Genomic DNA, 230,686 nt, shown 5'->3' with positions numbered 1-230,686 from the left:
AAATCATCCGCGCCAGTTTTCCAGACAAAGAAATTTTACTTGCCGGTGAGGAAGACCCATCCCTGAATTTTCTTATAAGGATGGATGAGATATCCGATGATGATTATAATCATGCGCTTGTCCTCGTATGCGATACCGCTAATGAAGCAAGAGTTGATGATCAACGCTATACAAAAGGAAAAGAAGTAATTAAGATTGACCATCATCCGAATGTAGACAAATACGGGGACATCCAGTGGGTTGACACGGATGCAAGCTCCACCAGTGAGTTGATTTATGAATTTTATCTTGAAATGAAAACGGAGGGGGCCAGGCTCACAGAGAAAGGGGCCCGCCTTTTGTATGCAGGTATTGTGGGGGATACGGGGCGCTTTCTCTTCCCTAGTACGACTCCGAAGACATTGAAATATGCCGCGGATTTAGTCGAATATTCGTTTGACCGTCCAAGTTTATATGATGGGATGTATACAACGAAGATGAATATTGTACGGCTGAAAGGATACATTTTGCAACATTTCACGGTTTCCTCTTCAGGGCTGAGTACAATTCGGATAACAAAAGAGATTATGGAGGAATACGGGGTTTCCGTCCTGGAAACAAGTCAATTGGTAGGCATACTTGGTGATGTGGAAGGGGTTCTTTCCTGGGCATTCTTCGTGGAAGAAGATGAGGTAATAAGGGTTCGGTTGCGTTCCAGAGGGCCTGTGATCAATGGGGTGGCGGCAAAATTTAATGGCGGTGGCCATCCAATGGCAGCAGGGGCATCAGCCCATTCCTGGAAAGAAACGGAAGCTATCGCCGCGGAACTGGAAAAGGTATGCCGCAAGCATAAGCTTGAAAACAGCTGAAACTTAATAAGAAACAAACAAAATAACCCTCCGTCCTGTATCTGTATCAGGTCCGTGAGGGTTCATTATTATTAATGCTTAGACTCGATCGGATCTACCGGAATGAACCAACAGCCGGTATCGGTACGATCGAAAAAGACATTAAGCTGGCGTCTGGCTACATCTCTTTTCATTAGACGGATGAGTTCATCAGTTTCTGCGTATGCGGTGTAACCGTTCATAAGCTGTGCAATCTTTTCTTCAACCAGACGGTGACGGTCCATAATCAACATATCACTCACCCCTTTGTATAGAATGCTATTTATCTAACTCTATTGTATAATGTTCAACAGATTTCTGCTACATTTTTCTGAAAATTTCATCATTTTGTCATAACTTCAATTTTGCTCATTAAGTATCAATAGAAATGCTTAATTCTAAGCTTAGCTGCCTGTAAATGATAAGCTGAACGACCTCTACCCGGTAGGTGAACTCATCAATTTGATACCGTTTATTCTCTACAGCTTTTATAAGGAAGTCACGGTTTTCGCCAACATCTTCTACATTTCTCCCTATGACATCCTCTAATTCCCCTTTGATTAGAGTTTCTAATTGATGTTTCGTCAGCCGATCCAATTGCAGTCGTTTATCGTTTGTAAAGGTGATTCCAATTTGTTTAATGGTGAATTGTTCCTGTTCTTCTTCGTGGGTGTTCAGTAATCCCTCATACGCAGATTCAAGCTCTGTCAGTTTTCCTCGCAGTCGAATGTTTTCCTCTACCCAATGTTCAAGCAAGCTCCCGTGTACATATAATAAAAGACCATAGGCAATAATGGCACCGACGACTACCCCGGCAAAAAAACGCTGCCAGCTTTCCCGTTTATAGTATGTCGGTATATGCATTATGTGATATCCTCTTGCAAAATCCATTGAAAAAATACCATTGCTGCTTTTACTCCCCCCATGGCTGCAACAATGACCATGATTTGTTTAAATAAATCAAAGGTCGATCCATCGAATATTCCTTTTTCAAACCGGGCAATCGTATCAAAAGTTCCTCCGATAGCTGCAACAATAGCCCATATCCTCAACCCTTTGGCAATCCGTACCATCGATGTATAAGGAGCTTCTCCTGTTATAAGACTACCCAGACTACCAAGAAAGGCCCCGCCTACCATGACCCCGAACGCTATGAAAAAAACATGAATCATGGAAACAATTAATCGTTCTTCCACTATCTTCATCCTCTCTTGCATGTACTTCCCGGCCTGTCTTTTTTATATACTTCTATTATATTTATGAATTTATCAGACAAGGTATGCGGTCTGGTTTCATTCCCCTTCATGTATCAGCTATAATTATAGTTAAGGAAGAAAGGTGATTGGAATGGCTTCGTTTACCCACTTGCAAGTACGTAGTGGTTATAGCTTAATGAAAAGCAGTATATCCATAAAAAAGTTAGTGGAAAGAACAAAACAGAGCGGCTTTAATTCATTGGCACTAACGGATGAGGGGGTCTTGCACGGGGCCTTGGAATTTTACCAGGCGTGTCACGAGGCGGACATCCATCCGGTTATTGGCATGTCAGTTGGATTGTTGGAAGGAGAAACCCTTTTTTCTGCCGTATTATTAGCAGAAAATCAGGAGGGATATAAAAATCTCCTAAAATTGAGCACATACATACAAGCTGGAGATAAACGTAGTTTGGAACTGGAGGAGTTACAGCCCTACACTACCGGCGTAATTTTTATCTTGCCTGCAGCAGGGTCCCCGTTAGCAGTCTATCTTGAGAAGGGTCAGGAACAGGCTGCCTATCACTTTTTCTCGGAATGGTCTTCGTTATTTGAAAGATCAAAGGCTTATATAGGGGTAGGAGACCATCAGCTGGAACAGGAAAGAAGGTTGCACAGAACCCTGAAGCCGTTTGTCGATCAGTATGGATTTTCTGCAGTCGCTTTGCAGGATGTCCGATATCTGCAAGAAGAAGATGCGCAGGCATATGACTGCTTAACAGCAATCAGGGAAGGGCGGCGCTGGTCATCTGACGCTATGGATAGCTCAAACAAAAATCATCATCTGAGAACTCCTGATGAAATGGAAGAGTTGTTCTCTGACTGGTGGCCAGAAATTCTTACATCATCCAATCAGATTGCTGATCAATGTAATGTGACACTGTCGTTGGAAGAAAAAAGAATCCCCAGTTTTCCTGTCCCTGAGGGAAAATCTTCCGATGAATACCTAAAGGAATTATGCATGAAGGCATTAGAAAAAATGGAAGAAACGGAAAGAAAGCAGGCAAAGGAACGCCTTGAATATGAATGGGGAGTAATCGCTTCTATGAATTTTAGTGATTATTTCCTGATTGTTTGGGACTTTGTTGCCTATGCAAAGAGGAATAATATCAAAGTAGGACCAGGGCGGGGGTCTGCTGCTGGATCGCTAGTCGCCTATCTGCTTGGTATCACGGAAGTCAATCCGATCCAATACGATTTATTGTTTGAACGATTTCTAAATCCTGAGCGGGTGACAATGCCTGATATTGATATTGACTTCTCTGACCATCGGAGGGATGAGGTGATCCAGTATGTCACCAACAAATACGGGGCAGATCGTGTAGCTCAGATTATCACTTTCGGTACATTTGCAGCCAGAAGTTTGTTAAGGGAACTTTTTAAAACCATAGGTATCGATCAACAGGATGCTGCTTTTATACTTAAAGAGTTTTCTGCTAGCAGTAACAGAACAATTGTAGGAACTGTAAAGCAATCCGAAGAGCTGGCAGCCTATATCCGCCAGTCTCGGAAGTTACAATTATTGTTTAAAATTGCCGCCAAACTGGAAGGTCTGCCAAGACATACTTCTACGCACGCAGCCGGTGTAGTCATCAGTGATGTTCCGCTCACCCAGGATGTACCGTTGATGGCTGGGCATGAAGGTGTCCCCCTCACGCAATTTGCCATGGGAGATTTGGAAACAATCGGTTTGCTTAAAATGGACTTTCTTGGTTTACGGAATTTAACGCTGCTCGAGAGAATTGAAGCAAATATTATACGTTCCGGCAATCCGGAATTTTCGCTTGATTCTGTACCTTTTGAAGACATGGAAACCTACCAATTATTACGTGACGGGCGTACGAATGGAATATTTCAATTGGAATCTCAGGGAATGAAAAATGTTTTACAACGACTAAAGCCCAATCGGTTTGAAGATGTGGTAGCGGTCAATGCGTTATACCGGCCAGGTCCGATGGAATATATCCCGGTTTATATCGCCAGGAAACATGGAGAAACTTCGGTAGCCTATCCCCATCCGGATGTAAAACCAATATTAGAAAAAACATTCGGTGTGCTGGTCTATCAAGAGCAAATCATGCAGGTAGCCAACCAAATCGCAGGCTTCAGCCTGGGGCAGGCCGATATTTTAAGAAGAGCAGTCAGTAAAAAGAAGCAAGATTTGATAGAAGAGCAGTATAAAGCCTTTATCGAGGGTGCCAGGCGGCAAGGCTATCAGAAAAGTGTAGCAGAAGAAATATATCATTGGATTGTTAAGTTTTCGAACTATGGCTTTAACCGAAGCCATGCGGTAGCGTATAGTATGATTTCCTATCAGCTCGCTTATTTGAAAGCTCATTATCCAGCTTTCTTTCTAGCAGAGCTGATGAACGCTAATGCAGGTAACCATGAAAAGCTTGCCTCCTACATCCGGGAAGCGAAAGAAGCAGGTATTCAGGTTTTTTCTCCTTCTATCAATCATAGCAATATGGTTTTTCGAGTGAAAAAAGGAAATATCCAAATGGGACTGCTTTCCATAAAAGGCGTAGGAATGCAGGCGGTACAAGAAATTCTGGAAACAAGAAAGCAAGGTACATTCAAAAATATCTTTGATTTTTGTTTAAGGGTTCCTTTAAAGGCAGTAAACAGACAAGTGATCGAATCGCTTATTTTGGCAGGTGCATTTGATGAAACATACAATAGCCGGGCAGGCCTCCTTGCCAGCGTCGATCATGCCATAGAACAGGGGGAACTTTTTAAGGAGTTTGATGATCAGCCATCCTTTTTTCAGGATGAATTGACTTTGGACGTCAATTATGTTCAAACAGAGCCGTTTTCACAAATGAAACAATTATCCATGGAAAAAGAGGTGCTCGGCACCTACATGTCGAGGCATCCCTTAGAAACTTACCGTCAGAAGCTTCGTACCAACGGCTTTATCGCCTTAAGGCAAATGGATGCCGTCAAGCAGAAGAAACGATTAAAAGCTTGTGGTGTAGTCGAACATATTAAGCAAATCAGGACCAAGCGCGGAGACCCGATGGCTTTCATGACTATCAGTGATGAACAAGGAGAAGCAGAAACCGTGGTTTTTCCTGAGCTATACAGAAAGGTTAGACCGTGGCTTCAGGAAGAAATGTTAATCTGTTTTGAGGGGAATATTGAGGATCGGAACAATCAGCTTCAATGGCTGTTGTCTGATATCCAGCCATTTTCAGAAGATATTCTGGAAGCGGACACAGAGACTCCTAAAAAACTATTCATCAAACTTTCAGAACAGGAAGAGATTGATGCTTTGCAGGCGATTCGGCAAATAGCTGAACATTTTCCAGGTAATACGCCTGTCATTGTCCATCATGCCAAAAAGGGAAAAACCTACCAGCTCTCCAGCGAGTATTACGTAAAACTGACAAGAGAATCCCTGGCAGCGCTGCATGATTATTTCGGGAAAGACTCAGTCGTTCCAGCATCTACTAAATAAAAAGGGATGGGCTTAGCGGACCAAAAATGGTCTGTTAAGCTCTTTCTATTATAAAGGTTCACTTAACTTGTTTTCAAAAGACTTATTCAACAAAAGGACCGAAAAGTCGAAGACTTGATTGCGAGATATCTACGGTTCTATACCATAAAAGTGTCAGGGGCGGCTGGAAAGCGAATCGTTTCACAGCCCATCCCTTACCTTTCGGTAACGGACCCAACTATCTCGAAACTGAGTCTTCCATAAAAGGGAGCTTTACTTGAAAATCAAATGAGATTTAACAGATCCGGGTAGATGGTGGATGTCGCTTTACACCTATATATCATCTGTTATAATTAAGGAGTCTAATAATGGTGGTCTGACCACTTGAAGCATTTATGTCATTCATTATCTACTGTTTATAAAGGAGCGGTTATAAGTGTCAAACTTAAGAGATGAAGCTTTACATATCCATCGTGTCAATAAAGGAAAATTAGCCACGCATTCAAAGGTACCAATAAAGAATGCTAAAGATCTCAGCCTCGCTTATTCCCCAGGGGTGGCAGAGCCATGCAAAGAGATCTATGACCATAAAGAATCGGTTTATGATTATACGATGAAAGGGAACATGGTAGCTGTTGTCAGTGACGGTTCAGCCGTGCTTGGATTAGGTAATATCGGCCCTGAAGCTTCCTTGCCTGTTATGGAAGGAAAAGCTGCATTGTTCAAAAGCTTTGCTGGGGTTGATGCTTTTCCAATCTGTCTCGACACGCATCAAGTGGATGAAATTGTAAACACAGTCAAACTGATGGAGCCTACCTTCGGTGGAGTGAATCTTGAGGATATCGCTGCTCCAAATTGTTTCCTTATTGAAGAAAAACTGAAAAAAGAAACGAATATTCCTATTTTCCATGACGACCAGCATGGTACTGCAATCGTTACAGTAGCAGGTTTGATGAATGCTTTGAAAATCGTAGGAAAATCGTTTTCTGATATCAAAGTAGTTGCTAATGGTGCCGGTGCCGCTGGAATTGCTATCATTAAACTCCTTTACCATTTCGGTGTCCGGGATATCATCATGTGTGATTCGAAAGGCGCCATTTTTGAAGGCAGAAATTATGGAATGAATGATGTGAAAGATGAAATAGCTAAAATTACGAATAAAGATAAACAAGAGGGTTCATTGGAAGAAATCATGACAGATGCAGATGTATTCGTCGGCGTTTCTGTTGGTGGATTATTATCGAAAGCAATGGTGGAGTCCATGAATGACGATCCAATAATTTTTGCTATGGCTAACCCAGATCCGGAAATCATGCCGGAAGATGCAAAGGCTGCAGGAGCTCGAGTGATTGGTACAGGGAGATCGGATTTCCCTAACCAGGTAAACAACGTTCTTGCCTTCCCGGGAATTTTCCGTGGCGCTTTGGATGTGCGGGCTACTCGTATCAATGAAAAGATGAAGATTGCGGCAGCGGAGGCAATTGCTTCCCTTGTTACAGCTGACGAATTAAACGCGGATTATGTAATCCCTGCACCATTTGATGCACGTGTAGCACCAGCTGTAGCTGCTGCAGTAGCTAAAGCCGCGATGGAGTCAGGGGTAGCACGTATGCATGTAGATCCGGAACAAGTAGCTGAAAAAACAAGACAACTTACTATGATTGATGAAGATTAATGAAGGGAAGAGAGAAAGCATCCATGTCTTTCTCTCTCCATTACATAACGGAAAATATTTCTCTCTTTTGGGAAGAATAAGTCAGGTGTTGGTATAAAGGAGTGGCTTTCCCGTGTCTGGGTCGCAAAAAGTAAAAGTATATGAAGAGGTATTGCAGCAAGTTAAAGCATATATTGAAGAACATCACCTTAGCCCAGGAGATAAACTCCCCTCTGAACGTGAACTTAGCGAGTTGCTGAATGTCGGCCGTTCGTCAATCAGGGAAGCATTCCGCGCCTTGGAGCTGCTGGGTCTGATTGAAACAAGAAGGGGTGAAGGTACCTTCATGCGTACTTACCGTCCATATCATATGGTGGAATTGCTCTCGACTTTTATCTTGCATGAGGCAAGGACGAAAAAAGAACTGGCGGCTGCAAAAATGATGCTCGAACTCGAAGTAATTAATAAGATTCTTCCGTTGCTGACGGAAGTACATGTAGAGCACCTGACAAATTTGGTGAAAGGTACCACTTCTGAGAAGGAAGCTCATACACTTCATCATTCATTTTTTCAATATCTATTTGAAATATCAGGGAATGAACTGCTTAATCGAATGTGGCAGTTGATTGACGGGTTCGCCAATACTGTCCATGATTTTTCCTTTTCGACTTCCTTTTATGAAAAAGTGTTGGAGGAAATGGAAAGAGGCAAATTGAATAATTTGAGAAGCTGGTATGAAAAAGAGCTCAATTTGTCGAATTAATATTGACATAGAACGACAATCTTTTTGAAAGATTTTCGCTACATTGAAGAGAAGAAGTTTTGTCCCGAAGGAGGAATAACCTTGCTTAGAGATATATTCAACAAGAAACGTAAATACGCCTCTCTTCCCAACCAGGAGGGGAAGCAGGATGTACCAGAAGGTTTAATGCAGAAATGTCCAGGGTGTAATAAAATATATTATCGCAAAGAATTGGAAAGAAACCTGAATGTTTGTCCCCATTGTGATTATCATCATCAGCAAAATGCCTATGAAAGGCTTGAGAGTCTTTTAGAGAAGGATTCCTTCGAAGAGTGGGACAGGTATATGGTGTCCACCAATCCATTGGGATTTCCGGAGTATGAGGAGAAGCTCGAGAAGGACCGGAAAAAATCTGGATTGAATGAAGCCGTAATTACCGGAAAAGGAAAGATAAGAGGATATGAAACGGCTATTGCTGTTATGGATGCCCGCTTCCGAATGGGAAGTATGGGAGCGGTAGTAGGGGAGAAGATAGCTAACGCAATTGAACAAGCGAGAAAAGAAAAAATCCCTTTTATTATTTTTACAGCTTCCGGGGGAGCCAGAATGCAGGAAGGGGTCATCAGTTTAATGCAGATGACCAAGACATCCGTGGCCATCCAACGTCTTCATGCGGAGGGTGGATTGATGATCTCTGTCATGACGCATCCGACTACAGGAGGCGTTTCCGCCAGTTTTGCCTCGCTTGGAGATTTTAACTTTGCAGAACCCGGTGCTTTGATTGGGTTTGCTGGAAGGCGAATCATTGAACAGACTATCCGCGAAAAGCTGCCGGAAGATTTTCAAACAGCAGAGTTTTTATTAAAGCATGGTCAGTTAGATGATGTTGTTCATCGTCACGACTTGAAAAATAAACTGGAAACGATCCTCAGCATTCATCAACCGGGAGGTGAGTTGTCGTGAAGCAGGTACTGGATTTTGAAAAACCGGTTATAGAACTTAGAGGAAAAATTGAAGAATTGAAAAAACTCACGCAGGAAAGTGAAATGGATTTAAGTGAGGAAATTGAAACGCTGGAACAGCGGCTTGAAAAGTTAGAAGAAGATGTTTATGATCGCCTGACTCCATGGAATCGAGTTCAAATGGCCCGTCATCCAGAGCGGCCTACGACACTTGATTACATTCATTCCATATTTACGGATTTTATGGAATTGCACGGCGACCGGTTATATGGGGATGATGAGGCAATTGTTGCCGGAATTGCTAAGTATAAAAATCAGCCTGTCACGGTCATTGGCCATCAGCGAGGGAAGGACACAAAAGAGAACCTTCGACGCAATTTTGGTATGCCTCATCCGGAAGGATACCGGAAAGCTTTACGGTTAATGAAACAGGCGGATAAGTTCAACCGTCCTATTGTTTGTTTTATTGATACGAAAGGCGCTTACCCTGGAAAGGCTGCCGAGGAGCGAGGGCAAAGCGAGGCGATTGCTCGAAACTTGATGGAAATGGCAGGGTTAACCGTTCCTGTGGTATGTATTGTTATTGGAGAAGGAGGGAGTGGAGGTGCTCTAGCATTAGGTGTAGGGGATCATATCCATATGCTGGAAAATTCTACTTACTCAGTTATTTCCCCTGAAGGAGCAGCTGCTTTGTTATGGAAGGATTCAAACCTCGCTCAAAATGCTGCAGAAACCATGAAAATTACTTCTTATGACCTTAAGGAGCTCGGCATCGTCGATAAGGTCATTCCTGAAATTCGTGGTGGTGCTCACCGGGATATTAAAGGACAGGCAAAGAAAATCGATCAGGTACTGCAGGAATCTCTTGAAGGCCTGAAATCACTCAGCAAAGAAGAATTATTGGAAACACGATGGGAAAAATATAAGAAAATTGGAGATTATACAACTCTTCCATTATAATAGAACTAGTCTGAGGGACAGGGGAAAGTCGCACATTTGTGCGACTTTTCGTATCTTATCAGGAAGGGAGCGCTTTCATGCCATATCCCTGAATCTTCCTGTTCCTCTTATTTGCCAAGGGTTTGTGCATGACGTATAATTTTGTTCGCAAATAATGAAGCTTGATTGTTATAACTGCCTAAACATGAAAATGTCACAGAAACGATGTTGCTATTCAATACGTTTAGATTTATCTTGAGATGGGGACAAAAGAAGCAGTGGAACCTATAAAATGAGGTGATTGGTTATGAAAAAAATAGGAGTATTGACAAGTGGCGGAGACGCCCCAGGCATGAACGCCGCCATCCGCGCGGTAGTAAGAAAAGCTATCTATCATGATCTAGAAGTGTACGGTATTAAATATGGTTATCAGGGTTTGATTGATGGAAATATAGAAAAAATGGAGCTTGGGTCCGTCGGCGATATTATCCAGCGTGGTGGAACGAAGCTTTATTCTGCCCGTTGTGAAGAGTTTAAAACGGAAGCAGGACAGGAGAAAGGTATTGAGCAGTTGAAAAAACATGGCATCGATGGTCTCGTTGTCATTGGAGGAGACGGTTCTTTTAGAGGAGCTAAGAAACTGACAGAAAAAGGGTACCCATGTATAGGGGTTCCAGGTACTATCGATAATGATATACCAGGTACCGACTTTACTATTGGTTTTGATACAGCGTTGAACACGATTATTGAGGCCATTGATAAAATCAGAGATACAGCTACCTCCCACGAGCGTACATACGTGGTTGAGGTGATGGGACGAGATGCAGGTGACTTGGCATTATGGGCAGGTCTTGCTGACGGAGCTGAAACGATAATGGTACCTGAACGTAATGAAGACTTTGATGACGTGGTGCAACGTTTGAAACGTGGTCACGATCGCGGGAAAAAGCATAGTATCATTATAGTCGCTGAAGGAGTTGGCAGTGGCTTTGACTTTGGCCAGCGGATTAAAGAAGCAACAGACCTTGAGACACGTGTTACCGTTCTAGGTCACACACAACGTGGAGGTTCACCAACAGCTGCTGATCGGGTGTTGGCGAGCAGATTAGGTGCGAAAGCTGTAGATATTCTGCTTGCTGGCAAAGCCGGCCGCATGGTGGGTATCCAAAATAACGAACTGGTCGACCATGATATCCTGGAAGTATTGGACCAGGGACATATGCTAGATATGGATATGTACAAGCTTTCCCAGGAGCTGTCTATCTAAGCAGAAAATAGGTCTGTCAGTTTTTCAGTTTTATAAAATGCAGCTTGAAATAAGGAGGAAAAACATGATTAGAAAGACTAAAATCGTATCGACGATTGGTCCGGCATCCGAGCAGGTTGAAACGCTGACCAAGTTAATTGAAGCAGGTTTGAATGTAGCACGTCTTAACTTTTCCCACGGGGACTATGAGGAGCATGGTCAGCGGATCAAAAATATCCGGGAAGCTGCCAGTAAAGCTGGCAAGAATATTGCTATTTTGCTGGATACTAAAGGGCCGGAAATCCGTACAGGTGTAATGAAGGATGGAGGTGTCAAGCTGGAGCAAGGGTCCACCCTTTATGTAAGCATGGAGGAAGTGGAAGGAACAAGTGAACGTATTTCTGTCACGTATCCAGGACTTATCAATGACGTCCATCCAGGCTCTAAAATCCTCCTGGATGATGGTTTAATCGAATTGCAAGTAGAAGAAATCAATACAGAGAACAAGGATATCAAGACGACCGTACTTAATTCTGGGCTGTTGAAAACTAAAAAGGGTGTAAACGTACCGAATGTAAGTGTGAATCTGCCTGGTATTACAGATAAAGATGCCCAGGATATTGAATTCGGCATTGAACAGAATGTGGATTTCATCGCTGCATCTTTTGTTCGCCGTGCATCCGATGTACTGGAGATTCGAGAACTGCTCGAGAAACATGATGCCACTCACATTCAAATTATACCTAAGATTGAAAATCAAGAAGGTGTAGACAATATTGATGAAATCCTTGCGGCAAGTGATGGTCTGATGGTTGCTCGTGGGGATCTTGGCGTAGAGATTCCTGCTGAAGATGTACCCTTGGTTCAAAAGAAACTGATACGTAAGTGCAATCAAGTTGGCAAGCCGGTCATTACAGCAACACAAATGCTGGATTCAATGGAACGTAATCCCCGTCCAACACGGGCAGAGGCTTCTGATGTCGCCAATGCTATCTTCGATGGCACGGATGCCATCATGCTTTCAGGAGAAACGGCCGCTGGTAATTATCCAGTGGAAGCTGTACAAACAATGAACAACATTGCAAAGAAAACGGAGACCGGCTTAGACTATAAAGCGATTCTACAAGAACGCTCCAAAACAAGCGATATGACTATTACGGACGCGATCAGTCAATCGGTCACACATACCGCTATCAATTTATCTGTGAACGCGGTAGTAGCACCAACAGAAAGTGGTCATACAGCACGGATGATTTCAAAGTATCGTCCAAAGGCACCGATTGTAGCAATCACTTCTAATGAGCGTGTACTTCGCCAACTTTCCTTGGTATGGGGAGTTCATGGAGTGTTAGGTAAGCGAGCTGCAACGACGGATGATATGCTAGGTGAAGCAATTGACCGAGGCCTTGCTTCCGGCGTAGTTAATCGTGGGGACCGTGTAATCATTACTGCTGGTGTTCCTGTTGGTGAAAGCGGGACAACCAACTTAATGAAGGTCCATGTTATTGGTGATGTACTGGCAAAAGGACAGGGAATTGGTCAAAGTACTGCATATGGCAGGGCGGTAATCGCGAAAAGTGCTCAGGAAGCGATAGATAAAGTGGAAGATGGAGATATTCTGGTAACATATGGAACTGATAAGGATATGATGCCGGCAATTGAGAAAGCTGGCGGCATCATTACCCAGGAAGGCGGATTGACCTCCCATGCGGCAGTAGTGGGGTTGAGCCTCGGCATTCCAGTGATCGTAGGCGTTGAAGAAGCGTTTGATTTGATCAATGACAAAGATGAACTGACGATTGATAGTGCTCGTGGGGATATATACAGCGGCCATGCCGGAGTACTATAATTAATAGGGAAGGATGATATCATAAGACGGTATCATCCTTTTCTTTTTGGGTTGTCCCCCATCTATCGTATAATAGAAGAGAAGACGGAAAAGGAAAGGATCATGCCAATGTTTCGTTGGTTATTATTATTTATATTGGTAGTACCTGCTCTGGAAATTGGTTTACTTGTCTGGGCTGGTAATTGGATTGGACCATTATGGGTGGTCTTATTGATCATTCTTACTGGAATAGTTGGTGCATGGCTTGCTAAACAACAGGGCTTAGAAACCATATACAACTTCAGACAATCGGTAGCAAGCGGTCGTGTACCCCAGGATGCACTTTTGGATGGGGCATGTATTTTAGTCGGCGGTGCGGTGCTCCTGACTCCGGGCTTCATCACAGATGCAATCGGTTTTCTTTTACTCCTGCCACCTACGCGAGCCCCAATTAAGCGTTTAATACGTAAATGGACAAGAAAAATGATGGATCGTGGAACGATCACTATATATCCGAAGTGATTAAAAAAGATAGAACCAATTATATAGGTGCCAAACATAAAGGAGCTCTCTTTACTACTGTTCCTGTATATAAGCTGTTCCCTAAGTCTTTATCGGGCTTTAGAGGGACAGCTTTTTTTGCTCATTAACTACTCATGTACGACACGAACTTTTATACACGGAATAAAATTACATTGTATTTTTTGGTTCGTTGATGAATCTCCAAATTTCGTAAAAAACACCGGCCTGATACAAAGTGTTCAATATGACAAGCGCGACCGGACCAATAATCAAGCCTAAAAAACCGAATAATTGAAATCCGATAAATAAAGAGATGAGAGTAGCTAATGGATCAAGTCCGATATTAGTGGATAGTAATTTCGGTTCCAGCATTTGACGCTGAATAATTACTAACATATAAAGAATCGCGAGACCGACAGTAAGAGAATAATTACCAATCAGGAACATGTAAATAATCCAAGGAATGAAGATCATACCACTCCCCACATATGGCATCAGATCGATCGCTCCTGTAATCACCGCAATTGTCACGGCGTGGTCAACTCGCAAGATAAGTAAACCGCAAAGAACTGTACCTGCAGTAATCGAAGTCAGGATTGCCTGAGCTTTCATAAAACCTGCCAACGCCTGCTTTAACCCCTTTAGGACTGTAGCAAAAGAAGTAACTACCTTAGATGGAATAATAGAAGTAATCCTATATGAGATCTTATCCCAGTCTTTGCTGATAAAAAAAGTTCCTAGAAACGAAAATATTAAAACGGTGAAATAATTGGGAAGCTCTTTAATAATCATTGGAATACTCTGAAGCAAAGATTGGATGATTGCAGCTCCCTGCTGTGCCATCTTTTCCCCAATTTGTTGCAAGTTTCCGATGACCGCCTCCTGCTGGGAAGGTTCCAGACTACTAATAATGGTCAGGATGCGCTGGTATATCGGGAGGATGGTAGATGTTATAAAATCCTGGATATAGGTAACAAGTGATTGGAAGTGTTGTGGCACCACTGATGCCAGATAAGCGGTACCATTAGTGATTTCAACAACTAATAAAATTAAAACCCCGATACATAATCCCAGGAATATTAATATTAAAAAAATTACAGCAATACCCCTGGGAAAATTAAGTCTTTCTTCTAGAAAGTTAACTGCAGGATTGATGAATAAAGCAATGAGAAATGCGAAAAAGAAAGGGTAGGCATATTGGAATGCATAATAAGTGAGTATCAAAGCACCAGTAAGAGTTAACAAAACCACAAAAAAACGAAAAATTTTATTAATCAGGAATGTTTCCATATTTGTATCCTCTCTTTGCAATAGGTTGTATAAACAAAGATTTTGGCTTGTCTATTACCATACCTATTCTTTAATGTGATAGGATATAATAAGAGTCTTACTGATTATCTGGAAAAATGGAGGCTATCACTGGTTCAGTCCATCCACGATTTTCTTAATGATACTCCTTTTCCCCGATTACATAGGTATAGACCAGTCGATTATGATAGCGGTCATCATTGTGTTAGAAGTAAAGTGAATTTCTTGAAATTGTATGAAGATTCAGTATGATACATAGATAATCATGTTGGATAAAGTGAAATCATCCCCAATATTTACCGATTTAAATACAAAAAATGATAAAATCTATTCAAATTAACCGGTTTCAATTCACATATTTTTTAGAATGTTTTATAATTATAGTGGGGATGATTTCCTATTCAGATTAACAGCTTGTTGGTAAAGCGTTTTCTTTAATAAATGTATATTTAGAAAGCGTCATCAAAAATAAAGGAGAGAATGGGTATGACAGCAACTAAAGGTCTTGAAGGTATTATTGCAACGCAATCATCAATTAGTTCCATCATCGATGATCAACTGACATATGTCGGATATGACATCGATGATTTAGCCGAGAATTCCAGTTTTGAGGAAGTCATTTATTTATTATGGAATCAAAAGTTACCTAATGAACAAGAACTTAAATCTTTAAAAGAAGATCTAGCTTCCAATATGGAACTTCCACAAGAAGTCATTGATCATCTGAAGTCTTATGATCTCTCAACCGTACATCCAATGGCAGCTCTTCGTACGGCAGTATCCATGCTCGGTCTTTATGACTCTGAGGCTGACGTAATGGAAGAAGAAGCAAATAAGCGTAAAGCTGTACGCCTGCAGGCGAAAATTCCTGCAATCGTAACCGCCTTCGCTCGTCTTCGAAAAGGACAAGAGCCGATCAGTCCGAAAAAAGAATTTAGTTTTGCAACTAATTTCCTTTACATGCTGAATGGAAAAGAGCCGGAGGATATCGAAGTTGAGGCCTTCAACAAGGCGCTTGTCCTTCATGCTGACCACGAATTGAATGCATCGACATTTACAGCACGAGTCTGCGTCGCGACATTATCTGATGTCTACTCAGGTGTAACTGCGGCAATCGGCGCATTAAAAGGACCACTTCATGGTGGTGCGAATGAGCGGGTTATGAAAATGCTTACTGAAATCGGAGAAATAGACAATGCTATTCCTTACATTAAGGAAAAGCTCGAAAATAAAGAAAAGATCATGGGAATGGGACACCGGGTCTATCGTAAAGGTGATCCGCGTGCTAAATTCCTGAAAGAAATGTCCAAAGAGCTGACAAAGCTGACAGGCCATTCCAAGTACTATGAAATGTCTATTAAGATTGAAGACTTTATTAAAGAAGAAAAAGGACTGCCGGCAAATGTCGATTTCTATTCCGCGTCCGTATACCACAGCCTGGGAGTGGATCATGATTTATTTACACCGATCTTTGCTGTCAGCCGTGTTTCTGGATGGTTAGCACATATCCTTGAACAATATGATAATAATCGTCTGATTCGCCCACGTGCGGAATATGTGGGACCAAAAGGGCAGGCATATAAAGCTATTGAACAACGCTAAGGCCCTTGAAGCGTTCAATTAAAAGAGATTCAAGTTAATGAAAGGGATATTGCTCCATAGTAATTATCCGCTAAATCCTTTTTATTCATGTTTATTTATCGTATGATAATGAATGTAATCCACATACCAACAACACATTAGGAGGTAATGAGATTGACACAAGCTGAAAAAATTACAGTAGAAAATGGAGTACTAAACGTACCTGATCGTCCGGTAATCCCGTTCATCGAAGGTGACGGAATCGGACCGGATATTTGGGCAGCTGCGAGCCGAGTAATTGAAGCAGCGGTTGATAAAGCCTATAACGGTGAAAAGAGTATCGAATGGAAGGAAGTTCTTGCTGGTCAGAAAGCGTATGACAACACTGGCGAGTGGCTCCCGTCTGAAACATTGGATACAATCCGTGACTATAAAATTGCAATTAAAGGACCATTGACTACACCAATTGGTGGCGGTATTCGTTCCTTGAACGTAGCTTTGCGTCAGGAACTTGACTTATTCACATGTCTTCGCCCAGTACGTTGGTTCACTGGTGTGCCGTCTCCTGTTAAACATCCGGAAGATACAGACATGGTTATTTTCCGTGAGAATACAGAAGACATTTATGCTGGTATTGAATGGCAGAAAGGTACACCAGAAGCGAAGAAAGTCATTGACTTCCTTCAAAATGAAATGGGTGTACATAATATCCGTTTCCCAGAAACTTCTGGTATTGGTGTTAAACCTGTGTCGGAAGAGGGAACAAAACGGATCGTCCGTGCAGCTATCGAGTATGCATTGAACGAAGGTCGTAAAAATGTCACATTAGTACACAAAGGCAATATTATGAAATTTACCGAAGGTGCATTTAAAGCCTGGGGATATGAGGTTGCAGAAGAGGAATTCGGTGACAAAGTATTCACATGGCGCCAGTACGATGAAATCGTAGAAAAAGACGGTAAAGACGCAGCTAACAAAGCTCAGGACGAAGCGGAACAAGCTGGTAAAATCATTGTGAAGGATGCCATTGCTGACATCTTCCTGCAACAAATCCTGACTCGTCCAAAAGAATTTGATGTAGTAGCTACTATGAACTTGAATGGAGATTACATTTCTGATGCCCTTGCAGCTCAAGTGGGTGGGATCGGTATTGCTCCAGGTGCGAACATCAACCAGGAAACTGGACACGCTATCTTTGAAGCAACTCACGGTACTGCACCTAAATATGCTGGTCAAGACAAAGTAAACCCTTCATCTGTCATACTCTCTGGTGTATTGATGCTTGAACACCTGGAGTGGAGAGAAGCAGCTAACCTGATTACCAAATCGATGGATAAAACTATTGGTAATAAAACCGTAACGTATGATTTCGCACGCATGATGGAAGGCGCTACGGAAGTGAAGACGTCTGAATTCGGTGATGCTTTAATCAAAAACATGGACTAATCCACAGGACAGGGAAGGGGATTAAAATGGGAATCACACGTAAAAAGATTTCAGTAATCGGTGGAGGTTTTACTGGTGCTACCACAGCACTAATGCTGGCTCAGAAGGAACTTGGAGATGTAGTTTTGGTAGATATACCTGATATGGAAGACCCAACAAAAGGGAAAGCTTTGGATATGCTTGAAGCAAGCCCGGTGCAAGGTTTTGATTCCAATATCATCGGTACTGCCAGCTATGAGGATACGAAGGAATCTGATCTGGTGATTATTACTGCCGGAATCGCTCGTAAGCCTGGTATGAGCCGGGACGACCTCGTAAGCACCAACTCAAAAATCATGAAGAGTGTTACGAAAGAAATCGTTAAGTACTCACCTGACTGCCTGATTGTTGTATTGACAAACCCGGTCGATGCAATGACTTACTCTGTATTTCAGGAAGCAGGCTTCCCTAAAAACCGCGTCATCGGTCAATCCGGTGTGCTTGATACGGCGCGATTCCGTACGTTTGTAGCACAAGAATTGAACTTGTCTGTTAAAGATATTACCGGATTTGTTCTAGGTGGTCATGGGGATGATATGGTTCCATTAATCCGCTACTCTTTCGCAGGTGGTATCCCACTTGAGAAGCTCATCTCAAAAGATCGCCTGGATGCAATTGTAGAGCGCACCCGTAAAGGTGGCGGTGAAATCGTCAACCTTCTTGGGAACGGAAGTGCCTATTATGCTCCAGCCGCATCATTAGTCCAAATGGCAGAAGCTATTTTGAAGGATCAACGTCGTGTCATACCATCCATTGCCTACCTGGAAGGCGAGTATGGCTATGATGGCATTTACCTGGGTGTACCAACCATTCTAGGTGGAAATGGTATCGAAGAAATAATCGAACTTGAGTTGACAGATGAAGAAAAAGAGCAATTAGATAAGTCTGCAGAGTCTGTTAAAAAGGTTCTTACCATTTTACAATAAAGGTGATTGAATAATGGGGATTCGGGGTGTACCTCGAATCCCTTTTATTACAATGAAAGAAAGCGTTTACATTAAAGGGGGCGATGTAATGATAGGTAGAAAACGCAAACTTGGCAAAAAAATTAATGAATTGAAGGTTGGCGACCATTATACAACGGAAAAAACGATAGAAGATCGGGACTTGTTAATGTATTTAGGACTGTCTGATGATGCAAACCCGCTTTATATCCAGCACGATTATGCATCGCAAACACCGTTCAAACGACCGGTAGCTCCGACGGTGATGCTGCAGGGAATGATTTCTTCTCTGATTTCCATGCAATTGCCAGGTCCAGGAAGTCACATTTTGCGGCAGGAGATGGATTTTCCCAAGCCTGTTTATCATTATGCAGATCTCTCTTTCCGATTAGAAGTTGTGGAAAAGGATACTGCCAAGCATTCTGTAACTTTATCAATCCTAGTGAAAGATTCGGATGATCATGAGGTGATTAAAGGAGTAGCAGTAGTTTCTCCTCCTTATGAACCGGAATCCATGACTGCCAAATCTTTAGAGAATTTTTATTGATATAGACAGATGATATAGTTGAAAATGTCAGGAACGCTGTTATAAAGCCTTCCTGACATTTTTAATGGATCGGAAGAATAGGATTAAAGCCATAGGGAAGACTTTTACGAAGCGAGAGTAGCAGCCACCTATCAATTTCACCTATGTTCAAACGCAGATGTTCATTGTATGATTAAGATAGTTTCTTCGAGAGGTGATTAAAATGGCAGAAAAGATATTAATTGTAGATGATGAAGAATCTATTGTGACATTGTTGAAGTACAATATTGACCAGGCGGGTTATGATACGGATGTAGCCTATGATGGTTCTGAAGCCTTACATAAAGCAGAAGAGAATGATTATGACTTGATTGTTTTGGACATTATGCTGCCAGAGTTGGATGGAATGGACGTGTGCAAACAACTCCGCATTAATAAGATGGATACCCCTATTCTTATGCTGACAGCCAAAGATGATGAATTCGACAAAGTCCTTGGACTGGAACTTGGAGCGGATGATTATTTGACGAAACCTTTTAGCCCACGGGAAGTGGTAGCAAGAATAAAAGCAATTTTAAGAAGGGCCAACCGTACGGTTCAGGAAGAGAAGAAAGATGTAATCGAGATAGCCAACCTGGTCATTTATCCGCAACAATACGAAGCTACTATCCACGGAAAGCAATTGATTTTTACACCGAAAGAGTTTGAATTACTATTATATCTTGCTAAGCATAAAGGAAAAGTCTTAGCACGAGATCAATTGTTGAGCGCTGTTTGGAATTATGATTTTGTGGGGGACACGAGAATCGTGGATGTTCATGTCAGCCACTTACGGGAGAAAATTGAACCGGATACTAAGAAACCGGTCTACATTAAAACCATACGTGGGTTAGGCTATAAAATGGAGGAGCCTAAATAAATGAGAGCGTATGCTCGACCATTAATCACTTATACGCTTCTTGCTTTCCTCATTATGCTTGGTTTAGGAGTTATATTAGCTCAGCTTACCCATAGTTATTTCGTCACTTTATTTGAGGAACGTATCCAGAATGAAAGTGATTATTATGCCGGGGCATTTGAACGCTATGTCGATAATGATCATTATGACATAGAAGGTCTGGAAAAATTCAGTCAGGAAATTAATTCTGCTTTTATTTTTATCGATGAAGATAAACAACTTCAAATTAATACAATGCCAATACTCCATAAGGAAAGCACGCATGAAAAAGAAGCTATCGAAACAGCGACTGCTATGCAAGAGGACGGAGCACCCGGACAGTTTGTAAGAAGTGATTATTATTACCCTGTAGCCATGGATACCAATGAAGTCAATGGAACACTGGTGGTCATTACCCCTGTCACATCGTTGGAAAATATCACAAAGAATATATGGCTGCTGATTTCATTTACCATGCTGCTTGGCTTAGTGATTATTGCCATTATCGGTTATAAGATATTTGAAAAATATATCAAACCGATCCGGTCAGCTGCTGATACGGCACACCAATTAGCAGAAGGCAATTATAAAGCAAGGACTTATGAAGGTTATTTTGGTGAAGCAAAAAAACTAAGCGAATCGATTAATATTCTCGCCCGTAACCTTCAGGAGATGACCATAGAACAAGATATGCAGGAAAATAGATTAGAAGCGGTTATCAATAACATGGGCAGTGGCGTATTAATGATTGATGAGAAAGGTTATATTCATCTGGTAAATCGTGCTTTCTTAAAAAGTTTTACAGGTAGCCCGAAAGAATACGTAGGGAGACTATATTATGATGCCATTCCTTATCCCTCGATCCATGAAGCGATTCAATCGGTGTTCATGTTAGAAAAGACAGTAAGAGAAACTTTTGTCTTACCGATCAATATCGACCGGAAACATATGGAGATTACGGGAGCTCCTATTTTTAATGAAAGTGGAAAGTGGAAGGGAGTAGTTTTAGTCTTCCATGATATTACAGAATTGAAGCGACTGGAGCAAATGAGGAAAGATTTTGTTGCTAATGTTTCTCATGAATTAAAAACACCGATAACTTCCATACGTGGATTCTCAGAAACTTTATTAGACGGGGCTATGAAGGATCCTGCCCTAGTCGATCAATTCCTTAATATTATTTATAAAGAAAGTACCAGGCTGCAAACCTTGATAAAGGATCTGCTAGAGCTGTCAAAACTTGAAAAAGCTGAATTTAATTTGAACCTGGAAAATATCAGGCTGGACCAATTATTGCAAGATCTACTTACCATCATAGAACCGAGTGCGGAGAAGAAAACGATTCGTATCCGAAAAGATATGGATCCTGACTCTTTGATAGAAGGTGATTCGGCAAGGTTAAAACAGCTTTTCCTCAATTTGCTGACGAATGCGGTAAGTTATAGCTCTCAAAATGGGGAAATCACGCTTATCCTTCGCCAACTGGAAGATAAGGTGCACGTATCGATAACAGATACTGGGATCGGTATCCCTAAAGAAGAAATACCGAGGATCTTTGAGCGGTTTTACCGGGTAGACAAAGCACGCAGCAGAAACTCTGGAGGAACCGGCCTCGGCCTGGCAATCGCAAAGCACATCCTGGAAGTTCACGAAGGGAAAATTGAGGTGGATAGTGAGCCTGGGAAAGGTACTACCTTCCATGTTACCTTGCCTAAACGTTTACACTAAATTAACAATTGCTTAATTTTTCCTTTAAATAGTTTTGCTATGCTTTAATTACCCCTTCATCCAGGGTGTTTCTCTTTCTAAGCAGCCATTAACGGCTGCTTTTTTTATTGACTTTTAGAAATATGAAGGTAGCAAAATGGCTCTATCCGAGGGGGGCTTTTTTCTTCTATCATTCAATCATGATAGAATAGATACGGCAGTAATTTTACTTAGAAAACTAATGACAGAGAAAAGAGCCATACAACCCCCCAGGTCTGTGACCCGGTATAAAGTTTTGAAGGAGTGGAATCATGGCAGATAAGTTAGTATTGATTGATGGCAACAGCATTGCTTACCGTGCATTTTTTGCCTTGCCATTATTGAATAATGATAAGGGAATTTATACGAATGCAGTATATGGTTTTACTACCATGCTTCTCAGGATTTTAGAAGAAGATAAACCCGATCACATTCTCGTGGCATTCGATGCAGGTAAGACCACGTTCCGTCACAAAACATATGAAGATTACAAAGGCGGCAGACAAAAGACCCCACCTGAACTTTCAGAACAATTTCCTGTACTGAAGGAATTGTTGGATGCATTCAGCATCCCGCATTATCAACTGGAGCAATATGAAGCGGATGACATCATCGGCACGTTATCACAAAGTGCAGAGAAAAAAGGCTGGGACGTCAATGTAATTTCAGGGGATAAAGACCTTCTCCAGCTGGTTTCTGATCATATCGATGTCACTCTAACGAGAAAAGGAATTTCAAACGTGGAAAAATATGATCCGGCTTTCCTTGCAGATAAAATGGGAATTCGTCCGGATCAGGTTATCGATTTGAAAGCATTGATGGGAGATAATTCCGATAACATTCCAGGGGTGCCTGGGGTTGGAGAAAAAACCGCCGTTAAATTGTTGAAGCAATTCGATACATTGGAGAACCTCTATGAGAATATTACGGAAGTGAAAGGTAAGCTGAAGGAAAAATTGGAAAATCATAAAGATGATGCCTTTATGAGTAAACAGCTGGTCACGATTAAAAGAGACTCACCAGTCACAATCGGCTTGGAAGATTTGACATATGAAGGGTATAGTAATCGCGGCGTAAGCAATATTTTTAAAGACCTGGGATTTCAATCGCTGTTAGGACGAGTGGATGGTTCCGATCAGCAAGCGGAAGAGGCAGCAGAAGAGCTTCCTGAAATAGAAGTGGAACACGTAACAGAATTAACTGATGAAGTGTTTACTGGTACGGAAGCAATATATGTAGAGATGTTGCACGAAAATTATCACCATGCTGAAATCGAAGGTATTACCATTGTCAATAAAGATAAGAAGTATTTTATCCCGGTAGATGCGGCTGCCGAGTCCGATGTATTCTGTGAGTGGGCCAAAAATGCTCGGAAGCGAAAATGGGTATTTGATGCAAAAAGAACGGTAGTTGCATTGTTGCGTAAAGGCATTCATTTAAAAGGGGTAGAATTTGATCTCCTGCTTGCTTCCTATTTGATTAACCCATCGGAAAACAACCATGATATCCCATCTATTGCCCATCGAATGGGAGAAACTTCGGTTCAATATGATGAAGAGGTCTATGGAAGAGGAGCTAAAATCAAACGTCCTGACGTCGAGAAATTAGCTGAGCATATGGCTAGAAAAGCTACCTTGCTTTATAAACTGAAAGACAAAGTTGAAGAACAATTAAAAGCTAACCATCAGTTAGAATTATATCATGATCTGGAAATGCCTCTCGCCTTGATTCTTGGTGAAATGGAACACCGCGGTGTCCAGGTGGATGTGGAGCGCTTGAAAGATATGGGGGAGGAGCTGCGCTCCCGCCTGAAAGAAATCGAAGAGCAGGTTTATGAATTGGCAGGTGAAACATTCAACTTGAATTCACCAAAGCAGCTCGGCCCGATATTATTTGAGAAATTAGGATTACCAGTTATCAAAAAAACAAAGACAGGCTATTCCACCTCTGCGGATGTGTTAGAACAGTTAGAAGATAAGCATGAGATTATCCCTAAACTATTGATCTACAGGCAGTTGGGAAAATTGCAGTCGACATACATTGAAGGTCTTTTAAAAGTTGTCGATAACGATACACATAAAATCCATACTCGCTTTAATCAGGCCCTGACACAGACGGGGAGGCTGAGTTCGACGGATCCAAATTTGCAAAATATACCGATACGTTTGGAGGAAGGACGGAAGATACGTCAGGCATTCATTCCTTCTAAACCAGGCTGGGTGATGTTTGCAAGTGACTATTCTCAAATTGAACTTCGAGTGCTTGCTCATATTGCCCAAGACGAGAAACTGATTGCTGCTTTTAAAGAAGGACGGGATATTCATACCCAGACAGCGATGGAAGTATTCAAAGTAGAAGCAGAGGCGGTAACCGGTGAAATGCGTAGGCATGCGAAAGCTGTAAACTTTGGGATTGTATATGGAATCAGCGAATATGGTCTATCCCAAAGTCTTAGTATTACACGGAAAGAAGCTAAGGAATTCATTGACCGCTATTTAGAAAGTTATCCAGGGGTCAAAGTCTATATGGAAGAAACCGTACGTGATGCCAAGCAAACTGGTTTTGTCACTACATTTATGAATAGAAAAAGATTTTTACCGGACTTAACAAGCCGGAACTTTAATCGCCGGAATGCAGCAGAACGAACAGCCATGAACACACCTATTCAGGGAAGTGCAGCTGATATCATTAAAAAAGCGATGATCGACTTGCATCATCGTCTTGATGAGGAGAAGCTGGAAGCTAACCTGCTATTACAAGTCCATGACGAACTAATTCTGGAAGCTCCGGAAGAAGAAATTGAACAGCTGAAGAAGATAGTACCAGATGTGATGGAAAACACCGTAGAGTTAGACGTACCACTGAAAGTCGATTCATCGTACGGTCCGACCTGGTACGACGCAAAATAATAAAGGGGAAGTAGAGTATGCCAGAATTACCTGAGGTAGAAACTGTGAGGCAGACCTTGCGCAAATTAATACTAAATAAAAAAATCACGGATGTAACGGTATTATGGGAGAATATCGTCAAACTTCCATTAGAAACAGAAGCTTTCAGGCAGGAATTAAAGGGTCAGACAGTTAGAGAAATCAATCGTAAAGGTAAATTTTTAATTGTCGAATTTGATGACATCGCCATGGTCTCTCACCTTCGAATGGAAGGGAAATATGGTGTTTATCCTGCAGCAGAACCAAGAAAGAAACATACGCATGTCATCTTTCAATTAGATGACGGTACGGAGCTTCGTTATAACGATGTCCGTAAATTCGGGACCATGCATCTATTTAAAAAAGGGGAAGAACGACATCAGAAACCGCTCGCTCTGCTCGGCCCGGATCCATTCGATTCCTCTTTTACCCTGGATTATTTTTATAATAGATTACAAAAGACACAACGTTCTATCAAAGCAGTATTGTTAGATCAAAGTATTGTAGCAGGACTGGGAAATATTTATGTCGATGAAACCTTATTCCGGTCTGGAATCCATCCGGAGCGTAAAGCGAATACCCTCACTTCCGGGGAAGTGGATAAGGTCAGGATAGCTGCAATAGAAACGCTTCAGGAAGCGGTTGAACAGGGAGGTACCACCATTCGCTCCTATGTCAACAGTCAGGGACAGATCGGTATGTTCCAGCAACGGCTGTTTGTTTATGGAAAAGTAGAGGAACCCTGCCAGCAGTGTGGAGCTCCGATTGAAAAAATCAGAGTCAGTAACCGTGGTACTCATTTCTGTCGTAATTGTCAACAGTAACACACTGTGAATAGATTCCCATATACTATCTCATATTCCGATTGCAGAAGGAGATCGTATAATGGGAGTCTATGCAACCTTGATTTTACTTGTCATGGCTGTCAGTCTGGACAGCCTGGGACTAGGAGTCGTTTATGGACTGAAAAAAATAAGGCTTTCCTTCCTGCCGATGATGATGATTGCCGGATTATCAGCCCTGATATTTTATGTAGCTATTACGGCAGGCAATTTGTTGAATGATTTCCTTCCTGAACATGCAGGGGAAAATTTGGGGGCCTTTATACTGATTGGGCTTGGTGCTTGGTTTTTGATTCAATCACTCATGCCTTCCAAAAAATCAGAAGAAGAAAAAGATCCTTCAACCTGGTCTTCTCCTTCTGATATATTAAAAGACCCGGAGCTTGCTGATATGGATAATTCGGGTTCCATCAAAGGCTGGGAAGCAGTCCTGCTGGCTATGGCTTTATCATTAGACACACTGGGAGCGGGGATAAGTGCAGCATTCATGAAGCTCCCCTCACTTATTACCGCTTTATCTATTGGGTTTATGACCAGCTTTTTATTATATACTGGGCTTAAGCTCGGGCACCGCTTTAGCAAATGTGAATGGGTGGATAAGGCAGTGGTCGTACCCGGAATCATGTTAATACTTCTGGGTATGTTCAAGTTAGTTTAAGGAGGGATTCTGTGACACTTGTTATTGGGCTTACAGGCAGTATAGCCAGTGGAAAAAGTACCGTTTCATTAATGTTTGATGACTATAATATACCCGTAATTGATGCAGATAAATTATCCAGGGAAGTTGTAAAGCCTGGGGAAAAAGCCTATCAGGAAATCGTCACGGAATTTGGCGAAACTATTTTAAGAGAAGATGGTGCAATCGATCGCAAAAAATTAGGATCGATCGTCTTTCAGGATGAAGAGAAAAGAAAGGTATTGAACGATATTGTCCACCCGGCTGTCCGCCAACGTATGATCGAGCAGCGTGACTATTATTGTAAGCAGGATATCCCTGCTGTAGTATTGGATATCCCTTTACTTTTTGAAAGTAAGTTAACTCATTTTGTTGACAAAACAATAGTGGTTTATGTAGATGAAGGTGTGCAGCTCAATCGATTAGTGGAAAGGGATGATTCCAGTAGAGAAGAGGCTTTGCAAAGAATAAAAGCCCAGCTTCCAGTTAAAGAAAAAGCAGAAATGGCAAATGAGGTCATTGATAATAACGGAAGCATACAAGAATCATACCAGCAATTAAATGCCATTCTTAAAAAGTGGAAGGTTATCGGATGATTAAATAGGTATTTTTTAGGGAACGACGCTATTAAGCGTCGTTTTTTTAAAGAAAATATGAACTTTATTGACCATGAACGCTTACAATGTGTTATACTATTTGTGAAAATTAACCGTTAAAAGTATATCATATATAGGAGGCTCTTATTATGAATAAAACTCGCATCGCTATTAATGGTCTAGGCAGAATTGGACGTATGGTACTACGCAGAGCAATAATGGAAGACACTCTCGATGTAGTGGCCATCAATGCGAGCTATCCTGCTGAAACACTTGCTCACATGATCAAATATGATAGTGTACACGGACGTTTTAGCAAAGAAGTGAAAGCGCTTAATGATGGCTTGGAAATAGATGGGAAAGAAATAAAGTTATGCTCCACACGTGATCCTCGGGAGCTGCCATGGAAACATCTTGATATTGATGTAGTAGTTGAAGCCACCGGAAAATTTAAAACAAAAGAAGATGCTGGTCTGCATCTGGAAGCCGGTGCTAAAAAGGTAGTGATAACTGCTCCGGGCAAACAGGTAGACGCCACGATTGTTATGGGCGTAAATGAGGAAGAATATGACACAGCAAAACATGACGTGATTTCTAATGCATCCTGTACAACCAATTGTCTTGCTCCTGTGGTAAAGGTGCTCGATGATGAGTTTGGTATTGAAAATGGATTAATGACTACCGTGCACGCATTTACGGGAGATCAGAAAAATGTTGATAACCCTCATAAAGATTTACGCAGGGCTCGAGGCTGTACGCAATCGATTATTCCTACCTCTACAGGGGCAGCGAAAGCATTGGGGGAAGTACTCCCCCATATGAATGGTAAGCTGCATGGTATGGCCTTGCGTGTACCGACACCTAACGTGTCACTTGTTGATTTGGTAGTCGATTTGAAACAGGATGTTACCGCAGAACAAATTAATGAAACATTTAAGCAGGCGGCAGATCATGGCTTGAAAGGCATCCTGCAATATAGCGATGAACCACTGGTTTCCATTGATTACACGACGTCAGAGTTCTCTTCTATCATTGATGGCCTGTCAACAATGGTCATGAGTGATAGAAAAGTGAAAGTATTGGCATGGTACGACAATGAATGGGGCTATTCCTGCCGCGTCGTCGACCTTGCAAAGCACGTTGGCAGCAAGCTGATGCAAAAGAAAGAAGCACATGTTTCTTAATAACGGTACTATCCCCTATTAAGATTAAAAAGAAATATTTCCACGGTTTATCTCTGATGTTAAATAATTAACTTGCAAAACAGGGGTAAACCATATATAATTTCTTTGAACTTCTGAATTCTTGCAATCAGATGGCTACTCAAAGGGTTAGGACCTCTCTGGACTAACTTTCCCCCGTGGTAGTTATTTCCGTAGTATTCGGGAGTCGATCTTTAACCGTTAAAAGGGGGATACCATATTATGGATACAATGGGAAGACATGTTATTGCGGAATTATGGAACTGCAATATGGATAAATTGAACGACATCAACTATATTGAAAAAGTTTTCGTAGATGCTGCACTTAGAGCCGGAGCTGAAGTGAGAGAGGTAGCTTTTCACAAGTTTGCGCCACATGGAGTCAGCGGTGTGGTCATCATTTCTGAATCGCACTTGACTATCCACAGCTTTCCTGAACATGGCTATGCTAGTATAGACGTATATACATGCGGAGATAGAATAGACCCGAATGTTGCGGCTGATTATATTTCAGAAGCATTAGAAGCACAAACAAATGAAAGTGTAGAGGTCCCACGTGGTATGGGACCTGTAGAGGTACAACAGACAAAAGCTTTATAAAGGAAAATTGGAAAGCCACAAGACGCCTGCGTCTGTGGCTTTTTTGCTGTTGCAGAGAAACAAGGTCTTAAATAGTTGTTCCTATAACGATAAGCATATTTCTACATATTATCCGACATTTTTTGCTGTGTTCATTTATGCTTTACTAAAAAACATGTTAAAATAAAATAAGTATAAGAACGGAAGAGGGAAATCGAGAAGGAGATTCGCATGAAAAAGTTTATTTCAAAGTATTTAACAAGCCACTCAGAGACAAGGGAAAATCATGAGGACGAGGCGTTACAGACCCATTACTATAAGACGACCAAAGATAAAGCATTACAGGCTGTGCTGGAAGTTTTTGAGGGAGGAGAATACAATATCCTTTCTACTTCAGAGGAGCATGGAGAAGTCAGCGTCAATTACAAAGGAAAGAAGAAAGCCTTTATTGTAGCCAGTATCGTAATGGTCAAGCCGTTCCGGACAGCGGTAGATTTCTCTGTAAGTACCGAATCTGGCGGTCCTGTAGACTTTGGCTTTAGCAGGAACATGATTATCCAGTTGAATGAAAAGCTGAAAAAACGATTGCCTTATTTGGAAACCTCGATGGCCAATAAATTGAATCAATAGAATAAATGCTTGTTGTATAGCGGTGGAGATGATCGTAAGTGAGATGCCCAAATTGCCAATATAAAAATACCAAGGTGCTGGATTCACGACCAATTGAGGAAGGCAGAGCGATTCGCAGACGTAGAGAGTGCGAACAGTGTGGATTCAGGTTCACCACTTTTGAGCGGATTGAAGAAGTGCCTCTTATTGTCGTGAAAAAAGAAGGTACAAGAGAGGAATTCAGTCGTGAAAAGTTGATGCGAGGTCTGATTAAGGCTTGTGAAAAAAGACCCGTCGCTTTAGAAGAAATAGAGACAATTGCTTTAGAAGTGGAAAAGGAATTAAGAAATCAGGGTAATTCAGAAGTAATGAGTGAAGATATCGGAGAAATGGTGATGGAACGTTTGGCTAAAGTGGATGATGTCGCTTATGTACGTTTTGCATCCGTTTATCGTCAATTTAAAGATATTAATGTTTTTCTGGATGAATTAAAAGATTTAATTAAGCGGGAAGATTGATGTCCGGGAAGCGAAGCCGGGCTCTTTTTTCTTTTTATTTCGGTTATTGGGGGTGGGGATGATGAATCAATCGATTGGTAAACTATTGCCGGTAGACGGATATTCTGTGCAATTGAATGGGAGCGTACCAAGAGACTATGGGAGTGCATTGTCTCACTTATACCAGCCGATCATTGGTGTAGAAGCAGTCACGCTTTATCAGACACTGTTAAGTGAATATGATTTAGCAATAGAACCTGAAGTCCATTCGCATCATACATTGATGAATTATTTGGCGATGCCCCTTGACCGGATATATAATGCCCGTAGAAAATTAGAAGCTATTGGTTTGATGCAGACCTTGTCTACAGAGGAGGAGTCGCGCGCCTGCTATATTTATAATTTACAGCCTCCATTTTCACCGGAACAATTCTTTTATGATGATATGCTCTCTTTATTACTTAATCATGAATTGGGAGCAGATAAGTACAACAAGCTGCGGAACCGTTTTATGAGAGTGAAATATCCACTAACAGACTGTGAAAATATCACGGCGTCGTTCGATGAAATATTTCATGGCTACCAGACATCAGGACCGGCATTTACTGCAAGAATGCCACAAAAAGATTCGACCCTGGTTACGTTGCAGCAAGCAAACGGTCCTCTTTTGCAGGATGACCGCATCGATTTCAACTGGATTTATCAATCACTAAAAGAAAAAATGTATCCTGCTGAAAAAATTTTGAATGTCCGTTATAAACGAATCATGATGCAGCTTGCTTCGTTATATGATTTATCTTCCCAGGATTTAGAAAAAGCGATAGGATGGGCTTTGAATGAAGAGAATCAACTGAACGTGGCCGAGTTGAAAGAGGCTTGCCATGATCTTTCTCCGAAAAAAGGGAAAGTCACTTCCATGAAAACAATAGAAACCAGGGATAAATGGACAGATACACAAGCAGACGATATAAAGACTTCAAAAGAAGAACAATTCATCTCGATGCTGGAAAGAAAATCACCAAAAGAACTTCTGGAGGACTTGTCCACTGGTAATGAAGCTTCTGCGCAAGATTTGAAGCTGATTCGTGATGTGATGACGGAACAGGGGTTATCACCAGGTGTCATGAATGTTCTAGTACATTATGTCCTATTGAAAACGGATATGAAATTATCTAAAGCTTATTTAGAGAAAATTGCCAGCCATTGGGCAAGAAAAAATGTTACTACTGTGCGTCAGGCAATGACCATGGCAAAAGCTGAACATCAAAAGTATCAGCAATGGGGAAAAAATAATAAAAGCAGAGGGAAGAAACAAACGAAAGAGATTATACCGGATTGGTTCAAAGAAAACCAAAATGATGGCAAGCGGCAAGAAGAGAAAAAGAGCAGTAGCAAAGTTAATAAAGAAGAAATTGCTGCTCGAATCAAACGGATAACGAATAATGGAAATTGAAAAACAGGGTGTGATGGAAAATGGAACCGATACAATCCTCTCTTAAAAGGTGGATGCGTGAAAATAAAAACTTCCGAGGGCATTTTACTAAGATTAAACAAGAACTGTTGGCATCTCCAAATGTTCAATCCTTACTTCGTAAATACCCCGAATTGGATGAGCAAGCATTGGAAAAGCAGCTGATGAAGCTTTATGAATACGAGAGCCAATCTAAAAAATGTGAGCAGTGCCCTTCTTTAGAGGGTTGTATCAATATTCTTCCTGGTTACACCCCACACCTTACGGTAGAGGGAAAGCAGCTTCACCTTTCCTATGATAAATGCCCGAGGAAAGTAAAACAGGAACAGCAGCAGAAACAGGAATCCTTAGTGAAAAGTCTTTATATGCCAAAAGAAATTCTGGAAGCCAGTTTAGATCGTATTGATTTGTCAGACGATGATCGAGCAGATGCTATTGCCCGCATGATTAGTTATATTGAAGGAATAAATGACGAACTACCGAAGAAAGGGTTGTATTTTCATGGCCCATTCGGTGTAGGGAAAACGTATTTCTTAGGTGCAGTAGCCAATCGTTTAAGTGAAAAGAATATTCCTTCGATGATTATCTATATGCCGGAGTTTGTGAGAGAAATGAAATCCTCGATAAAAGATGATACGTTGAACGAAAAAATCCAGGCTTTTAAAACAGTCCCTGTACTGATGCTGGATGATATAGGGGCAGAATCTCAATCGGCCTGGTTCAGGGATGAAATCCTCGGTTCCATTCTTCAGTACAGGATGATGGAGCGGCTCCCTGTATTTTTCAGTTCCAATTACAATATGAAGGAACTTCAGGAAGTTTTTACGACTTCGAATCGCGGTGATGTAGAACGTGTCAAAGCGTCACGAATCATTGAACGGATTAAACAGGTCAGTGAAGTTATACCGTTATATGGCGAAAATCGCAGATATTAAATAACTTTTCCGCTATGCCCATACAGTTATCGAACTGTATGGGCATTTTTTCATCCCCTTGTCCATATAGATAGAATAGATTGATTGTTGTTAGGGGGAACGGGGCTGATATGATACGTTTCTTTTTCATTTCAAGGCAAGAGACGATAACATTTTGTGATGCAATTATGCGGGAAGGTGCAAAGTTCGAAGTCCAATGGAAGGGGGATGATAAAGGCGGAAATCAAGTCTCTCTCTTTGGAAGTGATTGGGGAGAGAAGGAAAGAGATATATTAGTTAATATATTATTAGAAGTGGTTTTCAAATACCGCCTCCCATTATGGCAAAAACAACTAATCATGAAAAAATTCTATTATCAGGATGAAGAAGAGATCAACCGGATTATTGAGATATGTGAGTGGCTGAATGATAGTGAACAACGTAAAAAGCTAGGAGTTAACTTGCCATCGTTGGAGGAGAGTATCAAGTCTTTTATCAGGAAAAGAATACAATTAAAAAGTGTGGTAAATTTTAATGAAATTATGCCATTTTGTTTTCAGCATGCACGGTCACTATTGTTGAATTATATTGGTGCGGCACTCGATGAATTTAAGCGGGAAGAGGAGTATTTATTGTGGGTAGATTCTTTACGTCATTATATGAAAGATAAGCACTCAAAAGTGGAAGAACTGCATCTCCTTCAGCGACAACAAATTCATTTTTATAGGAAAGACGGTAGTCTTTTATCTAAAATGGAGATTAAGTCATTGCTTAAAAAAGAACCGATACGTATATTTTCAGGTGAAAATGACGATTATAGTATCATGGCTGCATTGGTTTATGCACCTAAGAAAATTTACCTTTACGGAGATCCTTCTGAGCCGAAGATTCAAACAATCATTAATATCTTCCAGGAAAAAGCGGTTTGTAAGCCGGTTCAGGCTTTTCCTTTTCATCACCCGTCCCATGCCCATTAAAAATGGGCTTGATTTCTCTTGGCACTATCGCTATAATACGTACATATCCTATAACATCAAGGTAACGACGAGGACACGGACGAAAGTCATCGATGCGAAAGAGAGGGAAGCCGCCGGCTGAAAGCTTCCTGCATACGAGCTTATGTTCACCACCTCTGAACCCTTTCTGTGAACAGTGCAGTAGCAGAAAGCGTATGGTCTGCGTTAAAGATGTCAATGAGCCGCATAAATTTTGCGGGAATTAGGGTGGAACCGCGAGTCAACGCTCGTCCCTTTGCCAATTGGGCAGAGGGATGGGCGTTTTTTATTTATACAAAAAGAGATAGGAGTGAAAGGTCATGTCTGAACAAATTCAAATCACTTTCCCGGACGGCAATGTCAAAGGTTTTTCTAAAGGAACGACAGGGGAAGAGATAGCAGGAGATATTTCGCCCGGCCTGAAGAAACAAGCACTTGCCATTAAGCTTAATGGGGAGATGTATGATTTACGCCGGCCAATTGAACAGGATGGAGCTGTCGAAATCATCACATTTAAAAACCCAGAAGGGCTGGAGGTTCTTCGGCACTCTACAGCCCATCTCATGGCCCAGGCCTTAAAGCGGCTATACGGGAATGTAAAACTGGGGGTCGGTCCTGTTATTGAAAGTGGCTTTTACTATGATATCGATATGGAAGAATCCTTGACGCCGGAAGACCTTCCTGAAATCGAAAAGGAAATGAAAAAGATTGTCGATGAAAACCTGGAAATCGAACGATTAGAAGTGAGCCGGGAAAAAGCGAAAGAAATGTATCGGGAAATCGGTGATGATCTTAAGATTGAACTGATCGACGATATCCCTGAAGATCAGTCGATAACTATTTATAAACAAGGTGAGTTTTTCGATTTATGCCGTGGTGTACACGTACCGAAGACAAGTAAAATTAAGATTTTTAAACTGCTCAGCATTTCAGGGGCATACTGGCGTGGTGACAGCAACAATAAAATGCTGCAACGCATCTATGGTACGGCATTTGAAAAACAAGGGCAGCTTGATGAGTACCTTCGCCTTCTTCAGGAAGCGAAGGAACGGGACCACCGTAAACTCGGTAAGGAGCTGGAGATTTTTACTGTCAATCAAAAAGTTGGCCAGGGGCTGCCACTTTGGCTTCCTAAAGGAGCGACCATTCGTCGTACAATTGAGCGCTATATTGTTGATTTAGAGGAACGCCTCGGTTATGACCATGTCTATACTCCGGTATTAGGCAGTGTCGATTTATATAAAACAAGCGGTCACTGGGATCATTATAAGGATGATATGTTTCCGGTCATGGAGATGGATAACGAAGACCTGGTTCTTCGCCCGATGAACTGTCCGCATCATATGATGGTATATAAAAATCAATTGCACAGCTATCGTAACCTGCCTGTTCGAATCGCAGAATTAGGAACTATGCACCGCCATGAAATGTCCGGAGCGTTGGCTGGTCTACAAAGGGTTCGTGCAATGACATTAAATGATGCTCATATCTTCAGTCGCCCAGACCAGTTGAAAGACGAATTCATACGGGTTGTCCGACTCGTTCAGGCCGTTTATGAAGACTTTGGTATCAATGATTACTATTTCCGTTTGTCTTACCGTGATCCGGAAGATAAAGAGAAATATGTTGACAATGATGAGATGTGGAACAAAGCTCAGGCCATGTTAAAAGAGACAATGGAAGATCTTGGAGTGGAATATGTAGAAGCAGAAGGTGAAGCAGCATTCTATGGCCCGAAACTTGATGTCCAGGTCAAAACAGCGCTTGGAAAAGATGAAACACTCTCCACTGTTCAGTTGGACTTTCACCTGCCGGAGCGTTTTGATCTGACTTATGTAGGTGAAGATGGTAAAGATCACCGCCCTGTTGTTATCCACCGTGGTGTCGTATCGACCATGGAACGTTTTGTCGCATTTTTGATTGAAGAATATAAGGGCGCCTTCCCTACTTGGCTTGCTCCTGTGCAGGCAAAAATCATTCCAGTATCCGCAGATGCTCACTTGGATCATGCTAAGAAGCTGGAAGATGAGCTGCGAGAATCGGGTATTCGGGTCGAAGTGGACGAACGTGACGAAAAAATCGGATATAAAATCCGGGAAGCTCAAATTCAAAAAGTACCATTCGCGCTTGTTATCGGAGATAAAGAAATCGAACACAATTCCGTTAATGTCCGTCGTTATGGAGAAAAGAATTCTGAGACTAAGCCATTGGATATATTCAAGTCAGAAATCACAAACGAAATCGACCAGAAAATCCTGACTAAAAAGTAATCGGTTAACACAATCAAAACGGGTGCGGGTATGGAACGTAAAATATTTTCATGCCCGTACTTTTTTATTATGTTGTTGATTTTTGGAATGGTTTTCGATATTCTTATATAGTCAGTCTGATGGTTGATTGGTGAATGTTTGACATGTTCACCATACCGTGATATTATGTTTTAGGTGAACAACAGAAGAACGGATCTGAGACAAGTAGAAGCACCCGCTTCTCACCTGATCGACGCACCAAGCAGTTGGCAGGTCACTAATCCTTTTGAAGTCGAATGGGATACGTGTGGGTGCATTGTGATGTGCCGACACTTTTTTTATTGCTTTAAAATCACTTGTCGATGACAGATCTTTATATTTTCCTAAAATAATTTGGAGGTGGCTGGTTATTAGCAAAGATAACATGAACGTTAATGAGAAAATCAGAGCACGTGAAGTACGTCTCATTGATAACAACGGTGACCAATTAGGAGTTAAATCTCGTCAAGAAGCACTTGAAATCGCTCAAAATGCCAATCTTGACCTAGTATTGGTAGCTCCAAACGCAAAACCGCCGGTCTGCCGCATCATGGATTACGGTAAATACCGTTTCGAACAGCAGAAGAAAGAAAAAGAAGCTCGTAAAAAGCAGACGACCATCAAGGTGAAAGAAGTCCGCTTAAGCCCTGGAATTGAAGAGCATGACTTCAATACAAAACTGCGCAATGCTCGTAAATTCCTCGAGAAAGGCGATAAAGTGAAGGCTTCTGTCCGTTTCCGTGGACGTGCCATTACGCACAAAGAACTTGGGCAAAAAGTTCTTGAGCGTATGGCGGAAGAGTGCAAGGACGTTGCACAAGTTGAAACGAAGCCGAAGATGGAAGGACGCAGCATGTTCTTGATGCTGGCGCCATTGGCTGAAAAGTAAGCACAGATTGAACTAAGCAGAAGGAGGAACAACTCATGCCAAAAATGAAAACCCATAAAGGTTCTCAAAAACGATTTAAAAAGACAGGTACTGGAAAAGTGAAACGCTCCCATGCGTTCACAAGCCACTTGTTCGCTAACAAGTCTACAAAACAGAAGCGTAAATTGCGTAAAGCTACCCTTGTATCTAAGGGCGACTTGAAGCGTATCGCTCAAATGCTGCCAAAAAAATAAGACAACTGAGATATATGATCCAAAATAGGAGGGATTTATCATGCCACGAGTAAAAGGTGGAACAGTGACACGCCAACGTCGTAAACGTGTCCTTAAATTAGCAAAAGGTTATTATGGTTCAAAACATGCATTATTCAAAACTGCAAAACAGCAAGTGATGAAGTCAGGTCAATATGCTTACCGTGACCGTCGTCAGAAAAAGCGCGACTTCCGTAAGCTATGGATCGCTCGTATTAATGCTGCAGCTCGTATGAATGACATTTCATACAGCCGTATGATGCACGGCCTTAAGCTTGCAGGAATCGAAGTAAACCGTAAGATCCTTGCTGATCTAGCTGTTACTGATGAAAAAGGTTTTGCAAGCCTTGCTGAAAAAGCAAAATCAGCACTAAAATAAGTTATGTCTGAGGCCATTTCCGTACGCCGGAAATGGCCTTTTCTTTAACCTTTAATCCTTTAACAAAGTTAAATGATTAAAGGAAAAGCTTTCACCATAATGACTTGGCGACAAGCCAAGTATTTTTTTACAGAAGGAGTGAAAAAGTTCATGGATGTTTTTACATATCTTCTTATTTATTTGATTGCCATCAACGGGATTCTATATAGCTTGATGGGTGTCGATAAAAGTCGAGCACGAAAACGAAAGCAGCGGATACCGGAAAAGCAACTATGGGGGTTTGCTTTATTAGGGGGAGCGTTGGGTGGAAGTTTGGGGATGAATCATTTTCGACACAAAACGAAGCATCGTTCGTTCCTGTATGGTTTTCCTTTTTTAGTATTGTTGCAGGCAATCCTTGTCGGATACCTTGTCCTGAAGTTATATACGCCCTAATCTTGTCATAGTATAGGATAGGGGGGATATACATGGAACAGTTTGCACTGGGATTTATAGAACTCATGCAGGTAAGTGGCTGGTACGCCCCGATCTTATTTATATTATTCCATTTGCTTCGTCCATTGCTTTTCCTGCCCGTTGTTCTGATTTGCATTTCTGGAGGAGTATTATTTGGTGCCGTGGCAGGTACAGTGTATTCTGTAGTTGGTATTACTTTATCCAGCACCGTCTTTTATCAGCTTATCCAAAACGTACCTAGCCTGTTGAAGCGATTGCAGCGGCTGAAAAGTAAAGTGATAAAAAAACAGAACACATTAACAGTAAGTCAGGTAGCCGTCTTGCGTTTAGTGCCATTCATTCATTTTCATCTGTTATCCCTATGTTTGATTGAAATCTGTGTCGACTTTAAAGATTATATAAAGGCCTCCTTTTTATCTAATATCCCCCTTGCCTTTGTTTACACAACCGTGGGTCAATGGCTTACCAGAATATCCTTCCCGTTAATGGTTATTTTCCTTTTTTTACTGGCAGGTTTAACTTACTTAATCCGCAAAAAACAATACTCATTAACATTGAATGAATTCTTTCAGCCGAATGGATAAACCAAAAAAAGCGATCATCCTATGAAGGATGGTCGCTTTCCTTTTTTGGAGAATGAATGAAAAGACGATTGAGTGGATACTTCCATTCGATAGTGGCATATGGATACCGAATCAGTATTTCTTTTTCGAGAAAATAAATGTCTTCCCGTTCAATACCCTTCAATTGGCCTGGCTGCCTCGCGGAAACATTGATATTAACTACCTCAAAAGCATTTTCTGTTGTACCTAAATATTTTTCTCCTTCAAACAGGACGCCTTTATAGGTTATCAGGAAGTTTTGTTTGGTATTATCAGGATCATCATAAAAGTAGAACGCTTTACTTTCGTTAGCCAGTTTTAGCTTCCTCCCCGGGCTCTTAATATAAGAGTAGAAGGTGTAAAAAATGAATATGATTGCAAGTAATATTAGCAGTCGAAATAGAATGACAATCATAAGGGTTTCCTCCTGAGTTAGGAATTGATTACTTGGTTTACGAATACAGATACCCAAACGTTTCATGAAATGTTACATTTATTGTAGAAATTTAAATAAAGGATGAATTTAGTATGAATTGGGAAGAGTTGTTTGAAACACAATTACGTTTGGATCGCTATATTGAGGAAAACAATCAACTGGAAGAAACTGATTTGTTTGAAGACAAGATGCTTGCCCTTTTGGTAGAGCTGGGTGAGTTGGCTAATGAAACAAGGTGTTTCAAATTCTGGAGCAAAAAGCCACCAAGTTCTGAAGATGTTATTCTTGAGGAATACGTAGATGGCCTCCATTTCATTCTTTCCCTTGGATTAGAAAAAGGTCTCCGTTACTCAGACAAGCCGATTAAAACCGGGATTGAAGTGACTAAAGGATTTCACCAGGTCTATGAGAAGGCCTTGAAATTTAAAGCTAGTCCTGTAAAAGAACACTATCAGGAGATGTTCTCCAGCTTTTTATCCCTGGGAGCAGCCCTTGGTTTCACTGAAATGAAAATTAAAACGGCTTACCATGAAAAAAATCAGCAAAATCATAAAAGGCAGGATGAAGGCTATTGAAAGCGTTTTAATATTTTTTGTTAATTTTGAATAAACACGCTATAATAAAATAGTCAAACTTAATAGAGGGGGCAATTACATATGGCAAAAACAGATGAAACGTTGACCATGCTGAAGGACTTGACCGATGCCAAGTCCATTCCCGGTCATGAAAAAGAAGCTAGAGATGTAATGAAGAAATACATTACACCTTTTGCAGACGAAGTATATACTGATAATTTAGGCAGTTTGATCGCAAAGAAGTCTGGCGATACAAACGGTCCAAAAGTAATGGTAGCCGGTCATTTGGATGAAGTAGGCTTCATGGTAACCCGAATTGACGAGAATGGTTTTGTTTATTTTCAAACTGTAGGCGGCTGGTGGAGCCAGGTTATGCTGGCTCAGCGGGTAACTATTGTCACACGAGAAGAGACTGTTACTGGAGTGATCGGATCTAAACCACCTCACATCCTGCCTCCTGAAGCTCGCAAGAAACCAGTAGAAATCAAAGATATGTTCATCGATATTGGTGCTTCCAGTAAAGAGGAAGCAAAGGAATTTGGTGTGCGTCCTGGGGACTCTGTCGTTCCTTACTTTGAGTTTACTCAGATGAAAAATGAAAAAATGCTGCTTGCTAAAGCATGGGACAACCGGATCGGTTGTGCAATTGCTATTGAGGTATTAAAGCAACTGAAAAACGAAAAACATCCAAATACCGTTTATGGTGTAGGGACCGTACAGGAAGAGGTTGGCTTACGTGGTGCCCGTACTTCTGCTCATGCCATCAATCCTGATATAGCATTTGGTGTAGATGTGGGCATAGCTGGTGACACCCCAGGCGTATCCGATAAGGATGCCTCCAGTAAAATGGGAGAAGGTCCTCAGATTATTCTTTATGATGCTTCTATGGTTTCCCATAAAGGACTGCGCGATCTAGTGACAGATACTGCTGATGAAAAAGAAATTCCTTATCAGTTTGATGCCATTGCTGGCGGGGGGACAGATTCCGGGGCTATTCATTTGACTGCAAATGGAGTGCCTGCATTGTCCATTACCATTGCAACCCGTTATATTCATTCTCATGCAGCTATGCTACACCGTGATGATTTTGAGAATGCAGTCAAATTAATCGTAGAAGTCATCAAAAAACTCGATGCAGATACAGTGAAAGAAATTACGTTCAATTAATAGAAAGAGCTCTGCCCCTATTACAGGGGCAGAGCTCTTAACTTATCCTAAAGGATTAAAGTTGTTTTTCTTTTGAATTTATTGCTGGTTCACACTTTGTTCTAATGCTTCAAGCATTTCTTCTTTCTCACTCTCGCTTGATTCCTGCCAAATAAGTTCAAATAAAACACCAAGACCAGGAAGCATCTTTTCTTCCCCTTTTTGGATAGCATCTACAATAGTAGCTTCCAGTTGCTCCCTGTTATTTCCGGTGATATTAGAAAGTATGGCTTCCCTTAAGTTCAAATCCATGAATAGCACTCCTTTTTAACTTTTTCTTTGGTTAGTTTGACCTTCCTTCCCAATAATATGTATGATAAGCAAAGAAGCTAAGAAAAAGAGGTAAAAAAATGCTGACATCCTTACAAAATACACGAGTAAAACAATGGATTAAATTAAAAAAAAGGCGTGACAGAGAAAAGTCCCAAACCTTTCTGGTAGAGGGTTTTCATTTAGTTGAAGAAGCTGTGAAAAGCGATTGGGCAATCCAGGAAGTGATTGTGCAGGAAAATATGGAAGCTCCAATTTGGATGGCCCATGAACGAATAACGCAGGTTTCAAAGGAGGTTTTCGCGGCACTGGCGGATACGGAAACCCCCCAGGGAATAGCAGCTGTTGTGGAAATGAAGCAATTTAGTCCTGCATCCTTTCGCCATGTCCTGCTAATTGATGCTGTCCAGGATCCAGGAAATCTTGGTACGTTGATTAGAACCGCTGATGCTGCAGGTTTTAATGGGGTTATAATCGGTAAAGGTTCTGTCGATCCTTATAATGATAAGGTCATCAGAGCTACCCAAGGTTCCCTATTCCACATGCCACTGTTTTCTGGTGACCTCAAAGAATGGGTTGCTCAACTGCAGCAACAGGGAATGACTGTTTGGGCTTCTGCCCTGGAAAACGCTCAACCCTTCCAGAAAATTACCATAGCTGATAAAGCTGCGCTTATTGTCGGAAATGAAGGGGCAGGGATCCAGGAAGATTTGTTAGAGCTTGCTGATGAAAAAGTCTATATTCCGATATATGGACATGCAGAATCCTTGAATGTGGCAGTAGCTGCCGGGATACTCATGTACCATATGAAAATATAGGCTTGCAAGAATGCACTTGATTTTCTATAATAAATGAATAGTTATAGAGCGAATAGCATTGAAGGAGCCAGTAGATAATCATAACATCGATACAGGGAAGAAGTGCCACAGACTGCAAGCACTTCTATCGTGGTGATTATTGAACTTTCACTCTGGAGCTGGCATCTGATTAAAAGATGTTCCGGATGTCAATCCGTTATCCGTAATGAAGTGGGCATACCAAACGTATGTCAACAAGGGTGGTACCGCGAAACGGCCATATTGTCTCGTCCCTTTACCAGGGAGGAGACTTTTTTATGTTTCATGCGCTTAACTCCTGTTGAAAATAAAGGATCCAGCCGTTATAGGATCATGGTGTTAGTCAGGTTTATAACACATTTTTGAAAGGGCAATTTTGTTAACGTATTTAAGTAAAAGAAATACTTAGTCTATCGCCATAAAGGCTTGGCGAAATGCAGAGTTTTCTAATGTAAAAAGGAGGAGTATCGAAATGAAAGATCGTTTGCAGGAATTGCAATCAGAAGCGTTAGAGAAAGTGAAGCAGTCGGAGGATTTAAAAGCTTTGCAAGATGTACGCGTAGCTTATTTAGGGAAAAAAGGGCCAATTACAGAAGTGCTTCGGGGAATGGGCAAGTTATCCAAAGAAGAACGTCCAGTCATCGGCCAATTGGCCAACGATGTAAGGGAAAGCATTGCCAATGCTATTCAAACAAAGCAAGATAAATTAGAAGAAAAAGCAATGGAAAAGCAATTGGAAGAAGAAAGTATTGATGTCACCTTGCCAGGCCGTCCTGTGCATGTGGGAGGCCCACACCTATTGACGAGTATAATCGAAGAAATTGAAGATTTATTCATTGGGATGGGATTTGAAATCAAAGAAGGACCGGAAGTCGAAACTGATTATTATAACTTTGAGGCTCTCAACCTTCCTAAAGGACATCCGGCCAGGGATATGCAGGATTCTTTTTATATTACAGAAGAATTGCTTTTACGTACCCACACCTCACCTGTTCAGGCTCGGACGATGAAGCAGAAAGACGGGCATGAAGCGGTACGAATGATATGTCCTGGTAAAGTTTATCGCCGTGATACGGATGACGCCACCCATTCCCACCAATTCACTCAGGTAGAGGGGTTAGTGGTGGATGAGAATATTAAGATGAGCGATTTGAAAGGCGTACTTAATGCTTTTGCTAAGCAGATGTTTGGTTCAGAACGAGATATACGACTTCGCCCAAGCTTTTTCCCTTTTACGGAGCCATCGGTAGAAATGGATATTTCGTGTAAAATGTGTGGCGGGGAAGGCTGTTCTGTATGTAAAGGCACCGGTTGGATTGAGATCTTAGGCGCAGGAATGGTCCATCCCAATGTGTTGGAGATGGCAGGATATGATCCGGAAATCTACTCAGGGTTTGCATTCGGCATGGGACCTGAACGTATTGCCATGTTGAAGTATGGCGTCGATGATATCCGTCATTTCTACACGAACGATATTCGATTCTTAAAACAATACCATAAAGCGTAAGGGAGAGTCCGAACATGCTAGTATCTTTAAATTGGTTGAAACAATATGTGGATATAGAAAATCAGTCACCGGAAGAGTTAGCTGAGCTGATTACGAAAACAGGCATAGAAGTAGAAAGTATCGAACCCATAGCTGAGCAGCTGCATGATGTCGTGGTCGGCCATGTTCTTTCATGTGAACAGCATCCAAATGCAGATAAGCTTAATTTATGTCAGGTAGATGTCGGGGGAGAAACGCTGCAGATAATATGTGGAGCACCGAATATTGCTGCCGGACAAAAAGTCGCAGTGGCCAAACCGGGTGCTGTGTTACCTGGGAACTTCAAAATTAAAAAAGCGAAGCTGAGGGGTGTAGAGTCCAATGGAATGATTTGCTCTCTTCAGGAGCTTGGAGTTGATGAAAAAGACATACCGAAAGAGTTTGTCGACGGAATTTTTGTTTTCCAGGATGAAGTGGAAGTCGGAGTGAATGCGATCGAGCTGTTGAACTTGGATGATATGATTATTGAACTTGGCCTGACCCCAAATCGTGCTGATTGCTTGAGCATGCTAGGAGTCGCTTATGAAGTGGCGGCGATATTGGATCAGCCGTTCACCCCTCAAGAGGAAATCATTCATCCAGTGCAAGAAAAAGCATCTGACTTTATTTCTGTCCATGTGGAAGATCCTGATTTGAATCCTTATTATGGAGCATTTATAGTCAAAGATGTGAAAATAGGACCGTCCCCATTATGGATGCGAAATCGATTGATTGCCGCAGGGGTGCGCCCAATTAATAACGTGGTTGATATCACGAATTACGTATTGCTAGAATATGGCCAGCCACTCCATGCGTTTGATTTGGACCGTTTCGAAACAGACGAAGTGGTCGTAAGGAGAGCGAAGGAAGATGAAACGATCACCACTCTGGATGATCAAAAACGCAACTTAAAACCGGATCATCTAGTGATTACTAATGGCAAGCAGCCGACAGCGATTGCCGGTGTCATGGGTGGTGCTGATTCCGAGGTACACGAGGGTACATCAAATATTTTATTAGAAGCAGCATACTTCCAGCCGGGTGCAGTACGTACTGCATCTAAAGACCACGGGCTCCGAAGTGAAGCCAGTACGCGTTTTGAAAAAGGCGTGGATCCGAACCGAGTTGTTCGTGCAGGAGTGAAAGCGTGCGAATTGCTTGAACAATATGCTAACGGAAAAGTGTTAGAAGGCGTAGTAGAATTTGATCAATTGGACAGGGAGCCTAAAAAGGTAGATGTTACTTCTTCCCATATCAATGAGCGACTGGGAACCACTATATCTGATGAGGAAATTGCCGATATTCTTCGCCGTCTTCAGTTCGGATATGAACAGAAGGGAGAACTGTTTACGGTAACAGTTCCAACTCGCAGAGGGGACGTTGAACTTTTCGAAGACATGCTGGAAGAAGTAGCGAGAATCTATGGTTATGATAATCTGCCTTATACTTTGCCAGGCGGTGCCTCCCAGGCGGGTGGCCTTACTCTACAGCAGCAGTTAAAGAGAAAAGTAAAAAACTACCTTCAGGGAGCAGGCCTGGATGAAACAATCACTTACTCGTTAACCAATGCTGAGCGAGCAGGTCAATTGGTCAGTCGTGAGGTTAAGGAACAGGCAGCAGCACCTATTTCCTTAGCGATGCCAATGAGCGAAGAGCACAGTCATCTTCGACTGAGCATATTACCGGAATTACTTGCTTCCTTATCTTATAACGTGGCAAGAAAACAAACCGACCTTGCTTATTATGAATTAGGGACTGTATTTATCAGTGAAGAAGAACAGGTTACTGTGCAGCCAAAAGAGCAGCTGCGTTTGTCAGGAGCCCTTACTGGTAATTGGCTGCTGCACCCGTGGCAGCAAGAAAAGAAAGCAGTCGATTTCTTTGTTGTCAAAGGGTTAGTAGAAGGAATGGCTTATTTGCTTGACCTGAAATTGACTTTCAAACAGTCTAAACTCCCGGATATGCATCCTGGACGCACAGCTGATGTTTATCTTGGTGGAAAGGTAATCGGCTTTATTGGTCAAGTACATCCAAAGCTGCAAAACGACCTGGATTTGAAGGACACCTATGTATTTGAATTAAATGCTGAAGAGTTATTCGATCATTATCAAAAAGAAGAAGCATTCCAGGCTATTCCTAAATACCCTTCCATCAGCAGGGATATTGCATTGGTGGTAGAGGAACAGTCTGCAGCAGGTGAAATTGCTGAAACCATCCTGCAAGCAGGCGCTCCATTAGTGAAAGATGTTCGCATATTCGATGTCTACCAGGGTGAACATTTGGAAGAAGGTAAAAAATCCATCGCCTTCAATCTGTTCTATATGGACCCAAATCGCACACTGAAAGACAAAGAAGTGGAAGATGCTCACGAAAAAATTCTTACAGCAGTGAAAGAGAAACACCAGGCAGAATTAAGAGGTTGATAAAAAGAGCTTGCCGAATTGACGGTAAGCTCTTTCTTATAGATATTTATTAGCTTTTTGAGTGGTGGCAAAATGGAGCTTTGCTATATCGCCCAGCTTATTTTTTCCATACTTTTTGATAACGGCGGCAGCAGCCCTGTCCACTTGCAGGGATGCTCCTTTGGGGATTGTTAGGCCGACATCCGCCTCGATATCTTCCATTGCTTTCACAAAACTGGCTCTGGCAAGAATGGATGCCGTGGCAACGGCAATCGAATAACTCTCTGCTTTTGTCATGAAGTATACATTTTCCTGTAATTTATTTCCTTCGGATGCCAGGTGGCGTTTATAGACGTCAGGTTCTGAAAATTGATCCACTAGAATCCCCTCTGGACGCTCAGGCTTTATTTTCACCAAAAGTTTTTCCAATGCGTGATGATGGAGCATGGTTTTCATTTTCCCCTGGCTCCAGCCTTTAGCTTGTAACTGGTTATATTTTTTATTATTCAATTTCAACAAAGTATAAGGGATTTCCAAGTGGATAAGATCCTTTGCAATTGAGCGAATCTTATCATCGGTCAGGTGTTTGGAATCTTTGACACCAAGCTCCTTCAAGAGAGCAACCTGTTCTGAATTTACATAAGCTGCCGCAACTGTGATCGGCCCAAAGTAATCGCCGGTTCCTGCTTCATCAGAGCCAATATGAGAACTGGAAAATAAAGATTGTGGCGGTTGATAGGCATGTTTTTTAATTTTTTTCTTAACCTGTTGCTCGGCAGTTCCCCATTTAGCTGCTTCAGCTTCCGGGCTTTTACCTTGGAATAATACCTTTCCGGAACGATAAGCTGTAATCGTGCTCCCCGGTGTCTTGGCTACAAATAGGGCGGATGGAGGCACATCCGGTTTGATCTGTGCTTTATAATAATCTTTCATTTCATTTAAAGTGTTTTTTGCTACGGTAAGTACAACTTGACCCATTTTTATAATCCTCTCTCTTTTAGCACGAAGGCTGCTAATATTTATGCTTAGTATACCAGACGACAGAATAAGACAGAACCGTACAAAGTACGATAGATTTAGTTTCCCTATTTATCCCCTTCGTGTTAAGATAAACTTTAGGATTCTATTGTCAGGGGGGATACTATGTCCCATTCAAAAGATAAAAAATCACGAACTACCGTAGAGATATATAATCGTTCCTATACGATTGTTGGAGAGGAATCACCAAACCGTGTCAAGTTGGTGGCAGGACTTGTAGATCAGAAGATGCGTGAAATCCAGGAGGGTAACCGTTCCTTGGATACTTCCAGACTTGCGGTCCTGACGGCAGTCAATACGATGAATGATTACATAGCTTTGAAAGAATCGTATAATGAACTCCATGAGAAATTGAAAAACATTGAAGAAAAGGAAAGAAAACAAGATGATTGATATTCTGCTTATTATTATGTTGATTATTGGATTACTGAATGGATTACGCCGCGGGTTCATCCTTCAGCTTTTCCATATTATTGGCTTCATAGCCGCTTTTGTTGTCGCTGTTTTGTATTACGATGATTTAGCGGAACGACTGACCCTCTGGGTGCCTTATCCTGATTTACCAAGTAGTGCCGAATGGGCGGTTTTCCTGGAAAGTCTTCCATTAGAAGTGGCCTTCTACAATGCAATCGCTTTTGCGATTCTCTTTTTTGGTGTGAAGATCATCGTACAAATAATAGCATCTATGCTGGACTTTGTGGCAGATCTGCCAATATTGCGCACATTAAACGGTTTATTAGGCGCGGTTCTTGGATTCATCGAAACGTATTTGATTCTATTTATCCTCCTATCTATTGCCGCACTGCTCCCGCTTGAAGCAGTGCAAAATGCATTAGATAACGCCACAATTGCCCAGGCAATAATTGAACATACACCGATGTTCTCGCAGCAGCTGAAGTCGCTCTGGTTTGAGCATGTAGCAGCCCTATTATAAAACTTCTCTTAAACGGAGAAGTTTTTTCTTTACGAGATTGGAAAAATCATAGCAAGGAGTGGATGGCATGGCAGTAGATAAAAAACAAGTAATCAAATTACTGGAACAAGTAGCAATATATCTGGAACTGAAAGGGGAAAACCCTTTTAAAATATCAGCCTATAGAAAAGCTGCTCAGGCATTGGAACAAGACGAACGTTCCTTAAGTGAAATTGACGACTTTACGAAGCTGAAAGGAATCGGAAAAGGCACAGCAGAGGTAATTAATGAGTTCATAGAAAATGGAAAATCTGATACATTGATGCAACTTCAGGAAGAAGTACCACGTGGTTTGGTACCACTGTTGGATTTACCGGGACTGGGCGGGAAAAAGTTATCTAAACTCTATCAAGAATTAGGAGTAACAGATGCTGCTTCCCTGAAAAGTGCTTGTGAAGATGGACGAGTGGAAGAATTACAGGGCTTTGGAAAAAAATCGGCAGAAAAGATAGTCAAGGCACTTGAAGAAGCGGATAGCCGTCCGGAACGCCTTCCGATAGCCATGATGCTGCCATTGGCGGAAAAAATCGAGGCATTCCTTGATACGTTGAAAACAGTGGAAAAATACTCCCGTGCTGGAAGCCTGCGCAGAATGAGGGAGACGATTAAAGATTTAGATTTTATTATCGTTTCAAATCATGCGGAAGCGACACGTGATGAATTATTAGACTACCGGGAAATTGAAGAAGTGATTGCTTCTGGTGAAACAAAAGTTTCTATTGTTGTAAATGAAGGATATGATATCAGTATAGACTTTAGGATTGTCAAACCGGAGGAATTTGCGACTACCCTCCATCATTTTACCGGATCAAAGGATCACAATGTGGCCATGCGGCAATTGGCTAAACAACAGAATGAGAAAATTAGTGAATACGGCATCGAGAATGTAGAAACGGGAGAAGTGAAAACTTTTAAAGAAGAAGAAGAGTTCTTCGCTCATTTCGGCCTGCATTGGATTCCGCCAGAAGTACGTGAAAATTTAGGTGAAATTGAAAAAGCACAAGAGGAAATCAATTTAATCGAACTTAAAGATATTAGAGGCGACCTTCATATGCACAGCACTTGGAGTGATGGAGCCCAGTCGATTCGCGAGATGGCAGAACAGGCAAAACAGATGGGGTATGAGTTTATTGCCATCACAGACCACTCTAAGTACTTACGAGTAGCCAACGGCCTTAATGAAAAACGTTTACGTAAACAACGAGAAGAACTTGATAAAATCAATGCAGAGATGGAAGGTTTTCATATTTTTGCCGGTATAGAAATGGATATCCTTCCGGATGGCTCACTGGATTTTGACGATGCCTTTTTGCAGGAAATGGATTTTGTTATTGGGTCCATTCATTCAAGCTTCACGCAGTCACAAGATAAAATCATGAAACGGCTGGTAAATGCGATGGAGAATCCGTATGTTCATATGATTGCCCATCCAACCGGACGTTTGATAGGCAGAAGAAAAGGATATTCGGTGGATTTAGATACATTAATAGAAAAGGCGGAGCAGACCGGCACTATACTTGAATTGAATGCCAACCCGAACCGGCTCGATCTGAATTGGGAAACGTTAATTAAAGCCCAGGAAGCAGGAGTGCATATAGCTATCAATACTGACGCCCATAATTATTCCATGCTGGATCATATGAGGATAGGTGTTGGAGCTGCCCGCAAAGGGTGGCTGCGTAAGGAAAATGTGATTAATACTTGGAAAAAGGAGGACTTAGTAAACCTTTTCCAAGGAAAAGCCAGGAAATAAAGGAGTCAATCAATCATGAATCAACGTGTTTTTCATGTGTTGGAATATAAAAAAATTATCGACCAGTTAGCAGCACATGCTGCATCTTCCCTCGGGAAAAGTAGAGCACTAGCTTTAAAACCTTCAACAGAGCTGGACGAAGTTATACAATGGCAAAATGAAACGGATGAAGCGGCCCAGGTAATCCGGCTGCATGGGAATGCTCCACTAGGTGGAATTTTTGATATCAAACCAAGCATCAAGCGTACAACCATTGGTGGTGTTCTAAGCCCTCTGGAATGTCTCGATGTTGCATCTACCATTTATGGAGGAAAGCAGATAAAAAGGTTCATCGAACAAATGGAAGAACCGGAAGTGCCAATTTTACGCGAACTGATAGATGGCATTGAGCCGTTGGGTGATCTGGAACGGAACATCCGAAACTGTATCGATGATCATGGCCATGTCATGGATGGAGCATCGGAGAAATTACGCACCATCAGATCCCGAATCCGAACATATGAAAGCAGGGTTAGGGACAAAATGGATAACTATACAAAATCAAAGAGTAAAATGCTTTCCGATGCCATTGTAACTATCCGAAATGAACGCTATGTACTTCCGGTAAAGCAAGAGTATCGAGGGGCAATAGGTGGTATTGTACATGATCAATCAGCATCAGGAGCTACCTTATTTATTGAACCTCAAGCTATTGTGGACCTCAATAATCAACTGCAGGAAGCGAAAGTCCAGGAGAAGCATGAAATTGATCGGATACTAAAAGAATTATCAGAAGCTATTGCTGCAGATCAGTCTTTTCTTTATCAAAATGTCGAGCTTCTGGAGAAAATCGACTTTATGTTTGCAAGGGCGAAGCTCGGCCAATCAATGAAAGCCGCTATGCCTGCCATGAATGACCAGGGCGTTATAAAAATGAAGCAGGCGAGACACCCGTTAATTGATGACACAGAAGTGGTAGCGAACGATATTGAACTGGGTGAGTCGTTTACCTCCATTGTGATTACCGGTCCTAATACTGGTGGTAAAACTGTCACTTTAAAATTGGTCGGCCTGTGTACTTTGATGGCTCAGTCTGGATTGCAGGTCCCTGCGCTGGATGGATGTGAGATGGCTGTCTTTGAAAATGTGTTTGCTGATATTGGTGATGAACAGTCCATCGAACAAAATTTAAGTACATTTTCTTCTCACATGACAAATATTGTGGATATACTCAAGCAGGTTAATGATAGGACGTTAGTGTTATTTGACGAGCTGGGAGCAGGAACGGATCCCCAGGAAGGTGCAGCACTTGCGATGTCTATTTTAGATGAAGTAGTCTCACGTGATGCCAGGGTTATCGCTACTACGCATTATCCGGAATTAAAAGCCTACGGCTATAATCGTGAAGGAGTTATCAATGCTTCCGTAGAATTTGATATCCAGACATTGCAGCCCACATACCGATTATTGATTGGTGTGCCAGGACGAAGCAATGCCTTTGAAATCTCCCGGCGACTGGGATTGGATGAGCAGGTGATAGAGACTGCCAAGGGTCACGTGGGAAGTGATTCGAAGAGCGTCGAGAATATGATTGCTTCCCTTGAAGCATCAACAAGGGGTGCGGACCGTGATTATGAAGAAGCAGAAAGAGTTCTTCAGCAGGCCCAGGAGATTCACGAAGAATTGCAAAAGAAGTGGAAACAGTTTGAAGACAAGCGTGAGCAGCTATATCAGCGAGCCGAACAAAAAGCTGAAAAGGCCGTAGAAAGAGCGAGAGCTGAAGCGGAAGAAATAGTAAAAGAATTACGAAGCAGAAAACACCAGGCTGACTTCAAAGAACATGAATGGATTGAAGCGAGAAAAACGATAGAGGATGCCCGGCCTGAGCTAGCTGATAGAAAACAAAAAGAGAAAAAGCCGATTTCTAAAGGCGACCGAAAGCTTAAATCCGGAGATGAAGTCAAGGTATTGTCATTAAACCAAACTGGCACGATTCTTGATGTAATAAGTGATCATGATTTCCAGGTCCAAGTAGGTATTATGAAAGTAAAAGTAAAACGTAAGGATTTAGAATATATCAAATCCGAGCAGCCGTTGAAAGAGAAACCGATGGCCACCGTTAAAGGAAAAGGGTATCATGTGAAAACAGAATTAGATCTACGTGGGGAAAGATATGAAGAAGCACTCCACCGTTTAGAAAAATATGTAGATGACGCAATCCTGGCTGGATACCCACGGGTGTCTATTATTCACGGTAAAGGAACCGGGGCACTTCGAAATGGTGTGAAAAGTTTTGCTGACCGTCATCCTTCTATTAAATCCCACCGTTCCGGGGGAATGAATGAAGGTGGTGGAGGAGTTACTGTGTTAGAACTTTCATGAGGACACGAGGGGGAATCGTAGATGAATAGCTTTTGGGAGTATCCATTGATTGAGACAGCTGCAAGATATAGTGTGGTCATACTATGTCTGGTTGTTTTCATGGCTGTCTTTGAAATTGTTACTCGTTATAATAACTGGAAAGAAATTAAAGAAGGTAATTTGGCTGTAGCGATGGCGACTGGAGGCAAGATCTTTGGTATAGCTAATATTTTTCGATATTCCATTGAGCATAATGATTCCTTGCTTCAGACCATGGGCTGGGGAGTGTATGGGTTTCTATTGCTGTTGATTGGCTACTTCATCTACGAATTTCTAACCCCACACTTTAAAATAGACGTGGAAATAGAAAAGGACAACCGGGCAGTCGGGTTTATTTCGCTTGTTATTTCCGTAGGACTTTCTTTTGTAATCGGAGCTAACATTATTTAAGGAGCGAGCAGATGGAAACATTAGCAAAGGTGCTGGGTGTAGTGGCAGCATTATTTATCATTGTGGGAGTCATATTTATCATTATGAATTGAAAGAAGACAGGCTACTTAAGTCCTGTCTTTTCTCTGTTTTTGTTACCTTTAGCCTATGTAAAATTTTCAAAATTTTAAATAATGATTCATTTCATGAGGAGATATGGTTATAATAAGAGTAAGCGTTAGAAAAAGGGAGGAATTCGGATGACACAAAAGTTTGAACGACCTTGGCACCGTCATTACCCAGAAGAAATTCCCGCTACCCTAGAGTATGACAAAAAAGCGTTGCCCCTCTATTTAAATGAAGCTACTGAACGTTACCCGGAAAAGAAAGCGCTTCATTTTATGGGGAAGGAGCTAACCTACCAGGAGGTGTTCGAAGAAACAAAAAAATTCGCGGCATACCTTCAGAATCTTGGCTTAGAAAAAGGGGATAGAATTGCCATCATGCTTCCGAATAGTCCGCAGTCAGTAATTGCTTATTATGGCGCATTAATGGCTGGGGGTATTGTAGTTCAAACCAACCCCTTATATATGGAAAGAGAATTGGAATACCAGATGAATGATTCAGGGGCGAAAATAATTATTTGTTTGGACATTCTTTACCCCAAAGTAAGTAACGTAAAAGGTAATACCGACCTGGAGCACGTAATCATTACCGGTATAAAAGATTATCTCCCATTTCCCAAAAACAGGATTTACCCATTTATACAAAAACGACAATATAAATTGGTTGTAAAACCCGAGCAGACACAAGATACCCATTTATGGGATCACATTATGGATGTTTCAGATGGAATAGTCCAACACGTGGAGATTAATCCGGAAGAAGATTTAGCCTTGCTGCAATATACAGGGGGAACAACCGGTTATCCTAAAGGTGTCATGCTGACTCATATGAATCTGGTAGCCAATACGCAAATGTCGATGAAGTGGCTGTATAAATGTAAGCAAGGAGAAGAAATTGTATTAGGTGTACTTCCTTTTTTCCACGTGTACGGCATGACTGCTGTAATGAACCTGTCTATAATGATGGGGTCCAAAATGGTGCTGCTGCCTAAATTTGATGCGGGGGAAGTTTTAAAGACAATTGATAAACAGAAGACTACCTTATTTCCTGGGGCTCCAACCATTTATATCGCATTATTGAACCATCCAAGCTTGAAAAAATATGATCTGTCTTCAATTGAAGCCTGTATAAGTGGGTCAGCACCGTTACCGATAGAAGTGCAGGAGCGTTTTGAACGGATTACTGGAGGAAAGCTGGTGGAAGGATATGGACTAACGGAGACTTCTCCAGTCACTCACTCTAACTTCGTTTGGGATCGCCGAATTAATGGCAGTATCGGAGTACCTTGGCCGGACACGGATGCCAAAATTTTAAGTATAGAAAGTGAAGAAGAGGCTGATTATGATGAGATCGGTGAAATCGCTGTAAAGGGCCCTCAAATCATGAAAGGTTATTGGGGTCGCATAGAAGAGACAGAACAAGTGCTTGATCAGAAAGGCTGGTTCCGCACTGGTGACCTTGGATATATGAATGAGGAAGGTTACTTTTATGTGGTGGATCGTAAGAAGGATATGATCATTGCAGGTGGATTCAACATTTATCCACGTGAAGTTGAAGAAGTTTTATATGAACATGAAGCTGTACAGGAAGCTGTAGTTGTAGGCGTTCCAGACCCCTATCGAGGAGAAACGGTAAAAGCATTCATTGTAAAAAGAGAAGATTCTTCGGTAACAGAGGAGGAATTGGATGCTTTTTGTCGAAAACATATGGCAGCCTATAAAGTTCCTAGAGTTTATGAATTCAGAATGGAATTACCAAAGACAGCTGTAGGTAAGATTTTACGCCGCACGTTGATTGAAGAAGAAAAAAATAAACAAACGTCGGCAAGCAAGGAACCCATACAACCTTAAGGGCTTGTCCCTCTTTTTATTGACAGGAAGAAAACGGGGATGTAGAATAATAAGTGAATGACCATTCATTCATTTTCAGAAGAGATAGGCAGGAGATACAAGTGAAAAAGAATAAGCCGAAATATACACAAATTATTGATGCAGCTGTGAAGGTGATTGCTGAAAATGGATACCATTCCTCGCAAGTTTCTAAGATTGCGAAGCAGGCAGGGGTGGCGGATGGTACCATTTATTTATACTTTAAAAATAAAGAAGACATATTAGTTTCTTTATTTCAGCAAAAAATGGGCAACTTTATCCAAAAGATAGAAGAAGAGACCAACTCCCAGCAAACAGCAGTGGAAAAACTGCTTAAATTAATTGAAAAACATTTTGAACAGCTGACCGCTGATCATCATCTTGCTATTGTCACCCAGCTGGAATTAAGGCAATCCAATAAAGAGTTACGGTTAAAGATAAATGAAGTTTTAAAAAGGTATTTGACTGTAATAGATCAAATTATAGAAGAAGGGATCCAGGATGAAATTTTCCGGAACGATATCGATAAACGTCTGGTTCGTCAAATGATTTTTGGAACCCTGGATGAAGCCGTTACCAATTGGGTAATGAAAGAACAGCACTATGATTTAGTTGAACAGGCCGGGGCGGTCCATGATATGATCGTTCGCGGCTTGACATATAGAACATAGCAAGGGGAGGTAGTAGATTGGGGAACATAACCTATCATGTAGAAAATCATGTAGCTACGCTTACATTACAAAGTCCACCTGCAAATGCGTTATCCACTTCCTTATTGGAGGCACTATCAGCCAAGTTGGATGATATAGAGAAGGATGGGACTGTAAAAGCAATACTTTTAAAAGGGGAAGGTAAATTCTTTTCAGCGGGAGCTGATATAAAAGAATTTACTTCGCTTCAAAATGAATCCGATTACACAAACCTTTCTCAAAAAGGGCAGGAATTATTCAATCGAGTGGAAAATTTCCATGTCCCTATTATTGCAGCCATTCATGGGGCTGCTTTAGGGGGTGGACTTGAGCTTGCCATGGCGTGCCATATTCGCTATGCAGCCAAGGACGCTAAATTCGGATTGCCTGAATTGAACCTGGGTATCATCCCGGGGTTTGCAGGAACTCAACGCCTGCCTGCCTATGTTGGGGCAGCCAAAGCATATGAAATGATGTTGTCCAGTTGTTCGATATCAGGAGAAGAAGCCGAACAAGAAGGCTTGGTAAATAAAAGTTTTGAAGAAGACGAAATGTTCCAGGCTGCTGAAAAGTTGGCAGGAACAATTGCTCAAAAGAGTGGCCCGACAATCCGTCAGGTGATGGAATTAGTCTCCTATACACGTAACCCGCAGTTCAAGGAAGGTTCACTGGCTGAAGCGAAAGCCTTTGGAGTGGCCTTTGGTACAGAGGATGCCAAAGAAGGTATCCAGGCATTCATGGAAAAAAGAAAACCTAATTTTAAAGATTAATAGACTAGGAGGTTTTTATATGAATATTTATGTTTTATTAAAACGTACTTTCGATACTGAAGAAAAAATTGCGATCAACGATGGCCGCATCGATGAAGAAGGTGCAGAATTCATCATCAACCCGTATGATGAATATGCAGTGGAAGAAGCAATCAACCTTCGTGATGAACATGGTGGAGAGGTAACAGTAGTCACAATTGGGGAAGAGGAATCCGAAAAGCAATTGCGTACGGCGCTTGCAATGGGTGCAGATAAAGCTGTATTAATCAACACAGAAGATGATTTGGAGGATGGGGATCAATTTACAACCGTCAAGATTTTGGAAGCCTTCTTTGAAGGTAAAGAAGCAGATATCATCCTTGCAGGTAATGTCGCCATCGATGAAGCAAGCGGACAGGTTGGCCCTCGTCTGGCAGAGCGTCTGGATATCCCTTATGTTACAACCATCACTTCTATTAGTGTCGATGGAGAGACAGTCCAGATTGAACGGGATGTAGAGGGGGATGTGGAGAAAGTAGAAACCTCCCTGCCGTTACTTGTTACATGTCAGCAAGGGCTGAATGAACCACGCTATCCATCATTGCCAGGTATTATGAAAGCGAAGAAAAAGCCATTAGAAGAATTAGAGCTAGATGACCTGGATTTAGACGAAGGTGATGTGGAAGCTAAAACAAAAACCGTGGACATTTTCCTGCCACCAGAAAAGGAAGCTGGAAAAGTCCTTGAAGGAGAAATAGACGATCAAGTTAAGGAACTTGTCTCGTTATTAAGAAACGAAGCGAAGGTACTATAAACTCAGTTTTTATTGGGAAAGGAGAATCGGTATGGGAAAAAAAATGTTAGTGATTGGGGAATATCGTGAGGGCTCTTTACGTAATGTAACATTTGAAGCGATTGCGGCTGCCAAACAAATTAGCCCGGATGGAGAAGTAGTAGGCGTCTTATGTGGTGAGGGCGATTTGACTGAACAAGGTAACGAAATGATCTATTATGGAGCAGACCGCGTGATAACTGTTTCAGACGAAAAATTGAAAACGTATACATCGGAAGGATATGGGCAAGCAATTAAGGCAGTATTAGATGACGAAAGCCCGGAAGGTATCGTGATGGGCCACACAGCAGTAGGGAAGGACTTGACACCTAAGCTTGCCAGTAAGTTGGAAACAGGATTAATTTCAGATGTAACAGAAGTCAGCAGTGAAGGCGGAAATATCATCTTCACACGGCCGATATACTCTGGTAAAGCTTTCGAAAAGAAAATGATTACAGACGGAATCGTATTCGCAACGATCCGTCCGAATAATATCGCATCACTTGAACGTGATGATTCACGTTCAGGAGAAGTAACTACGAAAGACGTGGATATCGCAGATCTGCGTACGCTCATTAAAGATATCATCCGAAAAGGTTCTGAGGGCGTCGACTTATCTGAATCAAAAGTGATCGTAGCAGGTGGACGCGGGGTTAAAAGCGCAGAAGGATTCGAGCCTCTGGAAGAATTGGCAGAAGTATTAGGAGGAGCAGTTGGTGCATCCCGCGGAGCTTGCGACGCAGGATATTGCGATTACTCCCTTCAAATCGGCCAGACTGGTAAAGTGGTAACACCGGACCTATATATTGCTGCGGGTATTTCAGGTGCTATTCAGCATTTGGCTGGTATGTCCAACTCGAAAGTCATTGTCGCCATTAATAAAGATCCGGAAGCTAATATTTTCAATGTCGCTGACTATGGTATTGTGGGAGATTTATTTGAGGTCGTACCGAAATTGATCGAGGAAATCAAACAAATCAAAGTAAATGCGTAATACACAATTGCTGGGGCAGAGGACAACGCTGCCTCGGCTTTTTATAATTTATGCTCTTATATCAGGAATCCCTAAAATCAAGCTTTTGGCTTTTCGGCTCTATAACTGGGTTTAACTTATCCTAATACAATGAATAAGATCAGGGTTTATGTGGTATAAACAAAGTATTAGCTACTCAATTGGGAACATGATATACTCAATTTATGCTTAAAATGATTGTTCGAGGAGGAATATTCAATGGCAATTGTAACTGCAACTGATCAAAACTTTACAGAACACACAAATGATGGTTTAGCACTAGTCGATTTTTGGGCTCCTTGGTGCGGACCTTGTAAAATGATTGCTCCAGTACTTGAAGAAATCGACGATGAAATGAGCGATCAAGTCAAGATTGTTAAGTTGGATGTTGATGAAAATCAGGAAACGGCCAGTAAATATGGCGTTATGAGCATACCAACGCTTCTACTTTTCAAAGATGGTAAAGTAGTCGATCAAGTAATCGGCTTCCAGCCAAAAGAAGCATTGACTGATCTAATTCAAAAACACGCATAATTCTACGACACTCAAGCCACGTTACAAGCGTAACGTGGCTTTTACTATGTTTTCTCAACATTTGGCGGGTAAGTACATAATTTCATTGCTGATATTACAGTAAAGCTCCCTTTACTTGAAGACTCAGTTACGAGAGAAACTGTTTCTGTTATAGTGTTGAGAATTGGGAGGTCCGGAAAATCACTCGCTTTCCATGGGCACGTGGTGAGTTTCCTCAGATTTCGCCTTGCGGGATCTCACCGATCATGTTCATCCCATAGGACTTTGAATAAGTTTTTTGAATAAACACCGCACGAAGGAAATGCATAGAATTTTCGAGGAGTCTCGCAATTTCCCGGACCTTCTTACGTTTATAAGAGAAACGGAAACATCGTTATACAGTCCTTCAACCAAAGGGAGAGCTACTTGTAAAAGCATGATTGTAGCTTGCAATACACAGTTTAGTGGAAGACATCTTCATCTATAACAGTGGTTCTTTTCCATCTTTTGGATAGGGTGGTTGGGAAACTGCGAGACTCCCGTGGGAGAAGGATCCAGGCGAGATCCCACAGGGCGATAGCCCGAGGAAGCTCGCCAGGTCCCCCACAGGAAAGAGAGTAGTTTCCCAGCCACCCTTGACGCTATTATGGTAAAGAACCCTCACTATCTTGAAACTAAGTCGTCCACAATTCGGCCCTATTGTTGAATAAACTTCATATGAAAAATCATCAACAAAGTTTAGCAGTTCCTAATAAAAATCGTGACACTGTATTCTATTGAGGAGGATATGGTAAATTTATCATATACCCGATAGATGGAGGGATAGAGTATGAATCAGAACATACAGGAAAAGTTAGCTGTCCTTCCTGACCAGCCAGGCTGTTATTTAATGAAAGATAAAAACGATACCGTAATATATGTTGGTAAATCAAAAGTCTTAAAAAATCGCGTGCGTTCTTATTTTAGAGGAGCGCATGACGGAAAAACACAGCGACTGGTGCAGGAAATCGTGGATTTTGAATATATTGTCACCACATCTGAAATGGAAGCACTGATTTTAGAAATGAATCTTATCAAAAAATATGACCCTAAATATAATGTCCTTCTAAAAGATGATAAGACGTATCCGTATTTGAAAGTTACCGCGGAGAAACAGCCTCGTTTAATTGTTACGAGAAAAATAAAGAAAGATAAAGGAAAGTATTTCGGTCCTTATCCCAACGTACTGGCAGCCCGTGAAACCAAGAAACTTCTGGACCGGCTTTACCCTTTGAGAAAATGTAATACGATGCCTGATAGAGTTTGCCTTTATTATCACATGCATCAATGTTTAGGCCCCTGTGAATATCCGGTTTCTCAGGAAACGAATCAAAATATCGTTCAGAACATTACTTCATTTTTGGGTGGCGGGCATAAAGAAATTAAGAAAGATTTAAAGAAAAAAATGTATCAGGCTTCAGAGGACTTGGACTTTGAGCGGGCAAAGGAGTTGCGTGATCAAATTGAACATATCGAGTCGGTCATGGAGCAACAAAAAATGACCTTGAATGATCAGGTGGATCGTGACGTGTTTGGTTATGCTTATGATAAAGGCTGGATGTGTGTCCAGGTCTTCTTTGTACGGCAAGGTAAATTGATAGAAAGAGATATTGCCCTGTTCCCATTTTTTGATGATCCCGAAGAGACTTTCTTATCCTATATCGGCCGGTTTTATCTCCATCAGAACCATCCTTACCCGAAACAAATATTGGTTCCAGTTGCTACAAACATCTCCTTATTGGAAGGAGTTTTGGATACCAAAGTCCATATCCCGATGAGAGGCAGGAAGAAAGAGCTGGTTGAACTGGCAATGAAAAATGCAGACATAGCGCTTAAGGAAAAATTTGCATTAATAGAACAGGATGAAGAACGTACAATCAAAGCTGTAGAAAAGCTTGGTGAGAAACTTCATATAGAAACCCCAAGAAGGATTGAAGCATTTGATAATTCTAATATTCAAGGCACAGATCCTGTTTCAGCCATGGTGGTATTCATAGATGGAAAGCCACAAAAGAAAGAATACCGTAAATATAAAATTCGTGATGTAAAAGGTCCGGATGACTACGAAACGATGAGAGAAGTGATTCGGCGAAGATATAAGCGAGTTTTGAAAGAAGAAGCCCCACTACCCGATTTGATTATGGTGGACGGATCTAAAGGACAAATGAGTGCTGCAATAGATGTGCTTGAAAATGAACTTGGGTTGGATATCCCTCTTTGTGGTTTAGCTAAGGATGATAAGCATAAAACTAGTGAATTACTTTATGGAGAGCCTCCGCAAGTAGTAGAGTTAGACAGAAAATCACAAGTTTTTTATCTTATTCAAAGAGTGCAGGAGGAAGTGCACCGATTTGCGATCACTTTCCACCGGCAACTTAGGGGGAAGGGTGCAATTCAATCGGAGTTAGATGAGATTGAAGGCGTTGGACAGAAGCGAAGGCGTTTATTGTTACGTCATTTTAAATCTGTCGAAGAAATTCGTCGTGCTGTACCAGAAGACATTACAAAATTGGGGATTCCGCTTCCGGTAGCCCAAAAAGTAATTGAACATTTGAATCAAGAACAACAAGAAGAGCCAGCAGAAGAATAAGCTGGCTCTTTCTCTTATGTATGAACGACTTTAAATACAACTAGGTTTTTTTTCTTATCAACCTCTTCAAAGCCTTCTCCGTTTACATCTTGTAATATTTTCATAGCTTCTGCCAGGAAGCCCGCTTCCATTTTAAAGTCAACTTCCAGAAGAGGGTTTTGGATCCTTTTCTCCAATACATGGCCGCTAAGTTCAAAAAGGATTTCTTTTTTTTTCTCTTGTACAACAGACAGGGTACCCCAGCCGAACTGTTGGAAATATTCGGTTATATCCTCTAACTTTTCCATGTTGCTGTTCCGTGCTAAATTCTTGCCCATATAATAAAGAAGAAATGGTGCTTCTTTACCTAATAAATCTGGAAGTATATAGTACCTGAGCAAATCATAACCAGCCCCGGTGTGTACCAGCGACTGCAATTGTTCCAGGTTGATCTTGGATGTATTTCCCCTCATATTCGGTCATTCCTTTCTACATAATTTATTATCGCTTGATTAGTATTCAAGTGCAACCAAAATTAAAGGATTTAGTAATTTTTGATTAATCTTTCGAATGGCGAATTTATTGTTCAGTCTTCTTGACGCTCCCACATGATAGAAGTACAATAAATATGTCACTTTTTGTACATTTATCAACAAAGCACACGAAATGGGGATGATCCCCCTATTATTTTTATACATTGCCATTGACGCTTTACCATGGCAAAGTGTGAAAATGCAGCCTGGGGTTGAAGAAACTTACCCGTTGTTTTGTTTTATGTGCTTTTTAAAGCGCTTTTATATGGATGGGTGTTCAAAAAGATTCTCAGGAAAATTAACCGGTGAAGTAAGAAAGCGCTCTTAAAGATAAAGTTAAAGGGAAATGGCCATAAACATTCTTTACCTTGGCCAATGGTTGTTTTCTTGAATTTTTTGGACCCCAGGGATTGCTGATAATGTACATACTATTACGAACTATTCATTTAACTTGAGGGGGGTAAAACATGGCGGGAAATCGCGACTATATTAACAGAAGAATCCATTCATTACTTGGGGTTATTCCTATCGGGCTCTTTTTGATCCAACACTTGACCGTGAACTTTTTTGCTACACGGGGCCCGGAAGCATTCAATGCTGCAGCACATTTTATGGAAAGTTTACCATATCGGTATGTTCTTGAACTTTTTGTCATTTTCTTACCGATTCTTTTCCATGGGATTTATGGGGTGTATATTGCCTTCACAGCCAAGCATAACGTGTCCAATTATGGGTATTTCCGTAACTGGATGTTTATGCTCCAAAGGTACACTGGGGTAATTACACTGATTTTTATTGCCTGGCATGTATGGGAAACTCGGATTGCAATCGGTCTTGGCTGGGTTGACCTCAACTACCAATTGATGGAGAACATTTTGACTAATCCATTCTTCTTCTGGTTCTACGTAGTGGGTGTAGTATCAACGACTTTCCACTTTGCAAATGGACTATGGTCGTTCTTTGTCAGCTGGGGTATAACGATGACTCCAAGGTCACAACGCATCATGACCTATGTCAGTATCATCGTATTCTTAGCGGTTTCTTATGTAGGTGTACGTACACTATTCACTTTTGCCTACGGAATTTAATTTTGACATATCCTTATCAGATAGAATTGATAGTACTTAGAGGGAGTGAGTTTTAAATGAGCGATCGAAATATAGTTATTGTCGGCGGAGGCCTGGCTGGTTTGATGGCAACCATCAAAGCGGCAGAGGCGGGCGTTCACGTCGATTTGCTTTCCATTGTACCTGTAAAACGTTCTCACTCTGTTTGCGCGCAAGGCGGTATTAATGGAGCCGTAAATACAAAAGGTGAAGGGGATTCACCTTGGGAACACTTTGACGATACAGTTTATGGCGGGGATTTCCTTGCTAATCAGCCACCAGTAAAAGCGATGACTGACGCTGCTCCTGGTATCATTCATCTATTAGATCGTATGGGGGTTATGTTCAACCGTACTCCTGAAGGACTGTTAGACTTCCGTCGTTTCGGTGGAACTCAGCATCATCGAACAGCATTCGCTGGCGCAACAACAGGGCAGCAGTTGTTATATGCTCTCGATGAGCAGGTCCGCCGTCATGAGGTTAATGGCCTTGTTACTAAATACGAAGGCTGGGAGTTCGTCTCTGCCATCATAGATGAAGAAGGTACTGGCCGTGGCGTAGTAGCTCAGAATCTGCACACCCACGAAATGAAAGCTTTCAAATCGGATGCAGTAATCATGGCTACTGGGGGACCTGGCATTATCTTTGGTAAATCAACCAACTCTGTTATTAATACGGGGTCTGCCGCTGGGGCGCTATACCGCCAGGGCGTCAAGTATGCAAACGGAGAATTCATCCAGATTCACCCTACAGCTATTCCAGGCGATGACAAGCTCCGTCTTATGAGTGAGTCGGCCCGTGGAGAAGGTGGCCGTGTATGGACATATAAAGATGGTGAACCATGGTATTTCCTTGAAGAAAAATACCCTGCCTATGGAAACCTTGTTCCTCGTGACATCGCTACCCGTGAAATTTTTGATGTCTGCGTAAACCAGAAGCTTGGTATTAATGGGGAAAATATGGTCTACTTGGACCTATCACACAAGGATGCTGAATTCCTTGATGTTAAGCTTGGCGGTATCATTGAGATCTATGAAAAATTCGTTGGGGAAGACCCTCGTAAGGTGCCGATGAAAATTTTCCCTGCTGTCCATTATTCCATGGGTGGTATGTGGGTTGATTTTGACCAAATGACTAACATCCCGGGTATCTTTGCTGCTGGTGAATGTGATTATTCACAGCACGGAGCAAACCGTCTTGGAGCTAACTCCCTTCTTTCTGCAATTTATGGGGGAATGGTAGCTGGTCCAAATGCTGCTAAATACATCGATGGTTTAGAGAAGACATATGAAGACATTGATGAGAGCGTATTTGAGAAGCAATTAGAAGTAGAAAAGGATAATTTTGAAAAGATTATGAAAATGGATGGCGATGAGAACGCTTACCAGCTCCATAAAGAACTTGGTGAATGGATGACGGATAATGTCACAGTTGTGCGTGAAAATGCTAAATTGCTTGAAACAGATAAAAAGATTCAAGAACTTATGGAACGTTACGAACGCATCAACGTAAATGATACATCTCGCTGGAGCAACCAGGGAGCAATGTTCATCCGTCAATTACAGAATATGCTACAATTAGCACGGGTAATGACATTGGGGGCTTATAACCGTAATGAAAGTCGTGGCGCACACTATAAGCCTGAATTCCCGGATCGTAATGATGAAGAATGGTTGAAGACAACGATCGCAACTTACGATAAGGCTGAAAACAAACCAGTTTTCACCTACGAGGAAGTCGACACTTCCCTGATCAAGCCTCGTAAGCGCGACTATTCAAAAAGTAAAGGGGGTAAATGATCATGAGTGAAGAGAAAAAAATTACACTCATTATCGAACGACAAGACAGTCCTGAATCTGCCCCGTATGAAGAAACATTCGAAGTTCCATACCGCGAAAATATGAATGTCATTTCTGCATTAATGGAAATTCGGCGAAATCCTGTTAATGCCAAAGGGGAGGCAACAACACCAGTATTTTGGGATATGAACTGCCTTGAGGAAGTGTGTGGTGCTTGCTCCATGATTATCAATGGAAAAGCACGCCAATCCTGTACAGCATTAGTCGATCAGCTGGAACAGCCGATTCGCCTTGCTCCAATGAGTACATTCCCAATTACCAGGGACTTGGCTGTGGACCGCAGCAGAATGTTTGATTCTTTGAAGCGTGTCAAAGCATGGGTGCCAATTGATGGAACTTATGATTTAGGACCTGGTCCTCGAATGGCGGAGAGCAAGCGCCAATGGGCATACGAATTATCTAAGTGTATGACATGTGGTGTTTGCCTGGAAGCATGTCCAAACGTGAATAGTAAATCAGATTTTATTGGGCCGGCAGCTATTTCTCAAGTTCGTTTGTTCAATTCACATCCGACAGGGGAAATGAATAAAAGCGAACGGCTGGAAACTGTCATGGGAGATGGCGGAATCATGGGTTGCGGGAATGCGCAAAACTGTGTGCAGTCTTGCCCGAAAGGTATCCCATTGACTACATCCTTAGCTGCAATCTATCGTGACACAGCTATTGAATCCTTCAAAAGCTTCTTCGGGAGCGATAATAAGCTATAATTTTAAGCTTATCCAATGCAAAAGAGCCTCGCCTATCACGGAGAGGCTCTTTTGTTACATAGGCAGATGGGAATTAAGGGGGCAGGAAGAATGAAAACGCCAGCGTATATCGATGATATAGATAAGTGGACAGCGGGGTTTAAATTTAATATTGATGTTCGTATCAGGTTTTCTGAAACCGATCAATTTGGTCATATGAATAATACTGTGCCCTTTGTATATTTTGAAGAAGCACGTATTGAATTCATGAAACAATTAGGGCTCTCTCTCAATAAAGTCAAAGAACCAAAAGTTGTGCCTGTGGTTGCTGATCTACAATGTGACTTCCATCGTCAACTTTATTTTGATGATATCCTGAAAATATTTGTGAAGGCTGAACAAATAGGAAATACTTCTTACGATCTACATTATTTAGCGCTCACGGAAGAAGGGGAAACTGCTTTGACTGGAAGAGGGAGGATCGTGCAAGTCGATTCATCAACCGGTAAACCAGTGCCACTGGGTGACGATTTCAAACATAAACTTGCAACCGAATCTACTGCTTGTTTTTAACAGTCGATAATCTTCAATTATTCTGTATAATAAAAGAGTCAGCGACTAGTTGCTGGCTTCTTTTTGTGAAATTATATGTTTAAAAAGTAGACTGTGGAAAGAATTTCAAGGGGGGAGCATCTTGGGGATAATTAATAAAAGAAGTGTTGTTATAGGGTTATTTTTTCTATTGTCTGCCTTTTATTTGCTATATGTCTCCCTGGCTTATCCTTATATAGGCATAGAGACAGAAGAACAAGCGGGAGAAGTTAAAGTAGCAGCTTTGGAAAAACAAGGCTGGGCTATTAGAAATGACCTGCCATTAGGAAGTAAAGTTACGGCCATAAACGATAAAGCTCCACTTCAGCATTATACTGTATTATTGAACGGAGAAATTGAAAAAATCCAAACACTTACTATCGAATATGAAGGTGAAAGAGTCCAATTTAATAATATAGAAGGATTAAGTCTTCAGCATTGGCTTTTATATATCCTGATGCCTGTCCTCTTTTTTATAATTATAGTGGCTATTGCTTATACGTTATATAATCGCAAGAAGTCTCGTTATTCCTCAAATTTGCTCATTTTATTCTTTATGACCATTGCCTTGGGGTTAATGACGAATAGTGGAGCTATTCGAAATGACTTATACGCTACTTTTCTTAATGTTACGCTATTTCTCTTTGCTCCTGTAATTTTAATTCATTTTTTATATGCCTATTTTCAAGAATTCTCGGTTAAATGGTTTTCTAAGTATATTTATTTTATCCTATATGTTATTGTCAGTGTTGTTTCGGCAGCTGAAGCGTACTTTCTACTAACCCTTCATTACCCAAGGTTTATGGATCGGCTTCCGAATGTTTTATTATTTTTTCTGATTATTTTTTCACTTGGATTAACTTTAACAGGGTATTACAAATATAAGACCACTCCATACGGCCCGATGTTTAAGTACATTAATTTAGGTATGAGTGTGGCATTTCTCCCGTACATCTTTTTTTATTTGATTCCAAGCTTAGTTTTTGGCCAGCAAATTATCCCATTGGATGTTGCTGCAACTTTTGCTTTTGCGTTGCCGATTACTTTTGTTTATATGGTAACAAGACAACGGTTGATGGATATCACATTTGTCATGGGAAGACTTAGGTATTATACTGTCATCAGTTTTTTGCCAAGCATACTCATTTTAGTAGTTGGCTCCTTTATGCTTGAGTCGATATTTCCCGCGATCAAACTTGCTCAGCTTTACCTATTCATTCATATTGTGCTTATTTTATTTTTGATGATTAAAGAAACATTAGATTTTAGACTGCAACGGAGGCTGATTGCGGCTAAATATAGTTATCAGGATAGTATGCATCGGATGTCTCAGGACATGAAAAAAGAAACGAACGTAGTGGATTTATTGAAACGATTACGCTACGAGCTTAAAAATGTCCTGAATGTTAAAGAAGTATATGTTTATTCAAAACATCTAAAATCGCAATTATATTGCGTCTATAGGGAAGTGCCAGAACATCTGCTCAAGCATGTTACAACGGCTTTACAAGAGTCACACTCAGAGATTGGAAAGTTAATTGAAACAGAAGAAGGCTTTGGCATTGTAGTAGGGCACTCCCTTCACAAAGTAACAATGATCTGGTGTACGGGGAAAAAAGACTTTACGACATTGAACCGTGATGAAAAAACTTACCTGCAGACAGTTGCTCATAACACAAATATCGCTCTTGAAAATTTGGCATTAATCGAAGATCTGGTAAAAGAATTAAAAGAATTAAAAAATGATGATCACAACCAGCAATATCCAACCTGGCTATCACGTTTGCTCTTCACGATTGCAGAGAATCAAAGAAAACAATTATCGATTGATATCCACGATACTGTGTTACAGGAGCAATTATATTTATATAGAAAAGTGGATGATTTGTTGCAAAATCGTCCGTTTGCAAATGATTCACTGAAAGCTGAGCTTATGATGTTTAAGGAATCTCTGCTTGATAGCATTCATTTAACTCGGGAAACTTGTAATGAACTACGCCCGGCCTTCATAGAAGAGTTAGGCTTGGTTCAATCATTGCGTAATCTCATTCAGCAATATCAATTACGTTCTAACTTCACTGTTTATTTCGATGATCAATACTTTAACGTGGAATTAGACCAGGAAAGAATTCTTGCGATTTACAGAATTGTTCAGGAGTTATTATCCAATGCCATGAAACATTCAGAAGCTAAAGTCGTTAAATTGCGTCTCTTCAATGATGGCAATCAGATACATCTGTACTATTCAGATAATGGTATCGGGATGGATTATTCCATCCAAAAAGATTTGTTTTCCCATTTCGGTCTCTCTGGAATCGAACAAAGAGTTAATGGTCTATATGGGAAAATGAATGTTGAAACCGCACCAGGAGCAGGCTTCCATATGGAGGTAACTATTCCGCAAGTCACCGTACAGAAGGGGGTTATGATATGAGCAGAGTTTTGATTGTCGATGATCATCCCGCTGTTGGAGAAGGAACAAAAGCTATGCTCCAACAAGAGGAAGATATACAAGTGGATGTAATCTCCAACAGTGAGGATACGAAAAAATATATAGAGAAATATAATTATGATGTGCTTTTATTTGATTTATATATGCCGGGTTTGAATGGGATCGAGTTAGCGAAGAAAGTGAGACAAAATTATCCAGACTTGGTGATTTTGATTTATACGGGTTTTGATTTAAGTACTCACTTTAATATGCTCGTAGAAGCTGACATTTCCGGTTTCGTAAGCAAGACTGCCAGTAAGGAAGAACTAATCACTGTTATTCGGTGTGCTTTACGTGATGAAGTTGTTATCCCGCTTCATTTATTTAAGCAATTGCGACGCACAGAAGCTTGCCCGAGTAATCAAATTGACTCACCGGTAGTTACAGATATATCTTTAAATGAAAAAGAACAGTCGATCTTGCAGGAAATTGCAGCAGGGTTGACTAACCGTGAAATAGCGCAAAAGCTTCACATGTCTCAACGGAGTGTGGAGTATACATTAACAGGAATATTCAATAAATTGAATGTCAGATCACGTACAGAAGCTTTGTTACAAGCCCAAGAATTAGGATTAATTTCTAAATCTTCATAGAAACGGAACAGCAGTCAATCTCTCTTCATACGATATTATGACTAAATAATTCCCTCTCAGTGCAGCTCAAAGAGCAAGGAGGGGTACACATTTGAAGGAGAACGACTACAGACCAAAACAAATTTTGACGAAACGTGAAAAAGAAGTCTTTGAGCTCCTTGTCCAAGATAAAACCACAAAAGAAATAGCAAAGGAACTATTTATCTCTGAAAAGACTGTCCGCAACCATATTTCAAATGCCATGCAAAAATTGGGTGTCAAGGGGCGATCGCAAGCGGTCATTGAGCTGTTGAGGATGGGGGAATTAAAACTTTAGTTCACTTTAATTGACGGTTTAATTACTGCCGTTCCTTCAAGAATCACAAGTTTTTTGTGATTCTTTTTTTATCTCTCGGCTCTGCTCAACCCCCGTGTTGTTGTTCCATTAAAGCTCCCTTTTACTGAAGACTCAGTTTCAAGATATATTTGTTTTCCGTTACGGTAGTAACGGTTTGGAGGGCCTGGAAATTACTCGCTTTCCATGGGCGTACGGTGAGCTTCCTCGGCGAGATCTCACCATGTACTATTCTCCCATCGGAGAGTCGCAATTTCCCGTACCTCCTTGCGTGTATGAGAGAAGCGGAAACATCACTAAATAACTTCAAACTTAGTAAGAGTCCTTCTGAAAAATGGCCTACTAGCTGTATCCTTGGTCAATAAAGAGAAAATGTTGAAGACATCTTCATCTTTATAAATGGTCCGTTATTCAAAAACGGATAAGGCGGCAGGGAAACGGTGAGACTCCCGTGGGAGAAGGATCCAGACGAGACCCCGCAGGGAGTGAAACGACCGAGGAGGCTCGGCGGCTCTCCACAGGAAAGAAATGAATGCGTAATCGCCTTGGGAGACACGACACGCATAAGCAGAACAGCAAAAGGGAAGTGGTCTTTCTTCCCGTTGATGGACTGCTTATGTCGCGAGTGTCTAGGCGATGAAGCTGGAAAGCGAACTGTTTCCCAGCCGCCCTTACTCCTGATTCGGCAACGGACCCAAATTATCTCGAAGTCAAGTCTTCGACTTTTCGGCCCTTTTGTTGAATAAGTCACTGATGGTAAATGATCAGTAGCGTTTCACAGAGCTATCCTCTTTGAAATGTAAAAACGTATAGGCTTGACTGGCGGCAAAACTTTTTTTGATCTATTATTATAAGGTCATTACCTGTTACAGATTTCTTTCTTGAAATTTTGTAAGGAAACGACGAGAATGAAGGAAAAGCTTATTCTTTGAGGAGTGCGTGTATTTGGCAAACACTGAAACTACTACAGTAATTTCTGAAATTGAAAAAGAAATGAGATACATATCGGGTATCATTAAGCAAAAAGGCCGGGAGATATTAAACCATTACCCGATAACTGCCCCACAGTTTCTGGCTTTGCAGTGGCTGCTGGAGAAAGGGGATATGACCATTGGCGAGCTTTCCTCTTGCCTAAACCTGGCGTGCAGCACCACCACCGACCTTGTTGATCGGATGGAGAAAAATACGCTGGTGGAGCGGGTAAGGGATCCGAAAGATAGGCGAGTGGTCAGAATTCATGTATTATCGAAAGGGACAGCAATTATTCATGAAGTCATTGAAAAACGACAGGCTTATCTGGAAGGTGTTTTAAAGGATGTTCCAGCAGAACAAGTTGAAACATTGAACCAGTTGTTGCACATGCTTCATGATCAAATGCTCCATTCCGAAGACCAAGAGACAGAGTGATCAGACAACATAGAATGAGGAGGAAGGAATGTGCAACGAAAAGCTATTGGTGTGATTGATTCCGGTGTAGGGGGATTAACGGTTGCAAGAGAATTGATGAGACAGCTGCCTAATGAGCAGCTGATTTATTTAGGAGACACAAAGCGTTGTCCGTATGGACCCCGGACTAGAGAAGAAGTAATAGAATTCACCTGGCAAATGGTCAATCATCTACTAAGAAAAGATATAAAATTATTAGTGGTAGCCTGTAATACAGCTACTGCCTTTACATTGGAAGAACTTCAAGAAGAGCTGGAAATTCCCGTTATCGGAGTCATTCAACCTGGTGCAAGAGCGGCCATCAAAGTGAGCCAGAATAAGCGGATAGGAGTAATAGGAACAGAAGGAACCATAAGCAGTCAGGCATACACAAAAGCCCTGCATGGAATTGATAAGTCGATTGTAGTAAAAGGCCTTGCTTGCCCGGCGTTTGTTCCTATGGTGGAAGATGGTATTTTAGAAGGTGGATTGGCAGAAGAAACCGTGAAAAATTCACTTCACCCTCTAAAGGCTAATAATGGAATCGATACTCTAATTTTAGGTTGCACCCACTATCCCTTGATCAGACATTTGATTCAAAAAGAAATGGGTGAAAAAATCCAAGTCATATGCTCTGGGGAAGAAACTGCACGTGAAGTCAGTTTGATATTAGCTTATCAGAAGCTTACTTTTAACGGAGATGATAAGCCGCAACATGAGTTTTACACCACCGGCGACCTGGAAAAATTCGAAAAAGTTGCCAATATATGGTTTGAGGAACCGATTGAGTATTTAAAACCTGTCATCATTGATTGAAATTATATGTTAGATACCGCTCAGCATTCTGCCTGGGCGGTATTTTTTATATGAAAATGGTAATTTAGCAATCGCTAAGGAGGAATTTTGTTATAACAACTTACGAACAATCCAAGTTTTTTAATGTGAATCTTCTTTGGTCTAATTTTCCCACAAGCTCGTATACATAATAGTACAAACCATCATAGGAGGGGAAAGCATGAAAATGCGTGTTATTGGATCACTGGTAATCGGCCTGTCGACCACGCTATTACTGACAGGATGTTTTTTTGAAGGCGAGCAGTCCATAGAAAAAATGGATGCACCCCAGGACGTAGACTACGTAGATCAAACCGATGAAGCAGCTGATAAGACTACCGAAGATTCGGTTGACGATACAAATAGCGAAGCTAACGAGGAGGCTACCGGTACCTCAACTCGTCAACTTTACTTATTAGACGCCAATGGTATGGTAGTTTCTCAAACCTTGGAGTTGCCTAATATTTCATCGAAAGAGGTAGCTACTCAATCCTTAGAATACCTCGTAAAAGGCGGTCCAGTCACTGAATTACTTCCTAACGGATTTGAAGCAGTACTGCCTGCAGGGACAGAGATATTAGGGTTGAACCTTAAAGAAGATGGAACGATGATCGTAGATGTATCCAAAGAGTTTGCAGAATATGCCCCGGAAGATGAGCAAAAGATTCTTCAGGCGATGACTTATACACTGACGCAATTTGAAAACGTAGAACGGATAAAGCTTTGGATCAATGGGCATGAGCAGGAAGTTATGCCTGTGAAAGGCACTCCTATCTCCTCGGGTGTCTCGAGAGCGGATGGTATTAACATATACGCAAGTGAAGATGCGGATGTGGTGGATAGTAAAGCTGTAACGCTTTACTATCCTGCTCAAAATGAGAATCAGGACTTCTATTATGTACCTGTAACTACCCATTTGAATACAAGTGACAACGATTCTTATGAATCTATCGTACAAGCTCTGGTGGAAGGGCCTTCCTTTGACCTTCCATTACTGACAGCGTTTAACGAGGAAGCTGAACTGCTGGAGACAAGCTTTGAAAATGGGGTGCTATCCCTGTCATTTAACGAAGCACTCCTATCCAATCAAGAAAAACAATCGGTCTCGGAACATGTGATGAAGAGCCTGGTAATGACACTTACAGACCAGCAAGGAGTGGAAGCTGTAGAGGTACACGTAGATGGGGTAGAACAAGTATATAGTGAAGATGGTGTCCCATACGCAGAGCCAGTGACTATAAATGATATCACTGGTGCAGATAGTTTATAACTATTGAAAAGCCCCGAATCAGGGGCTTTTTGTATGCTGAAAAAGGAATAACAAAGCATATACAAATAGAATTTCAACATTAATAATGCCGATCTGGACTGGCTTTATTAATGTTTACAGAGCTTTTTCCCAAGCTACGCTTTTCTGATAAATTGTGTTAAGATGGGCAAGGATATGGATAAAGGAGGACGTTATAGTGAGAGCGGATGAAAGAAACACAGATCAGCTTCGACCAATTCAAATAGAAACCGAATATGTGATGCACCCGGAAGGGTCTGTATTAATAAGTGTAGGAAACACAAAAGTGATATGTAATGCAAGTGTGGAAGATCGTGTCCCCCCTTTTATGCGTGGGCAAGGTAAAGGATGGATTACCGCAGAATATGCAATGCTCCCACGAGCTACGGATCAAAGAAATATCCGTGAGTCCTCTAAAGGGAAGGTTTCAGGAAGAACAATGGAAATTCAGCGTTTGATCGGTAGAGCATTAAGGGCAGTGGTAGACTTGGATAAAATTGGAGAGCGTACCGTGTGGGTTGATTGTGATGTCATCCAGGCAGATGGGGGTACCAGGACTGCATCGATTACCGGTGCCTTTGTAGCGGTTGTCCTTGCTTTTGGCAAACTGCTGGATAAAAAGGTTCTGAAAGAGATGCCGATAAAAGATTACTTAGCAGCAATATCTGTCGGGGTACTTCCAGACGGCACAGAAATTCTGGATCTATGTTATGAAGAAGACAGTAAGGCGCATGTGGACATGAATGTAGTCATGACTGGTAATGGAGAGTTTGTTGAATTGCAGGGGACTGGAGAAGAAGCGACTTTTTCGGTGTCTGAACTTCAAAAGATGCTGGAACTGGCTCAAAAAGGAATGGAACGAATTTTCAGCATTCAAAAAGAAGCGATCGGCTCCTATGCAGATCAAGTAGATAAAGCAGTAGCAAGTGATAAAAAATGAAAGAACTAATTGTTGCTACTAAAAACAATGGAAAAGTGAAAGAGTTCAGAGAAATGTTCAAGATATATGGAATTGAGCTTAAATCATTGCATGATTTACCGGATTGGTCAGGGGATATCGTAGAAGACGGCGCCACCTTTGAAGAGAATGCTGCCATTAAAGCTGAGGCAATTTCAAAAGCTTATGATGTACCTGTACTTGCAGATGATTCAGGTTTGGAAGTGGACGCTCTACAGGGAAGACCTGGTGTATATTCAGCTCGCTATGCTGGTGAAGAGAAAAATGACCAGAAGAACTTAGAAAAAGTTTTGAAGGAATTAGAAGAGACAGGGTACTCAGAGCGAACAGCCCGTTTTGTATGCTGCATCGCAATCATTCAACCTGGCAAAGAAGCAATCATCAAAAGAGGAACCTGTGAAGGAAAGATTGCAAAAAAACCTGAAGGAAGTCATGGTTTTGGCTATGATCCGATATTTGTACCGGATGGTTATGATCAAACGATGGCTCAACTTACAGCTGATGAAAAAAATGCTATCAGTCATCGCAGGAATGCGATTGATAAAGTGGAGCAATGGCTGAAAGAACTTGTCTGAGAGGAGAGTGTCCTATGCCAAGTGTATTAATTTTAAGTGACAGCCACGGATTGACTGATGAAGTAAAAGAAATTAAAGAAAAATATGCACATCAGGTAGATGGGATGATACATTGTGGGGATTCAGAACTTAACCTTCATGACAAAGAGCTGGAGGGGTTCTATTACGCAAAAGGCAATGTCGACTTTGACTCTGGAATGGAAGAGGAGCAAGCGTTTACGATTGAGGGAGTTACCTTTTTCGTAACCCATGGCCATCTATTTAATATTAAATCTACTTTGATGCCATTGAATTATCGTGCCGAAGAATTGGGAGCAGATGTGGTATGTTTTGGCCACTCCCATATGGCTGGAGCAGAAAAAGTGGAAAACCGGTTGTTTATCAACCCTGGCAGTTGCAGACAGCCAAGGGATCACAGGGAGCCAACTTATGCGATTTTGAGCTGGAATGATAATCGGGTGTTTGAGCTGCAATATTATAATATGAAACACAAGCCTGTCGATTTAAAGCTCCAAACAACACTGCGGTCAGAGGTCTAGTACTCTGACCCATTTAGGTGTTGACAAAGTAATAGAGAGTTAATATAATAGGTCTTGTCTCTTAAAGAGAGTACATAAAAAAGAGAACAAATTTTTCTAATAATGCACGGGTGTAGTTTAGTGGTAAAACCTCAGCCACGAGCAAAGCATCCACCGAATAATCTTCGAGTTGCCTCGACAGATACCACTTCACTGAATAAGCTGGCAGAGGAAGAGGCATGACAGTTCGTAAACAAAAAATAAGGAAATAACATACTAACGTGCGGGTGTAGTTTAGTGGTAAAACCTCAGCCTTCCAAGCTGATGATGTGGGTTCGATTCCCATCACCCGCTCTTCTGAAAAACTTTACTGGAAAATCAGGACGACGGAGTTAAACTACAACTTCATAGGTACAGTCATTAATTTTTATTAAACATCCCAGTAGCTCAGTAGGATAGAGCACGTCCGAGTAAGCTGCGAAGGGAAACATCAGCGTACCGATTCAATTACTTCCTTGAAATTTCCCAGAGAATCGGGACGACGGAGTTAAACTACAACTTCATAGGTACAGTCATTAATTTTTATTAAACGTCCCAGTAGCTCAGTAGGATAGAGCAACGGCCTTCTAAGCCGTGGGTCGGGAGTTCGAATCTCTCCTGGGACGCCATTTCATGTAAACAGCGTTGGGTAAACCCAAGGCTTTTTTTAATTTGGTCAACAATTAAAGTTCCTTTAGAGTATTCCGATATCTCCCTTCTTGAATTTTTCAAAATAAATGTTTGTTTTACTTGAAGTCGGGAAAAGATAGAAAGATAATAGAGAATAATACATAGAGCGATTAGGAAGGGTGTCCTATGAAAAAGAAAAAAGGGAATATCGTCATGTTCCCCAAATGGAAGACCAGACTGGAGAATGAGGGGTTAAAGGCAATACAGGAAAAACGGTATGAAGAAGCATTGAAAACATTTGAGCCTCTGTTCGAACACGATGTAGCATCACATGATGTCATTACAGGCAAGTTAGTAAGTTTAATGGAGCTTGGAAAATATGAACCTGCTGAAGAACTATGCGAATATCTCATGAAACATGACTTGGAAAATTATTATCAATACTTACATATTTATTTAACAATTCTATTTCAAACGAGCCGATATGAAGAGTTAGTAGGGCTGTTGGATGAAATTTTTCAAGAAGAAGATATGCCACAGAAAATGCGGACCCAGTTTTGGCAGTTATATGAAGTTAGCAGGAAGCTTGTAAAAGAAGATGATGAACAGCAGAACAATAAGTTAGTAGATGAATTCTTTGAAGGTTTAAGTAATGAAGACATACATAAGCAATGGCGATCAATCATTAAGCTGCGAAAGTTAAGCGCAGCTCCTTATATCCAACCGTTTACTGAACTTCTTAAGTCTAAGGAAGTACACCCTATAATTAAAACAGGGATCATTCAATGGTTTCAGGAGCATCAGGTTGATATTAATTTAGAAATATCCAAGTTCGGACTGACGGAGAGAGTAAATCCAGCCCAATTGAAGGAACTGCATTCGGATTATGTCATGCAACAACTGAAAATGAGGTTGGGTGATATGGAACAAAAGAATCCTACCATGTATGATATTGTACAGAACCTTCTTTATCGGTATTTGTTTGTACGCTATCCTTTATTTCCAACCGAGGAGGAAGCGCCTCAGATAGTAGCAGCTTTGAGGCAGCTGGGGCATGAGTATTTACAGATCCCGGTTCCAGAGGTGGAAAATGCGGAAGAAGTTGAAAAATATAAACAAGAGATTCTCTTATGCGAGCAGCATTACACCCTTATTATGGAAGAGTAATAATGAAAATCTTTCCCGGATAGGATACATATGTTGAAAGGTGTTTCTTTTATGTTATAATGTAGTGGTTGCAAATTTAGATTCGTATGTAAATAGAATCAGAGAACATGAAGAAAATCGCCTAAGGCGAAAGGAAATCATAGATGTTGGAGGGAATTTTTTATGTCAGCAAAATGGGAAAAAAAAGAAGGTAACCAAGGGGTCCTTACAGTAGAAGTCCCAGCCGAAGAATTTGATCGTGCGTTAGATCAAGCGTTCAAGAAAGTAGTAAAACAAGTTCAAGTGCCAGGATTCCGAAAAGGGAAAATGCCACGTAAACTATTTGAACAACGCTTTGGTGTAGAATCACTGTATCAAGATGCTTTGGATATTGTTCTTCCGGAAGCTTACATGAACGCTGTACAAGAAACTGAAATCGAGCCTGTTGATCGTCCGGAAGTAGATGTTCAGGAAATTGAAAAAGGCAAAGGTGTTACATTTACTGCTGAAGTTACTGTAAAGCCAGAAATAGAACTTGGCGACTACAAAGGACTTGAAGTGGAAGAAATGGATACGGAAGTAACAGATGAAGATGTTGATAATGAGTTAAAAACATTACAAGAAAAGCAAGCTGAACTTGTCGTCAAAGAAGATGGAGAAGTAGAAGAAGGCGACACTGTTGTTATGGATTTTGAAGGCTTTGTTGATGGTGAAGCTTTCGAAGGCGGACAGGCAGATAACTATTCTCTAGAGATTGGTTCTGGCAGCTTCATCCCAGGGTTTGAAGAACAGTTGCAAGGTAAAAAGGCAGGAGAAGAAGTCGATGTAGAAGTGACTTTCCCTGAGGAATACCATGCCGAAGAACTTGCTGGTAAAGCAGCGACTTTCAAGGTTAAAATTCATGAAGTTAAAGGGAAAGAACTTCCGGAACTTGATGATGAATTCGCAAAAGATGTTGATGAAGAAGTTGAATCCCTTGATGAGTTGAAAAAGAAAACTCGTGAACGCCTGGAAGAACAGAAGAAAACAGACGCTGAAAATAACAAAAAAGATTCCCTAGTGCAACAGGCTTCTGAAAATGCTAGCGTGGAAGTTCCATCTGCAATGGTAGATACTGAGCTTGATCGTATGATCCAGGAGTTCGAGCAACGACTACAAATGCAAGGCATGACGAAAGACATGTACTTCCAATTTACAGGTTCTGATGAAGATGGTCTTCGTGAACAAATGAAAGAGGACGCTGAAAAGCGTGTCAAAACAAATTTGACACTAGAAGCTATCGCAAATGCAGAAAACATTGAAGTTACTGATGAGGATGTCAATGCTGAGTTGGAAACAATGGCTTCTATGTATCAAACAGATGTCGCCAACCTTACACAAATGCTTGGCGGAAACACTGATATGATCAAAGAGGATTTAAAAGTCCGCAAGGCAATTGATGTTCTGGCCGAGAATAGTAAAACGAAATAATCTTTAACTAAAACAAGGCGCGGAAAACGTGCCTTGTTTTCTCATATAAATGTATATATTGCTTTACTCAAAGATAGACTAGTGGTAAAAGGGGAAGACAAATAAACGTTGCGTATACATATGATTTAACAACCATCTTAAGAATGTATTCAGGTGCTGTTTTTTGTCGAAAATCAGTTTATTCTATTGTTTGACTTATTACTTACAAATCTACATAATGAGGTTGACGAATGTAACTTCAAAATAGGTCGTCAATTAGTGTTTTGCTTTGTCTGCCAACTTATATTTGTTATGATAGGCTAAAGAAACTTTGCAATTGGTGTGACCGAATTGAGTATAGATTTTTTGGCTGATATAAATAAGGGGTGAATTGGATGTTTAAATTTAATGATGAAAAAGGACAATTGAAGTGTTCATTCTGTGGGAAAAGCCAAGAACAGGTTCGTAAACTTGTCGCTGGCCCAGGAGTTTATATATGTGATGAATGTATCGAATTATGCACGGAAATAGTGGAAGAAGAACTAGGAAATGAAGAAGAAGTAGAATTCAAAGAGGTCCCTAAGCCTCAGGAAATCCGTGAAATATTAAATGATTATGTAATCGGTCAGGATCAGGCAAAGAAAAATTTGTCAGTTGCCGTTTATAACCATTATAAGCGTGTGAATGCCTCGCCTAAAAATGATGAAGTAGAATTGGCGAAAAGTAATATTTGTATGATTGGTCCGACAGGTAGCGGTAAGACATTACTGGCCCAAACATTAGCACGAATCCTGAATGTTCCGTTTGCCATTGCAGATGCGACATCCTTAACAGAGGCGGGTTACGTCGGGGAGGATGTAGAGAATATCCTTCTAAAATTGATTCAGGCTGCTGATTATGATGTAGAAAAAGCCGAAAAAGGTATCATTTATATTGATGAAATCGATAAGGTAGCCCGTAAGTCAGAAAATCCTTCAATCACACGAGATGTTTCTGGTGAAGGTGTACAGCAGGCATTGCTTAAGATCCTGGAAGGTACGACAGCTAGTGTGCCCCCACAAGGCGGCAGAAAACATCCGCATCAGGAATTCATACAAATCGATACAACCAACGTGTTGTTCATTGTAGGTGGAGCCTTTGACGGTATCGACCAAATCATCAAACGCCGTCTAGGCAAGAAAGTAATCGGCTTCGGTTCTGAAGATACTAATGAAGAGCTGGATAAAGGTCAGCTGCTATCTAAAATTCTGCCGGAAGACCTTCTTCGTTATGGGTTAATTCCAGAATTTATCGGTCGTCTACCGGTAATCGGAAGTCTGCTTCCGCTAGATGAAGACGCATTAGTTGAAATACTGACACAGCCAAAAAATGCCTTGGTTAAACAGTACCAAAAGCTTCTGCAAATTGATGACGTCGAGCTGGAATTTGAGGAAGATGCGCTCAGGGAAATTGCCAGAAAAGCAATTGAAAGAAAAACTGGTGCCAGGGGTCTTCGCTCCATTATTGAAAATATCATGTTAGATGTCATGTACGAATTGCCTTCCCGTGATGATATTGAAAAATGTATCATTACGAAAGAAACCGTATTGAATGAAGATGGGAAGCCGAAGTTAGTTTTGACTGACGGTACTGTACAAGATGATAATAAAGAATCACCAAAAGAAAGTGCTTAAGACTGAGTGAATTTCCACAAAGCGAATGAGCTTAGGGTCAGGCCGCGCTGCAAACAGACTGTAGCGCGGCCTTCCTTTCCTTCCTGCCTTTTTTGGGGGCACTATGACTTAAGGAAGGCAAGGATTAAATGTACTACATAGGTAACACTAAAATCAGTATGGCAATACCCGAAAGGCATCGATTATTTTACATGAAACGTACGATTTAATAGGATGAAAGTACGGAACAGCTAATCCATTTGGAGGTGCGCACATAATGACAGTAAATCAAAGAAAACAGATTCCCCTCCTGCCCTTAAGAGGGCTGCTCGTCTATCCCTCAATGGTCCTGCATCTGGATGTTGGACGAGATAAATCAGTTAAAGCTTTAGAACAAGCGATGATGAAGGATAATGAAATATTTTTAGCTTCGCAAAAAGAAATGAATATTGATGACCCCTCCCAGGAAGATATTTATCAATTTGGAACCATCGCCAAAGTTAAACAGATGGTCAAACTTCCTAATGGAACCAATCGGGTTCTGGTAGAGGGGTTAGTACGAGCTAAAATAAGTAATTTCTCGGATGACGAGGAATATTTCATGGTTGAAGTAGAGAAGTATGAAGACGAGCACGATAACAAAAATGAGGAAGAAGCGCTCATGCGCACACTTCTGCAACATTTTGAACAATATATCAAAATTTCTAAAAAGATCAGTAAAGAAACCCTGGATACGGTGGCAGATATCGATGAACCTGGCCATCTGGCCGACATGGTAGCTTCCCACTTACCTTTGAAATTAAAGGAAAAACAAGCGGTCCTTGAAACAGTTGATGTTAAGAAGCGACTTCAGCATCTGATTGAACAGATCAGTAATGAAAAAGAAGTACTACAGATAGAGAAGAAGATTGGCCAGCGGGTTAAACGATCCATGGAAAAAACACAAAAAGAATATTATTTACGTGAGCAAATGAAAGCTATCCAAAGTGAACTTGGTGATAAAGATGGAAAAAGCGGAGAGGTGGCAGAGCTCCGTGAAAAGATTCAAGAAGCAAATATGCCTGAACGAGTAGAAGAAGTAGCCTTCAAAGAATTGGGACGATATGAAAAAGTCCCGCAGAGTTCTGCGGAAAGTTCGGTAATCCGCAATTATATTGAGTGGCTTGTGTCTCTTCCGTGGAATACGGAGACAGAAGATAATTTGGAAATCCACAATGCTCAACGTATTCTGGATGAAGATCATTATGGACTCGAAAAAGTTAAAGAGCGTGTATTAGAATACTTAGCTGTACAGCAATTAACTCAATCGATTAAGGGGCCGATTCTTTGCTTAGTAGGGCCACCAGGGGTAGGAAAAACTTCACTGGCTAAATCAATTGCAAGAGCAGTCAACCGAAATTTTGTACGTGTTTCCTTGGGTGGAATCCGTGATGATGCTGAAATCCGCGGCCATAGGCGTACTTATATCGGTGCAATGCCAGGCAGGATCATCCAGGGAATGAAACGTGCAGAATCAATCAATCCAGTCTTTCTGCTGGATGAAATCGATAAAATGGCAAGTGATTTTCGTGGGGACCCATCTGCAGCGATGCTGGAAGTGCTGGATCCCGAACAGAATAGCACCTTCAGTGATCATTTTATTGAAGAAAGCTATGACTTATCCAAGGTCATGTTCGTTGCCACAGCCAACAATATGAGTGCTATACCTGGTCCATTACTGGACAGGATGGAAGTAATAACAATTGCAGGCTACACGGAAGTGGAAAAGCTTCATATCGCAAAGGAACACCTATTACCGAAACAGATCAAAGAAAATGGTTTGACAAAAGGGCAGGTACAATTCCGTGAAGAAGCATTATTGAAATTGATCAGGACTTATACTCGTGAAGCTGGAGTCCGTAACCTGGAACGAGAGCTTGCATCTATTTGTCGTAAGTCTGCCAAAATTATTGTGGCAGGTGAAAAGAAGCGGGTAGTGGTTACGGAAAAACTTCTGGAAGAGCTGCTTGGCCGGCCGAAATACCGATATGGACAGGCAGAGGAGGAAGACCAGGTAGGAACTGCTACAGGACTTGCCTACACATCTGCTGGGGGAGATACGTTGGCAATCGAAGTATCCATCTATCCCGGTAAAGGAAAGTTGACGTTAACAGGTAAGCTTGGCGATGTCATGAAGGAGTCGGCACAGGCCGCATTCAGTTATATCCGATCCCGAGCAGAAGAATTAAAAATCGATGTTGATTTTGTTGAAAAAAATGATATTCATATTCATGTTCCTGAAGGAGCGACACCGAAGGATGGACCATCCGCAGGGATAACCATGGCTACGGCTCTTGTTTCTGCATTGACGGGACGACCCGTGAGAAAAGAAGTGGGTATGACCGGGGAAATAACGCTTCGTGGTCGTGTCTTACCAATCGGGGGTCTAAAGGAAAAATCCCTGAGTGCTCACCGTGCAGGACTCCGAAAAATCATTATACCAGCAGACAATGAGAAAGATCTGGAGGACATTCCGGAAAGTGTACGTACTGACTTAGAATATGTGCCTGTTAAACACTTGGATGAAGTGCTGGAGCATGCGTTGATGGGGGATAATCATGAAAGTAAATGATGCAGAATTAGTCATCAGTGCAGTCAGTAAAAAGCAATATCCTGCTGATTATTTGCCGGAAATTGCATTAGCTGGCCGATCGAATGTCGGTAAGTCATCATTCATCAATAAGATGATACAGCGGAAAAGCCTTGCCCGTACGTCCTCTAAGCCGGGAAAGACCCAGACATTGAATTTTTATAAGATCAATGAAAAGTTCTATTTTGTTGATGTCCCAGGATACGGATATGCGAAAGTTTCCAAAAAAGAACGAAAAAAATGGGGAGACATGATGGAGGAGTACTTCGCAGAAAGGGAAAACTTACGCGCTACTGCACTGATAATCGATATACGTCATAAGCCTACGGAAGATGATATCATGATGTATGATTATCTAAAGTATTTTGAACTGCCTGTACTAATTATCGCAACCAAGCTTGATAAGATACCTAAAGGGAAACGGGAAAAGCATGTCAAGATTGTAAGGGAGACCTTAGATATTGAAGATGAAGATGTCATCATTCCTTTTTCATCTGAGACTGGTGAAGGAAAAGACAAAGCCTGGAAAGCGATGCTGGCCCATCTGAACTGATAAAGATTGAAAGTTTACCCGACTGCCTGGTAGGCAGCCGGGTATTTTTTAAAATTTTGTAAAACAGAAAAAGCAGTTTTACTCGTGATATAAAACGGGTATTATTTACTTGGATGCTTAATTACATAAAGAAGCATTTGGTGGAAATACTATGAAAAATCACCGGATGTGCTGATCTTGCAAGGCTAAGTATACTTTGTGCTGTATAATAGCAGAATTTGAATTTTGAGAAAAGTCAGACCGATTGTTATGATGAAGTGTGCGAAAAAAGAAATTATAGAAGAGAGGAATTTGGGAATATGAAAAAATTATCCATATCTTTATTAAGTGTAATAATGATTCTTCTGCTAGCCGCCTGTGGTTCGAGTGAATCGGAAGAATCTACAGAAGATCAGAATTCAGATTCTCAAGGCGGAAGCGAATACAATTTAGTGGAAGATGGCAAGTTCACATTTGCTGCGTCAGGAGAGTTCAATCCATTCAGTACCACCTCTGCTTCCGGTGAAATGGAAGGTTTTGATATAGACGTCGGCAATGCAATTGCCGAGGAGTTAGGTTTAGAACCTAACCAGCAGAAATTCAAGTTTGCTTCGATTGTAGAAGGTGTCAAAACCGGTCGTTTCGATGCCGCTGTAGCCAGCCACACAATCACTCCTGAACGTCAAGAGGAAGTAGATTTCTCCACCCCTTATTACTATTCAGGTGCCCAAGTATTTGTGCGTCCAGATAGTGATGTAGAATCACTTGATGACTTAGAAGGTAAAGAGATTGCCGTTTCAAAAGGTTCTACTTATGTTGAGTTCGCCAACCAGGTGACAGATAAAGTACAGAGCTATGATAGTGATGTTGTAGCCTTACAATCGTTGGACAAAGGACGACATGATGCTGTCATCACAGACTTTTTAACTGGAAAAGAGGCGATTGGTAAAGGCTTGAATATTGAAGGTAAAGAGATGATTGAGCGCAGTGAACAGGCTGTAGCTGTTGCTAAAGATAACGAAGAGCTTTTACAAGCTGTGAATGATGCGATCGATAAACTTAGGGAAGATGGAACGCTTACAGAAATCAGTGAAGAATATTTCGGAGAAGATATTACTACGGAACCAGAATGAAAAAATCAATAGAGGAGCACGCCTAGCGTGCTCTTTTTACACGGTAAGAAACATTTAATATGGTTGAAGCAAGTTTTTATACACTAGGAGGAGCTGAACGTTTTGTATTTGAACATCATCAAATTCGGTGAAGCATTGATTGAAAGCCGCAGTCTTTTTGCTGAAGCCGCATGGCTGACGCTGAAGCTTACGGCTATCTCTATATTTATTGCTATTTTTATTGGTTTATTCTTTGCTTTATTAAAAATCTCAAATATTAAAGTATTGGAATGGATTGCGAACTTTTATATATTTATTGTACGTGGAACGCCATTGATTGTACAAATATTCGTGTTTTATTACGGGCTCACTGAAATAGCTATGATTTCAGGGTTTTGGTCTGCGACGTTAGGGTTGGCCTTCCATAATGGGGCATATATTGCAGAGATATTCCGGGGATCGATACAATCCATCGGTAAGGGTCAGAATGAAGCCGGCAGATCGCTTGGGATGAACCGTTCCCAGACAATGAAAAGAATTATTTTGCCACAGGCATTTCGCCGAGCCTTACCCCCTTTAGGTAACCAGTTTATTATCGGTTTGAAGGACTCTTCTCTTGCGGCATTTATCGGTTTGACTGAGATCTTTGGGGCTGCAACAACAATGGGGGCAAATACATTTGATTATATGACTTGGCTGCTGGTAAGTGCGGTCTACTACTTGATTCTAGTCTTCCTGTTGACTTTACTGGTATCATTCGTTGAAAAGAAAATGGCGGCAAGTGATTAATAGAGGAGGAACAATAGCGTGTCTGAAGCTAGAGAAATGATTCGTGTAGAAAAATTGAATAAATCATTCGGTGATCTTCATGTCTTGAAAGATATCGATTTTACTGTAAAAGAAAGTGAAGTAGTAGTTCTGATTGGAGCTAGTGGTTCAGGAAAGAGTACGTTACTTCGGTGCTTAAATTATTTGGAATTGAAAAATGATGGGAAAATTATCATTGAGGGAAAAGAAACAGACCCCAAAAGAGATGATTTAAATAAGGTAAGGCAAAAAGTAGGGATGGTCTTTCAACATTTTAACTTGTTTCCCCACAAAACAGTATTAGAAAATGTCATAGAAGCACCTACTCAAGTGAAGAAAATCAAAAAATCCCAGGCCATCGAAGAAGCAAAAAGCTTATTGAATAAAGTAGGTTTAGCGGACAAAGCGGATGACTACCCTTCTCGACTTTCCGGAGGTCAAAAACAACGAGTGGCGATTGCGCGTGCGTTGGCGATGAAACCAGATATCATGCTATTTGATGAGCCAACCTCCGCCCTTGACCCAGAACTTGTTGGTGAGGTACTTGCTACCATGAAGGAGCTTGCAAAGGAAGGGATGACGATGGTGGTGGTGACCCATGAAATGGGCTTTGCCCGGGAAGTGGCAGATAAGGTAGTATATATGCATGACGGACGAATCGTCGAAGAAGGAGAACCGAATCAATTGTTTGATCATCCACAAGAACAGCGGACACAAGAATTTTTAAGTTCTATCTTATAAATTAAATCCCGGGCAACTAGTGCCTGGGATTTTTTTTGTTTCTTATACTCTTGGCATTTTTTTTATTTTTTAAGAGGAAGAGTCCAATAATAATCAAGGCAAGTGGCCAAAATTGCTCGATAAGCGTAAATAGCTGATAGACCCAGTGAAACCACCCTGGATTGACCGGGGAAAATAAAGCGAAAAGACCGAGGAGTACTAACAACAGTCCCGGTATCAACCCCTGCCTTGTTTTATTGGAACGCAGCACGAACGCAATCCCAACAATCAGGGGGTATACTCCCCAATGATCCAGCCAGAAACGGTAAGTAGTAAGCCCGTGGAAATGTATTCCGAATCCTAACAAAATAGCACCTGCAAAAATGTTTTGGTAGTCGTTCGTTATATAGCTATGTAATAAAAACGAAATGCCGATAATCATCAAAATTGTCGGCCAGGAATAAAAATCAGTTAACAGGGGAATATGTAACTGTCGCAGTAAAAAGTAGGCACCTAGACCGATTAATAGGAAACCTGTAAATGTGTTTTGTTTTTTCATGCAAAGCCTCCCTTTACATATATCGAATTCTTGCGTATATACCACGGTTGTGGTACATTACAGTCGGGTTTAATTTGTTTCTAAGGAATTACATTTAATTATCTTTTATTTAATCCTATCATAGAGTTTCAAATTCTGTTCACAATTTCCAATAGTTAGCCCTATTTCTCATGTTATAATGTACTTTATAAAATACTGCTCGTCAGGAAAGTTTTTTGGGGGTAGATGATATGCACATTTTAGTTGTCGGCGTAAATTATAAAACAGCCCCAGTTGAAGTCAGGGAAAAACTCACGTTTTCTGAAAATCGCATTTCCGAAGCTATGTTTGAATTGAACCAGCGGAAAAGTGTGTTAGAAAATGTGATTATTTCTACATGTAATCGAACGGAAATTTATGCCGTCGTTGATCAACTTCATACCGGCCGTTATTATATCAAGCAATTTTTGGCTGATTGGTTTGAGGTGGAGAAAGAAACCTTCTCCCCTTATTTATCCATTTATGAGAGTGATGGTGCCATGGAGCACTTATTGCGTGTAACCTGTGGCTTAGATTCTATGGTACTTGGGGAAACACAGATTCTCGGGCAAATGAAGCAGGCCTTTTTACAAGGACAAGAAGCTAAAACTACAGGCACCATTTTCAACCAATTATTTAAGCAGGCGGTAACACTTGCGAAACGTTCGCATAAAGAAACTGAAATTGGGGAAAATGCGGTCTCCGTCAGTTACGCGGCGGTCGAACTTGCCCGGAAAATCTTCGGTGACCTTGTTAATAAACATGTTGTCATCTTAGGTGCAGGAAAAATGGGTGAGCTTGCAGCTAAGAACCTGCAAGGATCCGGTGTGAAACAGGTTACTGTAATTAATCGAACGCTTGCAAAAGCCCAGGTAGTTGCCGATCAATTCAACGGTGAAGCTAGAACGATCGATGACTTGTCAAATACTTTGAAAGATGCGGATATTTTAATCAGTTCTACAGGGGCTAAAGATTATGTAATTACACAGGAAGTGATCGCCCCTATCCAGAAAGCACGAAAAGGGAAGCCATTATTTTTAGTAGACATTGCTGTGCCACGTGATCTGGATCCGGCAATGGAAGAATTGGAAAGTGTATTTTTATATGATATTGATGATCTTCAAGGAATTGTTGATGCTAACCTTGCTGCAAGACAAAAGGCTGCAGAAGTTATCGAAATTATGATTGAAGAAGAGATCATTGCGTTTAAGGAATGGCTGCAGACGATTGGAGTAGTACCAGTCATCTCCGCTTTAAGAAATAAAGCGTTATCGATTCAATCCGAAACAATGAAAAGCATTGAACGAAAAATGCCTGATTTGACTGAACGTGAAAAGAAAGTGTTGAATAAGCACACGAAGAGCATTATTAATCAGATGTTGAAAGAACCTATTTTGCAGGCCAAAGAACTGGCAGCTCAACCGGATGCAGATGAGTCATTGCAACTGTTCATGCAAATATTCGGTATTGAAGAGCAAGTGCAGAATGAAATCCAGGAACAGCAAAAGAAAGAAAATAAAGTGGTGTCCCTGGACCGTAATGGGGAACTATCCTTTCCTGCCATAAAAAATGCTTCCACACACTAGTAAGGAAGGATAACTATATGCTTGATGTGAAATGGCTTTATGAGTTTATTATTTTCATTTATGCACTAAGTGTAATAGGTTATTTTATTGATTTCATTCAACAAAACCGGAAGGCGAACCTTGCAGCCTTCTGGTTACTTAGTATGGTTTGGTCTTTACAAACCATTTTTTTATTAACACAAGTTTTTGTTAAAGATAATTTTCCAGTTATGAATGTCTACGATGGGTTATATTTTTATTCTTGGATTCTAGTCACTTTTTCATTGCTCATCAACCGCTTGTACCGGGTAGACTTTCTCGTTTTTTTCACGAATGTGGTTGGATTCTCAGTCATGCTGCTTCACATAACTACGAAAGCTCGAGCTGACTTAGTAGAGCAAGGGATCCGATTTGTAGATGAAATGCTTATTGCTCACATCACCTTAGCACTTATATCTTACGGTTTTTTCACTTTTTCCTTTATTTTTTCTTTAATGTACCTGTTGCAATACCGCTTGCTGAAAAAGAAAAAGTGGGATAAACGGTTGTGGCGTTTAGGAGATTTATCTAAACTTGATCAATACTCCTACCTGGCAGTGACTGGCGGTGTCCCATTATTGTTGTTGGCTGTCATTCTTGGTGTCGTATGGGGATATAACTCGGGTGATGTTTTTTACTGGTATGACTCGAAGACAATGGGATCATTCATCGTGTTATTCGTCTACATTATCTATTTATTTTTACGGATAGTGAAAGGGTATCAAGGCAGGTCGATAGCGTTGTATAATGCTGCGGCATTTTTGTTTTTGCTCGTTAACTTCTTTTTATTCGGTTCACTGTCGAACTTCCACTTTTAAGATTGAGGAGGCAATTTGGTGCGTAAAATTATTATTGGTTCAAGAAAAAGCAATTTAGCAATCACTCAAACAGAATGGGTCATCGAACAATTGAAAAAGGTGGAGCCTGCCGCTGAATTTGAAATTAAGCGGATCTCAACAAAAGGAGATCAAATTCTGGATGTCACTCTATCAAAAGTTGGTGGCAAGGGGTTGTTTGTCAAAGAGATAGAAAAAGCAATGTATGAAGAAGAAATCGATATGGCTGTTCACAGTATGAAAGACATGCCCTCGGTTATTTCTGAAGGTTTGATGATCGCCTCTGTGCCAGAGCGAGAGGATCACCGAGATGCGTTCGTTTCTAATAATCATATTAAATTGAAGGACTTACCCGCCGGGGCAGTTGTTGGGACAAGCAGTTTAAGAAGAGAATCGCAAATCCGTGCAGCCCGCCCTGATCTGGAAGTGAAGTGGATTCGCGGCAATATTGATACGCGTCTTAAAAAGCTGAGAGACGGTGAATTTGATGCTATCGTCCTTGCTGCAGCTGGTTTGAAACGCATGGGCTGGAGCGATGACCTGGTAACAGAGTATTTGGATAAAGATATTTGTGTACCCGCAGTCGGTCAAGGTGCTCTTGCGATTCAAACAAGAGAATCTGACACTGAGTTACGTGAATTACTATCCAAAATCAATGACAGTTATACGGAAAAGACAGTAGCAGCAGAACGTAAGTTTCTTCACGACTTAAATGGTGGGTGCCAAGTACCAATCGGCGGGTATGCCTACCTCGAAAATGATGAAATTGTTTTGACTGCGCTTGTAGCTACTCCGGATGGAGAAACCATTCTGAAGGAGACTTTCAAAGGTTCCGATCCAATCGAGGTAGGTAAAGAAGCGGCTGATCATTTGAAACAGTACGGAGCTCAGAAAATCGTAGATGATGCGAAAGAGGAGCTGGATCAATAATGGGGGCACTGGCGGGTAGAAAGATACTTGTCACCCGGGCTAAAAGCCAGTCCGACTCATTATCATATAATATCAGGCAAGCAGGTGGGACCCCGGTAGAGGTCCCGCTGCTTCATTTTGCTTTACGTGATAACCAAGAAAATAAGCGGTATGTAGAACAACTTCACGAATACGCTTGGATATTTTTCACAAGCTCTAACGGCGTGAAGTTTTTTTTCGAATTATGGGGTGAGAAAGCTCCATGGCCAGATAATCTAAAGGTGGGGGCAGTAGGGGAGAAAACGGAAAAGATGCTGAACAACTATGGCGTCCGCGCAGACTTCGTTCCCAGTACATATACCGCAGAAGTGATGGCCGATGAATTTTTAGGCACCTTCCATGACCCTGGTCCCACTTTATTAGTTCGGGGAAATTTATCACGTGATGTATTGCCCGAAGCACTGAAAGGGCATGTCTTTTTCCAATCAATGACTGTGTATGATACCCTATTAACGAAGGATCATAGACCATTAACGGAAACGTTGGAACACATTCCATTTGACGCTTATACGTTTACAAGCCCTTCAACGGTGGAAGCATTTATCCGCTTGTGCCATACCCACATGGATTTTAAAACATTTCTCTCCGTTCCTTGTGTTTGTATAGGCCCTACGACCGAAAAAAAAGCTAAACAGGAAGGGTTCCTTAACGTCCTGATGCCTGAAGGACATTATACGACGGAAGGCATGACGGAACTTATGGAAAGTTATTTCAGTGAGAAAGGATAAGATATAGATGAACAGTAATGGCTTTAAAAGACATCGCCGACTGAGGCGAACAGAGTCCCTGCGTGCGTTGGTCAGAGAAACTAAAGTAACCAAAGATGATCTCATTTATCCTATTTTTGTGGTGGAAGGGGAAGGAATCAAAAAAGAGGTAGCCTCCATGCCAGGAGTATTTCATATTTCCCTGGACTATCTGACCGAAGAGATGAAGGGGTTGGAGGCAAAGGGGATCCGCTCGGTTATTGTCTTTGGCGTACCTCATGAAAAAGATTCTCAAGGCTCTCAGGCTTATTGTGAACACGGTATTGTACAGGAAGCAATCAGGAAAATTAAGAAGGACATTCCTGCACTTACTGTAATTGCTGATACATGTCTCTGTCAGTACACGGATCACGGCCATTGCGGCCTTGTAGAGAACGGGGAAGTTTTAAATGATCCTTCCTTAGAGCTGTTAGTCAAAACCGCCATCAGCCAGGCGGAAGCTGGTGCTGATATCATCGCACCTTCGAACATGATGGATGGATTTGTCGCTGCGATAAGAGAAGGATTGGATGAAGCAGGCTACAGTCAGATTCCGATTATGTCCTATGCTGTGAAATACGCGTCGGCTTTTTATGGCCCATTCCGTGATGCTGCCCATAGTTCCCCTCAATTTGGCGATCGACGGGCATACCAGATGGATCCTGCCAACCGTTTGGAAGCCATGAGAGAAGCGGAATCCGATATCGAAGAAGGCGCAGACTTCCTTATTGTCAAGCCAGCCTTATCGTATATGGATATCATGCGTGAAGTGAAAGACCGTTTCAATGCTCCTCTTGTTGCTTATAATGTCAGTGGAGAGTATTCCATGATCAAAGCAGCAGCGATGAACGGCTGGGTCAATGAGCAGGAAATTGTCATGGAGAAATTGACCTCAATGAAACGTGCTGGTGCAGATTTGATCATCACTTACTTTGCTAAGGATGTAGCAGACTGGCTGAATGAATAAATATTTCCAAGGTGGTGCGAAGAATGAAAAAATTTGATCGTTCAATTGAAGCCTATAAAGAAGCCGAGCAGTTGATGCCAGGTGGAGTAAATTCACCGGTACGTGCTTTTAAATCTGTCGATATGGCCCCGGTATTTATGGAACGTGGAAAGGGCTCAAAAATTTACGATATCGATGGAAATGAATATATTGATTATGTATTAAGCTGGGGACCTTTGATTCTTGGTCATGCGGATGACCGTGTCGTAGAACAGCTTAAATCAATTACAGAGTTAGGGACTAGCTTTGGTGCCCCGACACAAATTGAAAATAAGCTTGCTCAATTAGTTATCGATCGCGTACCTTCTATTGAAATGGTGAGGATGGTAAATTCAGGGACGGAAGCAACTATGAGTGCGCTCCGTGTTGCAAGAGGCTATACTGGCAGGAACAAAATTTTGAAATTTGAAGGAAACTATCACGGACATGGGGATTCTCTCCTGATTAAAGCAGGGTCAGGAGTAGCTACACTAGGATTGCCTGATTCTCCAGGGGTTCCTGAGGGGATCGCTAAAAATACGATTACCGTGCCGTATAATGATTTGGAAAGTGTCCGATATGCATTTGAACAATTTGGTGACGATCTGGCCGCAGTAATTGTCGAGCCTGTAGCAGGAAATATGGGAGTAGTCCCTCCACAGAATAGTTTCCTTCAGGAGCTTCGCCAAATTACAGAAGATAATGGAACCGTATTGATTTTTGATGAAGTGATGACCGGTTTTCGCGTTGGTTATAACTGTGCTCAGGGTCATTTCGGTGTAACGCCTGATATGACATGCCTCGGCAAGGTTATCGGTGGTGGACTTCCTGTTGGGGCATACGGCGGCAAAAAAGAAATTATGGAGCGGGTTGCACCTACAGGTGATATTTATCAGGCAGGTACACTGTCGGGGAATCCATTAGCCATGACAGCAGGATATGAAACATTAAAAGCGATGGATCAGGCAGCTTATGAAGCTATCAATGAAAAAGTAGACCGGTTAATTCAAGGCTTTACCGCTGCAGCATCCGAAAATGATATACCGTTCACTGTCAATCGTGCGGGATCCATGGTAGGCTTTTTCTTTAACAATGAGGAGGTTCATAACTTTGAAACAGCCAGCTCTTCTGATTTGGACTTATTTGCAAAATATTATCGCGGGATGATTGAAGAAGGCATCTTCTTACCTCCTTCCCAGTTTGAAGGCTTATTCCTATCCACTGCCCATAGTGATGAAGATATTGAAAAGACGATCGAAGCAGCTAAAAAAGTATTTGCTGACAACAGTAGAAAAAAATAAGTGATTACTTTTGGCTTCATAAGCCACTATACGGCGTAGATTAAAAAGACTTAGAGAGAACATACTCTAAGTCTTTTTATATTTATCCTTATACGTATCTTTGATAAGGGCTTTTTTTGTTTCGAATATTTTATCTCTTTGGCGCATAAAGTGGAACAGAGATGAAGTTGCGTGACAAGGGAGGAGGAAAGTACGTGACTAAGGATAATAAAAATGTGTTTTCTTTTTATTTAGACGAATCGCTATGGTTTGAAAGAGGACAGGAAGTCAAAGAACTGATGGGGATTTCACTTGATCCGGAAATTGTCATCCACCCCTTAGATGAAACAGTGTTAATCCAGGGGACCATCGACTTGACAGGTGAGTATTTTGCCAAATCAGATGAAGAAACTGAAGCAGAAACTGTAGCGCCTTTTCCTTCCAGAAAATTAATGGAAAGGGTCGAACATGAAGATGAAGGTGCCAGCCAATTCTATCATCGTTTTCCGGTAGAGGTTTCAATTCCAAGGGAACGTGTAGCGAATGTTGATGATGTATCGGTAAGTATCGATGTCTTTGATTACGAACTTCCATCTACAAATCAGCTGAAGCTTCATGCAACGGTTGCGATACACGGTATTGAGGAAGCTGAAAGGGACAAGGAGGAGGATACGGAGGCAGAAGAAAGAGGAGAAAACAGTGAGAATTGGGATCAGTCCTATCAGTTTGAAGTGGATTATCCTGATAATGACCATTCCTCTCCATCCCTAACAGAAACATTCTCTAGTAATGAGGTTGCTTCACAAGAAGACGAGAAAGAGGATTTACCAGCAGAGTCTTCAAGCAGTAATCGTTGGAAATACAAACAAGTGCAAACTCTTTCTGAGTTTTTCAATCATGGAGATACAACGGAAGATCAAGATGAAGAGGATGATCCAAATCCATCGCCTTCCTACGAGGCCTCACCATCTTATGTGGAAGAAGATCAGGATTGGAATGAAGATGACGATACGGAATCTCCTTCGCCTGAATCTCCCGAACGTAATATAGGTAATCAATTGCTGTTCAGTATGTTCGAAGACCGAGAAGAAACTTACACGAAAATGAAAATGTGTATTGTGCAGGAAGAAGATACACTGGAAACGATCGCAGATCGCTACCAAATTTCCATTACCCATTTGACGAAAGTGAATAATGTGTTTGAAGACGATCTTACACCTGGCAAAATTATATATATTCCTTCGCAATCATAGTAAAGGATGCTAAAGGCTGTCGAGGAAGAATCTATTTCTTCCAAGGCAGCCCCATCTGTTTTCAGGGAGGGAACTTTTTTGGAAGAGATTCATAACTTCATCCACAGCTATGGAATAACTGGCTATCATATCCGGCGGGTGACTGACAAATTGCACCGGGTGGAGACTGATAATGGCGTGTTCGCGTTTAAGCAATCCCGCTATCATTCTAATGAAGAAGGCAAGTGGCGGCCGATTATAAACTGGTTGGAAATGAACGGGAAAAACCTTACTCCCCCGTTTGTCCATACCACTGATGGCTTGCCCTATGTGTTGGGAAGAAATCATATTTATTATTTGACCCCATGGGTAGAACATACAAAAGATGAATACCCAAGTCATGATATAGAGAGTTTTTTTCGGAGCCTTGGGACCCTTCACAAACAATCGAAACAAGCCCAATCTAATAATCAAGGGTATATCGAATATTTGTGGCAAAAAAAAGAAGCGAGCATCCAGTCACACCAACTTCTTCTGGAGAAAATAGAAGCTTTTGAAAAGCGCCACTATATGCCTCCACTTGGGCTCGCTGTATGTTCCCAATATAAACAACTCCATTACACATTGGAATTCATGAAAGAACTATATCAGGAGCTTCCTGAACGAGATCGTTTACCTGATAACTTATCCCACGTAATCAATCATGGTAATTTGAAGAATGATCACATTATTCAATATCATGGTCATAGTTATTTTTTGAATTGGGAGCAAATGTTTTTTGGTCCTCCCGTGTTAGATTTGAGCAGGTTTTTTTTGAATGATTTCCGATTTCATGACAGCCCTGTTGAAGAATATAAGAAAAAGTTTTCTGTTTATGAACGTTTGTACGGAATTACAAATCAGGAACGTTTGCTTTTAGCCATCCATCTTATTGATACACATCATTATTTCACTCGCTTGGATCGTCTATTAAGGGAGGATAGGTCAAGTGAGCTTGAAAAGGTACAAAAATTAGAAAAGAGCTTCAGACGCATTGTCTATGGTCGTTTGATCGCTGAATCTCTTTTTAATACTTTTCAAGCCCAGCAACTAAAGGATAATGAATCTAAATCCACTCTAGATGAAATGCAATGAAAATCCCGAGAATAATCCCAAGCAAAAACACATCAAAGGTAGTTGGGAAGAGAAGGGTGCGCAGCAGTTGGAAAATGGCCAGTGGCAGCATCGCTTTTTCAATGATGTAGAGCCACCTTCGACACCAGGGTGGCAGGCGGTAGCGGTAAAGTCTGCTCATTATAATTCACCTCTTTAGTATAAAATATGAAGAAACGGCAAAAATGATGAAAATGTGGATTTTTTAAGTAACAGTTGATTTTAAATACAATTCTCTATACAATATGAAATATAATTGAACACGTGAAATGCCCTGATGGGGAAGAGTACAGAATGCATCCCGACAGAGAGGAAAACACTTGCTGAAAGTTTTCCAGGATAATGCATACTGGAAGGTCGCCCCGGATGCAGCTTCTTTGAATGTAAGTAGAAGGAGCCGGTTAAAAGCCGTTAACAAATCGAGTGCACAAGAAATCATTTTTTCTTGTGAATAAAGGTGGTACCACGGAGATCAATCTCTTTCGTCCTTTTTGGATGATAGGGATTTTTTTTATTTTTATTTTTATTTTTATTTAAAAAGTAACATAAGGTGACGCCCGAAATATTTCTAGTCACGTAAACATAAGGAGGAAATGCACGATGAGTAATCAAGAAGTATCCTTACCGCCTAAATACGACCCGACTGCAGTTGAACAAGACAGGTATCAATATTGGGTAGATGGAAAGTTTTTTGAAGCAACCGGAGACAAATCGAAGGAACCTTATACGGTTGTCATACCACCGCCAAACGTAACAGGTAAACTACACCTTGGTCATGCATGGGATACGACGTTACAGGATATCATCACACGAGTTAAACGAATGCAGGGGTACGATGTGCTATGGCTTCCTGGCATGGATCATGCAGGGATTGCAACCCAGGCAAAAGTAGAGGCTAAATTAAAGGAGCAGGGGAAATCCCGCTATGATTTAGGCAGGGAAAAATTCCTGGAACAAGCATGGGGATGGAAAGAGGAATATGCAGATTTCATCCGTACTCAGTGGGAGAAGCTGGGGCTTGGCCTTGATTATTCCAGAGAACGGTTTACTTTGGATGAGGGACTATCGGATGCTGTTAAAGAAGTATTTGTGAAGCTGTATGAAAAAGATTTGATTTATCGTGGGGAATATATCATCAACTGGGATCCTGCTACGAAGACGGCTCTCTCTGATATCGAGGTCATTTATAAAGATGTCAAAGGACATTTCTATCATATGAAATATCCTTTAAGTGATGGCTCGGGCCATATAGAAATAGCAACGACTCGTCCGGAGACGATGCTGGGTGATACTGCAGTTGCTGTCCACCCGGAAGATGACCGTTATAAGCAACTGATTGGCAAGAAGGTGACGTTGCCTGTAATTGGACGTGAAATAGAAATTGTGGCTGATGATTATGTAGATATGGATTTTGGTTCTGGTGCTGTGAAAATCACTCCTGCTCATGATCCGAATGACTTTGAAATTGGGAACCGTCATAACCTTGAACGTATTTTAGTTATGAATGAAGACGGAACAATGAATGAAAATGCTGGAAAATACCAGGGGATGGACCGATTCGAATGCCGGAAACAGCTGGTAAAGGATTTACAAGAAAAAGGTATTTTGTTTGACATAGAAGACCATGATCATTCAGTAGGTCATTCAGAGCGAAGTGGCGCAGTTGTGGAGCCTTATCTTTCTACGCAATGGTTTGTGAATATGGAGCCCCTTGCAAAAGAAGCAATTAAATTACAGCAAGGCGACGACAAAGTTCACTTTGTACCTGACCGTTTTGAAAAGACGTATCTCCATTGGATGGAAAATATTCGAGACTGGTGCATATCCCGTCAACTATGGTGGGGACACCGTATCCCGGCCTGGTATCACAAAGATACAGGAGAAATTTACGTTGGCATAGAAGCACCAGAAGATGAAGAGAACTGGGAGCAGGATATAGACGTATTAGATACTTGGTTCTCCTCAGCGTTATGGCCATTTTCCACCATGGGCTGGCCGGATGAAAATAATGAAGACTTCCAGCGCCATTTCCCAACGAACGTATTAGTTACAGGGTACGATATTATCTTCTTCTGGGTTAGCCGAATGATTTTTCAGTCCATCGAATTTACAGGACGCCGTCCTTTCAAAGATGTGTTGATTCACGGTTTAGTCAGGGATGCGGAAGGTAGAAAGATGAGTAAGTCGCTTGGCAACGGTGTGGACCCGATGGATGTTATAGAAAAATATGGAGCAGATTCACTTCGTTATTTCTTATCCACTGGTTCAGCTCCAGGACAGGATCTGCGTTTTCAATGGGAAAAAGTAGAATCGACTTGGAATTTCGTTAATAAAATTTGGAATGCTTCCCGTTTTGCGTTAATGAATATGGGTGGCATGCAATATGAAGAGATTGATTTATCAGGTGAAAAATCTGTAGCCGACGAATGGATTTTAACCCGGTTGAATCAAACAATCGAACAAGTAACTAAGAATATCGACCGTTATGAGTTTGGTGAAGCAGGCCGCCATCTCTACAATTTCATTTGGGATGAATTTTGTGACTGGTATATAGAAATGGCGAAGCTGCCTTTGTATGGGGAGGACGAAGCGAAAATTAATACGACACGTTCTGTGCTTGCCTATACGTTAGATAACATTATGAGAATGCTTCACCCATTCATGCCTTTCGTTACAGAAGAAATCTGGCAGCACTTGCCACACGAAGGTGAATCCATCACACAAGCGTCCTGGCCGAGAGTAAACCCAGCCTTTGATAACGATCGAGCGGTAGGAGAAATGGAACGTCTTGTCAATATCATTCGTGCTGTTCGTAACATCCGTGCCGAAGTTGATACCCCGATGTCAAAGGAAATTCAGTTGATGATCCAGACTAAAGATGAAGAAGTTGCACAAGAATTGGAAACGAATCGTCATTATTTAGATCGGTTCTGTAATCCAAGCGATCTGACAATCGCAACCACCATCAAGGCACCAGAAAAAGCGATGTCAGCGGTTGTAACCGGGGCAGAACTATACTTGCCTTTGGCTGGTTTGATTAACATCGAGGATGAAATCAAACGTTTAGAAAAAGAACGGGAAAAATGGGAGAAAGAAGTGGAACGAGTTCAAAAGAAACTTTCTAATGAAGGTTTTATCAAGAAAGCTCCCGATCATGTAGTCGAAGAAGAGCGTAAGAAAGAAAAGGATTACCTGGATAAACGGGAAAAAGTAGAAACCCGAATCAAAGAGCTCAAAGCGTAAACAATAAAAAGGCTGAGGGTGTTCCTAATGGGATGCCCTCTCTTTGTTATACTTTAAGAAAGTTTAACCTTGTTAAAGGATTAAAGTATAAGAAAAACTAAGGCTTTCGCCATATGTACTTGGCGATAAAGCAAGCTTTTCTAATGAAAGGAGGAGAAATAATGAAATATGAAGAAGCCATTGCATGGATACATAACCGTGAAAAATTCAAGATTAAACCAGGACTGAAACGGATGGAATGGATGATGGACAGGTTAGGTCACCCGGAAAAGGATATCAATGCTATTCATATTGCGGGAACAAATGGTAAGGGATCGACACTCTCTTTTTTACGGCATTTACTCCAAGATCAGGGAATGAACGTAGGTACATTTACGTCGCCTTACATTATTCATTTTAATGAACGAATTAGTGTAAATGGGAAAGCAATTAAAGATGAAGATTGGGTACACCTGGTGGAGACGATTAAACCGTTAGCAGAAGAGTTGGGAGAAACGCCTCTAGGAGAACCAACAGAATTTGAAGTAATCACTGCAATGGCGATTGTATATTTTCAAGAATCACAGCTTGATTTCGTAATTATGGAAACAGGTTTAGGAGGCCGGTTTGATTCAACGAATATCATACAACCCATTGTGGCGGCGATAACAAATGTCGGCATGGATCATATGAAAATCCTGGGTAACAGTTATGAGAAGATTGCTGTAGAAAAATCTGGAATCATTAAGAAACATGTCCCAGTGGTCACAGCGGTTGAAAACAATGCTGCAATCCATGTAATAGAGGAAAGAGCCAAAATAATGGAGACAGAACTTTATCGATTGAACAAAGAGTTCTCTGTGAAACACAACTATAGTGATGAAGAAGGGGAACATTTTACTTTCCATCCCAATCAATTTGATTCGAATGAACTGATAAGCCGAATGAAAGGCAGACATCAGGAGAAAAATGCAGCAGTAGCTTTACAAGTAATGGAGGTACTTAGGGAAAAAGGGGCACCTTTCAAACGTAAACATTACAGTAATAGTATTATGTCAACAAAGTGGCCGGGGCGGTTTGAGCGAGTATGGAATAGCCCGCTGGTCATTTTAGATGGAGCCCATAATAAGGAAGGCACAAGTACACTCATGCGAACGATTGCTGAACATTATCCCCACCAACAAAAATACTTGCTCTATGCAGCACTTGAAGACAAACCAGTGAAAGGCATGCTGCAACAATTAAAAGGAAAGTTCACCTCCATAATTTTCACTAGTTTTGATTTTCCTCGCGCCATGAATGGGAAAGCATTGCAAGATATTTATGGAGGGGAAAATTCGGTCGTGCATGACAGTTGGGAACAGGCGCTCGATGATACAATAGGTAAAATGGACGATAAGGATCTATTAATAGTGGCAGGCTCATTATATTTTATTTCGGATGTGAGAAAATACTTTGAATATAGGTCTAAGGTATGATAGTATTATAGTTATCTGAAAATTCCATTCGTTGGAACTGCTTCTTTTGATTTCTACATCATGAAAAAATTTGGGAAAATTTAATAGATTTGATGCAGGGAGATGCATGGGGATGACAAAAGAGAAGAAGATAGCCATATGGCTGACTTGGTTGTTGGTTTGGCCAATTAGCTTCTATGGATTATACCGGTATTGGGAACCGAGTTTTCAGAACATGATGGCGGATTTATTCTCTTTTGCCATACTTATAGGTATTGTTGCTTTATTTCCCTTGGTATTCAAGGAAGGGCCAATATTTTTAATACAAGGAGTCAGTTTGGCTGTCTTCCTTTATTTTGGTTTATTCATCGAAGTGCTCTTAACCCAATTCGGTGTTGTTTTCCTCATGATAAAAATGCGTATATCCCGTCAGGATCTATACCGGCTCCCGTTGAATATGCTGGTTTTTTTAGTGACAAGTATCTCGGGTGCTTCCATTTACTACCTTATGGGGGGGCAGCATGGCAGTGAAGCCTATCAAACACTGTATGACATAATTCCGATTCTTGCCTACGCCTTGACCACTTTCGTTACTAATCAGATATTAATCAAATTATTGGGCCTGTTTCTTATGAAGCGTCCCTTTCAATGGATTGACCGCGCAACTTTGTGGGAAATTTATACTACCTTGCTAATATTACCGGTAGGTTTTGTTTTGTACAGATTATATGCTGATATGGGCCTGGCTGCTGTGTATTATGTAGGGATACCTTTCGCTTTTATATCAGCAATGATGATGCTTTATTATAAAAGCAGACAGCTCAACAGTTATTTGCAAAAAACAAGCGAAATCGGGCACGAGTTGACAGGCCGTCTGAAGGAATCGGAAGTAATGGATTTGTTTATCAGCCGATTAGTAAAGCTGTTGCCCATTGACTTTACCTATATTTACGATGTTATAGATCAGGAACAATTAAAAATGACTCACTTTTATAAGGCTCAGCAACAACAGGACATCAGGCAGTTCTTTTTAGAAAAAGGAGAAAGTATCAGTGGTGTTGTGTTTCAACAAAGGAAAGCCTTCCAATATCATCGTCGCGACCAATGGAAAAAACAGAATTGGGAAGGGATTCCGGAAGAAGGGGAAAGCTTGATTACTTTACCTGTTTTCCGAAATGATGAAATTGTTTCGGTAATCACGGTAGTATCAAAGGAAAAGAGAGCTTTTGAAAAATTTCAGTATATGATTGTGGATATACTATCCAATTATCTTGTCATTGCTATGGAAAATGCAAAAAACTATGAAGAAACGAAAAATCAAAGTGAACGATGTCCGCTTACAAATTTATATAATTACCGCTACTTTGAAGAGCAGCTGGAACAAACATTTCAAATTCAGCAAAACCTCAATAGACCTTTGTCGGTAATCTTATTGGACATTGATCACTTTAAATCAGTTAATGATACGTATGGACATCAAAGTGGGAACGAAGTTATTTGTACATTGGCGGACTGGCTGGTTGAAATGATTGGAGAGAAAGGTGTAGTAGCAAGGTACGGAGGGGAAGAGTTTGTTATCATGCTTCCAAACTATAACGTTGATGAAAGTTTTCTCCTGGCAGAGGAAGTGCGTAGTAAATTTGCTTCCAAGAAAATTATACTGCACGAACATATGCTAGGGGATAAAGAGGAATCACTGGTGGTGACTGCCAGCATTGGAGTTGCTTCTTATCCCGAACATTGTGAACAGCCTCTGGAATTAGTCCGGCATGCTGACCGGGCCATGTACATGGGTGCTAAGCAAAAAGGCAGAAACAAAGTTGCCCTTTATCAAAGCAATAAAGCTTTAACCGAGTGATTCATCACTCGGCTTTTTTTTGCTATTTAAATAGTATTTTTGTATGACATATTCATAATTTAGACCTAGTATCCGATATAAAAAGTAGAAAGGACAACTCTTAGAATGCTCCCAGCAGTAAAGTGATTGGAACAGCCCTATTCAATAAAAGGCCGAAAAGTCGAAGACTTGATTTCGAGATAATTGTGAGAGTTTAGGGACGTTGGGGAAGGATTCGCTTTCCAGCTCCATCACCTAGACACTCGCGACATAAGCAGTCCATCAACGGGAAGAAAAATCACTTCCCTTTTGATGTTCTGCTTATGCGTGTCGTGTCTCCCAAGGTGATTACGCATTAATTTCTTTCCGCGGGGAAGACGGCAAGCCTCCTCGAGCTATAGCTCTGCGGGGTCTTGCCAGTCTATCCTTTCCTGCAGGAGTCTCACCCTTCCCCCACGCCCCTCGCCATATAAAATTCTCGAAATCGCGCTTGGAAAGTGCAATTCTATTTTGTGGGAGAATCCTATTACATTGCTAATCTGATCGTACTTTCTGTTCCATAAGCTCGCTATTATGGATGGAAGTTTCGAGACTCTATCAAACGTAAGGTGGCGGGGAAAACGGTGAGACTCCTGTGGGATGAACATGATCGGTGAGATCCCGCAAGGCAAAGCCTGAGGAAGCTCACCACATGCCCACGGAAAGCGATCCGTTTTCCCAGCCACCATAATCGCAATCAAAAGTCTCGAAACTGAGTCTTCAGCAATTGGGAGCTTAAATGTAATACCTTATTAAATTCAATTAAAAAGGAATGAAATGCATGGATGTGTATATTGCGATAATAATGTTTATGTTTGGAATTATATTTGGGTCCTTTTTTAATGTTGTTGGCCGGCGCATGCCGCAGGGAGAAAGTTTCTCAACCTCCCGTTCTTATTGCAGCAGTTGCAGTCAAACCCTTAATGGCTGGGATATGATACCGGTGCTTTCTTATTTGACACTCCGCGGCAGGTGCCGTTACTGTAAAGCAAAATTCTCCTTTTTATATCCGCTAACAGAATTATTGACAGGATTATTATTTGTTTCGAGCTTTTTAGTTTATGGGTGGAGTTATGAGTTAATCGGCGCCCTGATATTAGTTTCTTTAGGAATGATTATCCTGGTTAGTGATCTGGTATATATGATCATCCCCGATCATTTATTATTATTCTACCTCCCCCTGGTTATCCTCTTTCGAACTGTCTATCCTTTAGAACCATGGTATTCATCTATCATAGGTGCCCTCACTGCATTCCTTTTAATTTTTATAATTATTTTTATTACTCAAGGTGGGATGGGTTCTGGAGATATGAAGTTGTTTGGACTGCTTGGTTTTCTCTTAGGATGGCAACAGGTATTACTAGTTTTTTTCCTCTCCATCTTAATTGGTGCAGTGATTAGCATACTATTATTGAGTTTAAGAATCATTGATCGAAAGACTCCAGTTCCTTTCGGGCCCTATATTATTATTGCGGCGTTGATTTCTTATTTTGCCGGCAGCGATATTATGGGCTGGTATGTGCTATTGGTATGGTAAAGGCTCTTTTGTTTATAAGAGCAATAGGTATAAAAATAAAACGAAGCAATATTAGACATAAATAGATGATTTTATTAGAAACCAGACGACACCGGTCGTCTGGTTTTTTGTCGGGGGTGTGGTAGATTGGATTCAAAGCCGGTAAAGGTGGTGAAATTAGTGGACAAGCATCATAATAAGATATCTATCAGGATGAACGGGAAAGAGACATTGATCCCCAGGGAAGATGAGAAAGCAATGGAAGAGGTGGTTTCTTCTAAAGAAGAACAGGCGGCTACAGCAGAAGTGTATGAATATGAACGGATAGAAGAACCAGCCAATGTGATCAAGCCGGAAGCTTGGAAAAAGCACCCCTATTATAAAAAGAAGAAACGTAAGAAAAAGGTTTCCTCTCCAGTAAAGAATATTCTTATTGTTGTCATGACTGCACTAATATTCGGTCTGTTATTGGGGTTTCTGTTGTTAAGAATGTTTGTGGGAATGACGGAGAATGATGGAGCATCAGCGAACAGTGGTGTATCACTGACTGAAGTAAACAGCCCTGGTACGACGGATAGCGGATCAGACGGAAACCAAAGCATGATGGCACTTCCAGGCACAGATGCTTATGTCGTACAAGCAGGCTATTTTACTAGTAGGGAGAAAGCTGAAGAGTGGAGTCAAAATTATACAGATTATGGACACCCGACGGTTGTGTGGGAGCGTGATGGAGATGTCTTCCTATTTACTGGGCTGGCTCCAGACCATGAGGCAGCTCAGTCAAAAGCATCCCGATTACAACAAGATGGGCTGGAAACCTACGTGAAGCCCTGGTCGGTTCCAAAAATAGAAAAGGTGAACAAGGAAAAAGCGGAACCCTTGAGTGGTTTCGCTGATTTATTCTCCGCCACATTGAAAGGGGAAAATAAAGGAGATGGCTGGAAGCAGTTTGGCGAACGTTTGCCAAAAGAGGAAAATTTCATGGCACTCAAAGACAATATTGCTGCCCTTGTGTCAGCCAGTGATTCTGTCCAACAGGATGTCCTGTTATTAGAAGTTTGGAAAAGCTATGAAGAAATACTCAAAAAATAGGTGCCTGCCACCTATTTTTTATTTTTAAGCTTATAAGTAAACAATAAAAATGGGAAAACTTATAATGAAATATAGATAGTTGGTTAAAAAATGAGAAGAAACAGAAAATATCCAGTTTTTATAATTGGTTTAAAGTTTACTACACTTAATAGAACCTCACAGTTTTATCAGGAAGGATGTAAGTATGATGAACGCATTAGTATTAGGCTCTGGATCACCCCGTAGAAAAGAACTGCTTGAACTGGCAGGCTACCGGTTTGAGGTTAGAACGAGCGAGGCGGATGAATCCGTAATTACGGAGAAAGACCCGGAAATCTTAGTAAAGAAATTGGCAGAAGTGAAAGCTGACCATATTGAGACTGATAACAATGAAATTTTGGTAACAGCGGACACAGTAGTGAGTATTGACGGAGAGGTATTAGGGAAGCCTGAATCAAAAGAGGAAGCCATCGAGACGCTCCGTCTGTTAAGCGGGAGGTCGCATGCCGTTCATACGGGTGTGATGATTCGCGGTAGCGAAAGTTATGATCTATTTGCAGCCCGAACAGAAGTGGATTTCCTGGAACTTACCGAAACCGATATCCTCCGTTATATTGATACCGGGGATTCTTTTGATAAGGCAGGAAGTTATGGCATTCAAACGAAGGGGGCTTTGCTGGTCAAAGGCATCAAAGGTGACTACTATAACGTCGTAGGTCTGCCTATCGCATGCCTTGCCCGTAAACTTGTGTCATTCAATATTTTCCCATCCTGGTAAAGAGTTGTGAGGATTAAAAAGGAAAGGGTGCGGAATAATTGTCAGAAATCCAGGTGATGTTAAAAGATGTTCCTTTGGCCGATCGACCAAGGGAACGTATGCTTGAACATGGCCCCAGTCATTTATCCAATCAAGAACTAATTGCGATATTACTTGGAAGCGGATCCAAAAACGAATCGGTGATGAATCTATCCCAGCGTCTGCTTATCCATTTCGAAGGTTTAGATCTTTTAAAGGATGCTACCATCGAAGAATTGACAGCCATCAAAGGAATCGGTACAGCAAAAGCAGTTCTCATTCAGGCAGCCTTAGAAATCGGAAAAAGAATTCATCAGATGAAGCCTCCGGAAAGGTATGTCATTCGAAGCCCTGAGGACGGGGCCGACTTTGTTATGGAAGAGCTTCGAGGACTGAAACAGGAACATTTTATCTGTTTATTTCTTAATACTAAAAATCAGGTTCTCCATCGCCAGACGATTTTCATCGGCAGTTTGAATGCCTCAATCGTCCATCCAAGAGAAGTATATAAAGAAGCCGTCAAAAGGTCGGCTGCTTCTCTTATCTGCATTCATAATCATCCCTCAGGCGACCCGACCCCATCGCAGGAAGATATTAATGTAACAAGACGGTTAGCAGAGTCCGGTAAAATGATCGGCATAGAATTACTGGATCATTTAGTGATCGGTGACCGTAAATTTGTCTCTCTCAAAGAAAAAGGATATTTGTAAGACTATCCATTTTCTATTTTTTTTCGTATAATTGAATAGATAGTGAAATCTAGCGCCTTTTTATAAGCTCGATCTTATAATAGGCGCTTCTTTCTCATGCTGCCGATATGGTATGGAGGCAGTTTCATTATCGGATTATCACACACAACTAGAATACCCTCAAGATAGAAAAGAAAGGGAGATCCGTATTGGGTTTATTTGGTTTTTCACAAGATTTAGGAATTGATCTAGGAACAGCGAATACATTGGTTTTTATAAAAAATAAGGGAGTAGTGGTTCGCGAGCCATCTGTAGTAGCCAGAGACATTTCGACAGGTAACATCGAAGCTGTCGGGAACCCTGCGAGAAATATGATCGGACGTACTCCTAGTAATATCTCAGTAGTGCGCCCCATGAAGGATGGTGTCATTGCAGATTACGACACCACAGCAGAAATGATGAAATATTATATCAATAAAGCGATGAAGAATAGATCCAGTTTTGCCAGAAAGCCGAACGTCATGATTTGTGTGCCATCAGGTATCACAATGGTAGAAGAACGAGCAGTGATTGACGCCACAAAGCAAGCAGGAGCAAAAGAAGCCTATCCGATTGCAGAACCGTTTGCTGCAGCTATCGGAGCTGGTCTGCCCGTGTGGGAACCGACGGGGAGTATGGTCGTCGATATTGGTGGAGGAACGACTGAAGTAGCAATAATCTCTTTAGGGGGCATTGTTACCTCCCAATCTATCAGATTAGCTGGTGATGAAATGGATGATGCTATCATCCAATATATTCGTAAACAATATAACCTGATGATCGGGGAGCGGACAGCGGAAAATATCAAGATGGAAGTAGGTGCTGCCGGGTCTGCTGATGAAGATAATGAAATGGACATAAGAGGAAGAGACTTATTGACAGGTCTTCCGAAAACGATCACTATCAATGCAGCAGAAATTGCCGGAGCCCTGAAGGATACGGTGGATGCCATTATTGATGCTGTTAAGAATACGCTAGAAAAGACACCACCAGAGCTGGCTGCAGATATTATGGATAGGGGAATCGTTTTGACGGGTGGCGGTGCCTTGCTAAAAAATATCGATCAGGTTATCAGTGATGAAACAAAGATGCCTGTGTTCATAGCCGATGATCCACTCGATTGTGTTGCGATTGGTACGGGGAAATCGCTGGAATACATTCACCATTTCAAATCACAGCCGAATGTGGCTTCCCGGGCTAGAATGGAGTAGTTGACTTATTTATGCCTTCTCTATTCAGGAAAAAAAGGCTTATTCTTGTACTCGTCAGTTTTATTTTGCTCGTAGCCTTGATTGGTTTTTCATTAAGAGAGCGAAGTGAACTTACCTGGCCGGAGAAATTTGTCCATGACTCGGTTGGGTGGATTCAGACCATATTCAATCAACCCGTACAATTCATCCAGGGCACTTATGCAAACATTCAGGATATCAGCAGCACGTATGAACAAAATGAAATTTTGAAATCTCGTCTCTCTCAGTACAAAAGTATTATGCAGGAAAACCAGTTATTAAAAAAAGAAAATGAAGAACTGCGGTCAAGCCTCGATTACCAGGAGAGTTTAACCGAATATGATCCGATTGACGCGTCTGTCATAGCGCGAAGTTCTGAACGTTGGTTCAGTCAAATGATTGTAAACCGTGGAGAAGCTCACGGAGTTGAGCGCAATATGGCGGTCATCACAGGGGAGGGTATGATAGGAAAAGTCCAATCCACCGATAAATTCCATTCCACGGTTCAGCTCTTAAGCGGGTTTGGTCTTTCCAATCGTATTTCTGCCTGGGTATGGCAGGATGATGATCCAATTCATGGTTTGATTCAAGGATATGACGAAGAATCTAAATCGTTACTTTTAAAAGAAATTGATTCCGATGCTGAAATTAATGAAGGGGAACAAGTAGTCTCTTCAGGAAAAGGTGGAGTTTTTCCAGCCGGCCTGTTGATTGGAGAAGTCACGAAAGTTGAGATGGATCAGTATGGGTTAACTCAGACTGCGTTTATTAAACCGGCAGCCGACCTCTATGATATCAATCAGGTGATGATTGTCGACCGCAGCATGCCGACGCATAATATAGAAGAAACAGATGAGGAGGAAGAGGAATGATTCAACGTTTCTATCTTCCTTTGATTTTACTTTTTCTGCTTGTCTTTCAAGGAATGGCTATGAGTCTTCTGCCTGGGAGTCTTGCCTATTCGGATTACCTGATTACCCCTCATTGGGTTCTGGTTATCCTTATACTTATCACTATTTTTTTTGATCATGACGATACCTATTACTCTTTGCTTTACGCCCTCACTTTCGGCATTTTAATTGATATGGTATACACCAGTATTTTAGGGGTTTATATGTTCTCTTATGGCATTGTCATTTACCTGTTACATGGTCTGAAAAAAATGCTGCATGGCAACTTTATCGTAGCGGTCCTGTTAGCTGCACTGGGAATAGTGTTGACCGAATTAATGTTGTTTACCATTTATTCCTTCGTACAGGTAACTGACATACCATGGGAGTCATTTTTGTCAATTAGGTTGGTGCCTACCATAATCGCGAACATGATTTTCTTTCTCCTCGTATACCCCTTACTAAAAGGAAGACTGGAAAAGTGGGCAGCAAACATTCTAAGCAGCTGATCTTCCGTGATAAGAGCGGGAAGCGGATTCTTGCAGATTAGGGGGGAATATAGTTGATAGCGAACCAACAATTAATAACAGTTAAAGGAACAAGAGAGGGGCTCATTTTAAAGATCGATGACCATTGTGCCTATCAGGATGTATTAAATGAATTGAAAGAAAAACTCTCTGTGAACGACCTGATAGAGGATGACCGGCTGATTACCGTCAACCTCCAGCTTGGGAACCGTTATGTCACCCTTGAACAAAAGGATGAACTGAAAGAAGTAGTACGGAAAAGCCAAAACCTGGTGGTAGGAAAGGTAGAATCCAATGTCATTACGAAGGAAGAAGCCGCCGAATGGAAAAGGCATGCGCAGGTTAAACCGTTGGTCAAAGTAGTCCGGTCTGGTCAGGTAATTAATGTCGAAGGTGACATGTTACTCATTGGCGATGTCAACCCTGGAGGAAAGATCATGGCCTCAGGTAATATATTTGTAATGGGGAGCCTGCGCGGCATTGCGCATGCTGGTGTGGACGGTGATAGACATGTTGTTATTGCTGCTTCTTTCATGCAGCCTACGCAACTGCGGATTGCAGATGCAATCAGCAGAGCACCGGATCAAGATGCTGAGGGTGTCTATATGGAGTGCGGCTATCTGGAGGAAGGCAATGATAAAATATTAATCGACCGTCTTCAAGAGGTAATTAAAAAGCGTCCGGATATCAGCAGTTTTGAAAGGAGAATGTTTAATGGGTGAGGCCATTGTTGTAACTTCTGGTAAAGGAGGAGTTGGTAAAACGACTACCACTGCCAATATAGGGACAGCACTTGCATTACTTGGGAAAAAAGTATGTCTGATTGACACAGATATCGGGCTGCGTAATTTAGATGTAGTGATGGGACTTGAAAACCGTATAATCTTTGACTTGGTTGATGTCGTTCAAGAGAGAGTGAAAACCAGGCAGGCTCTGGTTCCAGATAAACGGTTTGATTGTCTCCAACTGCTGCCAGCAGCACAAACCAGCGACAAATCAGAAGTTACACCAGAAGCTATGAAAAGAATTGTAGCGGAATTGAAACAGGAATTCGACTACATACTGATCGATTGTCCAGCCGGGATTGAACAAGGATATAAAAATGCAGTTGCCGGAGCAGATAAAGCAATCGTGGTGACTAATCCTGAAAAGTCCAGTGTTCGTGATGCTGACCGGATTATAGGCTTATTGGAACAAGAAGACATCGAACCTCCTAAATTAATTGTCAATCGTATCCGTCATCATATGGTAGAAAGTGGAGATATGCTGGATGTAGACGAGATTGTATCTGTTCTCTCTATCGATTTACTGGGTGTGGTAGCGGATGATGATGAAGTGATCAAAGCATCTAATAGCGGTGAGCCAGTCGCCCTTCACCCAAATACCAAATCCTCCCTTGCTTATCGGAATATTGCACGTCGCATTTTAGGAGAATCGGTACCGTTACTTTCATTTGAAGAAAAGAAAGGTCTCATGACAAAAGTAAAGAAATTCTTCGGAATGCGTCCTTAAAAAGAAAACTGTCTCTTTAGAGACGGTTTTCTTTTTAGTCTTTTTTGTGGCGATAATGATGGCTGGGGTTTATAGAAAACGATTTTTCTCATAGTTTCCGGATTCTTTACATAGACTTGTACAAATCTCATGTAAGGGATGGTAGCCATTATGGGGAAAGATATTGAAAAAGTACGTAAAAGTATCGCATCACGTAAACGAGAAAAAGCGCTTCCTAAAAAGAACAAACATGCTGAGGCCAAGACTATGTATTATCCGGTACAAGAGGAAGAAAAACATGGATATTTACCCTTTGCCCAATCATCTCCTGGCTCGTCGGGTCAAAAGAGAGATCAGAAGCCGGGGTATTTTTTACTAAAAGCTATCATTGCTGCCTGTTTGTTTTTTGGGGTGGCAAGTTTAGTGCAAATGGAGGCAGGCTGGGTTCAAAAGCCTAAAGCCTGGGTTGTACACAACATGACTGAAGATTTTCCATTTGCAGCGGTTACCTCCTGGTATCACGAAAAGTTCGGGAGTCCTTTGCAGTTAGTCGAACCACCAGGGGACGTGGTACCTAAACAGGCTGCCCTGCCCGTTAGCGGAGTGGTGAGTGAAACATTCCAGACTCATGGAGAAGGAATTGTCATGACTTCCGAGCAGCCGTCGGAGGTCGTTGCCATGGATGAAGGCACAGTGGTTTTTGCGGGGAAAAATGCACAAACAGATCAGACGATTATCATTCAGCATGTGGATGGGAGTAAAAGTGTTTACGGCTACCTTTCTTCCATTGATGTTCATTTATATGAACATGTGAAACCAAACGACATTATAGGTAGTGTCAAGCCTGAACCTGGACAAGCAAGCGACTTCTACTTTGCTATCGAAAAGGACAATAAATTTATTGATCCTGTTGAGGCGATTAAAGTCGATGAAACTCCGTGACTTTTTAACGCATGTTCACTTACATCCGATTTTGATTCTATTGGTATTTACCGCTATTCTCACAGGGGCTTTCATAGAGCTCCTGATTTTATTTGCCATCGTCACCATACATGAATGGGGGCATTTCCGGATGGCAAAATTTTTTCACTGGAGAATTAAAAAAGTGACCCTATGGCTGTTTGGGGGAACGATGGAATCGGAAGAGCATGGCAGTCGGCCGATGCATGAACAGGTTTATGTCACGTTAGCAGGGCCATTCCAGCACATATGGATGTTAACCCTCTTATATTCTCTGGTGATATTATTCCCTGAACCTACAACATGGATTAGAACAGCTATCTCTTATAACTGGCTGATTCTTGCATTCAATCTTCTTCCTATATGGCCTTTGGATGGAGGGAAAATACTTTTTTACCTCTTAAATCGTTTTTACTCTTATCGTGTCTCCCATCATTTAACCATCATATTTTCAGCCGGCTTATTAATAGCATCCATCCTGCTGCTCACCTTCCTTTCCTACTTTACGCTCCACGGCTGCTTATTGGCTGCTTTCCTATTATTAGAAAATAGACTAGAATGGAAACGACGCTATTATTCATTTATGCGCTATTTAATGCATCGCCATGGTAATAATGAACCACCTGGGAAAGTGGTAACGCGGCCGATTGAGCCTGAGGAAACCATATGGAATGTTTTGAGCCGAATCCGTAATGATAGACAACAAAGGTATTTTTTGAAGGGGCGGAAAGGAAACGTATGGATAAGAGAAGAGGATTGTCTGGAGTATTTTTTTACTCATGGGAACCCACACCTTCCAATCCGTGAACTCGCACAGATTTATAAATAAAGAGGGATTAGATGAGGAACTTATATATAGCATGCCGTTCAAGTGAGAAGGCTGCCTTACTTTATGAAGATAATAAATTAGTCGAAGTTTTTTTCGACCGTGAGTTGGACCGGTCGCAAGTCGATCATATTTATTTAGGAAAAGTCGTCAATGTTGAAAAAGGACTGCAGGCGGCTTTTGTTGATATCGGTACAGGGACAAATGGTTTTTTGAGGCAGCAGGAAATTGGAAACCAGGGCGAGCGGATCGAATCATTACTTACCATTGGCCAATATATCATTGTGCAAGTTAAAAAGGATGGAATCGGTAAAAAGGGACCATTACTCACGACAGACCTCACCATAGCTGGTTCTTACTCCGTTTATTTGCCGAAAAGAGACCAGGTTTCGGTTTCCCATAAAATCTCGAAAGAAGAACAGGCAAATTTGAAGGAGATAATTACACCCATGCTCGAAAAAAAGGAAGGTGTTATTGTTCGCACTGCCGCAAAACACCTGGACTCGTCCTCTATCAGGAATGAGTTGTCCTTTTTAAGAGAAAAGTGGCGCCAGGCGAAGGGAAGAATAGACAGAAAGAAGCCTGGCATGATCATGGAATCCACACTGGTACCTGATGGCGTTTTGAGAAAATATCCCATACATTTCATTGATGAATGTATTGTTGATGACGCAAGTTTATCTAAGCAAATAAAAAGCATGTATCCTTTATATAGTGACCGGATTAAATGGGTAAAACATTGGAATAATCATCAGGGCTATTCGATTAATGAGTGTCAGGAAAAGTTGGTACAACGCTCTGTTGCAGCTGCTAAAGGGGTCAATTTAACAATAGATGAAACGGAAGCAATGAATGTGATTGATGTCAACAGCCATGGGTTTACAGGGCGTTCTGACAAAGGACAGACTGCTTATCAGGCAAACCTGGCATCAGTCAATGAAATCGCAAGACAAATCAGGTTAAGGAACTTGTCGGGTATCGTTATGATTGATTTTATCAACACCGGCTCCAGGAAAAATAATGACGGTATCGAGAGCGCATTGAAACAAGCAATGAAAAACGATCCGATTCCCACGGTATGCCATGGATTTACGAAACTCGGCCTGTATGAAATAACGAGAAAAAGGGAATACGCTTCCTGGTCCAGTAAATTGACGGAAAATGTGACTAGTCACAAAAAACGGAGCACCGTATTGTTCCAAATGGAAAGGGACATACTGGCTTTGGAAGATTCTTCTCATGAAGCAATACTAGTGGCTGTTTCACCTGAACTTGATCAATTGAAAAAACAATTGCTTTCTACTTCTGTTTCTAGTAAAATTCCTCAGGAAGTCTTTTTCCGTGTCGATCCTGTTCTGAATGATTATATGATAGAGATGGCAGGTTCGCTGAATACGGTCAGAGAATATGTGGCAAGTCGCGGCTATCATGTTGACAAAAGCTTTTGAATCATGATAACATCATTATGTTATTCTAGTAGCACCCGACTGCTACAACCGCTCAGAACAGGTTTTGAAACCAAGGTGGTACCTGGGATGGCGAGTCTTAGTTCTATGAGGAGGTGCAGCAATGTACGCAATTATTGAAACTGGTGGTAAGCAATTCAAAGTAGAAGAAGGTCAAACGATCTACGTTGAGAAAGTCAGCGGAGAAAACGGTGACTCAGTCACATTTGACAATGTACTTTTCATTGGCGGAGGAGATGACGTGAAAGTCGGTGCTCCATTCGTAGATGGTGCTTCTGTTACAGCTAAAGTTGAAAAACAAGGCCGTCAGAAGAAGATCACTGTCTTCAAATACAAGCCAAAGAAAAACTACAAGCGTAAACAAGGTCACCGTCAGCCGTACACGAAGCTAACGATTGATAAAATCAATGCGTAAGGCTTGTGTATCATGATTAAAGTGCTGATATACCGCAGAGACAATGAAATGAACGGTTTTGAGATATCCGGCCATGCAGAAAGCGGTCCTTATGGACATGATCTAGTGTGTGCAGCCGTCTCAGCTGTTTCGTTTGGAGCAGTAAATGCCGTCATGGAGTTATGCGGAGTAGTGCCGGCAATCGACCAAGGTGGCGAAGGAGGCTTTCTCAAAGTCATGCTTCCGGATGGTATGGAAGCAGAAACAGAAAGCAAAGCCAAGTTGCTGCTTGAAGGAATGCTGGTGTCGCTTCAGACTATTGAACGAGATTATAATCAATATATATCGATATCGGAACGATAAGGAGGTGCATCCCATGCTACGTCTAGATTTGCAATTCTTTGCCCAAAAGAAGGGTGTAGGTAGTACAAAGAACGGCCGTGACTCTGAGTCCAAACGCCTTGGAGCCAAGCGTGCTGATGGACAATTTGTTTCTGGTGGATCTATTCTTTACCGTCAACGTGGTACCAAGATCTATCCAGGTACGAACGTAGGCCGTGGCGGAGACGATACACTATTCGCGAAAGTGGATGGTGTTGTGAAGTTCGAACGCTACGGACGTAACCGCAAAAAAGTCAGTGTTTACCCAGCTGCACAAGAAGCGTAAACCGCTGGCATTTATAGAAACCCCAAGCGAAAAGCCGCGCTATGCACTGCATCAGCGCGGCTTTTTTCTATTAGGCTTTAATAAATCTCACTATTCAAGTAAAGCTCCCTTTACTTGAAGACTCAGTTTCGAGATAGTTGGGTCCGTTACCATAAGTGGAAAGGAATGGGCTGAGAAACGACTCGCTTTCCAGCTCCATCGCCTAGACACTCGCGACATAAGCAGCCCATCAACGGGAAGAAAGACCACTTCCCTTTTGCTGTTCTGCTTATGCGTGTCGTGTCTCCCAAGGCGATTACGCATTCACTTCTTTCCTGCGGGGGACCTGGCGAGCTTCCTCACGGGGAAGAAAACGGCTCAGAAACCTTCTTTTTCGTGCCATATTGCCTTTAATTCAAAATAATCGTGCGTGGGCAACTATAAAGGGCAAATCGTCTTTTTTCATTATAATGGGCCTGTCCCAAAAGGTGATTTCGATAACTTTTTATGGTAAGGGGCGATGGAGAAGGTTGAGACTCCTGCGGGAAAGGATAGACTGGCAAGACCCCGCAGAGCTTTAAGCTCGAGGAGGCTTGCCGTCTTCCCCGCGGAAAGCGAATCCTTCCCCACCGCCCCTAAACTCCCAAATAACATCTCGAAATCAAGTCTTCGACTTTTCGACCCTATAATTGAATAACCATATTTCGGAGAATTACTTCAAGTGCATACGGCTCGGAGCGGTCGCCTTTGCTGTTGATTTTTGCTATAATTCTTTTATTACGTTATCAGGAACGGGAGGGACTTTCATGCGAGCGGATGAAGTGATGGAACTACTGCGTCATGCCCGGCATGATTGGATGAATGAGCTGCAGCTGATTCAAGGTTATGCTTCCATGGGGAAAATGGATAAGGTAAAAGAGAAAACCACTGATGTCATACAGAAAGCCGAAGAAGAACGGCGGTTGATGAATCTGAACACTCCGTATTTAAGCTTATGGCTCATGTCTTTCAACTGGCACCATCCATTTTTTCGCCTTACATACGAGGTTAAGGGTAAAACTGTCGATTTATGCCACCAGGACATCACTTTATATGCCCACTGTAAAGAAATCATCCGTGTTTTTGAACGTTTCAGCGATTCAGCCACCCTCTACCATGGGAAAGTAAGAATCGAAGTGTATACAAGCAGTCGAGTAGAAATCAGTGTGGTATTATCCGGTGAATTTGAGGAAATGCCGCATTTACAATCAACGATACAAGAAAAAGAATTTATCACAGCAGTTGAAATTGAGGATATAGAACAGTATCATCAAGTAACAGCTAAAATGAATGTAGAAGTAAAGAGGTGACCGGCATGTTCGTCGATCAAGTCAAAGTTTATGTTAAGGGTGGAGACGGTGGTAATGGTTTAGTTGCTTTCCGTCGAGAAAAATATGTTCCAAATGGTGGCCCGGCTGGTGGAGACGGTGGTAACGGAGGAGACGTCGTCTTTGAAGTAGATGAAGGGCTTAATACATTAATGGATTTTCGTTACCAACGTCATTTTAAAGCAAAAAAAGGGGAAAACGGCATGAGTAAAGGACAGCATGGAAAAAATGCTGATCCTTTGGTTATTCCAGTTCCTCCAGGTACAACAGTGAAAGATGCGGATACAGGAGAAGTGATTGCTGATCTTGTAGAACATAAGCAGCGTGCGGTTATAGCTAAAGGCGGACGCGGTGGACGTGGTAATATCCGGTTCGCTACAGCACGGAATCCTGCTCCGGAACTTGCGGAAAATGGCGAACCGGCAGAAGAACGGGATATACAGGTTGAATTGAAATTGATTGCTGATGTCGGGTTGGTCGGTTTCCCTAGTGTAGGGAAATCAACTTTATTATCGGTTGTATCAGCGGCAAAACCGAAGATCGCTGATTACCATTTTACAACACTTGCACCAAATTTAGGCGTTGTTGAATCAGGTGACCAACGAAGCTTCGTCCTGGCCGACTTACCAGGTCTGATTGAAGGTGCTCATGAAGGGGTGGGGCTCGGTCATCAGTTTCTTCGACATGTAGAGCGGACAAGAGTCATTCTCCATGTAATAGATATGGCTGCTACGGAAGGTCGCGACCCTTATGAAGATTACCTGACAATCAATCAGGAACTGTTTGAATATGATGAAAGATTAAAGGATAGACCTCAAATTATTGCAGCCAACAAAATGGATATGCCTGGTGCTGATGAACAATTGCAGGAATTCAAGCGTAAACTGGCCGGCGAATATCCTGTCTACCCCATCTCTACTTTGACAAAAGAAGGGCTGCCGGATTTACTATTTGCTGTAGCAGACACGCTTGATCAAATACCGAAAGATAACACACCAATTGAGGAGAAAGAGGAACGGGTGCTCTATAAATATGAGCGGGAAGACGTTCCTTTCAAAATTACTCGTGATCCCGACGGAGCTTACGTACTTTATGGCGCGCAAATTGAAAAATTATTCAAAATGACTGACTTTAACCGGGATGAGTCGATCCGCCGCTTTGCACGGCAAATGCGTGGTATGGGTGTGGATGATGCCTTAAGAAAACGTGGCGCCAAGGACGGGGACACGGTCAGGCTGCTTGATTATGAGTTTGAATTTGTTGAATAAATGAGGTAGTACCCTGAGAAGCGAAAGAGACGCTGTAGAAAAGGGGGATGTAAATGGGGGAGAAAAAAGAACACTTTTACCTTGTCAGAAGTGACGTTTTGCCAGAGGCTATGAAAAAAACGATTGAAGCCAAGTCATTGCTGGAAAAAGGCAGTGTCGAGTCCATATTTGAAGCCGTTCAGAAGGTCGATCTATCGAGAAGCGCCTTTTATAAATACCGGGATGCTGTCTACCCATTTCAGGAAATGGTCAAAGAACAAATGATCACTCTTTTTTTTCACTTGGAAGACAGGAAAGGTTCATTATCCAAGCTGTTGGCAGCGGTAGCGAAGGCAGGGTGTAATGTGCTTACCATCCATCAGACCATCCCATTACAGGGAAAAGCGAATGTCACATTATCGTTGAATACAGCAGGGATGACCATCTCGATTGATGAATTGATTCAAAGGTTGAAAAAGGTGGATTTCATCAATCGTGTTGATCTATTAAGTACAGGAGCGTAACAGCAAGGAGGACAAAAAGACATGCCAGAATCTGAAAACAACCAAAAGATTGGATATTTAGGCCCAAGAGGAACTTTTACAAAAATGGCGGTGGATGCCTTGTTCGAGGAAGGGGAATTCACAAGCTATGAGACGATTCCGGCATGCCTGGATGCCGTGGAGGCAGGAGAAATAGATACCGGAGTAGTCCCAATAGAAAATGCAATCGAAGGGTCTGTTCATTTAACGATTGATTATTTGACGCACCATGTCGACTTGCCGATTGTTGCTGAGATGACCGTCCCAATTAAACAGCACCTCCTCGTACGGGGTGATTATGACCCGGAGAAGGACGGGATTACCGAGGTGTATTCGCACAGTCATGCAATAGCTCAGTGTCATCAATATTTGCATAAAAACTATCCAGAGGCAGAACTCTGCTATACGTCTTCGACAGGGAGAGCAGCAGAAATAGTCGCTGAATCTGATAAACCGATTGCAGCTATAGGGAATCATTTGGCTGCTGAACAAAATGGATTGACTATCTTACAGCATGACATCCATGACTATGCTAATAACCACACCCGATTTATTGTTGTTCAAAAGCAGCCGAAGACACTAAATATTCGCGATCATATACCGACCAAACAAAAAACGATGGTAATGGTGACATTGCCGAAAGATTATGCAGGTGCGCTTCATCAAGTGCTCGCTGCGTTTGCATGGAGAAAAATGAACTTATCCAAAATAGAATCCAGACCAATGAAAACGGGTCTGGGTAACTATTTTTTCTTGATCGATATCGATCAGCCTTATGACCAAGTGCTGTTTCCGGGAGTAGAGGCAGAACTTGAGGCCTTAGGATGTTCGTTAAAACTGTTGGGAACCTATCCAAGCTTTGAATTGAATGTTTCTACACCAAACTTGCAGGCAGCCGAGTAAAAATTAACCGGGTCACAAATAGCCGTGATCCGGTTTTTTGTGTGCCTGAATTATTTGATTGGTAACGGATATACGCCTGGCTGAATAGATATGAGTGAAACTTGTTTAAAAAAGTTTAGGCTTTTTCATCAACTTTTCCCATCCTGTGCATAAGTTGTTATGAAGATTTCTTGTTCAAATCGTTTGATTTGTATAAAGAAAGGAGCTACTAATGTGAGAATTCATATTGTTCAGAAAGGTGATACGTTGTGGAAAATCGCTCAAAAGTATGGAGTTGATTTCGAACAACTGAAACAAATGAATACCCAGTTATCCAACCCGGATATGATCATGCCGGGTATGAAGATCAAAGTACCACAGGGAACAAAGCAAGTGAAGAAAGAAGCACCGATGCAAAAAGAACAACCAAAAGCAGCACCAAAGGTTCCTTATAAGAAGGAAGCCCCTAAACCAATGCCGCAAATAAAAGAAGATGAGAAAGAAAAGCCGATGATGCCTCCGATGCAGCAAATGATGCCAATCCAAATGCCAATGATGGAACAACAGCTGCAAAACTACTACACGACTTTCCACTTGCCGCAGATGCCTTACCAGCCTCCTGCACCACCGAAAGAAAAAGTGAAAGAGGAATCAATTGAATCGGTAAAAGAAATGCCGCAGGTTCAGCCGGCAATGCATCATCCAATGCCATTGTGTCCGCCTGGATACTATCCTGTGTTCTGCCCGCCGATGCCATGTCCTCCAATGCCGCAAGGTCACTTGGTTCATAGTGATTTCCATTGTGAAGATGATATGGAAAGCTCTTATAAAGGAGCTTATCATCAGGGTCCTATGCCTCAAGTGCAGGGCATGTGGATGCACGAGGAGGAAGAATCTGCAGCTATGCCACCGCAAATGCCAATGGCTGATGACTGTGGTTGTGGCGGAGGGAAAAAGGGAGCTATGCCGATGTGGGGACACCAGATGCCTCCACATATGATGCCAGGCTACGGTATGCAGCAGCCGATGCCGTATCAGCAGCAAGGCCAGATGATGCCTCAGATGCAGGGAATGCCTCAGATGCAGCATGGAATGGCTCCCTATCAGCAAATGATGCCTTGGGGCGGTCAGCAAATGGGACAGATGGGGTATGGTCAACCTGGCCAGCCACTCCCAGGAGGCATGGGAAGTCAGATGCCGTATTCTTACGACTTTGACGACGATGACGAGTAAGTACCAGGGCGATTCTAAATGGAATCGCCTTCTTCCTTTTTTAAACAGAAAAGGACTGTCTGTGGAAGATGTCAAAAATATAAAACAGGATGTCTATTGGGTGAAATCCCAAGGAAATGAGTATGCGCTGAAATGTTATGAAAGTCATGAAAAACTAGAAAAACAACATACTTTTTTCGAACAATGGAAAGAAGCGCGACTGTATGCTGCAGAACCTCTTTCTTACCCTGATGGCAGTTGGGTGATTTCTAATGCAGATGGCGAATGGGGATTGTTTAAGTGGTTAAAAGGGGATCATCTTCTTTTTTCCTATAAAAGTGACCGATTAGCCGCAAGTAAAGTAGTGCAAGATTTTCATACCAGTACAGAGGGAATTGAAGCGCCTCTGTTACTTCAAAATCCACTCTATATTAAATACCAGCGAAGACTGGAACAGTTTGAAAAAACATTTCCGGCATTCTCCTATGGGGGGAATCGGACTTTATTCCAGGAACTTCACCAATTTGCGAGCAAAACTCTGGATGACTTCGAGCGTTTGGACTGGGCTGCCATTGAAGAAGATGCTTGGGAACGGAAAACTTGGCTGCATGGTGACGTCGCTCATCATAATTTCATCCGAACACGGGATGGCGCAGTGAAGCTGATTGATTTCGACCTTTTACAAATGGGACCGGAACTGTATGACGATATCCAATTAGGTCAAAGATTTTTACCCCATACCCATCATTCATTAAAGGAGCTTACTGTTTATTTTCATGCGACCAAGTGGAAAGAAGCGTGGTTGAAGGGGATTCTGGTCCCAAGTGATTTAATGCGTGAGTGGCTGTATGCCTATCGCAAATATAAGAGGCAAGACCAGAAATTAGCGGGCCACCTTGATTGGCTTCATGCCGCCTGGAAAGACAGAAAGGAATTTGTTGAAAAAGTTCAGCATGTGCTAAGATAAATAATTATAGTTGTAAAGGAGAAAAGAATGATGCAAGCACATGTAGATGCTATTGTTGAATGGCTTCAGCAAAAAGTAGAGGAAGCAAATGTGGATGGACTTTTGGTAGGTGTAAGTGGCGGTATAGATTCAGCTGTTGTGGCAAACTTGATCAAACTTGCCTGTCCGGAACATTCGCTTGGTGTAATCATGCCGTGTAAAAGTAATCCAAGTGATAAGAACCATGCCCAACGGGTGATAGATGCTTGTGGAATCGATCATGTTACTGTTGATTTGACGAAAACCCATGAAACGATGTTTTCAGAAATAAAAAAACAGCTACAGAGCAAACAAACATTCAATAATGAACAGGAACAGCTTGCCGATGCGAACCTTCGGGCGCGCCTCCGAATGAGTACCTTATATACATTAGCGACAAACTATCGTTATTTGGTAGTAGGTACAGATAATGCGGCAGAATGGTATACGGGGTATTTCACCAAGTATGGTGATGGTGGGGTAGATCTCGTTCCTTTAGTTAATTATACTAAGGGGGAAGTCAGTGCAATGGCCCGTCATCTAAAATTGCCTGCTGAAATTATTGATAAGAAGCCCAGTGCCGGATTATGGGAAGGGCAAACAGACGAGAATGAAATGGGCACAACTTATAATATTATTGACAAACATTTAAAAGGAGAACCAATACCTGATAAAGACCGTGAAATCATTGAGTCTTTACATCGCCGCTCGGCTCATAAACGCCAGCTTGCGGCAGCACCGCCCGTGTTTGAGGTATGAATAGTGGATTAATTTGACAGATTAAAAAAGCCTCCTTAATCCAACATAAAGGAAAAGGAGGTTTTTTTATGTGGAAACAGCTAGTGGCAGGTGTATTTGTTATAGCTTTTGTAATGGCAGGATGCAACACAGAAGAAACTCGCCCGAATGTGCAGGATGATAACACTTACGATCCCTTGGAAACAACAGACAAGAGAAACACCAAAACAGATAATAATGAATTGCGTCGTGGCGCTCCCAATAAGATAAAACAGGATGCAGAAGAGGATATGAAGGATACCACCTATAATATTAGCAATCGGGCCCATGATAATGACTTCTATAACGAAAAATCAATGGAAGTCACGCGTGCAGTTAATGAATTACCAGAAGTCAGCATAGCAAGGGCGATAGTTAGTGAAAATCGAGTGATTGTTGGTGTTATGCCAACCAATTATGCGGTCGAAGATCATGACATCGAAGCATTAGTAAAAGAAAAAGTAGCAGAAGTCTCTGATGCGGATGAGGTCATTGTTAATATGAATGTAAGTGAATGGGAACGAATGAAAGACTTGGAATCACGAATGAAAGCAGCTGAAGGACCAAAACAAATACAGAAAGAAATAAATGAATTTCTTAATAACTTCAAGACTGATAATGACAGAGGATGACATTTCTCATTCTTCAATGATTCTTGCCAATATGATATAGTAATAAAAGAAATTAGATACTATCGTGTTGGAGAGGAGAATGTCCAATGGCTGGTCATTCTAAATGGAAAAATATACAGAGGCGTAAAAATGCGCAAGATGCTAAACGCGGAAAAGTATTCATGAAAATGGCTCGAGAAATATTCGTGGCAGCTAAAGAGGGGGGCGGGGATCCGGAAATGAACCCTTCACTTCGGCTGGCTGTTGATAAAGCCAAAGCGAGCAATATGCCGAATGAGAACATTGACCGGGCTATAAAAAAAGCTACCGGCGACCTTGACGGTGTCAGCTATGAAGAGATGACTTATGAAGGTTATGGTCCCGGAGGAGCAGCTGTCATGGTTAAAGTGTTGACAGATAATAAAAACAGGACAGCCGCCGAAGTCCGTCATGCATTTAACAAGAATGATGGCAATCTTGGGGAGAATGGCTGTGTTTCTTATATGTTCGATCGTAAAGGCTATCTTGTCATTGAACGATCCGCTCATGATGTCGAAGAGGACGACCTTATGCTGGAGGTTATCGAAGCGGGTGCGGAAGAGATGGAAACTAATGAAGAAACCTTTGAGATTTATACAGAACCGGAAAGCTTTTCAGAAGTTAAGAAAAAACTTGAACAAAGTGGTTATACCTTTGAAACTGCCGAGATTTCGATGTTCCCTCAAACCTATACCCCACTCGGTGAAAAAGAGACCGAAAAAATGTTGAACCTTATTGATACGCTGGAAGATAACGATGATGTGCAGGATATTTATCATAACCTTGAAGCGGATGAAGAGGTATTAGAAAAACTAACTTGAAGTAAATCGTGATTATAATAGCTTCTATTTCTGGGCAAACTGGAAATAGGAGCTATTTTTTAATCCTTTAAAAAGATTTCGTATGTTAGAGGATAAAAACTGATGCTTTCCTCATCATATTCATACGAAAGCCAAGTTTTTCTAAGGGGGGATTCGATGAAAACGGAAATATGGAAATCGCTCACAATTAGTTTATTGATACTCTTATCTTTTATTGCGGTAATGGATGATCGACCTTCCAACGGGGAGGAAGATGAAGCAAAAGAAAATTACATGGAGGAGTCTGTATCCTTGGTGGCAAGTCAACCATTAGAAGTAAAAGTAACCATGGAGAAGCAATATCTTGATGGAGTTATTGAGGTAGAAGAAAAAATAGAAACCATTTGGGCGATGGAAGACTTTTGGGCTAATTACGATGGTTGGACACTAATGCACCAGGGAGAAGGTTTTGTGGATTTTTATAAGCAGATAGACGACCTTTCCCCGGAAGTTAAAGCGAATGGTTATTTTGGTATTGATTTAAATGATCAGTTAATGATTTTTCTCGGAAAGCCTGCAGAAGGAAAAGTGATAGAATCTTTTTTTCCAATTCCAGTAGATACTCTGGAAAGCAATCGAAGGAAAGAATTGGAGCAGGGAATAAAAATTCAGGATAAAAACCACTTTAACGAAGTAATCGAAACATATGCTGATCGAGATCCTATTGATAAACATTAACATTTACGCTCTCCAATCGTTCTGCTGGAGAGCTTTTCTTATGGTTCTGTTAAAGCTCGGTGGTGATTTTACAATAAAAGCTCTCAATTGCTGAAGACTCAGCTTCGAGATATGTTGTTTCCGTTACGGTAGTAACGGTTTGGAGGGCCGGGAAATCACTCGCTTTCCATGGGGTACGGTGAGCTTCCTCGGGCTAAAGCCCTGCGGGACTCACCATGTACTATCCTCCCATCGGAGTCTCGCAATTTCCCGGCCCTCCTAGCGTTTTTATGTGTAACGGAAACAGGTCAGCACGGAAGACTATAAAATGAGTAAAAAGAGAGCTTTATGCCTCATCACACTCAAAGGGACCTTGGGGATATGGAAGTCTGATCCGGGTAATACATGGGTCCGTTAACCTTCTTGATAGCTGGGTGGCGGGGAAACGGTGAGACTCCCGTGGGAGAAGGACCCAGACGAGACCCCACAGGGAGTGAAACGACCGAGGAGGCTCGGCGGCTCCCCCACAGGAAAGCGAACCGTTTCCCAGCCGCCCTTACTCCTGGTTCGGCAACGGACCTCAAAGTATCTCGAAATCAAGTTTTCGACTTTTTGGCCCTATTGCGGAATAGCCTATTATGAAGAATCAACAACAAAGTTTAACAGAGCCTTTCTTTTAAGGGTGAGGATAGGCGAACATGTGCTTGTATGTTACAATAAGTGAAGAAATTTGATTGTGGGAAGGGAAAATAAACATGATAGCATATGTTCGGGGAAAATTATCGGTTATAGATGATGAGAGTGTCATAGTAGAAGCAAATGGAGTTGGCTATGAATTGATTTGTGCCAACCCGTTTTCATTTCAAGAATCTTTAGAAAAAGAGATCAAAATACATACCTACCATTATGTCAGAGAAGATTTGCAGGCTTTATATGGATTTAAAAAAAGGGAGGATAAAGCACTTTTCTCTAAATTGTTGAATGTATCCGGGATCGGCCCGAAAGGAGCGCTGGCTGTACTTGCTTCTACCAGTGTACGTGATTTTGTAACAGCAATTGAACAGGAAGATGAAAAGTTCTTGACCCGTTTTCCAGGAGTCGGCAAGAAAACAGCACGGCAAATGATACTTGACCTGAAAGGGAAACTGGTGGCATGGCTTCCCGATGAAGATAACGAAACGTCGATTTTTTATGCGAAAGACCTTACTTCACAGGAACGCAGCCAGGCAGTAGAGGAAGCTCTGGAAGCGATGAAAGCGCTGGGTTATTCAGAACGTGAGCTGAAAGCACTTCGTCCGAAGCTGGCTAACAGTGATCATGCTAACGTGGATGATTATGTGCGTCACGGTTTGCAATTAATGATGAAAAATTGAGCACGGAGGTGAATTGGCTTGGAAGAACGGATGATATCCAGTGATTTGCAAGAAGAGGATGCTTCCATTGAGTTGAGTTTGCGGCCTAGTCGATTAAGTCAGTATATTGGCCAGGCGAAAACCAAACGGAATCTGGAAATTTTCATTGAAGCAGCAAAAATGAGAAATGAACCATTAGATCATGCTTTATTATATGGTCCTCCAGGGCTCGGCAAAACTACATTAGCTTCAATCATTGCCAATGAAATGGGGGTTCAGTTCCGGACAACGGCAGGACCTGCTATCGAGCGTGCCGGTGATTTAGCAGCTATTTTATCTTCATTGGAGGCAGGGGATGTACTATTCATCGATGAAATTCATCGACTGCCAAGATCTGTGGAAGAAGTGCTCTATCCTGCTATGGAAGATTTCTGTCTCGATATTGTCATTGGGAATGGGCCCAGTGCAAGGTCCGTCCGTCTTGATCTTCCACCTTTTACATTAGTAGGAGCGACCACGAGGGCAGGGTTGTTATCGGCTCCGCTTCGGGACCGTTTTGGAGTACTAAGCCGGCTGGAGTATTACGATACAAAGGATTTATGTGATATCGTAGAACGCACCTCTGATATTTTTCAGGTGGGAATTACTCGAGATGCTGCAATAGAAATCGCAAGAAGATCACGGGGAACGCCGAGAATCGCCAATCGGTTGTTGAAGCGTGTGCGTGATATTGCACAAGTCAAAGGGAAAGACGAGATAGACTTGGAAATAACGCAAGAAGCGTTAGAAATGCTCCAGGTAGACCCGGTAGGACTGGATCATATCGATCACAAACTGCTATTAGGCATTATGGATAGCTTTAAAGGCGGTCCAGTAGGCTTGGATACCATCGCCGCAACAATAGGGGAAGAATCACAGACGATTGAAGATGTATATGAACCATATTTGCTTCAAACCGGCTTTATCCAACGCACACCGCGGGGAAGGGTAGTAACACCAAAGGCTTATCTCCATTTTCAACGGGAGGTGCCTGGAGCTTGACCGGATTTGGAAAAATATTTATTGTAATAGGGGTTGTGTTCATCATTATTGGCTTGCTTTGGAGCTTTATCGGTAAGCTGCCAGGTGACATCAGCTTTAAAAAGGGAAATGTAACGTTTTATTTTCCTATTGTTACATCCATTGTGGTAAGCATCATACTTTCATTGATTTTTTACTTCTTTGGTAAAATAAAATGAATAGAGATAGGAGATAATTATGGACATCAAGCAATATGACTTTGACCTGCCTGAAGAGTTGATCGCGCAAACCCCGTTGCTGGATCGATCTTCATCCCGGCTTATGGTGTTGGATAAAAAGGAAAAAACCATAAACCACAGGAGATTCTCTGATATTAAAGAATTTTTAAGGCCAGGGGATTGCCTGGTTTTAAATGATACTAAAGTATTGCCTGCAAGGCTGTATGGGGTAAAAGAAGATACAGGTGCGAAAGTAGAAGTACTTCTGCTTCATCAGACAGAGACGGATGAATGGGAAGTACTTGTAAAACCTGCAAAGAAAATCAAGGTTGGAACCCGGATTATTTTTGGGGAAGGGAAATTGGCGGCGGAATGTACAGATACCGAGGATCATGGTGGACGTAAGCTGCGTTTCGAGTATGATGGAATATTTCTTGAAGTTCTGGAAGGGTTGGGTGAAATGCCATTGCCACCCTATATCAAGGAGCAGCTGTCTGATAGTGAAAGGTATCAGACCGTATATGCGAAAGAAGAAGGTTCTGCCGCAGCCCCGACAGCAGGACTCCACTTCACAAAAGAGCTGCTGGAGGAAATTGAACAGGCTGGTGTCGAACTGGCTTATATCACCTTACATGTAGGTCTTGGCACATTCAGACCAGTGAGTGTAGATAACATTGAAGACCACGATATGCATGCTGAGTTTTATCAAGTATCACAAGCTACATCAGATAGGTTGAATCGGGTCCGGGAGAACGGTGGAAGGATAATTTCTGTGGGGACTACTTCCACACGAACGTTAGAAACGATCATGCGGGATTACGGGACTTTTACGGAAGCCTCAGGCTGGACTGATATTTTTATCTATCCGCCTTATGAATTGAAAGCGATTGATGGTTTGATTACGAACTTCCATTTACCACAGTCCACATTAATCATGCTTGTCAGTGCACTGGCAGGACGTGACTTCATTTTACATGCGTACCAGCAGGCTGTAGAAGAGCGATATCGCTTTTTCAGCTTTGGTGATGCAATGTTGATTTTATAAGGAAAGGGTTTAATTACTAATGGCAATCACCTATGAATTTATAAAGACATGTAAACAGACAGGTGCCCGTCTTGGAAAGGTCCATACACCGCATGGTTCTTTCGACACACCTGCCTTTATGCCCGTAGGGACTCTTGCTACCGTTAAAACGATGAGCCCGGAAGAGTTGCAGGAAATGAATGCAAATATCATTCTTTCTAATACCTACCATCTATGGCTGCGGCCAGGGGAAGATATCATCGAAGAAGCAGGTGGACTCCATAAGTTCATGAACTGGGATGGGGCAATTCTGACGGACTCAGGAGGATTCCAGGTATTCAGTCTGAGCGATTTACGGCAAATTGAAGAAGAGGGCGTACATTTTCGTAACCATATCAGCGGGGAGAAATTATTTCTCTCCCCTGAAAAAGCCATGCATATCCAGAATGCGCTAGGATCAGATATTATGATGGCATTTGACGAATGTCCTCCATATCCAGCTGAATATGACTATATGAAAAAATCGGTAGAACGGACAAGCCGTTGGGCTGAGCGTTGTTTAACTGCCCATAAGAAGCCAGATACACAAGGGCTGTTCGGCATAGTACAAGGTGGAGAATACGAAGAGCTTCGCCGCCAAAGTGCAGAAGATTTAACGTCACTTGATTTTCCTGGCTATGCGATAGGCGGTTTATCTGTCGGAGAACCAAAAGATGTAATGAATCGGGTGCTGGAGTTTACCACACCGATACTCCCTGAAAACAAACCAAGGTACCTGATGGGTGTCGGTTCACCGGATTCCTTGATTGATGGAGCCATTAGAGGAGTAGACATGTTTGATTGTGTACTACCGACCAGGATTGCCCGAAACGGCACCTGCATGACATCAAACGGAAGACTGGTTGTTAGAAATGCTAAGTTTGCCAGGGATTTCCGTCCAATTGATGAAAATTGTGACTGCTATACCTGCAGGAATTATTCCCGCGCTTATATCAGACATTTGGTGAAAAATAATGAAACATTTGGCTTTCGATTAACTACTTACCATAACTTATATTTTCTGTTAAAATTAATGGAGCATGTCCGCCAGGCTATTAGAGAAGACCGTCTTGGCGACTTCAGAGAAGAATTCTTTGAACAATATGGTTTCAATAAACCAAATGCGAAGAATTTTTAGAAAGGGGGAATGAAAATGGAAGGAATATTAGGATTATTACCTATCATCCTTATGTTCGTTATTTTCTATTTCTTGTTAATCCGCCCACAGCAAAAGAAACAGAAGAAAGTACAACAAATGCAAGCGGATTTACAAAAAGGAAATAGAATCATTACTATCGGGGGTCTTCATGGAACCATCCATGCCCTTGATGAAGGGACCGTCGTATTGACTGTCAATGATGGAACAAAGATGACTTTTGATCGTTCAGCTGTACGAGAGGTACTTAACCAGGATTAAAAAAATGACTCCGGCGATTTAATCGCCGGAGTCATTTTTTACTTCCTGTCGCTCTGGTGGAGCGGATATTAACGCCTAACATTCCTCCGATCAACGCAGATCCCACCATACCCGCCAAATATGGCACCTGACTTAACTGGACGCCCTTTTGAAGGCCGAGATATTGATAAAGGATTATAAATAACAAAAAGGCTCCTCCAGTTATCAGTCCATACATCCAGCCTTTTTCTTGCCCCCGATGTCCGGCTGTTGCTCCGCCGGTAAACAGAATAAGCATGGCCAAAATCATGGTAAATAAGTTTATGAGATTCGTATCAATGGTGGTAAATCGCAATAATAATGCCAATATGAAACTGCTCGTCAACATAAGAATCAGGATAATGGCCAAGCCATATCCCAAAGCTGTCCATACTTCTTTCTTCATCGTATCCCTCCTTGTCTACTTTGTCCCTACACTATATGACTTTAAAATTATAAATAGAAGTATATATTTTTAACCGCTTTTGAATAGACATCATAGAAAAGGCTGAAAAGGGGACAGGTTATGTTAACATGGATGGCCATATTAATTTTTATCATCAGTTACGGATTAATTATGTCTGAAAAGATAAATAGAGCCTTGGTAGCAATTGCGGGGGGAGTATTACTATTACTTACGAATGTATACGAATGGAAGGATGCTTTTACTCATTATATCGATTGGGAGACGATCGCACTTTTATTCTCTATGATGGTTCTGGTAGCCATTACAAAAAAGACAGGTGTTTTTGAATATGTCGCCATCAGTTTTGCGCAAATGGTAAAAGGCAGACCGGTCCCGCTTTTGATTGGTACAGCAATATTAACTGCAGTGGGCTCTGCTTTTCTTGATAATGTTACGACCGTTCTATTATTTGTCCCTATCTTGTTGACTTTGACCAGCCAGCTGAATCTCCCTGCGTTTCCTTTTCTTCTTACTACTATTTTTAGTGCAAATATTGGCGGGACGGCAACGTTAATTGGAGATCCGCCGAATATAATGATCGGACAGGCGGTAAAGCATTTTACATTCGTTTCATTTTTAGTCAACCTTGGGCCGGTAGTAGTAATTATTTTCGTATTTACCCTTGGCGGTATGGTGATGCTGTTTCGCAAACAATTGAAATATGAGAAAGACAAGGCGAAAGCTCTGATGCAACTGAACCCATCCAGTTATTTAAAGAAAACACCAATGTTATATCAATCTCTGTCTGTTATGGGACTGACAATGGTCGGATTTCTAATGCACCCGATCATCCATGTTGAATTAACGACGGTTGCGGTATGTGCTGCTGTTTTACTGTTGTTATTGACGGATGCTGAAGCGTCCAGTGAGAAAATATTCCAGGAAGTGGAATGGGTAACTTTGTTCTTTTTTATCGGACTATTCATGTTAGTTGGCGGACTGGAGAAAGTAGGGGTAATCGATGAAATAGCCAGAGGAATGATGTGGTTATCTGGCGGGGATTTGCCGATGACCTCCTTGATTGTATTATGGAGTGCTGGTATACTATCTGGAATTGTAGATAATATCCCGTTCGTAGCAGCTATGATTCCAGTGGTACAGGAACTTCAAGGTTACGGAATGATGAATATCGATCCCATTTGGTGGTCATTGGCACTTGGCGCTTGTCTTGGAGGGAATGGTACATTGCTTGGAGCTTCTGCCAATGTAGTAGTGGCTGGGCTGGCTGCGAGTGCCAACCATCAAATCCCGTTCCTGAAATTTCTAGTTTATGGAATTCCGGTTTTGCTTTTCTCCCTGTTGGTAGCAACCATATACGTTTACTTCCGCTTCCTTGTTCCCTTCTTATCGTAGATGACTGTCCCCCAAAAAATCCCTGTCCTCCAAATGTTTTAAGTGGAGATTACGATTATTGCTGACACCTAAGTTAAAGGCTTAGGTGCTTTTTTTGTTACCTGCGTTCAGAAACCTGCAACAATCCAATAATCCATAAAAGATATTGCAACCTCCATGTATTTCCTTATAAGAGGAGGCAGTGACTTATAATTGTAAGCTTAATATTTATTAGGATAAAAACTGATTAATTTGGAAAAAGTAACAAGTGACATCTAGACGGACGCCAGGGGTGGAATAAAAGTGGATATACAAATAGGGACGATATTATTTCGCACGCTGCTTACTTATTTGCTGATTTTAGTAATTCTCCGGTTGATGGGTAAGAGGGAAATTGGTGAATTGAGCGTACTGGATCTAGTAGTATTTGTCATGCTGGCAGAAATAGCCGTCTTCTCAATTGAAGAGCCCGATAAATCTTTGTACCACGCTATTCTGCCTATGGCTGTACTACTAGCTATCCAGCGGTTGACCGCTTTCATATCTTTAAAAAGCCAAAGGTTTCGTGAATGGTTTGATGGGACTCCTTGTATTATAATTAAGCATGGTAAAGTGGATGAATATGAAATGAAAAAGCAACGCTATAATTTTAATGATTTACTGGTTCAGCTAAGAGAAAAAGAAATTTATAGTATTCAGGATGTAGAGTATGCGATACTCGAACCAAATGGTAAGCTGTCCGTATTACAAAAAGATGAAAATTCTTCTGATCATTCAACCGGTTATTCCGCTATATTGATTGCCGATGGCAAGTTCCAATTTGATTCCTTGAAGCGAGTGAAAAAGAATAAGAGCTGGCTCCTAAATGAACTGAAAAAGAGAGGATATGAATCAGAAGAATCCATATCTATATGTTCAATCGACGAGCAAGGAGAATTGTTCATCGACGAAAAGAATGAGTATGAATAACAATATGAAGACTGCAAATAAAATAGCCCCTTCTTTTCGCTAGAAGGGGCCTGTCAGTTATTTGATCAGTTTATTCAGGTAAGGGAGCTGTTTCAGTTCATCCTTCGTTAAGAAACGCAGGACGAATAATAGGATGATATATAGGATGGTTAAGGTACAACAGATAATGATGAACTGCGATAGTTCTCCAACAGTATAGGTTAAAAAAGATTTCAGCTGAGAGCCGATCACCCAGGTAACACTTATTAGGATAACCATTTTTGTCAGATCAAGGAAAGGTATTTTGAAATTAATAGCTTGCATGAGTGCACCCAGGTGCAGGAAGGTTACCACTAATACTCCTACGACAATTGCAATTGCAACCCCACGAATACCGAAAGCGGGCTGAGACGCTAATCCTACTAAAACCCCGAATTTTACTACTGCACCAATTAAACTGTTCCACATTGCGGGCTTTGCTAAATCCAATGCCTGTAAAGCGGCTTGCAGGGGCGCCTGTATATACAACAAAAGAAAGAAGGGAGCCATTAATGCAAGCATATAGGCAGCATTGCTCGTCCCATACATTAACTGTAGAATCGTAGCAGCGAAACTTGTCAGCAGTATTGTGGCAAGGCCACCGGAGGCAAATGAAAGCCGGATGGATTGATGAATCCGATAATGAATTAATTTCGTTTCATTTTTAGCACCAGCCTCACTGATTGATGGTACTAAAGCTACGGATAAAGAATGAGTAATGAAGGTTGGCAGCATTAAAAGTGGGAGAATATATCCTGCCAGCTCACCATATTGTTTCGTAGCTGCCGCTGTCTGAAGGCCTGCTAAAGCCAGGCTCTGGGCGACTAAGATAGGTTCGAGAAAAAAAGAAAATGAGCCAATCAACCTGCTCCCAGTTGTCGGGATAGCAATCGAAAGTAATTCGTTTACTGTCTTTCTTCCGGATTGTAAATAAGCAAAGAATTGCCGGCGTACTCTGAATCTTTTTTTGATAGAGAACATACGCAACATAAAGAGTAACGAGGCGAATTCACCTAAAATTACAGAAGCCATCGCCCCTGCCGCTGCATATTCAATACCGTAAGGGAGGAGGAGATTGGTTAAGAAAGCGACCGATAAAATTCGTACCACTTGCTCAATCACCATAGAAAATGCTTGCGGCTTCATATTCTGACGGCCTTGAAAGTAGCCTCGCAGTACAGATGATATTGCGATGATAGGAACAATTGGACTGATAACAAGTAATGGCACGACTGTTCTCGAGTCTGTTAATAAATGATTGGCGACCCAAGGGGCCAACAGAAACATTAACGTGGTAAATAGGATGCTGAGAATTCCAGTGATGGAAAGGGAAACTACTAAGATACGTTTAATACGATTAAGGTCACCAGCTGCTTCTGCCTCAGCTACGCGCTTAGAAATGGCTACCGGCAAACCGAACTGCGTGAGTGTGATAGCAAGGAACAAAGTAGGGAGGGCCATCATATAGAGACCTACCCCCTCCTCACCCATCACCCTGGCGACGACAATACGGTTGATAAAACCTAAAAATCGGGTGATCATCCCGGCTGCTATTAAAATCAGGGTCCCCTGCAGAAATGTTTGCTTGGTCATAATAACGACCTGCCTTCTCAAAGTGATAAAATTCATATACAATGAATGTATATGCGAAAGAGGTGGCCAAGCATGACATTATTTATATGGCTGACAGGCTTTCTCGTGGAGGAGGCGAAAGGATGAAAACCATAAAATCAGCCGACCAGTGGAAACTGGAGGTATATCCTGCTTTGAGGAGTAAGGCTGAAGAATTTCGATTGATGGGCTATCCAGACTCTATCCCGGATGATATATGGAATTGTTTAATATCCAAAGTATGGAAAGGGAATCCGGATAAACATTTATATGAGATGGTTCAGGACATTTTTCATTTAAATACTGCTCTTTACATAAGTTACCTGACTGTGGAAGCTCATCGTGGAGAAGATCTGGCAAATTCAATTGCCAAAATCTCGGGAGAAAATGAACCTGTAGTTTCTGTAGAATAAGCTTGAGCTTATATTGACAGTTAGTAAGAAAGGTTTCTATAATAGTTTTATTGGAAAAATTCAGTAATTCATATGAAATGTGTATGGTACGAGGATAGGCTTGACAACCAACTCGACAGCTTATGATAAATAACAGCCTGCCCTGGTACCCTATTTACGTTTTATTACATAAAGATGCTCGTGCGTGCAGTGATTAAAGGAGGAACAACTTAAATGGTTAAAAGGGGCAGAATCATAGCCTTTTTTCTTGTTGTATTGATATTGGCAGGAACAATTGGCACCACTATTACTGGAGTTACAAAAGACATCAAGCTTGGGTTAGATTTGCAAGGCGGGTTTGAAATACTTTATGAAGTAAAACCCTTAGATGAGAATCAGGAAGTAAATGAAAAAGTGCTTGAAGTTACGGCTCGTTCACTGGAAGAACGTGTCAATGTACTGGGGATTAGTGAAACGAATATTGATATTGAAGAGCCCAATCGTATCCGGGTACAGCTGGCTGGGGTAGATGATCAGACGCAGGCACGTGAACTGTTGTCCACTACTGCCCACTTATCTTTTCGTGATGCTGAAGACAATGAATATATGAATGGTTCGGATTTAGTGGAAGGCAGTGCTTCCCAATCCTATTCAGAAACGAATTCACCGATTGTTACATTGCAAGTGAAGGACCCGAGTAAGTTTTACGAAGTTTCCAAAGAAATAAGCAGCATACCGGAAGATCCAAATACTCCATACCCGGATGATGTTATGGTCATATGGATGGACTTTGATGAAGAAACATCTTTTGGTGAAGAGTATGGAAAAGAGGATCCAAAATATATATCTGCTCCCGGTTTTTCAAATGGCCCAATTCGCAGTAAGAATATCCAAATAACCGGAGATTTTACCGTGGAAGAAGCAAAACGTCTGGCAGATATTCTTAATGCCGGTTCCCTTCCTGCTGACCTTGAGGAAATGTATTCCACTTCCGTCGGCGCTCAATTTGGGGAGCAGGCGATGAGCAAAACGATTTATGCTGGTTTTATCGGGATTGGGATCATCTTTTTATATATGATGTTCTATTACCGTTTTCCAGGTGTCATCGCTACGGTAACCTTGAGTGTTTATATCTATTTGATTCTACTCATATTCGAATGGATGAATGGCGTATTGACACTGCCAGGTATAGCGGCCTTGATCCTGGGAGTCGGGATGGCGGTTGATGCCAACATTATTACCTATGAACGTATTAAAGAAGAATTAAAATCTGGAAAGTCGGTGCTCGCTGCTTTCCGGTCTGGAAACCAACATTCTTTATCAACCATATTTGATGCGAATATAACGACAATGATTGCAGCGATTGTCTTGTTTACATTTGGGACAAGTTCGGTTAAAGGCTTTGCCACCATGTTGATTGTCAGTATTCTCGTTAGCTTCATAACAGCCGTCTACGGCAGCCGTCTATTCTTAGGACTTTGGGTGAAGAGCCGATTCCTGAATAAACGGCCGGGCTGGTTTGGAGTGAAAAGGGAAGAGATTGTAAATATTGAAGATGGGGAAGAAGTAGAAGCTACATTCTTCAACCGGAAAATAGATTTTGCGGGCTTGAGAAAACGTTTCTTCACCCTTTCGCTAATTTTGATGGTTGCCGGGATTCTAGCGCTTGCAGTTATGCGATTGAATCTGGGAATTGACTTCACGAGTGGGTCTCGTGTATCGATTTTATCTGATGGAGATATTACAGCAGAACAAGTGGAAGAAACTTTTGAACAGGAGTTCAATGTATCACCCAAAAAGGTGGTCCTCTCCGGAGATGATAGTGAGATAGCCGATGTTCGCTTTGATAGCGTACTAGGACAGGAAAAAATCGCCGAAATCAAGGCTTATTATGATGATCAATATGGAAGTGAACCGAACGTAAGCACGGTTTCTCCAATCATTGGCCAAGAGCTTGCGAAAAACGCTGCCCTTGCCGTGTTGTATGCTTCCATAGGGATCATCATCTACGTCACTATCCGGTTTGAAATCTATTTTGCCTTGACTGCTATTATCGCACTGCTTCATGACGCGTTTTTCATCTTGGCACTATTCAGTTTGACAAGGTTAGAATTCGATATAACCATCATAGCGGCCATCTTGACCATTGTCGGTTATTCGGTCAACGACACGATTGTCACTTTTGACCGGATCCGAGAAAATGTAAAACGGGAAAAACGAGTCAAGTCATTCGCACAGTTGGCTAAAATCGTTAATAAGAGTTTAATGCAAACCATGGCTAGAAGTATCAATACTGTCATCACTGTTGTTTTTGCAGCTGTAATGCTTCTGATATTCGGCGCTTCTTCGATTACCAATTTCTCTTTCGCGCTGGTGGTAGGCCTGATTGCCGGAACTTACTCTTCTCTATTCATTGCAGCCCAATTATGGCTGGTGCTTAGAGGAAGGAATATAAAAGAAAAGCCACTAAGCTTTGTGAAAAAGAAAAATACAGGAGGGCCACAAGTATAATAAGGCCAGCTCACAAACCTGCTTCTTCCCAGGAAGCAGGTTTTTCTTTTGAGGACGTTTGTTAGATAAGGATAAAGGTAATAAATATACTATAATAAAAAAGTTAGTAAATGAGGAAGGAGGAATAGAATGAAAGGTCAATATTATTGGATATTAGCACTTATATTTGCGTTATTGATTGCTATATTTGCTGTAATCAATGTGGAACCTGTGGAGGTCAACTTTATGTTTGGCACAGCAGAGTGGCCCTTGATACTGGTTATTCTTATTTCGGCACTATTAGGGGGCATTGTTACAGCGGCAGCTGGTTCAGTACGATTTTATCAACTGCAGCGAGAAGTTAAAAAACTGCGTAGCAGCACTAAAGGGCAGACACCTGCCGGGAGGTCTGAGCTCCACTCCCATAACAGTAAACATGGTAAGCAACGTTCGACTGCTACTGAAGTTACAAAACATAAGTCAAAAAAATAGTACTTTCATCTATTTGCTACCCCTGAATCCCTCTAGTATAATGAGTGGGTCAGGGGTGAACGTATGCTTAAAAGTAAACTGAAATGGAATTTTACATATAACGATGAAATGCAGCATGATTTCTTTTTTGATGATATAGATTTATCACCACTAACAAGCAAGTTATTATGGAGAAGAAATATTACGGATAGTGAGAGCGCTGAGCGGTTTTTGTTTCCTTCTCTGGATCATTTGCATGACCCTTTTTTAATGGAGGGTATGAAAGAAAGTGTGGAACGTGTAAGACAGGCGATTAAAAAAGAAGAAAATATTTTAGTATTTGGAGATTATGATGCAGATGGGGTTAGTGCTACTTCTGTTATGGTGGAAGCGTTGCGTGAAGCTGGCGCTGACTGTGACTTTTATATACCAAATCGATTTACGGAGGGGTATGGTCCGAATGAAGAAGCCTTCCGGAAAGCAAAGGAAAATGGTATTGACGTCATTATAACGGTGGATACCGGAATAGCGGCAGTCCATGAAGCAGAGGTAGCAAAAGAGCTTGGGATGGATCTTATTATCACCGACCATCACGAAGTCCAGGAGGAACTGCCGGCTGCTTATGCCATTATTCACCCTAAGGCATCAGCTTCTTATCCCTTTCAAGAATTAGCTGGGGTAGGGGTAGCTTTTAAATTTGCTCAGGCGTTGCTGGGCAGATTTCCGAAAGAGTTCCTGGATCTTGTGGTAATTGGCACTATTGCTGATCTAGTACCCTTAAAAGACGAAAATCGCGTGCTAGCTTCCTTCGGCTTGAAGGCTATTTCCCAATCACCGCGTCCTGGTATCCAGGCATTGAAAAAAATTTGCGGTATAGACGGGGACTGCAATGAAGAAACCATCGGCTTCCAGGTAGGTCCCAGAATTAATGCTGTCGGACGTCTCCAGGATGCTTCACCTGCGGTAGATTTGCTACTGACCAGAGAGCCTGAAGAAGCAGAAGGATTGGCTAAACTGATCGATCAATTGAATAAAGAGCGTCAGAAAATAGTTTCAGATATCGCAGAGGAAGCTGAAAAGATCCTCGAGGCAGATGAATCAGGGGAAAACGATTCTGTCATTGTAGTAGCCAAACCTGGCTGGAATCCAGGCGTACTTGGGATTGTAGCTTCCCGTTTGGTCGGACGTTTCGACCGTCCGGCTATTGTATTAGGGATTGATGAGGAGACGGGAGAAGCAAAGGGTTCAGCAAGGAGTATCGATGCTTTTGACCTCTTTGTTAATTGTATGAAGATCCGTGGCATTTTCAAACATTTTGGTGGACATGCCCAGGCTGCCGGGATGACATTGAAAATTGAAAATATCAATGAACTTCGCCGGGAATTAAATCGATTAGCTGCGGAACAATTGACACCAGATGATTTTACTCAGAGTATCGATATTGAAAATACGATTGATATTGAAATGCTTTCCTTAAAACAACTGGAAGAAATAGATAAACTGAGTCCTTTCGGGATGGGTAACCCTAAGCCTATTTTCCATATTGAACATGCTCCCAAAGAGATTAGGCAAATTGGCAGCAAGCAAAACCACTTGAAATTTCAATTTAATAAGTCAGGGACGCAACTGGATGGAATCGCTTTTGGAATGGGAGAATTGTATAGAGATATCTCTCCTTCTTCCAAGGTGGAAGCAATTGGTGAATTGGGCATCAATGAATGGAATGGCAGAAAAAAACTTCAGATTATGATTAAGGATATCCGTATTGCTGAATGGCAGTTATTTGACTACCGGGGATCTAAATATTTGGAGAAGAAGCTGGCAGGCAGCAACTTGAATAACCACGCAGCTCTTACGTTTGAAGGGGCGGATTCTACGCCATTTGGGATGGATGTGCTGGATAAACATACGATTATGAATGAAAAAGATAGAAACCTTTCAGGTCTTGTTGTATTGGATCTGCCTGCTCGATTAGACGATTTAGCTGAAATCATACGAAAGGTTCAGCCTGAGAAGATATATGCCTGCTATCGGCTAGACGACAGTGCTTTTTTTGAAAAGCTTCCTACGCGGGAAGACTTTAAGTGGTTTTATGGTATGCTCATGAAACATAAGACTTTCGAGTTGTCCAGGGATGCCTCCAAGCTTGCTTCCTATAAAGGATGGAGCAAAGATACATTGGAATTTATCTCCCAGGTGTTTTTTGAGTTGGATTTTGTTAGAATAGAGAATGGACTGATTTCACTCCATCCTTCCCCGTCTAAGAAGGATTTAAATGATTCGGATACTTATCAGTTAAAACAACGGAAATTACAAGTCGAAAAGAAACTTTATTATTCCAATTATCAAGAACTGAAATCCTGGTTCGATCAATATATGGAGCAAGTGGACTTGGCCGTTAAGGAGGAAGTAACATATGGATTATAAACAACATATTGCTATTGTAGAAGATTGGCCAAAAAAGGGTGTCCGTTTTAAGGATATCACCCCATTGATGGATAATGGAAAGGCCTTTAAGTCTGCCATCGATGATATTGTGGAATATGCCAAATCCTTAGATATTGATTTGATTGTAGGACCAGAAGCTCGTGGATTTATCGTTGGCTGCCCGGTTTCTTACGCGCTCGAAGTAGGCTTTGCCCCTGTGCGGAAAGAAGGGAAACTTCCGCGGGAAACAATTAAAGTCGATTATGGTTTAGAATATGGAACAAATGTCCTTACTATCCATAAGGATGCAATAAAGCCAGGTCAGAGAGTGCTGATCACCGACGATTTATTAGCTACTGGTGGAACGATCGAAGCAACAATCAAACTCGTTGAAGAACTTGGCGGTGTTGTAGCCGGCTGCGCTTTTCTAATTGAATTAACCTATCTACATGGAAGAGAAAAGCTTGAAGGACATGATGTCTTAACATTGATGCAATACTAAAGATAATGGAGTGCCCTCCTAAGGGTGCTCTTTGTTTATAATTAAACTTTTTTCTTTACATTTTCCCCTCTTTTTTTGATAATGAGATAAAACTACGTTTAAATTTTTAACAAGTATGTATAGAAACTAAGGTGATTAGATGTCGAAAGACAAAATTTTGAGCGCAGAAGAAGTGATTGAAGAAGCGAGCCGGTATTTGACGGATGAAGATGCCGGTTTTATTCGACGCGCTTATGAATTTGCAGAGCAGGCACATAAGGATCAATTTCGTAAGTCGGGAGAACCATATATTATTCACCCTATCCAGGTTGCCGGTATTCTTGTCAATTTGGAGATGGATCCGGAAACCATTGCAGGAGGTTTTCTTCATGATGTCGTAGAAGACACAGAAGTGTCTATTGAAGAAATTGAGGAAACCTTCAACAAAGAAGTAGCCATGCTTGTTGATGGGGTGACAAAGCTTGGAAAAATTAAATATAAGTCAAAAGAAGCACAACAAGCTGAAAATCATCGGAAAATGTTTGTCGCGATGGCAAAGGATATCCGGGTAATTCTGATTAAGCTGGCGGATCGACTTCATAATATGAGAACCTTAAAGCACTTACCGCCGGAGAAGCAGCGGCGGATATCCAATGAAACGCTTGAGATTTTTGCCCCATTAGCTCACCGTCTGGGTATATCCACCATAAAATGGGAGCTTGAGGATACGGCTTTGCGTTACTTAAACCCTCAGCAGTATTATCGTATTGTACATTTAATGAAACAAAAGCGTAATGAACGCGAATTTTATATAGAAGATGTCATGAAAGAAATAGAAGATAGATTGCAAGAGGTTAATATCAAAGCGGACATTTCCGGGCGGCCTAAACACCTGTACAGTATATATAGGAAAATGGTATTGCAAAATAAACAATTTAATGAAATATATGATCTTCTGGCTGTACGGGTAATTGTCAATAGTATTAAAGACTGTTATGCGGTACTTGGTATCATCCATACTTGCTGGAAACCAATGCCTGGTCGGTTCAAAGACTATATTGCCATGCCGAAGCCGAACCTTTATCAATCCCTTCATACTACTGTTATTGGACCTAAAGGGGACCCACTCGAGGTACAAATTCGGACGCAGGAAATGCATGAAATAGCTGAATTTGGGATTGCAGCTCACTGGGCCTATAAAGAAGGCGGCCAATTCAATCAAACAAAACAATCATTTGAAGAGAAATTAACCTGGTTCCGCGAAATACTGGAATGGCAGAATGAAACCCATGATGCCGAGGAATTTATGGAATCATTAAAGGTAGATTTATTCTCTGATATGGTTTATGTATTTACTCCAAAAGGAGATGTTATAGAACTTCCATCCGGATCTGTACCTGTTGATTTTGCTTATCGCATCCATACGGAAGTTGGAAACCATACTATCGGTGCGAAGATCAATGGGAAGATGGAGCCGCTGGACTATGAATTGAAAACGGGAGACATCGTAGAAATGATGACTTCCAAACATTCTTATGGACCATCTAAAGACTGGATAAAACTAGCCCAAACATCGCAAGCCAAAAGTAAGATAAAGCAATTCTTCAAGAAACAACGACGTGATGAGAATATCCTGAAAGGCAAAGAACTTGTAGAAAAAGAAATAAAAAATTTGGATTTAGTACCGAAAGAAGTACTTACCCAGGAAAATCTCGATCGTGTGGCGGAAAAGTTCAATTTCAGTAATGAAGATGATATGTTTGCGGCGGTAGGCTATCAAGGGATAACTGCTGCCCAGATTGCTACCAGGCTGACAGAAAAATTAAGAAAGCAAAAAGAACAAGAACAAAACCTCGAAGAAACATTAGAAGAAGTGAAAAATGAAGTTAAATCTAAACCTTCCAATAAACGGGATTCCGGGGTAAGGGTAAAGGGTGTCGACAATCTACTGGTGCGTTTGTCAAAATGCTGTAACCCTGTTCCAGGAGACGATATCGTTGGCTATATTACGAAAGGCCGAGGTGTATCGGTTCACCGTTCGGACTGCCCTAACGTCCACACAGAAGATGCTCAAAGTCGTCTGCTGCCAGTCGAGTGGGAAGGAAGCGGATCCGACTCCAAGCAATACCATGTCGACTTAGAAATATCAGGTTATGATCGTCGTGGTTTAGTGAACGAAGTATTGCAGGCTGTCAACGAAACGAAAACAAATATAACAGCCGTATCCGGTAAATCTGACAGGAATAAAATGGCTACTATTAACATCACGATATTAATTCAAAATATTAATCATTTAAGGAAAATTGTCGATCGAATCAAACAAATTCCTGAAGTATATACAGTAAGAAGAATGATGCAATAAGGGGATTCGTTATAATGAGAGCAGTAATCCAGCGTGCAAAAAACGCATCTGTTACAGTTGAAGGAAAAATTACAGGAGAGATTGATTCCGGACTGGTCGTATTATTAGGTGTGACCCATGAAGATACCGAAGAGGACGCAAAGTATTTAGCAAACAAAGTTACCAACCTTCGCATATTTGAAGACGAGCAGGAAAAGATGAATTTGAGTCTGAAGGATGTGGAGGGAAAAATACTATCTATTTCTCAATTCACGCTCTATGGCGATACTCGTAAAGGCCGCAGACCTAATTTTATGGCAGCAGCGAAGCCTGATAAAGCTATTGAGCTGTATGAGGTGTTCAACATTCTTGTAGTAAAAGAGGGGGTTGATGTAGAAACTGGAGCATTTGGAGAAATGATGGATGTTCAGTTGAACAATGTCGGCCCTGTCACTTTGATTTTAGATAGCAAAGAAAGATAAAAAATAGCAGGATCAAAAGCTCAGAGTGTAAGCTCTGAGCTTTATTTCATCCCTGGTTGATCCCCATACAGGGATGAACAATACGTCCTATCTGAAAAAGCAGGAACCTCCGCTTAATTGGAAGGTTCCTGCTTTTAACTCATGTATTATTTAAAATAATTGATAAGTCCGTTGACTATTCCTGTACTAATTTTACCTTGGTAACTGGATGTTCTTACCAGTGACCCTTCTGAGGTGTTGGATAAATACCCAAGTTCCAAAAGTAAAGAAGGTTTTGTATTATTACGGATGACATGGAAGCCGCTCCCTTTTGCCCCCCGGTCTCTTGCGCCTGTCGCTTGGATTAACCCTGTCTGAACCTGTTTTGCTAAACTGCTGTCCTGGCTGCGATTGTAAAAAGTCTCAATCCCTTTTGCACCAGGATAGGATGGAAAGCTGTTGTAATGAAGGCTGATAAATGCATCGGCAGCAGATGAATTTGATATGGACACCCTATGTGCAAGTGAAACATAACTATCACTACTACGTGTCATTACTACCTTAGCTCCTGCAGCCTGCAGTTTTTCTTTTAAATGAAGCGCCGTCGAAAGTGTGATTGTTTTCTCATAGGTACCGCTGAGTCCGATAGCGCCTGGATCACGTCCTCCGTGACCGGCATCCACAACGATCAATTTCCCTTTTAACCCATTGCTGGAACTGTTACTGACTGTACTGGCTCCAGAATTCGCTGTCACAATCCACCCGGCCACAAAGGCTGTACTGGCTCCATATTTAATCTTATACCACTTTCCCTCTTTGCTGACTACCTGAAAGTCGTCACCTTTGTGTGCTCTTCCAACTATTTTGTGGTTGGTAGAAGGACCGCTTCGGATATTAGTGCTATTATAAAGTAGTGTTACTTTCTGGGAGTTGCCAGAGCTGGTACTGGTTTGAGATGGCTGGGTGGATTTTTGGGTAGAATTACTCGAACTCGAATAATCACTATGGATCCAGCCTTTCCCTTTCTTGCTGTTCACTTGATACCAGGACCCTTTAGATCCAACCTGGGTAACTTTCTCTCCCTTCATAAGATGGGTGAGTATTTTAGAGTTCGTGTTAGGCTCTGCACGTACTCGTAGGTAATTGACATCGGAGCGAAGCGATGTATTGTTCTGTACTTTGACAAGATATTTAGCTACCCACGCTTTCTTGCCATTGTATTGAATTTGTACCCATCCGGACTTCTCATCCAGTATCGGGTAGGTTTCGCCTCTATGTATCTGCCCTAATTTCTTAGTAAAAGACCCAGGACTTTCTCTAACATTGAGCTTATCGATATTGACCACTGCATTGTCGGCATATGCCGGGGCAGCAGTATAGGCAGCGATACTTAGTAAGAGTAATAGAAACAAACCAAATACCTTATATGGTTTTATTATCAAATAAAATACCTCCTTTAAAATAGTTTATTATTCGAGTTTAATAGTACCATTTCGACATTTTCTTTAAAATACCTTTTTTTCCATAATTTTTTCTAACTGAATATAGAAAAATATAAAGAAAAGCTTGACATTACCTTTTTGGAATCATATGATTATAATCAATTCTAAAATAGAGTCGTTAAAACCGATGAGAGAAAAAGTAATCAGGAAACATGCAGACAGAGAGGAAATGCCTTGTGGCTGGAAGCATTTCTGTGTAATGACCTGGTGAAAGACATTCTTTAGGTGCTGTGTCGAACAAGGAGTAGGCTCAGCCGTACACAGGCGTTAACTGTATGGAGAGGAAACATACTGGAGTATGTTTCAACCAGGGTGGCAACGCGGGTAACTCCCGTCCCTTTTTATAAGGGACGGGAGTTTTTTATTTTTTTATAAAACATAAGAAAACCGCTTTTTGGTATCCGTAATTGGCAACCATAGGGGCCGCTGATAATGATATAAAGGAGGATGTTGAGATGAAGGCACCAAGAGGGACACAGGATATTCTTCCTGGTACGTCCGAAAAATGGCAGTATGTAGAAAGTGCTTTAATTGAACTATGTAAAAAATACAATTACCGGGAGATCCGTACCCCGGTATTTGAACATACGGAGTTATTCCAACGAGGCGTAGGGGACACCACTGATATTGTCCAAAAAGAAATGTATACCTTTGAAGATCGTGGAGGAAGAAGTTTGACCCTCCGTCCCGAAGGAACTGCTTCTGTCGTACGCTCTTTTGTGGAACATAAAGTATTCGGTCAGCCAATGCAGCCGACGAAATTATTCTATATCGGACCGATGTTCCGTTATGAACGACCACAGCAAGGAAGAATGCGACAGTTCTACCAGTTTGGTATTGAAGCATTGGGAAGTGCTGATCCAGCTATCGATGCCGAAGTGATGGCGTTGGCAATGGCATCCTATCAGGAGCTTGGGCTGAAATCGTTGAAATTAGTAATTAACAGCTTAGGTGACTCGGAAAGCCGTAAGCAGCATCGGGAAGCGCTAATCAAACACTTTGATCCTCATCGTGAAGAATTGTGTGAGGACTGCCAGGTACGTCTTGATAAAAATCCGCTTCGGGTTCTTGATTGTAAAAAGGATAGAGAACACCCGGCAATGAAAACAGCACCGTCTGTATTGGACTATTTGAATGAGGAATCCAAGGAGTATTTTGAACAGGTGAAATCCTATTTAGATGCCATGGAAATTCCATATGTAGTCGATAAAAATCTTGTCCGGGGATTGGATTATTATAACCATACCGCTTTTGAAATAATGAGTGACGCTGAAGGCTTTGGAGCTATCACGACATTGAGTGGCGGAGGTCGGTATAACGGACTGGTGGAAGACATGGGCGGACCGGAAACCCCGGGAATCGGCTTTGCGTTAAGTATTGAGCGGCTATTGATGGCTTTAGAGGCTGAAGGGATTGAATTACCAGTTAATGAGGGAATTGATTGCTACTTTGTTGCGTTGGGCGACCAGGCAGAGAAAGAAGCCGTCCGCCTCACTTATCAGCTTCGAAAAGCAGGAGTACAGGTAGATAAAGACTACCTTGGCAGAAAAATCAAGAGCCAATTCAAGTCTGCAGACCGACTTGAGGCAAAGTATGTAATTGTGCTAGGCGAAAACGAGCTGGAAGCTGGCCAGGCGAACGTAAAATCGATGGAAACTGGTGAGCAACAAGAAGTATCGCTGGCTGATTTGGTCACTTATTTAAAGAACAAACTAGCAGGAGGGAAATGAGAATGGAAAGACATCATTGCGGCAGACTGCGTGAATCAGATATCGGCAGCAAAGTAATATTGAAAGGCTGGGTACAAAAACGCCGGGATTTAGGCGGATTAATTTTTATTGATTTTAGAGACCGTTCCGGGATAGTCCAGGTTGTATTCAACCCCGAGGTTTCCGAAGCTGCTTTGGCGACCGCTGAAAACGTCAGAAATGAATATGTATTAGAGATACATGGTGATGTGCTTGAAAGAGACGAGAGTACCATTAATGAGAACCTGGAAACGGGTGCTATAGAAGTTAAGGCAGAAAAAGTCGAAATTCTTAACAAAGCAAAGAACCCGCCTTTTATGGTTGAAGAGGATTCGGATGTTGCAGAAGACCTTCGTTTAAAATATCGTTACCTGGATTTAAGAAGGAAACCAATGCAAGAAACATTCCAATTACGTCATAAAACAACTCAAGTAGTACGGAATTTCTTGAATGAGTATGACTACCTGGAAATGGAAACACCAATGTTGACAAAAAGTACTCCAGAGGGAGCAAGGGATTATCTGGTACCAAGCCGAGTTCATCCAGGCGAGTTTTATGCTTTGCCACAGTCACCCCAATTGTTCAAGCAATTACTTATGATGTCTGGTTTTGAAAAATACTATCAGATTGCCCGTTGTTTCCGGGATGAGGATTTGAGGGCAGACCGTCAGCCGGAATTCACTCAAATTGATATTGAGACTTCCTTCATGTCCAAAGAAGAAATCATGGATATGACGGAACGGATGATGGCGAGAGTCATGAAGGAGGTAAAAGGCATTGAGCTGGAAACTCCACTACCTAGGATGCGCTATGAGGAAGCGATGGAACGCTTCGGCTCTGATAAACCCGATACTCGCTTCGGGATGGAGCTGGTTAATGTCTCCGAAGTTGTAAAAGACTCTGGCTTTAAGGTATTCAGTGGTGCTGTGACTTCAGGCGGGCAGGTAAGCGCCATAAATGTCAAAGGCCAGGCCGATGGATTTTCCAGAAAAGACATTGATAAACTGACTGATTTTGTCAAAGGGTATGGTGCAAAAGGGTTAGCATGGATGAAGGTTGACGAAGCTCAATGGAACGGTCCAATCGCTAAGTTCTTCAGCGAAGATGAGTTGATCGGGCTTGGCAATGCAGTCCACGCTGAACCGGGGGACTTGATTCTCTTTTTAGCTGACAAGACAACAGTCGTACAGGAAGGGTTGGGTGCTTTACGTTTAATGCTCGGCAAACAGCTGGAATTAATTGATGATAGTAAATTCAACTTCTTATGGGTGACCGACTGGCCATTGTTAGAATATGATGAGGATGCTGGACGTTATTTCGCAGCCCATCATCCATTCACAATGCCGGAACCTGAGGAAGTGGAGCTATTAGAGACAGATCCGGCAAAAGTACATGCCCAAGCCTATGACTTAGTGTTGAATGGCTATGAATTGGGTGGAGGATCTCTTCGTATTTATAATAAAGAGCTGCAGGATCAAATGTTTGAAGTTCTAGGGTTTTCTAAGGAAGAAGCGGAAGAGCAATTCGGATTCCTGCTTGAAGCACTTGAATATGGCACTCCTCCACATGGGGGGATAGCTTTAGGTCTTGATCGCATTGTAATGCTTCTAGCCGGCCGAAACAATCTAAGGGACACCATCCTATTCCCTAAAACTGCATCTGCCTCCTGCTTATTAACAGAAGCTCCCGGGGAAGTCAGTGAAGCACAACTAGAAGAATTACATCTAAAAACGACCGCAAAAAAAGTAAAAGAAGAACAGTGAGCTTATGAAAATGATGTAATTAATAATACAAAAACGTCCTGGCAAACTTATTGATATTTGATCTGACGTATGCTATTATTTGATTACAAAGTAAAGGAACCAATCCTGATGTGTACGTTGTTCGAATGTACGTTTTGACCGAACATTTATGTACAGGGAGCCTGGTGTTTCCATGTGGAGTGCAAGCCTCATTCCGATGAGGACGCATGAAGCATGGAACAGGGCACCCACCTGCTAGGAGCGGGTTCAAAACTCATGAAACAACGGCACAATTGGGATTGGACTTACATACGTAAAGACCTTAAGGGGAACCTTAAGGTTTTTTTACTTTATGGAAGGTTAATGAGTTAAAGATAATCTATAAGTAGGCTTCCGCAATAAAGATTAGGCGCGAAGCCGGTTTTTTAATGAAAGGGGCGGCTTATCGTTATGTTGCATCAATTTTCACGGAATGAGTTGGCGGTCGGAAAAGAAGGCTTAGAGTTACTGAAGGGTTCTACGGTAGCTGTGTTAGGAATTGGGGGAGTCGGCTCTTTTAGTGTTGAAGCTTTAGCCAGAACAGGTATAGGCAAGTTAATATTAATCGATAAAGACGTGGTGGATATTACAAATATTAACCGACAATTGCCTGCACTCCTTTCTACGATTGGACAGCCTAAAGCTGAATTAATGAAGGAACGAATTCGTGATATTAATCCAGAATGTGAAGTAATTACCCTAAATATGTTTTATACGGAAGAGACTTACGAAACATTATTTGATTATCAGACTGATTTTATTTTAGATGCCAGTGATACAATCATCTATAAAGTCCACCTTATTAAAGAGTGTATTTCACGCGATATACCCATCATCTCTAGTATGGGTGCTGCGAACAAGACGGATCCCACCAAGTTTCAAATAGCGGATATTTTTAAGACCAGCTATGACCCTATTGCTAAGGTGATTCGAAAAAAATTACGGGAAGCAGGGATTAAAAAAGGCGTTCCTGTTGTATACTCGCAGGAAAAGCCAATAAAAATCAAAGAAGATGTAAGAAAAGAGATAGCGCCGGAGAATGCAGAAACCAGGAAAGCGGAGATGCCTCCCTCTTCCAATGCTTTTGTGCCTTCCGTTGCAGGGCTGATTATGGCCAGTTATGTAGTTAATGAGATATTAAAGACGATCGATATAGAAAGGTACTAAAAAAGCAGGAGGCGATTATGCGCTTCCTGCCTTTATATTATTGGGAATACTGGATTGCAGGCTATTTTGCCACTTGTTCCAGGTTTCCATTTCGTTCCATGCGGAATTGTGGTTTGGCAAAGTCTCCATCTTCATCAAATACAATCATTTTCCTAGCCCGATCCATGATTTGAATCAAAGCCTGATAATCATCCTGCATCGTAACTAACTGACGTTGCAGCTGTGCATATTGATGTTCCAGTTTTTCTTTGTCCTCTTTAAGTTGTCTGTTTTCAGCAGTAACTTTTTCTAGTTTGTTTCTATGATTCGTAGAGTATTCCATATCAGATTGAAGGTTACGTAAATAATCAATGACAGATCTTAAATTCAACTGGGCAGCAGGGGCATCAGAAGCATCAGAAGCATGACTCACATTAGCTGGTTCCGGTACTAAGGATGAATTAGCATCCACTTCCGCGAATGTACGCTGGGTTTTAGCTGGTCGTTTGGGCTGCTCTATAGCTTCTGCCCGTTTCTTTTCTTTCCGTTGTTTTTTTGCAATTTCAATCGCCTGTTCGTATTTTTGCCTGACTTCTGCATTCCATCGGAACCCGCATGCTGCTGAGGTGCGATTCAAAGCATCTCCAACTTCGTCGAATGCTTTCAGCTGGGTACTTCCCTCTCGGATATGTCTTAAAACAGTTTCCGCTAACAATAAATCATCTTCATGAGACCATGCATCCTGTCTGACTTTCGTCATTTTCATTCACTCCTAATCTTAATGATTTATCTAGTATTTTTAAAAACTAGTTTGTTATTTTTATGCCTATTGTGACCATTAAGAAAAGGATTTATACCAATATAGCAATAATTATTTATTTTTTTGCTGGTTTATTTTCTCATAGACTTGTTTCATAGCCTGCTCAAACTTACCTGTACCTTTGGGCTGGTAATATTTTTTATGTTTGATGGTATCAGGCAGGTATTGTTGATTGACCCATGCATTCTCATAGTTGTGTGGATATTTATACTCTACACCTCTTCCGAGTTTGTTAGCTCCCTTATAGTGAGAATCTTTCAAGTGTAAAGGGACTTCCCCGCTGTTTCCACTTCTGATATCACTTAAAGCTTCGTCTAATGCTTTATAAGCACTGTTCGATTTAGGGGACAACGCTAATTCTGATACTGCAACAGAAAGTGGAATCCTGGCTTCGGGGAAGCCAAGGCGTTCCGCCGCTTCTACCGCTGCAATAGCTCGTGGTCCTGCCTGTGGATTAGCAAGTCCTATGTCTTCATAAGCGATGACGACTAACCTTCTGGCAATACTGTCTAGGTCTCCTGCTTCAATTAAACGGCCTAAATAGTGGAGCGCAGCATTTACATCACTTCCCCGAATCGATTTTTGGAATGCCGATAGAACATCATAATGCGCGTCTCCGTCTTTATCATGGGAGAAGCTCTTTTTTTGCATGCAATCTTCAGCAGTTGCAAGGGTTATAGGAACCGTTCCTTCCTGGTCAGCAGGCGTGGAATAGGCTGCAAGTTCCAGCCCGTTTAAGGCTGCGCGTAAATCTCCATTCGCTGCTTGTGCAAAATGTTCCATGGCATCATTGGATACTTCAAGGGACAGTTCTCCGAGTCCTTCTGTTTCATCGGTGATGGCCAGATTCAAAGCTTCTTTTATATCCTCTTTGCCAAGACGGTATAGTTCAAACAGGTGGCAACGACTTCGAATTGCTGGATTAATGGAATGATAAGGATTGCTGGTTGTACAGCCGATCAGTGTCAGCAAATTGGTTTCCAGGTGTGGAAGTAGGAAGTCTTGTTTCGCTTTATCTAATCGGTGGACTTCATCAAGGATCAGCACCATTTGCCCGTGCATCTTTGCTTCTTCGACAGCAATTTCCATGTCTTTCTTTTTATCTGTCACTGCATTAAGGATTTTAAAAGGAATGCCGAGGCTTTTAGCTAAGGCCATTGCCATTGATGTCTTTCCGGTGCCTGGAGGGCCGAATAATATCATCGATGCCAGCCGGTTTGCTTGCACCATCCTCCTAATTGTTTTTCCTTCTGAAACGAGATGTTTCTGCCCGATGATTTCATCTATATCCGTGGGCCGCATTCGAAAAGCTAATGGTTTTTGTTTCATTCTTTTTGTCCCCTTTATCGTCATCCTTCTTTTGATAAGCGTAGTGATATTTCAGATAGAATGCAAGAGCTGTACATTCATGCTATAATAGCGTTTGTTATAAGTACAAGATAAGCAGTATCCGTGCAGCTTATATGTTGCTATGGAGGTTCACGATTCAAGGCATACTTCATTTATTTTAAGAAGCTGTATAGTATTTTAGTCAGGGGGAGAGTATATGTCTCGCCATCCGAATGATTTTTATCATTACATGGTACGCTGGTCATTTTTTGTGATTGGCTTGATTATATTGGCTTTTGGCATTTCACTAACCATACAAGCAAAAGTTCTTGGAATTGGCCCATGGGATGTCTTTCATTATGGATTATTTGTACAATTAGGATTAACCATAGGAACATGGGCGATTATTGCCGGTCTCGTTATCGTTGCTGTTACTTCGATTGCCAAGAGACAATGGCCGCAAATCGGCACGATATTGAATATGGTCCTAATTGGTGTTTTTATTGATTTATTTAACTGGGTATTACCGGAACCCGAACAATTATGGGTTGCGATAGTTGTTTTTGTCATAGGAACGATTGTAATGGCTTATGGCATTGGTATTTATGTGGCTCCTGGTATGGGAGCCGGTCCACGTGACAGTTTGATGCTCGTATTGACCGAAGCTACAGGCTGGAAGGTATCCACCGTTAGAAACTGGAATGAAATTATCATTGCATTACTTGGATGGATGCTCGGCGGTCCTGTAGGCGTCGGGACAGTAATTATTGCACTATTCCTTGGAACAATGGTCGGGTTTTCCCTGCCACAAGCGAAGCAATTACTTAACTTTTTCCTGAAGAAAGGTGAAAAGCATGAAAATATCTACAAAGGGCCGGTACGGCCTGACAATCATGATCGAACTGGCGAAGAGGTACGGTGAAGGGCCGATATCGCTTAAACAAATTGCCCGAGAAAAAGATTTGTCTGAACATTACCTGGAGCAGTTGGTCGCTCCTCTTAGGAATGCAAGGCTTGTTAAAAGTGTACGAGGAGCCTATGGAGGCTACATGTTGACCAAAGCTCCTCATGAAATCACAGCAGGAGATGTCATACGGGTTCTGGAAGGTCCGATTACTCCGGTCGAGGGGATTGAGGACGAAGAACCAGCTAAACAGGCGCTATGGAAAAGAGTCAGAGACGCAGTAAAAGAAGTCCTGGACACCACTACCTTGGAAGATTTGAAAGACCATGTCGAGGATCAAACCCAGGACGCTTATATGTTTTACATTTAATTAAATGGAAGTGATTTTATGAAAGAAATCTATCTGGACCATGCAGCGACAACACCTGTCCATCCGCAAGTGATTGAAAGTATGGTGCCTGTCTACCAGGAAGTATTCGGAAACCCTTCCAGCGTCCATCAATTTGGAAGGAAGGCAAGAAGGATATTAGATGATGCACGTCGTACAGTTGCCAGAAGTATTGGCGCTAATGAGAAAGAAATTATATTCACAAGCAGTGGGACAGAAGCTGACAACATGGCTTTAATTGGAACAGCACGCGCCAATAAAGAAAAAGGAAATCATGTGATTACCACTTCTATCGAACACCATGCAACGCTTCATGCTGCAGAACAGCTGGAAAAAGAGGGGTTTCAAGTCACTTACCTTCAACCTGATGAAAGCGGCCTTATTAGCGTAAAAGAATTTCAAGAAAAATTGACCGACGATACGATCGTTGTTTCCGTCATAGCCGTAAATAATGAAACAGGAGTAATCCAGCCTATTGAGAAGATTGGTAAGATGTTGGAAAATCACCCAGCCTATTTCCACACAGACGCTGTACAGGCATACGGGGCATTAGAACTCGAGGTGGAAGAGCTGAAGGTGGATATGCTTACAGTTTCCGGGCATAAAATCAATGGTCCTAAAGGAATCGGTTTCTTGTATGCCAAGGAAGGTACAGTGATCCAGACATTGCACTTTGGTGGTGAGCAAGAACGGAAACGCCGCCCTGGTACGGAGAACCTTCCGGCCGTAATAGGTCTGCAAACAGCAGTAGAACTTATGGTGGAAGAACGAGAGTCCCGTGTGGAAACTTATAAACAATATAAATCCCTGTTTTTGGACACCTTATTAGAAGAACAGGTAACGTTTTCTATCAACGGTGATCCCGAAAGAATGGTAGCTACCATCGTCAATCTAAGCTTTCCGGGGATGAATGTGGAAACGCTGCTGACAAATTTCGATCTGGCAGGAATTGCAGCTTCAAGCGGGAGTGCCTGTACTGCTGGATCGGTAGAGCCTTCCCATGTTCTATCAGCAATGTACGGAGCTTCGGATGAGCGGACAGTCAACTCCATTCGTTTTAGCTTTGGAATGGCCAACTCACAAGAAAACGTCATAGAAGCAGCTAGAAAAATCAGTCAAGTAATCAGACGTCTACAAGCGATTTAAGGTTTAACAAAAAGAGGTGAATAACGTGGTGAAAGACCCAAAAGATACCCGTGTTGTCATTGGTATGAGTGGTGGAGTCGATTCATCGGTAGCAGCTTTGCTTTTGAAAGAGCAGGGGTATGATGTAGTCGGCATTTTTATGAAAAACTGGGATGATACCGATGAAAACGGGGTTTGTACAGCTACTGAAGATTTTGAAGATGTGATAAGGGTGTGTAATCAGTTGGATATCCCTTATTACGCTGTCAATTTTGAAAAACAATATTGGGATAAAGTGTTCCGTTACTTTTTAGATGAATACAAAGCAGGCCGGACCCCCAATCCGGATGTGATGTGCAATAAGGAGATCAAGTTCAAAGCATTTTTGGATCATGCTATTTCTCTTGGCGCTGATTACCTTGCGACTGGCCACTATGCTCAGGTGAGTGAAATAGATGGCGTTTATGAAATGCTGCGCGGAAAAGATAATAATAAGGATCAAACGTATTTCCTTAATCAGCTTTCCCAGGATGTTTTGGCGAAAGTAATATTCCCGCTCGGACATCTCGAAAAGAAAAAAGTACGTGAAATCGCCAGAGAGCATGATCTGGCTACAGCAGCCAAAAAAGACAGTACCGGGATTTGTTTTATAGGTGAACGTAATTTCAAGGAGTTCTTAAGCGAATATCTCCCTGCGCAGCCTGGAGAAATGCAGACCCTGGATGGGGAAGTAAAAGGACGTCATGACGGATTAATGTATTATACACTGGGACAACGTCAGGGATTAGGTATTGGCGGTGCTGGGGAACCTTGGTTTGTCGTTGGTAAGAACTTAGAGGATAATATCCTTTATGTCGGACAAGGGTTCCATCATGATGCGTTATATTCAGAAGCGCTGATTGCCACTCAAATCAACTGGATCAGCCGAAAAGCACCAAATGGTGAAATGGAATGTACGGCAAAGTTCCGTTATCGTCAGGATGACAGTCCGGTCACAGTCCAGGTGTTGGATGATGATAAAGTGAAAGTGATTTTCCATGAATCACAACGAGCCATTACTCCAGGTCAGGCTGTCGTCTTTTATGACGGAGAAGTATGTCTGGGCGGAGCGACCATCGATGAGGTTCTAAAAGAAGACCAGGCGTTGACATATGTAGGGTGAAACGCTGAAAAAGCGGTCAAGGAAGACCATGCATGGCCGGAATATTGGGCGCATGGTCTTTTCTTATGGAAAGAAAGGGGATAAACATGGATAAACTAGCTAAAGGTATCGAAGAAATGAAAGAGCATAATTACGAGCAAGCAGCCAAATGGTTTACAGAGGCGATCGATGAAAACCCTGAAGAACCATTGGGTTATATCAATTTTGGCAATCTATTGCTGCATATGAAAGATTACGAGCGTGCCCAGCGTTTTTTTGAACGAGCAATTGAAAAAGACAGTCATGCCGCTACTGCCTATTATGGGTTAGGGAATACATTCTATGACCAGGAGAACTATGCACGTGCTCAGGAACAATTTCTGCGGGCGATTGAAGAAGGCTTAAATGAAGCTGATGTGCATTTTATGATGGGGATGACATTCGTACATCAGGACCATCAGCGCCTGGCGTTACCTTACCTGATGACAGCGTCTGAAATGGATGAACATGATATTGATATCCAATTCCAATATGGATTATGTCTTGCTCAGAATGAAGATATCGAACATGCGGAAAAGCAGATGAATCATGTGCTACAATTAGAAGCAAATCATAGTGATGCTCATTACAACCTTGGCGTTATAGCCTTATATAAAGAAGATGCTGACGCAGCCCTTAAGCATTTCAACCAAGCATTAGAGATCCAGCCGGAGCACATGCTGGCGGCTAATGGAAAAAAACAGTTAGAAAATCTGTTAGATAACTAAAGCTGGGCAGGAAAGGAGAAGACGGATAGCAATGGAAACAAGTGAAGAGAAACAGCAGATTGAGGCGGGTTATATTAAAGGTAAGTTAAATCGGATGATTTTTCATAATGATTCCGAGCATTTTTCCATTGCTTCCGTCCGAATTAAAGACACGAATGAGCCCATTGAAGAAAAGGATGTTGTAATTAAAGGTCATTTTTCTCCATTAGAAGAAGGAGAAAGTTACATCTTCCAAGGGAAAATACAACAGCATCCTAAATTCGGGAAGCAATATCAGATAGATTTTTATCGCCGGGTGCTTCCAGAGTCAAAAGATGGATTGATTGCTTATTTATCCAGTGATTTGTTCCAGGGTATTGGCAAAAAAACAGCAGAAAAGATTTATCAACATCTTGGTAATCAGGCTGTCACAGCAATTTTAAATAATAAATCCGTATTAGACGACATCCCTGGCATGAAAAAGGAACAAGGAGACCGCCTTTATCATGCTTTAAAAGAACATCAGGGATTTGAACATGTGGTAATCCACGTATCAAAATACGGATTCGGATTGAAAATGGCTCAAAAAATCTACGAGGTCTTCAAAGAGGAAAGCTTGTCTATTCTACAGGAAGATCCCTATCAGCTTGTATTCCATGTAGAGGGGTTTGGTTTTCATCGGGCAGATGAAGTGGCACGGGTGAATGAAGTGCCTTTCGACCACCCGACACGAATACGGGCGGCGTGTCTTTATATTTTGCAGCAAAGTTACCAGACGGGACACGTTTATTTGCCGACTCGTGAAGTATTAGAAAGTGTCGATCGTCTTTTGAACGGCAGTCAGCAGGCGATCTCATTTGAAAACCTCTCCCAGCAGTTAATACAAATGGGGGAAGAGGGCATTGTCCGTATCGAAACGGACCGTGTTTACCTCCCTTCCTTATTCCATGCAGAAAATGGATTCTGCCACCAATTAGAAAGAATTATAGCAAAAGATGTGGATGCTGATTACACACAAGCGGAATTATTAAAGATCATTGGTAAGGTGGAAGAAGAAGAAGCACTCAGCTATGGACAGGATCAATTTCAAGCGATAGAAAAAGCATTGCAATCAAAAGTTATGATTTTGACCGGGGGACCTGGTACTGGAAAGACGACGGTCATTAAGGGGATTATTCGTGCCTACGCAGAATTAAATGAATTATCGCTTAACCCGGAAGATTATGATCAGGATCAGCCTTTCCCGTTTGTATTGACTGCACCCACTGGAAGAGCTTCTAAACGAATGACCGAATCCACAGGATTGCCTGCCAGGACGGTTCATAGGCTGCTAGGGTGGGATGGCAAGCATTCCTTTGAAAAAAATCAAAATAATCAGCTGGAAGGGAAACTTCTGATTGTAGACGAATTTTCCATGGTAGATATTTGGCTTGCCAACCAATTATTCCGTGCTATCCCTTCAGATATGCAAGTTTTAGTGGTAGGTGATGAAGACCAGCTTCCATCCGTCGGACCTGGACAAGTGTTGACTGATTTACTGGCTTCTCAGCAGCTTCCATTTGTCCAATTACAGGAAGTTTACCGGCAAAAGGAAGGCTCACGTATCATTCAGCTGGCTCATGAAATAAAAAATGACAGCTGTACTCTCCAGTCATTGCGAAAAGAACAGGATTTCACTTTTATTGATGCTGGGGAGTATCAATTAGTAGATGTTGTAACACAAATAGTCAAACGGGCAATGGACAAAGGGATTGAACGTCGTGAAATCCAGGTACTCGCCCCAATGTATCGGACGCATGTAGGCATCAATAAACTAAATGAAGAAATTCAATGGTTAGTCAATCCGCCTAGTAAGCAGAAAAGGGATATAAAATTCAAAGAGCTCGTCTACCGGACTGGTGATAAAGTGATTCAGCTTGTCAATCAACCGGAAGATGGGGTTTATAATGGAGACATTGGCGAGATTGTAGCGATTTTCAGGGAAGATGAAAATGTTGATCAGGTTGAACAGATAGTCATTGATTTTGATGGGAAAGAAGTAGTCTATCCTAAGAAAGATTTATCTAATATCACACTTGCTTACTGTACCTCGATTCATAAATCGCAAGGGTCAGAATTTTCTATTGTCATAATGCCAGTAGTCAGAAGTTACCGGCGTATGCTTCGTAAAAACCTATTATATACGGCGATTACAAGAAGCAAGCGATCGCTGATTATATGCGGTGATAAGCAAGCATTCCTGGAAGGCGTCAAAACAGAAGACACCAACCTTCGAAATACGCATTTAAAAGAGAAATTGACAGAGAACAACGCTACTCCAATTTCCGATGAGGAAGAAGAAGAAATCTCACCCTATGACTTTATGTAAAAGTACTGCATCTAGTATTTTTAACTAAGAATTCAACAAACCTCTCATGTTCATCCCATAGGAGTCTTGCAATTTCTCCTCCCTCCTTGAGTTTATGAGAGAAACGGAAACATCGGTATATGTTCAAACAAAGAGTGAGCTACGCCTGAAATGTGACCTTAAAACCGCGTAATTGCTCAATCAGTCATTAAAAGTCGAAGACATCTACAATATGTCTTGGGTTCGTTACTCCCATTCTTCGTAGGGGTTGGTTGGGAAACTGCGAGACTCCCGCGGGAGAAGGAGCTAGGCGAGACCCCACAAGGAGTGAAACGACTGAGGAGGCTTGCCGGTTCCCCCGCAGGAAAGCGAGTAGTTTCCCAGCCACCCTTACTCTTTTATGGTAAAGAACCCCTGCTAACTCGAAATCAAGTCTTCGATTTTTTGAGCCTATTATTGGATATACTTCTTTAAAGGAATCACCAAAAACAGTTCTAAATAGAGGATTACCATGTATAAACGAAGCTTTGTCAGGACATGATAGGGGCTAAAAAGGAGTTTTTCTCTTGATTTGCCCTAACTGTCAACGTAAAGATATCGGAAAAGTCGGCACTAATCAGTACTATTGTTGGAATTGCTATATTGAACTATCCTATGAAAATGGCAGAATGAATGTCCACCAGATCGAAGAAGACGGGAGCTTAAGTTCCCTGAATGACTTGTTCTTCCAGGAAGCAGAATAAAGATGGAAGAGAAAATCAGACGCGCATTATATCGTTTTGTGCTGCTGATCTTTATTCTATTAAGTTTATTTTTGCTGGCAAAGTTGTTTCCTTATTATAAGGGGATGTTGGTTGGCGTATGGAAGGTTCTTATACCTTTTCTAATTTCAGGTTTTATAGCATTTCTGCTTCATCCTGTCGTTGAGAAATTGCATGAACGCCATTTGCCGCGCTGGGCAGCGATTCTTGTAATCTTCTTTCTGTTTTTTGCAGGGGTGGGTTACGGGCTATATAAAGGTATACCGAGGTTAATCCACCAATTAAGGGACCTGAATGCTCAAATTCCTGAATTTGCCGAAGGTTACCGAAACCTGATTTTACAAATCTATCAGCAAACATCTGATTTGCCGGAAAGCTTTCATGATCAGTTGACCGAGATTCTGTACCAGCTGGAAACCTGGACGAACGAACGGGTTACAATGCTGATTGCGAGCTTCACTGGTATCATGGATGTACTAGTGGTGGCTGCTGTTATTCCTGTTTTGACATTTTATTTTCTTAAGGATATCGAACGGATTAAAGAGGCATGTAAGAAATTGACACCAAAACGGTTTCATTTTGAAGGCAAGACGCTGGTGCATGATATAAGTATTTCGCTCGGCGGCTATATACGAGGACAATTTATTGTCTGTTTGTTCGTTGGATGCCTTTCTTTTATCGGGTTTTGGCTCATTGGAATTAATTATCCACTGCTTTTGGGAGTGGTAGTCGGGGCTACCAATATTATTCCTTACTTTGGGCCACTGATTGGTGCTTTTCCCGCTGTGATTATAGCTCTTACTACATCTGTGAAAATGGTAGTCTATGTGCTTATTACAATTATCGTTGTCCAGGTTATTGAAGGCAACCTGTTATCTCCATATATAGTAGGTAAAAGCATCCATATTCACCCGATACTTATCATCCTTGCTTTACTTGTTGGAGAAGAGGCGGCTGGCATCCTGGGCATGATTCTGGCTGTCCCGATCCTAACCTGTATCAAGGTGATAGCGGAACACATATGGAGAGCAAAGGCTGCCCATTGACAACTACTGGATAGTTATCTATAATAACGCATATCCAAATCAATTTGTTATAGAATATGTTGACGGAACTGAGTATGCAGCAGACCATTCTTTAAGAGAGGGATTTCCTTGGCTGAGAGAGATTCTGGATGAAGGGCTGCAGAAGCTATTCCCGAGTGCGGTTAAAAACCGCCGGCCACGCACCGTTACCAGCGTCCAAGGTGATGGAGATTTACTCCATAATCAGGGTGGTACCGCGGAAATGATACCCCGTCCCTGCTCAATAAGAGCAGGGACGGTTTTTTTATTCTTTTGTATCATCAACCATCAAGAAAAGGTAACAACCCGAAACACGCTGAATTTCAGCTTTTCCCACACCCTTGCAGGTGTTAAATCAATGCTTACGCTTTAGTTGTTACGAAAATAATTCAGGAGGAATAAAAAGATGAAAAAACTCACTTCAGCAGAAGTACGCCAAATGTATCTGGATTTTTTTAATGAAAAAGGACACCGCACCGAACCAAGTGCCTCACTTGTCCCGCATGAGGATCCGACTTTATTATGGATCAATAGCGGTGTGGCAACATTGAAGAAGTATTTTGATGGCAGAGTGGTCCCCGAGAACCCTAGAATCGTCAATGCGCAAAAATCTATCCGCACCAACGATATTGAAAATGTCGGGAAGACAGCACGCCACCATACTTTCTTTGAAATGCTCGGTAATTTTTCAATTGGAGATTACTTTAAAGAAGAAGCTATTATATGGGGATGGGAGTTCCTTACCAGTCCGGAATGGATCGGGTTCGACAAAGATCTCCTATCGGTCACTGTCCATCCTGAAGATGACGAAGCATACAACATCTGGAGGGATGTAGTGGGGCTACCGGAAGAGCGGATCATCCGATTGGAAGAGAATTTCTGGGATATTGGAGAAGGTCCGAGTGGACCAAACACAGAAATTTTCTTTGATCGTGGCGAAAAATATGGGAACGATCCAAGTGATCCAGAATTATATCCCGGCGGGGAAAATGAACGGTACCTGGAAATTTGGAACCTTGTATTTTCTCAGTTCAATCATAATCCCGACGACACCTATACCCCCTTGCCGAAGAAAAATATTGATACCGGAATGGGATTAGAGCGGATGGTCTGTGTCATTCAGGATACACCTACAAACTTTGAAACGGATTTATTCATGCCGATCATCCAAGAAACAGAAAGGCTCGCTAACGTGAAATACGGGCAGGACACAGAATATGATGTGTCGTTCAAAGTAATAGCCGATCATATACGTACTGTAGCGTTCGCGGTAGGTGATGGAGCTCTGCCTTCCAATGAGGGGCGCGGATATGTCTTGCGACGTTTATTGCGACGTGCAGTAAGGTATGCAAAGCAAATTGGAATCCATGAGCCATTCATGTACAAGCTCGTTCCACAAGTTGCTGATATTATGATAGATTTCTATCCGGAAGTAAACGAAAAGCGGCCATTTATTCAAAATGTAATTAAAACAGAAGAAGAACGTTTCCATGAGACGCTGAATGACGGACTTTCGATATTATCAGATATCATCAAGGAAGAAACGAAAAAAGGTAATAATGTCTTCCCAGGTACAGAAGTCTTCCGTCTCTACGACACTTATGGTTTTCCAAAAGAATTAACAGAAGAATATGTGGAAGAAGCAGGGTTTACCATTGATGAAGAAGGCTTCCAGAAGGAAATGGAAAAGCAGCGGGAGCGCGCTCGTAGTGCTCGCCAAAAGTCGGATTCCATGCAAATCCAGGAAGGTGTACTTGGAGATGTTCAATCTGAAAGTGAATTCATCGGCTATAATAACCTTAAAGTAGAAGCGAAGGTCGTGGAAATGATCAAAGAAAAGTCATTTGCAGACACAGCAGAATCAGGTGAGACAGCCTATATCTTTTTAGATCGTACTCCTTTTTATGCGGAAAGTGGAGGTCAAATCGCTGACAAAGGGTGGATAAAAAGCGATCAAGTAGGCCTGGAAGTGAAAAATGTGCAAAAAGCACCAAATGGTCAGCACATGCATGAAGTGGTAGTAGCGGAAGGGAGATTAGAAAAGGGCGCAACAGTGACAGCTGTAGTGGATGCCTCGGCCCGCTCTTTTGTCGTGAAGAATCATACAGCTACACACCTGCTTCATCAGGCATTAAAAGATGTACTGGGCAATCATGTCAACCAGGCTGGTTCTTTGGTGGCTCCGGATCGTCTCCGTTTTGACTTTTCCCATTTCGGTTCTGTATCAGAAGAGGAGCTGCATCAAATCGAAGGAATCGTCAATGAGAAAGTGTGGGAGTCGATACCTGTACAGATCGAGTTTAACTCGTTGCAGGAAGCGAAGGAAAAGGGTGCGATGGCTTTATTTGGTGAGAAATATGGTGATCAGGTCCGTGTGGTTCAAGTAGGAGACTATAGCATGGAACTGTGCGGAGGTTGTCATGTGCTTAATACTGCTGAAATCGGCCTCTTCAAGATTGTCTCTGAGACAGGGATAGGTGCTGGTACAAGAAGGATTGAAGCAGTCACTGCAAAAGATGCTTATCAATATATGAACGGAAAAGAAACACTTCTTAAGGAAGCCGCTGCACGTTTGAAGACAAAACCGGAGCAGGTACCTGAGCGAATTGACGTACTACATCAGGAATTGAAGGCAGAACAAAGAGAAAAAGAATCGTTAGCCAGTAAGCTTTCTAACCTTGAGGCGAGTTCCATTCTGGATGAAGTTGAAGAAGTCAATGGTATTCCTGTCCTTGCAAAACAAGTGAATGTCAAAGATGCAAATGCTCTTAGAAGCATGATGGATGAACTGAAGCAAAAGCTTGAATCAGGGATCATACTATTGGCAGCTTCGAATGGGGAAAAAGTCCAGTTGATTGCAGGAGTTTCCAAGGATCTTATCGAAGATGGTTACCATGCAGGGAAATTGATTAAAGAAGCTGCTGCTCGCTGCGGTGGTGGAGGCGGCGGTCGTCCGGACATGGCGCAAGCTGGTGGAAAAGACCCATCGAAGATAGAAGATGCGCTCCAATATGCAAAAGAATATGTTCAATAAACCCCGATGTTTTTCAAACTCCTGAATTAAGTATATAATGGAGTAAATCATAAAAAGGTGCGAGGTGTTAAGATGAGTTCAATGGACAAGACAATGAAATTTAATTTTTCAGAGGAGCCGTTTGATCAGGATGTGCGTGCTGTACTGCTTTCGGTACACGAATCGCTAAAAGAGAAAGGGTATAATCCGATCAACCAGATAGTAGGCTACCTGCTTTCCGGGGATCCAGCGTATATTCCTCGCCATAAAGATGCCAGGAACTTAATCAGGAAAATGGAACGGGATGAATTAATTGAAGAGCTGGTGAAATACTATCTGGAGGGAAACAAAGACAAATAAATGAAAACAATGGGATTAGATGTCGGAGAAAAAACAATCGGAGTGGCAATCTCCGACGGTTTAGGCTGGACTGCCCAGGGTATTACAACAATTAAGTGGACAGAGCCGGACTTTGAAACGGCTATTGCCCCTTTAAAGGAACTCATCGATGACCATGAAGTATCCAAGGTAGTAATCGGCCTTCCAAAAAACATGAATGGAACTGTTGGGCCACGTGGTGAAGCCAGTAAGGAATTCGGGCAGCAGTTGGAAGAAGCTTTCCAATTGCCGGTAGTTTACTGGGATGAACGTTTGACAACCATGGCTGCTGAACGTGTTTTACTAAATGCAGATGTCAGTAGAAAAAAGAGAAAGAAAGTAATCGATAAGATGGCAGCCAGTATAATCCTGCAAAGCTATCTGGATGCCAATCAATAAAGGAGTGGATTTGCATGGCCCTAGAAGAACAAGAGCGTATTATCATCCCTGATGAGAATGGAGAAGAACATCTTTTTGAGGTGTTGTTCACCTTTGATGTGGACGAGACGAACCATTCTTATATTGCAGTAGTCCCAGCGGAACAAAAAGATGAGGAAGAAGTAGAAGTCTTCGCTTTCCGTTACGAAGAAAAAGAAGGCGATGACGATGATTTAGCTTTATATCAAATCGAGACAGATGAAGAGTGGAACATGGTAGAAGAAACATTGAACACACTGACAGAAGAACAAGAGTAAAGAAAACATAAAGCCTGCCCCTGTAATTGGCTTACAGGGGCAGGCTTTTTTATTGTTAATGGCTTTGACTGACCCTTAGCCTATGTACTAACGGCGAGCCAACCGTGGATGAAAAGGGTCATTTCCCTTTTATTCTGAGGTTAGAGTGGTATCTTCAAAGAGGTAACTTTTCTGTTTATACAGGATATGAGAGACAAGACCATGTGAAATGAGACAAAGCAGTTTTTTGAGAGAGAGTGAACCAAGTATAGGCGCCATTTTTAAAGGTAAGAGAGACAATTCTGAAAAAAAGAGAGACAAATTTTGCAATAAGGGAGAACAAAAAGCTGCTTATGAGACACCACGGATGCTCATCCTCTTTTGTCACTTACCCATAGAAAATATGGCACATTTTGTAGTATAATGTACCGGATGGATGAAGGAGGATGGCCAATGTCTGATTCGAATTTTAAAGATTTACATCAGAAACAAGTGAAAAAAAGAGGAGAGGAAGCAAGTACAGTACGTAAAGTGGTTGCTATCGTTTTAACCACATTGTTAGTTGTTTTCATTGGCGCTGGAATAGCCGGTTACTTATATATTAAATCAGCGTTAGAGCCCGTGGACCCGGAAGCGGAAGAAACCACCACTGTCGAAATTCCCCTTGGTTCTTCGACTTCTCATATAGCTGGTATACTTAAAGAGAACGACTTGATTAAGAATGAGATGATTTTTCGTTTTTATACAAAATTTAAAAATGAATCCGATTTCCAGGCAGGTGAATATCAATTTGCCCAATCCATGTCAATCGACCAATTGACTGAATCATTGAAAACCGGAAAGGTAATAAGGGAACCGCTATTCCGGGTAACCGTACCCGAAGGAAGACAAATCACTCAAATAGCAGAGAGGTTTGCCGATTCAGAACATACCGATTTTACAGCAGAAGAATTTATGAAAAAAGCAGATGACCCAGAGTATTTGGAAGGTTTGATGGAACAATACCCGGAACTGTTGACCGAAGATATTAACAATAAAGATATCCGGTATCCCTTAGAAGGATACTTGTTTGCTTCTACCTATGACTTTTTTGAAGAAAATCCGAGCATTGAAGAAATTATAGAGAATATGCTGGCTCGAACCCAGGAAAATGTATTACCATATTTGCCTGAGTTGGAAGAGTTGGGTATTTCTACTGTTCATGATGCAATAACAATGGCATCGCTTATAGAGAATGAGGCTCCTACAGAAGAGGACCGAAAAAAAATCGCCGGTGTATTTTATAATCGCCTGGAAGCTGATATGCCACTACAGACAGACCCTACTGTTTTGTATGCACTAGGCAAGCATAAAGACAGAGTGCTTAACAAAGACTTAGAAGTGGATTCTCCCTACAACACCTATCAGGTAAAAGGGCTGCCAATTGGACCAATTTCGAATTTCAATAAGAATTCGTTGGAAGCAGCATTACAACCTGAAGAGTCGGATTATATGTATTTTGTGGCTAATAGTGAAGGTGAAGTCTACTATGCAGAAACATATGATGAGCATCTGGAATTAAAAAAAGAACATATCGATAGCCAACGTTAATCAAAAGGCTGTCTCATGATCGGCGGAATGTCTGGGAAGGCAAGAACATTGTTGCAGACAACGCCGCGTGAGACAGTCTTTTTTATACATTATGAAATATAAAAGTATTAATTAAGCTGAGGCTTTTATGTTGACGATCAGCCTATTTTTTCTAATGTGAATGATGATAGTGAAGAAATTTCCGGTTTATGATAAAATGTTAGGGTTGTAAATGGAGATAAATGTTATAGGTTGGTAAAGGAGTGTTGCAGAATGGATCGAACGGAAGAGTATTTAGAATCGCTGCTTCCTTCTTCCCCTTCGTGGGCGGAAGAAATGGAGAAATTCGCAAAAGATCATCAGATCCCTATTATGGAGCCGCTTGGTATTCAATACTTGATGCAATTAATCAGAGTTACACGTCCGAGGCGAATATTAGAAATAGGGGCTGCCATCGGTTATTCTGCGTTACGCATGCTGGAAGCTTACCCGATGGCAGAGATCGTTACCGTTGAAAGGGATGCGGTTCGCTTTAGTCAGGCCGAAACCAACCTTGAAAAATTAGATGAACATAACCACATTGCTTTAATGTACGGTGATGCTCTGGAATTACAGGAACAGATTTCTCAAAAAGGCCCATATGATGTGCTATTTATTGACGCTGCTAAAGGGCAGTATCAAAAATTCTTTGAAAGTTACGCCCCTATGGTAACCGAAAAAGGCATCATTGTGTCAGACAATGTATTATTCAAAGGGTTTGTGGCAGGTAGAAACGACAACCCACGTATGCAGAAAATCGGTAATAAAATAAGAAAATATAATGAATGGCTCATAGAGCATCCGGACTATCACACATCCATTATTCCAATTGGTGATGGTATAGCACTTACTGTAAAGAGGTGATAGCAAAAGGCGAATTATCCTTCAAATAGTAAGAAAGTAAACCAAGCAGTATATTTATATAACATGATGCGAAGGGAGAACCACTAAGAATGTCAGAAAGGCCAGTAGTAATAGGCGTAGCCGGGGGTACAGGTTCTGGTAAAACCAGTGTCACTCGGTCTGTTATCCAACGCTTTGCAGATAAACCATTATTAATGATTGAGCAGGATTATTATTATAAAGACCAGCACCATCTGCCAATGGAAGAACGATTAAAAACGAACTATGATCATCCGCTTGCTTTTGACAATGACTTGCTCATCGAACATTTGAAACAGTTAATACAGGAGAAACCAATTGAAAAGCCGGTATATGATTATAAAATGCATACCAGATCGGATGAAACCATTCATGTAGAACCGAGAGAAGTTATAATTGTAGAGGGAATACTTGTATTAGAAGATGAGCGACTTCGCGACTTAATGGATATTAAAGTATTTGTAGATACCGATGCTGATGTCCGCATTATCCGCCGGTTGATGAGAGACATCAAAGAAAGAGGAAGATCGATTGATTCAGTAATCGAACAGTACATCAATGTGGTACGTCCGATGCATCTGCAATTTGTAGAGCCTACAAAAAGGTATGCGGACATCATTATTCCAGAAGGCGGGCAAAATCACGTAGCAATTGACTTAATGGCTACTAAAATCAAAACTATCCTGGAAGACCGCAGCGAGAAATAATTGGTAAAAAGAGTTGAAAAGTCTTATGAAATCTGGCATAGTTTTGTTTAGTAGTTCTAGACAGATAAACTCCTCGATAAAATGAAGTATAATCAAGCCTGCGTGCATATTTTAGATGTGCCGCTCATTTTTATAATGATATTGGGGATAGGAATTAAGTTGGGATAAAGGAGTGTTTGTGATATGGCTGAAGAAAAAAGCTACTATATGACACAAGAGGGTAAAGAAAAACTAGAGAAGGAATTACATTATCTAAAGACAGAGCGCCGTCAAGAGGTAGTAGAGCGAATAAAAGTTGCTCGTGACTTCGGTGACTTGTCGGAGAACTCCGAGTATGATTCAGCTAAAGACGAGCAGGCTTTTGTGGAAGCTCGAATTGCTCAAGTTGAAAATATGATTCGTAATGCAGTAATCATCGAAAATGATAATCAAAATCCTAATATGGTCTCTTTAGGTAAATCAGTTACATTCCAGGAACTTCCTGAAGGGGATGAAGAAACTTACACGATTGTAGGAAGTGCGGAAGCCGATCCGTTTGAAGGTAAGATTTCTAATGATTCTCCAATGGCAAAGAGTCTGATTGGCCATGAAATAGGCGAACAGGTAACTGTCATGACACCTGGAGGAGAAATTGAAGTTAAAATTGTTAGTGTAGAATAGAATACTATTAAAAAATGACGGGAACCCCCCGTCATTTTTTATTGTTAATAAGAGGCATTTAGTCTTAATAGCCGCGGCAGATATTATCAATATTAAAACAAGCCTATTTAAACTTATTAGGAAAATGAAAACTTTATCCAAATTTTGAAAAGTATTACGATGAGTTAGTTGCCTGGTAATATGAAGACGTTATCTCTAATACTGGGAAGGACGATTTAAGTGAAGGATCACAAAGGGGTATCATGACAAAAATGTCATCGATTTGTCTTATGAACAGAACAGTAGCATAAGCATGCAAAGTTTTAAGAAAGATTATGGCGTCTGAACCAATAGTGAAGACGGAACCCACTCATGCCTGTATTTCGGCCATAGGAATTCCTGCAGAAATGACTCTTTTTCCGTCGAAATAATGAATTGAAAGACGATTTTCTCTTCCACACCTTTAAAATACACCGCTTTTTCGTCAAGAAAGACGATACACAATTGTTTAGCCTGGTTATCATACCCTATTTTTACAAAGCTTTCGTTTCCCCATGTTTTCGGATCAAAGTTGGTGTAGTTCATTGCATCACCTCGTCTCCAAATTTCTATTAGTTATGTTTATTAGATATTTATGGACAACTTCCTTCTTCTCTTCCAAAACTAGTCCTAAATCGACAAAAACAGCCATTTTTTTATACTTTAAGAAAGTTTAACTTTATTAATGGGTTAAAGTATAAGAAAAGACTATGGTCTTCTCCATAACTACTTGGCGACAAGCCTGGTTTTTCTAATAGTATCGTATTTATTGGTTCATCTTACGGAATCTTGTATAATATAACAAGGATAGAAGGAGGTCTATTATTTATGGTAAATAATAATAAATATACACGAAGTTCACGTCGCCAAAAAAAGAATAAAGGAAGTCGAGCAATCGTTTGGCTGGCTAGTATAGCCGCTGTCATGGTGGTACTATTGATTGCTTTCTTTATGATAAACCTGAACAATGGAGATCAAACTGCCGAGGAAGAGGGAGAGAAGTCAATAACTTTAAAGGAACAATATAAAAAAGAAAACGAAGAAAACGAGAGTACAGAGCAAGAGAATAATGATTCCGAAGCGGAGTCTGAAGACGATCAGGACAACAAGGAGAGTTCAGACGACAGTAACAATGAAGAAGAGAATTCGAATGAAAAAGAAAAGGTAAGTGAAGAAGAAGAGCAAAAAGAAAACAAAAAAGATAAAAAGGAAGAAGAAAAAGAAGAAAGTAATGAATCTGCTGAAGAAACAGTGGAAAACAGTGATAAACCTAATGTGGAAAAAGTGATTACAAAAAACTGGTCACCTGTACCTACTAAACAGGATAACCATACACGAGTTACCTTTAATGAAGGATCACAGGATTGGAATGAGATGACCGCTGCAATTGCTAAAGGAGCAGGACTGTCACAAGACGATATGATTGTTTGGTGGGTGGATGGAAACGGACCGGATGAGGCGATTGGAACAGTTACCAATAAAGATCAGACGGATAATTATCGCGTGTATGTATCCTGGATAGATGGCGAAGGATATAAGCCTACCAAAGTAGAAATCCTTCATGAAAACGATAAAAAATAAATGTTTGGGAAAGTTTAGAACAGAAAGACAGCAGGGGGAGTAGTAATGACGATTGGTATTATCGGAGCAATGGATGAAGAAGTAGAATTATTAAAAAGCAACATAGAGGAATTAAGTGAAGAAAACGTGGCAGGTGTCCACTTGATTAAAGGAAAATTACGAGGCCGTCATGTAATTGTGCTGAAATCAGGTATAGGTAAAGTAAACGCCGCCATGGCCACTACTATACTTCAAGAGCGGTACCAGCCTTCTCATGTGATCAACACCGGTTCTGCAGGAGGTTTTGCCAAACAGCTGGAAGTAGGAGATATTGTTATCTCGTCTTTAGTCACACATCATGACGTCGATGTAACGGCATTTAAATATGAATATGGACAAGTACCAGGTATGCCTGCCATGTATCCTGCAAATGAAGATTTGATAGAGAAGGCAGAAAATGCAATCCAAAAATTAAAAGTATCGTGTGCCAAGGGAATTATTGCTACAGGTGATGCATTTATGCAAGAAGCTGATCGTGTAGATTTTGTAAGAGGTAAATTTCCTGAAATGATCGCTGCTGAAATGGAAGCCGCTGCTATCGCTCAAATATGTTATAAATACGGCACACCTTTTGTGGTGATTCGGGCATTATCCGATATTGCCGGGAAAGAATCCAACATTTCATTTGATAAGTTTTTAGACACCGCTGCTGAGAATGCCGCTAATATCATTATGAATATGTTAGAAGATATACCAGAATGAACGAGCTCTAACAATAATTACCACCAAAGCCGGGCCAGCATCCATGTTACAATGAAATTCATCGGAGGTGGTCATCGGTGAAAACTATGAAACAATTAGAAACAAAAATAGAAGATTATAAACGCTTTGTCATAACGTTGATTATATTAAGCAGCTATTTTTTCGTAGGGACCATTATCAGTATGCATGTTTACCAGAATCAATTAGAAGAGTTGATGATGACCCTAACACTAATTGGTCTCACGGCTGCCTTTTACTTTACACTTAAGTTATCCGATTTCCAGCAGCGAATATCGGAAGGAGAATAAAAGCAGGTGAACGATACGTACTGTTCACCTGCTTTTTTTGTACCTTTAGAACATATAAGTTTGTTAATGATTTAAAGTAGAAGAAAAGAATAAGGCTTCCGCCAGAAGCCCTGGCGAAAGCCTTATTCTTTTCCAACACCCTTTATCTATAATGGTGGAAATAGAGCCAATAACCGCCGCCAATGATCAGTAGTAATAGTAAGAGAACAATTACCACTGAAAACCATTGGCCTCCAGGATTATAAGCCCCATACGGATAAGGCGGGTAAGGACCATAAGCGCTATACATAGGCCAATCGCCTCCTGAATTAGGTTCTTACCCTATCTTATGCCTGTTTTTAATCATTCGTTATAGTGGATGTACCCATTTTTGATCGTTCATGCTTATAAAATTCATGAAAAATTTTCATTAAAGCTCTTTTCTCGATACGAGAAACGTAACTTCTGGAAATACCTAGTTCTTTGGCGATTTCCCGCTGGGTTTTTTCTTCTTCGGCATTTAAACCATAACGTGCAATTAGTACTTCCTTCTCCCGTTCATCCAGAACAGTGATAAAGTCTTTTATCTTTTCTAATTCCATTCCTAATTGAATTTGCTCTACCACATCTACGTGTTCGGCTTTGAGTATATCAATGAGGCTTATTTCATTTCCTTCTTTATCCTGCCCGATTGGATCATGGAGGGAAACGTCTTTCTTTGTCTTTTTCAATGCTCTTAAATGCATGAGTATCTCATTTTCTATACAACGAGCGGCATAAGTAGCTAATTTGGTGCCTTTATTGGGAGAATAGCTTTCGATTCCCTTGATAAGCCCGATGGTACCAATGGAAATCAAGTCCTCCGTATCTTCCTTGGTGTTCTCAAACTTCTTTACAATATGGGCCACAAGTCTTAAATTATGCTCGATCAATAAATCTCTCGCTGCAGGATCGCCTTCTTGTAATCGTTTTAGTTGTTTAGCTTCTTCTTCTGGAGAAAGTGGATTGGGAAATGCCTGGTTTTTAACATAGGAAACGAATAGGAAAGTTTCCTTGAACAAATAGATAAGGGACCCCAGGATGCTGGACATGCTAACAGACCTCCTCCAGTATTGGGCTTTAACCTATAAGTTACCTTATGTAACAAATGGAGGAATTGTGTCTGTCCCGATAAAGAAATAACAATGAAAATAATAAAAGCCCTGCCATACCTCGTATGACAGGGCTTCTTTCCAATCAGTTGTCTATTGATTTGCGCTTTTCTTTTACTACATCAGCATAATCATCTCTTACACTTTTGTCCCAAAGTTTAACACCGTTATGATAACCAGCTCTGGAAATCATATGCCCGGAGACAGGGGCGGTCATAAACACAAAAATAGTGCCTAATATTAATTTTCCGCTTATAATCCCATGTTCGATGAACAAAAATAGAAATGCACCAATCATGATACCAGCAACACCAAGGGTAGCCCCTTTGGTGACGGCATGCAGCCGCGTATAGACATCCGGAAACCTTAAGATACCTACCGAGCTTGAGAAGATGAAGAAGGTGCCAATCAAAAGGGATAGGATGATGAATAAATCGATTATTATACTAATCAATGTCCCGCTCAATGATAACACCCTTTTCTAAGAATTTGGCGATAGCGATGGTTCCAATGAACAACAATATACCGATCAGTAATACGACGTCATTCAATTGAGTAGTAACCAGTAGTATAGCCATAAGCCCCGCTAAGGCCATCAAGTTTATTCCGATGCTGTCGAGCGCAACTGCCCGGTCGGGATTGGTCGGTCCTACGATAGCACGATACATCAACATAATAACAGAAATGGAAATGATGATGATGCACAGCATCGCAATCGCAGAAATCATCGATTGCGTAACGTTATATAACTGCTCCATCATCTGGTCACCTCCATGATTGCTTTTTCGAATGATTCTTTAATATCATTGATCGACTTAACTACGTCCGGGATATCCATTGCGTGAATGTAGATTTTGGAATAGTCTTCACTGACTGCGATGGAGAGAGTTCCAGGAGTCAGAGAAATCAAGTTCGCTAACATGGTAATTTCCCAATTGCTTTTTAATTCAGTAGGCAATGCAAAAATACCTGGTTGTACGTCTAGTTTAGGCTTATAAACCAGTTTTACAATATCAATGTTAGAGAGGATTAGCTCCTTATTAAACAGCAATAGCAGCTTGATTACTTTCAACACACGGTTTAAATAAAATGCATCCGGTATAAACCGTCGTAATACATAAAGTAGAATTATCCCAATTATATAACCTACGAGAAAAGTGGTGAATGTATAGCTTTCGCTTAAGAACATCCACATTAACGCTATGACAATGTTAATGACAATTTGAAAGTTCATGATCACTACTCCTTCAGCACAGAATCAATATAGAGTTCTGGCGCCATCAGGTACTCAGCAATAGATTGAATTGCAGGGTAGAACCATTCTGCTCCTACACCAAGTGTAACGGACAATGCCAGTAATCCGGCAATCGGCCATACATACCCATCAGCCGCACGTTTGTTAACTGTTATCTCTTCGTTTTTCTCTCCCCAGAATGCTCCGATGAATATGCGTATCATGGAAAAGAGGATGAGCAGGCTGGTCACTAAGGTGACGATGACTATGATGACCTCTTCTTCAGCAAGGCCACCTTGAAGCAGCAATAATTTCCCGATAAATCCGCTGAACGGAGGTATACCGGCCAGCACGAGGGAAGCAAGGAAAAACATCCAGCCGAGAAACGGATAATGATGAATCATCCCACCCATTTTTCTCAAATCTGAAGTACCTGCCAAATGAGCAAGTGCTCCTACTAAGAGGAAGAGTGCTCCTTTGATAATCATATCATGGACCAGGTAATAAACGGTGCCGCTTATTGCTGTTTCTGTGAAAATACCAATTCCCATCAACATAAAGCCAACGGCAGGAATGATATTATAAGCTACAATCAGTTTCACATTATGGGTAGATAAAGCGCCGATTACTCCAAAAATCATTGTCAAACCTGCAAGCCAGAGGAACAAGTTATGAGTCAAACCTGGCTCGTGAGTGAAAATCAATGTAAATACTCTTAAAATAGAGTAGATCCCTACTTTAGTCAGTAATGCTCCAAACAAAGCGGAGACTACTGGATTCGGAACAGAGTAGGAGTTAGGCAGCCAGTAATATAATGGAAAGACAGCTGCTTTTGTTGCGAATACAAAAAACAACAGAACAGCAATAGTCGTCAGGATCCCCTGCTGCTCAACTTCTTGTACTCGTTCAGCAATTTGTGCCATGTTAACTGTTCCTACCACCGCATAAATAAAGGCAATTGCTGTTACAAACAGCATGGAAGAAAATAAGTTCAGTAAAAGGTATTTGATGGACTCTCTAAGCTGTGCCTTGCCTCCTCCCAACACAATTAATGCATAAGACGCCATCAATAATACTTCAAAAAATACGAAGAGGTTGAATAGATCTCCGGTAAGAAAAGCACCACTGACTCCGGAAATAAGCCAAAAGAAGAAAGCATAGAAATAGAAGCCTTCTTGCTTGTCGGATAATGATTTCGGTGCGAAAAATGCAGCAGCGATTGCAACCAGATTGGTAGTTAACACCAATGTTACAGCCAACAGGTCACCCACAATTATAATTCCAAATGGTGCTTTCCAAGCACCCATTTCTAAGATAAGTGTGCCATTTTGCTGTACATGGAAAAAAATGTAGATGGCGACAGCCAGGTTGAGAATACTAAGCAATTTCGCTGAGCCTCTGGCTAAGGGTAGTTTTTTTGCTATGAATGCTAACCACATTCCCGCTAATAATGGTATGAGGATTGGTAGTATCGCTAAGTTACTCATAATCGTTGCCCCTTAATTCTTCAATATTATCCGTTCCGTTCACTTCAGAGGCCCGATAGGCTAAAACCACAAGAAAACTGGTTACCCCGAAGCTGATCACGATGGATGTCAGGATTAACGCCTGTGGCAAAGGATCAGTATATTGTTCGATTCCTTCCACCAGAATTGGAGGAGCGCCTCCTTTTAATCCTCCCATTGCCAAAATGAACAAGTGAGCGCCATGAGATATTAGCGCTGTCCCGATTGCAATTCGCAATAATTGTTTTTGAAGGAGGTTGTATACGCCTGTTGTAAATAGTAGACCTGCCAGGATGGCCATGATGATCTCCATTATGCATCCTCCTCCTTATTGCTTCGTAATTTAACCATGCCATAGATGCCGAGTGCCGCAATGCCAAGAACAGCTATTTCGAATAAAGTATCGAGCCCACGCATATCGACCAGTATGACATTGACGATATTATCTCCGCCGCCCAGCTTGTATGAATTTTCCACAAAGTAACTGGAAATTGAATCAAACCATTTACTGCTATGGGCGGAAATAGCTACAAGGGTCATTAATGCACCAAATCCAATAGAAATAATAAGATTCAATGCCTTAGTGCTCCAAGCTTGTTTTCTCATTTTTAGCTGAGGAAGATGGTTGAACACCATCAGGAATAAGGCGACAGTGACTGTTTCTACAATCAGCTGGGTTAATGCCAAATCCGGGGCGCGATAGATGACGAACAGGATGGCCAGTCCATACCCGACGACACCTAAAATGATAATCGCTGCAACTCGGTTTTTAGCTAAAATAGTACCCACTGCTGCAACAGCCATCATGATGGCAACGAGTATTTCTGCAAGTGTGATTTCGGCACTATACGCCATATTGAATTCAAATCCAGTAGTAGCAGCCATAAAACCAAAGGTAATAATCAAAATTGCGCCCAATATGAGACGGAAATACCGTCCTAACGAACCATTCATATATGTTTTAGTTATACGTTCTGAGTAAGTTTCCGCCCGTTTAACAGAACCATCATATACTTTATTCATACTTAAAGGACCAGGGATAAACCGGTAAATAGCTTCCCACTTCGTACGAGTCAGCACTAGAATTGTCCCAAAAGCAAGGACTGCAATTGACATGATCAAAGGCAGGTTGATTCCATGCCAGAAGTAGATGTGTTTATCAATTTCTCCTCCATATATTGAAGCGGCTGCATGACTGATAAACGGCTTATTAATTAGTTCAGGGAAAAGACCAATGATGATTACCCCGGCTACTAATACGGCAGGGGATATAAGCATGCCTATTGGTGCTTCATGTGGTTTTTTCGGTAACTCAGAAATTTGGGCTTTTCCTCGAAATGTGCCGAAGAAAAAGTACATGGAATAGACAAATGTAAAGATGCTTCCAAAAACTGCAAGGTATGGCAGTGCTTGTTGCATGAAGCCTGCCAAGGCATTACTTGTAGATTCTAAATCCAAGGTAGCATCGAAAAACATCTCTTTACTATAAAAACCATTTAAGAATGGAAGCGGGAAACCAGCCATGGAAAACGTCGCTAATATTGCAAGCGTCGCGGTGATAGGCATGAACGTCATTAATCCGCCAAGCTTTCGAATGTCACGGGACCCTGTCTCATGATCGACAATCCCAGCAACCATAAACAAGCTTCCCTTAAATGTAGCATGATTCAAAATATGAAATACTGCTGCGAAAATAGCGACCTTTGTGCCAAATCCCAGCATCGCCATAATCATACCCAACTGACTGATCGTCGAGAAAGCAAGAATCCCTTTAAGGTCTGTCTGACGGACTGCCATGTAGGAAGCCCACATTAATGTGATGATTCCAAACCCGCTTACAATGACGAAGAACCATTCGGAGTCAGCAAAAATCGGAATATTACGAGCAACCAAATAGATACCTGCTTTAACCATGGTAGCAGAATGGAGATAGGCACTGACAGGTGTCGGTGCTTCCATCGCGTCAGGCAGCCAGATATGGAAAGGGAATTGGGCAGATTTAGTAAACGCCCCTAACAATAACAAACCCATGATAAGAGGAAAGAATTCATGGTTCAAGATAATACTTTTTTCTGTGATCATTTGCTGGATGCTCGCTGTATTAGTAATGACAGACATGAAAACAAGAGCACCTAACATACTTAAACCACCGAAGACGGTGATAAGCATAGACTTTAATGCTCCATATCGTGATCCTCTCCGGTGATTCCAATAACCAATCAACAAGAAAGAAGAAAGGGAAGTGAACTCCCAGAAACTGTATAAAACAAATACGTTGTCAGAAAGCACCACGCCAAGCATAGAACCCATAAAAATAAGGAAATATACATAAAAATTGCCCAGTTGTTCGGACTTATGCAAGTAATAAATGGAATAAAAAGCGACCAGGGTACCTATTCCGCTGATCAATAAGACGAATAATAAACTTAAGCCATCTAAATAGAAATTCATATTCATATCTAAGGACGGAATCCAGGAATAACTTCTAGTTTCCGGCTGGAACCCTGTACCAAGGAATTGTATGAAGTAGATGAATATAACTAGAGGGACTAGCGTAACAAAAATCCCTGTATGTATCCTATCTTTCCATTTAGCTAAGAATGGGATGAAGATGGATGCTAGAAATGGTAGTAATACTGCAAACAACATCAAGCTGTTCCTCCTCTGAATAATATAAAGAAAGTCTCCTGCAGACTGTTCATAACAAACATAGTCACTCAATTGTAATCAAAAAACACTAGATTATTCAACTAAATGTAACTAAATCTTATTCTTTTGTTAGTGTGTCCTAAAATGTTATTAAATAAGAAGAAACACGGCGTATATGTAAAAAAATAAAAACGCACTTTATATGGAAAAGTGCGTTAGTCGTTAACTGTATTAACTTGTTTTTTTTATGGAAGGTTGTATGGATCTTTTATGTAATTCTTCTTCAATCAGTTGAATGAATTCTTTGCTTAAATTTAATTCCAAGGCTTTTTGATAGGATTCGATTAACAATTTGTCTGTTAAATGTTCCATAAACCGCCACAGATACTGTGACGTTCACCTCCAATCAGGTGTTTTCTTTCTCCAAACCGTTCATTTATCAATTGTGTATCCCAACTTTACCATGAAAATTACCCCCATACAACAGAGCAGTTATCTACATGCTGGTGTAGATAACTTGTGCATAAATTGGTATTTTCTGTGGGATTTGTTGTCAAAGTTATGTGGAAAATGTGTACAAACTTATCCACAAGTGAAAATATAGCGTAATTTGTCGAACGATTTTTGTGATAATACGATTTACTTTGAAACATGCGATGAATTTGTATATGATGGTTAAGGAGTAAAATGGCACGGGTAAATAGTAAATGAGGTGACAAGAATTGCTCAATAAATTTTTACCAAATGAACATGTTGACAATGTATTTGATATCAGACCAGAAGAACTGAAGGCTAAAGGGATAAAAGGGATCATCACGGACTTGGATAATACTCTTGTGGCTTGGGACGTTAAAGAAGCTACACCGGAAATAGTCCAGTGGTTTAAGGTAATGAATGAACATGGAATCAAGGTTACGATAACTTCTAATAATAAGCAGGAACGCGTGCGAGTATTTTCTCAACCATTGGATACCAGTTTCATTTATAGTGCAAGAAAGCCTTTATCCTATGCTTTTAAAAAGGCCCAAAAGCAAATGGAATTGAAGAAAGGTGAAATAGTGGTCGTGGGAGACCAGCTGCTTACAGATGTACTTGGGGGTAATTTTGCAGGTTTCCATACCATATTAGTGGTTCCAATCGTAGAAACAGACGGTTTTTTCACACGTTTCAATCGGAAAATTGAACGAAGAATCCTGAAGTGGATGAGAAGAAAAGGCAAAATTACATGGGAGGAATAATAAAGTGATGACATCTATAGTTTGCCAGGGGTGTGGCGTAACAATCCAAACAGAAAATCCTGATGCACCTGGTTTTGCTCCCAGCTCGGCATTAGAACGTGAAGATATAATTTGTAAACGATGTTTCAGGCTGAAAAATTATAATGAAGTTCAGGATGTACCTTATCAGGATGATGATTTTCTTGAAATGCTAAATCAGATTTCTGAGACAGACAGCCTGATCGTTAATTTAATTGATATCTTTGATTTTAATGGAAGCTTTATTCCTGGTCTTGCGCGATTGACCGGAAATAATCCTATAATATTGGCTGGAAATAAAATGGATGTTCTTCCGAAGTCAGTCAATCCCAATAAAGTAAAAGATTGGCTGCGAAAGTCTGCTAAGGACTTGGGGATGAAAGTGGAAGATGTATTTTTGATCTCTGCTGCCAAAGGTCACGGTATAGAAGATTTATCAGCAGCTATTGAGAAAATGAGAAAGGATAGAGATGTCTATATTGTTGGTACGACTAATGTTGGTAAATCTACCTTTATCAATCGGCTGATCAATCGTACCAACGGGGTGAAAGATGCAATTACCACTTCTTACTTCCCTGGCACAACCCTTGGGTTTATCGATATTCCGCTGGATGAAACTTCTTCCCTATTTGATACACCTGGTGTGATCCACCGGCACCAGATTGCACATTGTGTCTCTGACAGGGATTTGAAGTTAATCACGCCAAAAAAAGAGATAAAGCCGATGGTTTTCCAGCTTAATACAAAGCAGACCTTATTTCTCGGTGGCTTAGTCCGACTTGATTTTGAAGAAGGAGATAGAAGCTCGTTCATATGTTATGTCTCTAATGATTTGCCGATTCACCGGACCAAATTAGAAAAAGCGGAGGATCTGTATAGAAATCATTTAGGAGAGTTGTTATCTCCTCCAGATAAGATTACTATGAAGCAATTGCCAGAAATGAAGACGACATCTTTTCGTATTAGCGAAAATAAAACAGACATCGTCGTTTCTGGACTTGGCTGGATTACTGTTCCAGAGGGGTCAGTCTCGGTGACCGTCCATGCTCCAGAAGGAGTAAAGGTTTCTTTAAGAGAATCATTAATATAGACAGGGGGCGTTAGAGGATGAAGTTAGGTTTAATAGGGAATCCAATCAAGCATTCCTTATCACCATGGATCCATACTCGTTTACTGAATCAGGCAAACATAGCCGGGTCATATGAGTTGTATGAAATGGAACCAGGAAGTTTTAACGAGCAGATAAGCTATTTGAGAAAAGAAGGACTGGACGGCTTCAATGTCACCGTGCCTTTTAAACAAAAAATTATGACGGCATTAGATGACATTGACGAACAAGCAAGATTGCTCGGGGCAGTAAATACGGTTAAAAACCTCGATGGTAAATGGATAGGTTATAATACCGATGGAAAAGGTTTTCTTCATTCTTTACGAGCCAAATACCCTGAGCTTTCTGATAAGAATATCAAAGCGCTGATCATTGGTGCAGGTGGGGCTGCCAAGGGGATTTATCATACGCTTAAGAATGAGACGACTGGCCATATTGATATAGCAAACCGCACCTCCGAACGTGCTAAAGAGATGATGGAGGCTGGAGCTGAGAGGGAGAACGTGCGTATCCTTACACTCCAGGAAGCGGAAAGTAGAATCGCTGACTATGATTTAATTATCCAGACTACTACGGTTGGTATGAAACCAAATGTAGATCAGCAGATTATTTCTTTGAGAAATATAAGTGAAGGTACAATAGTCAGTGATATCGTATACCAGCCTCTTATGACTTCATTTTTAAAAGAAGCACAAGCTAAAGGTGCAAGGATACATCAGGGCCATGAAATGCTTCTCTATCAGGCGGTATATGCTTTTGAAATCTGGACAGGAATCTCAGTGGAAGAAAGCCGGCTTCTGAAGGAGCTGGAAGAACAATTGAAAGGAGCATAATCAATGCTTACAGGAAAACAAAAACGATATTTACGCTCACAAGCACATCATCTGAATCCTATTTTTCAAGTAGGGAAAACCGGAGTAAATGAAAATATGATTGCTCAAATCGATGATGCCCTTGAAAAAAGAGAACTAATAAAAGTAAGCGTTCTCCAAAACTGCATGGAGGATAAAAATGAAGTGGCAGAAGAGCTTGTGGAAGGAACCGGAGCTCAATTAGTCCAAATTATCGGTAATACCATCGTATTGTATAAAGAATCAGAGGAAAACAAAGAAATTGTTCTTCCTTGATAAGGGGAGATGGCTATGAAACGTGTTGGAATCCTGGGTGGTACCTTTGATCCACCGCATATCGGTCACCTTATCATAGCGGAAGAAGTATATCATCAGCTTGATTTAGATGAAGTATGGTTTTTGCCTTCCAATCAACCACCGCATAAGTCAGGTGCCACAGTAGATAATCAAAACCGTTTGGAAATGGTAAAGGCCGCTATAGCTGGCAACCCTCATTTTTCCGTGAGTGATATAGAATTGCAGAGAGAGGGTAAATCCTATACCTATGATACGATTAAACAACTGAAGCAGCTGAATCCTGATATTGAATTTTACTTTATCATCGGGGGAGATATGGTTGAGTATCTGCCAAAATGGCATGAAATCAAAAAACTGATGGAAATGACGCAATTCGTTGGAGTGAAACGAAGCGGTTATCAATTGAACAGTCCTTACCCTGTAGAAGAAGTGGAGATGCCAATAATAGAAGTATCATCCACGATGATCAGAAAGCGGTTGGGGCAGGGACGGGAAATCCGGTATTTAACCGCGGATGGGGTAATTGATTATATAAAGGAGCATCAACTATATGAAGCTTGACCGTGATAGGGCAATTGAACTTGTCAGAGCAAGCTTAAAACAAGAGCGCTATGAACATACCTTGCGCGTAACCGATACAGCATTGGAGCTTGCTGCTTCATATGGAGCAGACCAAAAGAAAACAGAACTTGCCGCTATTTTGCATGACTACGCAAAATATAGGGACAAGGACGAAATGCGGCGATGGATTAATACGGAATCAAGACTACCTAAGGACCTCCTGGACTATCATCATGAGTTATGGCATGGCCCCGTGGGGGCAGTGCTGCTTCATAAGGAAGCTGGGCTTGAGGATGGAGAGGTTGCTTCTGCAATTGCATGCCATACCACTGGTAAAGCGAACATGAACACGCTGGAGAAAGTGATTTTCTTAGCAGATTACATCGAGCCAGGCCGTAAGTTTCCTGGTGTAGAAGAGGTAAGGAAGACAGCGGAAGAAGATTTGGATAAAGCTTGCCTGCAGGCAGCACAAAATACGATTTTTTTCTTAATGTCCAAAGGTCAAAAGGTTTATCCGGATACTCTGCATAACTACAATGATTTATTACAATTAATTAAACAAAAATAAAATGGAGGCTTGGATATGGATAGTAAAGAAATGATGAAACTTGCTGCCAGGGCTTGCGATGATAAAAGAGCGGAGGACATCGTAGTTTTGGATATGTCCGAAGTATCGTTAATTGCAGATTATTTCCTGATTTGTGAAGGTTCCAATGAACGTCAAGTACAGGCTATAGCCAGGGAAGTAAAAGAGAAGGCTGAAGAAAGCGGCTTGTCGGTGACGCGTATGGAAGGTTTCGAGCAAGCCCGCTGGATTCTTGTTGACTTAAATGGAGTAATTTGTCATATCTTTCATAAAGATGAGCGGAACTATTATAATTTAGAGCGGCTATGGGGAGATGCTCCAACCGTTGCGATCGAAAGTGTCTGATCGTATGACTTATGGGGAAATGGCAGCGGTGTACGACGCGCTGATGAAAGATGTTCCCTATGAAGAATGGGTGTCATTTACTTTAGATTACTCCTCTGGACACAAGATATTGGATATGGGCTGTGGTACAGGGGAGATTGCAATTCGGCTTGCTGATAAAGGATGCCAGATTACTGGTGTAGACTTTTCAGAGGATATGTTGGCAATAGCCCATGACAAAGCACATTCATCAGCCGATATTCAATGGCTGAAACAGGATATACGTCAGCTAGAAGGATTAGAAAACTTTGATACGGTCATCAGTTTTTTTGATGTCCTTAATTATATAACCTCTTTGGAAGAGCTGCGAACAGTTTTTCAGCAAACTCATTCTGTACTTAAGCCTGGTGGCACTTTTCTTTTTGATGTACACTCCCTTTATCATCTAAAAGAAAATATGGGAGGCCAGACATTTGCTGAAGTATATGATGACATCACTTATATCTGGTTTTGTGAACCTGGGGAAGAGCCAGATACCTTTAATCACGACCTGACATTTTTCGTGCAAAATTCTCGTGGAGAATATTCCCGCTTCGATGAATATCATACGCAGCGTGGCTACACGATCGAAGTGTTAAAAGAAGAATTGCATCGTACAGGCTTTGAAATTAAAGGTATTGCTGCTGATTTGGAGCGGAAGCCAGTACTTCATGATACCGATGGGGATCGTATATTTTTTATTTGCACACGAAAATAAATCACAGGAGCATATCCATGCCTCCTGTGATTTTTGAATACTTGGAAATGACAAGCCAAGTTTTTCTACTTAATTGTATTCTTTTTATTAAAGTTCATGTAAAATATAGAAAGAATCATGGCTCCCTTAACCTTTTTTTATCTTCCTTATGTTTTTTTTGCGTGGCGTGAAACATCTTCTCGAATAACTCTCCAATATGCTGCTCCAGCATGATTAACCCTTCTCCTGTAACCCCGCCTTTTACACTTACTTTTTCTCTCAAAGTATTCAACGTATAGTGATTTTCTTCCAGTAACTTCCCATATCCAATTAACATCTCTGTAGTCAGTTCCGTTGCCGTTTCTTCTGGAAGATCCGCTACCTCTTCCGCTGCTTTGATCCATCGTTCCATTAGAAAACTTATAAAAGCTGGCCCACACGAAACTATATCTGAACAGACTCGGATATAGTCTTCCTCGATTTCTATAGGTCTGGATATGAATTTAAACGTTTGCTTCAATAGCGCTTTTAATTCTGGTCTCACAGATTCACTGAAACTGAACAAAGTCGCCCCTGAAAAAGCACGATTGGTAATGGAAGGTACAATTCTTGCTACCTGGCATGGCAGAGATTTTTCTAATTCTTCAATTCCGACCGGACTCGTAATGGATACAACGCATTGCTCTTTCCTGACATACCCATTTATATCCTTAAATAGTGCTTTCATGTCATGTGGTTTAACACAAAGCAGGATAATATCTGCCTGGTCGACTAATTCTGCCAATTCTTTTATTATGACCAGACCAGGATGCCTTTGTTTAAGTTCATAAGCTTTGGTCAATGTGCGGTTCGTTACTATCATTTCCTCTGCATCTATCGAGCCGCTTTCAATAAGGGATTCGATAACAATACTCCCCATATTTCCAGTCCCTATCACTCCCCAAATCATGTAATACCTCCTTTGAGTTAGCTTATGTTTTATCTATATGAACTTTGCCCGGATTATAGGAAAGGATGTGTTTGATTATATGTATTGGATTAAGAAATATGCCTGGGTCGTCTTAGTCGCAGTGGTTGTTTTATGGTTTATGCTTGGAAATAGTCAAGGAGGTGAAAATAAAACAGAAGGCTTAATAGACATTGATGAGACTAAAGCAGCTATGACGGTTGAGAAGACTGGCAATGAAGGGAAACTCATGGTGGATATCAAAGGAGAAGTTGCAAAACCAGGCATATATGAATTGGAAGAAGGCAGTCGTGTACATGATGCAGTAACGGCGGCGGGAGGGATGACACCAGAAGCTGACCCTGCTTCTGTTAATTTAGCTCAGAGCGTCAGTGACGAAATGATGATTATCGTCAATGGCATGGTAAGTGATGATTCCGAAGGAGCGCAGTTTGCTGAAAATAGTAAAATTCGAATTAATTATGCAGATATAACAGAAATTCAAACCTTAAATGGGATAGGTGAGTCGAAAGCGAAGGCAATCGTCCAGCATAGAGAGGATAATGGACTTTTTCAGACAGTAGAGGATCTATTGGAAGTGAGTGGGATAGGTGAAAAGACATTAGAAAATATTAAAGACTCCATTCAAATTCCGTAGTACGTTGACGGGGAAAACACAGAAATGTAAAATTATTTTAAACCATTGCTCTGTAGGTGAAGGAAATGGAACGCCATAACAGGAGCTCACTTAGCAGCGCATAATAACAATAAAAGGGGACCTTTACATAATGGAACGCATTTCCTGGGATCAATATTTCATGGCTCAAAGTCACTTGTTGAAAATGAGAAGCACGTGTGAGAGGTTAGCGGTAGGAGCAACAATTGTCAGAGACAAACGAATGATAGCTGGCGGTTATAATGGCAGCGTATCAGGTGGGGTACATTGTGTCGATGAAGGCTGTTATGTTATAGATGGCCATTGTGTTCGTACCATACACGCTGAAATGAACGCTTTATTGCAGTGTGCCAAATTTGGGGTCGCTACAGAAGGCGCTGAAATATACGTCACCCATTTTCCTTGCCTTCATTGTTGTAAAGCGATTATCCAGGCTGGTATTAAAGCAGTATATTACCATGCTGATTATAGAAACCACCCTTATGCAATCGAGTTGTTCCAGGACGCGGGTGTAAGAACAGAGAAAGTAGAACTGAAAGAGTGGCCGCTTGATCCGTTGGCGGATAAAAAAGAAGTATAATGCGGGGGCATTGGCACCTTTTTGCAGGTGCCTTTCTGCTGGGAGGATTGACTTTTTCTCATCAGAGAGATACCTCTATCATCTATTTGGTCCTTTTGTTAGGGTGGCTGTTGTACATTTTTCCAAGAAAGCGGCTAATCGTCCTTATGATTGCAGCATTTGTAAGCGGCGGCTTGTTTACCTCAAATGATTATACAAATCCCCCTCCAATAGCTGACACCACTCTAAACGGAAAATTAGTCAGCGCACCCAAAGTGACAGACAATAAAACTGAAGTTATCATGAAAGTACAAGACACGAGCCACAAAATATTACTAACTGCTTTTAAAGAACATACCTCTTCTTCCACGCCTCCTTCCTACACCGAAAACTGGAAATATGGAGCGGTATGCCAAATAAATGCTCCAACCTCTTTTCCGCCCGCCGCTACAAATCCTGGAGAATTTGATTACCGTACTTATTTACTCCAGCAAGGAATTATTTCACAAATAATTATTACTGAGGAAACTGAAATAGATTGTTCAGGGCACTCATGGTTAGCACTTTTGGATGCACAGCGGAATAAGCTGCTGAACGAGTATGAAACCAAGCTTTCTCCGGAGATATCTCCCTGGCTGAAGGCATTGATATTTGGGGAGACAGGTGATCTTGAGAAATCAACTATTCAACTGTTTCAAAGGTGGAACCTCTCTCATCTACTGGCAATTTCAGGACTTCATGTCGGTCTGATCATCGGATTCATTCTTTATGTATTAACCCGGTCTGGAATTATTACTACAGAAAAAAGTTACTGGCTGCTTTTTACTTTACTCCCTCTCTATGCTTTTTTTGCTGGTGGGGCGCCTTCTGTACTTAGGGCTGTTGCTATGGCAATGCTTGGAATGCTTGTGATTAAATTTTCAGCTAAGATTACTGGTACAGATATTTTAAGCATTCTATTATTATGCTTTTTTCTTATAAACCCCTCTTTCTTAAATCAGCTAGGCTTTCAATTTTCCTTCCTGGTCACCTTTTCATTGTTATTTTCTTTTAAGTGGTTTAAAAGCACACCTTCCAAATTGGTGTTATTAATGCATATAAGCTTATTAAGTCAATTGATCCTTCTCCCTCTTCAACTCGTTCATTTCTTTCAGTTTAATCCTTTATCCGTATTTGCCAACCTGATATTTGTCCCTTATTTTACTATTATTGTCATTCCGATGATGTTGCTTTTGAGCATCCTTACCATCATATTCCCAGCTATTGCTGTCAGTATCTCGGAGCTTTTCCTATATTTACATCATTTCTCGCTGGAAGGGCTTCGCTATATGGATATACATTTATATTACCCCTGGGTTATCGGAAAGATTACTCCTTTATATAGCGTGGTATATTATATTTTTCTGATTCTTATGTTAGCAAGCCTGGAGACGGGAAAGAAAAGGAGAGCTTTCTTATCAGCTGTCCTGGCTGTGGTTATATTGATGCTGTTTTCAATAAAGCCTTATCTTAGTAAAGAAGGAACCGTAAGTATGCTGGATATTGGGCAAGGGGATAGTATTGTCATTGAGCTTCCTTACCGTAAAGGTGTTTTCATCATTGACGCAGCAGGTGCTTCTCACTTTTCAGCAAATCAGGAAAGGGTAGCTGACAATATAATAATACCTTTTCTCCACTCAAAAGGGATCAGCAAAGTGGATGCAGTTTTTTTAAGCCATGAAGATTCTGATCATATCGGAAGTGTTCCTTTTTTATTCGATGACCTTCAAATAGATAAACTTTTAGTCAGCCCTTATTTTCAGTTTCCAGATGCTTTACAAACTCAAGTATTGGAGCACAATATTCCGGTCTTACGTTTAAAAAGAAATGAGGTTATTTCATTAAGTGGACAGGTTTTTAAGGTGTTGAACCCTGAAAAAAATTATAATGATGCCAATGATAATTCTTTGGTATTATTCACGACATTTGGAGGATGGAGTTGGCTGTTTACGGGAGATATTTCTGACAAAGTGGAAAGGGATTTAATGAAGGTTTTTCCGGACTTAAGGGCTGATGTACTAAAGGCTTCGCATCACGGAAGTAATACGTCTAGTTCGGAGCCTTTCCTTACTGCCTTGAAAGGAAAAGTAGCACTGATATCAGCGGGGAAAAACAATCGTTATGGTCATCCTCATAAAGAAATATTGGAAAGGTTGGAGGCATTAGGTATGACCGCGTTAAGGACGGATGTACATGGAGCGGTACAATTTGTATTTGAGGAAGCAAAAGGGAATTTTTATATCTTTAATGTAGACCATTAAAGATAGAGGTCATAAAAAAGGCTGCTAACTAAGCAGCCTTTGATGGTAATGGAATTTACGATCCGATTACATTCACGACGACACCGGTAAAGAATATAATGAAGAAGAACAAGAACGAGAAAATGAACCCTAGTCCGGAATCGACGACATCATTATTTTTTGATTGAATATCTTTTTTAAATTCGTTCACTTTTACCCCTCCTATACCTGTGTTTTAGTATAAGCGATACTTGATTAAAAATCCAGATTCATTATTAATTATATCAAAAAAAACTATCCGTTTTTTTGATTACCTTGGTTAGCAAGAGTTGTCATCTATACTTTACGTCCTTTTGGTCAATCTAAAACCAAAGGACAATATCGTCGCCCGACCTTTCACCCGGGGCTGGATCGGGCGGCGTTCATATAGATACCTCAGGCATCTCGGCCCAAATGATTTTTGACAAGGCTTCCTAACCAGCATAAAATAAGAACATTGAGTTCCTTTTTGTGGATAGGAAATGGACGAGGTGCCTGTTACTTTATCATGTATAAACTGGGGTGTAAGTATGGACTATATGCAAATAATGAAAAAAATAAACAAAAAACAATTTTCTTCAGTATATTTATTATATGGAACGGAATCCTACCTGATTCAGGATATTAAACAAAAGATATTAAAATATGCCTTATCTGGTGAAGATCAGGAAGTCAATGTCTCTTATTATGACCTGGAGGAGACCCCAATTGAAGACGTTGTTACGGATGCAGAGACATATCCATTTTTTGGTGAACGGAAAATTATCATCGCCGACAACCCTGTATTCATGAAAGCTAAACCTGAAAAGCTGCCTTTTGAACATAATGTGGAAGCTTTACAGTCTTATCTCACTAATCCGGCTGATTATTCCATACTGGTAATCACAGCCCCATATGAAAAGTTAGATGAACGGAAAAAAATATTCAAGTTATTTAAGAAACAAGGGGAGACAGTGCCCTGTATGCCTGTCAAAGAGTGGAACCTGGAAGAATGGATAACTTCTATTGCCGGTGAGCTAAACATCCAAGTACCGACTGAATTGCATGAACTAATTATTCAAGAGGTTGGAACGAATCTCATGGTACTTCGAAGCGAGATGGAAAAATTAGCACTAAATGCCGGAGAAGGAGGCGCTGTAACAAGGGAAATGGCTGAATCGCTTTTATCTCATAGTGCTGAGGCTTCAGGTCTTAAACTGGTTGATGCAGTGATGGAGCGCAATCTTTCAAAAGCTATCCATATTTATAAAGATTTAACGAGGATGAATGAAGATCCTATTGCCTTGACAGCTTTACTCGCATCACAATTTCGAATTATCATGCAGGCAAAAATACTTAAGCAGAAAGGGTATGCACAGAATCAAATGAAGCAATACATAAAAGCACACCCTTATGTGATTAAAATGGCCATGAAACGAGAACAATATTTCACTTTTCATGAATTAGAACAAATCATGGATAAGTTGACAGAAACGGACCAGCACATAAAACAAGGGAAAGTAGAAAAGAGTTTGGCTTTTGAATTACTATTATACCAATTGGTTCACATTAAACGATTGGAGAGTCAAACAGGGTAAAAGCTGTTTTTGCCTGCTTATAAATGAAAACTTTGTACTTTAGACCTTATAAAAAAGCTTCATGCTGCGAACTGGGTTCACTGGCATGAAGCTTTTTTATGTTGGAATTCATTGCAAATGAAAAACGACCCTGGCAAGAGTCGCTTGTTGGTCATAAAAAAAGCAGGCCTTATAGGCTGTTTACTTTTTTAGCAAGGCGAGATTTTTGACGGTTGCCGTTATTTTGGTGGACGATCCCTTTTTGAACGGCTTTATCAATTTTTTTCGCTGCAGTTTGTAAAGCGCTCTTAGCACCTTCTGCGTCATTGTTTGCTACTAACTTTTCCACACGCTTGACAGCGGTACGCATATCACCTTTATAAACAAGGTTTTGAACGCGGCGGTCGTCAGTTGTACGAACACGTTTCACTGCGGATTTAATATTTGGCATGATTTCACCTCCCAGGTAAAAACATCAGTTTCATTCATATCGAACAAGAGTCATTTTACCAAAGCCACCTCTAGTTTTCAATAGGTTTATCTAAGCCATGAAAGAAAACGTATAAAAATCTTCTCCCTGTCTCAAGCTAGTTACAAAAAGGAGGCGTGAGAATGAGTGCTGAAAACAGGCAATATAACGTTCGTACAGACCTGGCCATTGAAGCCAGAGATATGTATGTCGAGGAGGACCAAAAAAACCAATCTCCTCAAGGGGTAGAAGTGGAAGAGAAAACCGTTGATGACATCAAGGTTACATATGTCACCATTGATGAAGCTGCGGAAGAGCGTCTGGGGAAAAAGGCAGGAAATTACATTACGCTTGAGTCCAAAGCGATAAGAAATCAAGATACTGATATGCAAAAACGTCTTGCTGTGGTCCTTGCCGAGCAGCTTGGTGAGTTGTTCCGTTTAAATGATATTAAAGAGGGACAAACATGTATGGTTGTCGGACTGGGAAATCATAATGTAACTCCAGATGCTCTCGGGCCAATGGCTATGGAAAAGGTGATGGTAACAACACATTTATTTAAGCTGCACCCGGAAACGGTGGCTGAAGGCTATCGTCCAGTGTCAGCTATCACTCCTGGAGTAATGGGGGTAACCGGAGTAGAAACAAGCGACATTATCCTGGGGGTACTGGAAAAGACAAAACCCGACTTTGTCATTGCTATTGATGCACTGGCATCAAGGTCGATTGATCGTATTAATGCTACCATCCAATTATCAGATACAGGCATACATCCAGGCTCCGGTGTAGGGAACAAAAGAAAAGAGCTGAGTAAATCGACGTTGAACATCCCGGTGATAGCAGTAGGGGTTCCCACCGTTGTAGATGCGGTTACGATTACAAATGACACTATTGATTATCTGTTAAAGCATATGGGGAGGGAATGGCGTGAGAAAGATGCTCCATCAAAAGCGCTCACTCCTGCTCGGATGACATTTGGAGATAAAACCCTGCGAGAGGAAGATTTGCCTGATATAGATCAGCGACAAGCTATCCTTGGAATGGTAGGAGGCCTTGAATCTCATGAAAAAAGGCAATTGATAGAAGAGGTATTATCCCCGATTGGCCATAACCTCATGGTTACGCCAAAAGAAGTTGATGAATTTATGGAAGATATGGCACATGTAATAGCAGCTGGGATTAATGCTGCGCTGCATGAAAGAATAAAAGGTGACGAATCTCAATCGTTCACGCGATAAATCTGATAGAAAATTGATAGAGTGAAGTTCTATTTTATCAGCTCCCTCATAGACTTTAATAAACAGCCTTAAGGTTATGAAGGGAGCCGGATAATGAGGAAAATAAGAAAGCGAAAGCCATTCCAGCCCTACCACTTCAACAGGCTGTCAAAACGGGCAGGATCATGGGTAGCGGCCATGGCAGCTCTTTTATTGATTATTGGGGGATTGACGAGTGTTAAACCGACTTATCGAATCTATTCAGAAACAATTCAAGACTGGACAAGCCAAATTGAGGGTCCGTCATTTTTATATTTATTCAGTATGGAAAATAAAATGTACAAAGGAGCCTATCCTGATAACGTAAAACCTCCTGACCTGACAACAATGGGATTTCAATTGGCAACGAGTTTGACACCAAATGATCCGCGGAGCCTATTGGGGAGGGAATTGCCAGGGCTGGATACTTATCATAGTGAAATTCTGGTTGCTGGTGAGGGAACGGATTATACTAACTTGCCAATAGAGTCCCATCCTCCACTGGATGTGGTAATGGAAGATAGGGAGGCGGTGGATCCGGAAGAGGAGGGTCCGGTGGAAAAAACAGAAAGAAAAGACGCACCCTCTACAGGTGGTCGCAATGTCGTTCTTATATATAATACCCACAACCGGGAATCCTTCCTTCCACACTTGGCTGAAGGGACAGAACATGCTTATCATGATGAAGTAAACATCACTAAAGTGAGTGATCGCCTGGCTAAGGCTTTAGAAGCCAACGGGATTGGGGCAAAGGTGAATGATCGCGATGTTACTGCATTCGCAAAGGAAAAAGGGGTAGCTCCCTATGATGCATCAAGAACGATTGTTACGGAAGCGATGGCTGCCAACAAAGATATCCAATACATTTTCGACCTGCACCGTGATGGAGCTCCGAGGGATGTGACCACTACTGAAATTGATGGGGAAGTTTTTGCGAAAACCATTTTTGTAATCGGCGCTGAGCACGAAGCTTATGAAAAAAATGCCAAACTGGCTGCAGACCTTCATGAATTACTGGAAGAAAAGTTCCCTGGATTAAGCAGGGGGGTTATTAAAAAGAAAGGAAATGGAGTGGATGGCAAGTACAATCAGGATCTTTCTGAAAAAGCGATATTATTAGAATTCGGCGGCCATGAAAACAGTCTGGATGAAATATACCGTTCGGTTGATGCAGTGGCGGAAGTATTCAGTGAATATTACTGGGAAGCGGAAAAGGTATCTGGTGATTAAGAACTGGAGGTGGGAGTTATGATGAAGTACTTGCTAATATTGTGTATGATGATCTCGTTGTTTCTTGGCGGTGCTTTTTTTGGTATCAATCAAGCCTCCGAAAACCATGCTGACGAGCCAGATATCCCCGTCCTTTCGAAAGAATCACTTTTAGAGAGGCAAGCGGAAAAAAACGATATGTTTGAAGGTCCTGTGGTTGGAATACCTGTAGAAACCCCATTTCCAGATAAAGGTCAATATCCTGCTCATGCCAGCGTACAGATTGCTGAGTTATTAGGTACAGGGATTTCAAAGGTTTATGATATCGTCATTACTACTGCCGCTAATATAGTAGAGCCATTATTTTAGAAGAAGCAGCGCAGACTGCTTCTTCATTTTTGGCTCTGTTAAACTTTGTTGTTGATTTTTCATAATAGGCTTATTCCACAATAGGGCCGAAAAGTCGAAGACTTGACTTCGAGATAATTTGGGTCCGTTGCCGAATCAGGAGTAAGGGCGGCAGGGAAACAGTTCGCTTTCCTGTGGGGGAGCCGCCGAGCCTCCTCGGTCGTTTCACTCCCTGCGGGGTCTCGTCTGGATCCTTCTCCCACGGGAGTCTCACCGTTTCCCTGCCGCCTTATCCATTTTTGAATAACGGACCATTTATAAAGATGAAGATGTCTTCAACATTTTCTCTTTAATGACCAAGGATTCAGCTAGTAGGCCATTTTTCAGAAGGAATCTTACTAAGTTTGAAGTTATTTAGTGATGTTTCCGTTTCTCTCATACACGCAAGGAGGTACGGGAATTTGCGAGACTCCAATGGAAGAATAGTACATGGTGAGCTCCCGGAGGGCTTCAGCCCGAGGAAGCTCACCGTACTCCCATGGAAAGCGAGTGATTTCCCGGACCTTCAAACCGTTACTACCGTAACGGAAACAACATATCTTGAAACTGAGTCTTCAGTAAAAGGGAGCTTTTATTGTAAAAACAATACGGAGCTTTTAAAGAGCCTCTTTTTAAAAAAATTAAGTTCAGCTCTTCTGACCCGTAACTTCTGCTTTTGATGATTGAATATTCCCTTGGCTATTGCTATAATCTATGCTAGTTATCGTTCGTAAAAATAGTAGGAGTGGATTGTAATTGGCAAGTAATCAGAGACAGCAGCGTGTGAGGAACTTTTCGATCATTGCTCACATTGATCATGGGAAATCGACATTAGCTGATCGGATATTAGAAAAAACAAAAGCATTGACACAGCGTGAAATGAAAGAACAGTTCCTGGATGCAATGGATTTGGAACGCGAACGGGGAATTACGATTAAACTGAATGCTGTTCAATTGAACTATCAACAAGATGATGAAGATTATATTTTTCATTTAATAGATACTCCAGGACATGTCGACTTCACGTATGAAGTGTCGCGTAGTTTGGCTGCTTGCGAGGGGGCCATTTTGGTCGTCGATGCGGCCCAGGGGATTGAAGCCCAGACGTTAGCGAATGTTTACTTAGCACTGGAGAATGACTTGGAAATTATCCCGGTTATTAACAAAATTGATCTTCCTAGCGCAGACCCGGATAGGGTGAAGCAGGAGATCGAGGATGTCATCGGTATCGATGCTTCTGATGCGATTCTTGCCTCTGCCAAAGATGGTAAAGGAATCGATGAAATACTTGAAAGAATTGTCAGTGACATCCCGGCGCCGGCTGGCAATGAGGAAGAACCATTGAAAGCATTGATATTTGATTCCTTATATGATCCATATCGTGGTGTCATCGCTTATGTTTGTATCAAAGAAGGGTCTGTAAAAGTGGGCGATAAAATCAAGATGATGGCGACAGGAAAAGAATTTGAAGTCAATGAAGTAGGTGTGTTCAAGCCTAAACCAGCTCCACTGGACGAATTGACGGTCGGAGATGTTGGTTATTTGACTGCTTCGATTAAGAATGTTGGGGACAGTCGTGTCGGTGATACGATTACACATGCCAAAAAGCAGGCGGCCGAACCATTGCCAGGTTATAAACGATTAAATCCGATGGTTTTCTGTGGAATGTATCCGGTAGATGCCAACCGTTATAATGATCTCCGTGAAGCATTGGAGCGATTGGAATTGAATGATTCTTCCCTTCAATATGAAGCAGAGACATCACAGGCGCTAGGATTTGGCTTCCGTACAGGTTTCCTTGGGATGCTTCATATGGAGATTATTCAGGAGCGTATCGAAAGAGAATTTGGTATTGACCTGATCACTACTGCACCAAGTGTTATTTATCAGGTGGCTTTGACAGATGGAAGTGAAATACAGGTGGATAACCCATCGATGATGCCAGACAACCAAAAAATACAGGAAGTCCGGGAACCATTTGTCAAAGCTACGATTATGGTACCGAATGATTTTGTCGGGCCGGTAATGGAAATCTGCCAGAAGAAACGCGGAGATTTCAAAGATATGCAGTATCTCGATGAAAATCGGGTCAACGTTGTTTATGAGATTCCATTATCAGAAATCGTATATGATTTCTTTGATGCCTTGAAGTCAAAAACAAAAGGTTATGCTTCTTTTGATTATGAGCTGATCGGCTATCAGGCATCGAATCTCGTCAAAATGGATATCCTATTGAATAGTGACACAATTGATGCTCTATCATTCATTGTGCATAGAGACTTTGCCTATGAACGTGGAAAGCAAATTGTCGAAAAGCTGAAGAATCTTATTCCGAGACAGCAATTCGAGGTGCCAGTTCAGGCAACGATTGGCAATAAAGTAGTAGCTCGTTCCACGATCAAAGCGATGAGAAAGAACGTGTTGTCCAAATGCTACGGGGGGGATATCTCCCGTAAGCGTAAACTATTAGAAAAGCAAAAAGAAGGTAAGAAACGGATGAAGATGGTCGGTTCCGTCGAAGTACCGCAAGAAGCCTTCATGTCTGTACTGGAAATGGATGACGACGATAATTAATATGCCGAAAACCGCAGGAAGTTTTTCTTGCGGTTTTCGTTATGAAAGGCGGTAACCTGATGCAGATACCATCAGTATATATTCACATACCATTCTGTCAGCAAATTTGCCACTACTGTGATTTTACAAAGTTTTTTTATAATGAGAAGCTGGCAGATGATTACTTGAGCGCATTGGAAAAAGAAATCAAATCATATATACCGGAAAAAAAGATAGCCCCCAGGACTATTTTTGTAGGTGGCGGTACTCCCACGGCACTGTCGAAGGAACAATTGAAAAAACTGCTGATAATCATTGATCGTTATCATGATATCGCAGCATGCAGTGAATATACTTTTGAAGCCAACCCAGGTGATCTCGATGAAGAAAAAGTAAAGCTCTTGAAATCTTTTGGTGTAAATCGTATATCCCTTGGAGTGCAAGTTTTTGACGATATGATGCTTGAAAAAATAGGCCGTCTTCATAAAGTCAAAGATGTCTATACTAATATAGACAGGTTGTTGAATGCCGGTCTGACGAATATCAGTATCGACTTGATTTATGCCCTTCCAGGTCAAACTGTAGACCAATTCGAACAAACCGTGGACGAAGCCTTACGCTTCGACCTGCCTCATTACTCTTCGTATTCCTTGCAAATTGAGCCGAAAACAGTATTTTATCAACGGTATAAGAAAGGTAAGTTAAGCAAGCCTCCAGAGGAATCAGAAGCGTCAATGTATGAATTGCTGCAGAAGAAAATGATGGCTAAAGGAAAAAAACAATATGAAATCAGTAATTTTGCGGAACCTGGATTTGAAAGCAAACACAATCTGACCTATTGGAACAACGAATATTACTTCGGGTTTGGGGCTGGGGCCCATGGCTATCTTCCGGGGAAACGGATCGTGAATATCCGGCCGCTTCCGGCCTATATTAAACAAGCAGAAGAAAATGGCCGTCCTGTACTTCACGAGGAACCAATCAGCAGAAGAGAACAAATAGAAGAAGAGTTATTTTTAGGTCTGCGGAAGACAGAAGGCGTAGAATTAAATAACTTTGAGGCGAAATATGGCGAGAACTTTGAGCAGGTTTATGGGGGTGTTCTGCCCTATTTAAAAGAGCGTCAATTAATCGTTGTAGCGGATAATAAAATAGCATTGACAGAAAAGGGGAGGCTCCTTGGCAATGAGGTTTTCCAGGAATTTTTACTGGACGAAAAAGATGTATAAAATCCAAGCTAAAGTCGTTGACAACATAAAGGGCATTTGATAGTTTTATAATAGATTTAGCACTCAACAGATAAGAGTGCTAACAGAGGTGATCATCATGTTGACAGAAAGGCAATTACTGGTACTGCAAGTGATTATTGATGAATTCATCCATACAGCACAACCTGTAGGGTCACGTTCGATTTCCAAAAAAGGTGAAGTCACCTTTAGTTCGGCTACCATTCGAAACGAAATGGCTGACTTGGAAGAGATGGGGCTGATAGAAAAGACCCATTCATCATCCGGAAGGGTCCCTTCTGAAAAAGGGTATCGCTTTTATGTAGATCATTTATTGTCCCCTTTCCGTCTTTCTAATATGGAAATTCGTTCTATTCAGGAAACCTTTCGGGATCAGATGCTTGAGTTTGAGAGAGTGGTTCAAAAGTCAGCGGGAATTTTATCCGATTTGACGAACTATACTTCGATCATTCTCGGACCAGAGGTGTTTGAAACGAAGTTGAAGCAGCTGCAGATTGTTCCCTTGACTGCTCAGACAGCTGTGGCAATTCTTGTAACCAATACGGGTCATGTAGAACACAGGGCTTTCAATATTCCTCAGGAAATTGAAGCAAATGATCTGGAAAAAATGGTGAATATCTTGAATGACCGTTTACATGGTGTGCCTTTGGTACAACTTCATGAGAAGATTTTCAGTGAAGTCGGCGCTTTGTTGAAAACTCATACGAATAATTATGAGCAGGCATTTCAATACTTGCAGGCGGCGTTGCTGAATGAACAGCCTACAAAGTTGTATGTCGGCGGAAAAACCAATATACTCATGCAGCCAGAGTTCAAAGACCTTGAAAAAGTGAGATCCCTGTATGCCATGATGGAACAAGAAAGTGAGATTGTTCACTTACTGCGTAACGATCATTCTGGAATTCAAGTGAAAATCGGCCATGAGAATGAGGTCGATGCCATGCAGGATTGCAGCTTGATTACGGCCAGTTACGCTTTAGGTGATGATCAAGTTGGAACCATCGCTTTATTAGGACCTACCCGGATGGAGTACAATCGCGTTATTAAATTAATGCATGTGCTTTCATCAGAAATGACAGATACCTTTAAATCCTGGTATCAAAATGAATAAGGGTAGAAAAGGATAAAGATGGGCAGCTTTTTCTCCCATCCCTTATTTTTGCCCTTTTACTTTTTTCTGTGCAGTAAAAGTGTTATAGTCTTAACGGTGAATAGAACTCGGAGGGGGTGTCGGAATGTCAAAGGACAACCAGCAGGAACAAGAAATCATTACAGATCCAGAAGAAACAGCGAAGGAAGAAGAATTGGAACAGGAAGTCCTTGAGGAAGAACAGGCTGAGGATGAGGAATTAGAAAAATTGAAGCAGGATTATGAAGAACTGAATAACCGCTTGATCCGCCTGCAAGCTGATTATGATAACTTCCGCAGACGCACAATGAAAGAACGCGAAGCGGATCGTAAATATAAATCCCAGGACCTGGTTACTGAATTAGTTCCGGTTTTGGACAATTTTGACCGTGCGTTGAAAGTGGAGGTCGAAGGCGAAGCCGCTAAAGGGTTCGTCGATGGTATGAAGATGGTTTACCAGCAATTTAAAGCTGCATTGGAGAAAGAGGGCGTAGAAGAAATCAAAGCAGAGGGTGAGCAGTTTGACCCTCACCTTCATCAGGCAGTGATGCAGGCGAATGAGGAAGACTACGATTCCAATGTTGTCATTGAAGAAATGCAAAAAGGATACAAACTGAAAGATCGGGTAATCCGGCCTGCAATGGTGAAAGTGAACCAGTAAACGCACTATCTAAATGTAATCTAACTCCGTATAGGAGTTCACTCATATGAATTCAACACAGTAGAGCTATAAGGAGGAATTTACAATGGGTAAAATCATTGGTATTGACTTAGGTACAACAAACTCTTGTGTCGCTGTAATGGAAGGCGGCGAATCAAAAGTAATTCCAAATCCAGAGGGTAACCGTACAACTCCTTCTGCCGTCGCATTTAAAAATGGTGAACGTCAGGTAGGGGAAGTCGCTAAGCGTCAGGCGATTACTAACCCGAACACTATCCTTTCCATCAAACGTTATATGGGTACCGACCATAAAGTAGAAGTGGAAGGAAAAGAATATACACCTCAAGAAGTTTCTGCAATCATCCTTCAATACATCAAAGGATATGCAGAAGACTACCTGGGTGAAACGGTAGATAAAGCTGTCATTACTGTACCGGCTTACTTTAATGATGCGGAACGCCAGGCAACTAAAGATGCAGGTAAAATCGCTGGCATCGAAGTAGAACGTATCATCAATGAGCCAACTGCTGCAGCACTTGCTTATGGTATCGATAAAGAGGACCAGGATCAGACTATTCTTGTTTATGACCTTGGTGGCGGTACTTTTGACGTTTCTATCCTTGATATTGGCGACGGTACGTTTGAAGTTGTATCTACTGCTGGTGATAACCGCCTTGGCGGGGACGATTTTGACCAGGTAATTATCGACCATATGGTTGCTGAGTTCAAGAAAGAAAATGGTATCGACCTATCTCAGGACAAAATGGCTAAACAACGCTTGAAAGATGCGGCTGAAAAAGCGAAGAAGGACCTTTCCGGTGTTGCTCAAACGCAAATCTCCCTGCCATTTATTACAGCAGGTGAAGCAGGTCCGTTGCATCTGGAAATGACATTGACTCGTGCTAAATTCGAAGAGCTTTCTTCTGAACTTATCGAGCGTTCCATGAAGCCGACGCGTCAAGCGCTAAAAGATGCAGGTCTTTCTTCCAGCGAAATTGATAAAGTTATCCTGGTTGGTGGTTCCACTCGTATTCCGGCTGTCCAGGATGCATTGAAAAAAGAAGTAGGCAAAGAACCTTCAAAAGGAGTTAATCCTGATGAGGTAGTAGCGCTTGGTGCTGCTATTCAAGGTGGAGTCTTGCAAGGGGACGTTAAAGATGTTGTCCTTCTGGACGTTACCCCACTGTCCCTTGGTATTGAAACAATGGGTGGCGTAACTACTAAACTTATTGAACGTAACACAACAATTCCAACCAGCCACTCCCAAGTATTCTCAACAGCAGCAGATAACCAGACTGCGGTTGATATCCATGTACTGCAAGGGGAGCGCGAAATGGCACAGGATAACAAAACACTTGGCCGTTTCCAATTGACAGATATTCCACCAGCACCGCGTGGTGTACCACAAATTGAAGTATCCTTCGATATCGATGCTAACGGTATTGTTAACGTCCGTGCTAAGGATATGGGTACAAATAAAGAGCAGTCCATCACTATTAAATCTTCTTCCGGACTTTCTGATGAAGAAGTAGAGAAGATGGTCCAGGAAGCAGAAGAAAATGCTGAAGCAGATAAGAAACGACGTGAAGAGGTAGAACTTCGCAATGAAGCGGATCAAATGATCTTCACTACTGAAAAAACATTGAAAGACTTAGGCGAACAGGTTTCTGAAGAAGAAAAGCAACAGGCAGAAACCGCTAAAGATGAATTGAAAGAAGCGTTAGAAGGAGAAGACCTGGATAAGATCAAAGAAAAGAAAGAAGCGCTTCAGGAACACGTCCAAAACTTATCTGCAAAAGTGTATGAGCAAGCAGCACAACAAGCTCAAGCTCAGCAGGAAGCAGAAGGCGGACAAGGCAGCGATGATGATGTAGTCGATGCTGATTATGAAGAAGTTAATGAAGAAGACGACAAAAAGTAAGAAAGTCAAGTTAAAAGTCAAAGTCAGGAATTTCTTGGCTTTGACTTTTTTAACGCAAACGAAAGTGAAGAAACAAGATTTGAAAATAGCTTTGTATCAATGTTATTATTAACTTTATGCAATAGTGCCGGGAGAGTGATCGTCAAGTGAGTAAACGAGACTACTATGACGTTCTTGGTGTGGGAAAAGACGCTTCCAAGGACGAAATTAAGAAGAGTTATCGAAAACTTGCCCGCAAATACCATCCGGACGTCAGTGACGAATCGGATGCGGCGGATAAGTTCAAAGAAGTTAAAGAAGCTTACGAAGTATTAAGTGATCAGCAGAAACGTGCCCAATATGACCAATTTGGTCATGCCGGCCCTCAAGGCCAAGGCGGTTTTGGCGGCTTCGGTGGAGGCGCGGAAGATTTTGGCGGTTTTGGCGATATATTCGATATGTTTTTCGGCGGCGGGGGCAGAAGACGTGATCCAAATGCTCCGCGTAAGGGCGCTGACCTTCAATATACAATGACACTAGGCTTTGAAGAAGCCATTTTCGGTAAAGAAGCGGATATTGAAATACCGAAAGAAGAAGAATGCGAGACATGTGACGGTTCAGGAGCCAAGCCAGGTACTTCTCCAGAAACCTGCTCTCACTGTAAAGGGAGCGGCCAGTTGAACGAAGAGCAAAATACTCCGTTCGGCCGTGTCGTTAACCGTAGAGTATGTCATTATTGCCAAGGCAGTGGTAAAATCGTCAAGGATAAATGTAATACCTGCGGCGGTTCTGGAAATGTGACCAAACGGAAAAAAATCCATGTCAGCATTCCAGCAGGAATTGATGATGGTATGCAAATCCGGGTAGCAGGACAAGGGGAATCCGGTGCCAACGGAGGACCTGCCGGTGACTTGTTTGTTGTAGTGAGAGTAGAATCTCATGAATTCTTTGAAAGAGAAGGCGACCACATCTTTTGTGAGCTGCCTGTAACTTTTGCCCAGGCTGCACTTGGTGATGAGTTAGAAGTACCGACTGTACATGGCAGAGTGAAACTGAAAGTGCCAGCAGGAACGCAAACCGGGAAAACATTCCGTTTGAAAGGGAAAGGTGCTCCTAATGTGCGCGGACATGGTCATGGCGACCAGCATGTGAAAATCCGTGTCGTCACTCCACAAAACCTCACGGAAAGACAGAAAGAACTAATCCGTGAGTTTAATGAAATCAGTGGTAATGAAGCGACAGAAGAACAACACGGTAACTTTTTTCAAAAAATGAAGCGAGCATTCAAGGGCGAGTAGGATAATAGGGGCTGATCAAAATGAGGAAAACTATTTTGAATCAGCCTCTACATATGTTGAGGCAGGAAGATTCATAAAACAACTGGAAAAGAGCTGATGGAAATGAAATGGTCGGAAGTTTGCATTCATACTACAAACGAAGCTGTAGAACCAGTATCAAATATCCTGCATGAAGCAGGAGCCAGTGGTGTAGTCATTGAAGATCCGCAAGATATGGAAAAAGAACGCAGGGCGGGTTTTGGCGAATTATATGATCTCGATCCTGACGATTATCCATCAGAAGGGGTTTATGTAAAAGCCTACCTCCCGGTTAATAGTTTTTTGAGTGAAACCATCGATGCTGTCAAACAGTCCATTAACAGTTTAGCGGAATATGATATCCAGTTAGGCAAAAATAAGGTGACACTTTCTGAAGTCAATGAAGAAGATTGGGCGAATGAATGGAAAAAATATTATAAACCAGTCAAAGTTTCAGACAAAGTAACGATCATCCCTACGTGGGAGGAATACGATCCAGTTTCCAGTGATGAAGTAATTATCGAAATGGACCCTGGGATGGCCTTTGGTACTGGAACGCATCCTACAACAGTACTTAGTATTCAGGCTATTGAACGTTTTCTGAATGAAGGAGACCTTGTTTTGGATGTGGGAGCAGGTTCAGGCATTTTAAGTGTTGCTTCTGTGCTGCTTGGAGCATCTAAAGTGCTTGCTTATGATCTCGATGAGATTGCCGTATCAAGTACTGAAAATAATGCCAGGCTCAACCAGGTGGAGGACCGGATTAATGCGCGTCAAAATGATTTGCTGAATGGAGTAGATGTAAAGGCAGATTTGATTGTTTCCAACATTCTCGCAGAGATCATTGTCCGTTTCACCGAAGATGCTTATAAGCTCTTGAAGCCAGGAGGCTATTTCATCACTTCCGGGATCATACAAGGAAAAAAAGAACATGTAAAACAAAGCCTGAAAAATGCCGGGTTTGAAATAGTGGAAGTTAACCAAATGGAAGATTGGATATCTATTATCGCAACGAAATAGTAAGTAAAGCAGGTGCATCTAATGCAGCGATATTTTGTAGGGGAAGACGGCTGGACTGAACAGGGAGTAACCATAACAGGGGAGGATGTCCACCATATTGTCCGGGTTATGCGAATGCAGCCGGATGATGAAATTATTTGTATTAATCCCAGCGGCTATGCTGCATCATGCCGTATTACAAGTACCGATAAAGATGCAGTACAATGTGATATCATCGATTGGCTGGATGAGCAAGTAGAACTCCCTGTGGAAGTCACTATTGTCCAATCGCTTGGCAAAGGTGATAAATTGGAGACGGTAGTACAAAAAGGTACAGAACTAGGTGCTTCCCAATTCATCCCTTATCAAGCAGAAAGATCTGTAGTAAAATGGGATAAAAAAAAGGTGGACAAGAAAATTTCCCGCCTTGAAAAAATTGCGAAAGAAGCTAGTGAACAATGCCAACGCACAATAATACCATCCATCCATTCTGTTCATCAATTAGACGAGCTGATACAAACAGGCAAACAATTCAAATGGAAATTATTTGCCTTTGAAAATGAAGCAAAACAGGATGAATACCAGTCTTTAGCGGATTTGGTCAATAAAATGTCTGCTGATGACCGTGTGATTGCGGTGATTGGACCCGAAGGCGGATTTTCTCAGTCAGAAGCAGCTAAACTTACGGAAGCAGGATTTCATCCTGTCCGGCTGGGTCCCCGAATATTACGAATGGAAACAGCTCCTCTATATTTGCTGGCAAGTATTTCGTATCATCTAGAAGAATTGAGGTGATGAAAATGCCAACAGTGGCATTTCATACATTAGGGTGTAAAGTGAATCACTATGAAACAGAAGCCGTATGGCAATTATTTAAAGATCAGGGGTATGAACGCGTGGACTTCGATCGCGAATCTGACGTTTACGTTATCAATACCTGTACGGTAACCAATACCGGAGATAAAAAAAGCCGTCAGGTTATCCGTCGTGCCATTCGTAAAAATCCAGATGGTGTTATTTGTGTAACCGGCTGTTATGCACAGACCTCCCCTGGGGAAATTATGGATATACCTGGGGTGGATATTGTAGTCGGTACCCAAAACAGGGTGAAGATGCTGGATTATATTGAACAATATAAACAGGAACGTCAACCGATCAATGGCGTTACTAATATCATGAAAAACCGTGTATATGAAGAGTTGGACGTGCCATATTTTACAGATCGTACGCGAGCTTCTTTAAAAATCCAGGAAGGCTGCAATAATTTCTGTACCTTCTGTATTATTCCTTGGGCACGTGGCTTGATGCGTTCAAGAAAGCCGGAAGATGTCATCAAACAGGCTCAACAGCTTGTGGATGCAGGCTATAAAGAAATCGTGCTAACTGGAATTCACACTGGTGGTTATGGTGAAGATATGAAAGACTATAACCTTGCGATGCTGCTTCGTGAATTAGATGAGAAAGTAACAGGATTGAAGCGTATCCGTATTTCTTCTATTGAAGCAAGCCAAATTACGGATGATGTTATTCAAGTCTTAAACGACTCAGATAAAATAGTGCGCCATTTACACATACCATTACAATCTGGTTCCGATACAGTACTTAAACGTATGCGCAGAAAATACACGATGGAATTTTATAAGGAACGAATTGACAGAATCAAAGAAGCGTTGCCTGACCTTGCCATCACTTCTGATGTTATTGTCGGATTCCCGGGTGAAACGGATGAAGAATTCATGGAAACCTATCGGGCTATTCAGGAAATCGGTTATTCCGAACTCCATGTCTTCCCATTCTCCAAGCGAACAGGTACACCAGCAGCAAGAATGGAAAATCAAGTCGATGAAGAAGTGAAAAATGAGCGCGTACACCGTTTGATTGAATTATCCGATCAGCAGGCGAAAGAATACGCCTCCCGCTTTGAGAATGACGTCTTAGAAGTCATTCCTGAAGAGGAAGATAAAGAAACCGAAAATGGTGGTATACTGATCGGTTATACCGATAATTATTTGAAAGTGAAGTTTGAGGGATCCAAGGATTTGATTGGAAAAATTGTCAAAGTAAAAATAACTAAAGCAGGCTACCCGTATAATGAAGGTCAGTTTGTCCGCGTAATGGACGAACCTGATTTAAGCAGCCGGGTTACTGCTATTTAAAGGGAAAGCCATACGACAGTTCGTATGGCTTTTTTCAAAAGAGGAAAAGACTAGGCATAGAAATTAACCTGTCTTCATGCTATGATGAAGAGGTACGTACAACTAACCAGCCAGAAGAAAGGAAGAGGTTTTATGGAAAATATCGCAAAGTATATTGATCATACACAATTAAAGCCCGATACACCTCAGGAAAAAATTGATCAAGTCTGTCAGGAAGCGAAAGAGTATGAGTTTGCTTCTGTATGTGTGAACCCGTATTGGGTCAATCATTGCTATGAACAATTAAAAGACACTAATGTTAAGGTTTGTACTGTAATCGGTTTCCCATTGGGAGCGAATACGAAAGAAGTCAAAGCATTTGAAACTAAGCAGGCCATCGAAAAAGGTGCTACAGAAATTGATATGGTCATCAATGTGGGAGCGATTAAATCAAAAGATTATGAGACAGTACAGGCAGATATCGAGGCTGTTGTAAGAGAAGCAGAGGATAAAGCTTTAGTCAAAGTAATCATTGAAACATCACTGCTTACAGATGATGAAAAAGTAAAAGCCTGTGAGTTGGCTGTCAAGGCTGGCGCGGATTATGTGAAGACTTCTACTGGATTCTCAGGGGGAGGAGCGACTGTAGAAGATATTAAACTAATGCGTGCTACTGTAGGACCTGAGCTTGGCGTGAAGGCTTCTGGCGGAGTGCGTGATTTTGAAGCTACAAAAGCGATGATTGATGCGGGTGCTACGCGCATTGGTGCAAGTTCCGGCATTCAAATCATCAAAGGCGAACAAGGAACCTCCGATTACTAATATTAAAAAGCCCAGAGTTGCAGAAACTCTGGGCTTTAAGTTTTTCGTGGTTTAATACATTCTCTTCTATACTGAAGGGGGAGTTTTCCACTTTGCTGATTCGATAATAATCAAGCTAAGCAGTTGGAGAGACACATGCTACGCTGTCGCTTGCTTTGTAGGGGGAATTTATTTTTATTAAGACCATCCCCTGTGAATTTAAGGCTCCTTGGGGCTCTTATACTGTCTATTATAACCATGACTTCAGAGTTTTTCGATTTTTATAGTCATTATCCACACTATAAAGACCGTTGGCATCACCTTTCTATAAGGGGGCGTTCATTAAAAGATGACTGTGAATAGAGAATTAGACTTTACGGAATAACTTCTTCTTATATCGCAACGATTTCGGTAACTTGCTTTCACACGAAAAACGCTTCTCTCCCCACGCACTAAACTCTCACGCACACCTCAGAATTGTTTCTTCCTTAACCTTTCAATAATATGTGTGGAGCTGAGATGATTTTTTTATTTATGCAAACGGGTAAGCCATTTTTCGAAAGGTTTTAAAAAAGGGTAGAAGAGAAAGATGGTCACCGTGTTGAAAAGCACTGCCAAATGCGCTAACTGCCTGCCAGGTTCTACTGCAAGCCAGACAGATAGCTCATCCAAATAACCGAGGACAGGAAGGAATAGGAGCACACTGATGAGGTTGTACCAGATATGGCTGGATGCCACTACTCTTGCGCCTTTATCAAGTGCGGCACCTGCTATGGATGCTGTTATACAAGTGCCTATATTGGTTCCCAGGATGACAGCTATAGCAGAAGGCATAGAGATTGCTCCCTGCTCCAGCATGGTCAGCGTCACACCAAACATAGCAGAGGACGACTGAATAAGCCCGGATCCGATAATACCAAAGAACAAGGCAGAAAGAGTAGAATCATCCAGTGAACTTAACCATTCAGAAGTTCCAGGAAGATTCATGAAATCAGCTATAGACCCTCCTAAGTTTTCTAAGGCTAGAAATATGACAGCAAGTCCAAATAAAATAGTGCCCCAGGCAAACGTTTTCTGATGCTGCATGACAATCATCAAACCACCTGCAAGGAGTAGGAAGCTATATGGAAGATGCAATGACAAACTTAATATTTCTCCTGTAAGGGTGGTACCTAGGTTGGCACCAAGCATGATACCTATAGCCTGAGTTACTTTCATATATTTAGTAGTAACAAGCCCCATTGCTAATACAATTACAACCGAGCTGCTTTGCAGTAAGCCTGTTGCAGCAAAACCTGTTAAAATGGCAAGGATAGGATTTCTGGAAAAATGCTGTATCCACTGCTTAGTTCGTTGATAAGAAAGCTGGAATAGACCTACTTTCAAACATTGCAGGCCAAAAAGAAACATTAATAACAATACCGTCAATTTTGAAATTAATTCCATCATCATATGGCGACACCTCATAACACTATATGGACAAGAGAAAGGAAACATGTACAGAAATTCAGAGATAACTGAACAAAAAAATGGTAAGTATGGAACAAATTCAGGGAAAAAAGTTGACCCGGAATAGGGGTTATAATATAATTATCAAAGGCATGGGATATAGAGATGCATGCTGAGAAGATACTTGCTTTATGCTTCGGAGGGAGGGAAATAGCATGTCAAAAACAACTCGCGTTCGTAAAAACGAGTCTCTTGAAGATGCTCTTCGTCGCTTCAAAAAGAGTGTATCCAAATCTGGAACTCTATCTGAATATCGTAAACGTGAACATTACGAAAAGCCTAGCGTACGCCGTAAGAAAAAGTCTGAGGCCGCTAGAAAGCGTAAGTGGTAAAAGAGGGTGTAGAGAGCTATGTCATTAGTTGAACGTCTCAATCAAGACATGAAACAAGCGATGCGGAATAAGGAAAAGGAAAAACTGACCGTTATCCGCATGGTTAAAGCTTCATTGCAAAATGAAGCGATCAAACTTGGAAGAGGCGAATTATCTGAAGAAGAAGAGCTTACTGTTTTATCTCGCGAGGTAAAGCAACGTAAGGATTCCCTCCATGAATTTCAAGAAGCTGGACGCGAAGACCTTGTAGAAAAACTTAATCGTGAAATAGAGATTTTACAAGCATATATGCCGAAACAGCTTTCAGAAGAAGAACTTGAACAAGTTGTTCAAGAAACGATTGCAGAAGTGGGAGCATCCTCAAAGAAAGATATGGGGAAAGTAATGAGTGCAATCATGCCTAAAGTGAAAGGCAAGGCAGATGGTTCTCAAGTAAATAAGCTCGTACTGAAGCATTTATCATGATTACATGATGGAAAAATCTCCCTTGTGATAGGGAGATTTTTTTTAACCCTTAAGAAAGTAAGGTTTTAAAGCTTTATATACTAAGTTAAACCAGCTGTATATTTTCAATAACAGATTTTAAAATTGTATGAAACCTTGCTGCTGAGTAAAACGTACATATAGTATGATTCGGCTTGAAAGGGGGGACCTGAATGTTTCGAATCTCTCACTATTTATTAATAATTGCCCTGCTGTTGTCAGGCTTGGTGCATATTTTACATGAGGATTCTACCAAAGTATATGCCGAGAGTGGGGAAGGGAAGCTTGTATATATCATCCCTGTGAAAGATAATGTAGAACGGGGAATGGAAGCGTTTTTAAGAAGAGCTATATCGGAAGCTGAAGACGCTGATGCGGATTATATTATCTTCGAAATTGCTACTCCTGGCGGCAGGGTGGATTCCGCTAACGCCATAGGAGAATTATTTCAGGATTTAAATATTCCTAATGCTGCATTTATTACTACCCAAGCTTTGTCGGCTGGCTCCTACATAGCGCTTAATTCAGATGAAATTTATATGAAGCCGAACGCTACAATGGGAGCATCAGGGGTTATCACTGGTGATGGCAATGCGGCTGACAAAAAAGCACAGTCTGCTTGGATTGCCGCCATGAAGGCTGCAGCTGAATCAAATGGACGCGACCCGATTTATGCAGAAGCTATGGCTGACCCATCTGTCGACCTGCCTGGTTATAATGCTCCGAAAGGTGATTTTTTAACGTTAGGTCCAAATACAGCCGAGGAAGTGGGCTATGCTGAGGGAATAGTCAGGCACCGGACAGAGCTTCTTAGCGAATTAGAACTGAAGGGCGCAGAAGTAGTGGAGACTGAACCATCATTAGCAGAGAATATTGCGCGGTTTTTAACAGATCCCGTTGTCGTGCCGATTCTGCTCTCCGTTGCCAGTTTGGGATTGATTGTTGAATTGTATTCTCCTGGATTCGGTATACCAGGGACCATGGGGCTTTTATCTCTCGTACTGTTTTTCTATGGTCATATCATAGCTGGTCTGGCAGGTTACGAAGCAATCATTTTACTTGTGCTTGGTCTTATACTAATAATCGCTGAGTTTTTCTTGCCGGGGGGAATCGCAGGGATTGCGGGGGCTGTTGCCATCGTATCCTCGTTGATGCTTTCCGGCGCTGATACCGGTCATATGGCTATGAGTATCGGGATTGCAATTTTGGTAGCAGTTATTGCTTCCGTTATCCTGTTCAAATACCTTGGACTGGAAAGGGGATTTTTCAGGCATATCATTTTACAAGACGCCACTACTGCAGACAAAGGCTTTGTCTCCTCTACCAACCGATTAGAGTTGATTGGGTTAGAAGGCGAAACATTGACGCCGCTGCGCCCTTCCGGGACTGCTGTATTTGATGAGGAACGTTTAGACGTGGTGTCGGAAGGCAGGTTTTTACCGGCTGGTCAGCCTGTGAAAGTCATAAAAACAGAAGGCTCACGCATCGTTGTGCGTGAAATTAATAAAGAAACCATGAAGGAGGAAAAAGAATGACGTTACAAGAATTAATGCCAATTATCATTATTGGTCTTATCATCATCGTGCTTGCTATTCTATTCACTTTTATACCAGTTATGCTGTGGATCAGCGCATTGGCAGCAGGTGTCCGTATCAGTATTTTCACACTCGTAGGGATGCGTCTTCGTCGGGTAATCCCTTCCAGGGTAATCAATCCGTTGATTAAAGCTCATAAAGCTGGTGTTAACGTAGATACCAACCAGTTAGAGAGTCATTACCTGGCAGGTGGTAATGTAGACCGCGTGGTCAATGCTTTAATTGCTGCTCAGCGAGCAAATATAGAGCTTAGTTTTGAACGCTGTGCCGCAATAGACCTGGCCGGTCGTGATGTATTGGAAGCTGTGCAAATGAGTGTCAATCCGAAAGTAATTGAAACACCATTCATTGCAGGTGTTGCTATGGATGGGATTGAAGTAAAAGCAAAAGCACGTATTACAGTACGTGCCAACATCGACCGGTTAGTCGGTGGTGCGGGAGAAGACACAGTCATCGCCCGTGTTGGTGAGGGAATCGTCTCTACAATTGGTAGCTCCGAAAATCATAATAAAGTTCTGGAAAATCCAGACCGTATTTCCCAGAATGTATTATCAAAAGGGTTAGATGCAGGAACCGCTTTTGAAATCTTATCCATTGATATTGCAGATATTGATATTGGTAAAAACATTGGAGCAATCCTACAGACAGATCAGGCTGAAGCTGATAAAAATATCGCTCAGGCGAAAGCTGAAGAACGCCGTGCTATGGCGATTGCCCAAGAACAAGAGATGCGTGCCAGAGTGCAAGAAATGCAAGCGAAAGTTGTGGAAGCGGAAGCTGAAGTACCTCAGGCGCTTGCTGAAGCACTACGTTCAGGTAAAATGGGTGTTATGGACTACATGAATTACCGTAATATAAATGCTGATACAGATATGCGTGATACGTTAGGCAAACTTTCTAAGGAAGACCATGGTGAAGACGAAGAAAAATAATCACCTCCGTGGTGTAAGGAGGCTATCCCATGGAAAATTTCATTAATTTTCTACTGAATAATATTTTTCTGGTCGCCATTTTTATTGGCGGTATTATCAGTTGGTTGAACCGGATGAACACAGAGCAGGAGGAGGAGCGGCCGAAACGGCCGCCTCCCCAGCAGAAACAAACGCCTGCACGACCAGTACAGCCTGGAATGGAGCGGATGGATAGAACTGAGCGCTCACAACAGAAAATGCCAGGCGAAAATAGGGTTGAAAAATATTACGAAGAAAAGAAAAGACAAATCAAAGATATTTCGGAACGAAATATCGGTGATAGACAAGACACCGGCTCTTTCACTTATGAAACACCAAACCGGAAAATCCATGACGCCATTCCTGGGCAAATGGAACGCACGAAACCGATGCAGGATGGTGAGAAAGCAGCAACTTCTCTTTCGATCAAAAGCAATTTGAATCGGAAGAAGATTGCTGAAAGTGTCATGATGGCCGAGATATTGGGTCCTCCCCGAGCGCATAAACCGCATCGTACATTTTCAAAACGAAATAATTATTGATGAGAACGCACGGATTGTAGTGATACAATCCGTGCGTTTTTCGTATATATAGAGGAGGGGGAGGTCGTTACATGAAAAAATGGCAACAACAGATCCGAGGCTGGATGGCCAATTACTTGGAACTTCCTTCTGATGTCATGTTGGATTTGCCAAGGGTCACTACAATTGGGGATTTCCATGTTTATATAGAAAACCATCAGGGACTGCTCCACTTTTCAGAACATGAAATCAGACTGAAATCGAGGAAAGGACAAATCCGTCTGACTGGAGAAGGATTCGTTTTAAAAATGATGTTATCGGAAGAAATTTTAGTAGAAGGAAAGATGCATTCAATTTTATTTATGGATCAATAATTTGTTCCTTGAAAGGAGGCCTTTTCGGATGAAACCTTTACAAGGTAAGTTCATAAAGGGATACGTCACACTAATCATCCAGGGTACATATCCAGAGCAGTTTATCAATCTTTGTACCAGAGAAGGGGTGGTCATTTGGAATGCAAAGAGATTGTCGGAGCATCAGCTTCAGGCAAACATTTATCTGGATGACCTCGCAGAAGTGAAGAGGATCAGAAAAAGAACAAGGTATAAAATTCGTTTGAAACGCGGACAAGGAATCCCTTATTTATGGAGTAATTTTGTAGCTCAGAAGCCATTATGGTTCGCGTTACTGTTAACCATCATGCTTCTTGTTTTTGTTTCCAATTTAGTTTGGTCCGTTCATATCGAAGGACTGCCAAAAGAGCTTGAGAAAAAAGTGGAAAAGCAGTTAAAGGGTTATGGTGTACAGCCAGGAGCTGTTTCTTTCAGACTTGATGATAATGGCACTTTGCAGCAGAAACTTCTGGATGATATACCGGAGCTGCTTTGGATCGGTGTGGAGAAGAAGGGCACCGCATATATTTTTCATGGAGTTGAAAAAACATTAGTAGAAAAAGAGGGAGCAAGACACCCGGCAGATTTGGTTGCCGCGAAAAAAGGTATGATTCATTACATTTATATCTCACAAGGTAAGCCGATGGTAGAAGTTAACGACTATGTGGAAGAAGGAGATATGTTAGCATCTGCTCAATTGGATGAAAATGATGAAAGTCTTGTCCGGGCAGAAGGACAAGTTGTCGCTGAAACATGGTATCGCGTAGAAGTTACCGCAAGCCAACAAGAGAATATACAAACAGCTACAGGTGAGTTTGAAAAACAATATCATGTCAATATAGCGGGTTTTGAATTTCCTGTATGGGGCTGGGGTAAAATAGACTACAAGTTCAAGAAAAAAGAAGAAGACTATCACCAGCTGAGCATATTTTCTAAGCCCTTTCCTTTATACTGGAAAAAAACAACGTACTTTGAGCTGTCTCGCATGAAGTATGACAGAACCGAGGATGAAGCAGTGCAAATTGCAAAAGAGCAGGGAAAGAGAGATTTGCTCAAAAAACTTCCGGAAGGTTCAGAAATTACGGAAGAAAATATTTTGCACCGAAGTGAGGACAATGGTAAAGTAAAATTAATCCTTTTTATGAAAGTTCATGAAGATATTGCAAAGACAAAGAATGTGAATCAAGGAGATTGAATATGCAGGAAGACTTAAAAACGATTGATATACAACTAGATAACCCATCAGAAGCATTAGCGTTATTTGGAACAGAAGATCGAAACCTTAAGCAGATTGAAGAACAGCTTCAGGTTTCTATAATTTCCCGCGGGGAGCATGTAAGCGCCTCGGGCCGTGGAGATAAAACTAAGCTTGTGGAAGAAGTATTGCTTTCTTTGTTGGCACTGATAAGGAAAGGTTTGACGATTACAGAACGTGATGTTGTCTATGCTGTGGAGCTGGCCAAAAAAGGTAAAATCAACCAGTTCGAGGCCTTATTTGAAGATGAAATTACCCGAAATGCAAAAGGTAAATCGATTCGTGTTAAGACATTGGGGCAACGCGGTTACGTAGCAGCCATCCGTAATAATGATTTAGTATTTGGTATCGGTCCCGCTGGAACAGGTAAAACTTATTTAGCAGTCGTTATGGCAGTCAATGCCCTTAAGAATGGGCAGGTTAAGCGGATTATATTAACTCGTCCGGCTGTAGAAGCTGGGGAAAGCCTTGGCTTTTTGCCAGGTGATTTAAAAGAGAAAGTAGATCCCTATCTTCGTCCTCTCTATGACTCACTGCATGATGTATTAGGGACAGAACATACCGCTCGTCTTATTGAGAGGGGAACGATTGAAATTGCTCCTCTTGCCTATATGCGTGGACGCACGCTGGATGATGCGTTTGCTATTTTGGATGAAGCGCAAAATACAACTCCTGAACAGATGAAAATGTTTTTGACCAGACTTGGTTTTGGGTCAAAAATGGTTATCACAGGGGATATTACACAGGTTGACTTGCCTAAAGGGGTAAGGTCAGGCCTTCGTGAAGCAGAATTGCGTTTAAGAGGGATTAAGGGATCATCATTTATCCATCTTGATCAGACAGATGTTATCCGTCATCCATTAGTACAACGAATTATTGATGCTTATGAAAAAGAAAAAGAGAAGAAGGAAGACAAATAAGACCCGGATGCAAGGGTCTTATTTTATACTTTAAAAAAGATAAACTTTGTTAAAGGGCTAAAGTATAAAAACCCTAAGGTTTTCGCCATAAGTACTTGGCAACAAGCCAAGTTTTTCTAAGATGCAGGAATTTTCATGTTTTTATGGTAGGATAAATGCTGGAGCGTATAGTTATTTAATTCTACCGAACAACACATCACCAGAGGTTTAATGGTTTTGGAAAAGCGGAACATGTTAAAGAAAAACCAATAAGAATTAGTGGGGCGGACACAATATAAATTAAGTTGTAAATCGTTATTAAGGAGGCGGACTAATGATCCAAATTGATTTTCATGATGAGACAAATACCATAGACGAAGGACATATCGATATGATCCAGCGTTTGCTGCGCTTTGCTGGGGAAAAGGAAAAAGTCCAAAATGAAGCTGAAATCTCCGTGAATTTTGTCGATAACAAAGAAATTCAAATATTAAACCGTAACTATCGCCAAAAGGACGCACCGACCGATGTCATCTCCTTTGCCATGCAAGAAGAAGGAGAAGGTGAGGTACGGGTGATCGGAGAAGAAATTCCGGTAGTTCTCGGTGATATTGTGATATCTGTTGATAAAGCAAAGGAACAGGCACAAGAATATGGCCATTCCCTGGAACGTGAACTAGGCTTCTTAGCGTTGCATGGTTTTTTACATTTATTAGGGTATGACCATATGGAGGAATCTGATGAAAAGAAAATGTTCCAAAGACAAGAGGATATTTTAAATGAGTTCGGGTTGGAACGGGAATAAAAAAAGAGGTATAGGGTTTAAGTACGCTTGGAGAGGGATACTTACAGTTACAAAGACAGAACGAAATATGAAGTATCATCTGATTATCGCGACTATCGTCCTGGTTTGTTCCATGATTATGCAAATTTCACGTGTGGAATGGGCGATTGTTTTATTGGTCATCGGGCTGGTTTTGACTATGGAAATGATCAATACAAGTTTAGAAAAAGCAATGGACCATTTATCGCCGGATATTCATCCAACTGTTGGAATGGTAAAGGATATAGCAGCTGGAGCAGTATTGATAGCAGCATTATTATCGGTGATCATCGGATTAATGATTTTTATTCCGAAACTAGTGGCGTTTTTCTGAAAAGGCGCGCTTGAGCGAAAAAGATTGAAAGCTTTTGTCGAGTATATGTAAATACAATCCATCTATAGTAAAATAGTTATTACACTACACCTCATTCACAAACGGAGGATAATTTATGGAGAAATCATTCAAGTCAGGCTTTATTGCAATTATTGGCAGGCCGAATGTTGGAAAATCTACGTTCATGAACCGAGTCATCGGCCAGAAGATTGCCATAATGAGTGATAAACCACAAACAACAAGAAACAAAATACAGGGCGTATGGACAGAGGAAGATGCTCAAATCGTATTTATTGATACACCTGGCATTCATAAACCTAAGCACAAACTTGGGGATTTCATGGTAAAAGTCGCTGAACAATCGTTGAATGAAGTGGATGCTATCATGTTCATGATTAACGCAGAAGAAGGATATGGCCGGGGTGACCAATTCATCATCGATCGCCTGGATAAAGTAGATAAGCCTGTATTTCTAATTATTAATAAAATTGACAAGGTACACCCTGATAATCTATTGCCGTTGATCGATCAGTACCGGGAAATGTATGACTTCAAAGAAATCATCCCTATTTCGGCATTAGAAGGGAACAATGTCACTCATTTATTAGATGTATTAAAGCAGCAGCTGCCTGAAGGACCGCAATATTATCCTGAGGATCAGATTACCGATCATCCGGAAAGGTTTATTATTAGCGAGATGATTCGGGAAAAAGCACTCCATCTGACTAGAGAAGAAGTTCCTCATTCTATTGCGGTGGTGATTGATGGAATAGAGCATCGTGAACAATCAGAAACGGTTTATATCCAGGCTACGCTTATTATTGAACGCCCTTCTCAAAAAGGTATTATCATCGGGAAACAAGGCAAGATGCTGAAGGAAATAGGACAACGGGCCAGGGAAGATATTGAGGCATTATTAGGTACAAAAGTTTTCCTGGATTTGTGGGTGAAGGTACAGAAAGATTGGCGCAACCGTCAGCTTCAGTTGAATGAGTATGGCTACAAAGATGATGAATATTAGGTTCTGGTAAAATTTAATATTCATGCTTAAGCTTGTTGGGAGCATCCTAAGAATGTGACGTTATTTTTGAATGAATAACTAACTTGAAAGGCGGTGTTTCTTGTGGTCGACTTGCCATGGAAAGTTTTTAGTCAAACAGGAAACATAGAAACCTACTTACTCATGAAAGAGATGGAAAAACAAGCGTTAAACGAAGAAGAGCCTCAGGAAAGTGAAACGGTTTCTGGAACTGAATCCAATATGTAGAATTAGAAAAGGTGACAGCATTGTTTGAAAAAGTCGAGGGAATCGTCCTACGAACAAAAGAGTATGGGGAAACTCACAAAATCGTTACTCTTTTTTCCAGGGAAAAAGGTAAATTCGGTATCATGGCTAAAGGAGCAAAGAAGCCTAAAAGCAGGATGGCTTCTATTACCCAGCCGTTTATACACGGGCATTATTTGGTACAAACAGGACGAAATCTCGGTTCTCTCAGTCAGGGAGAAGTTATTTCCTCGCTGAGGGGAGTACGTGAAGATATTATCAAAACAGCTTATGCAGCTTATTTGGCAGAAATGACAGATAAAATGGTGGAAGATAAGCAGCCGGATCCATTTTTGTTCCAACAATTTCTTCAAACGTTGATTTGGATTACAGAGGATAAGGATCCGGAAATATTGACCATGATGTATGAACTTAAATTATACAAAAAAGCAGGGTTCGCTCCTCAGCTTGAAGTTTGTGTGAATTGCAGCAACGAAAATGGCCCCTTCTCCTTTTCTGTAAAAGAAGGGGGCTTTTTATGTTTCCGCTGTAAACATATAGACCCGGAAGCATACGGGCTCACTGAAAAAATGGCAAGTTTGCTCCGTTTATTTGCCCATGTAGATGTTGCACGAGTGGGTAATATCACTATAAAAGAAGAAAATAAGCGTAAAATACGGCGGCTGATGGATGCTTATTATGATTATTATGGTGGTTATTATATCAAGTCAAAGAAATTCCTGAAGCAGCTGGACCTTTTTAAACCAGAAGATTGACAAAGTAGTAAGCTATCAAGTATGATGCTATTACCAATTAAACTTGTGCGTAGAAGGAAAGTAGTACCTATCCCCCTGGACTTAAGCGAGCCTGTGATGGTGTGAGGCAGGTGTTGAAGAGATAGAGAAGGCATTCCTGAGCAGCTTTTCAAAGCGGCTTCCTTAGATAAAAAAGGAAGCAAATAGGGTGGAACCGCGGGAAAATCTCGTCCCTATGTCACAGTCAGTGACATAGGGACGAGATTTTTTAATGTCTCATAGACAAAGTGCTTGTATTTTGTTTTGGAAAGGACATTCATCTACTGGAGGGAAGAAAATATGAACATACAAGATATGATACTGACATTACAAAAACATTGGTCAAACCAAGGGTGCCTGTTAATGCAGGCTTATGATGTAGAAAAGGGAGCAGGGACGATGTCTCCTATGACGTTATTACGCAGTCTTGGTCCAGAGCCTTGGAACGTCGCCTATGTAGAACCTTCACGAAGACCTGCGGATGGCAGATATGGGGAAAACCCGAACCGGCTATACCAGCATCACCAATTCCAGGTGATCATGAAGCCTTCTCCTGACAATATCCAGGAATTATACTTAGATTCTCTTAAAGCTTTAGGAATAGATCCGTTGAAGCATGATATCAGGTTTGTGGAAGATAACTGGGAAAATCCGACGCTTGGTGCCGCTGGTTTAGGCTGGGAAGTATGGCTGGATGGAATGGAGATTACCCAGTTCACCTATTTCCAGCAAATAGGCGGACTTGAAGCGAAACCAGTCTCTGCAGAAATAACTTATGGGTTAGAGCGATTAGCTTCCTATATCCAGGATAAAGAAAATGTTTTTGAGCTTGAATGGACGAATGGTGTAACTGTCGGGGATATATTTTCGCAACCAGAATATGAACATTCCAAGTACACTTTTGAATCGTCTGACAGTGATATGCTATTTAACTTGTTCAGCGTATATGAAAAAGAAGCCGAACGTGCGATGGAGCTCGGCCTTGTATTCCCGGCTTATGATTATGTGCTTAAATGCTCCCATACGTTCAATTTATTAGATGCTAAAGGAGTAATTTCGGTAACAGAGCGTACCGGTTATATTGCTCGCGTCAGAAATCTGGCACGCAAAATTGCTAAAACGTATGTGGAAGAACGGGAACGGATAGGCTTTCCTATGTTGAAAGGTAAGGAGGATGCGTCTCATGAGTAATACAGTATTATTTGAGGTCGGATTAGAAGAGTTGCCAGCTCGCTTTATAGATGATGCACTGGTTCAATTAGAAGAAAAGACAAAGCAATGGCTGGACGATTTACGCCTTCCTTATGACACCATTGCTACGATGGCTACACCGCGACGTCTGACTGTTAAGGTTGAAGGCTTGGCAGATAAACAACCGGACATCGAAGAAGAAGCAAAAGGCCCAGCAAAAAAGATAGCAATAGATGAGGAGGGCAATTGGACAAAAGCAGCAATTGGTTTCTCTAAAGGACAAGGTAAAGGTGTGGACGATATTTATTTCAAAGAAATAAAAGGGACGGAATATGTCCATGTCAATAAATATACGGAAGGAGAGCCAACGAAGAATTTGCTTAGTCAATTTAGTGATCTTATCCTTTCCTTGAACTTTCCAAAGAATATGCGCTGGGGAAGCAGGCAACTGCGCTATGCCCGCCCAATCCGCTGGCTGGCAGCCCTCTATAATGATGAAGTGATTCCATTTTCCATTGAGGATGTCCAGACTGGCAAGAGCACATACGGCCACCGTTTTCTCGGTGAGAAGGTTGAAGTAGAGCATGCGGATGAATATGAAATGGTTTTGCAAGAACAGTATGTCATCGTCGATGTTGCTATGAGGAAAGAAATGATTGCCACGCAAATAGAAAAACTGGCACAAGAGAAAAACTGGAATATTCTTGTAGATGAAGATTTACTCAGTGAAGTAACGCACCTGGTAGAATATCCAACTGTTTTTTACGGTGAGTACAGCGAAGATTTTCTTATCGTACCAGAAGAAGCACTGATAACTTCTATGAAAGAGCATCAACGCTATTTTCCTGTTAGAGCTAAGACTGGAGAATTACTGCCATTCTTCGTTGCCGTAAGAAATGGTGATGAGAAACATTTGGATAATGTAGCACGGGGCAATGAAAAAGTATTGAAAGCAAGATTAGCTGATGCACGTTTTTTCTATGAGGAAGATCAAAAAGCTTCCATAGAAAAAAATCTCGACAAATTATCACGAATGGTTTTCCAGGAGGATTTAGGAACGATAGCAGATAAAGTCCAACGTACGATCAAGCTGGCTGATGCGCTCAGCGACCATTTGAAGTTGCAGCCCGCTATTAAAAAGCAAGTGCTGCGTACGGCGGAAATAAGCAAATTTGACCTTGTCACTCATATGGTGGGTGAATTTCCTGAGCTGCAAGGTATTATGGGGGAAAAGTATGCAAGGATATTTGGAGAGGACGAGGAAGTAGCCCAGGCTATCAATGAACATTATATGCCTCGTCATGCTAACGGGGAATTGCCAAAATCTATCCCAGGTACTGTCGTAAGTATCGCTGATAAACTGGATACGATAGTCGGGTGTTTTTCGATTGGTATCATTCCTTCAGGCTCTCAGGATCCATACGGTCTGCGCAGATCAGCAATCGGCATCCTGCAAATGTTAGATAAGCAAGCTTGGGATATTCAATTGGAAACCCTCGTGAACTCAGCAGTTAAACTTTATATCAGCCTTGGTCTGCCAAATCGGTCAGAGGAAGAAGTCGTACAGGACCTTAATGAGTTCTTCCACATCCGGGCAAGTTACCTTCTTAAGGAAGAAGGAGTAGAGCCTGATATCGTAGAGGCGGTACTTGCGAATGGAATTAAACACGTACCATTTACCAAGGAAAAGGCGAAGTTGTTGGCATCTAAGCGGAATGATGAAAGTTTTAAATCGACCCATGAAGCGTTAGGCCGAGTGTTAAACTTGGCTAAAAAAACAAATGTAATGGAAGTTGATACGGAGCTTTTTGAGAACGAAACCGAGCAAACGCTGTACAACACCTACCTGGAAGTTAAGCAGGAGTATGCTGCTTCGTTATCCCGGCATGATGCAGTACAAGCATTGAAAGCGTTAGGAATGCTTGCTGATCCGATTCATAATTTCTTTGATCATACGATGGTGATGGCTGAAGATGCGAAAATCAAGGAAAACCGTTTGGGACTGTTGAATTTGATAGCCACCGAAATATACGCGTTTGCTGATTTGAATGCTGTCCAATGGAAACAACAATACTAAGGCGCCTTCTTTTACCCGTTAGGAAAAATGAGCTATAATAGTTGAATAGTATGTCACAGTCAGTGATCGGGGTGATGAAAGAATGGAGCTTTCCAGCAGACAAGAACAAATTATTGAGATAGTAAAAGAGCACGGACCGATAACAGGTGAAAATATAGCGGATCAATTGGAATTGACCAGAGCAACTCTCAGGCCTGATTTAGCTATTTTGACGATGGCAGGTTTTTTAGATGCTCGTCCGAGAGTTGGTTATTTTTTTACAGGTAAAACAGGTTCGGAATTATTGACGGAAAAACTTAAAAAATTCAAGGTGCATGAATACCAATCGATACCGATTGTAGTGGAAGAGGATGTATCAGTTTATGACGCCATTTGCACCATGTTCCTTGAAGATGTTGGCACTTTATTTGTAGTCGATAATAAGTCCATGCTATTAGGAGTATTATCAAGAAAAGACTTATTAAGAGCGAGTATAGGAAACCAGGATCTTAATTCCATACCGGTTCATATTATTATGACGCGTATGCCGAACATTACCGTGTGCCGGAAGGATGATCTATTGCTTGATGCCGCCCAAAAATTGATTGACAAACAAATTGATGGTTTGCCGATCGTAAAAGATGTGGATGATGGGCTGGAAGTCATCGGTCGGATCACAAAAACAAATATGACCAAAGCATTAGTTGGACTAGGGCGAGACGAACATTTATAAGCTTTCCGCTCTGACAAATAGGAGGGATTGGGATGGAGAAACCATTGATATTTGTGATTTCTGATTCGGTAGGGGAAACAGCTGAGTTAGTTGTAAAAGCAGCATTGAGTCAATTCGATGACGGCCCTTATGAGATTCAGCGAATACCTTATGTAGAAGACGAGGGAACACTTAACGAAACAGTATTGCAGGCTAAAGAGAAACAAGCATTGATTGGTTTTACACTGGTCCGCCCGGAGTTAAGGGATCACTTGTTGAGTAAAGCGCAAGAATATAATTTAGAGTGTATTGATATCATGGGCCCGATGATGGAAAGCATGGAACGCTTCTTCGAAGCAAAACCAAGGATGGAGCCTGGTCTTGTCCATAAACTGGATGAAGACTATTTCAAAAGGGTGGAAGCTATTGAATTTGCCGTACGTTACGACGACGGAAGAGACCCTCGAGGAATCTCACGTGCTGATATTGTTCTCATCGGTGTCTCCCGGACATCTAAAACCCCTTTATCACAATACCTGGCACATAAGCGTCTGAAAGTGGCAAACGTACCGATTGTTCCGGAGGTAGAACCGCCGGAAGAATTGTTTCATGTTGATAGGGACAAATGCATAGGACTGAAAATCAGCCCGGAAAAACTGAATGATATCCGCAAAGAACGTCTCAAAGCACTTGGCCTCGGAGATCAGGCGAGCTATGCCAATATGGAAAGAATCAAACAAGAATTGAATCACTTCAATGAAGTGGTAGAGCGTATAGGTTGTGATGTCATTGATGTCTCGCACAAAGCGGTCGAAGAAACAGCCAATGTTATTTTAAGCAAGCTGAAACGGAGATAAATTATTTTCATCTCAATAAAAGAAGAATCGCGCCAATAGGATAGTGGCGCGATTTTTTCCTTGAAGAGGAAAAAAGCTTAAAAATGAAAAAAACTATAGCAATTGCTAAAAATATGTATTATAATATGTTTTTGTGTAAAAATGTATGGTAGCTAAACTATCGTTGTCACCAAAACAATTCTGAAAAGTAAAACATTGATAAAATAGGAGGATTTTACGAACACTTGTAGAATCTATGATAATGTTGCAAAATAAACCCGCTGTATATGTCGATGCCGATAGCTGTCCTGTCAAAGGGGAGATTGATCAGGTCTGTTACGATCACTCTATCATCCCACAATATGTAGCTACTATTAATCACTATAGCCCACATTCGGAATACAGTGATTGGAAAATCATTGATGACACCGATCAGGCTGTAGACCTTTTTATCCTTAATCGGGTAAAGCAGGGAGATATTGTTATAACGCAAGATTTATCATTCGCCGTACTGCTAACATCAAGAGGTGTTTATGCACTAACCCCACGAGGTAAACTCATTGAAGAGGCGGATGCGGATGAAATAATGTTACGGAAACATTTAAGACAAAAGAACCAAAAGAGGGGAAGTCGTCTGAAAGGGCCACCGCCTCTACTTGATCAGGACCGTCAGACATTCCAGAAAGTACTGGATGATTTTTTGTCAAAACATGAAGGTATTCATTGATGAGTATCGAATAATTTCTAAAATACGGTGATAGTTATGGCTGGACATATTCCAGAAGAAACGATAGATGAAATTCGCAAATCCAATGATATCGTCGATGTTGTAGGTGAATATGTACAATTGAAGAAACAGGGAAGGAATTACTTTGGATTATGTCCTTTCCATGGGGAAAACACTCCCTCTTTTTCTGTTTCTCCAGATAAACAAATTTTCCATTGTTTTGGTTGTGGAAAAGGCGGCAATGCTATCACCTTCCTGATGGAGCTTGAGGGGTATGAATTCCTTCAAGCTGTTAAACATCTTGCTGATAAGGTGGGATATCAACTTCCTGAGGAGTTGTCGCATAATCAGGAGAATTCTGGACCTGAAAATGAAGAAGCTCAAAAGGTATTAGAAGCTCATCAATGGTTGAGCAAACTTTACCATCATTTATTAAAGCATACAAAAGAGGGTAAAGAAGGGCTGGACTATTTATTGGAGAGAGGTTTTACAGAGGAAATGATCGATCGTTTTCAGTTAGGCTATGCTCCTAACTCAAAGGATTTCGTCGTTCGCTTTCTCGAAAAGAAAGGCTATCATCCGCAATTGATGGTGAAAGCCGGTTTGCTTAGTTCCAATGATTCTGGCGAGTACAGTGATCGATTCAGGGGGCGCGTCATTTTTCCTATTCGTAATCATTTAGGGAAAACAGTCGCTTTTGGTGGCCGGGCTATCCACGATCAGGAACCAAAATATTTGAACAGCCCTGAAACGGAGCTATTTCGAAAAGGGAAACTTCTTTATAATTTTGACTTAGCCCGTAGTGCTATTCGTAAGCAAGGGTCGATTATTTTATTCGAAGGATATATCGACGTTATTGCAGCTTATCAAGCTGGTGTTTATAACGGAGTAGGAACATTGGGAACATCGATTACCGAACACCAGGCGAACCTTATTCGAAGGTATGTTGAAGAAGCTGTCATTTGTTATGATGGTGATGCTCCTGGTATCGAGGCCTCTATGAAGGCTGCCCGGTTACTGAAAGGTTCCGGATGTACTGTTAAACTTGCCCGTCTGCCGGACGGAATGGATCCGGATGATTATATAAAGTCCCACGGAGCCGATAAGTTCCGAAGAGAAGTTCTCGAAGCAAGCGATACCTATTTGGCATTTATCATGCGTCATCTTAAGAAACAATATAACCTTAATTTAGAAGGGGATCGCATTGCATATGTAGAAAGAGTAGTAAAGGAGATTGCTGGTCTTGATCACGCAATTGAACGAGAACATTACCTGAAGGAGCTCGCTAACGAATTTGAGTTATCGCTCGATACCTTGAAAGAAGAGGTCTCAGCCCACCGTAGTCAGAATGGGTGGGGGAATAGAGGGACCAAAAGAAAAAGTGGTAATCCCAATGTTACTTCTGCACATGCAGGTGGAAACAAATTATTGCCTGCTTTCCATAATGCAGAAAGAGCATTGATTGCATATATGTTGAAAAACCCCCAAGTCGCTGATAAAGTTCAAGCAGAGTTAGGAGGAGGCTTCAATATTAGTGAACATCAGGTCATTGTCACTTATCTTTATGCATATTTTGAAGAAGGCAATGAACCGGATGTCAGCCATTTTGTTGAAATGTTACCTGATGCTGATTTGAAAAATCTAGTAGTCAAGCTTGCGATGATGCCTGTTAACCAAGATATTTCCGATAGGGAAATAAATGATTATATCCGTTTAATACGCTCGGAACAGAGCGATAAAACTGATATAAGAACATTAGAGGAAGAACAAAAACAGGCAGAGCAGCAGAATGATCCGATCAAGGCAGCAGAGATTGCCATGAAAATAATACAGTTGAAAAGACAGCTGAGAAGTACGCACTAAAAGATATGGGATTTGTTGGAAGGAGGGGGACTTATGGCAGATAAGCCATTACGTTCTAAAGAAGCTGAAAATGAACTTACGCTTGACCAGGCAAAAGAACAGTTGCTGGAAATTGGTAAAAAGCGTGGAGTTTTAGCATACGAAGAAGTTGCAGAACGTTTATCCAGTTTTGAACTGGAGTCTGAGCAGATGGATGAATTTTACGAGTACCTCAATGAGCAGGGTGTCGAGGTGATCGGTAATTCAGAAGAAGATCCAAATATGCAGCAATTGGACAAGGAAGAAGAGTTTGACTTAAATGATTTGAGTGTACCTCCCGGTGTCAAAATCAATGACCCTGTACGAATGTATTTGAAAGAAATTGGTCGAGTCAACCTTTTGGCCGCGAAAGATGAGATTGATTTAGCGCAGCGTATTGAAGAAGGCGACGAAGAAGCCAAACGGGAACTGGCGGAAGCGAACCTGCGTCTGGTGGTAAGTATTGCCAAGCGTTATGTCGGCAGAGGCATGCTCTTCCTCGATCTGATTCAAGAGGGGAATATGGGGCTGATTAAAGCTGTTGAAAAGTTTGATTACCGTAAAGGTTATAAATTCAGTACCTATGCTACCTGGTGGATCCGTCAGGCAATTACCCGCGCAATTGCTGACCAGGCACGTACCATTCGTATTCCTGTGCATATGGTAGAAACAATCAATAAACTGATTCGCGTCCAACGTCAATTATTGCAAGACTTTGGCCGGGAGCCGACTCCTGAAGAAATTGGGGAAGAAATGGAGCTTTCCCCTGACAAAGTAAGAGAAATCTTGAAAATAGCTCAAGAGCCTGTTTCCTTAGAAACTCCTATCGGAGAAGAAGACGATTCCCATCTTGGCGATTTCATTGAAGATCAGGAAGCAACCTCACCTTCCGATCATGCCGCATATGAACTTTTGAAAGAACAACTGGAAGATGTTCTTGACACACTTACGGACCGCGAAGAAAATGTCCTTCGACTTCGATTTGGGCTGGATGACGGCCGCACACGTACACTGGAAGAGGTCGGAAAAGTATTTGGCGTCACCCGCGAACGTATCCGTCAAATCGAGGCCAAAGCATTGAGAAAACTCCGTCACCCTAGTCGAAGTAAACGGTTGAAAGATTTCTTAGAATAGAATGCTACTCTCACGACCAGGAGCTGACCATTTTGTTCCTGGTCTATTTTTATAGGCTGTTAAAATATGAGCTAAATGAATGCTTTCGTTACTTAGAGACAATCAGTTAATTTTTATTCAGTCCCATACCGGGGTGGTGCTATGACGAAAGAACGTAAAGAAATAATTCTCCAGGAAATACAATATTGGAAAGCTAATCGATTGCTTCCGGAATCGTATTGTGATTACCTGCTTGCTCTTTATACGCAAGGTGAAGGTTTGAACCAACCATTATCTGGTTCCAGCCAGTGGATGATAGTAACTAGAGTTATGATAGCTTTTTTAATGCTTCTAATCTCATTTCTTGTCATTTATTTTACTGAAACGGCTTTCATAATGCAAACAGGCATTTTGTCGATATTTGTATTAGGCACAGGCTTAACCGCTGTATATCTATATAATAAAAAGTCGATTGATTTTTCTGTGTACGTAATCATAGGTCTGTTACTATTGTTGTTATGGAATGTGCATATTATATCGATTTGGCAGGCACCCAATTGGTTGTTTGCTTCCATCGTAATGGTACATTGTCTCCTTTGGTACTGGGGTGGAAGGAAATTAGATGTGATTTTCATAAAGATAATTGGAACTCTTGGTTCTGCATCTGCCTTCATATATATGTTTTTCAACTTTTAGCACGTTTGCTCTTTTCTAAAGAAGATTTTTCAAGTAAAATAAATATAGTTTGTATTTTAGAGAAAGATATATAGGGGACTACATAAGGAGGAAATGGACACATGAAAAGAAATCCAGTTATCCCATTTGCAATGATTGCTGTTATAGGGATCTTAACGATGTTCATCATTTCTTGGGTCGGAATCGGCCAAAATGAAGCCATCCAAAATGAAGGGGAAAATGGAGAAGAGCAGCAGGAAGAGGGAGCAAGCTCTGATCCTGAAGAAGTCTTCCAAAACAGCTGTGCTGCATGTCATGGTTCTGACCTTTCTGGCGGAAATGGTCCTTCATTAGAAACGATCGGCAGTAAATATTCTGCTGAAGAAATTGAAGAAATCATCATTAACGGTAAAGGAGCAATGCCTCCTGGACAAGCCCAGGGTGAAGAAGCTACCCTTGTAGCTGAATGGCTGGCAGAAAAGCAATAACGTATAAAAGAAAGCTTTCTGGAATGTTCAGAAGGCTTTTCTTTTTGTATTTTAAAAAGGGCCATAAGTACTTGGCGGCGATAAGCCAAGTTGTTTTAATACTTTAAGAATGTCTATTTTCTTCCGATTAATGTGTATTAGAATTTTGCTATATTGGCCCGATAATATGACGTTTTTTTGAATAATACGTTTATTTTTATAGAAAAGAGGAAGTCAAATGAATGAAAAGTTATTATCGAGACGCCTTCAGGTGGTAGCCTCCTATCTCCCCCTTGGAGCACATTTCGCAGATATTGGATCAGACCATGCCTACCTTCCTTGTTACGTATGCTTAAAGGACCCCTCAGCAGTCGCGGTAGCCGGTGAAGTGAATGATGGACCTTATCAAAGTGCAAAAAAAGAAGTGGAAGCGAATGATCTGACGGATCGTATCTCTGTTCGAAAAGGGGACGGGCTGTCTGTCCTGTCGCCAGACGAAGTAGAGCAAGTAGTTATTGCGGGCATGGGAGGCACATTGATCACCAACATCTTAGAAACCGGCAAAAGGAAATTATCTCGGGTTTCACGTGTGGTCGTTCAGCCAAATGTCGATGCAAAATCACTTCGAAGATGGCTGGCTGATAATAGATATAAGATAATGGCAGAAGAAATTTTAGAAGAAGCTGGCCATATTTATGAAGTAATTGTTGCTGATAAACAAGCAGCCGGGGAGCAGGCTAAATATACCCCTAAGGAAATATACTTTGGTCCCTATTTATTGAAAGAGAAAAACGATTCTTTTAAAAGAAAATGGAGAGAGGAAAAAGCAAAAAAAGAGTATGTAAGAGAAGAAATGAACAAAGCGGTAACACCAGATACTAAAAAGATAGCTGTGTTAGAGCAAGAAATACAGTGGATTGAGGAGGTTATGCAGAATGAGTGAAACAGTAACAGTTAAACAAGTAGTTGAGGTTTTCGAACAAATGTCACCTAAACATCTCGCCTATGATTGGGATAAGGTCGGGTTGCAAATTGGAACAATGAATAAGCCTGTCAGTAATGTAATGGTTACTTTAGATGTCTTAGAAAATGTGGTAGATGAAGCGGTGGAACAGCAGATAGATTTGATTATTTCTCATCACCCTGTCATTTTTAAGCCATTAGGACAAATCAACCCGGATACGCCAAAGGGAAGAGTCATACAAAAGTTGATAAAGCATGACATTGCTGTATATGCCGCTCATACCAACTTGGATATAGCGGATGGAGGAGTGAATGATGCTTTAGCGGAAGCATTAGAGGTTACCAAAACTACACCCCTGTTGGAAACCGGCAAGGATAAATTGGTGAAAGTAATTGTGTTTGTACCTGAGGATCATGCAGATGGAGTAAGAAGGGCGATGCATGAAGCCGGGGCAGGTCATGTTGGGGACTATAGCAATTGTTCTTTCAGCATGCCAGGCCAAGGCCGGTTTATGCCAACAGATGCGGCTGATCCTTATATAGGAAAATCTGGGGAATTAGAGATCGTAGAAGAACAACGAGTAGAATTTTTACTGCCACAGTCGAATTTAAAAGGCGTGCTGAAAGCGATGGAAGATGAACATCCTTACGAAGAAGTGGCTTATGATGTCTATACGCTTGAAAATGAGGGAGAATCCTATGGGATCGGTCGAATAGGCGTACTGAATGAAAAAATGACGTTAAGCAAATTTGCAGAGCATGTAAAAGAAAGCTTAAATGTACCTGGATTGCGTGTGATTGGTAACATGCAGGATGAAGTTGAAAAAGTAGCCATCCTTGGCGGAAGCGGCGAAAAATACATTTATGATGCCAAAAGGCAAGGTGCCGATGTTTACGTTACAGGAGATATGACTTTCCACCCCGCTCAAGAAGCAGCGGATATCGGCTTGAATGTGGTAGACCCTGGTCACCATGTGGAAAAAGTGATGAAAGGTGCTGTTAAAAATTATTTAGATGAAAAGTTCAGCCAAAGTAAAAATCAGTTAACTGTTTATGTTTCTGAAGCGAACACCGAACCATTTCAATTCATATAAAAAAGGCTGCCATCCGGCAGCCTTTTTTAGGCCTTCTTCTTCGTTTTTACTTTTGGAAGAATTTTCTTTTGCTCGACTTTTGATTCTCTAATCCAAGTGTCTTCGTTTTCCGTATCGTATTGTTCAATGAACTTGATAACTTCCTTGGTTATTGGAGTAGGTGTAGAAGCGCCTGCTGTCACTGCCACTTTTTCGACACCTTGCAGCCATTCTAATTGGATTTCCGTTACATCAGCAATCCGATAAGCCTCCGTTCCGGCAATTTCTTTAGAAACTTGAGCCAATCGATTGGAGTTGTTACTTCGCGGATCCCCTACAACCAAGGTCAGGTCTGCATCTTTTGCTTGTTCTGCTACAGCTTCTTGACGAACCTGGGTTGCCATGCATATCTCCTGATGAAGTTCTACGTGGGGATATTTTTCTTTGATCTTTTCCATGACATCATAAACGTCCCACTGACTCATCGTAGTCTGGTTCGTCACCAGCAACTTATCATGGTCAACACTCAACTGTTCGACATCCTCTTCCGTTTGGACGAGATGCACTTTACCTGGAGCTACCCCAACGGCGCCTTCTGGCTCAGGATGTCCTTTCTTACCGATATAAATGACTTCATAATCGTCGCTTACACGGTCACGAATCAAATTGTGTGTATTGGTTACATCAGGGCAGGTCGCATCAAGAACTGTAAGCCCTTTGTCCTTTGCACGCTCTTTGACCTCCGGTGAAACACCATGAGCTGTGAAAATAACAGTGCCCTCATTGATTCCTTCTAATATATCTAAACGATTTTTTCCATCCAGTGTAACGATTCCCTGGTCTTTAAAAGCTTCCGTTACGTGTGAATTATGCACAATCATACCCAATATATAGATAGGACGGGGTAAATTGGGGTCTTTGGATGCATTTTGTGCGATTACCATGGCATCTACTACCCCATAGCAATAACCACGCGGTGCGATTTTAATTACTTCCATGCTGGTTTGTTCCCCCTCTGCTAAAAATAAATCTTAATTCTTCCAGACATCAATTCCATTATAAAGGGAAAAGTGGAAGATGACAAAGAAGAGCTGTTTAGAAACGTGCAATTGTGCGCAGTGTCTACTATAATGAGGAAGGAAGTTTTTTTCAATGACTAAGTTCAGCTTACATCTATCATGAACTTGTCTCTAAAAAAGGAGTAATAAAATGAAAAATCATGAGTTCAATCAATTTGCTATCCATCCGGTAGTCAGTGAAATTATTACTAAATATGGGTTTACCACACCGACTCCGATTCAACAGAAAGTCATACCTGCAGCTTTGCGCGGGGAGAGCATCATCGGGCAGTCCCATACTGGATCGGGAAAAACCCATTCCTATTTGCTGCCTCTATTGAACCAATTAGATGAAACGAAAAATCATGTGCAATTTGTTGTCACAGCTCCTACAAGAGAGCTGGCTATCCAGATTTATGATGAAGTCCGTAAAAGTATCCACTACGCCGAGAAGGATCATCGTTGGAGAGCCAAGCTTCTGATTGGCGGGACAGATAAACAGAAAACAGTGGAAAAACTAAAGGAACCCCCGCATATTATCGTTGGTACGCCGGGTCGTATATTGGATTTAGTAAAAGAGGAAGCTTTGAATTTGCATCAGGCGAATGCTTTTGTACTTGATGAAGCAGATTTGATGCTGGACTTAGGGTTTATAGACGATGTCGATCAAATTCTGATTCGAATGAGTCCGGAGGTACAGCTGCTTGTATTCTCAGCTACTATCCCGGAACGCTTGCAGCCGTTTTTGAAAAAATATCTCTCCAACCCAACTTATATCCATATTAAAGATGAAACGCCTTCTCCGGCTAATATGGAGCATCGGCTGATTCCATTGCGTCACCGCTCTGCTTCAGATATGATCATCAGCATTTCTGAAGTGATCCAGCCATATTTGGCGATTATTTTTACAAATGGAAAAGAACATGCCGACCGCCTCGTACGTGAATTACAGGAAAAAGGTTTAGAGGTCGGTGTCTTACACGGGGGACTGTCTCCGCGTGAAAGAAAAAGAATGTTAAAGGAATTGCAAAATTTGCGCTATCAGTATATCGTGGCAACTGACCTGGCTTCTCGAGGCATTGATATCCAGGGAGTGAGTCATGTCATCAATGCGCAGATGCCTAAGGAAGAAGAGTTCTATATCCATCGTGTGGGAAGGACAGCTCGTGCCGGACTTGAAGGTACGGCGATCAATCTGTTCACAGATGAGAATCTTCCTTTAGTGCAACGGTTAGAGAAAAAGGGGATTTCCTTCAGTTCCTACGACATTCGTAATGGAGAATGGAAAGAAGTAAAAGCGCACAATGAGCGACAAAAACGTGAAAAAACACAGGAATCAACGGTAGAAAAGCAGGCATGGAATATGGTGAAGAAACCGAAAAAAGTGAAGCCTGGCTATAAAAAGAAAATGAAAAGACAAGCAGAAAAAAATATGAAAAAGTTAAAGAGAAATAATTTTAAAAAGAAATAATATAAATTGCAGAGGTGTCGTTGTTAATGGTTAAAATAGGTTCACACGTTTCCATGAAGGGGAAAAAAATGCTATTAGGCGCCAGTGAAGAGGCTGCTTCTTATGGCTCAAATACATTTATGATTTATACTGGTGCTCCTCAAAACACACGGAGAAGACCAATAGAGGAGCTGAACATCGAGGCAGGAATGGAGCATATGCAAGCGAATGAAATATCAGATATCGTGGTCCATGCTCCATACATTATCAATGTTGGCAATACGACGAAACCGGAAACATTTCAATTAGGCGTTGATTTTCTTAGAAATGAAATTCTGCGGACAGAAGCTATCGGTGCTGATCAGATTGTTCTTCATCCTGGTTCTCATGTAGGGGCAGGAGCAGAGCAAGGGATAGATAAAATCATTTCTGGTTTAAATGAAGTTCTGCATAAAGATCAAAAGGCTCAAATCGCTTTAGAGACGATGGCTGGTAAAGGATCGGAATGTGGAAGAACTTTTGATGAGTTAGCTAAGATCATTGATGGAGTCGATCTCAACGATAAATTATCTATTTGTCTGGATACTTGTCACATTCATGATGCAGGTTACGATGTCATAAATGATTTTGATGGGGTACTGGAAGAGTTTGATAAAATCATCGGTCTCGACCGCCTAAAAGTCATCCATGTCAATGATAGTAAAAACGAGCGCGGAGCCGCGAAAGACCGTCATGAAAATATCGGCTTTGGTCACATCGGTTTCGATGCACTAAGTTACGTTGTCCATCATCCGCAGTTACAAGAACTGCCGAAAATACTGGAGACTCCATACGTAGGCGAAGATAAGAAAAATAAAAAGCCTCCGTATAAATTTGAAATTGAAATGTTAAAAGCTAAGAAATTCGATGAAGAGTTAAAAGAAAAGATCGTGCAGCAATAAAAACCACGCTCTCCTTTAAAAAAGGAGAGCGTGATTTTTTTACTTAAGTAAATGACTGACTCCATATTCTTTGGCGATTTGATTTAATATACGATTTACTTTATTAGCTGTATCACGACTGGTGATGGCTGCTAATTTTTTCAGCATCATTAAACGCTCATTACTATCTAAAGGGTTCAGTTTATTACTTTTCAATTCCTTGATGATATCCTCTGCTTCCTGATGACTAATATCTATTTGGTACATATTGCTATATTTAATAATGTCTTTTACGGTTAGCTGCTTCAATTTTTGGGTAACTATATGTTGTGCCATCTCTTTTTTCATACGGCGGACCGCCTCCTTGAGGGTTATACTCTTTACACCGTATTCCTACATAATGGAAACGTGAATGGTAAGTTCAGGAATGTAGTGTATTTGAATTGCTTTCTCATAACTAGTCCGTTAGTATCGTTTGGTGAGTCCAAATATCTATTGTTCTTATCGAATCAGCCAGTGACTCATCGTAAGGAGTGAAATCATGCTATCAATAAAAAAGGTCTTTAAATTCGGAGCGACCGTGTTGCTTGTCGGTTTATTCTTTTTTGTTCTCCATATAATCAAAGCAGATACTAAAACAACTGCAGAAGAAAATGACAGGAAAACGGAAGAAGAGAGAATTGTTGCAGATAGTGCCAAGTCTGCTCCGCCAAAAAAGTCACAGAAATTAGAAGAAGGTCATTATAAATGGCAGGAGCTGGAGATAAACGCGGATAGGTTAGTGAAAGAAAGTGAAGGAAGATTTAAGAAGTCATGGGCTATGTTCCTCGTTCGAGAATCAGAGCGTTACGAAATCGATCCATTTTTAGTATATGAACTTTTGAACGTGGAGACAGGAGGAACTTTTAATCCTGAATTGGTCGGTCCATCAACAAAATATGGACGAGCTTATGGCATGGCTCAATTCATGAAAAATACGGCACCATGGATTGCGGAAATGGGCGGACTGCCTTATGAAGATGAATTACTGTTCGACCCATATTATTCCATGCAATTATCCCTTATCTACCTGGATTATCTTCACGAAAAATATGGAAATTGGAATGAAGCCTTGACCGCTTACCATCGAGGCGTAGGTGGGTTAGAAAATTACAAAAAAGAGAATGGCCACGCCAGAAGCTGGTATGCTGTTGAAATTCAAGAAAATGCAGAAACTCACCCTACTTTCGCATCTGCAAATTAACAGCTAAGTCCGGGAACCTTCGTAGGTTTTCCCGGTCTTTTTTATTTTAAAAAAAGTATTTAAAATTGATAAACAGGCGATGATACGCCAAGCTTTTTTATAAGTAATGAGCTTATAAGGGCTTTTGTAATATTTACCGTGTAAGTTCAAGTGCTGCCTGCAAACAATATAAAGGAATCTCCATAAAGAAAGTGAGGGTGTCAGCATGGATGATTCCAATAAGCGCTCAACCTATGATGAGGTGGAAAAAGCACCTCATTATGGAGATGACCACAGGCAGGAAGAAAAACAAGGACTTGTTTATCATGACGAGCCTTATCGGGAAGAGGAATATGAGGAAGAATTCGCCCAGGAAATGGCGATGAACCCGAATGAAGTTATGAAATCTGAAGAACAAGAGACAG

At 41.4% G+C, this 230,686-nt stretch carries 227 protein-coding genes, 2 tRNA genes, 1 other RNA gene and 8 other annotated features (2 of these 238 only partly in view); of the genes, 200 read left to right on the top strand and 30 right to left on the bottom strand.

The window, feature by feature from the left end; translation table 11 throughout:
• Window positions 1–848, top strand: partial view of a DHH family phosphoesterase gene (locus FHS45_RS14870; protein ID WP_062447284.1) — the 3' portion only. Its footprint begins 109 nt before the window's first position; 848 of the gene's 957 nt are visible here — the last part of the coding sequence; its start codon lies off the left edge, out of view; the stop codon is at window positions 846–848.
• Between the two features lie 71 nt (window positions 849–919).
• Here FHS45_RS14870 and FHS45_RS14865 read toward each other — a convergent pair whose 3' ends face one another.
• The 3 genes from FHS45_RS14865 to FHS45_RS14855 all read right to left on the bottom strand — a co-directional run bounded on the left by FHS45_RS14865 (window position 920) and on the right by FHS45_RS14855 (window position 2,062).
• Entirely contained in the window at window positions 920–1,120 is a 201-nt protein-coding gene (locus FHS45_RS14865) for a YtzJ family protein (RefSeq protein ID WP_062447281.1), read from the bottom strand.
• A gap of 118 nt (window positions 1,121–1,238) precedes the next feature.
• The gene (gene ytrI, locus FHS45_RS14860; RefSeq protein ID WP_062447278.1) at window positions 1,239–1,730 is read right to left on the bottom strand and encodes a sporulation membrane protein YtrI; all 492 of its coding nucleotides are present in this window, start codon (window positions 1,728–1,730) and stop codon (window positions 1,239–1,241) included.
• Window positions 1,730–2,062, bottom strand: coding sequence for a YtrH family sporulation protein (locus FHS45_RS14855; protein ID WP_062447276.1), 333 nt, complete (start codon window positions 2,060–2,062; stop codon window positions 1,730–1,732). Before FHS45_RS14855 ends, ytrI begins: the two co-directional genes overlap by 1 nt.
• Window positions 2,063–2,213: 151 nt before the next feature.
• Here FHS45_RS14855 and dnaE point away from each other — a divergent pair, with 151 nt between their 5' ends.
• The 8 genes from dnaE to FHS45_RS14815 all read left to right on the top strand — a co-directional run bounded on the left by dnaE (window position 2,214) and on the right by FHS45_RS14815 (window position 13,451).
• Window positions 2,214–5,579 (top strand): DNA polymerase III subunit alpha, encoded by a 3,366-nt coding sequence (gene dnaE, locus FHS45_RS14850; protein WP_062447273.1) that lies wholly within the window; start codon window positions 2,214–2,216, stop codon window positions 5,577–5,579.
• A gap of 415 nt (window positions 5,580–5,994) precedes the next feature.
• Window positions 5,995–7,233, top strand: coding sequence for an NADP-dependent malic enzyme (gene ystJ / locus FHS45_RS14845; RefSeq protein WP_062447270.1), 1,239 nt, complete (start codon window positions 5,995–5,997; stop codon window positions 7,231–7,233).
• A 112-nt stretch (window positions 7,234–7,345) separates the two neighbouring features.
• Window positions 7,346–7,975, top strand: a complete 630-nt coding sequence (locus tag FHS45_RS14840; protein WP_062447267.1) for a FadR/GntR family transcriptional regulator — start codon at window positions 7,346–7,348, stop codon at window positions 7,973–7,975.
• 81 nt (window positions 7,976–8,056) lie between these two features.
• On the top strand, window positions 8,057–8,917 hold the full coding sequence (gene accD / locus FHS45_RS14835) for an acetyl-CoA carboxylase, carboxyltransferase subunit beta (protein ID WP_062447265.1): 861 nt from the start codon (window positions 8,057–8,059) through the stop codon (window positions 8,915–8,917).
• On the top strand, window positions 8,914–9,876 hold the full coding sequence (gene accA, locus FHS45_RS14830) for an acetyl-CoA carboxylase carboxyl transferase subunit alpha (protein WP_062447262.1): 963 nt from the start codon (window positions 8,914–8,916) through the stop codon (window positions 9,874–9,876). The genes accD and accA overlap by 4 nt, the downstream gene beginning before the upstream one ends.
• A gap of 286 nt (window positions 9,877–10,162) precedes the next feature.
• Window positions 10,163–11,122, top strand: coding sequence for a 6-phosphofructokinase (gene pfkA / locus FHS45_RS14825; RefSeq protein ID WP_062447258.1), 960 nt, complete (start codon window positions 10,163–10,165; stop codon window positions 11,120–11,122).
• Between the two features lie 64 nt (window positions 11,123–11,186).
• The gene (gene pyk / locus FHS45_RS14820; protein ID WP_062447255.1) at window positions 11,187–12,950 is read left to right on the top strand and encodes a pyruvate kinase; all 1,764 of its coding nucleotides are present in this window, start codon (window positions 11,187–11,189) and stop codon (window positions 12,948–12,950) included.
• A gap of 108 nt (window positions 12,951–13,058) precedes the next feature.
• Window positions 13,059–13,451: an FxsA family protein gene (locus tag FHS45_RS14815; RefSeq protein WP_062448082.1), complete on the top strand. Its 393-nt coding sequence runs from the start codon at window positions 13,059–13,061 to the stop codon at window positions 13,449–13,451.
• A 168-nt stretch (window positions 13,452–13,619) separates the two neighbouring features.
• On the opposite strand, the gene ytvI is transcribed toward FHS45_RS14815, so the two are convergent.
• The gene (gene ytvI, locus FHS45_RS14810; RefSeq protein ID WP_062447252.1) at window positions 13,620–14,741 is read right to left on the bottom strand and encodes a sporulation integral membrane protein YtvI; all 1,122 of its coding nucleotides are present in this window, start codon (window positions 14,739–14,741) and stop codon (window positions 13,620–13,622) included.
• 504 nt (window positions 14,742–15,245) lie between these two features.
• Here ytvI and citZ point away from each other — a divergent pair.
• The 23 genes from citZ (at window position 15,246) to FHS45_RS14695 (ending at window position 38,133) form a co-directional block, all read left to right on the top strand.
• On the top strand, window positions 15,246–16,361 hold the full coding sequence (gene citZ, locus FHS45_RS14805) for a citrate synthase (protein WP_062447249.1): 1,116 nt from the start codon (window positions 15,246–15,248) through the stop codon (window positions 16,359–16,361).
• Window positions 16,362–16,514: 153 nt separating this feature from the next.
• Window positions 16,515–17,786, top strand: coding sequence for an NADP-dependent isocitrate dehydrogenase (gene icd, locus FHS45_RS14800; RefSeq protein WP_062447245.1), 1,272 nt, complete (start codon window positions 16,515–16,517; stop codon window positions 17,784–17,786).
• 26 nt (window positions 17,787–17,812) lie between these two features.
• Complete coding sequence (mdh, locus tag FHS45_RS14795; RefSeq protein ID WP_062447242.1) at window positions 17,813–18,751, top strand: malate dehydrogenase; 939 nt, start codon at window positions 17,813–17,815, stop codon at window positions 18,749–18,751.
• 88 nt (window positions 18,752–18,839) lie between these two features.
• On the top strand, window positions 18,840–19,316 hold the full coding sequence (locus FHS45_RS14790; RefSeq protein WP_062448070.1) for a MaoC/PaaZ C-terminal domain-containing protein: 477 nt from the start codon (window positions 18,840–18,842) through the stop codon (window positions 19,314–19,316).
• A gap of 202 nt (window positions 19,317–19,518) precedes the next feature.
• Window positions 19,519–20,214: a response regulator transcription factor gene (locus FHS45_RS14785; RefSeq protein WP_062447240.1), complete on the top strand. Its 696-nt coding sequence runs from the start codon at window positions 19,519–19,521 to the stop codon at window positions 20,212–20,214.
• Entirely contained in the window at window positions 20,215–21,960 is a 1,746-nt protein-coding gene (gene pnpS / locus FHS45_RS14780; RefSeq protein ID WP_062447237.1) for a two-component system histidine kinase PnpS, read from the top strand. It abuts the gene before it with no gap.
• 290 nt (window positions 21,961–22,250) lie between these two features.
• Window positions 22,251–24,887, top strand: a complete 2,637-nt coding sequence (gene polA, locus FHS45_RS14775) for a DNA polymerase I (RefSeq protein ID WP_062447233.1) — start codon at window positions 22,251–22,253, stop codon at window positions 24,885–24,887.
• A gap of 17 nt (window positions 24,888–24,904) precedes the next feature.
• Window positions 24,905–25,729 carry a DNA-formamidopyrimidine glycosylase gene (mutM, locus tag FHS45_RS14770; protein WP_062447230.1) on the top strand — a complete coding sequence of 275 codons (825 nt, stop codon included), beginning with the start codon at window positions 24,905–24,907 and terminating at the stop codon, window positions 25,727–25,729.
• A gap of 61 nt (window positions 25,730–25,790) precedes the next feature.
• The gene (ytaF, locus tag FHS45_RS14765; RefSeq protein ID WP_062447227.1) at window positions 25,791–26,405 is read left to right on the top strand and encodes a sporulation membrane protein YtaF; all 615 of its coding nucleotides are present in this window, start codon (window positions 25,791–25,793) and stop codon (window positions 26,403–26,405) included.
• An 11-nt stretch (window positions 26,406–26,416) separates the two neighbouring features.
• Complete coding sequence (gene coaE / locus FHS45_RS14760; RefSeq protein WP_062447224.1) at window positions 26,417–27,019, top strand: dephospho-CoA kinase; 603 nt, start codon at window positions 26,417–26,419, stop codon at window positions 27,017–27,019.
• Between the two features lie 149 nt (window positions 27,020–27,168).
• Window positions 27,169–28,203: a glyceraldehyde-3-phosphate dehydrogenase gene (locus FHS45_RS14755; RefSeq protein ID WP_062447220.1), complete on the top strand. Its 1,035-nt coding sequence runs from the start codon at window positions 27,169–27,171 to the stop codon at window positions 28,201–28,203.
• 240 nt (window positions 28,204–28,443) lie between these two features.
• On the top strand, window positions 28,444–28,821 hold the full coding sequence (gene speD / locus FHS45_RS14750) for an adenosylmethionine decarboxylase (RefSeq protein ID WP_062447217.1): 378 nt from the start codon (window positions 28,444–28,446) through the stop codon (window positions 28,819–28,821).
• A gap of 210 nt (window positions 28,822–29,031) precedes the next feature.
• Complete coding sequence (locus FHS45_RS14745) at window positions 29,032–29,430, top strand: hypothetical protein (RefSeq protein ID WP_062447213.1); 399 nt, start codon at window positions 29,032–29,034, stop codon at window positions 29,428–29,430.
• Between the two features lie 38 nt (window positions 29,431–29,468).
• Window positions 29,469–29,927 carry a transcriptional regulator NrdR gene (nrdR, locus tag FHS45_RS14740; protein WP_062447209.1) on the top strand — a complete coding sequence of 153 codons (459 nt, stop codon included), beginning with the start codon at window positions 29,469–29,471 and terminating at the stop codon, window positions 29,925–29,927.
• Window positions 29,928–29,988: 61 nt separating this feature from the next.
• Window positions 29,989–31,359 (top strand): replication initiation and membrane attachment family protein, encoded by a 1,371-nt coding sequence (locus FHS45_RS14735; RefSeq protein ID WP_062447205.1) that lies wholly within the window; start codon window positions 29,989–29,991, stop codon window positions 31,357–31,359.
• A gap of 20 nt (window positions 31,360–31,379) precedes the next feature.
• A complete protein-coding gene (gene dnaI, locus FHS45_RS14730) occupies window positions 31,380–32,312 on the top strand; it encodes a primosomal protein DnaI (protein ID WP_062447201.1) in 933 nt (310 codons plus the stop codon).
• Between the two features lie 110 nt (window positions 32,313–32,422).
• Window positions 32,423–33,268 carry a sporulation protein YtxC gene (gene ytxC, locus FHS45_RS14725; RefSeq protein ID WP_062447198.1) on the top strand — a complete coding sequence of 282 codons (846 nt, stop codon included), beginning with the start codon at window positions 32,423–32,425 and terminating at the stop codon, window positions 33,266–33,268.
• Window positions 33,269–33,323: 55 nt separating this feature from the next.
• Window positions 33,324–33,545, top strand: a binding site (T-box leader).
• 61 nt (window positions 33,546–33,606) lie between these two features.
• Window positions 33,607–35,556 (top strand): threonine--tRNA ligase, encoded by a 1,950-nt coding sequence (thrS, locus tag FHS45_RS14720; RefSeq protein WP_062447195.1) that lies wholly within the window; start codon window positions 33,607–33,609, stop codon window positions 35,554–35,556.
• A gap of 196 nt (window positions 35,557–35,752) precedes the next feature.
• Window positions 35,753–35,880: a sequence feature (ribosomal protein L20 leader region), on the top strand.
• Between the two features lie 79 nt (window positions 35,881–35,959).
• On the top strand, window positions 35,960–36,463 hold the full coding sequence (gene infC / locus FHS45_RS14715; RefSeq protein ID WP_062447192.1) for a translation initiation factor IF-3: 504 nt from the start codon (window positions 35,960–35,962) through the stop codon (window positions 36,461–36,463).
• Between the two features lie 35 nt (window positions 36,464–36,498).
• Window positions 36,499–36,696 carry a 50S ribosomal protein L35 gene (gene rpmI, locus FHS45_RS14710; RefSeq protein WP_062447188.1) on the top strand — a complete coding sequence of 66 codons (198 nt, stop codon included), beginning with the start codon at window positions 36,499–36,501 and terminating at the stop codon, window positions 36,694–36,696.
• 40 nt (window positions 36,697–36,736) lie between these two features.
• Window positions 36,737–37,093, top strand: a complete 357-nt coding sequence (rplT, locus tag FHS45_RS14705; RefSeq protein WP_062447185.1) for a 50S ribosomal protein L20 — start codon at window positions 36,737–36,739, stop codon at window positions 37,091–37,093.
• A gap of 99 nt (window positions 37,094–37,192) precedes the next feature.
• Window positions 37,193–37,528, top strand: coding sequence for a DUF1294 domain-containing protein (locus tag FHS45_RS14700; RefSeq protein WP_243847151.1), 336 nt, complete (start codon window positions 37,193–37,195; stop codon window positions 37,526–37,528).
• A 32-nt stretch (window positions 37,529–37,560) separates the two neighbouring features.
• The gene (locus tag FHS45_RS14695) at window positions 37,561–38,133 is read left to right on the top strand and encodes a TVP38/TMEM64 family protein (RefSeq protein WP_062447179.1); all 573 of its coding nucleotides are present in this window, start codon (window positions 37,561–37,563) and stop codon (window positions 38,131–38,133) included.
• A gap of 19 nt (window positions 38,134–38,152) precedes the next feature.
• Here FHS45_RS14695 and FHS45_RS14690 read toward each other — a convergent pair whose 3' ends face one another.
• On the bottom strand, window positions 38,153–38,566 hold the full coding sequence (locus tag FHS45_RS14690) for a hypothetical protein (protein ID WP_062447174.1): 414 nt from the start codon (window positions 38,564–38,566) through the stop codon (window positions 38,153–38,155).
• A gap of 113 nt (window positions 38,567–38,679) precedes the next feature.
• On the opposite strand from FHS45_RS14690, the gene FHS45_RS14685 reads away from it, so the two are divergent.
• Window positions 38,680–39,162 carry a dUTP diphosphatase gene (locus FHS45_RS14685; RefSeq protein WP_062447172.1) on the top strand — a complete coding sequence of 161 codons (483 nt, stop codon included), beginning with the start codon at window positions 38,680–38,682 and terminating at the stop codon, window positions 39,160–39,162.
• An 81-nt stretch (window positions 39,163–39,243) separates the two neighbouring features.
• Window positions 39,244–40,329, top strand: coding sequence for a M42 family metallopeptidase (locus tag FHS45_RS14680; protein WP_062447170.1), 1,086 nt, complete (start codon window positions 39,244–39,246; stop codon window positions 40,327–40,329).
• Between the two features lie 78 nt (window positions 40,330–40,407).
• On the opposite strand, the gene sspI is transcribed toward FHS45_RS14680, so the two are convergent.
• Complete coding sequence (gene sspI, locus FHS45_RS14675) at window positions 40,408–40,620, bottom strand: small acid-soluble spore protein SspI (protein WP_062447167.1); 213 nt, start codon at window positions 40,618–40,620, stop codon at window positions 40,408–40,410.
• Between the two features lie 98 nt (window positions 40,621–40,718).
• Here sspI and FHS45_RS14670 point away from each other — a divergent pair, with 98 nt between their 5' ends.
• The 3 genes from FHS45_RS14670 (at window position 40,719) to pheT (ending at window position 45,422) form a co-directional block, all read left to right on the top strand.
• Window positions 40,719–41,456 (top strand): TrmH family RNA methyltransferase, encoded by a 738-nt coding sequence (locus tag FHS45_RS14670; protein ID WP_062447165.1) that lies wholly within the window; start codon window positions 40,719–40,721, stop codon window positions 41,454–41,456.
• 49 nt (window positions 41,457–41,505) lie between these two features.
• Window positions 41,506–41,733: a binding site (T-box leader), on the top strand.
• A gap of 213 nt (window positions 41,734–41,946) precedes the next feature.
• Window positions 41,947–42,981, top strand: a complete 1,035-nt coding sequence (gene pheS, locus FHS45_RS14665; RefSeq protein WP_062447162.1) for a phenylalanine--tRNA ligase subunit alpha — start codon at window positions 41,947–41,949, stop codon at window positions 42,979–42,981.
• Between the two features lie 14 nt (window positions 42,982–42,995).
• Entirely contained in the window at window positions 42,996–45,422 is a 2,427-nt protein-coding gene (gene pheT / locus FHS45_RS14660; protein ID WP_062447159.1) for a phenylalanine--tRNA ligase subunit beta, read from the top strand.
• A gap of 36 nt (window positions 45,423–45,458) precedes the next feature.
• On the opposite strand, the gene rnhC is transcribed toward pheT, so the two are convergent.
• Window positions 45,459–46,379: a ribonuclease HIII gene (gene rnhC / locus FHS45_RS14655; RefSeq protein ID WP_062447156.1), complete on the bottom strand. Its 921-nt coding sequence runs from the start codon at window positions 46,377–46,379 to the stop codon at window positions 45,459–45,461.
• A 165-nt stretch (window positions 46,380–46,544) separates the two neighbouring features.
• On the opposite strand from rnhC, the gene zapA reads away from it, so the two are divergent.
• The 12 genes from zapA to uvrC all read left to right on the top strand — a co-directional run bounded on the left by zapA (window position 46,545) and on the right by uvrC (window position 60,352).
• A complete protein-coding gene (gene zapA / locus FHS45_RS14650) occupies window positions 46,545–46,832 on the top strand; it encodes a cell division protein ZapA (RefSeq protein ID WP_062447154.1) in 288 nt (95 codons plus the stop codon).
• On the top strand, window positions 46,825–47,373 hold the full coding sequence (locus FHS45_RS14645) for a CvpA family protein (protein WP_062447152.1): 549 nt from the start codon (window positions 46,825–46,827) through the stop codon (window positions 47,371–47,373). Before zapA ends, FHS45_RS14645 begins: the two co-directional genes overlap by 8 nt.
• 67 nt (window positions 47,374–47,440) lie before the next feature.
• Window positions 47,441–49,165: a DNA polymerase/3'-5' exonuclease PolX gene (gene polX, locus FHS45_RS14640; protein ID WP_062447150.1), complete on the top strand. Its 1,725-nt coding sequence runs from the start codon at window positions 47,441–47,443 to the stop codon at window positions 49,163–49,165.
• A gap of 15 nt (window positions 49,166–49,180) precedes the next feature.
• Window positions 49,181–51,526, top strand: a complete 2,346-nt coding sequence (locus FHS45_RS14635) for an endonuclease MutS2 (protein WP_062447148.1) — start codon at window positions 49,181–49,183, stop codon at window positions 51,524–51,526.
• A gap of 21 nt (window positions 51,527–51,547) precedes the next feature.
• On the top strand, window positions 51,548–51,955 hold the full coding sequence (locus tag FHS45_RS14630) for a DUF350 domain-containing protein (protein ID WP_062447145.1): 408 nt from the start codon (window positions 51,548–51,550) through the stop codon (window positions 51,953–51,955).
• Window positions 51,956–52,194: 239 nt separating this feature from the next.
• Window positions 52,195–53,910 carry an AMP-binding protein gene (locus FHS45_RS14625; RefSeq protein WP_062447142.1) on the top strand — a complete coding sequence of 572 codons (1,716 nt, stop codon included), beginning with the start codon at window positions 52,195–52,197 and terminating at the stop codon, window positions 53,908–53,910.
• 101 nt (window positions 53,911–54,011) lie between these two features.
• The gene (locus tag FHS45_RS14620; RefSeq protein ID WP_062447140.1) at window positions 54,012–54,599 is read left to right on the top strand and encodes a TetR/AcrR family transcriptional regulator; all 588 of its coding nucleotides are present in this window, start codon (window positions 54,012–54,014) and stop codon (window positions 54,597–54,599) included.
• 17 nt (window positions 54,600–54,616) lie between these two features.
• A complete protein-coding gene (locus tag FHS45_RS14615) occupies window positions 54,617–55,387 on the top strand; it encodes an enoyl-CoA hydratase (protein WP_062447137.1) in 771 nt (256 codons plus the stop codon).
• Between the two features lie 19 nt (window positions 55,388–55,406).
• Window positions 55,407–56,180: an electron transfer flavoprotein subunit beta/FixA family protein gene (locus FHS45_RS14610; RefSeq protein ID WP_062447134.1), complete on the top strand. Its 774-nt coding sequence runs from the start codon at window positions 55,407–55,409 to the stop codon at window positions 56,178–56,180.
• A gap of 31 nt (window positions 56,181–56,211) precedes the next feature.
• Window positions 56,212–57,192 (top strand): electron transfer flavoprotein subunit alpha/FixB family protein, encoded by a 981-nt coding sequence (locus tag FHS45_RS14605; protein WP_166761425.1) that lies wholly within the window; start codon window positions 56,212–56,214, stop codon window positions 57,190–57,192.
• 237 nt (window positions 57,193–57,429) lie between these two features.
• Complete coding sequence (trxA, locus tag FHS45_RS14600) at window positions 57,430–57,744, top strand: thioredoxin (protein ID WP_062447130.1); 315 nt, start codon at window positions 57,430–57,432, stop codon at window positions 57,742–57,744.
• Between the two features lie 808 nt (window positions 57,745–58,552).
• A complete protein-coding gene (gene uvrC, locus FHS45_RS14595) occupies window positions 58,553–60,352 on the top strand; it encodes an excinuclease ABC subunit UvrC (protein WP_062447127.1) in 1,800 nt (599 codons plus the stop codon).
• Window positions 60,353–60,366: 14 nt separating this feature from the next.
• Here the strand turns inward: uvrC and FHS45_RS14590 are convergent, their stop codons facing one another.
• The gene (locus FHS45_RS14590; RefSeq protein ID WP_062447125.1) at window positions 60,367–60,804 is read right to left on the bottom strand and encodes a YslB family protein; all 438 of its coding nucleotides are present in this window, start codon (window positions 60,802–60,804) and stop codon (window positions 60,367–60,369) included.
• 527 nt (window positions 60,805–61,331) lie between these two features.
• On the opposite strand from FHS45_RS14590, the gene FHS45_RS14585 reads away from it, so the two are divergent.
• The 23 genes from FHS45_RS14585 to FHS45_RS14475 all read left to right on the top strand — a co-directional run bounded on the left by FHS45_RS14585 (window position 61,332) and on the right by FHS45_RS14475 (window position 84,859).
• Window positions 61,332–61,952, top strand: a complete 621-nt coding sequence (locus tag FHS45_RS14585; protein WP_062447123.1) for a succinate dehydrogenase cytochrome b558 subunit — start codon at window positions 61,332–61,334, stop codon at window positions 61,950–61,952.
• Window positions 61,953–62,008: 56 nt separating this feature from the next.
• Entirely contained in the window at window positions 62,009–63,769 is a 1,761-nt protein-coding gene (gene sdhA / locus FHS45_RS14580; RefSeq protein WP_062447121.1) for a succinate dehydrogenase flavoprotein subunit, read from the top strand.
• A 2-nt stretch (window positions 63,770–63,771) separates the two neighbouring features.
• A complete protein-coding gene (sdhB, locus tag FHS45_RS14575) occupies window positions 63,772–64,536 on the top strand; it encodes a succinate dehydrogenase iron-sulfur subunit (protein WP_062447118.1) in 765 nt (254 codons plus the stop codon).
• A gap of 90 nt (window positions 64,537–64,626) precedes the next feature.
• A complete protein-coding gene (locus FHS45_RS14570; protein WP_062447116.1) occupies window positions 64,627–65,088 on the top strand; it encodes an acyl-CoA thioesterase in 462 nt (153 codons plus the stop codon).
• A gap of 121 nt (window positions 65,089–65,209) precedes the next feature.
• A complete protein-coding gene (locus FHS45_RS14565; protein ID WP_062447113.1) occupies window positions 65,210–67,540 on the top strand; it encodes an ATP-binding protein in 2,331 nt (776 codons plus the stop codon).
• Window positions 67,537–68,190, top strand: a complete 654-nt coding sequence (locus FHS45_RS14560) for a response regulator transcription factor (RefSeq protein ID WP_062447111.1) — start codon at window positions 67,537–67,539, stop codon at window positions 68,188–68,190. The genes FHS45_RS14565 and FHS45_RS14560 overlap by 4 nt, the downstream gene beginning before the upstream one ends.
• 91 nt (window positions 68,191–68,281) lie before the next feature.
• Window positions 68,282–68,506 carry a helix-turn-helix domain-containing protein gene (locus tag FHS45_RS14555; protein ID WP_028783382.1) on the top strand — a complete coding sequence of 75 codons (225 nt, stop codon included), beginning with the start codon at window positions 68,282–68,284 and terminating at the stop codon, window positions 68,504–68,506.
• Between the two features lie 1,011 nt (window positions 68,507–69,517).
• Entirely contained in the window at window positions 69,518–69,931 is a 414-nt protein-coding gene (locus FHS45_RS14550; RefSeq protein ID WP_082412150.1) for a MarR family winged helix-turn-helix transcriptional regulator, read from the top strand.
• Between the two features lie 30 nt (window positions 69,932–69,961).
• Window positions 69,962–70,765, top strand: a complete 804-nt coding sequence (gene racE, locus FHS45_RS14545; RefSeq protein WP_062447108.1) for a glutamate racemase — start codon at window positions 69,962–69,964, stop codon at window positions 70,763–70,765.
• Between the two features lie 199 nt (window positions 70,766–70,964).
• Window positions 70,965–72,053, top strand: a complete 1,089-nt coding sequence (locus FHS45_RS14540) for a GerMN domain-containing protein (RefSeq protein ID WP_082412094.1) — start codon at window positions 70,965–70,967, stop codon at window positions 72,051–72,053.
• 196 nt (window positions 72,054–72,249) lie between these two features.
• Window positions 72,250–73,011 (top strand): ribonuclease PH, encoded by a 762-nt coding sequence (gene rph / locus FHS45_RS14535; protein WP_062447106.1) that lies wholly within the window; start codon window positions 72,250–72,252, stop codon window positions 73,009–73,011.
• Window positions 73,008–73,604: an XTP/dITP diphosphatase gene (locus FHS45_RS14530; protein WP_062447104.1), complete on the top strand. Its 597-nt coding sequence runs from the start codon at window positions 73,008–73,010 to the stop codon at window positions 73,602–73,604. Before rph ends, FHS45_RS14530 begins: the two co-directional genes overlap by 4 nt.
• Before the next feature lie 14 nt (window positions 73,605–73,618).
• The gene (locus FHS45_RS14525; RefSeq protein ID WP_062447101.1) at window positions 73,619–74,143 is read left to right on the top strand and encodes a metallophosphoesterase; all 525 of its coding nucleotides are present in this window, start codon (window positions 73,619–73,621) and stop codon (window positions 74,141–74,143) included.
• Between the two features lie 262 nt (window positions 74,144–74,405).
• A tRNA-Gly gene (locus tag FHS45_RS14520) sits at window positions 74,406–74,476 on the top strand.
• A gap of 237 nt (window positions 74,477–74,713) precedes the next feature.
• Window positions 74,714–74,790 (top strand) — tRNA-Arg (locus FHS45_RS14515).
• Window positions 74,791–74,977: 187 nt separating this feature from the next.
• Window positions 74,978–75,958, top strand: coding sequence for a tetratricopeptide repeat protein (locus FHS45_RS14510; protein WP_062447099.1), 981 nt, complete (start codon window positions 74,978–74,980; stop codon window positions 75,956–75,958).
• A gap of 162 nt (window positions 75,959–76,120) precedes the next feature.
• Entirely contained in the window at window positions 76,121–77,407 is a 1,287-nt protein-coding gene (gene tig, locus FHS45_RS14505; protein WP_062447097.1) for a trigger factor, read from the top strand.
• A 374-nt stretch (window positions 77,408–77,781) separates the two neighbouring features.
• Entirely contained in the window at window positions 77,782–79,059 is a 1,278-nt protein-coding gene (gene clpX / locus FHS45_RS14500) for an ATP-dependent protease ATP-binding subunit ClpX (RefSeq protein WP_062447095.1), read from the top strand.
• Window positions 79,060–79,315: 256 nt separating this feature from the next.
• Window positions 79,316–81,649 carry an endopeptidase La gene (lon, locus tag FHS45_RS14495; protein WP_062447093.1) on the top strand — a complete coding sequence of 778 codons (2,334 nt, stop codon included), beginning with the start codon at window positions 79,316–79,318 and terminating at the stop codon, window positions 81,647–81,649.
• Window positions 81,636–82,220, top strand: coding sequence for a ribosome biogenesis GTP-binding protein YihA/YsxC (yihA, locus tag FHS45_RS14490; protein ID WP_062447091.1), 585 nt, complete (start codon window positions 81,636–81,638; stop codon window positions 82,218–82,220). The genes lon and yihA overlap by 14 nt, the downstream gene beginning before the upstream one ends.
• A gap of 299 nt (window positions 82,221–82,519) precedes the next feature.
• The gene (locus FHS45_RS14485; protein ID WP_062447089.1) at window positions 82,520–83,332 is read left to right on the top strand and encodes a transporter substrate-binding domain-containing protein; all 813 of its coding nucleotides are present in this window, start codon (window positions 82,520–82,522) and stop codon (window positions 83,330–83,332) included.
• A gap of 102 nt (window positions 83,333–83,434) precedes the next feature.
• Complete coding sequence (locus tag FHS45_RS14480; RefSeq protein WP_371872043.1) at window positions 83,435–84,100, top strand: amino acid ABC transporter permease; 666 nt, start codon at window positions 83,435–83,437, stop codon at window positions 84,098–84,100.
• A 36-nt stretch (window positions 84,101–84,136) separates the two neighbouring features.
• A complete protein-coding gene (locus tag FHS45_RS14475; RefSeq protein ID WP_062448049.1) occupies window positions 84,137–84,859 on the top strand; it encodes an amino acid ABC transporter ATP-binding protein in 723 nt (240 codons plus the stop codon).
• A gap of 16 nt (window positions 84,860–84,875) precedes the next feature.
• Here the strand turns inward: FHS45_RS14475 and FHS45_RS14470 are convergent, their stop codons facing one another.
• Window positions 84,876–85,397, bottom strand: a complete 522-nt coding sequence (locus FHS45_RS14470; RefSeq protein WP_062447084.1) for a LiaI-LiaF-like domain-containing protein — start codon at window positions 85,395–85,397, stop codon at window positions 84,876–84,878.
• Between the two features lie 230 nt (window positions 85,398–85,627).
• Between FHS45_RS14470 and hemA the strand changes: the two genes are divergently transcribed.
• The 43 genes from hemA to yajC all read left to right on the top strand — a co-directional run bounded on the left by hemA (window position 85,628) and on the right by yajC (window position 127,563).
• Window positions 85,628–87,001, top strand: a complete 1,374-nt coding sequence (gene hemA, locus FHS45_RS14465; RefSeq protein ID WP_062447081.1) for a glutamyl-tRNA reductase — start codon at window positions 85,628–85,630, stop codon at window positions 86,999–87,001.
• A gap of 17 nt (window positions 87,002–87,018) precedes the next feature.
• Window positions 87,019–87,837 (top strand): cytochrome c biogenesis protein, encoded by an 819-nt coding sequence (locus FHS45_RS14460; RefSeq protein ID WP_062447079.1) that lies wholly within the window; start codon window positions 87,019–87,021, stop codon window positions 87,835–87,837.
• A gap of 18 nt (window positions 87,838–87,855) precedes the next feature.
• The gene (gene hemC, locus FHS45_RS14455; RefSeq protein ID WP_062447077.1) at window positions 87,856–88,785 is read left to right on the top strand and encodes a hydroxymethylbilane synthase; all 930 of its coding nucleotides are present in this window, start codon (window positions 87,856–87,858) and stop codon (window positions 88,783–88,785) included.
• Window positions 88,785–89,552 (top strand): uroporphyrinogen-III synthase, encoded by a 768-nt coding sequence (locus FHS45_RS14450; RefSeq protein ID WP_062447074.1) that lies wholly within the window; start codon window positions 88,785–88,787, stop codon window positions 89,550–89,552. The genes hemC and FHS45_RS14450 overlap by 1 nt, the downstream gene beginning before the upstream one ends.
• Before the next feature lie 7 nt (window positions 89,553–89,559).
• Complete coding sequence (hemB, locus tag FHS45_RS14445; RefSeq protein WP_062447072.1) at window positions 89,560–90,537, top strand: porphobilinogen synthase; 978 nt, start codon at window positions 89,560–89,562, stop codon at window positions 90,535–90,537.
• A gap of 23 nt (window positions 90,538–90,560) precedes the next feature.
• Window positions 90,561–91,856, top strand: a complete 1,296-nt coding sequence (hemL, locus tag FHS45_RS14440) for a glutamate-1-semialdehyde 2,1-aminomutase (protein ID WP_062447069.1) — start codon at window positions 90,561–90,563, stop codon at window positions 91,854–91,856.
• A gap of 194 nt (window positions 91,857–92,050) precedes the next feature.
• Window positions 92,051–93,088, top strand: a complete 1,038-nt coding sequence (spoVID, locus tag FHS45_RS14435) for a stage VI sporulation protein D (protein ID WP_062447066.1) — start codon at window positions 92,051–92,053, stop codon at window positions 93,086–93,088.
• A 78-nt stretch (window positions 93,089–93,166) separates the two neighbouring features.
• Entirely contained in the window at window positions 93,167–94,201 is a 1,035-nt protein-coding gene (locus FHS45_RS14430; RefSeq protein ID WP_062447064.1) for a phosphotransferase, read from the top strand.
• Window positions 94,188–94,379, top strand: a complete 192-nt coding sequence (locus FHS45_RS20480; RefSeq protein WP_062447061.1) for a hypothetical protein — start codon at window positions 94,188–94,190, stop codon at window positions 94,377–94,379. Before FHS45_RS14430 ends, FHS45_RS20480 begins: the two co-directional genes overlap by 14 nt.
• 105 nt (window positions 94,380–94,484) lie before the next feature.
• Window positions 94,485–94,712: a binding site (T-box leader), on the top strand.
• 107 nt (window positions 94,713–94,819) lie between these two features.
• Window positions 94,820–97,462, top strand: a complete 2,643-nt coding sequence (locus tag FHS45_RS14420) for a valine--tRNA ligase (protein WP_062447058.1) — start codon at window positions 94,820–94,822, stop codon at window positions 97,460–97,462.
• A 161-nt stretch (window positions 97,463–97,623) separates the two neighbouring features.
• The gene (locus FHS45_RS14415) at window positions 97,624–98,919 is read left to right on the top strand and encodes a bifunctional folylpolyglutamate synthase/dihydrofolate synthase (protein ID WP_062447055.1); all 1,296 of its coding nucleotides are present in this window, start codon (window positions 97,624–97,626) and stop codon (window positions 98,917–98,919) included.
• A gap of 112 nt (window positions 98,920–99,031) precedes the next feature.
• Window positions 99,032–100,756, top strand: coding sequence for a sensor domain-containing diguanylate cyclase (locus FHS45_RS14410; RefSeq protein WP_062447052.1), 1,725 nt, complete (start codon window positions 99,032–99,034; stop codon window positions 100,754–100,756).
• A gap of 799 nt (window positions 100,757–101,555) precedes the next feature.
• Window positions 101,556–102,311, top strand: a complete 756-nt coding sequence (locus FHS45_RS14405) for a prepilin peptidase (protein ID WP_062447050.1) — start codon at window positions 101,556–101,558, stop codon at window positions 102,309–102,311.
• A gap of 159 nt (window positions 102,312–102,470) precedes the next feature.
• Window positions 102,471–103,382, top strand: a complete 912-nt coding sequence (locus FHS45_RS14400; protein WP_148350169.1) for a hypothetical protein — start codon at window positions 102,471–102,473, stop codon at window positions 103,380–103,382.
• A 187-nt stretch (window positions 103,383–103,569) separates the two neighbouring features.
• Entirely contained in the window at window positions 103,570–104,139 is a 570-nt protein-coding gene (locus FHS45_RS14395; protein WP_062448047.1) for a Maf family protein, read from the top strand.
• A 56-nt stretch (window positions 104,140–104,195) separates the two neighbouring features.
• Entirely contained in the window at window positions 104,196–104,867 is a 672-nt protein-coding gene (radC, locus tag FHS45_RS14390; protein WP_082412149.1) for a RadC family protein, read from the top strand.
• A 188-nt stretch (window positions 104,868–105,055) separates the two neighbouring features.
• Window positions 105,056–106,096, top strand: a complete 1,041-nt coding sequence (locus FHS45_RS14385; RefSeq protein WP_062447045.1) for a rod shape-determining protein — start codon at window positions 105,056–105,058, stop codon at window positions 106,094–106,096.
• A gap of 11 nt (window positions 106,097–106,107) precedes the next feature.
• Window positions 106,108–106,986: a rod shape-determining protein MreC gene (gene mreC / locus FHS45_RS14380; RefSeq protein ID WP_062447043.1), complete on the top strand. Its 879-nt coding sequence runs from the start codon at window positions 106,108–106,110 to the stop codon at window positions 106,984–106,986.
• A complete protein-coding gene (gene mreD, locus FHS45_RS14375) occupies window positions 106,983–107,513 on the top strand; it encodes a rod shape-determining protein MreD (RefSeq protein ID WP_062447040.1) in 531 nt (176 codons plus the stop codon). The genes mreC and mreD overlap by 4 nt, the downstream gene beginning before the upstream one ends.
• A 53-nt stretch (window positions 107,514–107,566) precedes the next feature.
• The gene (gene minC / locus FHS45_RS14370) at window positions 107,567–108,253 is read left to right on the top strand and encodes a septum site-determining protein MinC (RefSeq protein WP_062447038.1); all 687 of its coding nucleotides are present in this window, start codon (window positions 107,567–107,569) and stop codon (window positions 108,251–108,253) included.
• Window positions 108,246–109,043, top strand: a complete 798-nt coding sequence (gene minD, locus FHS45_RS14365; RefSeq protein WP_062447035.1) for a septum site-determining protein MinD — start codon at window positions 108,246–108,248, stop codon at window positions 109,041–109,043. The genes minC and minD overlap by 8 nt, the downstream gene beginning before the upstream one ends.
• 150 nt (window positions 109,044–109,193) lie before the next feature.
• Entirely contained in the window at window positions 109,194–109,964 is a 771-nt protein-coding gene (locus FHS45_RS14360) for a M23 family metallopeptidase (RefSeq protein ID WP_062447032.1), read from the top strand.
• A complete protein-coding gene (locus tag FHS45_RS14355) occupies window positions 109,933–110,811 on the top strand; it encodes a site-2 protease family protein (protein WP_166761424.1) in 879 nt (292 codons plus the stop codon). The genes FHS45_RS14360 and FHS45_RS14355 overlap by 32 nt, the downstream gene beginning before the upstream one ends.
• An 11-nt stretch (window positions 110,812–110,822) precedes the next feature.
• Window positions 110,823–112,256, top strand: coding sequence for a ribonuclease E/G (locus FHS45_RS14350; RefSeq protein ID WP_062447026.1), 1,434 nt, complete (start codon window positions 110,823–110,825; stop codon window positions 112,254–112,256).
• A 36-nt stretch (window positions 112,257–112,292) separates the two neighbouring features.
• Window positions 112,293–112,364: a sequence feature (ribosomal protein L21 leader region), on the top strand.
• A gap of 13 nt (window positions 112,365–112,377) precedes the next feature.
• Window positions 112,378–112,689, top strand: coding sequence for a 50S ribosomal protein L21 (rplU, locus tag FHS45_RS14345; protein ID WP_062447024.1), 312 nt, complete (start codon window positions 112,378–112,380; stop codon window positions 112,687–112,689).
• Window positions 112,690–112,701: 12 nt separating this feature from the next.
• Window positions 112,702–113,031: a ribosomal-processing cysteine protease Prp gene (locus FHS45_RS14340; protein ID WP_062447022.1), complete on the top strand. Its 330-nt coding sequence runs from the start codon at window positions 112,702–112,704 to the stop codon at window positions 113,029–113,031.
• Window positions 113,032–113,044: 13 nt separating this feature from the next.
• Window positions 113,045–113,335, top strand: coding sequence for a 50S ribosomal protein L27 (rpmA, locus tag FHS45_RS14335; protein WP_062447020.1), 291 nt, complete (start codon window positions 113,045–113,047; stop codon window positions 113,333–113,335).
• Between the two features lie 785 nt (window positions 113,336–114,120).
• Window positions 114,121–114,663, top strand: a complete 543-nt coding sequence (locus tag FHS45_RS14330) for a Spo0B domain-containing protein (protein ID WP_062447016.1) — start codon at window positions 114,121–114,123, stop codon at window positions 114,661–114,663.
• A 5-nt stretch (window positions 114,664–114,668) separates the two neighbouring features.
• A complete protein-coding gene (gene obgE, locus FHS45_RS14325; RefSeq protein ID WP_062447014.1) occupies window positions 114,669–115,949 on the top strand; it encodes a GTPase ObgE in 1,281 nt (426 codons plus the stop codon).
• A gap of 53 nt (window positions 115,950–116,002) precedes the next feature.
• Window positions 116,003–116,452 carry an ACT domain-containing protein gene (locus tag FHS45_RS14320; RefSeq protein WP_062447012.1) on the top strand — a complete coding sequence of 150 codons (450 nt, stop codon included), beginning with the start codon at window positions 116,003–116,005 and terminating at the stop codon, window positions 116,450–116,452.
• A gap of 21 nt (window positions 116,453–116,473) precedes the next feature.
• Window positions 116,474–117,373, top strand: a complete 900-nt coding sequence (gene pheA / locus FHS45_RS14315) for a prephenate dehydratase (protein WP_062447009.1) — start codon at window positions 116,474–116,476, stop codon at window positions 117,371–117,373.
• Window positions 117,374–117,586: 213 nt separating this feature from the next.
• The gene (gene safA / locus FHS45_RS20360; protein WP_062447006.1) at window positions 117,587–118,585 is read left to right on the top strand and encodes a SafA/ExsA family spore coat assembly protein; all 999 of its coding nucleotides are present in this window, start codon (window positions 117,587–117,589) and stop codon (window positions 118,583–118,585) included.
• Window positions 118,586–118,646: 61 nt separating this feature from the next.
• On the top strand, window positions 118,647–119,531 hold the full coding sequence (locus FHS45_RS14305; RefSeq protein ID WP_166761423.1) for a phosphotransferase: 885 nt from the start codon (window positions 118,647–118,649) through the stop codon (window positions 119,529–119,531).
• Between the two features lie 30 nt (window positions 119,532–119,561).
• Window positions 119,562–120,308, top strand: coding sequence for an NAD(+) synthase (gene nadE, locus FHS45_RS14300; RefSeq protein ID WP_062447001.1), 747 nt, complete (start codon window positions 119,562–119,564; stop codon window positions 120,306–120,308).
• Window positions 120,309–120,376: 68 nt separating this feature from the next.
• Window positions 120,377–120,958 (top strand): YhcN/YlaJ family sporulation lipoprotein, encoded by a 582-nt coding sequence (locus FHS45_RS14295; protein ID WP_062446999.1) that lies wholly within the window; start codon window positions 120,377–120,379, stop codon window positions 120,956–120,958.
• An 86-nt stretch (window positions 120,959–121,044) separates the two neighbouring features.
• A complete protein-coding gene (locus tag FHS45_RS14290; protein WP_166761422.1) occupies window positions 121,045–121,797 on the top strand; it encodes a YebC/PmpR family DNA-binding transcriptional regulator in 753 nt (250 codons plus the stop codon).
• Between the two features lie 156 nt (window positions 121,798–121,953).
• A complete protein-coding gene (locus FHS45_RS14285) occupies window positions 121,954–122,514 on the top strand; it encodes a BofC C-terminal domain-containing protein (RefSeq protein WP_062446996.1) in 561 nt (186 codons plus the stop codon).
• Window positions 122,515–123,248: 734 nt separating this feature from the next.
• Window positions 123,249–123,866 (top strand): Holliday junction branch migration protein RuvA, encoded by a 618-nt coding sequence (gene ruvA, locus FHS45_RS14280; protein ID WP_062446994.1) that lies wholly within the window; start codon window positions 123,249–123,251, stop codon window positions 123,864–123,866.
• An 18-nt stretch (window positions 123,867–123,884) separates the two neighbouring features.
• Window positions 123,885–124,886, top strand: a complete 1,002-nt coding sequence (gene ruvB, locus FHS45_RS14275; protein WP_062446992.1) for a Holliday junction branch migration DNA helicase RuvB — start codon at window positions 123,885–123,887, stop codon at window positions 124,884–124,886.
• Complete coding sequence (locus FHS45_RS14270; protein ID WP_062446990.1) at window positions 124,883–125,083, top strand: DUF2905 domain-containing protein; 201 nt, start codon at window positions 124,883–124,885, stop codon at window positions 125,081–125,083. Before ruvB ends, FHS45_RS14270 begins: the two co-directional genes overlap by 4 nt.
• Window positions 125,084–125,102: 19 nt before the next feature.
• Window positions 125,103–126,128: a tRNA preQ1(34) S-adenosylmethionine ribosyltransferase-isomerase QueA gene (gene queA / locus FHS45_RS14265; RefSeq protein WP_062446987.1), complete on the top strand. Its 1,026-nt coding sequence runs from the start codon at window positions 125,103–125,105 to the stop codon at window positions 126,126–126,128.
• A 19-nt stretch (window positions 126,129–126,147) separates the two neighbouring features.
• The gene (gene tgt / locus FHS45_RS14260) at window positions 126,148–127,284 is read left to right on the top strand and encodes a tRNA guanosine(34) transglycosylase Tgt (protein WP_062446984.1); all 1,137 of its coding nucleotides are present in this window, start codon (window positions 126,148–126,150) and stop codon (window positions 127,282–127,284) included.
• Between the two features lie 15 nt (window positions 127,285–127,299).
• Complete coding sequence (gene yajC / locus FHS45_RS14255; RefSeq protein WP_062446981.1) at window positions 127,300–127,563, top strand: preprotein translocase subunit YajC; 264 nt, start codon at window positions 127,300–127,302, stop codon at window positions 127,561–127,563.
• 31 nt (window positions 127,564–127,594) lie between these two features.
• Here the strand turns inward: yajC and FHS45_RS14250 are convergent, their stop codons facing one another.
• Window positions 127,595–127,987 (bottom strand): TIGR04086 family membrane protein, encoded by a 393-nt coding sequence (locus tag FHS45_RS14250; RefSeq protein WP_062446978.1) that lies wholly within the window; start codon window positions 127,985–127,987, stop codon window positions 127,595–127,597.
• 120 nt (window positions 127,988–128,107) lie between these two features.
• On the opposite strand from FHS45_RS14250, the gene FHS45_RS14245 reads away from it, so the two are divergent.
• The gene (locus FHS45_RS14245; RefSeq protein WP_062446976.1) at window positions 128,108–129,400 is read left to right on the top strand and encodes an ArsB/NhaD family transporter; all 1,293 of its coding nucleotides are present in this window, start codon (window positions 128,108–128,110) and stop codon (window positions 129,398–129,400) included.
• 288 nt (window positions 129,401–129,688) lie between these two features.
• Window positions 129,689–130,348: a DUF421 domain-containing protein gene (locus FHS45_RS14240; protein ID WP_062448032.1), complete on the top strand. Its 660-nt coding sequence runs from the start codon at window positions 129,689–129,691 to the stop codon at window positions 130,346–130,348.
• Window positions 130,349–130,405: 57 nt separating this feature from the next.
• Here FHS45_RS14240 and spoVB read toward each other — a convergent pair whose 3' ends face one another.
• Window positions 130,406–131,959, bottom strand: coding sequence for a stage V sporulation protein B (spoVB, locus tag FHS45_RS14235; RefSeq protein WP_062446973.1), 1,554 nt, complete (start codon window positions 131,957–131,959; stop codon window positions 130,406–130,408).
• A gap of 122 nt (window positions 131,960–132,081) precedes the next feature.
• Here spoVB and FHS45_RS14230 point away from each other — a divergent pair, with 122 nt between their 5' ends.
• The 7 genes from FHS45_RS14230 (at window position 132,082) to dtd (ending at window position 141,061) form a co-directional block, all read left to right on the top strand.
• Entirely contained in the window at window positions 132,082–132,390 is a 309-nt protein-coding gene (locus tag FHS45_RS14230; protein ID WP_062446970.1) for a post-transcriptional regulator, read from the top strand.
• Between the two features lie 213 nt (window positions 132,391–132,603).
• A complete protein-coding gene (gene secDF, locus FHS45_RS14225; RefSeq protein ID WP_062446968.1) occupies window positions 132,604–134,880 on the top strand; it encodes a protein translocase subunit SecDF in 2,277 nt (758 codons plus the stop codon).
• Between the two features lie 129 nt (window positions 134,881–135,009).
• Window positions 135,010–135,351, top strand: coding sequence for a LapA family protein (locus FHS45_RS14220; protein WP_062446966.1), 342 nt, complete (start codon window positions 135,010–135,012; stop codon window positions 135,349–135,351).
• A 63-nt stretch (window positions 135,352–135,414) separates the two neighbouring features.
• Window positions 135,415–137,757: a single-stranded-DNA-specific exonuclease RecJ gene (recJ, locus tag FHS45_RS14215; RefSeq protein ID WP_062446964.1), complete on the top strand. Its 2,343-nt coding sequence runs from the start codon at window positions 135,415–135,417 to the stop codon at window positions 137,755–137,757.
• Window positions 137,747–138,259, top strand: coding sequence for an adenine phosphoribosyltransferase (locus FHS45_RS14210; RefSeq protein WP_062446962.1), 513 nt, complete (start codon window positions 137,747–137,749; stop codon window positions 138,257–138,259). Before recJ ends, FHS45_RS14210 begins: the two co-directional genes overlap by 11 nt.
• Before the next feature lie 139 nt (window positions 138,260–138,398).
• The gene (locus FHS45_RS14205; protein ID WP_062446960.1) at window positions 138,399–140,600 is read left to right on the top strand and encodes a RelA/SpoT family protein; all 2,202 of its coding nucleotides are present in this window, start codon (window positions 138,399–138,401) and stop codon (window positions 140,598–140,600) included.
• A 14-nt stretch (window positions 140,601–140,614) separates the two neighbouring features.
• The gene (gene dtd, locus FHS45_RS14200) at window positions 140,615–141,061 is read left to right on the top strand and encodes a D-aminoacyl-tRNA deacylase (protein ID WP_062446958.1); all 447 of its coding nucleotides are present in this window, start codon (window positions 140,615–140,617) and stop codon (window positions 141,059–141,061) included.
• A gap of 146 nt (window positions 141,062–141,207) precedes the next feature.
• Here the strand turns inward: dtd and FHS45_RS14195 are convergent, their stop codons facing one another.
• Window positions 141,208–142,482, bottom strand: coding sequence for an N-acetylmuramoyl-L-alanine amidase family protein (locus FHS45_RS14195; protein WP_062446956.1), 1,275 nt, complete (start codon window positions 142,480–142,482; stop codon window positions 141,208–141,210).
• Window positions 142,483–142,660: 178 nt separating this feature from the next.
• Window positions 142,661–142,884: a binding site (T-box leader), on the top strand.
• A 113-nt stretch (window positions 142,885–142,997) separates the two neighbouring features.
• Between FHS45_RS14195 and hisS the strand changes: the two genes are divergently transcribed.
• The 4 genes from hisS (at window position 142,998) to FHS45_RS14175 (ending at window position 147,238) form a co-directional block, all read left to right on the top strand.
• Complete coding sequence (gene hisS, locus FHS45_RS14190; protein ID WP_062446954.1) at window positions 142,998–144,272, top strand: histidine--tRNA ligase; 1,275 nt, start codon at window positions 142,998–143,000, stop codon at window positions 144,270–144,272.
• Entirely contained in the window at window positions 144,269–146,053 is a 1,785-nt protein-coding gene (gene aspS / locus FHS45_RS14185; RefSeq protein WP_062446952.1) for an aspartate--tRNA ligase, read from the top strand. Before hisS ends, aspS begins: the two co-directional genes overlap by 4 nt.
• Window positions 146,054–146,152: 99 nt before the next feature.
• A non-coding RNA gene (ssrS, locus tag FHS45_RS14180) (6S RNA) lies at window positions 146,153–146,336 on the top strand.
• 146 nt (window positions 146,337–146,482) lie between these two features.
• Window positions 146,483–147,238 carry a tRNA threonylcarbamoyladenosine dehydratase gene (locus FHS45_RS14175; RefSeq protein ID WP_062446950.1) on the top strand — a complete coding sequence of 252 codons (756 nt, stop codon included), beginning with the start codon at window positions 146,483–146,485 and terminating at the stop codon, window positions 147,236–147,238.
• Window positions 147,239–147,299: 61 nt separating this feature from the next.
• Here FHS45_RS14175 and FHS45_RS14170 read toward each other — a convergent pair whose 3' ends face one another.
• Window positions 147,300–147,977: an RsfA family transcriptional regulator gene (locus FHS45_RS14170; protein ID WP_062446948.1), complete on the bottom strand. Its 678-nt coding sequence runs from the start codon at window positions 147,975–147,977 to the stop codon at window positions 147,300–147,302.
• 111 nt (window positions 147,978–148,088) lie between these two features.
• On the bottom strand, window positions 148,089–149,366 hold the full coding sequence (locus tag FHS45_RS14165; RefSeq protein WP_062446946.1) for a replication-associated recombination protein A: 1,278 nt from the start codon (window positions 149,364–149,366) through the stop codon (window positions 148,089–148,091).
• Window positions 149,367–149,583: 217 nt separating this feature from the next.
• On the opposite strand from FHS45_RS14165, the gene FHS45_RS14160 reads away from it, so the two are divergent.
• The 16 genes from FHS45_RS14160 to greA all read left to right on the top strand — a co-directional run bounded on the left by FHS45_RS14160 (window position 149,584) and on the right by greA (window position 165,764).
• Window positions 149,584–150,288 carry a YczE/YyaS/YitT family protein gene (locus tag FHS45_RS14160; RefSeq protein WP_062446944.1) on the top strand — a complete coding sequence of 235 codons (705 nt, stop codon included), beginning with the start codon at window positions 149,584–149,586 and terminating at the stop codon, window positions 150,286–150,288.
• Window positions 150,221–150,640, top strand: a complete 420-nt coding sequence (gene cymR / locus FHS45_RS14155; protein ID WP_028783311.1) for a cysteine metabolism transcriptional regulator CymR — start codon at window positions 150,221–150,223, stop codon at window positions 150,638–150,640. Before FHS45_RS14160 ends, cymR begins: the two co-directional genes overlap by 68 nt.
• Before the next feature lie 18 nt (window positions 150,641–150,658).
• Window positions 150,659–151,804 carry a cysteine desulfurase family protein gene (locus tag FHS45_RS14150; RefSeq protein WP_062446942.1) on the top strand — a complete coding sequence of 382 codons (1,146 nt, stop codon included), beginning with the start codon at window positions 150,659–150,661 and terminating at the stop codon, window positions 151,802–151,804.
• A gap of 28 nt (window positions 151,805–151,832) precedes the next feature.
• Window positions 151,833–152,945, top strand: a complete 1,113-nt coding sequence (gene mnmA / locus FHS45_RS14145) for a tRNA 2-thiouridine(34) synthase MnmA (protein WP_062448029.1) — start codon at window positions 151,833–151,835, stop codon at window positions 152,943–152,945.
• Window positions 152,946–153,031: 86 nt separating this feature from the next.
• Window positions 153,032–153,691 carry a tetratricopeptide repeat protein gene (locus FHS45_RS14140; RefSeq protein WP_062448025.1) on the top strand — a complete coding sequence of 220 codons (660 nt, stop codon included), beginning with the start codon at window positions 153,032–153,034 and terminating at the stop codon, window positions 153,689–153,691.
• 31 nt (window positions 153,692–153,722) lie between these two features.
• The gene (gene recD2, locus FHS45_RS14135; protein ID WP_062446937.1) at window positions 153,723–156,038 is read left to right on the top strand and encodes an SF1B family DNA helicase RecD2; all 2,316 of its coding nucleotides are present in this window, start codon (window positions 153,723–153,725) and stop codon (window positions 156,036–156,038) included.
• A 545-nt stretch (window positions 156,039–156,583) separates the two neighbouring features.
• Window positions 156,584–156,760: a hypothetical protein gene (locus FHS45_RS14130; protein ID WP_093045502.1), complete on the top strand. Its 177-nt coding sequence runs from the start codon at window positions 156,584–156,586 to the stop codon at window positions 156,758–156,760.
• Between the two features lie 2 nt (window positions 156,761–156,762).
• Window positions 156,763–157,824 (top strand): AI-2E family transporter, encoded by a 1,062-nt coding sequence (locus FHS45_RS14125; protein ID WP_062446935.1) that lies wholly within the window; start codon window positions 156,763–156,765, stop codon window positions 157,822–157,824.
• Window positions 157,825–157,874: 50 nt separating this feature from the next.
• Window positions 157,875–158,084, top strand: a binding site (T-box leader).
• A gap of 164 nt (window positions 158,085–158,248) precedes the next feature.
• Window positions 158,249–160,876, top strand: a complete 2,628-nt coding sequence (gene alaS, locus FHS45_RS14120) for an alanine--tRNA ligase (protein WP_062446933.1) — start codon at window positions 158,249–158,251, stop codon at window positions 160,874–160,876.
• A gap of 72 nt (window positions 160,877–160,948) precedes the next feature.
• Window positions 160,949–161,215 carry an IreB family regulatory phosphoprotein gene (locus tag FHS45_RS14115; RefSeq protein WP_062446930.1) on the top strand — a complete coding sequence of 89 codons (267 nt, stop codon included), beginning with the start codon at window positions 160,949–160,951 and terminating at the stop codon, window positions 161,213–161,215.
• Window positions 161,216–161,632, top strand: coding sequence for a Holliday junction resolvase RuvX (gene ruvX / locus FHS45_RS14110; protein WP_062446927.1), 417 nt, complete (start codon window positions 161,216–161,218; stop codon window positions 161,630–161,632).
• 14 nt (window positions 161,633–161,646) lie between these two features.
• A complete protein-coding gene (locus FHS45_RS14105) occupies window positions 161,647–161,928 on the top strand; it encodes a DUF1292 domain-containing protein (RefSeq protein ID WP_062446925.1) in 282 nt (93 codons plus the stop codon).
• Window positions 161,929–162,360: 432 nt separating this feature from the next.
• On the top strand, window positions 162,361–163,497 hold the full coding sequence (mltG, locus tag FHS45_RS14100) for an endolytic transglycosylase MltG (RefSeq protein WP_062446923.1): 1,137 nt from the start codon (window positions 162,361–162,363) through the stop codon (window positions 163,495–163,497).
• A 252-nt stretch (window positions 163,498–163,749) separates the two neighbouring features.
• Window positions 163,750–164,379: an O-methyltransferase gene (locus FHS45_RS14095; protein ID WP_062446920.1), complete on the top strand. Its 630-nt coding sequence runs from the start codon at window positions 163,750–163,752 to the stop codon at window positions 164,377–164,379.
• Between the two features lie 89 nt (window positions 164,380–164,468).
• A complete protein-coding gene (gene udk / locus FHS45_RS14090; RefSeq protein WP_062446917.1) occupies window positions 164,469–165,104 on the top strand; it encodes a uridine kinase in 636 nt (211 codons plus the stop codon).
• Between the two features lie 183 nt (window positions 165,105–165,287).
• Complete coding sequence (greA, locus tag FHS45_RS14085; protein ID WP_062446915.1) at window positions 165,288–165,764, top strand: transcription elongation factor GreA; 477 nt, start codon at window positions 165,288–165,290, stop codon at window positions 165,762–165,764.
• Between the two features lie 312 nt (window positions 165,765–166,076).
• Here the strand turns inward: greA and FHS45_RS14080 are convergent, their stop codons facing one another.
• Window positions 166,077–166,328: a KTSC domain-containing protein gene (locus tag FHS45_RS14080; RefSeq protein ID WP_062446912.1), complete on the bottom strand. Its 252-nt coding sequence runs from the start codon at window positions 166,326–166,328 to the stop codon at window positions 166,077–166,079.
• A gap of 282 nt (window positions 166,329–166,610) precedes the next feature.
• On the opposite strand from FHS45_RS14080, the gene FHS45_RS14075 reads away from it, so the two are divergent.
• From FHS45_RS14075 to FHS45_RS14065, 3 genes are all read left to right on the top strand, one after another.
• The gene (locus tag FHS45_RS14075; RefSeq protein ID WP_062446910.1) at window positions 166,611–167,363 is read left to right on the top strand and encodes a YrrS family protein; all 753 of its coding nucleotides are present in this window, start codon (window positions 166,611–166,613) and stop codon (window positions 167,361–167,363) included.
• Window positions 167,364–167,408: 45 nt separating this feature from the next.
• Window positions 167,409–168,104, top strand: coding sequence for a 5'-methylthioadenosine/S-adenosylhomocysteine nucleosidase (mtnN, locus tag FHS45_RS14070; RefSeq protein ID WP_062446907.1), 696 nt, complete (start codon window positions 167,409–167,411; stop codon window positions 168,102–168,104).
• Window positions 168,105–168,190: 86 nt separating this feature from the next.
• Window positions 168,191–168,412, top strand: coding sequence for a YrhC family protein (locus FHS45_RS14065; protein WP_229717892.1), 222 nt, complete (start codon window positions 168,191–168,193; stop codon window positions 168,410–168,412).
• 142 nt (window positions 168,413–168,554) lie between these two features.
• Here FHS45_RS14065 and FHS45_RS14060 read toward each other — a convergent pair whose 3' ends face one another.
• The 9 genes from FHS45_RS14060 to sda form a co-directional block, all read right to left on the bottom strand.
• Window positions 168,555–168,701 carry a hypothetical protein gene (locus FHS45_RS14060; protein WP_166761421.1) on the bottom strand — a complete coding sequence of 49 codons (147 nt, stop codon included), beginning with the start codon at window positions 168,699–168,701 and terminating at the stop codon, window positions 168,555–168,557.
• Window positions 168,702–168,750: 49 nt separating this feature from the next.
• A complete protein-coding gene (gene sigK / locus FHS45_RS14055) occupies window positions 168,751–169,482 on the bottom strand; it encodes an RNA polymerase sporulation sigma factor SigK (protein ID WP_062446902.1) in 732 nt (243 codons plus the stop codon).
• Between the two features lie 145 nt (window positions 169,483–169,627).
• Complete coding sequence (gene mnhG, locus FHS45_RS14050; RefSeq protein ID WP_229717895.1) at window positions 169,628–169,993, bottom strand: monovalent cation/H(+) antiporter subunit G; 366 nt, start codon at window positions 169,991–169,993, stop codon at window positions 169,628–169,630.
• The gene (locus FHS45_RS14045; RefSeq protein WP_371872045.1) at window positions 169,989–170,270 is read right to left on the bottom strand and encodes a Na(+)/H(+) antiporter subunit F1; all 282 of its coding nucleotides are present in this window, start codon (window positions 170,268–170,270) and stop codon (window positions 169,989–169,991) included. The genes mnhG and FHS45_RS14045 overlap by 5 nt, the downstream gene beginning before the upstream one ends.
• Before the next feature lie 29 nt (window positions 170,271–170,299).
• Window positions 170,300–170,776 (bottom strand): Na+/H+ antiporter subunit E, encoded by a 477-nt coding sequence (locus FHS45_RS14040; protein ID WP_062446897.1) that lies wholly within the window; start codon window positions 170,774–170,776, stop codon window positions 170,300–170,302.
• A 5-nt stretch (window positions 170,777–170,781) separates the two neighbouring features.
• Window positions 170,782–172,263, bottom strand: coding sequence for a Na+/H+ antiporter subunit D (locus tag FHS45_RS14035; protein ID WP_062446895.1), 1,482 nt, complete (start codon window positions 172,261–172,263; stop codon window positions 170,782–170,784).
• On the bottom strand, window positions 172,256–172,594 hold the full coding sequence (locus tag FHS45_RS14030; protein ID WP_062446893.1) for a Na(+)/H(+) antiporter subunit C: 339 nt from the start codon (window positions 172,592–172,594) through the stop codon (window positions 172,256–172,258). The genes FHS45_RS14035 and FHS45_RS14030 overlap by 8 nt, the downstream gene beginning before the upstream one ends.
• Complete coding sequence (locus tag FHS45_RS14025) at window positions 172,594–174,930, bottom strand: Na+/H+ antiporter subunit A (protein ID WP_062446890.1); 2,337 nt, start codon at window positions 174,928–174,930, stop codon at window positions 172,594–172,596. Before FHS45_RS14025 ends, FHS45_RS14030 begins: the two co-directional genes overlap by 1 nt.
• A gap of 231 nt (window positions 174,931–175,161) precedes the next feature.
• Window positions 175,162–175,302, bottom strand: coding sequence for a sporulation histidine kinase inhibitor Sda (gene sda / locus FHS45_RS14020; protein ID WP_062446888.1), 141 nt, complete (start codon window positions 175,300–175,302; stop codon window positions 175,162–175,164).
• Between the two features lie 350 nt (window positions 175,303–175,652).
• On the opposite strand from sda, the gene FHS45_RS14015 reads away from it, so the two are divergent.
• The 8 genes from FHS45_RS14015 to FHS45_RS13980 are packed head-to-tail and all read left to right on the top strand — an operon-like array spanning window position 175,653 to window position 180,670.
• Window positions 175,653–176,168 (top strand): YqeG family HAD IIIA-type phosphatase, encoded by a 516-nt coding sequence (locus tag FHS45_RS14015; RefSeq protein WP_062446886.1) that lies wholly within the window; start codon window positions 175,653–175,655, stop codon window positions 176,166–176,168.
• 7 nt (window positions 176,169–176,175) lie between these two features.
• Window positions 176,176–177,276, top strand: coding sequence for a ribosome biogenesis GTPase YqeH (yqeH, locus tag FHS45_RS14010; RefSeq protein WP_062448020.1), 1,101 nt, complete (start codon window positions 176,176–176,178; stop codon window positions 177,274–177,276).
• A 17-nt stretch (window positions 177,277–177,293) separates the two neighbouring features.
• Entirely contained in the window at window positions 177,294–178,127 is an 834-nt protein-coding gene (gene aroE, locus FHS45_RS14005; protein ID WP_062446884.1) for a shikimate dehydrogenase, read from the top strand.
• Between the two features lie 3 nt (window positions 178,128–178,130).
• A complete protein-coding gene (gene yhbY, locus FHS45_RS14000; RefSeq protein WP_062446882.1) occupies window positions 178,131–178,421 on the top strand; it encodes a ribosome assembly RNA-binding protein YhbY in 291 nt (96 codons plus the stop codon).
• Window positions 178,422–178,436: 15 nt separating this feature from the next.
• On the top strand, window positions 178,437–179,003 hold the full coding sequence (locus FHS45_RS13995; RefSeq protein WP_062446880.1) for a nicotinate-nucleotide adenylyltransferase: 567 nt from the start codon (window positions 178,437–178,439) through the stop codon (window positions 179,001–179,003).
• The gene (gene yqeK, locus FHS45_RS13990) at window positions 178,993–179,571 is read left to right on the top strand and encodes a bis(5'-nucleosyl)-tetraphosphatase (symmetrical) YqeK (RefSeq protein WP_062446878.1); all 579 of its coding nucleotides are present in this window, start codon (window positions 178,993–178,995) and stop codon (window positions 179,569–179,571) included. Before FHS45_RS13995 ends, yqeK begins: the two co-directional genes overlap by 11 nt.
• A 15-nt stretch (window positions 179,572–179,586) precedes the next feature.
• The gene (gene rsfS / locus FHS45_RS13985; protein WP_062446876.1) at window positions 179,587–179,934 is read left to right on the top strand and encodes a ribosome silencing factor; all 348 of its coding nucleotides are present in this window, start codon (window positions 179,587–179,589) and stop codon (window positions 179,932–179,934) included.
• Entirely contained in the window at window positions 179,903–180,670 is a 768-nt protein-coding gene (locus FHS45_RS13980; protein WP_243847149.1) for a class I SAM-dependent DNA methyltransferase, read from the top strand. The genes rsfS and FHS45_RS13980 overlap by 32 nt, the downstream gene beginning before the upstream one ends.
• Before the next feature lie 115 nt (window positions 180,671–180,785).
• On the opposite strand, the gene comER is transcribed toward FHS45_RS13980, so the two are convergent.
• Window positions 180,786–181,598, bottom strand: coding sequence for a late competence protein ComER (gene comER, locus FHS45_RS13975; RefSeq protein WP_062446871.1), 813 nt, complete (start codon window positions 181,596–181,598; stop codon window positions 180,786–180,788).
• Between the two features lie 79 nt (window positions 181,599–181,677).
• Between comER and FHS45_RS13970 the strand changes: the two genes are divergently transcribed.
• The 3 genes from FHS45_RS13970 to FHS45_RS13960 all read left to right on the top strand — a co-directional run bounded on the left by FHS45_RS13970 (window position 181,678) and on the right by FHS45_RS13960 (window position 185,130).
• Window positions 181,678–182,253 (top strand): ComEA family DNA-binding protein, encoded by a 576-nt coding sequence (locus tag FHS45_RS13970; protein WP_062446868.1) that lies wholly within the window; start codon window positions 181,678–181,680, stop codon window positions 182,251–182,253.
• Between the two features lie 130 nt (window positions 182,254–182,383).
• Entirely contained in the window at window positions 182,384–182,851 is a 468-nt protein-coding gene (locus FHS45_RS13965; protein ID WP_062446866.1) for a ComE operon protein 2, read from the top strand.
• Window positions 182,851–185,130, top strand: a complete 2,280-nt coding sequence (locus FHS45_RS13960; RefSeq protein ID WP_062446864.1) for a DNA internalization-related competence protein ComEC/Rec2 — start codon at window positions 182,851–182,853, stop codon at window positions 185,128–185,130. The genes FHS45_RS13965 and FHS45_RS13960 overlap by 1 nt, the downstream gene beginning before the upstream one ends.
• Window positions 185,131–185,185: 55 nt before the next feature.
• Here the strand turns inward: FHS45_RS13960 and FHS45_RS13955 are convergent, their stop codons facing one another.
• On the bottom strand, window positions 185,186–185,320 hold the full coding sequence (locus FHS45_RS13955) for a YqzM family protein (RefSeq protein ID WP_082412088.1): 135 nt from the start codon (window positions 185,318–185,320) through the stop codon (window positions 185,186–185,188).
• 376 nt (window positions 185,321–185,696) lie between these two features.
• On the opposite strand from FHS45_RS13955, the gene holA reads away from it, so the two are divergent.
• A complete protein-coding gene (gene holA, locus FHS45_RS13950) occupies window positions 185,697–186,725 on the top strand; it encodes a DNA polymerase III subunit delta (RefSeq protein ID WP_229717890.1) in 1,029 nt (342 codons plus the stop codon).
• A 169-nt stretch (window positions 186,726–186,894) separates the two neighbouring features.
• Here the strand turns inward: holA and rpsT are convergent, their stop codons facing one another.
• Window positions 186,895–187,155, bottom strand: coding sequence for a 30S ribosomal protein S20 (gene rpsT / locus FHS45_RS13945; protein ID WP_062446858.1), 261 nt, complete (start codon window positions 187,153–187,155; stop codon window positions 186,895–186,897).
• Window positions 187,156–187,316: 161 nt separating this feature from the next.
• On the opposite strand from rpsT, the gene gpr reads away from it, so the two are divergent.
• From gpr to deoC, 13 genes are all read left to right on the top strand, one after another.
• Window positions 187,317–188,411, top strand: a complete 1,095-nt coding sequence (gene gpr / locus FHS45_RS13940) for a GPR endopeptidase (RefSeq protein ID WP_062446856.1) — start codon at window positions 187,317–187,319, stop codon at window positions 188,409–188,411.
• 93 nt (window positions 188,412–188,504) lie between these two features.
• Window positions 188,505–189,659, top strand: a complete 1,155-nt coding sequence (gene spoIIP / locus FHS45_RS13935) for a stage II sporulation protein P (RefSeq protein WP_062446853.1) — start codon at window positions 188,505–188,507, stop codon at window positions 189,657–189,659.
• A 21-nt stretch (window positions 189,660–189,680) separates the two neighbouring features.
• Window positions 189,681–190,007 carry a hypothetical protein gene (locus tag FHS45_RS13930; protein ID WP_166761419.1) on the top strand — a complete coding sequence of 109 codons (327 nt, stop codon included), beginning with the start codon at window positions 189,681–189,683 and terminating at the stop codon, window positions 190,005–190,007.
• 774 nt (window positions 190,008–190,781) lie between these two features.
• Window positions 190,782–192,599, top strand: coding sequence for a translation elongation factor 4 (gene lepA / locus FHS45_RS13925; protein ID WP_062446845.1), 1,818 nt, complete (start codon window positions 190,782–190,784; stop codon window positions 192,597–192,599).
• Between the two features lie 59 nt (window positions 192,600–192,658).
• The gene (gene hemW, locus FHS45_RS13920; protein ID WP_062448018.1) at window positions 192,659–193,807 is read left to right on the top strand and encodes a radical SAM family heme chaperone HemW; all 1,149 of its coding nucleotides are present in this window, start codon (window positions 192,659–192,661) and stop codon (window positions 193,805–193,807) included.
• Window positions 193,808–193,904: 97 nt separating this feature from the next.
• Entirely contained in the window at window positions 193,905–194,936 is a 1,032-nt protein-coding gene (gene hrcA, locus FHS45_RS13915; protein WP_062446842.1) for a heat-inducible transcriptional repressor HrcA, read from the top strand.
• Window positions 194,937–195,060: 124 nt separating this feature from the next.
• Entirely contained in the window at window positions 195,061–195,615 is a 555-nt protein-coding gene (grpE, locus tag FHS45_RS13910) for a nucleotide exchange factor GrpE (RefSeq protein ID WP_062446840.1), read from the top strand.
• Window positions 195,616–195,700: 85 nt separating this feature from the next.
• Window positions 195,701–197,536 (top strand): molecular chaperone DnaK, encoded by a 1,836-nt coding sequence (dnaK, locus tag FHS45_RS13905; protein WP_062446838.1) that lies wholly within the window; start codon window positions 195,701–195,703, stop codon window positions 197,534–197,536.
• 146 nt (window positions 197,537–197,682) lie between these two features.
• Window positions 197,683–198,813: a molecular chaperone DnaJ gene (gene dnaJ / locus FHS45_RS13900; protein ID WP_062446836.1), complete on the top strand. Its 1,131-nt coding sequence runs from the start codon at window positions 197,683–197,685 to the stop codon at window positions 198,811–198,813.
• A gap of 102 nt (window positions 198,814–198,915) precedes the next feature.
• The gene (prmA, locus tag FHS45_RS13895; RefSeq protein WP_062448014.1) at window positions 198,916–199,851 is read left to right on the top strand and encodes a 50S ribosomal protein L11 methyltransferase; all 936 of its coding nucleotides are present in this window, start codon (window positions 198,916–198,918) and stop codon (window positions 199,849–199,851) included.
• Window positions 199,852–199,872: 21 nt separating this feature from the next.
• Window positions 199,873–200,625, top strand: a complete 753-nt coding sequence (locus tag FHS45_RS13890) for a 16S rRNA (uracil(1498)-N(3))-methyltransferase (RefSeq protein WP_062446831.1) — start codon at window positions 199,873–199,875, stop codon at window positions 200,623–200,625.
• Window positions 200,626–200,630: 5 nt separating this feature from the next.
• Window positions 200,631–201,986 (top strand): tRNA (N(6)-L-threonylcarbamoyladenosine(37)-C(2))-methylthiotransferase MtaB, encoded by a 1,356-nt coding sequence (mtaB, locus tag FHS45_RS13885; protein WP_062448011.1) that lies wholly within the window; start codon window positions 200,631–200,633, stop codon window positions 201,984–201,986.
• Window positions 201,987–202,118: 132 nt separating this feature from the next.
• A complete protein-coding gene (gene deoC, locus FHS45_RS13880; protein WP_062446829.1) occupies window positions 202,119–202,787 on the top strand; it encodes a deoxyribose-phosphate aldolase in 669 nt (222 codons plus the stop codon).
• A gap of 507 nt (window positions 202,788–203,294) precedes the next feature.
• On the opposite strand, the gene FHS45_RS13875 is transcribed toward deoC, so the two are convergent.
• Window positions 203,295–204,218, bottom strand: coding sequence for a Na/Pi symporter (locus FHS45_RS13875; RefSeq protein WP_062446826.1), 924 nt, complete (start codon window positions 204,216–204,218; stop codon window positions 203,295–203,297).
• 212 nt (window positions 204,219–204,430) lie between these two features.
• Between FHS45_RS13875 and rpsU the strand changes: the two genes are divergently transcribed.
• From rpsU to FHS45_RS13755, 24 genes are all read left to right on the top strand, one after another.
• Window positions 204,431–204,607 carry a 30S ribosomal protein S21 gene (gene rpsU, locus FHS45_RS13870; protein ID WP_028783259.1) on the top strand — a complete coding sequence of 59 codons (177 nt, stop codon included), beginning with the start codon at window positions 204,431–204,433 and terminating at the stop codon, window positions 204,605–204,607.
• Window positions 204,608–204,625: 18 nt separating this feature from the next.
• Window positions 204,626–205,072 (top strand): GatB/YqeY domain-containing protein, encoded by a 447-nt coding sequence (locus tag FHS45_RS13865; protein ID WP_062446821.1) that lies wholly within the window; start codon window positions 204,626–204,628, stop codon window positions 205,070–205,072.
• A 191-nt stretch (window positions 205,073–205,263) separates the two neighbouring features.
• Window positions 205,264–206,625: an NfeD family protein gene (locus FHS45_RS13860; RefSeq protein ID WP_062446819.1), complete on the top strand. Its 1,362-nt coding sequence runs from the start codon at window positions 205,264–205,266 to the stop codon at window positions 206,623–206,625.
• On the top strand, window positions 206,622–207,617 hold the full coding sequence (gene floA / locus FHS45_RS13855) for a flotillin-like protein FloA (RefSeq protein ID WP_062446817.1): 996 nt from the start codon (window positions 206,622–206,624) through the stop codon (window positions 207,615–207,617). Before FHS45_RS13860 ends, floA begins: the two co-directional genes overlap by 4 nt.
• A gap of 29 nt (window positions 207,618–207,646) precedes the next feature.
• Window positions 207,647–208,177 carry a hypothetical protein gene (locus tag FHS45_RS13850; RefSeq protein ID WP_062446816.1) on the top strand — a complete coding sequence of 177 codons (531 nt, stop codon included), beginning with the start codon at window positions 207,647–207,649 and terminating at the stop codon, window positions 208,175–208,177.
• 71 nt (window positions 208,178–208,248) lie between these two features.
• Complete coding sequence (gene yqfC / locus FHS45_RS13845; RefSeq protein ID WP_062446815.1) at window positions 208,249–208,530, top strand: sporulation protein YqfC; 282 nt, start codon at window positions 208,249–208,251, stop codon at window positions 208,528–208,530.
• 28 nt (window positions 208,531–208,558) lie between these two features.
• Window positions 208,559–209,743: a sporulation protein YqfD gene (gene yqfD, locus FHS45_RS13840; RefSeq protein ID WP_062446814.1), complete on the top strand. Its 1,185-nt coding sequence runs from the start codon at window positions 208,559–208,561 to the stop codon at window positions 209,741–209,743.
• 2 nt (window positions 209,744–209,745) lie between these two features.
• On the top strand, window positions 209,746–210,723 hold the full coding sequence (locus FHS45_RS13835) for a PhoH family protein (RefSeq protein ID WP_062446813.1): 978 nt from the start codon (window positions 209,746–209,748) through the stop codon (window positions 210,721–210,723).
• A gap of 316 nt (window positions 210,724–211,039) precedes the next feature.
• Window positions 211,040–211,507 (top strand): rRNA maturation RNase YbeY, encoded by a 468-nt coding sequence (ybeY, locus tag FHS45_RS13830; protein WP_062448009.1) that lies wholly within the window; start codon window positions 211,040–211,042, stop codon window positions 211,505–211,507.
• Window positions 211,482–211,859 carry a diacylglycerol kinase family protein gene (locus FHS45_RS13825; RefSeq protein WP_062446812.1) on the top strand — a complete coding sequence of 126 codons (378 nt, stop codon included), beginning with the start codon at window positions 211,482–211,484 and terminating at the stop codon, window positions 211,857–211,859. Before ybeY ends, FHS45_RS13825 begins: the two co-directional genes overlap by 26 nt.
• A 115-nt stretch (window positions 211,860–211,974) precedes the next feature.
• The gene (era, locus tag FHS45_RS13820) at window positions 211,975–212,880 is read left to right on the top strand and encodes a GTPase Era (protein WP_062446811.1); all 906 of its coding nucleotides are present in this window, start codon (window positions 211,975–211,977) and stop codon (window positions 212,878–212,880) included.
• 102 nt (window positions 212,881–212,982) lie between these two features.
• On the top strand, window positions 212,983–213,126 hold the full coding sequence (locus tag FHS45_RS13815) for a YqzL family protein (RefSeq protein ID WP_082412086.1): 144 nt from the start codon (window positions 212,983–212,985) through the stop codon (window positions 213,124–213,126).
• A 20-nt stretch (window positions 213,127–213,146) separates the two neighbouring features.
• A complete protein-coding gene (recO, locus tag FHS45_RS13810; protein WP_062446810.1) occupies window positions 213,147–213,899 on the top strand; it encodes a DNA repair protein RecO in 753 nt (250 codons plus the stop codon).
• A 41-nt stretch (window positions 213,900–213,940) separates the two neighbouring features.
• Window positions 213,941–214,116, top strand: a binding site (T-box leader).
• Window positions 214,117–214,217: 101 nt separating this feature from the next.
• A complete protein-coding gene (gene glyQ, locus FHS45_RS13805; RefSeq protein ID WP_062446808.1) occupies window positions 214,218–215,108 on the top strand; it encodes a glycine--tRNA ligase subunit alpha in 891 nt (296 codons plus the stop codon).
• Entirely contained in the window at window positions 215,101–217,185 is a 2,085-nt protein-coding gene (glyS, locus tag FHS45_RS13800) for a glycine--tRNA ligase subunit beta (RefSeq protein ID WP_062446805.1), read from the top strand. The genes glyQ and glyS overlap by 8 nt, the downstream gene beginning before the upstream one ends.
• 82 nt (window positions 217,186–217,267) lie before the next feature.
• The gene (gene ccpN / locus FHS45_RS13795; RefSeq protein WP_062446802.1) at window positions 217,268–217,897 is read left to right on the top strand and encodes a transcriptional regulator CcpN; all 630 of its coding nucleotides are present in this window, start codon (window positions 217,268–217,270) and stop codon (window positions 217,895–217,897) included.
• Between the two features lie 32 nt (window positions 217,898–217,929).
• Window positions 217,930–218,733, top strand: coding sequence for a pyruvate, water dikinase regulatory protein (locus FHS45_RS13790; RefSeq protein ID WP_062446800.1), 804 nt, complete (start codon window positions 217,930–217,932; stop codon window positions 218,731–218,733).
• Between the two features lie 241 nt (window positions 218,734–218,974).
• The gene (locus FHS45_RS13785; RefSeq protein WP_062448006.1) at window positions 218,975–219,439 is read left to right on the top strand and encodes a DUF188 domain-containing protein; all 465 of its coding nucleotides are present in this window, start codon (window positions 218,975–218,977) and stop codon (window positions 219,437–219,439) included.
• A 36-nt stretch (window positions 219,440–219,475) separates the two neighbouring features.
• Window positions 219,476–221,302, top strand: a complete 1,827-nt coding sequence (gene dnaG / locus FHS45_RS13780) for a DNA primase (protein WP_062446797.1) — start codon at window positions 219,476–219,478, stop codon at window positions 221,300–221,302.
• Window positions 221,303–221,335: 33 nt separating this feature from the next.
• A complete protein-coding gene (gene rpoD / locus FHS45_RS13775; protein ID WP_062446794.1) occupies window positions 221,336–222,454 on the top strand; it encodes an RNA polymerase sigma factor RpoD in 1,119 nt (372 codons plus the stop codon).
• Window positions 222,455–222,595: 141 nt separating this feature from the next.
• A complete protein-coding gene (locus tag FHS45_RS13770; RefSeq protein ID WP_062446792.1) occupies window positions 222,596–223,129 on the top strand; it encodes a hypothetical protein in 534 nt (177 codons plus the stop codon).
• A gap of 101 nt (window positions 223,130–223,230) precedes the next feature.
• Window positions 223,231–223,596 carry a cytochrome c550 gene (gene cccA, locus FHS45_RS13765; protein WP_062446789.1) on the top strand — a complete coding sequence of 122 codons (366 nt, stop codon included), beginning with the start codon at window positions 223,231–223,233 and terminating at the stop codon, window positions 223,594–223,596.
• A 217-nt stretch (window positions 223,597–223,813) separates the two neighbouring features.
• Entirely contained in the window at window positions 223,814–224,518 is a 705-nt protein-coding gene (locus FHS45_RS13760) for a tRNA (adenine(22)-N(1))-methyltransferase (RefSeq protein WP_062446787.1), read from the top strand.
• A complete protein-coding gene (locus FHS45_RS13755; protein WP_062446784.1) occupies window positions 224,511–225,632 on the top strand; it encodes a Nif3-like dinuclear metal center hexameric protein in 1,122 nt (373 codons plus the stop codon). The genes FHS45_RS13760 and FHS45_RS13755 overlap by 8 nt, the downstream gene beginning before the upstream one ends.
• A gap of 26 nt (window positions 225,633–225,658) precedes the next feature.
• Here FHS45_RS13755 and FHS45_RS13750 read toward each other — a convergent pair whose 3' ends face one another.
• Window positions 225,659–226,609: a 4-hydroxy-3-methylbut-2-enyl diphosphate reductase gene (locus FHS45_RS13750; RefSeq protein WP_062446782.1), complete on the bottom strand. Its 951-nt coding sequence runs from the start codon at window positions 226,607–226,609 to the stop codon at window positions 225,659–225,661.
• Window positions 226,610–226,820: 211 nt separating this feature from the next.
• Between FHS45_RS13750 and FHS45_RS13745 the strand changes: the two genes are divergently transcribed.
• Together FHS45_RS13745 and FHS45_RS13740 are read left to right on the top strand one after the other, a co-directional pair.
• The gene (locus tag FHS45_RS13745; RefSeq protein ID WP_062446779.1) at window positions 226,821–228,140 is read left to right on the top strand and encodes a DEAD/DEAH box helicase; all 1,320 of its coding nucleotides are present in this window, start codon (window positions 226,821–226,823) and stop codon (window positions 228,138–228,140) included.
• A gap of 26 nt (window positions 228,141–228,166) precedes the next feature.
• A complete protein-coding gene (locus FHS45_RS13740) occupies window positions 228,167–229,060 on the top strand; it encodes a deoxyribonuclease IV (protein ID WP_062446776.1) in 894 nt (297 codons plus the stop codon).
• 39 nt (window positions 229,061–229,099) lie between these two features.
• On the opposite strand, the gene FHS45_RS13735 is transcribed toward FHS45_RS13740, so the two are convergent.
• A complete protein-coding gene (locus FHS45_RS13735) occupies window positions 229,100–229,387 on the bottom strand; it encodes a DUF2624 family protein (protein ID WP_062446773.1) in 288 nt (95 codons plus the stop codon).
• A 193-nt stretch (window positions 229,388–229,580) separates the two neighbouring features.
• Between FHS45_RS13735 and FHS45_RS13730 the strand changes: the two genes are divergently transcribed.
• Together FHS45_RS13730 and FHS45_RS13725 are read left to right on the top strand one after the other, a co-directional pair.
• Window positions 229,581–230,282, top strand: coding sequence for a lytic transglycosylase domain-containing protein (locus tag FHS45_RS13730; protein ID WP_062446771.1), 702 nt, complete (start codon window positions 229,581–229,583; stop codon window positions 230,280–230,282).
• Window positions 230,283–230,487: 205 nt separating this feature from the next.
• Window positions 230,488–230,686: the beginning of a hypothetical protein gene (locus tag FHS45_RS13725; protein WP_062446768.1), read on the top strand. 209 nt of this gene lie beyond the right edge of the window; the window shows 199 of its 408 coding nt (coding positions 1–199); the start codon lies at window positions 230,488–230,490; its stop codon lies beyond the right edge, outside the window.

Source organism: Thalassobacillus devorans (genome assembly GCF_011761345.1).
GTDB classification, from domain to species: Bacteria; Bacillota; Bacilli; order Bacillales; family Halobacillaceae; genus Thalassobacillus; species Thalassobacillus devorans.
This window is presented reverse-complemented; position numbering and strand designations above follow the sequence as displayed.

Coding starts and splice junctions, on each gene's coding strand:
- FHS45_RS14865 (WP_062447281.1), bottom strand. CDS start 1,120: ATGTTGATTATGGACCGTCACCGTCTGGTTGAAGAAAAGATTGCACAG.
- ytrI (WP_062447278.1), bottom strand. CDS start 1,730: ATGCATATACCGACATACTATAAACGGGAAAGCTGGCAGCGTTTTTTT.
- dnaE (WP_062447273.1), top strand. CDS start 2,214: ATGGCTTCGTTTACCCACTTGCAAGTACGTAGTGGTTATAGCTTAATG.
- pfkA (WP_062447258.1), top strand. CDS start 10,163: ATGAAAAAAATAGGAGTATTGACAAGTGGCGGAGACGCCCCAGGCATG.
- pyk (WP_062447255.1), top strand. CDS start 11,187: ATGATTAGAAAGACTAAAATCGTATCGACGATTGGTCCGGCATCCGAG.
- FHS45_RS14815 (WP_062448082.1), top strand. CDS start 13,059: ATGTTTCGTTGGTTATTATTATTTATATTGGTAGTACCTGCTCTGGAA.
- ytvI (WP_062447252.1), bottom strand. CDS start 14,741: ATGGAAACATTCCTGATTAATAAAATTTTTCGTTTTTTTGTGGTTTTG.
- citZ (WP_062447249.1), top strand. CDS start 15,246: ATGACAGCAACTAAAGGTCTTGAAGGTATTATTGCAACGCAATCATCA.
- mdh (WP_062447242.1), top strand. CDS start 17,813: ATGGGAATCACACGTAAAAAGATTTCAGTAATCGGTGGAGGTTTTACT.
- FHS45_RS14790 (WP_062448070.1), top strand. CDS start 18,840: ATGATAGGTAGAAAACGCAAACTTGGCAAAAAAATTAATGAATTGAAG.
- FHS45_RS14785 (WP_062447240.1), top strand. CDS start 19,519: ATGGCAGAAAAGATATTAATTGTAGATGATGAAGAATCTATTGTGACA.
- pnpS (WP_062447237.1), top strand. CDS start 20,215: ATGAGAGCGTATGCTCGACCATTAATCACTTATACGCTTCTTGCTTTC.
- polA (WP_062447233.1), top strand. CDS start 22,251: ATGGCAGATAAGTTAGTATTGATTGATGGCAACAGCATTGCTTACCGT.
- mutM (WP_062447230.1), top strand. CDS start 24,905: ATGCCAGAATTACCTGAGGTAGAAACTGTGAGGCAGACCTTGCGCAAA.
- ytaF (WP_062447227.1), top strand. CDS start 25,791: ATGGGAGTCTATGCAACCTTGATTTTACTTGTCATGGCTGTCAGTCTG.
- FHS45_RS14755 (WP_062447220.1), top strand. CDS start 27,169: ATGAATAAAACTCGCATCGCTATTAATGGTCTAGGCAGAATTGGACGT.
- speD (WP_062447217.1), top strand. CDS start 28,444: ATGGATACAATGGGAAGACATGTTATTGCGGAATTATGGAACTGCAAT.
- FHS45_RS14745 (WP_062447213.1), top strand. CDS start 29,032: ATGAAAAAGTTTATTTCAAAGTATTTAACAAGCCACTCAGAGACAAGG.
- FHS45_RS14735 (WP_062447205.1), top strand. CDS start 29,989: ATGAATCAATCGATTGGTAAACTATTGCCGGTAGACGGATATTCTGTG.
- dnaI (WP_062447201.1), top strand. CDS start 31,380: ATGGAACCGATACAATCCTCTCTTAAAAGGTGGATGCGTGAAAATAAA.
- ytxC (WP_062447198.1), top strand. CDS start 32,423: ATGATACGTTTCTTTTTCATTTCAAGGCAAGAGACGATAACATTTTGT.
- thrS (WP_062447195.1), top strand. CDS start 33,607: ATGTCTGAACAAATTCAAATCACTTTCCCGGACGGCAATGTCAAAGGT.
- infC (WP_062447192.1), top strand. CDS start 35,960: ATGAACGTTAATGAGAAAATCAGAGCACGTGAAGTACGTCTCATTGAT.
- rpmI (WP_062447188.1), top strand. CDS start 36,499: ATGCCAAAAATGAAAACCCATAAAGGTTCTCAAAAACGATTTAAAAAG.
- rplT (WP_062447185.1), top strand. CDS start 36,737: ATGCCACGAGTAAAAGGTGGAACAGTGACACGCCAACGTCGTAAACGT.
- FHS45_RS14700 (WP_243847151.1), top strand. CDS start 37,193: ATGACTTGGCGACAAGCCAAGTATTTTTTTACAGAAGGAGTGAAAAAG.
- FHS45_RS14695 (WP_062447179.1), top strand. CDS start 37,561: ATGGAACAGTTTGCACTGGGATTTATAGAACTCATGCAGGTAAGTGGC.
- FHS45_RS14690 (WP_062447174.1), bottom strand. CDS start 38,566: ATGATTGTCATTCTATTTCGACTGCTAATATTACTTGCAATCATATTC.
- FHS45_RS14685 (WP_062447172.1), top strand. CDS start 38,680: ATGAATTGGGAAGAGTTGTTTGAAACACAATTACGTTTGGATCGCTAT.
- FHS45_RS14680 (WP_062447170.1), top strand. CDS start 39,244: ATGGCAAAAACAGATGAAACGTTGACCATGCTGAAGGACTTGACCGAT.
- sspI (WP_062447167.1), bottom strand. CDS start 40,620: ATGGATTTGAACTTAAGGGAAGCCATACTTTCTAATATCACCGGAAAT.
- FHS45_RS14670 (WP_062447165.1), top strand. CDS start 40,719: ATGCTGACATCCTTACAAAATACACGAGTAAAACAATGGATTAAATTA.
- pheS (WP_062447162.1), top strand. CDS start 41,947: ATGAAAGATCGTTTGCAGGAATTGCAATCAGAAGCGTTAGAGAAAGTG.
- pheT (WP_062447159.1), top strand. CDS start 42,996: ATGCTAGTATCTTTAAATTGGTTGAAACAATATGTGGATATAGAAAAT.
- rnhC (WP_062447156.1), bottom strand. CDS start 46,379: ATGGGTCAAGTTGTACTTACCGTAGCAAAAAACACTTTAAATGAAATG.
- zapA (WP_062447154.1), top strand. CDS start 46,545: ATGTCCCATTCAAAAGATAAAAAATCACGAACTACCGTAGAGATATAT.
- FHS45_RS14645 (WP_062447152.1), top strand. CDS start 46,825: ATGATTGATATTCTGCTTATTATTATGTTGATTATTGGATTACTGAAT.
- polX (WP_062447150.1), top strand. CDS start 47,441: ATGGCAGTAGATAAAAAACAAGTAATCAAATTACTGGAACAAGTAGCA.
- FHS45_RS14635 (WP_062447148.1), top strand. CDS start 49,181: ATGAATCAACGTGTTTTTCATGTGTTGGAATATAAAAAAATTATCGAC.
- FHS45_RS14630 (WP_062447145.1), top strand. CDS start 51,548: ATGAATAGCTTTTGGGAGTATCCATTGATTGAGACAGCTGCAAGATAT.
- FHS45_RS14625 (WP_062447142.1), top strand. CDS start 52,195: ATGACACAAAAGTTTGAACGACCTTGGCACCGTCATTACCCAGAAGAA.
- FHS45_RS14610 (WP_062447134.1), top strand. CDS start 55,407: ATGAATATTTATGTTTTATTAAAACGTACTTTCGATACTGAAGAAAAA.
- FHS45_RS14605 (WP_166761425.1), top strand. CDS start 56,212: ATGGGAAAAAAAATGTTAGTGATTGGGGAATATCGTGAGGGCTCTTTA.
- trxA (WP_062447130.1), top strand. CDS start 57,430: ATGGCAATTGTAACTGCAACTGATCAAAACTTTACAGAACACACAAAT.
- uvrC (WP_062447127.1), top strand. CDS start 58,553: ATGAATCAGAACATACAGGAAAAGTTAGCTGTCCTTCCTGACCAGCCA.
- FHS45_RS14590 (WP_062447125.1), bottom strand. CDS start 60,804: ATGAGGGGAAATACATCCAAGATCAACCTGGAACAATTGCAGTCGCTG.
- FHS45_RS14585 (WP_062447123.1), top strand. CDS start 61,332: ATGGCGGGAAATCGCGACTATATTAACAGAAGAATCCATTCATTACTT.
- sdhA (WP_062447121.1), top strand. CDS start 62,009: ATGAGCGATCGAAATATAGTTATTGTCGGCGGAGGCCTGGCTGGTTTG.
- sdhB (WP_062447118.1), top strand. CDS start 63,772: ATGAGTGAAGAGAAAAAAATTACACTCATTATCGAACGACAAGACAGT.
- FHS45_RS14570 (WP_062447116.1), top strand. CDS start 64,627: ATGAAAACGCCAGCGTATATCGATGATATAGATAAGTGGACAGCGGGG.
- FHS45_RS14560 (WP_062447111.1), top strand. CDS start 67,537: ATGAGCAGAGTTTTGATTGTCGATGATCATCCCGCTGTTGGAGAAGGA.
- FHS45_RS14550 (WP_082412150.1), top strand. CDS start 69,518: ATGAGATACATATCGGGTATCATTAAGCAAAAAGGCCGGGAGATATTA.
- FHS45_RS14540 (WP_082412094.1), top strand. CDS start 70,965: ATGAAAATGCGTGTTATTGGATCACTGGTAATCGGCCTGTCGACCACG.
- FHS45_RS14530 (WP_062447104.1), top strand. CDS start 73,008: ATGAAAGAACTAATTGTTGCTACTAAAAACAATGGAAAAGTGAAAGAG.
- FHS45_RS14525 (WP_062447101.1), top strand. CDS start 73,619: ATGCCAAGTGTATTAATTTTAAGTGACAGCCACGGATTGACTGATGAA.
- FHS45_RS14510 (WP_062447099.1), top strand. CDS start 74,978: ATGAAAAAGAAAAAAGGGAATATCGTCATGTTCCCCAAATGGAAGACC.
- tig (WP_062447097.1), top strand. CDS start 76,121: ATGTCAGCAAAATGGGAAAAAAAAGAAGGTAACCAAGGGGTCCTTACA.
- clpX (WP_062447095.1), top strand. CDS start 77,782: ATGTTTAAATTTAATGATGAAAAAGGACAATTGAAGTGTTCATTCTGT.
- lon (WP_062447093.1), top strand. CDS start 79,316: ATGACAGTAAATCAAAGAAAACAGATTCCCCTCCTGCCCTTAAGAGGG.
- yihA (WP_062447091.1), top strand. CDS start 81,636: ATGAAAGTAAATGATGCAGAATTAGTCATCAGTGCAGTCAGTAAAAAG.
- FHS45_RS14485 (WP_062447089.1), top strand. CDS start 82,520: ATGAAAAAATTATCCATATCTTTATTAAGTGTAATAATGATTCTTCTG.
- FHS45_RS14475 (WP_062448049.1), top strand. CDS start 84,137: ATGATTCGTGTAGAAAAATTGAATAAATCATTCGGTGATCTTCATGTC.
- FHS45_RS14470 (WP_062447084.1), bottom strand. CDS start 85,397: ATGAAAAAACAAAACACATTTACAGGTTTCCTATTAATCGGTCTAGGT.
- hemA (WP_062447081.1), top strand. CDS start 85,628: ATGCACATTTTAGTTGTCGGCGTAAATTATAAAACAGCCCCAGTTGAA.
- FHS45_RS14460 (WP_062447079.1), top strand. CDS start 87,019: ATGCTTGATGTGAAATGGCTTTATGAGTTTATTATTTTCATTTATGCA.
- FHS45_RS14450 (WP_062447074.1), top strand. CDS start 88,785: ATGGGGGCACTGGCGGGTAGAAAGATACTTGTCACCCGGGCTAAAAGC.
- hemB (WP_062447072.1), top strand. CDS start 89,560: ATGAACAGTAATGGCTTTAAAAGACATCGCCGACTGAGGCGAACAGAG.
- hemL (WP_062447069.1), top strand. CDS start 90,561: ATGAAAAAATTTGATCGTTCAATTGAAGCCTATAAAGAAGCCGAGCAG.
- FHS45_RS20480 (WP_062447061.1), top strand. CDS start 94,188: ATGAAATGCAATGAAAATCCCGAGAATAATCCCAAGCAAAAACACATC.
- FHS45_RS14420 (WP_062447058.1), top strand. CDS start 94,820: ATGAGTAATCAAGAAGTATCCTTACCGCCTAAATACGACCCGACTGCA.
- FHS45_RS14415 (WP_062447055.1), top strand. CDS start 97,624: ATGAAATATGAAGAAGCCATTGCATGGATACATAACCGTGAAAAATTC.
- FHS45_RS14410 (WP_062447052.1), top strand. CDS start 99,032: ATGACAAAAGAGAAGAAGATAGCCATATGGCTGACTTGGTTGTTGGTT.
- FHS45_RS14405 (WP_062447050.1), top strand. CDS start 101,556: ATGGATGTGTATATTGCGATAATAATGTTTATGTTTGGAATTATATTT.
- FHS45_RS14395 (WP_062448047.1), top strand. CDS start 103,570: ATGAACGCATTAGTATTAGGCTCTGGATCACCCCGTAGAAAAGAACTG.
- radC (WP_082412149.1), top strand. CDS start 104,196: ATGTTAAAAGATGTTCCTTTGGCCGATCGACCAAGGGAACGTATGCTT.
- mreC (WP_062447043.1), top strand. CDS start 106,108: ATGCCTTCTCTATTCAGGAAAAAAAGGCTTATTCTTGTACTCGTCAGT.
- mreD (WP_062447040.1), top strand. CDS start 106,983: ATGATTCAACGTTTCTATCTTCCTTTGATTTTACTTTTTCTGCTTGTC.
- minD (WP_062447035.1), top strand. CDS start 108,246: ATGGGTGAGGCCATTGTTGTAACTTCTGGTAAAGGAGGAGTTGGTAAA.
- FHS45_RS14360 (WP_062447032.1), top strand. CDS start 109,194: ATGGGGAAAGATATTGAAAAAGTACGTAAAAGTATCGCATCACGTAAA.
- FHS45_RS14350 (WP_062447026.1), top strand. CDS start 110,823: ATGAGGAACTTATATATAGCATGCCGTTCAAGTGAGAAGGCTGCCTTA.
- rplU (WP_062447024.1), top strand. CDS start 112,378: ATGTACGCAATTATTGAAACTGGTGGTAAGCAATTCAAAGTAGAAGAA.
- FHS45_RS14340 (WP_062447022.1), top strand. CDS start 112,702: ATGATTAAAGTGCTGATATACCGCAGAGACAATGAAATGAACGGTTTT.
- rpmA (WP_062447020.1), top strand. CDS start 113,045: ATGCTACGTCTAGATTTGCAATTCTTTGCCCAAAAGAAGGGTGTAGGT.
- FHS45_RS14330 (WP_062447016.1), top strand. CDS start 114,121: ATGCGAGCGGATGAAGTGATGGAACTACTGCGTCATGCCCGGCATGAT.
- obgE (WP_062447014.1), top strand. CDS start 114,669: ATGTTCGTCGATCAAGTCAAAGTTTATGTTAAGGGTGGAGACGGTGGT.
- FHS45_RS14320 (WP_062447012.1), top strand. CDS start 116,003: ATGGGGGAGAAAAAAGAACACTTTTACCTTGTCAGAAGTGACGTTTTG.
- pheA (WP_062447009.1), top strand. CDS start 116,474: ATGCCAGAATCTGAAAACAACCAAAAGATTGGATATTTAGGCCCAAGA.
- nadE (WP_062447001.1), top strand. CDS start 119,562: ATGCAAGCACATGTAGATGCTATTGTTGAATGGCTTCAGCAAAAAGTA.
- FHS45_RS14295 (WP_062446999.1), top strand. CDS start 120,377: ATGTGGAAACAGCTAGTGGCAGGTGTATTTGTTATAGCTTTTGTAATG.
- FHS45_RS14290 (WP_166761422.1), top strand. CDS start 121,045: ATGGCTGGTCATTCTAAATGGAAAAATATACAGAGGCGTAAAAATGCG.
- FHS45_RS14285 (WP_062446996.1), top strand. CDS start 121,954: ATGAAAACGGAAATATGGAAATCGCTCACAATTAGTTTATTGATACTC.
- ruvA (WP_062446994.1), top strand. CDS start 123,249: ATGATAGCATATGTTCGGGGAAAATTATCGGTTATAGATGATGAGAGT.
- queA (WP_062446987.1), top strand. CDS start 125,103: ATGGACATCAAGCAATATGACTTTGACCTGCCTGAAGAGTTGATCGCG.
- tgt (WP_062446984.1), top strand. CDS start 126,148: ATGGCAATCACCTATGAATTTATAAAGACATGTAAACAGACAGGTGCC.
- yajC (WP_062446981.1), top strand. CDS start 127,300: ATGGAAGGAATATTAGGATTATTACCTATCATCCTTATGTTCGTTATT.
- FHS45_RS14250 (WP_062446978.1), bottom strand. CDS start 127,987: ATGAAGAAAGAAGTATGGACAGCTTTGGGATATGGCTTGGCCATTATC.
- FHS45_RS14245 (WP_062446976.1), top strand. CDS start 128,108: ATGTTAACATGGATGGCCATATTAATTTTTATCATCAGTTACGGATTA.
- spoVB (WP_062446973.1), bottom strand. CDS start 131,959: ATGACCAAGCAAACATTTCTGCAGGGGACCCTGATTTTAATAGCAGCC.
- FHS45_RS14230 (WP_062446970.1), top strand. CDS start 132,082: ATGAAAACCATAAAATCAGCCGACCAGTGGAAACTGGAGGTATATCCT.
- secDF (WP_062446968.1), top strand. CDS start 132,604: ATGGTTAAAAGGGGCAGAATCATAGCCTTTTTTCTTGTTGTATTGATA.
- FHS45_RS14220 (WP_062446966.1), top strand. CDS start 135,010: ATGAAAGGTCAATATTATTGGATATTAGCACTTATATTTGCGTTATTG.
- recJ (WP_062446964.1), top strand. CDS start 135,415: ATGCTTAAAAGTAAACTGAAATGGAATTTTACATATAACGATGAAATG.
- FHS45_RS14210 (WP_062446962.1), top strand. CDS start 137,747: ATGGATTATAAACAACATATTGCTATTGTAGAAGATTGGCCAAAAAAG.
- FHS45_RS14205 (WP_062446960.1), top strand. CDS start 138,399: ATGTCGAAAGACAAAATTTTGAGCGCAGAAGAAGTGATTGAAGAAGCG.
- dtd (WP_062446958.1), top strand. CDS start 140,615: ATGAGAGCAGTAATCCAGCGTGCAAAAAACGCATCTGTTACAGTTGAA.
- hisS (WP_062446954.1), top strand. CDS start 142,998: ATGAAGGCACCAAGAGGGACACAGGATATTCTTCCTGGTACGTCCGAA.
- aspS (WP_062446952.1), top strand. CDS start 144,269: ATGAGAATGGAAAGACATCATTGCGGCAGACTGCGTGAATCAGATATC.
- FHS45_RS14175 (WP_062446950.1), top strand. CDS start 146,483: ATGTTGCATCAATTTTCACGGAATGAGTTGGCGGTCGGAAAAGAAGGC.
- FHS45_RS14170 (WP_062446948.1), bottom strand. CDS start 147,977: ATGACGAAAGTCAGACAGGATGCATGGTCTCATGAAGATGATTTATTG.
- FHS45_RS14165 (WP_062446946.1), bottom strand. CDS start 149,366: ATGAAACAAAAACCATTAGCTTTTCGAATGCGGCCCACGGATATAGAT.
- FHS45_RS14160 (WP_062446944.1), top strand. CDS start 149,584: ATGTCTCGCCATCCGAATGATTTTTATCATTACATGGTACGCTGGTCA.
- cymR (WP_028783311.1), top strand. CDS start 150,221: ATGAAAATATCTACAAAGGGCCGGTACGGCCTGACAATCATGATCGAA.
- FHS45_RS14150 (WP_062446942.1), top strand. CDS start 150,659: ATGAAAGAAATCTATCTGGACCATGCAGCGACAACACCTGTCCATCCG.
- FHS45_RS14140 (WP_062448025.1), top strand. CDS start 153,032: ATGGATAAACTAGCTAAAGGTATCGAAGAAATGAAAGAGCATAATTAC.
- recD2 (WP_062446937.1), top strand. CDS start 153,723: ATGGAAACAAGTGAAGAGAAACAGCAGATTGAGGCGGGTTATATTAAA.
- FHS45_RS14125 (WP_062446935.1), top strand. CDS start 156,763: ATGGAAGAGAAAATCAGACGCGCATTATATCGTTTTGTGCTGCTGATC.
- alaS (WP_062446933.1), top strand. CDS start 158,249: ATGAAAAAACTCACTTCAGCAGAAGTACGCCAAATGTATCTGGATTTT.
- FHS45_RS14115 (WP_062446930.1), top strand. CDS start 160,949: ATGAGTTCAATGGACAAGACAATGAAATTTAATTTTTCAGAGGAGCCG.
- ruvX (WP_062446927.1), top strand. CDS start 161,216: ATGAAAACAATGGGATTAGATGTCGGAGAAAAAACAATCGGAGTGGCA.
- FHS45_RS14105 (WP_062446925.1), top strand. CDS start 161,647: ATGGCCCTAGAAGAACAAGAGCGTATTATCATCCCTGATGAGAATGGA.
- mltG (WP_062446923.1), top strand. CDS start 162,361: ATGTCTGATTCGAATTTTAAAGATTTACATCAGAAACAAGTGAAAAAA.
- FHS45_RS14095 (WP_062446920.1), top strand. CDS start 163,750: ATGGATCGAACGGAAGAGTATTTAGAATCGCTGCTTCCTTCTTCCCCT.
- udk (WP_062446917.1), top strand. CDS start 164,469: ATGTCAGAAAGGCCAGTAGTAATAGGCGTAGCCGGGGGTACAGGTTCT.
- greA (WP_062446915.1), top strand. CDS start 165,288: ATGGCTGAAGAAAAAAGCTACTATATGACACAAGAGGGTAAAGAAAAA.
- FHS45_RS14080 (WP_062446912.1), bottom strand. CDS start 166,328: ATGAACTACACCAACTTTGATCCGAAAACATGGGGAAACGAAAGCTTT.
- FHS45_RS14075 (WP_062446910.1), top strand. CDS start 166,611: ATGGTAAATAATAATAAATATACACGAAGTTCACGTCGCCAAAAAAAG.
- mtnN (WP_062446907.1), top strand. CDS start 167,409: ATGACGATTGGTATTATCGGAGCAATGGATGAAGAAGTAGAATTATTA.
- FHS45_RS14065 (WP_229717892.1), top strand. CDS start 168,191: ATGAAACAATTAGAAACAAAAATAGAAGATTATAAACGCTTTGTCATA.
- FHS45_RS14060 (WP_166761421.1), bottom strand. CDS start 168,701: ATGTATAGCGCTTATGGTCCTTACCCGCCTTATCCGTATGGGGCTTAT.
- sigK (WP_062446902.1), bottom strand. CDS start 169,482: ATGTCCAGCATCCTGGGGTCCCTTATCTATTTGTTCAAGGAAACTTTC.
- FHS45_RS14045 (WP_371872045.1), bottom strand. CDS start 170,270: ATGATTTCTGCGATTGCGATGCTGTGCATCATCATCATTTCCATTTCT.
- FHS45_RS14040 (WP_062446897.1), bottom strand. CDS start 170,776: ATGAACTTTCAAATTGTCATTAACATTGTCATAGCGTTAATGTGGATG.
- FHS45_RS14035 (WP_062446895.1), bottom strand. CDS start 172,263: ATGAGTAACTTAGCGATACTACCAATCCTCATACCATTATTAGCGGGA.
- FHS45_RS14030 (WP_062446893.1), bottom strand. CDS start 172,594: ATGGAGATCATCATGGCCATCCTGGCAGGTCTACTATTTACAACAGGC.
- FHS45_RS14025 (WP_062446890.1), bottom strand. CDS start 174,930: ATGTTGTTTGCAGTATTACTACCATTTCTAGCATCCATCTTCATCCCA.
- sda (WP_062446888.1), bottom strand. CDS start 175,302: ATGGAACATTTAACAGACAAATTGTTAATCGAATCCTATCAAAAAGCC.
- yqeH (WP_062448020.1), top strand. CDS start 176,176: ATGACATCTATAGTTTGCCAGGGGTGTGGCGTAACAATCCAAACAGAA.
- aroE (WP_062446884.1), top strand. CDS start 177,294: ATGAAGTTAGGTTTAATAGGGAATCCAATCAAGCATTCCTTATCACCA.
- yhbY (WP_062446882.1), top strand. CDS start 178,131: ATGCTTACAGGAAAACAAAAACGATATTTACGCTCACAAGCACATCAT.
- FHS45_RS13995 (WP_062446880.1), top strand. CDS start 178,437: ATGAAACGTGTTGGAATCCTGGGTGGTACCTTTGATCCACCGCATATC.
- yqeK (WP_062446878.1), top strand. CDS start 178,993: ATGAAGCTTGACCGTGATAGGGCAATTGAACTTGTCAGAGCAAGCTTA.
- rsfS (WP_062446876.1), top strand. CDS start 179,587: ATGGATAGTAAAGAAATGATGAAACTTGCTGCCAGGGCTTGCGATGAT.
- FHS45_RS13980 (WP_243847149.1), top strand. CDS start 179,903: ATGCTCCAACCGTTGCGATCGAAAGTGTCTGATCGTATGACTTATGGG.
- comER (WP_062446871.1), bottom strand. CDS start 181,598: ATGATTTGGGGAGTGATAGGGACTGGAAATATGGGGAGTATTGTTATC.
- FHS45_RS13970 (WP_062446868.1), top strand. CDS start 181,678: ATGTATTGGATTAAGAAATATGCCTGGGTCGTCTTAGTCGCAGTGGTT.
- FHS45_RS13965 (WP_062446866.1), top strand. CDS start 182,384: ATGGAACGCATTTCCTGGGATCAATATTTCATGGCTCAAAGTCACTTG.
- FHS45_RS13960 (WP_062446864.1), top strand. CDS start 182,851: ATGCGGGGGCATTGGCACCTTTTTGCAGGTGCCTTTCTGCTGGGAGGA.
- holA (WP_229717890.1), top strand. CDS start 185,697: ATGAAAAAAATAAACAAAAAACAATTTTCTTCAGTATATTTATTATAT.
- rpsT (WP_062446858.1), bottom strand. CDS start 187,155: ATGCCAAATATTAAATCCGCAGTGAAACGTGTTCGTACAACTGACGAC.
- gpr (WP_062446856.1), top strand. CDS start 187,317: ATGAGTGCTGAAAACAGGCAATATAACGTTCGTACAGACCTGGCCATT.
- spoIIP (WP_062446853.1), top strand. CDS start 188,505: ATGAGGAAAATAAGAAAGCGAAAGCCATTCCAGCCCTACCACTTCAAC.
- FHS45_RS13930 (WP_166761419.1), top strand. CDS start 189,681: ATGAAGTACTTGCTAATATTGTGTATGATGATCTCGTTGTTTCTTGGC.
- hemW (WP_062448018.1), top strand. CDS start 192,659: ATGCAGATACCATCAGTATATATTCACATACCATTCTGTCAGCAAATT.
- hrcA (WP_062446842.1), top strand. CDS start 193,905: ATGTTGACAGAAAGGCAATTACTGGTACTGCAAGTGATTATTGATGAA.
- grpE (WP_062446840.1), top strand. CDS start 195,061: ATGTCAAAGGACAACCAGCAGGAACAAGAAATCATTACAGATCCAGAA.
- dnaK (WP_062446838.1), top strand. CDS start 195,701: ATGGGTAAAATCATTGGTATTGACTTAGGTACAACAAACTCTTGTGTC.
- prmA (WP_062448014.1), top strand. CDS start 198,916: ATGAAATGGTCGGAAGTTTGCATTCATACTACAAACGAAGCTGTAGAA.
- FHS45_RS13890 (WP_062446831.1), top strand. CDS start 199,873: ATGCAGCGATATTTTGTAGGGGAAGACGGCTGGACTGAACAGGGAGTA.
- mtaB (WP_062448011.1), top strand. CDS start 200,631: ATGCCAACAGTGGCATTTCATACATTAGGGTGTAAAGTGAATCACTAT.
- deoC (WP_062446829.1), top strand. CDS start 202,119: ATGGAAAATATCGCAAAGTATATTGATCATACACAATTAAAGCCCGAT.
- FHS45_RS13875 (WP_062446826.1), bottom strand. CDS start 204,218: ATGATGATGGAATTAATTTCAAAATTGACGGTATTGTTATTAATGTTT.
- rpsU (WP_028783259.1), top strand. CDS start 204,431: ATGTCAAAAACAACTCGCGTTCGTAAAAACGAGTCTCTTGAAGATGCT.
- FHS45_RS13865 (WP_062446821.1), top strand. CDS start 204,626: ATGTCATTAGTTGAACGTCTCAATCAAGACATGAAACAAGCGATGCGG.
- FHS45_RS13860 (WP_062446819.1), top strand. CDS start 205,264: ATGTTTCGAATCTCTCACTATTTATTAATAATTGCCCTGCTGTTGTCA.
- floA (WP_062446817.1), top strand. CDS start 206,622: ATGACGTTACAAGAATTAATGCCAATTATCATTATTGGTCTTATCATC.
- FHS45_RS13850 (WP_062446816.1), top strand. CDS start 207,647: ATGGAAAATTTCATTAATTTTCTACTGAATAATATTTTTCTGGTCGCC.
- yqfC (WP_062446815.1), top strand. CDS start 208,249: ATGAAAAAATGGCAACAACAGATCCGAGGCTGGATGGCCAATTACTTG.
- yqfD (WP_062446814.1), top strand. CDS start 208,559: ATGAAACCTTTACAAGGTAAGTTCATAAAGGGATACGTCACACTAATC.
- FHS45_RS13835 (WP_062446813.1), top strand. CDS start 209,746: ATGCAGGAAGACTTAAAAACGATTGATATACAACTAGATAACCCATCA.
- FHS45_RS13825 (WP_062446812.1), top strand. CDS start 211,482: ATGAGTTCGGGTTGGAACGGGAATAAAAAAAGAGGTATAGGGTTTAAG.
- era (WP_062446811.1), top strand. CDS start 211,975: ATGGAGAAATCATTCAAGTCAGGCTTTATTGCAATTATTGGCAGGCCG.
- glyQ (WP_062446808.1), top strand. CDS start 214,218: ATGAACATACAAGATATGATACTGACATTACAAAAACATTGGTCAAAC.
- glyS (WP_062446805.1), top strand. CDS start 215,101: ATGAGTAATACAGTATTATTTGAGGTCGGATTAGAAGAGTTGCCAGCT.
- ccpN (WP_062446802.1), top strand. CDS start 217,268: ATGGAGCTTTCCAGCAGACAAGAACAAATTATTGAGATAGTAAAAGAG.
- FHS45_RS13790 (WP_062446800.1), top strand. CDS start 217,930: ATGGAGAAACCATTGATATTTGTGATTTCTGATTCGGTAGGGGAAACA.
- FHS45_RS13785 (WP_062448006.1), top strand. CDS start 218,975: ATGTTGCAAAATAAACCCGCTGTATATGTCGATGCCGATAGCTGTCCT.
- dnaG (WP_062446797.1), top strand. CDS start 219,476: ATGGCTGGACATATTCCAGAAGAAACGATAGATGAAATTCGCAAATCC.
- rpoD (WP_062446794.1), top strand. CDS start 221,336: ATGGCAGATAAGCCATTACGTTCTAAAGAAGCTGAAAATGAACTTACG.
- FHS45_RS13770 (WP_062446792.1), top strand. CDS start 222,596: ATGACGAAAGAACGTAAAGAAATAATTCTCCAGGAAATACAATATTGG.
- cccA (WP_062446789.1), top strand. CDS start 223,231: ATGAAAAGAAATCCAGTTATCCCATTTGCAATGATTGCTGTTATAGGG.
- FHS45_RS13760 (WP_062446787.1), top strand. CDS start 223,814: ATGAATGAAAAGTTATTATCGAGACGCCTTCAGGTGGTAGCCTCCTAT.
- FHS45_RS13755 (WP_062446784.1), top strand. CDS start 224,511: ATGAGTGAAACAGTAACAGTTAAACAAGTAGTTGAGGTTTTCGAACAA.
- FHS45_RS13750 (WP_062446782.1), bottom strand. CDS start 226,609: ATGGAAGTAATTAAAATCGCACCGCGTGGTTATTGCTATGGGGTAGTA.
- FHS45_RS13745 (WP_062446779.1), top strand. CDS start 226,821: ATGAAAAATCATGAGTTCAATCAATTTGCTATCCATCCGGTAGTCAGT.
- FHS45_RS13740 (WP_062446776.1), top strand. CDS start 228,167: ATGGTTAAAATAGGTTCACACGTTTCCATGAAGGGGAAAAAAATGCTA.
- FHS45_RS13735 (WP_062446773.1), bottom strand. CDS start 229,387: ATGAAAAAAGAGATGGCACAACATATAGTTACCCAAAAATTGAAGCAG.
- FHS45_RS13730 (WP_062446771.1), top strand. CDS start 229,581: ATGCTATCAATAAAAAAGGTCTTTAAATTCGGAGCGACCGTGTTGCTT.